Source organism: Streptomyces sp. YIM 121038, from assembly GCF_006088715.1.
In the GTDB taxonomy this organism is placed as follows: Bacteria; Actinomycetota; Actinomycetes; order Streptomycetales; family Streptomycetaceae; genus Streptomyces.
In genome coordinates, this window is the sequence record NZ_CP030771.1 from 6677035 (window position 1) to 6875000 (window position 197966).

Below are 197966 nucleotides of genomic sequence, written 5' to 3' on the forward strand. Positions count from 1 at the left end.
GGTGCCGGGCCACGGCGGCGAGGAGTCCCTCTATCTGCGCCCCTTCATGATCGCGACCGAGGTGGGCCTCGGTGTGAAGCCCGCCAACGAGTACCTCTTCGTGGTCATCGCCTCCCCGGCGGGCGCCTACTTCCCCGGCGGCGTCAAGCCCGTCTCCATCTGGCTCTCCGAGGACCGCGTGCGCGCCGTCCCCGGCGGCATGGGCGACGCCAAGACCGGCGGCAACTACGCCGCGTCGCTGCTCGCGCAGGCCGAGGCCGCCGAGAAGGGCTGCGACCAGGTCGCCTACCTCGACGCCGTCGAGCACAAGTGGGTCGAGGAACTGGGCGGCATGAACCTGTACTTCGTGTACGGCGACAAGATCGTGACCCCGGCGCTCTCCGGCTCCATCCTGGAGGGCATCACCCGCGACTCCCTCCTGAGCGTCGCCCGCGACCTCGGCTACACCTCCGAGGAGGCCCGCGTCTCCATCGACCAGTGGCAGGCCGACACGGAGAACGGCACGCTCACGGAGGTCTTCGCCTGCGGCACGGCCGCCGTGATCACGCCCGTCGGCACCGTCAAGGCGCGGCGCGGCGAGTGGACGCAGAGCGAGGGCCGGCCCGGTGAGGTCACCATGAGGCTCCGCGAGGCGCTGCTCGACATCCAGCGCGGCGTGCGCGAGGACCAGCACGGCTGGATGCACCGCCTGGGCTGAGCCCCTGCCCCACCCGTCCGCCCCGAGGGCCGGACCCGGCACCCCCGCCGGGCCCGGCCCTCGGTGCGTCCGGGCCCGCGCGGCCTAGTCCGGCTTGGGGCCCGCGGTGAGCGTCAGGCTCTCGGGCAGGGCCGCGCAGGCGCGGCGGAAGGCGGCGGCGAGACCCGCGCGACGGGGCGTGCCCGGCTCGGCCGTCCAGGCCTCCAGGCCGCGGTGCCAGGCGGCCACGAGCAGGTCGACGGCCAGGTGCGCGCGCAGCAGGTCCGGGTCGTGCGCGGCGCCGCCGAGGTCGAAGCGGCGGACGACGACCTCCAGGGCGGCCCGCCCCGTGCGGTCGCAGAAGGCGAGGCCGTGCGCGTCCATCGACGGGTTGCGGGCGGCGAGGCGGCGGCTGAGCAGTACCCGGTGCGCCCACTCCTCGCCGGGCATCCGGCCGAGGGCGGCGAGCAGCGCGTCACGCAGGAGTTCGCTCAGGGGACCGCCGTCGGCGTCGGCCCCGTCCAGCTCGTCGAGGAACACCGTCCACAGGTCGTGGAGCGGTGCCGTCGCCACGTCCTCCTTGCTGGTGAAGGTGCGGAAGAAGGTCCGCTTGGACACCTCGACGGCCTCGCACAGCTCGTCGAGCGTGACGTGGTCGAAGCCGCGCGCCGTGAACAGCTCCAGGGCCGTGTCGACGAGCGCCTGCCGGGTGCGGAGCTTCTTGCGCTCGCGCAGGGAGAGGGGGGCGTCGGCCCGGGCGGTGTCCATGACGGGAGTGTAGTCGGGTAGCCAATGCCCCTTGATGGCTTATGCCACTCAGTGGCACTATGGCCGCGTCGCACTCCCGTACTGGAAAGAGGTGCCCTCGTGCGCGCTCTGCTCGTCGACCCTTCCGCCCCCGCCGGTCTGCGCCTGGGCACCGCCCCCGACCCCGAGCCCGCCGCCCACCAGGCCCTGGTCCGGGTGACCGCGACCTCCCTGAACCACGGCGAGGTGTCCGAGGTCGTGCCCGGCGCGGAGCCGGGCGCCGTGCCCGGCTGGGACGCGGCCGGGCATGTGGAGCGGGCGGCCGCCGACGGCTCGGGACCCGCGGCGGGCACCCCGGTGGTGACGGTGGGGGAGGCCGGGGGCTGGGCCGAACTGCGGGCGGTGGACACCGGGTTGCTCGGCGTCGTGCCCGAGGGCGCGGACCTCGGCGCCCTCAGTACGGTGCCCGTCGCCGGGGCCAGCGCGCTGCGGGCCCTGCACCGGATCGGGCCCCTGCTCGGGCGGCGCGTCCTGGTCACCGGGGCGACGGGCGGCGTCGGGCGGTACGCGGTGCAGCTCGCCCGGCAGGGCGGCGCGCACGTCCTGGCCACGACCGGGAACCCGCGGGCGCACGGGGAGCGGCTGCGGGAGCTCGGCGCGCACGAGGTCCTCGCCGACCCCGCCGACGCCGGACCGGACGTGGACGGGGTGGTGGACCTGGTGGGCGGGCGGCAGCTCGTCGCCGCGTACGGCACGCTGGCGGCCGGGGGCACGCTGGTGTCCGTGGGGCACGCGGGCGGCGACGGCGAGCACTTCCCGTACGGGGCGCTGTACGGGAACCTCGGGCGGCACGACCGGGCGGTCGTCAGCTTCTTCCTGCTGGGCGGCGGCGCCCCGCTGGGGCGGGACCTGGCCTGGCTGGCCGGCCGGGTCGCCTCCGGCGCGCTCGACGCCGGGGTGGCGTGGCGGGGCCCCTGGACCGAGGCGGCCCGGGCGGCGGAGGCCCTGCGCGAGCGGCGCCTGCACGGCAAGGCGGTCCTGGACCTGACGTAGGCCCGGGTCTCAGGTCCGTCCGGCGTTCGAGGGCGGGGCCGCGGGCCGCTCCGCGGGGGTGCGAGGGGGCGGCGTCCCCTCGGCCGGGGAAGGGGCGGGCCCGGGGCACAGTGCGTAGGCGGCACCCCCCACCACCCCCGAGAGCAGGAAGCTCACGTCGACGCCGCCCGTCAGGGCCAGCAGCGGCCCCTCGTAGGAGGGCAGGGACACCGAGAGCAGGCCCACCGCCGCGCCGAGCGCCCACGCCGCCGTGGCCCCCGGGTGCCAGCCGCCCCGGAACCAGTAGCTTCCGCCCCGCGCGCGGCGGTTGAAGACCTGGAGGGCCTCCGGGTCGTACACGCCGCGACAGCGCGCGAAGCCGATGAGCGTGATGACGGCCCAGGGCGTCCCGACGGCCGTGAGCAGCAGGACGAACGACGTCATCGCGTCCTGCGCGGCCCAGGCGAAGTGCCCGGCGAACACGCACCCCGTGGCGACGGCCGCCACGGCGCACGTGGCCCGCGCCCGCGACGCCCGCGGCACGATCGCGTCCAGGTCGAGCCCCATCGAGTACAGCATCAGGCCCGCGTTGCCGACGGACCCGGCGGAGGCGGCGAGCGGCAGCGGGACCAGGTACCAGCCGGGCGCCGCCGCGACCAGCGGCCCGGCGTAGTCGAGTGCCGCCCGCGCCGCGTACGCGGTGAAGGTGCCGAAGAGCTGCGGGACCAGGAGCCCCGCGACCAGGCCCAGGCAGGTCGCCCGCAGCACCGCCCCCGAGGAGTGCCGGGCGGGGGACACGTACCGGGTGTAGTCGCCGAGCAGGGTGATGAAGGCGATCGGTCCGGACAGGCCCGCGGCCACCAGGGCGAGGGTCCAGGTCGGCCAGAGGGAGCCGAGCGCGTAGCCGCCCGCTCCGGGCACCGCGGCCGTGGTGAAGTCGGGCGCGTAGGCCGCGACGCCGAGGGCGAGGAGCGCCGTCATGCCGACGGCGAGCACGCGCGACAGGCGCAGCAGCACCTGGTAGCCGTACACGGCCCCGCCCACCGTGGCCGCCGCGAGCAGCGCGTAGACGACGGTGTAGGTGAGCCCGCCGGTGGGCAGCCCGCACAGCCGGTGCAGGGTGCCCACCAGCACGTCGCCGCCGATCCACAGGGTCAGCGCGGTGTAGCCGAGCGAGAGCAGCAGGCCGACCACCGAGCCGACGAGTCGGCCCCGGACGCCGAACTGGGCGCCGGAGGACGTGGACAGGTTGGTGCCGGTGCGCAGCGAGACCAGGGCGAGGGGCGCGGTCAGGGCGGTGCCGACGAGCGTGCCCGCGACCACCGCCGTCACGGACTGCCACCAGGTGAGGCCGAACGACACCGGCAGCCAGCCGAAGACGACCACTCCGAGGCAGAGGTTCGAGCCGAGGAGGATCGTGGCCACGTCCCGGGGGCCGCTGGTGCGCTCCTCCTCGGGGACGGTGTCGACTCCGCGCTGTTCGATCGGCATGAAGGGCCCCTGACGCTGTCGCTCGACGGAAGAAGGGATGGGCGTGCCGTGCTTTTGAGTGGCGTTCAATGTGAGGTATGCCGTAGGGCGAGGTCAATGGGTGGGCCTTCCGCGTTTTCAAAACTTTGCTTAGAGTGGCGTTCAAATGTGCTCGCGCCCCTGGGGCGCGGGTGCCACCCGGAAGTGAGGTGTGCGGCGTGCGACTGACCCCGACCGAACGCGACCGGCTGCTGCTCTTCGGCGCGGCCGAGCTGGCCCGGGCCCGCAGGGCACGCGGGCTGCGGCTCAACGTGCCCGAGGCGACCGCGCTCATCGCCGACACCGTGTGCGAGGCGGCGCGCGACGGCGCCCGGCTCGCCGAGGCCGTCGAGCGGGCCAGGGCCGTGCTCGGCCCGGACGACGTGCTCCCGGGCGTCGCGGACGTGGTGACCGAGGTGCACGTGGAGGCCGTCTTCGACGACGGCTCCCGGCTCGCCGTGGTGTCCCGGCCGATCGGCGGCGACGACGGCGAGGGCGCGGGCGAGGGCGAGGGCGACCGGGCGCCGGGGGCCCTCCTTCCCGGGCCCGCGCACGCCGACCCCGCGCCGGTCGTGGAGCTCCGCGTGCGCAACACCGCCACCGTCCCCGTCTCGGTGACCTCGCACTTCCACTTCTTCGAGGCCAACCCCCGGCTCGACTTCGACCGCGCCGCCGCGTACGGCATGCGGCTCGCCGTGCCCGCCGGGTCCTCCGTGCGCTTCGGTCCCGGCGAGCGCGTCGAGGTCGGTCTCCTGCCGATCGGCGGCGACCGCGTCGCGATCGGCTTCGCCGGCCTGGTCGACGGCGCCCTCGACGCGCCGGGCGCGAAGCGGGAGGCCCTGCGCAGGGCCGCCGCCTGCGGCTACCTGGGGGCGAGGGCATGAGCGTCGACCCGTACGCGTACGCCGCCACGCACGGCCCCCGCGCCGGGGACCGGGTCCGGCTCGGCGACTCCGGCCTGACCGTCCGCGTCGAGTCCGACGCGCAGAAGTACGGCGACGAGTTCCTCGCCGGATTCGGCAAGACGGCCCGCGACGGACTGCACCTCAAGGCCGCCGCCGTCCGCGACACCTGCGACGTCGTGATCAGCAACGTCCTCGTCATCGACGCGGTCCAGGGCATCAGGAAGGTGTCCATCGGCATCCGGGAGGGCCGGATCGCCGCGATCGGCCGGGCCGGGAACCCCGACACCCTCGACGGCGTGGACGTCGTCGTCGGCACCGGTACGTCCATCGTGTCCGGCGAGGGGCTCATCGCCACCGCCGGGGCCGTGGACACCCACGTCCACCTCCTGTCGCCGCGCATCATGGAGGCCTCCCTCGCGTCCGGCGTCACCACGGTCATCGGCCAGGAGTTCGGGCCCGTGTGGGGCGTGGGCGTCAACTCGCCCTGGGCGCTGCGGCACGCCTTCAACGCCTTCGACGCCTGGCCCGTCAACATCGGCTTCCTGGCCCGGGGTTCGTCCTCCGACCCGGCGCCGCTGGTGGAGGCGCTCGCCGAGGGCGGGGCGTCCGGCTTCAAGGTGCACGAGGACATGGGCGCCCACACCCGCGCCCTCGACACCGCGCTGCGCGTCGCCGAGGAGCACGACGTCCAGGTCGCCCTGCACAGCGACGGACTGAACGAGTGCCTGTCGGTCGAGGACACCCTCAAGGTCCTCGAGGGGCGCACCATCCACGCCTTCCACATCGAGGGATGCGGCGGCGGCCACGTACCGAACGTCCTGAAGATGGCGGGCGTGCCGAACGTCATCGGGTCCTCCACCAACCCCACCCTGCCCTTCGGCCGCGACGCCGTGGCCGAGCACTACGGGATGATCGTCTCCGTCCACGACCTGAAGACGGACCTGCCCGGCGACGCCGCCATGGCCCGCGACCGCATCCGCGCCGGGACCATGGGCGCGGAGGACGTGCTGCACGACCTCGGCGCCATCGGCATCACCTCGTCCGACGCCCAGGGCATGGGCCGCGCGGGGGAGACCGTGCGCCGCACCTTCGCCATGGCCGGGAAGATGAAGGCCGAGCTGGGCCCCATGGACGGCGACGGGCCGGGCGACGACAACGCGCGCGTCCTGCGCTACATCGCCAAGCTCACCCTCAACCCCGCCATCGCGCACGGCCTCGCCCACGAGGTCGGCTCGATCGAGACCGGCAAGCTCGCCGACGTCGTGCTGTGGCGGCCCGAGTTCTTCGGCGCCAAACCGCAGCTCGTGCTGAAGGCCGGATTCCCCGCCTACGGCGTCGTCGGCGACCCGAACGCGGCGACCGACACCTGCGAACCCCTCGTCCTCGGGCCGCAGTTCGGGGCGTACGGCGCGACCGCCGCCGACCTCTCCGTCGCCTTCGTCGCGCAGGCCGCCGTGGGCCAGGGCAACGACCTCATGCCCACCCGCCGCCGCCGCGTCGCCGTGCGCGGCACCCGCGGCATCGGCCCCGCCGACCTGCGCCTGAACTCCCGCACGGGCGCCGTCGACGTGGACCAGCGCACCGGTCTCGTCACCCTCGACGGCGACCCGCTGCGCTCCGAGCCCGCCGACTCGGTGTCCCTCAACCGCCTGTACTTCCTCTGAGCCCGAGCCCCACCCACCGCCAAGGACCCCCCCCATGACGCTGTACATGCCCCCGGAGTGGGCCCCGCACGACCGCACCTGGATGGCCTGGCCCGGGCCCAACACCACCTTCCAGGACCCGGCGGACCTGGACGCGGCGCGCCGGGCCTGGGCCGCCGTCGCCCGCGCCGTACGCCGCTTCGAGCCCGTCACCCTGGTGTGCGGCCCCGGCCAGAGCGCGTCCGCCCGTGCGCTCCTCGGCCCGGACGTGGACCTCGTCGAGCGGGAGCTCGACGACGCCTGGATGCGCGACATCGGCCCCACCTTCGTGCGCGACACCGCCACCGGGGGCCTCGCCGCCGTCGACTGGGTGTTCAACGGCTGGGGCGCCCAGGAGTGGGCCTCCTGGGAGCACGACGCGAAGATCGCCCGGCACGTCGCGGACCTCGCGGGCACCCCGGTGCACGCCTCCCCGCTCGTCAACGAGGGCGGCGGCATCCACGTCGACGGCGAGGGCACCGTCCTGCTCACCGAGACCGTGCAGCTGGGCCCCGAGCGCAACCCCGGCTGGACCAGGGAGCGGGTCGAGGCCGAGGTCCACGCCCGCCTCGGCACCACCAAGGCCCTCTGGCTGCCGCGCGGTCTCACCGCCGACTACCCCGGCCACGGCTTCGGCACCCTCGGCCACGTCGACATCGTGGCCGCCTTCGCCGCGCCCGGCGTCGTCCTCGTGCACAGCCAGCGGGACCCGGCCCACCCCGACTTCGAGGTCAGCAAGGAGGTCGCGGGCCTGCTGCGCGGGCGGACCGACGCCCGCGGCCGCGCCCTGGAGGTCGTCGAGGTGCCCGCGCCCACCGTCCTCGCCGACGACGAGGGCTGGGTCGACTACTCGTATATCAACCACTACCTGTGCAACGACGGCGTCGTCCTGTGCGGCTTCGACGATCCGCGCGACGAGCTCGCCGCGGGCATCTTCCGCCGTCTCTTCCCGCGCCGCACGGTCACCCTCGTCGACGCCCGTACGATCTTTGCCGGAGGCGGCGGCATTCACTGCGTCACCCAGCAGCAGCCAAGGATCTAGCGGCAGGAGCACCACGTGGCCGAAGCGAGCCCCTCGCGCAGCGCGCGCAGGAACGCGCCCCCGCGCGAGGACGTCCTCGCCGCGGCCATGGAGATGATCGCCGAGCGCGGCCTGGAGAAGCTCACCATGGCCGCGCTCGGCCGCGAGGTCGGCATGAGCAGCGGCCACCTCCTCTACTACTTCGGCTCCAAGGACGAACTGCTGCTCCGCACCCTGGAGTGGAGCGAGGGACGGCTCGGCGCCCGGCGCCGGCAGCTACTCGCCCAGGACACCCCGGCCCGCGCGCGCCTGGACGCCTACGTCGACCTGTACGTGCCCCAGGGCCACCGCGATCCGCACTGGACGCTCTGGCTGGAGGTGTGGAACCGCTCGCTCAACGCCGACGCGGGCGGCCGCGACCGGCAGGCAGCCATCGAGGGCGCCTGGCACCGCGACCTGGTGGCGCTGCTCGCCGAGGGCGTCTCGCACGGCGAGTTCCGCGCCGTCGACCCCGACCGGGTCGCGACCCGGCTGCGGGCGCTCCTCGACGGTCTGAGCATCCATCTGGCGATCGGCCTGCGCGGCACGGACCGTCCTCAAGTCCTCGACCACGCGCGGGAGTTCACCGACCAGACGCTGGGTACGGGGCCGGTCGCGGACGCTTGACGCCCCGTCCAGGTTGTACGCGTTACGGCTGATTGACCCCCGCGCCCGGCGTGCGCTTGCATCCCCGATGGGCCCTTGGCACCGGGCCGGGGGCCCCTGCCTTCCGGGGGGAACGCATGGCCACAGACCAGCGGAAGAAGAGACGCGGCGCGGCCGGACGCGCGGCGGGCGGGAGCGCCCTCGCCCTGCTGCTCGCGGCCGCGGCCCTGCCCGCGGCCGTCGCCGCACCGGCGCCGCGGGCACCGGCGGGGGCCGCCGGGAGCACGCGGCTGATCAGCGTCGCCGTCGACGGCGGCGCGGCCAACGGCCCCTCCGGCAACCCGGTCGTGAGCGCCGACGGCCGCGTCGTCGCCTTCACCTCGCGGGCGAGCGACCTCGTGCGGGACGACACCAACGACCGGGCCGACCTGTTCGTCCGCGACCTGCGCCGCGGCAGGACCCAGCGCGTCGTGGACCCCCTCGGCGAACCCTCCTCACCCGCCCTCAGCGCGACCGGCCGCTACCTCGCCTACACCGCGCAGGACGGCGACACGACCGCCGTGGTGGTCCGTGACCTGCGTACGGGCGCGACCGAGCGCGCCGACGTCGACCTCCCGATGCCCTTCGAGAGCGGCTACGAGCCCGCGCTCTCCGCCGACGGCCGCACCGTCGCCTTCACCGTCGACGACAGCGACTTCACCACCACCGGGGCCCAGGCCGTCTACGTGCGCGACCTGCGCGCCCGGCGCACCGAGCGGGTCAGCTTCCCCGTCGACGGCGACGAGGACTTCCGCGGCTTCCGCGCCCCGACGATCAGCGCCGACGGCCGGAGGGTGGCCTACCAGGCCGTGCGCGGCACCCCGCCGCGCGGCGACTGGTCCGACGTCTACGTCCACGACCGCGACACCGGCGGCGAGACCCAGGCCGACACCACTCCCGACGGCAGCCCCGCGGACGGCGCCGCCACCGGCCCGCTGCTCAGCGCGGACGGCACCACGCTCGCCTTCACCTCCGGCGCCTCCAACCTCGTCCCGGGCCCGGACCCCAACGACAGCGTCAACCCGTTCGTCCGCGACCTGCGCACCGGCAAGGTCACCCGCGTCGACGCGGTCCTGCCCGGGCCCGAGGGCGTGCTGTCCGTCGACGCGGTCTCCGCCCACGGCTCGAAGCTGCTGCTCGACACCTGGCCGGTCCACACCGTCGACGACGCCGAGTACGTGCGCGACCTGCGCACGGGCGCCAACACCCTGGTGTCGCCCGACAAGGACGGCAGGCCCGCCAACGCCGTGGACGCCCGCATGGACGCCCGCGCGCGGACCGTGGTCTTCACCGGCTTCGACGACGAGGCCTTCGTGCCGGGCGACACCAACGGCGTCCCGGACGTGTTCGTCCGCACCCCGCGCTAAGCGCTTCGCTGGAATTGCCGCGATGGGCCGTCGATCGCCTGCGGACCGTCGTGGCTGGTCGCGCAGTTCCCCGCGCCCCTTCGGGGCGCTGCCACACGACCGCTCAGGAGAACCGGTGAGACACCGCCCCACGACAGCCCTGCTGAGCGCGGCCCTCGTTGCCGTGCTCGGCGCGACCCCCGCTGACGCCGCCCCGCGGGCACCCCGCACCGAACGCGTCAGCACCGCGGGCGACGGCGGCCAGCTCGACGGGCCCTCCGGCGACGCCGCGCTCAGCGGCGACGGCCGCCGCGTCGCGTTCGTGACGCGGGCGCCGGGCCTCGGCTGCGCCCGGTACCTGCCCTGCCTGAAGGTCAAGGACCTGGCCACCGGCGCCCTGACCGGCATCGACCTCGGCGGCGGCCACCTCTACAGCTCGCCCCTGCTCAGCGCCGACGGCACCCGCGTCGCCTTCACGGCGGGCACGCGGTTCACGGCGCCCTACCTCCACGACACCGCCACCGGCACCACGAGGCGCCTGTGGCCCGAGAACCCGCCCGGCTCCAACGAACTGGGCGCCGTGCGGTCGCTGAGCCCCGACGGCACGCACGTCGCGTACACCATCGGCAACCGCCACGGCACCCAGGGCTCCCGGCTCCTGTACGTCCGCTCCACCGCCACCGGCGCCGACGAGCTGATCTCGCCCGCGGAGGAGGGCTGGAAGGGCGCGGCGTCCGTGAACGGCGACGGCACCCGCGTCGCCTACCAGGTCGGCGGCTACAGCGAGGGCCCCGAGGACACGGCGGACGTGTTCCTCAAGACGCGCGGCACGGGCGAGCGCGTCCAGCTCGACACCGGCCTCGGCACGGCCGAACTGGTCCGGATCAGCGCCGACGGCCACCGGGTCCTCTTCAACGCCCGGGGCGGTCTCTACGTCCACGACGCGCGCACCGGCACCACCGCGCGCGTCGCCGAGGGCCGCGCCAGGTCGGCCACCGCGTGCGCCCGGCACGTCGTGCTCTCCCGGGCCGACGGCCTGCACCTGCTCGACCCGCGCACCGGCCGCGACACGGCCGTCGGCCCGCCCGACGCCCAGGCGGGCGGCGGCGCGGTGGCAGCCGGGGGCCGCGCGGTCACGTTCGGTTCGGCCGCGCCCGACCTCGTCCCCGGCGACACCAACGGCGAGGCCGACGTCTTCGTACGCCACACCCGATGACCCGACCGACCCGAGGGGAACGCCCCATGCGCGGACGCACCACACGCGGCCTGGCGGCGGCGGCACTCGCCGCCGCGCTCGGCACGACGACACCGTCGGCAGCGGCGGCCGACGCGCGGCCGGGCGGGCCGCTCACCGAACGCGTGAGCACGGCGAGCGACGGGGCGCAGCTGGAGCGGGCGTCGCAGCACGCGGCCATCAGCGACGACGGACGGTACGTGGCGTTCGCCACGAAGACGTCGGTGCCCGAGGGCTTCCCGGGCTGCGAGCAGCAGACGTACGTGTGCCTCGCCGTGAAGGACCGGGACACCGGCAGGCTCACCCGGATCGTGCACGGCGGCGGATTCGACTGGGGCCCGCCCGTGCTCAGCGGCGACGGCCGCTACGTCGGCTACACCGAGGGCACCAAGGGCCCGTCGGCCCGCGTCGACGACCTGGCGACGGGCCGGAGCACCCCCGTGGCCTCGGCCGCCCGGATCCAGGACATCACGCCCGACGGCCGGTACGTCCTCTACACCTCCGGCGACGACCGCTTCGTCACCGACCGGTACGTCTCCGTTCGGGACATGGCCACCGGCACCGCGGAACGGGTCGAGGGCGACGCGACCACCACCCGCTTCGGCGCCGCCTCGCTCAGCGCGGACGGCAGGTTCGTGGCCTACCAGAAGAAGGGCTCCGGGCCCGAGGGCGACGACGTCCTCGTCGAGGACCGCGCCACCGGCACCACCGTGCGGGCCGACGAGGGACTCGGGGACAGCGACGGGCAGTTCGTCCGGATCAGCGGGGACGGCCGCCGCGTCCTGTTCGCCGCCGCGGGCAGGACGTACGCGTACGACGTGCGCGGGGGCACGGCCCGGCAGGTCGCCGACACGCCCGCGCGGTCCGCCGACCGGGACGCCCGGTTCGCCGTCCTGCCCCAGGAGGGCACCGGCGGCGAGCGGCTCGTCCTGCTGGACGTCCGCACGGGCCGCCGCACGGCGCTCGCTCCCGGCGAGACCCGCGCCGGGGCGGTCACCGTGACCTCCGGCGGCCGCGCGGCCGTCTTCACGTCGACGGCCTCCGACCTGGTGCCGGGCGACACCAACGGCACGTCCGACGTGTTCGTGCGCCGCCTCCGCTGACGTCCGATCCGGTGAGGGGGACGTGAACGGCGTGTCGGACGTGCCCCCGCGCGCCCCCGGGGCGAACAGTCGTGTCGGCAACCATCCGTGCCCGTACGGCAGTCCTTACCGACGCCGGCGCCGCATCCGACTGCACGGTGCGCCGGATCCGCACCACTCACCACACGGGGGAACCGAACCATGCGCCACAGCACCCAGCGCGCCGCCCTGGCCGCCGCGGCCGTCGTCGCGGCGGTCACGGCGACCGCCCTGCCCGCGGCCTCCGCGGCGCCCGCCGCGCCCCGCACGGCCGGCGTGAGCGTCACGCCCGGCGGCACGGCGGGCAACGCGGCCGCCTCGACCGCGGTGATCAGCCGCGACGGCAAGGTCGTCGCCTTCGACTCGGAGGCGAGCGACCTGGTGGCCGGTGACACCAACGGCCGCTCCGACGTGTTCGTCCGCACCCTGGCCACCGGACGCACGGAGCGCGTCGCCCTCCCGGGCCGCCAGCTCCGCAGCCCCTCGCTCAGCGGCGACGGCCGCTACGTCGCCGTCATCACCGCCCCGGCCGACGACTACGGCGCGTCCGACGTCCGCCTGTACGACCGCAGGACGAAGAAGTTCCAGCGCCTCGACGTGGAGCTGCCGGACGGCTTCGACGGCAGGGGCGCGGGCACCGTCGCCCTCACCCCGAACGCCCGCTACGCCGTCTTCGACACCCGCAAGCGCGAGGGCTCCGACGGCCAGGTCGTGTTCCTGCGCGACCGCGAGAAGAAGACCACGGAGCGCATCAGCCACCCCAACCCCGGCTGGGAGCCGCGCTCCGCGCACACCCCGACGGTCAGCGACGACGGCCGCGAGGTCGTCTACGCGCACAACTACACCAACGGCCCGCGGGGCGACGACTGGAGCGACGTCTGGCTGCGCGACCGCACCACCGGGCGCCTGACGCAGATCGACCGCTCCCACGACGGCTCCACGACCGAGAAGGAGTCCCTCGAACCGTCCCTCAGCGGCGACGGCCGCACGGTCGTCTTCGAGTCCCGCGACACCCACCTCGTGCCGCACGACGACGACAAGGCCTGGAACGTCTTCGTCCACGACCTCGCCACCGGCAAGAACCGGCGTGTCCACGGCACCCAGGGCGGCCCCGGCGCGGCCTACACCCGCGCCCCCGCCATCAGCGCCGACGGCCGCCGCCTCACCTATATGACGGAGGTGCGGGAGCCCGGCAGCCAGTACGGCACCGAACAGCCCGTCTACGTACGGGACCTGAAGACCGGCAGGACCGCCCTCGTCACCCCCGACGCCACCGGCGGCACCGCCTCGGCCAAGGCGGTCCCGGGCGCGATCTCGGCGAACGGCAAGCGCGTCGCGTTCCTGTCGGCGGACGCGGGCCTGCTGCCGGGCGACACGAACGACGGCTACGACGCGTTCGTGCGCTACCTCGGCTGACGGCGGCGCCGCGCCTGCACGGTCGCCCGCATGGTGAGACGACCGTTCAGGCGCGGCTCGGGGTGTGGCAGGCTGCCCCCATGCTTACCGCCGTGATTATGGGCAGCAGGCGCGCCGGTCCGCAGTGACCGCGCCCGTACGGACCGTACGGGGCGGCACCGTCCTCGACCCGCGCGCAGACCTCTCGCACCCGCGAGGGGTCTTTTCGTTTTCCGGCCCACCCCAGCCGGAGGAACAGGGCGCGAGGGATCATGAGGGTGGTGGAGCCGGTCATCCGGTAGACCGAGATCCGACACAGGAGCCAGAGAGATGACGACGGAAACCAGCAGCCCCGACGATTCGTTCCACGTGTTCGACACCACGCTGCGCGACGGCGCGCAGCGCGAGGGCATCAATCTGACCGTCGCGGACAAGCTGACCATCGCCCGGCATCTGGACGACTTCGGCGTGGGCTTCATCGAGGGCGGCTGGCCCGGCGCCAACCCGCGCGACACCGAGTTCTTCGCCCGCGCCAAGGAAGAGGTCACCTTCAAGAACGCGCAGCTCGTCGCGTTCGGCGCCACCCGTCGCGCGGGCGGCAGAGCCGCCGAGGACCCCCAGGTCAAGGCGCTCCTCGAGTCCGGCGCCCCGGTGATCACGCTGGTCGCCAAGGCGCACGACCGGCACGTCGAACTCGCCCTGCGCACCACGCTCGACGAGAACGTGGAGATGGTCCGCGACACCGTCTCCCACCTGCGCGGGCAGGGCCGCCGCGTCTTCGTCGACTGCGAGCACTTCTTCGACGGCTACCGTGCCAACCCCGAGTACGCGAAGGCGGTCGTGCGGGCCGCGCACGAGGCGGGCGCGGACGTCGTGGTCCTGTGCGACACCAACGGCGGCATGCTCCCCGCCCAGGTGCAGGCCGTCGTCGCCACCGTCCTCGCCGACACCGGCGCCCGGCTCGGCATCCACGCCCAGGACGACACCGGCTGCGCGGTCGCCAACACCCTCGCCGCCGTCGACGCGGGCGCCACCCACGTCCAGTGCACCGCCAACGGCTACGGCGAGCGCGTCGGCAACGCCAACCTCTTCCCGGTCGTCGCCGCCCTGGAGCTGAAGTACGGCAAACAGGTCCTGCCCGAGGGCGCGCTGCGCGAGATGACCCGCGTCTCGCACGCCATCGCCGAGGTCGTGAACCTCACCCCGGCCACCCACCAGCCCTACGTCGGCGTCTCGGCCTTCGCGCACAAGGCGGGCCTGCACGCCTCCGCGATCAAGGTCGACCCGGACCTCTACCAGCACATCGACCCCGAGCTCGTCGGCAACCGCATCCGCATGCTGGTCTCCGACATGGCGGGCCGCGCCTCCATCGAGCTCAAGGGCAAGGAGCTGGGCGTCGACCTGGGCGGCGACCGCGAACTGGTCGGCCGCGTCGTGGAGCGCGTCAAGGAGCGCGAGCTCAAGGGCTACACGTACGAGGCGGCGGACGCCTCCTTCGAGCTGCTCCTGCGGGCGGAGGCCGAGGGGCGCGCGCGGCGCTACTTCCGCACCGAGTCCTGGCGCGCGATCGTCGAGGACCGGCCCGACGGCTCGCACGCCAACGAGGCCACCGTGAAGGTGTGGGCCAAGGGCGAGCGCATCGTGGCGACGGCGGAGGGCAACGGCCCCGTCAACGCCCTCGACCGGGCCCTGCGCGTCGGCCTGGAGCGGATGTACCCGGAGCTGGCCAAGCTGGAGCTGGTGGACTACAAAGTCCGCATCCTGGAGGGCAAGCACGGCACGTCCTCCACCACCCGCGTACTCATCTCCACCACGGACGGCGACGGCGAGTGGTCGACCGTCGGCGTCGCGGACAACGTGATCGCCGCGTCCTGGCAGGCGCTGGAGGACGCGGTCACCTACGGCCTGCTCAGGGCCGGGGTCGAGCCCGTCGAGTAGCCGCGGGGGCACGTTCGCGCCCGGCCTGGGTTAGCGTGAAGTATGAGGCCGACCAGGCAGGCGGCGTCGCGGCTGACCGTCATCCTGTCCGGACTGCTCCTGGCCCTGGGCGCCACGCTCGCGCCCGCGGCCCGGGCCGCCACGGACGTCACGACGGTGGCCGACGCCTTGCGCGAGAACCCGGTGTACGTCGACGGGGCGGCGGCGTCCCAGCTCTCCCGCACCGACGCCGACGCCCTCGCCGACAAGATCAAGAAGGCCGACAAGCCGGTCTTCGTCGCCGTGCTCCCGGAGTCGTTCCCGAAGCAGGACCTGTTCCGGAACCTGCGGACGGCGACGGGAGTCACGGGCGTGTACGCGATCCGTCTCGGCGACGCCTTCGACGCGAAGGCCGACAGCGCGGCCCTGTCGCGCGACGCCGTGCGGAACCTGACCTCGCTCGTCCGGGGCGAGCCCGCGCCACAGCAGCTCGACGAGTTCGTGGACCGCGCCATCGCCCAGACGTCGGGCAGCGCGCCCGCCTCCTGGGGCGCCACGGGCGGCGGCGACGGCGCGCCCGTCGGGGTGCTGATCGGCGTCGGCGCGGTGGTCGTCGCGGGCGGCGCGGGCGCCTACGCGGTGGCCCGGAGCCGCCGCCGCAAGCGCGCGGAGGAGGAGCGCGCGGCCCTGGAGAAGCTGCGCGTCGTCGTCGACGAGGACATCACCGCCTTCGGCGAGGAGCTGGACCGGCTCGACTTCCACCCCGCGGAGGCCGGTGCCGACGACGCCATGCGCGCCGACTACGAGCGCGCGCTCGACGCGTACGAGAAGGCGAAGTCCTTCATGGCCGCGGCCGAGCGGCCCGAGCAGGTCCGGGCCGTCACCCAGGCCCTGGAGGACGGCCGCTTCTCGCTCGCCCTGCTCGCCGCGCGCCGCGAGGGCCGCACGCTGCCCGAGCGGCGGCCGCCGTGCTTCTTCGACCCCCGGCACGGGCCCTCCGTGAAGGACGCCGAGTGGACCCCCGCGGGCGGTGCGCCCCGCGAGGTGCCGGTGTGCGCGGCCGACGCGGTGCGCCTCGCCGACGGCGAGGCGCCCATGACCCGCACGGTCACCACCGACACCGGCGACCGCCGCCCCTACTGGGAGGCGGGCCCGGCCTACGGCCCCTGGGCGGGCGGCTACTTCGGCGGCGGCCTGCTCCCCGGCCTGCTGGTCGGCACCCTGCTCGGCTCGGCCCTGTCGTCCCCGGCGTACGCCGCGGCGGCGGGCGTCCCGGCGGCCGACGGCGGCGACGTCACGGGCGCGGACTTCGACGCGGGCGACTTCGGCGGCGGTGACTTCGGGGGCGGCGGGGACTTCGGCGGGGGCGGCGACTTCGGCGGCGGCTTCTAGGGCCGCCCGGTCGGACGGACCCCCGGGACCGGCCGGGGCGGCGAAGGCCGCCCACCGGCTCCGGACGGGTCGTTACGAGGCGCTCTTGATCGCCGAGATGTCGAAGGTGAGCTTGATCTTGTCGGAGACCAGCACGCCACCCGTCTCCAGGGCCGCGTTCCACGTCAGGCCCCACTCCGAGCGCAGCAGCTGGGCCTTGCCCTCGAAGCCGACGCGCTGGTTGCCGAACGGGTCCGTGGCCGCCCCGTTGAACTCCAGGTCGATGGTGAGCGGCCGGGTGGTGCCGAGGATGGTCAGGTCGCCGGTGACGCGGTAGTCGTCGCCGCCGAGCGCCTCGGCCCCGGTGGAGCGGAAGGTCATCTTCGGGAACTCCTCGGTCTTGAAGAAGTCCGCGCTCTTGAGGTGGCCGTCACGGTCCGCGTTGCCGGTGTCGATGCTGTCCATCGTCACGTCGATGACGGCCGTCGACTTGGCCGGGTCGGTGCCGTCGAGGTGCAGCGAGCCGGTGAAGTCGAGGAAGGAACCCTTGACGTTCGTGACCATCGCGTGGCGGGCGACGAAGCCGATGCTGCTGTGCGCGGGGTCCAGCTCGTAGTCACCGGTCAGCGCGGCGAGTTCAGGGCTGACGGCGGCGGGGGCGGCGGCGGGGGTGTCGTTGTCGTTCTTGCGGCCGAAGAGTCCCATGACGTGCTCCTTGGGGGGCGGGCTGCGGATCACGGGGAAGACGCAACCATGAGCGGTTTAATGTTCAACAACATTGACTGTAGCGCTGATCGGTTCAATCTTCAACTGTGATCACCGCGTGGTGGCTCGATTACGCCAGGTGTGGGCGCGTGGGGGAGTGGTGCCATGCATGGCGCCACGAGGAGGGGAGGGTGCGCCGCCCTACGGGGCGTGCGGGGCGTTCGCCGTCATGGTGACGGGAGGGGTGGCGAAGGCGAAAGGGGTGGCCCGACCTGCCGAGGGGGCGAGAATCCGAGCGGCGGGGGCGCAGGGGGAACTTGCCATGGCGCCATTGTGGTGCCATAGTGATGCCATGAATCTCACGCCGTATGTCGACCAACTCCGTCAGGAGCTCGCGGTCGCCGCCGAGGCCGGTGGTGAGGAGGCTCGCGCGGTCGCCGAGCGCCTGATCGCCCCGCTCGAGTCGGCCACCCGGCTCACGTTGCTGAACGTGCTGTCCGCGGCCATGGACGAGGTTACCCGAGACCTCGCTCCCGGCTCGGTCGACGTGCGCCTGCGTGGGGGCGACCCGGACTTCGTGGTGACGCCGCCGCCCCTGACCGACGCGTTCGAGGCGCCGGTCATGGAGGCGCCCGTGACGCGCTCCGCGCCCGCCCCCGCGCCCGTGCCCGAGGCCGAGGAGGGCGGCACCGCCCGCATCAACCTCCGACTGCCGATGCACCTCAAGTCCCAGGCCGAGGAGGCCGCCGCCGCCGAGAGCCTGTCGGTCAACGCCTGGCTGGTCCGCACCGTCGCCGAGGCCCTCAGGCCCAGCGAGGGCCCGCAGCCCCTCGCGCGCGGCGAGGGCGTGGGGAACAGCTTCACCGGCTGGGCCCGCTAGGGCCCGCTCCCCGCCCGGCCCGGACCGCCGCGTCCGGGCCGCTCCGCCGCATCCACCAGGACCGGGACCACGACGACGAGGACAGCCATGCCAACCTTCGACACCGCCAAGCCCATCAACGCCTCAGTGACCATCGAGAGCGGGACGGTGCGGATCATCGCGGGCGACCGCGCCGAGACCGTCGTCGACGTGCGTCCGACCAGCGAGACGCGCGCCGCCGACGTCCGCGCCGCCGAGCGGACCCGGGTGGAGTACACCACCGGCAGGCTCCTGGTGAAGGGCCCCAAGGAGCGCTCCCTCTTCGGCAGGGGCTCCTCGGTCGACGTGGAGGTCATGCTGCCCGAGGGCTCGGACGTGCACGTCACCACCTCCATGGCCGACTGCACCGTCGAGGGCCGCCTGGGCGAGTGCGAGGTCAAGACGTCCATGGGCGAGATCCGGGTCGTCCGGGCGGCCTCGGTGCGCCTCGACACCGGCCACGGCCGGGTCTACGTGGATCGGACGGACGGCCAGGCCGACGTCACCACGGCCTCCGGCGAGGTGCGGCTCGGCACGATCGGCGGCGCGGCCGTCGTCAAGAACTCCAACGGGTCGACCGAGATCGGCGAGGTCGTCGGCGAGCTGCGGGTCCGCTCCGCCAACGGGGCCATCGTCGTGACCCGGGCCCGCGCCGACGTCACCGCGAGGACCGCGACCGGCGCCATCGAGATCGGCGAGGTGACGCGCGGCACCGCCGTCCTGGAGACCGGCACCGGCAGGGTCGACATCGGCATCAGCGAGGGCACCGCCGCCTGGCTCGACGTCCAGACCAAGTACGGGTCCGTGCGGCAGTCGCTCGGCTCGTCGGCGGGTCCGGGCGACTCCGGGGAGACCGTGAAGGTGCGCGCGCGCACGGGCCTCGGCGACATCGTGATCCACCGCGCCTGAGACCCGCCGGGAGGCCCGGAGCGGGCCGTCCGGCCCCGCTCCCCGCTGGCTGGAATCGCGGCGGGGCGTTGTCGGCCCCTGCCAATTCCACCCCGCTCCGGGGGCCCGCGCCATCCCGCGCCGGATGTGAGGGCTCCGCCCGGAATCACTCATTCCGGGGCTGGAATGTGATCCGAGTCTCATTGGCCACCTTGTGGAATCCCTACAGCCGGATGGGGCCCTGAGCAGTGGCTTCGCCTGCACCGCACAAAACTTCTGTCCGGGGGTGCCAGGAAAACGGTCCCGAGACTGTTCAGAGTCGACGGTCCGTTTTCGCGCGTGTACTTCGTAAGGTCGAGAGCATGACCGTTTTGGACGAAGCTGGATCTTCAGCGGGTGAGCCCACCGACGCGCGGGGCCGAGTGGCCGAATTGGCCGGGATCCGCGCGCAGGCCCTGGCGGGACCGAGCGAGAAGGCGACCGAGGCCCAGCACGCCAAGGGCAAGCTGACGGCACGCGAGCGGATCGCGCTTCTCCTCGACGAGGGTTCGTTCCAGGAGGTCGAGCAGCTGCGCCGGCACCGGGCGACCGGCTTCGGCCTGGAGGCGAAGAAGCCCTACACCGACGGCGTCATCACCGGCTGGGGCACCGTCGAGGGCCGCACGGTCTTCGTGTACGCCCACGACTTCCGGATCTTCGGAGGCGCCCTCGGCGAGGCGCACGCCACGAAGATCCACAAGATCATGGACATGGCCATCGCGGCGGGCGCGCCCCTGGTCTCCCTCAACGACGGCGCGGGCGCCCGCATCCAGGAGGGCGTCTCCGCCCTCGCGGGCTACGGCGGCATCTTCCAGCGCAACACCAAGGCCTCCGGCGTCATCCCGCAGATCAGCGTGATGCTCGGCCCGTGCGCGGGCGGCGCGGCGTACAGCCCCGCCCTCACCGACTTCGTCTTCATGGTCCGCGACACCTCGCAGATGTTCATCACCGGGCCCGACGTGGTCCGCGCGGTGACCGGCGAGGAGATCTCCCAGAACGGCCTGGGCGGCGCCGACGTGCACGCCGAGACCTCCGGCGTCTGCCACTTCGCGTACGACGACGAGGAGACCTGCCTCGCCGAGGTGCGCTACCTCATCGCGATGCTGCCGCAGAACAACCGCGAGAACCCGCCCGTCGCCGCCTGCGACGACCCGGCCGACCGCCGCTCCGACGTGCTGCTCGACCTGGTCCCCGCCGACGGGAACCGGCCGTACGACATGACGAAGGTCATCGAGGAGCTCGTCGACGACGGCGACTACCTGGAGGTCCACGAGCGCTGGGCGCGCAACATCATCTGCGCCCTGGCCCGCCTCGACGGCCAGGTCGTCGGCATCGTCGCCAACCAGCCGCAGACCCTCGCGGGCGTCCTCGACATCGAGGCCTCCGAAAAGGCCGCGCGCTTCGTCCAGATGTGCGACGCCTTCAACATTCCGATCGTCACCCTGCTCGACGTGCCCGGCTTCCTGCCCGGCGTCGACCAGGAGCACGGCGGCATCATCCGCCACGGCGCGAAGCTCCTGTACGCGTACTGCAACGCGACCGTGCCCCGCATCTCCCTCATCCTGCGCAAGGCGTACGGCGGCGCGTACATCGTGATGGACAGCCAGTCCATCGGCGCCGACCTCACCTACGCCTGGCCGACGAACGAGATCGCGGTCATGGGCGCCGAGGGCGCGGCCAACGTCATCTTCCGCCGCCAGATCGCCGCCGCCGAGGACCCCGAGGCCATGCGCGCCCGCATGGTCAAGGAGTACAAGGCCGAGCTGATGCACCCGTACTACGCCGCCGAGCGCGGGCTCGTCGACGACGTGATCGACCCGGCCGAGACCCGGTCCGTGCTGATCAACTCGCTCGCGATGCTGCGCAACAAGCACGCCGATCTGCCGTCGCGCAAGCACGGCAATCCGCCGCAGTAGCGCCGCGCCGCCCCTTCGCCTTCCCACAAGGAGAACGCCGCACATGACTACTCCCGACATCCGCGTCGAGAAGGGCCACGCCGAGCCCGAAGAGGTCGCCGCCCTCACGGCGATCCTGCTGGCCCGGGCCGCCGCTCAGCCCGCCGCGGTCCCCTCCGTGGGCTTCGGCCGCGACAAGGCCGGGTGGCGCCGCCTGGAGCGCACGCCGGGCTTCCGCGCCCCGCACAGCTGGCAGGGCTGAGCCCCGCCGCTCGCCTTCCGCGGCACGGCCGCACAACGCCCGTGGGCCCCGTACTCGCTCGAGTACGGGGCCCACGGGCGTTGGTGCGGGGGCCTAGCGGAGGCGGGCCATCAGGGCGTGCTCGACCAGGGTGATCAGCGCGGACTTCGCGTCGGCGCGGTGGCGCGCGTCCGTGGTGATGATGGGCGTGTCCGGGCCGATCTGCAGGGCCTCGCGGACCTCGTCCGGGGTGTAGGGCTGGTGCCCGTCGAAGCCGTTGAGGGCGATGACGAAGGGCAGCCCTGAGTTCTCGAAGTAGTCGACGGCGGGGAAGCAGTCGGCGAGCCGCCTCGTGTCGACCAGGACGACCGCTCCGATGGCGCCGCGCACCAGGTCGTCCCACATGAACCAGAAGCGGTCCTGGCCCGGGGTGCCGAAGAGATACAGGATCAGATCCTGGTCGAGCGTGATGCGGCCGAAGTCCATGGCGACCGTCGTGGTCGTCTTGTCGCCGGTGTGCGTCAGGTCGTCGATGCCTGCCGACGCGGACGTCATCACGGCTTCGGTGCGCAGCGGGTTGATCTCCGAGACGGCTCCGACGAATGTGGTCTTGCCCACACCGAAGCCGCCCGCCACCACGATTTTCGCGCTGGTGGTGGAGCGGGCTGTTGCTCCTCCGCTAGAGCTTGCGAAGTCCACTGAGCACCCTTTCGAGCAGTGTCACGTCTGGCTGACCGCCGGCGGACTCGTCCCCGCCGGGCTGATGGATGGCGACGAGACCGGCCTCCGCCAGGTCGGCGACGAGGATCCGGGCTACGCCGAGGGGGATGGAGAGCAGTGCCGAGATCTCGGCGACCGACTTGATCTCGCGGCACAGGTTGCAGATGCGCTGATGCTCGGGCAACTGGCCCTGCAACTGATGCGGTTGTGCGGTGGTGTGCACCAGCGCCTCGATGGCGAGCTGGTACCGCGGCCTGGTGCGGCCGCCGGTCATGGCGTACGGACGCACCAGCGGGTTGGCGGCCGCGGGCGCCGGCTCGGGGGCGCGGCGCTGCGACGGCGCGGGCTGGATGCGCGGCGCGTACGGCCGCTGCTGGTCGTACGCGCCCGGGGCGGGCTGGTGGTACGGACCCGGCTGTTCGTACGCGCCCGGGGCGGGCTGGTCGTACGGGCCGGGCTGCCGGTACTGCGGCTGGCGGCGGTGGCTGGGCGCGGAGGGGAAGTTGTACCGGTTCTGCGAACCGTCACCCTGGCCCTGGCCACGGCCCGAAGGCCAGTTGGCCGAAGACGAACCGTCTGGGGGTGTTGCAGCCACGTACTCCTCCTCCGAAACTGTGCCCGGCGCCATCGCTGTGGAGCCGCGTCCCGAAACCTTACGGCCCCGGGACGCGAATACGCACCGTCTGTCTGTTAGTTGAGCAAGCTCCCCTGAAGCTCCGCGCGCAGGTCCGGAGTGAGGACCGTCCCGGCGCGGTCGACGAGAAGTGCCATCTCGTACCCAATGAGACCGATGTCCGCTTCTGGGTGGGCGAGTACGGCAAGGGAGGACCCGTCGGAGATGGACATGATGAAGAGAAATCCTCGCTCCATCTCCACAACGGTCTGGGTCACCGAGCCGCCCTCGAAGATCCGGGAGGCCCCGGCCGTGAGGGAGGTGAGACCCGACGCGACCGCGGCGAGCTGATCGGCTCGGTCGCGCGGGAAACCTTCGGACATCGCCAGAAGGAGTCCGTCGGCGGAGACCACCACGGTGTGGGACACCCCGGGGGTGTTCTCCACGAAGTTGGTGATCAACCAGTTCAGGTTCTGCGCCGCCTGGCTCATCGGGCTCACACTAACGCTCCTGGTTGTAGGTGCTATCAGGGCTGAAGCCCTGGCCATTCGTGTCACTGCCCGCGCTGCGGCCCCGCTGGACGCCGCGGCGCAGATTGCTCAGCCTGCCGCGTACTTCCTCGGGGTCGCGGGAGACCTGGGGGCCGCCCTGCGGGGTCTGCTCCGCCGTGCCCTCGACCAGGTTGGCCTTGGGCACCCGCCGCGGAAGACCGGACGGGGTGACCCCGCCCGCCTTGGGCTCCCGCAGCTGCTCGGCGCGGTGCCAGCGCTCGTCGTTGGCCGTGCGCCAGCTGTCCGGCTCGCCGTTCGGGCTCTCGCCCTCGCGGCCCTCTTCGCCCGGTGCGGCGGGGGCGCTTCCGTTGCCGTTCGCCGCGGTGCTGCCCCGGCGCGGCAGGCCCGCGTCGGTCAGCTCGTGACTGGTCGAGGGGGCCGTCTGGGCAGGTCCCGGACGGTCGAAGCCTACGTGCTCCCGCTCGGCCGCGGCAGCCGTCGGAGCCGATTCCGCTTCGGGAGCGTACTCGCCCTGGTAGGGCTCCTGGTAGCTGTCACGCAGCGGCCAGTCGTCCTGGTGGGAGCGTTCCGGGTAGGTGGCGAAGGGCTCCTGCTTGCCCCCCGCGGCGGCCTCGTGGCCGCCCTGACCGGGCTCCGCATACGCGCCGTCCGGGTAGCCGTCCTGCGTCGTGTAGTACGCGTCGTCGTACGCGGCCTGTGCGGGCTGCGCGGACTGGCCCTGCTCGTACGTCGGCTGTCCGTCGTAGCCGGTGTCGTAACCGCCCTGGCCCTGGTCGTAGCCGGACGCCTGCGCGCCGTCGTACGCCTGCTGGGGGTCGTACTGCGCCTCGTAACCGGTCCGGGGCGTCTCGTACGCGCCGTGCTCCTGGTACGCCTGGGGCTGCTCGTACGCCTCCTGGCCACCTTGTGTCTCTTCGGGGTACGGCGGGCGGCCGGACTGGGCCTGTGCCTCCAGGGCCGCGCGGCGCTCCTCGCGGATCAGGGAACGGCCCACCGGGTCGAGTTGGCCGCCCTGCCCCTCGGCGCCCTCGCCGTGGTAGGCGGTGTCGTCAAAGCCCAGCTCGGCGGCCGTGCGCAGCGGCTCGGCCGCCTGCGCCTGCTGCTCGGGGATGATCGAGGAGACCGTGAACTCGTTGTCCTGCGGGTGGAGTTCGCCGCCGCCACCGTGCGTGATGATCTCCGGGAGCATGACGAGCGAGGTGGTGCCCGCCTGCTCGCCCGAGGGGCGCAGCTGGACCCGGATGCCGTGCCGGTCCGACAGGCGGCCGACCACGAACAGGCCCATGCGCTGCGAGATCGCGGCGTCCACGGTCGGCGGGTTGGCGAGCCGGTGGTTGATGTCCGCGAAGTCCTCGGCGGTCAGGCCGATGCCCTTGTCGTGGATCTCGACCATCACGCGGCCGTCGGGGAGACGGGTCGCGGTGACCCTGACCTTGGTCTGCGGCGAGGAGAACGTGGTGGCGTTCTCCAGGAGCTCGGCGAGCAGGTGCACGAGGTCGGTCACGGCCAGGCCGTGGATCTCGGCCTCGGGGACGCCCGACAGCTCGATGCGCTCGTACTGCTCCACCTCGGAGGAGGCGGCGCGCAGCACGTCCACGAGCGGCACCGGCTGGTCCCAGCGGCGGCCCGGCTCCTCGCCGGACAGGACGAGGAGGTTCTCGCCGTTGCGCCGCATGCGGGTCGCCAGGTGGTCCAGGCGGAAGAGGCTCTCCAGCTGGTCCGGGTCGGCCTCGTTGTTCTCCAGGTCGGTGATGAGGGTCAGCTGGCCCTCGATCAGCGACTGGTTGCGGCGCGAGAGGTTGGTGAAGATCGCGTTGATGTTGCCGCGCAGCAGGGCCTGCTCGGAGGCGAGCCGGACGGCCTCGCGGTGCACCTGGTCGAAGGCGCGGGCGATCTCGCCGATCTCGTCCGTGGTGGTGATCGGGATCGGCTGGACACGGGTGTCCACGCGGCCCGGGTCGGTGCGCGAGAGCTGGTCGACCAGCATCGGCAGGCGCTGCTCGGCGATGCCGAAGGCGGCCGTGCGCAGGGAGCGCATCGAGCGGCTCATCTGGCGGGCCATGAGCCCGGCGAGGAAGAACGCGGCGAGCAGGGCGACCACGACGGCGGCACCGGTGATGAAGGCGTCGGTCTTGGCGTCGTCGGCGATGCCGGAGGCCTCGTTCACGGCCTTGTCGGTGAGGTCCGCCTCGATGGTGCGGTACGCGCCGAACTTGGCGGTGGTGGCCGCCCACAGCACCTTGCTGTCGACGCCCTTGCCCGCGAGCGCGACCCGGGAGCTCGGCCGGGTGTCCGGCATGCCCAGGATGAGCTCCAGCATCTTCTCGCCCTGCGGCGGCGGAACGAACTTCTTGCCCGCCGCGCGCGCCTCGGCGGCGCTCTGCTCGGCCTGCTTCGCGGCGTCGGCGATCAGCCGCTTCCTGGCCTCCTCCAGCTTCCGCACGTCCGAGGGCGTGCCGCCGCCGGTGTACTCCTCGATGGCGATGCGCTCGAGGTAGGCGTACGAGGAGAAGGAGACCTTCTGCTTGGTGAAGTCGCCCTGGGTCGGGCCCGGCTTCTCCAGGAGGTGGGTGCCGATGGAGCGCTGGAGCGAGAGCGCGGCCTTGGCCAGGGACACCGCGTAGACGGTGCGGCCGTAGGAGGTGATGTTGCCGGTGCCGAGGCCGAGTTCGTTGGCGAACTCCATCAGCGGGTGCTGGATGGCGACGTAGCCCTCTTCGGTGCGCACACCGGGCAGCTTGCTGGTGTACGCGGCCTGGCGCAGGCCCTCCAGCTTGGGCTCCACCTTCTTGAAGGTCGCGAGCCGGCGCTCCAGGCCCTCCTTCTTCGGCATGTCCTCGGCGGCGTCGGCGAAGACGGCGGCGGCCCGGTCGGTGGCCTTGCGGGCCTTGGCCACGTCCGGGTCGTTCTTCTTGCCGTCGAGCAGGGGCGCGGCGGAGACGTCGCGCTCCTCGATGAGGCGGTTGCCGTAGTCCAGCGAAGCGCGCACCAGACGGGCCGTGGCCTCGGCGTCGCGGGCTTCGTCCCAGGTGTCGATGGCGCCCTTGACCTGGAAGCCGCCCATGACGAGACCCACGAGCACGGGTATGAGGAGGATCGCGTTGAGGCGGGTCGGTACGCGCCAGTTACGGGGCGAGAGCCGCCCGCCGGAGGCGGGCTGTGGCTCGCCACCGGGTACGTCCGCGGACGGCGACGGCGTCGCCGCTCGCGGGGGCGGGGTGAAGTTGCCCCGCGTGTCCCGTTCCGGGGGTGCGGGGCTCGTCTTGCTTCGCCTCACTCGACCAACAACCTCTCGGCGGCGGCTCCCGCGCTGGTGCCGCTGTCGTCTCCAAAGGCCCGTGCTACTGGGCAGTTCAGCGCATTCCAGCACGTCAGGTGGTGCTCCTCCAAACAGTAGGAGCGAAGCGATCCGAGTGGTGCAGGCCTCAGATAAATCGGTCATAAAGAGCGAGCCCCGCCAAAAGGCGGGGCTCTTGTGAGCACAGTGATACCGGCCGACCGCGATGTGTGGCCGCGTCGGCGGAATTCTCTGTCGAAACGTTATGAACACGGCGGCCGTCCGTGTCAAAGGACACAGATCGTTCCGTGCTTTATACGGCAACTTCCGTATGATCCCGCCTACTTGAGTCGTGCCATGAGCGCATGCTCGACCAGCGTGATCAGGCCACTCTTTGCTTCCGCACGCTGTCGGGCATCTGTCGTGATGATGGGGGTGTCCGGGCCGAGCTGCAGCGCTTCGCGGACTTCGTCCGGGGTGTAGGGCTGCTGGCCGTCGAAGCCGTTGAGGGCGATGACGAAAGGCAGTCCGGAGTTCTCGAAGTAGTCCACAGCGGGAAAACAGTCGGCCAGACGCCGTGTGTCGACCAGAACGATGGCACCGATCGCGCCGCGCACCAGGTCGTCCCACATGAACCAGAAGCGGTCCTGACCCGGGGTGCCGAACAGATACAGGATCAGATCCTGGTCAAGGGTGATGCGGCCGAAATCCATCGCCACCGTGGTGGTGGTCTTGTCACCGGTATGCGTGAGGTCGTCAATACCCGCTGACGCGGACGTCATCACCGCTTCGGTGCGCAGCGGATTGATCTCCGAGACCGCGCCGACGAACGTGGTCTTGCCCACGCCGAAGCCGCCCGCCACCACGATCTTGGCCGACGTGGTGGACCGGCCTGCGGCGGCGGAGTCCGCGAAGCCGCCCGTGCTAGAGCTTGCGAAGTCCACTGAGCACCCTTTCGAGCAGAGTCACGTCTGGCTGGCCACCGGTGCTCTCGTCACCGCCGGGCTGGTGGATCGCGACGAGCCCGGCCTCGGCCAGGTCTGCCACCAGGATGCGGGCGACGCCGAGCGGCATCGAGAGCAGCGCGGACACCTCGGCCACCGACTTGACCTCGCGGCACAGGTGGCAGATCCGCTGGTGCTCGGGGAGCAGCCCCATCAGCTGGGCCGGGTCCGCCGTGGTGCTGACCAGCGCCTCGATGGCGAGCTGGTAGCGGGGCCTGGTCCGGCCACCGGTCATCGCGTACGGGCGCACCAGCGGCTGGTCACCCTCGTAGCCGTATCCGGCTTGGGCGCCGTACGGGTCATGAGAGGCGGTGGGCGGGTTCATGGATCCTCCGGGCGGGACAGCAGTTCGTCTGCGTTCCGTCTGACGTCAGCCTGGTGGGGGCATGAGTGGCGGCCGGACGGTGGGTGGTTGCGTACGGATCGGACGTCCCCGGCCTGTGGGGTGGCCGGGGGCTGCGGCGGGCCTGGCCCGCGCGCCGGCTAGTGCAGCAGGCTGCCCTGGAGCTCGGCGCGCAGGTCCGGGGTGAGGACGGTGCCCGCACGGTCGACGAGCAGCGCCATCTCGTACCCGACGAGGCCGATGTCGCACTCCGGGTGCGCGAGCACGGCCAGGGACGAGCCGTCGGAGATGGACATGAGGAACAGGAAGCCGCGCTCCATCTCCACGACGGTCTGCGTGACCGCCCCGCCCTCGAAGATCCGGGAGGCCCCGGCGGTGAGGGAGGTCAGGCCGGAGGCGACGGCCGCGAGCTGGTCGGCGCGGTCGCGCGGAAAGCCCTCGGACATCGCGAGAAGCAGGCCGTCGGCGGAGACCACGACCGTGTGGGACACCCCGGGGGTGTTCTCCACGAAGTTGGTGATCAACCAGTTCAGGTTCTGTGCCGCCTGGCTCATCGGACTCAACTAACGCTCCTGCTGGTGAGTGGGGAAACTGCCGGTCTGGCCGGTACCGGCCTGGCGACCCTGCTGGATGCCCCGACGGAGATTGGTCAGCCGGCCGCGCACTTCTTCGGGCGCGCGCGAGACCTGCGGACCCGAGCTGTCCTGCGCCTGCTGTGCGGTGCCCGCCACGAGGTTCGCCCGTGGCACGCGGCGCGGGAGGCCGGAGGTGGTGACGCCGCCCGCGGAGGGCTGCCGGACGCGCTCGGCCTGGCGGCCCAGCTCGTCGTTCGGCGTGGCGCGCCAAGCGGTGTTGCCGGTGGTGCTGTTCGGGTTCTGCTGGTGCTGCGCGTTCTGCTGGTTCTGGGGTGCGCCCGGGCCGCTCTGGCCCGGCTGGGCGTGCTGCTGTCCCTGCGGGCCCGGGGCCTGGAAGCCGCCCGGGCGCTGGGACGGCGGCGGGGTCCCCAGGGACTGCTGCGGCGGACGCGCGCCCTGCGGGCGGGAGCCCTGGGGACGCGTGCCGTCGAGCGGGCGCTGCGGCTCGCGCTGCGGGAGCTGCGGCTCCCGGCGGGGGAGCCGGGCTCCGCGCTGCGGAAGCTGCTGGGCCTGCTGAGGCTGCTGGGCCTGCGGCGCACCGGTGTCCGGGCGGTGGCCGCCCGGCTCCTGGCCGCGCTGCGGCAGCTCGGGGCGGTGGCCCTGCTCGGCCCGGCGGTCGCGCTCGGCCTGCTGGCGCTCCTGCTCGGCCCGGGCCTGGCGCTCCTGCTCGGCACGCTCCTGCTGGGCCCGCTGCTGCTGTTCGGCCTGCGCCTGCGCCTGCTGCGAGAACCAGTTGGTCTCCAGCGTGTCGTAGAGCGGCGTACGGCCGTCCAGCGGACCGGACGCGGGCGGCAGGGCCTCCGGCTCGGTCTGCTGCGGCTCGGGCGCCTGCGGGAGCTGGGCCTGGGGGCGCTGCGCCTGCTGCCCGCCCTGGTCCAGATCGGCGTGCGGGGCCTGCTCGCGGCGGGGCGCGGGCGGACGCGGCACCGCGAACTCGCCGGTGGCGTGCGGCGACTGGCCCGCCTGCGGGGCCTGGGGCGCCTGCGGGGCCGGGCCCGCAGGGCCGCCGAAGACGTCGGAGCGCACGAACTCGCCGGTGGTGCCGCTCTGGGCGTCGCCCTGCGTGCCGGGCGGCGGCCCGTCGAAGTCGGGGCGGTCGAACTGCGCGGTCGAGCCCGGGCCCTGGAGGTCGTCGGCGAGGCCCGCGGGGTGGGCGAACTGGCCGGTGGACTCGGGCTCCTCGTGGCCGCGCGGAGCGTCGAAGGGCTCGCGCGAGACCTGCGGCTGCGCGTTCTCGTCGCTCCAGCTGGGCACGCGGGGCTGCTGCGGGCTGCCACCGGGCAGCTCGGCCCGCGGCCCGCCGCGCGGCGGCAGCTGCGGCCTGCGGTCCTGCTCACCCGGGCCGGAGCCCGCGCCGGACCCGACGGCCTGACCCGCGTCGTTCGTACGCTGCTGGGGCACCGGAGGCTGCGGCATGCTGCCCGCCCCGGAGCGGTTGCCGCCCTGGCCCTGGCCGAAGACGCCGGGACCGCCCGCGAGGCCGCCCGGCGCCACCGGGGAACCGGCCGACGGCGCGCCCTGGCCGTTGCCGCGCGAGGGCAGCGCCGCCCGCGGGCCCGAGCCCGCGACCTGGCCGCGCTGCGCACCGGCGGCGGGGCCGACCTGGTTGTTCTGGCGGGCGCGGGCCGCGCCGCTCAGACCGGCCGCCACACCGCCACCGCGGCGCGCGGCGGCGGCACCCGCGGCGGCCTGGGCCGCGGCGGGACCGCCGGTCGGCGCCGGGGCGCCGGGCTGGCCCGGGCCCTTCTTGCCGCCCTGGGCGACGTCGACGGGCAGCATGACGAGCGCGGTCGTACCGCCGGAGTCCGAGGGCCGCAGCTGGATGCGGATGCCGTGGCGCTGCGAGAGGCGGCCGACCACGAACAGACCCATGCGGCGGGAGACGGAGACGTCCACGGTGGGCGGCGACGCGAGCCGCTCGTTGATCGCGGCGAGGTCCTCGGGGGAGAGGCCGATGCCGGTGTCGTGGATCTCGATGAGCACGCGGCCGTCGGGCAGCGCGTGACCGGTCACCTTGACCTTGGTCTGCGGCGAGGAGAACGAGGTCGCGTTCTCGAGCAGCTCGGCGAGGAGGTGCACGAGGTCGTTGACGACGCGGCCCGCGACGTCGGTGGCGGGCACCGAGGACAGCTCGATGCGCTCGTACTGCTCCACCTCGGAGGCGGCGGCACGCAGGACGTCGACGAGCGGCACGGGCCGCGTCCAGCGGCGGCCGGGCTCCTCACCGGCGAGCACGAGGAGGTTCTCGCCGTTACGGCGCATGCGGGTCGCGAGGTGGTCGAGCTTGAACAGCGACGACAGCTGGTCCGGGTCGGCCTCGCGGGACTCCAGCTCGGAGATGAGCGAGAGCTGGCGCTGGATGAGGCCCTGGGAGCGGCGCGAGAGGTTGGTGAACATCGCGTTGACGTTGCCCCGCAGGAGGGCCTGCTCGGCGGCGAGGCGGACGGCCTCGCGGTGCACGTCGTCGAAGGCCGCGGCCACCTGGCCGATCTCGTCCCGGGAGTGCACACCGACGGACTCCACGGACGTGTCGACGTCCTGCGGGTCGGACTCGGAGAGCTGCTTGACCAGCTCGGGCAGGCGGTCCTGGGCGACCTTGGTGGCGGTGTCCTGGAGCCGGCGCAGCGAGCGGATCATGGACCGGGCCACGACGAAGGCGCCGACGAGCGAGACGCCGAGCACCAGCAGGATGAGCGCACCGTTGAGGATCGCCTGCTGCTCGGACTCGTTCCGCAGCGAGCGGGCCTTCTGCTCCATCTCGTCGAGCAGCGTCAGCTCGATCTTGCCCATTTCCGAGATCTTGGTGGAGTCGGCGTCCACCCAGTCCTTGTACGAGCGCTTGCCGCGGAGCTTGATGCCGCCCGGCTGTTCGAGCACGCGCTGGGCGTAGGCGTCGGCTCCCTGGATCGTCTGGTTGCCGCGGCTGATGGGGGCGAGCAGCTTCGCGCCGTTGCCGACGTAGATCCGGTTGAAGGACTGGAGTTCGTCCGTCTCCTTCTCCAGCGCCGTGAGGGCGTAGCGGCGGTCGAGGTCGGAGAGCTTGCCGAACTCGCGGTTGTTCGCCGGGAGCGCGGCCGCGATGACGGCCCGCTGCACGGACGCGAACTCCTTGGCGGAGGAGAAGGCCGCCAGGGCGCGGGTGCGCTGGATCATGTCCGGGTTGCTGGTCGCCTGCGCCATGTCCTCGGAGAGCGCGAGGAGCTGCTGGATCAGCTGGCTGTAGCCGTCGACCGTCTGCGAGGACGGGGTGTTCTTCTGGTAGGCGTCCCGGCGGACGTCCTTGATCTTCTGCAGCTGCCGGGTGATCTGGACCGTGTTCTGCCGGATGCCGAGGAAGCCCTTGTCGCCGTCGCTGTCGTCGACGTTCTGGGTGCCCGACAGGAAGTTCTTGTAGGCGCGGTCCGTCTTCTCCCGCACGCTCTTGACGGTGAAGTCGGTGTCGCTGGCGCCGTGCGAGAGGGGGCCCGCCGACTGGTCGCGCTCCTCCTGGAGCGCGACGGCGAGGCGGGTGGCGTCCTCCGTCAGGTCGGTCAGCAGCTTCATGTTGTCGAGCTGCTGGATCTCGTCCATCGACGAGTTGATGCGCAGGGCGCCCAGCGAGGTCGCCGTGATGACGGGGAGGGCGAGGAGCGAGACCAGACGGGTCGAGATGCGCCAGTTGCGCAGGGCTATTCGGGGGCCGGGACCGGGGGGTGTCTTGGAGCCCTTCGCCTTTGTCTCGTCCGCAGGCACACTGCCGCCCGGCGCGCCCGTACGCGCGGCTCCGGGGCCGTCGCCGGACTGTACCGATGCGGGGTTCTGGGCGTGCTGGGCCGAGGAGCCGCGGTCACTTCCGCCGCGCTCCGGCTCCGCCGCAGCGCTGCCATCCCTCTTGAAACGTCCCTGCACTAGCGTCGCAACCTCTGGACCAGGCGTCCTGCCGCGTGGACGGCGGGACGGTGTCGGCGTCTCGGGGCGTCAGGCACCCCATGGTGGTCGTGAGACCGGCGCTGCTCCCCCTTCCCGCCGCCCTCGGCGCTGCGTTGCGCCCCTGTGCGCCGGTTCGATCCCGCGGCGGTCCCGGGAATTCCAGCACAGTGCAGGATCTCCAACAAGGCCCGTGGTCCAGGCCGCTCCTCCCGTGACAGCACGTGAGGACCACGTCACGAGACGTAGAAACTCAAGCCGCCCAAATCGGACTTTCCCGTACGAGACGCGAGGCCGGAGTCGGTGTCCCAGTCTTCATGATCAGGAGCGGAATGAGAGCTTCAGGGGGGCAATGTCCGTTTTCAAGGGCCGTACGGGCAGCCGGAATTGACCCATTTATCCATGCCCTCGTGAGCAAACTCACATGAAGATCATGGCCTCTTCTCGACATTGCGCGGGAATTGCATGTTTAGCCTGACGCTTTACAGGGATGGGGAATCCGACAATCGGCGTCCACTCGGCGGCGCCCCGATCGACAGGGCCAGAACAGCAGATGAAGTCCACGATGATGTTCCGCAACATAGCCAACCCGCGCCGCACCACCCTCGCGCACCTCGAGGACGCCGAAGCCCTGCAGACGGCCCCCGCGCAGCCGGAGCACCCCGTGGACCTCCCCACCCAGACGGCCAACCCGAAGCGCACCATCCTCATGGAAGCGCCGTAGGCGTACAGCCCTCCGGAAGGGGCAGCTCGTCCGGCACGAACGCAGCCCGTCCGGCGACTGAGGACGAGCCGCGAAGCGGCGAAAAGGGGAAGCGGGGCGAAGCCCCATAGACTGGGCCCACCCAGATCACCCGCACAAGCAAAGGGCACCGCTCACGTGCGTATCGCCAGGTTCTCCATCGACGGCAACGTCGCCTTCGGCGCGGTCGAGGGCGACAAGCCGGACGAGCTCGTCGTCGACATCATCAAGGGCAGCCCGTACGGCGACTTCGAGCTGAGCGGTGTCAAGGTCCCGCTGAGCAAGGTCCGGCTCCTCGCCCCCGTCATCGGCCACAAGATCGTGGCCTTCGGGCGGAACTACGCGGCGCACGCCAAGGAGCTCGGCCACGAGGTGCCGGAGGCCCCGTTCGCCTTCTTCAAGCCCGCCACCTCGATGATCGGGTCCGGCGACGCCATCCAGTACCCGCCGTTCTCCGAGGAACTGCACCACGAGGCGGAGCTGGCCGTCGTCATCGGCCGCATGTGCCGCGAGGTCCCGCGCGAGCGCGTGAAGGACGTCGTCTTCGGCTACACCTGCGCCAACGACGTCACCGCCCGCGACGTGCAGAAGCGCGAGAAGCAGTGGGCCCGGGCCAAGGGCTTCGACACGTCCTGCCCGCTCGGCCCCTGGGTGGAGACGGAGCTCGACCCGAGCGACCTGACGATCCAGTGCACGGTCAACGGCCAGCAGCGCCAGCTCGGCCGCACCTCCGAGATGGTGCACTCCATCGAGGACCTGGTCGTGAACATCTCCGAGGCCATGACGCTGCTGCCCGGCGACGTCATCCTCACCGGCACCCCCGAGGGGGTTGGCCCCCTCAACGTCGGCGACGAGGTCGCCGTCACCATCGAAGGCATCGGCACTCTCACCAACAAGGTGATCAAGCGTGGCTAACGCGACGAACGTCCGCGTACGTTTCTGTCCCTCCCCGACCGGCAACCCGCACGTGGGCCTGGTCCGCACCGCCCTGTTCAACTGGGCCTACGCCCGGCACAACCAGGGCACCCTGGTCTTCCGCATCGAGGACACGGACGCCGCCCGCGACTCCGAGGAGTCGTACGAGCAGCTCCTGGACTCCATGCGCTGGCTGGGCTTCGACTGGGACGAGGGCCCCGAGGTCGGCGGCCCGCACGCGCCGTACCGCCAGTCGCAGCGCATGGACATCTACCGGGACGTCGCCGAGCAGCTCCTCGCCGCCGGGCACGCCTACCCGTGCTACTGCACCACCGAGGAGCTGGACGCCCGCCGCGAGGCCGCCCGCGCCGTCGGCAAGCCGTCCGGCTACGACGGCCACTGCCGCGACCTCACCGCCGAGCAGAAGCAGGCGTACGAGGCCGAGGGCCGCAGCCACATCGTCCGCTTCCGGATGCCGGACGAGGCCACCACCTTCACCGACCTGGTCCGCGGCGAGATCACCGTCCAGGCCGAGAACGTCACCGACTACGGCATCGTCCGCGCGAACGGCGCCCCGCTGTACACGCTGGTCAACCCGGTCGACGACGCCCTGATGGAGATCACCCACGTCCTGCGCGGCGAGGACCTGCTCTCCTCCACGCCGCGCCAGATCGCGCTCTACAAGGCGCTGATCGAGCTGGGCGTCGCGAAGGAGATCCCGCAGTTCGGCCACCTGCCGTACGTCATGGGCGAGGGCAACAAGAAGCTCTCCAAGCGCGACCCGCAGGCGAGCCTGAACCTCTACCGCGAGCGCGGCTTCCTGCCCGAGGGCCTGCTCAACTACCTCTCCCTGCTCGGCTGGTCCTTCTCCGCCGACCAGGACGTCTTCTCGATCGACGAGATGGTCGCGAAGTTCGACCTCGCCGACGTGAACTCCAACCCGGCCCGCTTCGACCTGAAGAAGGCCGAGGCCATCAACGCCGACCACATCCGCATGCTGGACGTGAAGGCGTTCGCCGCGGCCTGCGAGCCGTGGCTGCGCGCCCCGCACGCCCCGTGGGCGCCCGAGGACTTCGACGCGGCCGTCTGGGAGGCGATCGCCCCGCACGCGCAGACCCGGCTCAAGGTCCTCTCGGAGATCACGGACAACGTCGACTTCCTGTTCCTGCCGGAGCCGGTCTTCGACGAGGCCTCCTGGACCAAGGCCATGAAGGAGGGCTCCGACGCGCTCCTGACCACCGCCCGCGCCAAGCTGGAGGCGGCCGACTGGTCGTCCCCGGAGTCCCTCAAGGAGGCCGTCCTGGCCGCCGGTGAGGAGCACGGCCTCAAGCTCGGCAAGGCCCAGGCGCCCGTCCGCGTCGCCGTCACCGGCCGCACGGTCGGCCTGCCCCTCTTCGAGTCCCTGGAGATCCTCGGCAAGGACCGCGCCCTGGCGCGCATCGACGCGGCGCTGGCGAAGCTCGCCGCGTAGCGCCGTGTGACCCCGCGCACCGGCGCGCGCACGGCGCGTACCGGCCCGCGCGCACGGCCCGTACGGTCCGGACGAAAGGGCCCGGAAGCCATCACGGCTTCCGGGCCCTTTCGCGTACGTTCGGAACATGCCGATCAACGCCGAGGGGCCGCGGCGCGCCGCCGGACCGGTCAAGGCCGTCGTCTGGGACGTCGACGACACCCTCTTCGACTACGCGTCCGCCGATCTGGCGGGCATGCGGGCCCATCTCGCCGCCGAGGACCTCCTCGCCCGCTACGACAGCGCCGATCGCGCCCTGGCCCTGTGGAAGGAGGTCACGGACCGGCACTGGGCCCGCTTCGGCGCCGGCGAGGTGGAGTACTACGCGCAGCGCAGGGACCGCGTCCGCGAGTTCCTCGGCGCCGCCCTCGACGACGCGGAGGCCGACGCCTGGTTCGGCCGCTACCTGGGGCACTACGAGGCCGCCTGGGCCCTCTTCCCGGACACCGTGCCCACCCTGGACGCCCTCGCCGGGGACTACCGCCACGCGGTCCTCTCCAACTCGGCGCTCTCCGTGCAGGAGTACAAGCTCAGCACGCTCGGCGTGCGCGACCGCTTCGAGACCGTCCTGTGCGCCGCCGACCTCGGCGTCGCCAAGCCCGCCCCGGAGGCCTTCCGGGCGGTGTGCGAGGCGCTCGCCCTCGCCCCCGGGGAGATCGCCTACGTCGGCGACGAACCGGACATCGACGCGCGCGGCGCCCGCGACGCGGGCCTGCTCGGCATCTGGCTCGACCGCAACGGCGGCCGGGGGGACGGCCCGTCGGGAGTCCACCGCATCACGAGCCTCACGGAGCTGCCCGCGCTGCTGCGCTCGGATACCCGTTTTGGAGCGCCGTCCACCTTCGGGTAATGTTCTTCCTGCGCCGCCCGAGAGGGCCGAAAGGTCCGGCAGGGAGGCGCAACCGGAACAGAACCCCTCCCGGGGGTTGCGTTCCAGTGGCCTATGGTGTAATTGGCAGCACGACTGATTCTGGTTCAGTTAGTCTTGGTTCGAGTCCAGGTAGGCCAGCTCGCAGAGCTCATCTGCAAAGCCCCCGTTGTGTAGCGGCCTAGCACGCTGCCCTCTCAAGGCAGTAGCGCCGGTTCGAATCCGGTCGGGGGTACAGATCCTTCCCGCGAGGACGGTATGGGTAGCTCCCACCGACCTTGATGCAGGATCGCTAGGGCCCCCGTTGTGTAGCGGCCTAGCACGCCGCCCTCTCAAGGCGGTAGCGCCGGTTCGAATCCGGTCGGGGGTACTGTGGTCTGGTCTAGACCACCCATGGGCTATGGTGTAATTGGCAACACGAAGGTTTCTGGTTCCTTTGTTCTAGGTTCGAGTCCTGGTAGCCCAGCGCAGTACGGCAGTACCAGCTAGCCCCCGTTGTGTAGCGGCCTAGCACGCCGCCCTCTCAAGGCGGTAGCGCCGGTTCGAATCCGGTCGGGGGTACAGAGACCGAAGGGCCTCCACCACGGTGGAGGCCCTTCGGCGTTCCCGGGGCCCGGGCTGGTTCCCGGCTCCCGGGCCGCCGGAGCCCGGCCGTGGGGCCGCGGCACGCCTACTCGATGCCGTACCGCCGCGCCGACTCCTCCTCCTGGGCGAGCCGGTGCAGCGCCCGCAGCACCGGCTCGCACAGCACCGCCGACGCCACCGCCGTCTCGACCCGCTCCGCCTCCGAGCCGTACGTCTCCAGGAAGTCGAGATCCAGCTTCGCCGCCGCGTGCATCAACTCCGCGTACGGCGCCATGCGTTCGGCGTCCCAGCCGTAGCCGAGGCGGTTCAGCGTCGCCACCGCCGCGACCAGGGAGCGGTGCACGGGGGAGAGCTCGGCGAGCTCCCGCGAGGTCTCCCAGCCCAGCCGCCGCAGCAGCAGGTCCACCTCGGCGCGCGCCCCGGCCACGGCGGGGTCGGCCTCGTCCGGCTCCGGGCCCTGCGGCAGCGCCCACAGCGCCGCGCCCATGCGGATCGTGCGCCCCAGGGAGTCGTCGTCGACGTGCGCGAGGACCTCCTTGGCCGTCGCCACCGGCACCCGGCCCACCTGGATGAGCGCCCGCACCAGACGCAGCCTGCGCAGATGCCCGTCGTCGTACGCCGCAGTCGTCGCGTTGACCTGACGGCCGGGCGGCAACAGGCCCTCGCGCAGGTAGTACTTGATCGTCGCGGTGGACACACCGCTGCGCTCGCTCAGCTCGGCCAGCCGCATCTCTTGCGCCTCCCATCGGGTAGTGGCACTATCCAAGCACGAGCCGGTCGGATAGTGCCGCTCACCAACACATCTCAGGGGGAGCCATGCCGGGCAGGTCCGTCACCGCGGGACGCACCACCGCCGACGCCCACGGGGAGGTGGTGGTCCTCCTGATCGGCATGCGCGTCAACCACTTCTGGGCCGTGCACCACTGGGGGCCGGTGTTCCTCGCGATGGTCCGCATGCTGCGCGAGCTGGGCCGGGACAAGAGCCAGGGGCTGCTGCGGCACGTCCTGCTCACCGCGTCGCCCCGGACGTACTACGTCGTCCAGTACTGGGAGTCCAAGGAGCGGCTGTACGCGTACGCGCACTCGCCGCGGATGTTCCACCACAAGGCCTGGGCGATCGCCAACCGCAAGGAGCGGGAGGGGAAGGTGCGGCAGCACGTGGGCCTGTGGCACGAGACATACATCGTGCCGGAGGGCGCGTACGAGGCGATCTACATGGACATGCCCGCCTTCGGCCTCGCGGCGGCGCACGGGCAGGTGCCGGTGGAGCGGCGCGGACGGCAGGCGAAGGACCGGCTCGCGTACCGGTCGGGCTGACGGCGCGCTGAAATGCTGCCGACGTGCGTAAAGGCTGCCGACGTGCGTGAAGGCTGACGGCGCCCGGAAGCGCCGACGGCGTTCCGAAAAGGGGAGAGGGCCCGCCGCGGCGTTGGGGCGGGCCCTCTCCCTGAGGTCGTACGACGGTCTCGCGCGGCTCAGTTGGTGCGGCGCAGGGCCTCGGAGAGGCGGCCGGCCGCGTCGATGACGGCCTGGGCGTGCATGCGGCCCGGGTGCCGGGTCAGGCGCTCGATGGGGCCCGAGACGGAGACCGCGGCCACCACGCGGTTCGACGGCCCCCGCACCGGCGCGGACACCGAGGCGACGCCCGGCTCCCGCTCGCCGATCGACTGGGCCCAGCCCCTGCGGCGCACCCCGGACAGGGCCGTCGCCGTGAAGCGCGCGCCCTGCAGGCCCCGGTGCAGCCGCTCCGGCTCCTCCCAGGCCATCAGGATCTGCGCGGACGAGCCCGCCTTCATGGTGAGCGTCGAGCCGACCGGGACGGTGTCCCTGAGGCCCGAGAGGCGCTCGGCCGCCGCCACACAGATGCGCATGTCGCCCTGGCGGCGATACAGCTGGGCGCTCTCGCCCGTGACGTCGCGCAGATGCGTGAGCACCGGGCCCGCCGTGGCGAGCAGCCGGTCCTCGCCCGCCGCCGCGGCCAGCTCGGCCAGGCGCGGGCCGAGGATGAACCGGCCCTGCATGTCCCGCGCCACCATCCGGTGGTGTTCCAGAGCCACGGCGAGCCGGTGCGCCGTGGGTCGTGCGAGTCCGGTGGCCGCGACCAGTCCCGCGAGGGTGGCCGGACCGGACTCCAGAGCGCCCAGGACAAGGGCTGCCTTGTCCAGGACGCCTACGCCGCTAGAGTTGTCCATGAAACGATACTTGCGTCTCACTCTGTGAAACGCAAGTTCAAAATTCCCAGGAACCCGCCACCCTGGAGGAGCGATCCGCCGACCAACGGATACGCGACCGACGTCCGGCATGCGCGAAGAGGGGGCCGGCGGCGGCGAACTCATTCTCTAGTTGGGCCGGCGCACGACGCCGGTCGGAGGGAAAGCGATGGGTAGGACACTCGCGGAGAAGGTCTGGGACGACCACGTCGTCCGGCGCGCCGAAGGCGAGCCCGACCTCCTCTTCATCGATCTGCACCTGCTGCACGAGGTGACCAGCCCGCAGGCCTTCGACGGCCTCCGGCAGGCGGGTCGCAAGGTGCGGCGGCTCGACCTCACCATCGCGACCGAGGACCACAACACCCCCACCCTCGACATCGACAAGCCCATCGCGGACCCGGTCTCGCGCGCCCAGCTGGAGACCCTGCGCAAGAACTGCGCCGAGTTCGGGGTGCGCCTGCACCCGCTGGGCGACGTCGAGCAGGGCGTCGTCCACGTGGTGGGACCGCAGCTGGGCCTGACCCAGCCCGGCACCACGGTGGTCTGCGGCGACTCCCACACCTCCACCCACGGCGCCTTCGGCGCCCTCGCGTTCGGCATCGGCACCTCCCAGGTCGAGCACGTGCTCGCCACCCAGACCCTGCCGATGGCGCGCCCCAAGACGATGGCCATCACCGTCGACGGCGAACTGCCCGAGGGCGTCACGGCCAAGGACCTCATCCTGGCCATCATCGCGAAGATCGGCACCGGTGGCGGCCAGGGCTACGTCATCGAGTACCGCGGCTCCGCCATCGAGGGGCTGTCGATGGAAGCCCGCATGACCATCTGCAACATGTCCATCGAGGCGGGCGCCCGCGCCGGCATGATCGCCCCGGACGAGACGACCTTCGCCTACATCCAGGGCCGCGCCCACGCCCCGCAGGGCGAGGACTGGGACGCCGCCGTGGCGTACTGGAAGACCCTGCGGAGCGACGACGACGCCGTCTTCGACGCCGAGGTCCGCATCGACGCCGCCTCCCTGGCGCCGTTCGTCACCTGGGGCACCAACCCGGGCCAGGGCCTGCCGCTGTCCGCGAGCGTCCCCGACCCGGCTTCGTACGAGGACGCTTCGGAGCGCCTCGCCGCCGAAAAGGCCCTGGAGTACATGGGGTTGACCGCCGGACAGCGGCTGCGGGACATCGAGGTCGACACCGTCTTCGTAGGCTCCTGCACCAACGGGCGCATCGAGGACCTGCGCTCGGCGGCCGCCGTGATCGAGGGGCGCAAAGTCGCCGCCGGCGTACGGATGCTGGTCGTGCCCGGCTCGGTGCGGGTCGCCCTGCAGGCCGTCGACGAGGGCCTGGACAAGGTCTTCACCGCGGCCGGCGCCGAATGGCGGCACGCGGGCTGCTCGATGTGCCTGGGCATGAACCCCGACCAACTCGCGCCCGGCGAGCGCTCCGCCTCCACCTCCAACCGCAACTTCGAGGGCAGGCAGGGCAAGGGCGGCCGCACCCATCTGGTGTCGCCCCAGGTGGCCGCCGCCACCGCGGTGACCGGCCGTCTGGCCGCGCCCGCCGACCTCACCGACACCCCCGCGACCGCCGGAGTCTGATCAGCCATGGAAGCCTTCACCACCCACACCGGCCGGGCCGTCCCGCTGCGCCGCAGCAATGTGGACACCGACCAGATCATCCCCGCCCACTGGCTGAAGAAGGTCACCCGCGACGGCTTCGAGGACGGGCTCTTCGAGGCCTGGCGCAAGAGCGACGACTTCGTCCTCAACCTGCCGGAGCGCCGGGGAGCCACCGTCCTGGTCGCGGGCCCCGACTTCGGTACCGGATCCTCCCGCGAGCACGCCGTCTGGGCGCTCCAGAACTACGGCTTCAAGACCGTCATCTCCTCCCGCTTCGCCGACATCTTCCGGGGCAACTCGCTCAAGAACGGGCTGCTCACGGTGGTCCTTGAGCAGGAGACCGTGGACGCCCTGTGGGCCCTGACGGAGGCCGATCCCGAGGTCGAGATCACCGTTGACCTGCGGGATCGCCAGGTTCGGGCCCCCGGGGTCACGGCGGACTTCGAGCTCGACGAGAACGCCCGCTGGCGGCTGCTCAACGGCCTGGACGACATCAGCATCACGCTCCAGAACGAGGCGGACATCGCGGCCTACGAAGCCCTCCGCCCCACCCACAAGCCGAGCACCGCGCGGGTCTGACACCCCCTCGCCGGCGGCCGCGCGGGCCGCGACCCACCCGATGTACCCCCAATCGTGGACGGTTGGGGGTACATCCGTGTCCGGCCCCTTTCCGGTCCCCTTTGACCCCTGATGACCTGAACGGGTGGTCTCAACTGCCTTGAAGCGAAGGGAAGAAGAGGCTGGAAATCCCCTTGCACACAGTGGGTGCGGGTATCCTCAGGAAGGCGCCGGGCGGGGGTAGTTACCCCCTGCGGAGGCGACAACTCGCCCCAGATGGCACAATCGGTGCATGGGACGCGACGACCAACTCGAGCTCTACGGACTCGTCGCGGACCGGCTGAAGGAAGCGCACTCCCGAGTGCGCGCACTGCAAGTCCCGGAGGGCGTACGGATGGCGCTGACCCGGAAGCTGCTGGTCATTACGGCCGCGGCCAAACACGATCTCGCCGATGCGGCAAGGCGTCTGGAGCGATTGATGGCGTACCTCGACGAGGGCGACGAGGGCCGAATCCCCGAAGACGACTGATCGTCAAGCCTCAACGGACCTTCGAGGAACTCCTCGAGAGTCCAGAACGTTGCGGCACAAGGGTGATTAGCCCGTTTCGTGTTTGATTTGCGGTATATATCTGCCTAACGTGCGAAAAAGCCTGGCGCATTCGCTTCAGGCAATGTCTCCGAAGGGGAAGACGTGAACAAGGCGCAGCTCGTAGAAGCGATTGCCGACAAGGTCGGTGGCCGGCAGCAGGCCGCCGACGCCGTGGACGCGGTCCTGGACGCCATCGTCCGTGCCGTGGTCGGCGGAGACCGGGTTTCGGTCACCGGCTTCGGCTCGTTCGAGAAGGTCGACCGCCCGGCCCGGTACGCCCGCAACCCGCAGACCGGGGAGCGCGTGCGGGTCAAGAAGACCTCGGTGCCGCGCTTCCGCGCGGGCCAGGGCTTCAAGGACCTGGTGAGCGGCTCGAAGAAGCTCCCGAAGAACGACGTCGCGGTCAAGAAGGCGCCGAAGGGCAGCCTCTCGGGTGGCACTTCCACCCGTACGACGGTCAAGAAGGCCGCCGCGAAGAAGGCCACCACCGCCAAGAAGGCGACGGCGGCGAAGAAGGCCACGACGGCCAAGAAGGCGACGGCCACGAAGAAGGCCACCACGGCCAAGAAGGCCACGACGGCCAAGAAGGCGACGGCCACGAAGAAGGCCGCCACCGCCAAGAAGGCGGCCCCGGCGAAGAAGGCCGCCACGGCCAAGAAGGCGGCCCCGGCGAAGAAGGCCACCACCGCCAAGAAGGCCGCGGCGAAGAAGGCCCCCGCCAAGAAGGCCACGGCCAAGAAGGCGCCCGCCAAGAAGTCCACGGCGCGCAAGACCACCGCCAAGAAGACCACTGCCCGCAAGCGCTAAGGGCACTGGGGTACTCACGCGCCGGGCCGGGCTCCCGCTGGGGAGCCCGGCCCGCGGCGCGTGCGCGGCGGTGAACGTATACGAAGTGCGGCGTCCCGGGCCCCGGCTCAGAACGTCTGGAGCGTGACCAGCGTGATCCGGCGGGCCTCGCCCTCGCCGGTCGTCTCGATCCGCACCCGCTGCCCCGCGCGCAGCAGGCGCAGCCCGCCCGCGTCGAAGGCCGGAGCGTCGAAGGGCACCGGAGTGCCGTCGTCGAGCAGCACGCTGCCGGTGCGGGTGTCGGAGTCGTAGGTGTACGCGGTGGCCTGCATGAGCAGAAGCGTACTCAGTCCGGGATGAGCAGCCCGGCCGCCGCCGCGGCCGTGCGCGGGCCCACGCCGAGCGCGAGCGCGACCCGCAGGTCGCCGCCGGTGTCCACGTCCTGGCGTACGGAATCCACGTCGGCGAGCGACAGTTCCACGGCCCCCGACGCCGTGTGCCGGGCCCGGGAATCCGGGCCGAAAAGGGGCCGCAATTCCGTGCCGGGGGATCCGGACAGGAGCGTGGTGCCGATTCCCGCGGCATCGGGGAGAAACGCGCGGGGAAAAGTGGCGGCGAGGTCGAGGGCGCGGGTCAATTCGGCGGGGCGCAGGGCGGGCAGATCGGCGTTCAGGGCCGCCACGGGTGCCTCGGGCCGGGCCGCGCGGACCACCGCGGTGCCGTGTTCGAGGGCGGCGTTGAGGCCCGTTCCCGGAGTGTCGGGGGCGATGCGGGCGCCGAGTGCGGCCAGTTCACGGCCCGCCCGGACGTCATCAGTGACGACCACCACATCCCTTACCGCGGCGCTGGCGAGCGCGGCCGCCACCGTGTCCTCGGCGAAGGCCAGGGCGAGCGCGGGCCGCAGCCCCTCGCCCGCGGCGGGAGTGAGTCTGCTCTTGGCCCGTGCCAGGGGTTTGAGCGGTATCACCAGGGTCCAGTGCACGGGCGCTCCGTCCTTCCAGTCGCGCCCATTGTGGCCTGCCAGGAGCGCGGCGCCAGGGGCTGGGGTCGACGAAATGGCCGGTCAGCGGGGTGCCGGAGCGGCGTGGAGGCGGTGGCCGCGGACGGGTGGGCGTACGGTGTTCTCGACAGGACGGCAGCCTGGAGCGACACTTGTGCGGCCGACCAGGCTCATGGAGGAAGGTGTCCGAGTGTCCCGCCGCAGAATCGGCTTCTGGTACCGCCTGGCGGCCGTGATCTGTAAACCGCCGCTGCTGGTTCTGTTCAAGCGGGACTGGCGGGGAATGCAGAACATCCCGGCCGACGGCGGTTTTATCACCGCCGTGAACCACAATTCGTATCTGGACCCGTTGGTCTACGCCCACTTTCAGTACAACACCGGGCGGGTCCCGCGTTTCCTCGCCAAGCACGGCCTCTTCAAGAAGGGGTTCGTCGGGGCGGTCATGCGCGGCACGGGGCAGATCCCGGTCTACCGCGAGACCACCAACGCGCTCAGCGCCTTCCGGGCCGCGATCGACGCCGTCGAGCGCGGCGAATGCGTCGCCTTCTACCCCGAGGGCACCCTCACCCGCGACCCCGACCTGTGGCCCATGACGGGCAAGACGGGTGTCGCGCGCGTGGCCCTCCAGACGAGGCGCCCGGTCATCCCCATCGCCCAGTGGGGCGCCAACCACGTCCTGCCGCCGTACGCCAAGAAGCCCCGGCTCCTTCCGCGCAAGACGCACCGGGTCCTCGTCGGCGAGCCGGTGGACCTGGCGCGCTTCTACGACAAGGAGATGACCCCCGACCTCCTGAAGGAGGCCACGGAGGCCATCATGACGGACATCACCGCCCTCCTGGAGGAACTGCGCGGCGAGAAGGCCCCGCACAAGCGCTACGACCCGCGGGAGGCGCGGATCGCGCAGCGGCGCAAGGCCCGGGGCGCCGACGCCGGGCAGAGCCCCAGCGGCCTTACGGAGCAGGGCAGTTCACAGCAGGGCAGTGCGGAGGAGAGCAAGTGACCCGATCCCTGAAGGCCGCCGTCTTCGGCTCCGGCTCGTGGGGGACGGCCTTCGGCATGGTCCTCGCCGACGCGGGCTGCGACGTCACCCTGTGGGGCCGCCGCGCCGCACTCGCCGACGCGGTCAACTCCACCCGCACGAACCCGGACTACCTCCCCGGCGTCGAACTGCCGCGGAACCTGCGCGCCACCACCGACGCCGCCGAGGCCGCCGACGGCGCGGACTTCACCGTGCTCGCCGTGCCCTCGCAGACGCTGCGCGACAACCTCGCCGCCTGGACGCCGCTGCTCGCGCCCGACACCGTCCTCGTCTCCCTGATGAAGGGCGTCGAACTCGGCTCCGCCATGCGGATGAGCGAGGTCATCGAGGACGTCACCAAGGCCGCCGCCGAGCGCGTCGCGGTCGTCACCGGGCCCAACCTCGCCCGTGAGATCGCCGCCCGGCAGCCCGCCGCGTCCGTCGTCGCCTGCCGCGACGAAGCCGTGGCCCAGCGGCTCCAGGCCGCCTGCCACACCCCGTACTTCCGGCCGTACACCAACACCGACGTGGTCGGCTGCGAGCTCGGCGGCGCCGTGAAGAACGTCATCGGCCTCGCCGTGGGCATCGCCGACGGCATGGGCCTCGGTGACAACACCAAGGGCTCCCTCATCACGCGCGGGCTCGCCGAGACCACCCGGCTCGGCCTCGCGATGGGCGCGGACCCGCTGACCTTCGCCGGGCTCGCGGGCCTCGGCGACCTGGTGGCCACCTGCTCCTCGCCGCTGTCGCGCAACCACACCTTCGGCACCAACCTCGGCAGGGGCATGACCCTGGAGGAGACCATCGCGGTCACCAAGCAGACCGCCGAGGGCGTCAAGTCCTGCGAGTCCGTGCTCGACCTGGCCCGCAGGCACGGCGTCGACATGCCCATCACGGAGACCGTCGTGGGCATCGTGCACGAGGGCACCCCGCCGATGGTCGCGCTCAAGGAGCTGATGGCGCGCAGCGCGAAGTCGGAGCGCCGCTGAGGCACCCGGCCCGCCCGGCTGACCCGCAGGTCACCGGTGGCACACTGACTCCGCCGGGGCCAGCGGGTACGCTCAACGCGATATGAGCAGCGAGAACCTCCCCCAGAGCCCCCGCAAGCCGCGCGTCGCCGTCGTGTTCGGCGGCCGCAGCTCGGAGCACGGCATCTCCGTCGTCACCGCCGGTGCCGTCCTGCGTGCCATCGACCGCAGCAAGTACGAGGTGCTGCCGATCGGCATCACGACGGACGGCCGCTGGGCGCTGACCGCCGACGAGCCGGAGCGGATGGCCATCACCGACCGCAAGGTGCCCAACGTCGCCGACCTGGCCGAGTCCGCCGACGGCGGCGTCGTCCTGCCCGTCGACCCGGGCAACCGCGAGGTCGTCTACAGCGAGCCCGGCTCCGTGCCCAAGGCGCTCGGCGAGGTGGACGTCGTCTTCCCGATGCTGCACGGCCCCTACGGAGAGGACGGCACCCTCCAGGGCCTGCTCGAACTGTCCGGCGTGCCCTACGTGGGCGCGGGCGTGCTCGCCTCGGCCGTCGGCCAGGACAAGGAGTACATGAAGCGCGTCTTCACCTCCTTCGGCCTGCCCGTCGGCCCGTACCTGGTGATCCGGCCGCGCGAGTGGGAGAGCGACGAGAAGGCCGCCCGGGCGCGGATCGCGGACTTCGCGGGCGAGCACGGCTGGCCCCTGTTCATCAAGCCCGCACGCGCGGGCTCCTCGATCGGCATCACCAAGGTCGATTCCTTCGAAGGGCTCGACGAGGCGATCGCGGAGGCCCAGCGCCACGACCCGAAGATCATCGTGGAGGCACTGCTCCGCGGCCGCGAGATCGAGTGCGGCGTCCTGGAGTTCGAGGACGGCCCGCGCGCCAGCGTGCCCGCCGAGATCCCGCCGGTGCAGGCGCACGACTACTACGACTTCGAGGCGAAGTACATCGACTCGACGCCCGGCATCGTGCCCGCCCCGCTGACGCCCGAGGAGACCGCCGAGGTCCAGCGGCTCGCGGTCGAGGCCTTCGAGGCGACCTCCTGCGAGGGCTTGGTGCGCGCCGACTTCTTCCTCACCGAGGACGGCCGGTTCGTGATCAACGAGATCAACACGATGCCCGGCTTCACGCCGATCTCCATGTACCCGCAGATGTGGGAGAAGAGCGGGGTCTCCTACGAGGAGCTCGTGGACCGGCTCATCCAGGCGGCGCTGCGGCGCTCCACGGGGCTGCGCTAGCGCGCGGCGTCGGGGGCGGTCTGCCTCTCAGGGCGACTGCGGGCCGGTTGTGGCTGGTCGCGCCCACGCGGCGGAGCCGCACATCGACCCGGCCCCGCGCCCCTTCGGGGCGCTCCTGTACCGGGCGCCTTCCCGTATCGGAGTGCCCTTGCTAAGCGATTCCTTCCGGGATCGACTTCTTGACGGGGACGGCGAAGTCCGTGAGCGGGCTCACGCCGTCCCCCGTCCGCTGCTCGGGGATGGTCACCTCGACGTAGGCCTTGCGCAGCGTCGTGGTGAAGCGGAACGAGCCGTCCGTCCGCTTCTCGAGCAGCCAGCCCACGCCGTTCACGGTCACGCCGTCGGCTTCGGGATCGTTCATCTTCGCCGGTCGCGGCACCCCGCAGCGCAGTATGATCGCCGGGTCCCCCCACCCCGCGGTGAGCGGCGACGCGGGCTTCGGGTCACGCCGGTCGAGCCCGTCCACCTCGCGCGGCAGTCGCTCGTCCAAGTTCCGGCACAGCTCGGTGACGCCGGCGCCCGGCGAGGGAACCGCGGCCGTCCCCCCGTCGTCCGTTGAGGAGCAGCCCGCGCATGCGATCAGCAGTGCGAGGGCGGGCGGCCCGAGCGGGAGGCGGAGCCGGCGGGAAACGTTCACCGGCCAAGGGTAGACGGGGGCTACAAGTGCACGACCGGGCAGGTCAGGGTGCGGGTGATGCCGTCCACTTGCTGGACCTTGGCGACCACCATGCGGCCGAGTTCGTCCACCGTGTCCGCCTGGGCGCGCACGATGACATCGTAGGGACCGGTCACGTCCTCGGCCTGGATCACTCCCGGGATCTTGCCGATCAGCTCGGCGACGGTCGACGCCTTGCCGACCTCGGTCTGGATCAGGATGTACGCCTGTACCACGGAACCTCCAGGGCGGCCACGAGGATCATGTGGGGAGAAGGGACGCCACGGTACCGCGTCGCCGCTCGTCACGGGGAGACCCGGGGGAGCCGCGCCGCGCACATCACGGCGGACGGACAACAGAGGTTGACGGTCACGTCGACCGTACCGACGACAGGGACGGCTCGCGACCGCAAGCGGACCGCGGCAGAAGGAGCAGCACGCGCATGAAGGGCACCGTCGGCGAGTTGGGGGAGTTCGGGCTCATCAAGGAGCTCACCTCGCGGCTCACCTCCACTCCGGCCGTACGCCTCGGCCCCGGTGACGACGCCGCGGTCGTGGCCGCCCCGGACCGCAGGGTCGTGGCGAGCACCGACATCCTCCTGGAGGGCCGGCACTTCCGCCGCGACTGGTCCACGGCGTACGACGTGGGCCGCAAGGCCGCCGCCCAGAACCTCGCGGACATCGCCGCCATGGGCGCCGTGCCGACCGCGATCCTGCTCGGTCTCGTCGTCCCCGCCGAGCTCCCCGCGAGCTGGCCCACCGAGCTCATGGACGGCCTGCGCGACGAGTGCCAGGTGGCGGGCGCAGCCGTCGTCGGCGGCGACGTCGTGCGCGGCGACACCATCACCGTCTCGATCACTGCCCTCGGCGATCTGCGCAACCACGAACCCGTCACGCGCGCGGGCGCGCAGCCCGGCGACACGGTCGCCGTCACGGGCTGGCTCGGCTGGTCCGCCGCGGGCCACGCGGTGCTCTCCCGGGGCTTCCGCTCGCCGCGCGCCTTCGTGGAGGCCCACCGCAGGCCCGAACCGCCGTACCACGCGGGCCCCGCGGCCGCCGGGCTCGGCGCCACCGCCATGACGGACGTCAGCGACGGCCTGATCGCCGACCTCGGCCACATCGCGGAGGCCAGCAAGGTGCGCATCGACGTCCGCTCCGGCGACGTGGACGTGCCCTCGCAGATGAACGACATCGCCCAGGCGGTCGGCATCGACCCGCTCCAGTGGGTGCTCAACGGCGGCGAGGACCACGCGATCGTCGCCACGTTCCCGTCCGACGTGAAGCTGCCCGCCCGCTGGAAGGTCATCGGCGAGGTCCTCAACCCCTCGGCGATGCCGCAGGTGACCGTGGACGGCGCGCCGTGGACCAGCAAGGGCTGGGACCACTTCGGGGACAACGGAGGCCACGACTGATGGCGCCGCCGAGCGAGCCCCAGGGGGAGCCGCCGGGGCAGCCGGGCCTCGCGCCGCCCCGGGTGCTGACCGTCGCGGGCTCCGACTCCGGCGGCGGGGCCGGGATCCAGGCCGACCTGAAGACCATGCTCGCGCTCGGCACCCACGGCATGAGCGTGCTCACCGCCGTGACCGCGCAGAACTCCCTGGGCGTCCAGGGCGCCTGGGAGCTGCCGGTCGAGGCGGTCCGCGCCCAGTACCGCAGCGTCGTCGACGACATCGGCGTCCAGGCCGTGAAGACCGGCATGCTGGCCTCGGCCGAACTGGTCGAGGCGGTCGCCGAGTTGCTCGCGGGCACCGACGCCCCGGCCGTCGTCGACCCCGTCGGCGTGTCCAAGCACGGCGACGCGCTGCTCGCCGCCTCCGCCCTCGACTCCGTGCGCACGAAGCTGCTCCCCGTCGCCACGGTCGCCACACCGAACCTGGACGAAGTGGCGCAACTCACGGGCCTGCGCGTCGAGTCCGAGGAGGACATGCGGCGGGCCGCCGCGGCCCTCCTCGCGTACGGGCCCCGGTGGGTGGTCGTCAAGGGCGGCCATCTGCCCGGCGGCCAGGACGCCGTGGACCTGCTCACCGACGGCTCCGAGGAGCACTGGCTGCGGTCCGCGCGCCATGACAACCGCCACACGCACGGCACCGGCTGCACCCTCGCCAGCGCGATCGCCGCCCACCTCGCCAAGGGCCGCTCCGTGCCCGAGGCCGCGCGGGCCGCCAAGGAGTACGTCACCGGGGCGATCGCCGCCGGGTTCGCGCTCGGCGGCGGCATCGGCCCCGTGGATCACGCCTGGCGGTTCCGGGACGGCCCGGTTGCCGCGGAGGACCGGGGCAGGTCGTAAGCGGGGTCTCCTATGCCGATGGGGTACTCCTTGACCTCGACGGCGTCGGCGGCCTTCTCCGCGAGGCGCTCGAAGACGCCCGCGAGGAGGCGAGAGCCGAGCATCCGGTAGACCAGGTTGCGGGTGCGGATCCTGTTCTCGGTGGGGGGCGCGAGGAACGGCCCCGGGGCGCCCGGAACCATCCGGCGGCCCTTCGCGCGGTCGCGGACCTCCGCCTCGTACGCCGCGAAGGCCCTGGCGTGGTTCCCGCGCGCGGCCGCCAGCTCGCCCGCGAGGACGTACGCGCACACCAGGGCCGTCCCCGCGCCCGTGCCGCCCGTCGTCGCGCCGAACCCGGCGTCTCCCAGGAGCACGACGCGCCCCTGGGACAGCCGGTCGACGTGGACCTGGGCGATCGCCTCGAAGGACAGCTCGTCGGTGTCCTCCAGGGCGTCGAGGGCGTGCCGCGTGTGCTTCCAGGGCAGATCCGCGAACGTCTCGGCGAGGAGCGCCTTCTGCCCCGCGACGTCGTCGCGGTCATAGGCGAGCTGCTGCGAACGGAACACCAGGAACGCGCCGCCCCCCACCGGGCTGCCGTCGTGGTTGCTGATGCCGACCGCGCGTCCTGGCACGCTGCAGATCCGCGACGAGCGGTGCAGGCCCAGCACGTTGGGCATGGCGAACCCCGCCGCGTAGTACCCGAGGTGCCGCAGATGGCGCGACTCGTCGCCGAAGACGAGACGGCGCGTGGGGGAGTGCAGACCGTCCGCGCAGGCCAGGAGGCCGAAGCGGCGCGGCGCGCCCCGGTCGAAGGTCACGTCGATGCCGTCGAAGTCCTCCTGGAGGTGCGCGACGCAGTCCCCGAAGACGTACTCGACACGGTCCTTCGTCCGCTCGTACATGATCTGTGAGAGGGCGCCGCGGCAGATCTCCACGTCGCCGCTCATCAGGAACGCGGGCAGATCCACCCTCTCCTTGTCGTCGACGCCGACGATCGTGCGGCGGCCCATGTGCGTCCCGTGGCGGCGCACGTCGTCCCAGAGGCCCATGCGCTCCAGGGCGGTGCGGTGCGCGCGGCCCCGGAAGCCGACCGCGAAGCCGCCCCCGCGCAGCGCGGCGGCCTCCTCCACGACGGTGACGCGGGCGCCGTAGCGGGCCAGCCGGAGCGCGAGCGCCATGCCCGCGACGCTCGCGCCGGAGACGAGGACGGAGAGGCGGGAGAGAGGCCCGGGGGAGTGTGCTGTGTTCGTCATGGCAGGAGCTTCGAGGGGATGCCTTACCGATGGCTGACCATCGGCCGACAGGGGCTTACCAGGAGCCGGCAGTGACTGACCGCCTGCTCCTCGGCCGGTGGCCGGGCCGCGGGGCGGGCGGCTACCGCGTGAGCGCCGCCGTCGGCTCCCGCCGCCCCTGCTCGAAGGCCTTCTCGTACGTCTCCGGGGACAGTCGTGCCCGCACTGCGCGCTCTACGGGGGCCACGTCGGGGTCGCCCGCGATCAGCGTGCCCCGCAGACCGGCGGCCGCGCCCAGGAGCCGGGCGGCCTCCTCGGGGCCCGCCGCGGTGACCGCCAGCGCCTCGGCGACGTGGGCCCGCTCGTCGAAGCCGGTTCCGGCGCTGTCCAGGACGAGGACGCGGGCCCGCTCGAAACACTCCGCGGCCTCGTCCGCACGGCACTCGGCGAGCGCGGCGCGGCCGAGGCCGAGGAGGATCCGCGCCGTCTCGGCCACGCTGAACCAGTTCGCGGCGCACGCCTCCAGAGCCTCTCCGTAGTGCCCACGCGCGCGGGTGAGCTCACCGCGCAGCCGGGCCACGTCACCGAGGCCCCGCAGCGAGGTCGCCACCTTGTCGCGCACCCCGGCGGTGCGGGCGAGGTCCCCGGAGAGCCGGAAGTGCTCGGCGGCCTCCTCCAGGGCGCCGTCGTGCAGCAGGACCGTGGCGCGCTGGTGCAGCATGTCGGCGGTCTCCTCCGGGGCCGCCAGCTCCCGTACGTGGACGAGCCCCTCGTCGAGCAGGGCGAGGGCGCGCCCCCGCTCGCCGCGCCAGTCGGCGTACATCGCCAGCGGGTCGAGGCAGTTGGCCATGCCCCAGCGGTCACCGGTGTCCCGGAAGGCCGCGAGAGCCCGCGCGAAGGCCGCCTCCGAGGCGTCGACGCGGCCCGCCAGCTGCTGCTGGAAACCGTGCCCGAAGTCCAGCAGGGCCCGCCCCCAGGGATGCGCGCCGAGCTGCGCCCGGACCCGGTCCTCCGCCGCCCGCCGCGGCCCGCCCGCGAGCGACCACAGCACGATCAGGAAGGGCCGCCGCAGCGGCCCCCGCAGCGAGGCCAGGATGTCGTCCGCGCGCGCGAGGCGCTCCCGTTCCACCGGGTCGTCGCCCTCGCCCGTGAGCGCGTTGAGCAGGCACAGGGCGTACTCCTCCGCCAGGCCGTCCGGTACCTCGTCACCCACGGCCGCCAGCAGCCGCGCGGCCAGCGGCGCCCGCTGCCCGTACAGGCCGCGCAGCCGCCAGTACCAGGACAGGGCGGCCGCCAGCCGAAGGCCCGCGCGCGGGTCGGTGCGCACGTGGTGGTGCAGCGCGGCTTCGAGGTTGCCGTGGTCCGCGGCGAGGCGGTCGAGCCACGCCACCTGCTCCCCGCCGTGCAGGCGCGGCGCGCCCTCCTCCGCGCACCGCAGGAAGTACGCGGCGTGCGCGGCCCGCAGCGCGTCCTCCTCGCCCGCTTCGGCGAGCCGCCGGGCGCAGTACGCGCGGATGGTCTCCAGCATCCGGTACCGCCCGCCGGTCGCCTCGATGAACGACTTCTCCGCCAGGGAGGCCAGCGGGTCCTCGGGGTACGGCACCCCGCACACCGCGTCGACCGCGTCGAGTGTCGCCCCGGCCGGGAACACCGTCAGCCGTCGGGCGAGCCGCCGCTCCTGGTCGTCCAGCAGCTCCCAGCTCCACTCGACGACCGCGTGCAGCGTCCGGTGCCGGGGCGCCTTCGTGCGGTCCCCGCGCGACAGGAGCCGGAACCGGTCGTCCAGGCGCGCGGCCAGCTCGTCGAGCGTGAGGGTGCGCAGCCGGGCCGCGGCCAGCTCGATGGCGAGCGGCAGCCCGTCCAGGGCGGCGCAGACGGAGTCGACCAGGGTGGCCCGCGGGTGCCCCCGGCCGGGCGCGGGCGGCGCGAAGTCCGGGCGTACGGCGGCGGCCCGCTCCAGGAACAGCCGGGCCGCGGGTGCGGCGGCCAGCGGCGGCACCGGGCACAGCACCTCGCCGGTGATCCCGAGGGCCTCCCGGCTCGTGGCCAGGACCCGCACGCCCGGGCAGGCGCCGAGCAGCAGCCCGACGGTGCGGGCGGCGTCGTCGACCACGTGCTCGCAGTTGTCCAGGACCAGCAGCAGCTCGCGGCCCTCCAGGGCGGCCAGGAGCCGCTGCCTCGCGTCGCCCCCGCGCGCGTGGAAGCCGTCGCGCACCCCGAGGGCGCCGAGCACGGCGCACGTCACCGGCGACCCGGCGGTGAGCGGGGCCAGCTCCACGAAGCACACCCTGTCGGGCCCGGCGCTCTCCCGCTCCCGGGCGGCCTCCACCGCGAGCCGCGTCTTGCCCGCGCCGCCCGGTCCGGTGAGCGTCACCAGGCGGGACGACCCCGCGAGCAGGCCGCGGACGCGGGCCAGCTCCTCGGCGCGGCCCACGAGCGGCGTCAGCTGTGCCGGGACGCTCGGCCGCCGCGACGGCTCCGCGCCCCGCAGCAGCTCCCGGTGGAGCGCGGCGAGGTCCGGCGACGGGTCGGCGCCCAGCTCCCGCGCGAGGGTGGCGCGTGCCTCCTCGAACACCGCGAGCGCCTCGGCCGCCCTGCCGCCCGCGGACAGGGCCCGCATCAGCTGCCCGTACAGCCGCTCGCTCAGCGGCCGGTCCGCGAGCAGCTCCCGCAGCTCCGGGACGAGGCCGGGGCCGCCGCCGGTCGCCAGGTCGGCGTCGATCCGGTCCTGTACGGCGGCCAGCCGCAGCTCTTCCAGGCGGGTGGCGGGCGCGTGCGCGCCGGGCAGGTCGGCGAGCGCCGCGCCCCGCCACAGACCGAGGGCCTCGCGCAGCAGCGCGGCGGCCCGCGCGGGATCCCCGGCGGCCAGGGCGTCGCGGCCCACGCGCGCGAGGCGCTCGAAACGGTGGGCGTCGACGTCGTCGGGGTCGACCAGGAGCCGGTAGCCACCGGCGCCCGCCCGGATGTCCACGCCCAGCCGCCCGCGGAGCCGTGACACCTGGGACTGGAGGGCGTTCGCGGCACCGGCGGGCGGCCGCTCGCCGTACAGGCCGTCGGTCAGCCGCTCCACGGACACGGTGCGGCCCGCGTCCAGGAGGAGCAGGGTGAGCAGGGCCCTGGGGCGCGGACCGCCGGGGGCGACGGGTCCGCCGTCGGGGGTCCGTACGTCGAGGGGGCCGAGGATGCCGAACCGCATACGCCGGATTTTGGCAGGCGGCGGAGGTCCAGGAGGGCGCGAGGCGCCAGGAAGTGCGCGGAGGGTACGGGCCGTCGTACGCAACGTGGTGGTGCGGGCACGCGAAAAAGCCGGCCCCCGAGGGGACCGGCCTTCCGGTAACCGGCCAGGTGGCCGCGCAGAACTAGCGTCAGCGCGAGACCTTGCCGGCCTTGATGCACGAGGTGCAGGCATTGAGCCGCTTCGGCGTCCCGCCGACCACGGCACGCACGCGCTGGATGTTCGGGTTCCAGCGACGGGGCGTACGGCGGTGCGAGTGCGAGATGTTGTTGCCGAAGCCCGGCCCCTTGCCGCAGACGTCGCAGTTGGCAGCCACGGGTCACTCCAAAGACTTCAGATGCACTTACGGTTAAACCCGGCATGCCGGGATCAGAGCGAATGATCTGGGTGGCGGTGCCAGGGGAATGTCCCGATGTGTATCGGGCAACCGGAGCAGCATACAACGACTGCTTCGGTACAACGAAACTACCATGTCTCGCCCGGGGCCCGCCCCGCGCTCCCCTCCCGCACCGGGTCTACGCTGCGTCTCATCCCGCCGAACCGGCCGTTCCGGACGCTCTCCAGGAGGCGACAGTTGCCGCAGAACCTCGACGCGGTCGCGATCCGCGCCTGGAGCGCACTGGCTCTGGACGCGCTGGGGCAGGCCCGCGAGGAGATCGACGCGATCAACGTCTATCCGGTCGCGGACGCGGACACCGGGACCAACCTCTACTTGACCATGGAGTCGGCGACCCGGGCGGTCGACGCCGTCTTCACGGGCCTGGAGCCCGCCGGGCCCACCCGGGCCGAGGCCGTGCGGGCACTGGCGCACGGGGCCCTGATCGGGGCCCGCGGCAACTCGGGCACGATCCTCGCGCAGCTGCTGCGGGGCATGGCGCAGGTGCTGTCCGACGACGAGAGCGCGCCGGGTCCTGCGGGTGACGCACCTCACGCGGACGGGGAGCGCCTGGCGCTGGCGCTGCGGCGTGCGGCCCAGTCCGCGTACCAGGCCGTCGCCCACCCCGTGGAGGGGACGGTCCTGACGGTCGCCAGGGCGGCGGCGGAGGCCGCCGGGGCCGGGCGGCAGGCGGCCGACTGCGGCGCGGTGGCCCGCGCGGCCTACGACGGCGCCCGCGCGGCCCTGGCCGCGACGCCGGACCAGCTGGCGGTGCTCGGCCGCGCGGGCGTCGTGGACGCCGGGGGCCGGGGGCTCGTGGCGGTGCTCGGGGCGCTCGTCGGAGCCCTGTCGGGGGAGCGCGTGGGCGCCCGGAACCCCGCGGCCGCCTGGAACACCTGGACCTCCGCGAACGGCGGGCCGCGGCCGGACGGCCACGCGCGCGTAGCGGGCGCGGACGGCACGGCTTCCCCGGCCGCCGAGTGCGCCGAAGGCGTCGGCTCCGGCGCCGGACCGGCCTTCGAGGTGATCTACCTCCTGGAGGCGGACGACGACGCCGTCGCCCGGCTCAGGACCCGGCTCGACGCCCTCGGCGACTCCCTCGTCGTCGTCGGCGGCGACGGGCTGTGGAACGTCCACGTGCACGTGGACGACGCGGGCGCGGCCGTCGAGGCGGGGGTCGAGGCGGGCAGGCCGTACCGCATCCGCATCACGCACTTCGGCCTCGGCGACGCCCACGCCGTCCGTGCCGCGCAGCCGCCGCGCGAGCGCGCGCAGCGCGGCATCGTGGCCGTCGTACGCGGCGAGGGCCTGGGAGGCCTGTACGCGGAGGCGGGCGCGACCACCGTGCCCGCGCGCGCGGGGGAGCCGCCCGCGAGCGGCGAGCTGGTCCAGGCGGTGCGGCGCGCCCACGCGCGCGAGGTGGTGCTGCTGCCCAACGACGCCGAGCTGCGGCACACCGCCGCGGCGGCCGCCGAACAGGCCCGCTCAGAAGGCGTGCGCGTCGCCCTGATCCCCACCCGCTCCCCGGTGCAGGGCATCGCGGCGCTCGCCGTGCACGAGCCGGACCGGCGCTTCGACGAGGACGTCGTCGCGATGACGGCGGCGGCCGGCGCCACCCGGTACGCGGAACTGGCCGTCGCGGAGCGCCAGTCGTGGACGAGCGCGGGCATCTGCCAGGCCGGGGACGTCCTCGGCCTCATCGACGGCGACGTGGCGGTCATCGGGACCAAGGTCCCGGCCACGGCCGAGGTCGTCCTGGACCGGATGCTGGCGGCGGGCGGCGAGATGGTCACGCTGGTCCTGGGCGAGGAGGTCTCGGACGACGTGGCCGAGCGCCTCCAGAAGCACGTGCGCGACAGCCACCTGGCCGTGGACACGGTCCTGTACCGGGGCGGCCCGCAGTCGGCCCTCCTCCTCATCGGCGTGGAGTAGCCGCGGGGCCGCCCCACGCCGACGAGGGGTCGGGATTGCGGGCCCGGCCCCGGAATGTCAGTGGCGTGGTGTGCAATGGATCTCGTGCACGCGCTCCAAGAACCGCTGAAGAACGCCCTCGGCCAAGCCACCGCCAAGGTCATGGCCGAGCACCTCGACCTGCACACGGTGGGCGACCTCCTGCACCACTACCCCCGCCGCTACGCCGAGCGGGGCGAGCTCACCCGCCTCTCCGACCTCCCGCTGGACGAGCACGTCACGGTCGTGGCCCAGGTGGCGAGCGCCCGCGTCCTGAAGTTCAACGCGGGGCGCGGCCAGCGCCTGGAGGTGACGATCACGGACGGCAGCGGCCAGCTGCAGCTGGTCTTCTTCGGCCGTGGCATCCACAAGCCGCACAAGGACCTGCTCCCCGGCACGCGCGCGATGTTCGCGGGCAAGGTCTCCGTCTTCAACCACAAGATGCAGCTCGCCCACCCCGCGTACGAGCTGCTGCGGGCCGACAGCGAGTCCGCCGCCGAGGCGGTGGACTCCTGGGCGGGCGCGCTCATCCCGATCTACCCGGCCACCGCGAAGCTGGAGTCGTGGAAGATCGCCAAGTCGATCGACGCGGTGCTGCCCAGCGCCCGTGAGGCCCTGGACCCGCTGCCGCCCGCCCTGCGCGAGGGCCGCGGCCTCATCCCGCTCCCCGAGGCCCTCCTCAAGATCCACCGGCCGCACGCGAAGGCGGACATCGCGACGGCCCGCTCCCGCCTGAAGTGGGACGAGGCCTTCGTGCTCCAGGTCGCCCTGGCCCGCCGCCGCTTCGCGGACTCCCAACTGCCCGCCGTCGCCCGCGAGCCCCGCCCGGACGGCCTCCTGGACGCCTTCGACGCCAAGCTCCCCTTCGAGCTCACGGACGGCCAGCGCCGCGTCACCACCGAGATCTTCACCGACCTCGCCACGGAACACCCGATGCACCGCCTCCTCCAGGGGGAGGTCGGTTCGGGAAAGACGATGGTCGCGCTGCGCGCCATGCTCGCCGTCGTGGACGCCGGGGGGCAGGCCGCGATGCTCGCGCCCACGGAGGTGCTCGCGCAGCAGCACCACCGTTCGGTCACCGAGATGATGGGGGAGCTGGCCGAGGGCGGCATGCTCGGGGGCTGTGAGCACGCCACCAAGGTCACGCTGCTCACCGGGTCCATGGGCGCGGCCGCGCGTCGGCAGGCGCTGCTCGACCTGGTCACCGGCGAGGCCGGGATCGTCATCGGGACGCACGCGCTGATCGAGGACAAGGTGCAGTTCCACGACCTGGGCCTGGTCGTGGTCGACGAGCAGCACCGCTTCGGCGTGGAGCAGCGCGACGCCCTGCGCGGCAAGGGCAAGCAGCCCCCGCACCTGCTGGTGATGACGGCCACGCCCATCCCGCGCACGGTCGCCATGACGGTCTTCGGCGACCTGGAGACCTCCGTGCTCGACCAGCTGCCCGCCGGGCGCTCGCCGATCTCCAGCCATGTCGTCCCGGCGCAGGACAAGCCGCACTTCCTCGCCCGCGCGTGGGAGCGCGTCCGCGAGGAGGTGGAGAACGGCCACCAGGCGTACGTGGTCTGCCCCCGCATCGGCGACGACGAGGACGAGAAGGAGGCGGGCGCGAAGAAGGGCGGCAAGAAGTCCGCCGAGGACGAGGCCGCGGAGGCCACGGAGGCCGAGAAGCGGCCGCCGCTCGCCGTCCTCGACGTGGCCGAGCAGCTCTCCCACGGCCCGCTGCGGGGCCTGCGGGTCGAGGTCCTGCACGGCCGCATGCAGCCCGATGACAAGGACGCGGTGATGCGCCGCTTCGCCGCGGGCGAGACCCACGTCCTGGTCGCCACGACAGTGATCGAGGTGGGGGTGAACGTGCCGAACGCGACGGCGATGGTGATCATGGACGCCGACCGCTTCGGCGTCTCCCAGCTGCACCAGCTCCGCGGCCGCGTCGGCCGCGGCTCCGCCCCCGGCCTGTGCCTGCTCGTCACCGACATGCCGGAGGCCGGCCCGGCCCGCGCCCGGCTGAACGCGGTGGCCGCGACCCTGGACGGCTTCGAGCTCTCCCGCATCGACCTGGAGCAGCGCCGGGAGGGCGACGTGCTCGGCCAGGCGCAGTCCGGCGTCCGGTCCTCGCTGCGGATGCTCGCCGTCATCGACGACGAGGAGATCATCGCGGCGGCCCGCGAGGAGGCGACCGCCGTGGTCTCCCGCGACCCCGACCTGGAGCACCTGCCCGAGCTCCGCATGACCCTGGACGCCCTCCTGGACGAGAAGCGCGAGCAGTACCTCGACAAGGGGTGACGCGCCGATACGACCTATCGTGAAGGCAGGCCCCACCCCGGGGCCCCCGACAGGGCCCGCCCCCGGGCTCCGCCACGGAGCCCGCCCAGTGGCTCCGGGGCCCGCTCCCGGGCCCTGCCCCGGGCCCCCTCGCAGCCGAAGGACGCAGAGACCCAGATGACCCGCGTGATCGCCGGTACGGCCGGCGGGCGCCGCCTTTCCGTTCCGCCGGGCAACGGCACCCGGCCCACGTCGGACCGCGCCCGCGAAGGCCTGTTCTCGACCTGGCAGGCCCTCCTGGGCACGCTCGACGGCACCCGCGTCCTCGACCTCTACGCGGGCTCCGGCGCCGTCGGCCTGGAGGCCCTGTCCCGGGGCTCCGCGCACGCCCTGCTCGTCGAGACCGACGCCCGCGCGGTCCGCACGATCCGGGAGAACGTCCGGGCGATCGGCCTGCCCGGCGCCGACGTCCGAGCAGGAAAAGCCGCTCAAGTCATCCGGGAAAGCACCCCTAGCGCCCCCTATGACCTGGTGTTCCTCGACCCCCCCTATGCGGTGGGAGATGACGATCTCCGGGAGATCCTCCTCACACTCCGCTCGGGAAGCTGGCTCGCGGACGACGCGCTCGTCACCGTTGAACGCAGTACGAGAGGCGGAGTCTTCGACTGGCCGGACGGCTTCGAGGGGCTGAGGTCCCGTCGCTACGGCGAAGGCACGTTTTGGTACGGTCGCGCCGCCTCTACGTGCGACGAACAAGAAATCGCGCCATGACCCGACCGGAGAGCGAGGGACTTCCGTTGCGCCGCGCCGTCTGTCCGGGGTCGTTCGACCCCATCACCAATGGACACCTGGACATCATCGCCCGCGCCTCCAAGCTGTACGACGTCGTGCACGTCGCGGTGATGATCAATATGTCGAAGAAGGGCCTCTTCGAGATCGAGGAGCGCATCGACCTGATCCGTCAGGTCACCCGCGAGTTCGGCAACGTGGAAGTGGAGTCGTTCCACGGCCTGTTGGTGGACTTCTGCAAGGAGCGCGACATCCCGGCCATCGTCAAGGGCCTGCGCGCGGTCAGCGACTTCGACTACGAGCTGCAGATGGCCCAGATGAACAACGGCCTCTCCGGCGTCGAGACGCTGTTCGTGCCCACCAACCCCGCCTACAGCTTCCTGTCCTCCTCGCTCGTCAAGGAGGTCGCGTCCTGGGGCGGCGACATCGCGCACCTCGTTCCCCCGGTCGTGCTCGAAGCCCTCAACAAGCGCCTCGCCAAGGGCTGATCAGGGGCTACAGTCGTCCCGTCCGTCTCCCAACAAGCTGTAGAGAGTGGCGAGCCCGCGGTGGACGTGCAGAAGAAGATCGACGAGATCGCCGAGGCGGTCGGCAGCGCCAAGTCCATGCCCATGTCGGCCTCCTGCGTGGTCAACCGCGCACAGCTCCTGTCGATGCTCGAAGAGGTGCGCCAGGCCCTGCCGGGCTCCCTCGCCCAGGCCCAGGAGCTGATCGGCGGCCGCGAGCAGCTCGTCGAGCGGGCCCGGCAGGAGGCGGACCGGATCATCGAGTCCGCGCACGCGGAGCGCGGCTCGCTGATCTCCGACACGGAGGTCGCGCGCCGCTCCCAGGGAGAGGCCGACCGCATCGTCACCGAGGCCCGCCGGGACGCCGAGGAGATCCGTGCCGAGGCCGACGACTACGTGGACTCCAAGCTCGCCAACTTCGAGGTCGTCCTCACCAAGACCCTCGGCTCCGTCGGCCGCGGCCGCGAGAAGCTGCTCGGCACGGGCCCCGGCCTGGACGAGCACGGCTACGCGGACGAGGACGCCCCCGAGCGCAGCCACGACCCGGAGACGCTGCGCCGCGACGCCGACGCGTACGTGGACGCCAAGCTCGGCGCCTTCGAGGCGGTCCTCGCCAAGACCCTGGAGGCCGTCGGCCGGGGCCGCCAGAAGCTCCAGGGCCGCGCCCCCGCGGACGAGCTGAGCGAGCTCGGCGCGCACGCCGACGCCGAGCGCGCCGGGCGCACGGGCCACACCTCCGACGCCGACTACCTCGCGGACCTCGCCGAGACCCCCGAGCCCCCGCGCGCGGGGAGCGCACCGGCGGCCTCGGGCGCCCCTTCCGCACCCCGCGTCCCCGCCCAGGAGCCGTACGCCCCGCCGCGCCCCGACCACCAGCCCGATCCGTACGCGTACGACCAGCAGGGTCAGTACGGTCACCAGGACCAGTACGGCGGGCAGGACCCGTACGCCTACCAGCAGCCGTACGGCCAGCAGGATCCGTACGGCTATCCCCAGGACCCGTACGCGTACCAGCGGCAGGAGTACGCCCCGCAGCAGGCGCAGGGCTACGGTCAGCAGGGCCAGGCCCCCGCGGTGCTCGACGAGACCAGCCTCTTCGACACCACCATGATCAGCGCGGAGCAACTGCGCCAGTACGAGCAGGGGCGCTAGGGCCGCTCTCGCGCGGGTCCGGCCGGTTCGCCGGGGCCGGATTGGGCCGAGAGCGATTGGTCCAGTATCCTGGCTCTTCGGTCGCGCGTATGTCCGCGATCAGCGCTGCCCGCTCAGGCCTCGGTTCCGAGGCGTCCGCGTGGTGGCCCCCTTGCCCCATCCCAGGATCTCGAAAGCAGGAAAAGCCCTGAGTACGCGCCTCGACCACCGCAACCCCCTCGTGTTCGACACGCACGAGCTGGGCCGGCGTCCCGGTGCCATGCAGCGGCTGACCCGCACCATCGACGCTCCCGGCGCCCCGGCGCCGTTCGGTGTCGAGGGTGTCGTCGGAGTGCCCGAGGGCGCTCCGGTGGAGCTGGAGATCCGCCTGGAGTCGGTCATGGAAGGGGTGCTTGTCACAGGCACCGCCCGTGCATCGGCCAAGGGGGAGTGCGTAAGGTGTCTGGAGCCGCTCGAGCTGGAGCTCGACGCGGACTTCCAGGAGATGTTCTCGTACCCTGACGCCGACGACCGGGGCCGCGCAGCGGAACCGGCCGACGACGCCGAGGAAGACGAGGACAGGCTCTTCATCGAGGACGGCATGTTCGACCTCGAGCCCGTGCTGCGTGATGCGGTGGTGCTCGCACTGCCGATGCAGCCGGTGTGCCAGGAAGACTGTGAGGGTCTGTGCTCCGAATGCGGAGCGCGGCTCACGGGCGACCCGGACCACCACCACGATGCCGTCGACATCCGTTGGGCGGCACTGCAGGGACTCGCCGATTCCATCAAGGGCGGCGAGAAGGACGAGATGAGCGGCGGCGCGCCTCGATCAGCGCACGCCGACGAGAAGCAGGAGAAGTAGCCGTGGCTGTTCCGAAGCGGAAGATGTCGCGCAGCAACACGCGCCACCGCCGGTCGCAGTGGAAGGCTGCGGTCACCCCCCTGGTTTCGTGTGAGCGTTGCCAGGAGCCGAAGCAGCAGCACATCGCGTGCCCGAGCTGCGGCACCTACAACAAGCGCCAGGTCCTCGAGGTCTGAGCGGCTGGTGAGAGGCGCTGTGTCTAGCCCTAAGAAGGCGGAAGACGCCAAGATGGCAGACAGCAACAACGCGGCCTCGTCCCACACGCTTCTGGAAGGGCGGCTCGGGTACCGACTCGAGTCCGCCCTTCTGGTGCGCGCGCTGACCCACCGTTCGTACGCGTACGAGAACGGCGGTCTGCCGACGAACGAGCGTCTGGAGTTCCTCGGGGACTCCGTGCTCGGCCTCGTCGTCACGGACACGCTGTACCGCACCCACCCCGACCTGCCCGAAGGCCAGCTGGCCAAGTTGCGGGCCGCGGTGGTCAACTCGCGTGCGCTTGCGGAGGTGGGCCGCGGGCTCGACCTCGGCTCCTTCATCCGGCTCGGCCGGGGCGAAGAGGGCACGGGCGGCCGGGACAAGGCTTCCATCCTCGCCGACACCCTGGAAGCGGTGATCGGCGCGGTCTATCTGGATCAGGGCCTCGAGGCGGCGAGCGAGCTGGTGCACCGGCTCTTCGACCCGCTGATCGAGAAGTCCTCGAACCTCGGAGCCGGCCTGGACTGGAAGACCAGCCTCCAGGAGCTCACCGCGATGGAGAGCCTCGGCGTGCCCGAGTACCTCGTCTCGGAGAGCGGACCGGATCACGAGAAGACCTTCACTGCTGCCGCCCGCGTCGGAGGCGTCTCGTACGGCACCGGCACCGGCCGCAGCAAGAAGGAAGCGGAGCAGCAGGCCGCGGAATCCGCGTGGCGTGCGATCCGCTCGGCCGCGGACGAGCGTGCCAAGGCCGCCGAGAGCGGCAAGCCGGACGAGGGCGACGGTCCGTCGTCCCCGGGCGCCGCGACCGCCTGACCAAAGGCTCAGCGCACCCCCGCAGGACTCGGTCCCGCGGGGGTGCGCTCTGTCGTCGGATCCCGCGGCGGCGGCCCCGCGCCCGCGCGGTACGCTGCCACGACCATCAGCGCGTCCCACCCGAGGAGAGCCGTGCCCGAGCTGCCCGAGGTAGAGGTCGTGCGGCGGGGCCTCGCGCGCTGGGTGGCGCACCGGACCGTCGCCGACGTAGAGGTGCTGCACCCGCGTGCCGTCCGGCGGCACATCGCGGGCGCGGACGACTTCGCGCACCGCCTGAAGGGGCAGCGCATCGGCGCCCCGAGCCGCCGCGGCAAGTATCTGTGGCTCCCCGTCGAGGACACCGGCAGTGCCGTCCTCGCGCATCTGGGCATGAGCGGGCAGCTCCTGGTGAAGACCCGGGAGGCCCCGGACGAGAAGCACTTGAGGATCCGGGTCCGCTTCGCCGACGACGTGGGCACGGAGCTGCGCTTCGTCGACCAGCGCACCTTCGGCGGCCTCTCGCTGCACGACACCGCCCCGGACGGGCTGCCCGACGTCATCGCGCACATCGCCCGCGACCCGCTGGACGAGCAGTTCGACGCCGAGGTCTTCCACGAGGCACTGCGCCGCAGCCGTACGACCATCAAGCGCGCGCTCCTGAACCAGTCGCTGATCAGCGGCGTCGGCAACATCTACGCGGACGAGGCGCTCTGGCGCGCCCGGCTGCACTACGAGCGCCCCACGGCCACCTTCACCCGCCCGCGCACCTGGGAACTCCTCGGTCACGTACGGGACGTGATGAACGCGGCGCTCGCCGTCGGCGGCACGAGCTTCGACAGCCTCTATGTGAACGTGAACGGGGAGTCGGGTTACTTCGACCGGTCCCTGGACGCGTACGGCCGCGAGGGCGAGCCGTGCCGCCGGTGCGGCACGCTCATGCGCCGGCGGCCCTGGATGAACCGCTCCAGCTACTTCTGCCCGCGCTGTCAGCGTCCGCCCAGGCCGTCGCGGCTGTCATAGGCGCGCTGGGCCTCGCCGACGGCGTCCTGGGAGCCCTCCACGAAGTGGATGAGCGCGAGCAGGTGCTCGGCGATCCGCCGGCCGAGCGGGGTGAGCCGGTAGTCCACGCGCGGCGGGTTGGTGGGCTGGGCCTCGCGGTGCACCAGGCCGTCCCGCTCCAGGGCATGCAGCGTCTGCGACAGCATCTTCTCGCTCACGCCGTCGACGCGGCGGCGCAGTTCGTTGAACCGGAACGTGCTGTCGTGCAGCGCGCCGAGCGTCAGCGCGCCCCAGCGTCCCGTCACGTGTTCGAGCGTGGTCCGCGAGGGACAGTTCCGGGCGAACACGTCGTACGCCAGATCCGGATCGGAGGTCTTCTCGGCGGGTGCGGTGGAGTCCATATCACAAGCGTACTCGGGCGCAGCGCTAGCCGAGAGATTGCGCTAACTAGAAGTTAGTGCTTTCCTTGGTGCAGCGGTGAGCACCTGGGTGCCGCCGTCGTCCCCGAACGCGCCCACCCGAGGAGCACCCCCATGACCAGCCCCGTCGTCGCCATCGCCTACCACTCCGGCTTCGGCCACACCGCTGTCGTCGCCGAGGCCGTGCGCGCCGGTGCCGTCGACGCCGGTGCCACCGTGCACCTGGTCAAGGTCGACGAGATCACCGACGCCCAGTGGGAGCTCCTGGACGCCGCCGACGCGATCGTCTTCGGCTCGCCCACCTACATGGGCACCGCGTCGGGCGCCTTCCACGTCTTCGCGGAGGCCTCCTCCAAGCGCTGGTTCACCCGCGCCTGGCAGGACAAGATCGCCGCGGGCTTCACCAACTCGGCGTCCAAGAGTGGTGACAAGCTGCACACGCTCCAGTACTTCCAGACGCTCGCCGCGCAGCAGGGCATGCACTGGGTGAACCTCGGCCTGTTCCCGGGCTGGAACTCCTCCACGGGCTCCGAGAGCGACCTCAACCGCCTCGGCTTCTTCTCGGGCGCCGCTGCCCAGACCAACTCGGACGAGGGCCCGGAGGCCGTGCACAAGGCGGACATCGCCACGGCCGAGCACCTCGGCCGCCGCGTCACGGAGACCGCGCGCGCCTTCGTCGCGGGCCGCGCGGCCGTCGCGGCCTGAGCCGCCGCCCGCCGGGACCGCTGCCTGCGCGGGGCGCGGCGGTCCGGGCCGCGCGGGGCGGGGGTTCCTCAGAAGCCGAAGTCCTGCGTCCACCACGGGCCGCCCGGCGCGAAGTGCGCGCCGACGCCGAGGGTCTTGTAGTCGCAGTTGAGGATGTTCGCCCGGTGGCCCGGGCTGTTCATCCAGGCGTCCATCACGGCCTGGGCGTCGGCCTGGCCGCGGGCGATGTTCTCCCCGCCGAGGTCCTTGATCCCGGCCTTCTCGGCGCGGTCCCACGGGGTCGCGCCGTCCGGGTCGGTGTGCGAGAAGAAGCCGCGCTCGGCCATGTCCGCGCTGAACCCCTCGGCGAGCGCGGCCAGCCTGCCGTCCGCGCTCACGGGGCGGCAGCCCACCTTGGCGCGCTCCTCGTTGACCAGCGCGAGCACCTGGGCCTCGGCGGAGCTGTCCCCCGTGGACGGCTCGGGCCGGGGCACGGGCGGGGTGGGCTCGGGCTCGTCGGCGCGCGGCGGGGCGGGCTTCTCCGTCTTCTCGTCCGGGGCCTCGTCGCGGTCGGCCCGGTCGGCGTCGTCCCGGTCCTCGCCCCGGGGCGGCTCGGCCGGGGGCTTCTTCGACGGCTTCGCGGACGGCTTGTCACTGGCCGCCGGTGAGGGCGTGGGGGCCGGGGCCTCGGCGCGCCCCGTGCCGGGCGCCCGGGCCGGGCCGCGCTCGGCGGTGCCGGAGTCGCCGCCCTGCGGGTCCAGGTCGGAGGGGGAGGTGGCGGAGCTCATGGCGCCCGCGCCGTCGCTCCCGCCGAAGGTGTAGGTGTCGCCGCCGGGCAGCAGCCCCGAGGCGACCGCGACGGCACCCATGGCGACGGCGGCGGAGACCCCGAGGAGCCCGGTGCGCACCGGCGTGGCCGCACGGGCCTTGCGGCGGTGCGAGCGCGGCCGGGACCCGGTGCCGGAGGTGACGTCGGGGCCAGGGGTGTGGAACGGCCCCACCGGGGTATCGGGGGAGGCAGGGCTTTCGGCGGCGTCGGACGGGTTCGCGTGATCGGCGCGGCCGGTGGCGGCGCGGCCGGCGGCGGAGCGTCGGTGGCGTCCCATGTCTGGCCTTTCGTCGAGACGCCCGGTCATGTGCCCCGGCGTCGTCCTGACGGTCCACGTGACTCGCCCGTACGGGTGAGGCGCGTCGAGTCGCGACTGTACGCGATGGCACAAGGGGGCGAAGTGCTCCCTGTGCGATTGGCCGGTTAGCGTGCACCTTATGAACGAAGAAGTCCGGCTCACCGCCTGGGTGCGCGGCCGTGTGCAAGGCGTGGGATTCCGCTGGTTCACGCGGGCCAGGGCCCTGGAGATCGGCGGCCTGAGTGGTTTTGCTCTCAATCTCGACGACGGCCGTGTGCAAGTCGTCGCCGAGGGCCCCCGGGCCGGGTGCGAGGCGCTCCTCGACTGGCTCGAGACGGGCGACACTCCCGGCCGGGTCGACGGTGTGACTGAGATCTGGGACACGCCGCGGGGCGGTTACGACTCGTTCGCGATTCGCTGACGCCGCGCCTCCGGGGAGCCGGCGCACGCGCGGTCCTCCTGGGGGCGCGACGGCCCTCTGGGGCAAAAAAGGCCTGGTGATTGCCAAGAAGCCCTTGCCGTGGCAGGCTCCGCGGGTAAGGATGATCTCCACACCCCCAGGGCCCCGAAGGAGAGGCGCCGCAGCGGATTCGACCGCCGTGTGCCCCCGGGATGCCCGTCAATACGGGGTGTGATCGTGTTGACCGTCAAACTTTTTGGTGAGACGCTGGAAGCCCCGCGCATCCTCGCTGTTTGGCATGTGAGAACGGCCAAGTAAGACCCAGCAAGAACCGAAGAGTGCCAGGCACCGCGGGTGCGATTCCCTCACGACCCACACCGATTCGGTCGGTCACTCAGTGTGGAGGACCATCCATCATGGCAAAGGCGCTTCTCGGTTACGTCGGCGGCAGCGACCCGCGACTTCTCGCCGAGATGCGACGGCTCCAGCAGCGCGTCCAGGACCTGGAATCCGAGCTGGTCAGGATCCAGGCGGAGAACGACGCGCTGACGGCTGCCGCTTCTCACGAATCGCTCCTGGAGAGCATCGACGTACCCCAGGCGGAGCCTGCGCTCACCTGACCCACGCCACCCCGGGCCCGGCACTTCGCACGTCCCCGTGACGTACTCCCGCGTATCGCCAAGTGCGCGGGAACGCCGGAACGGCCGCGTGGGCGGTGCGACGTGGTCACGATGCCCGTATCAACCGCTTGACCCAAGAGCTCTGCTTCAAGAGATCTGCAAGGGACGCTTCGGCGTCCCTTCTTCTTTTGTCGTCCGCCGTGTCGTGCCGGACGCACGCCGTGCGTGCGCGGGACCGGGAGCCGGACGCCGAACGGTCAAGCCGTGCCCAGAACTTGGCTGTCCATGCCCCGGTGCGAGGTCATTCCTTGACTCTGATGTGCCCTGCACCTTCCTCCGTGAAACGGCCCGTGCGTTCCCTCGGTGAACTCTCGGCGAAAGGTAGAGTCCAGCGGCGTGCACCTCAAGGCCCTGACACTGCGCGGCTTCAAGTCCTTCGCGTCCGCCACGACGCTGAAGTTCGAGCCGGGCATCACCTGCGTCGTCGGACCCAACGGCTCCGGCAAGTCCAACGTCGTGGACGCGCTGAGCTGGGTCATGGGGGAGCAGGGCGCCAAGTCGCTGCGCGGCGGCAAGATGGAGGACGTGATCTTCGCGGGCACCACGGGCCGCCCGCCGCTCGGCCGCGCCGAGGTCTCCCTCACCATCGACAACTCCGACGGCGCGCTGCCCATCGAGTACGCCGAAGTAACGATCACGCGGATCATGTTCCGCAACGGCGGCAGCGAGTACCAGATCAACGGCGACACCTGCCGTCTGCTCGACATCCAGGAGCTGCTCTCCGACTCCGGCATCGGCCGCGAGATGCACGTCATCGTCGGGCAGGGCCAGCTCGACTCCGTCCTGCACGCCGACCCCATGGGCCGCAGGGCCTTCATCGAGGAGGCCGCGGGCGTCCTCAAGCACCGCAAGCGCAAGGAGAAGGCGCTGCGGAAGCTGGACGCGATGCAGGCCAACCTCGCGCGGGTGCAGGACCTCACCGACGAGCTGCGCCGCCAGCTCAAGCCGCTCGGGCGGCAGGCGGCCGTCGCGCGCCGCGCCGCCGTCATCCAGGCCGACCTGCGCGACGCCCGCCTCCGGCTGCTCGCCGACGACCTGGTCGGCCTGCGCGAGGCCCTGAACACGGAGGTCGCCGACGAGGCCGCGCTCAAGGCCCGCAGGGACGCCGCCGAGGCGGAGCTGAAGGCGGCCCTGACGCGCGAGGCCCAGCTGGAGGACGAGGTCCGTCGGCTCACCCCGCGCCTCCAGCGCGCCCAGCAGACCTGGTACGAGCTGTCGCAGCTGGCCGAGCGGGTGCGCGGCACCGTCTCGCTCGCCGACGCCCGGGTCACCAGCGCCACCTCCGCGCCGGCGGAGGAGCGGCGCGGCCGCGACCCGGAGGACATGGAGCGCGAGGCCGCCCGCGTCCGCGAGCAGGAGGCCGAGCTGGAAGCCGCCCTGGAGGCCGCGCAGCACGCCCTCGACGACACCGTCGCGCACCGGGCCGACCTGGAGCGGGACCTCGCCGCCGAGGAGCGGCGCCTGAAGGACGTGGCCCGGGCCATCGCTGACCGGCGCGAAGGCCTCGCACGGCTCGGCGGCCAGGTCAACGCGGCCCGTTCGCGGGCCGCTTCCGCCCAGGCCGAGATCGACCGGCTCGTCCTGGCGCGCGACGAGGCCCAGGAGCGGGCCGCCGCGGCGCAGGAGGAGTACGAGCAGCTCAAGGCCGAGGTCGACGGGCTCGACGCGGGCGACGCGGAGCTCGGTGAGCGGCACGAGGAGGCCCGCCGGGCCCTCGCCGACGCCGAGGCCGCGCTGGCGGCGGCCCGGGAAGCGGCCACCGCCGCCGAGCGGAAGCGGGCCGCCGTCGCCGCCCGGCACGAGGCGCTCGCGCTCGGGCTGCGCCGCAAGGACGGCTCGGGCGCGCTGCTCGCCGCGAAGGAGCAGCTCACAGGCCTGCTCGGGCCCGCGGCCGAACTCCTCTCCGTCGCGCCGGGCTTCGAGGTGCCGGTGGCGGCGGCGTTCGGCGCGGCGGCCGACGCCATCGCCGTCACGACGCCCGCGTCCGCCGCAGAAGCGATCCGCCTGCTGCGCAAGCAGGACGCGGGGCGGGCCGCGCTCCTGCTCGCGGGGGCCGCCGACACCGAGGGGCCCGCCCCTACGGGCGAGGCCGCGGGCGGGGCCGCGGAGGACGGGCCGCCCCGCGCCGCCGACCTCGTGCGCGGCCCCGCCGAACTGCTGCCCTCCGTGCGGCGGCTGCTGCGCGGCATCGTCGTCGTCGGCACCCTCGAGGACGCCGAGGACCTGGTGTACGCGCACCCGGAGCTGACCGCGGTCACCGCCGACGGCGACCTGCTCGGGGCGCACTTCGCACAGGGCGGCTCCGCGGGTGCGCCCAGCCTCCTTGAGGTGCAGGCCGCGGTGGCCGAAGCCGCCGCCGAGCTGGACGAACTCGGCGTGCGCTGCGAGGAGTTGACGCGGGAGCAGCGGGCCGCCGACGAGCGGCGCCGGGAGTGCGCCGCGCTCGTGGAGGAGCTGGGGGAGCGGCGGCGCACCGCCGACCGGGAGAAGTCCGCCGTCGCGCAGCGGCTCGGCGGCCTCGCGGGCCAGGCGCGCGGCGCCGCCGGTGAGGCCGAGCGGTCCGCCGCGGCCGCCGCCAAGGCCCAGCAGGCCCTGGAGAAGGCGCGGTGGGAGGCCGAGGAGCTGGCCGAGCGGCTGGCCGTGGCCGAGGAGATGCCCGCGGACGAGGAGCCGGACACCGGGGTGCGGGACCGGCTCGCGGCCGACGGCGCCAACGCCCGCCAGACCGAGATGGAGGCCCGCCTCCAGGTCCGTACGCACGAGGAGCGGGTGAAGGGGCTCGCCGGGCGGGCCGAATCGCTCGACCGGGCCGCCCGTGCCGAGCGCGAGGCACGCGCGCGTGCGGAGCGGCACCGGGCCAGGCTGCGGCACGAGGCCGCGGTCGCCGCGGCCGTCGCGTCCGGGGCCCGTCAGCTGCTCGCGCACGTCGAGGTCTCCCTGGTCCGGGCCGAGGAGGAGCGGGCGGCGGCCGAGCGGGCCAGGGAGGCGCGCGAGCGGGACCTCGCCGCCGCGCGGAACCAGGGGCGCGACCTCAAGGCGGAGCTCGACAAGCTGACGGATTCGGTTCACCGGGGCGAGGTACTCGGCGCGGAGAAGCGGCTGCGGATCGAGCAGCTGGAGACCAAGGCGCTGGAGGAGCTCGGTGTGGAACCGGCGGGGCTCGTGGCCGACTACGGGCCCGATCAGCTCGTGCCGCCCTCGCCCCCCGCCGAGGGCGAGGAGCTGTCGGAGGACCCCGCGCATCCGCGCAACCAGCCGCGGCCGTACGTCCGTGGAGAGCAGGAGAAGCGGCTGAAGTCAGCCGAACGGGCGTACCAGCAGTTGGGGAAGGTCAATCCGCTCGCCCTTGAGGAGTTCGCGGCCTTGGAGGAGCGTCACAAGTTCCTCTCCGAGCAGCTGGAGGACCTGAAGAAGACCCGCACCGACCTCCTCCAGGTGGTGAAGGAGGTCGACGAGCGCGTCGAGCAGGTCTTCACCGAGGCCTACCGGGACACGGCCCGGGAGTTCGAGGGCGTCTTCAGCCGCCTCTTCCCGGGCGGCGAGGGACGGCTGATCCTGACCGATCCCGACAACATGCTCGCCACGGGTGTCGACGTCGAGGCCCGTCCGCCCGGCAAGAAGGTCAAGCGGCTCTCGCTGCTCTCCGGCGGCGAGCGGTCGCTGACGGCCGTGGCGCTCCTGGTGTCGATCTTCAAGGCGCGGCCCAGCCCGTTCTACGTGATGGACGAGGTGGAGGCGGCGCTCGACGACACCAACCTCCAGCGGCTCATCCGCATCATGCAGGAGCTCCAGGAGGCCTCGCAGCTCATCGTGATCACGCACCAGAAGCGCACGATGGAGGTCGCCGACGCGCTCTACGGCGTTTCGATGCAGGGCGACGGCGTCTCCAAGGTGATCAGCCAGCGGCTGCGCTGAGCCTTTCTTGATCAACTTCATTCCGCTTCAACTCTTGAAGTCAAACCGTGACCGGTGTTGATTCAGCTGGTTCTCCATGAGGTATTGACTTCGAAACTTGAAGGCATAGTCTCTGCAACGTTGCTTTTACCTTCAGGTGGTGGGCGGCGTGAAGTTGTGCGCCACTTGAAGAGCTCGCCCCCACCCCGGCAGCGACGCCGGTGGCCCGAGGAGTACACGTGACCAGCACAGCGCAGCCGCCGACACCACGGGCCCGGGAGGCCCACCCGGACCATCTCGGCCATGTCATCTTCATCACGGCGGCAGCCGCGATGGGCGGATTCCTCTTCGGTTACGACAGTTCCGTGATCAATGGCGCCACGGTGGCCATTCAGCACCGGTTCGACGTGGACGCCAACCTGCTCGGCTGGATCATCGCCACCGCGCTGCTCGGCTGTGCCGTCGGCGCCGCCGTCGCCGGCCGGGTCGCGGACCGCATCGGCCGCATCCGCGTCATGCAGATCGCCGCGGTCCTGTTCGCGGCCAGCGCCATCGGCTCGGCCCTGCCGTTCGCCGCCTGGGACCTGACGGTGTGGCGCCTCATCGGCGGCATCGGCATCGGCATGGCCTCCGTGATCGGCCCGGCCTACATCGCCGAGGTCGCGCCGCCCGCCTACCGGGGCCGCCTCGCCTCCTTCCAGCAGGCCGCCATCGTCATCGGCATCGCCGTGTCGCAGCTGGTCAACTGGGGCATCCTGAACATGGCCGACGGCGATCAGCGCGGCAAGCTCGCGGGCCTCGAAGCCTGGCAGTGGATGCTCGGCGTCATGGTCGTCCCGGCCGTCCTCTACGGCCTGCTGTCCCTCGCGATTCCCGAGTCGCCGCGCTTCTTGATCTCCGTGGGCCGCGACGCCGAGGCCCGCAAGGTGCTCGCCGACGTCGAGGGCAAGGACGTCAACCTGGACCAGCGCATCGCGCAGATCAACATGGGCATGCGCAGCGAGCACAAGTCCACGTTCAAGGACCTGCTCGGCGGCCGGGGCGGCTTCCTGCCGATCATCTGGATCGGCATCGGGCTCTCGGTCTTCCAGCAGCTCGTCGGCATCAACGTGATCTTCTACTACTCGAACCAGCTGTGGCAGTCGATCGGCAAGGACCCGTCCAGCTCGTTCCTGTACTCCTTCGAGACCTCGATCGTGAACATCGTCGGTACGGTGATCGCGATGGTCCTGGTCGACCGCATCGGCCGCAAGCCGCTGGCCCTGATCGGCTCCGCGGGCATGGCGGCGGCCCTGTTCACCATGGCGTGGGCGTTCTCCTACCGCAGCGGCTCCGGTGACGACGTCTCGCTGCCGCACGCGCAGGGCCTGGTCGCGATCATCGCCGCCAACGCCTTCGTGCTCTTCTTCGCCTTCTCCTGGGGCGTGGTGGTCTGGGTGCTCCTCGGCGAGATCTTCCCCAACCGCATCCGCGCCGCCGGTCTCGGCGTGGCCGCCTCCGCCCAGTGGCTGGCCAACTTCGCGATCACCAAGACCTTCCCGAGCATGTCCGAGTGGTCCCTGAGCGGCTCGTACATCATCTACGGCGCCTTCGCGGCCCTCTCGATCCCCTTCGTCCTGAAGTTCGTCAAGGAGACGAAGGGCAAGACCCTGGAGGAGATGGGCTAAGACCCCGCTGCCCCCTCCTCCTGCGGAAAGCTGCCCCGGCTCAAGGACCCGACGTCCCTGAGCCGGGGCAGTACGCGTTCGCCGAACAGGCGCAGGCCCCGCCAGCCCTCGTCCACCGGCATCCCGCCGACCAGCGGATGCAGCACGAGGCTCGGCGCGCCGCCCGCCGCGTGCGCCACGCACTCGTCCGGCGTGAGGACGCGGTACACGCCCTCCGCGCGCAGCTCGTCGACCGTCGTGGCCGTCGACCGCACCGCCGAGCGGACGCCGCCCGACTGCCAGGACGCGTAGGCGCGCGCCTCGTGCAGGAAGTGCTCGCCGTACGTCGCCCAGGCGCGGTCCGGGTCCTCGGCCAGGTGCAGCAGCGGGGTCTGCGCCGCGGGCATCGTGGTCCAGCCCTCGGTGCCGTACTCCGTGAGCTTGCGCCGGTAGTACGCGTCCAGCTCCGGCAGGTGCGCGCTGGGGAAGAAGGGCAGGCCGAGCCGGGCCGCGCGGCGCGCCGCCGCCCGCGAGGAGCCGCCCACCAGGAGCAGCGGATGGGGCCGGGTGCCGGGGCGCGGCGTCACGCGGACCCTGCGCCCGCGGAAGGTGAACTCCTCGCCGGTCCAGGCCCGCAGCAGGGTCTCCAGGAGCTCGTCCTGGAGCGCGCCGCGCCGGGCCCAGTCGACGCCGAGGGCCGCGTACTCCTCGGGCCGGTAGCCGATGCCCGCCACCGTGACCAGGCGGCCGCCGCTGAGCAGGTCGAGCACGGCGACGTCCTCGGCGAGGCGCAGCGGGTCGTACAGGGGGCCGATGGCGGCCGAGACGGTGACGAGGACGCGTCGGGTGGCGCCGAACACCGCGCCCGCGAAGGTCAGCGGCGAGGGGAGCCAGTTGTTGGCCGCGCCGTGGTGCTCCTCGGTCTGGACCGTGCTGACACCGTGGGCGTCGGCGTAGGCGGCCATCTCCACGGCGGCCCGGTAGCGCGCGCCGAGCTCCCGCGACGCCGGGTCGACGAGGTTGAAGCGGACGACTGTGACGGGCATGCGCAACGTCCCCCTTCACCGGGACCCGCATCGGCGGCGGGCCGTGGGCGGCGAAGGGGGACGCTAGCTGACGCAGTGTCAGATGAACAGGGGCGTACGGCAGCCGGGCCGCCGGGGACGGCCCGTCGGGCTCACGCCTTGGCGGAGACCGGCTCGGCCGCGGCGGCCGGGGCCTTCGCGTCGCCCTCGGGGAGCGGCTGGCGCGGCAGGAGCGCGTACAGCGCCCCGGCGACCAGGATCGTCACGAGCCAGCCCAGGCCGTTGCGGCCGACCCAGGACGTGGCGAGCGGGCCGCTGAACCAGTCGACCTTGGTGAAGAGCAGGCCCACGAGGAGCGCGACGGCCCAGGAGGTCATCGCCTGCCAGGCGAAGCCCGCCTTGTACCAGTAGACGCTGGTGCGCGTGGTGTCCATCAGGCCTTCGCCGTCGTACGTCCTGCGGCGCAGCATGTCGATGCCGAAGACGCCGATCCAGGCGGAGAAGGCGACGGCGAGCAGCGTCAGGAAGGAGATGAACGAGCCCATGAAGCTCGTCGCCACGTTCATCAGGAGGTAGCCGAAGATCAGGCTGATGATCGCGTTCACGCTGACCGCCCACGCGCGCGGGACCTTGATGCCGAGGGTCATCGCGGTGAAGCCCGCCGAGTACATCGACATCGAGTTGATCAGGAGCATGCCGATCAGGGCCATGATCAGGTACGGCACGGCGATCCACGTCGGCAGCAGGTCGCCGAGGAAGGCGACCGGGTCCTGTGCGGAGGACAGGCTCGGCGTGGAGACGGCCATGACGGCGCCCATCAGGACCATCGGCACGACGACGATCGCGGCACCGCCGACGGCGTGGCCGACCAGCGGCTTGCTCGGCGCCGTGCGCGGCAGGTAGCGGGTGAAGTCCGGGCCGGTGGGGACCCAGCTGATGCCGCCCGCGGCGATGGTGCCGATGCCCGCGATCATCATCGCGGTGGAGCCCGCGGGCTTGTCGAAGACCTGCGACCAGTCGGTGTTCTTCAGGAGGTAGACGAGCACCAGGACGCTGAACGCGCCGAAGAGGTACGTCGACCACTGGCTGCACACGTGCAGCACCTTGCGGCCGAGGCCCGAGATGAGGAACGTGGCGGCGACGAAGGCGAGCAGGGTGACGACCTTCAGGGCCGTGTTCGCCTTCACGCCGAAGCAGATGTCGAGCACGGTGAGGATCGCGTACGCGCCCGTGACCGCGTTGATCGTCTCCCAGCCCCAGCGGGCGACCCAGATCAGCGCGCCGGGGAAGAGGTTGCCGCGCTGGCCGAAGACCGCGCGCGAGAGCGTCATGCCCGGCGAGCCGCCGCGCTTGCCCGCGATGGAGACCAGGCCCACCAGGCCGTAGCTCAGGACGGGCGAGACGAGGGCGACGACCAGGACCTGCCAGAAGTTCAGCTCGTTCGAGACGATGAGGCCCGCGCCCATGGTGAGCAGCAGCACGCTGATGTTGGCGGCGACCCAGGTGGGGAACAGCTCGCGGGTCCTGCCGTGGCGTTCGGAGTCGGGGACCGGCTCCAGACCCCTGGTCTCCAGGGCGCCTTCGTGTTCGGCGGTTTCGGCGGTGGTGCTCATGAGGGGGAGTTCCGTGCCTCTCGCTCGGTCTGCGTCGACGTTGTCGCAGCCGGTGGGGGTTTTCTTCGGATGGGACTCTACGCGCGTTGACGCAGCCTCTTCCATCGTACTTTAGTCCGAGTAATCCCGGCTAGTGGCCTATGTCTTTTGGAGGAAGCCACAAGGGGGGCCCGTGGGCGAGCCATGACTGATACTGGGTGGGTTATGGAAATCGTCATCCTCGCTGTAGTCATCGCCGTGGTCGTGGTCGGCGCGATCGGCGGGCTCGTCGTCGGCAGCCGCAAGAAGAAGCAGCTGCCGCCGTCCCAGGCCCCGTCGAGCACGCCCACCATCACCGCACCCCCCGCCGAGCCGCACGTCGGCGACGAGGCCGAGACGCCGCGCGACGAGCCGCGCCGCACCATCGAGGAGGTGGACCTGCCGGTCGCCGAGCCGTCGGCGTCCGCCCCCGTCGTGGTCGAGGAGCCCGAGGCTCCCGAGGCCCCCGAAGCCCCGGAGATCGAGACCCCGGAGCCCACCGCGGGCCGCCTGGTGCGGCTGCGCGCCCGCCTGTCCCGCTCGCAGAACGCGCTCGGCAAGGGCCTGCTGACCCTGCTCTCCCGCGAGCACCTCGACGAGGACACCTGGGAGGAGATCGAGGACACGCTCCTCACCGCCGACGTCGGCGTCGCCCCCACCCAGGAGCTCGTCGAGCGGCTGCGCGAGCGCGTGAAGGTGCTCGGCACCCGCACCCCGCAGGAGCTGCGCACCCTGCTGCGCGAGGAGCTCCTCCAGCTCGTCGGCACGGACTTCGACCGCGCCGTCAAGACCGAGTCCGGCCTGGAGACCCCGGGCATCGTGATGGTCGTCGGCGTGAACGGCACCGGCAAGACCACCACCACCGGCAAGCTCGCCCGCGTCCTCGTCGCCGACGGCCGCTCGGTCGTCCTCGGCGCCGCCGACACCTTCCGCGCCGCCGCCGCCGACCAGCTCCAGACCTGGGGCGACCGCGTCGGCGCCCGCACCGTGCGCGGACCCGAGGGCGGCGACCCGGCCTCCATCGCCTTCGACGCCGTCAAGGAAGGCATCACCGAGGGCGCCGACGTCGTGCTCATCGACACCGCGGGCCGGCTGCACACCAAGACCGGCCTGATGGACGAGCTCGGCAAGGTCAAGCGCGTCGTCGAGAAGCACGCCCCGCTCGACGAGGTGCTGCTCGTCCTGGACGCCACCACCGGCCAGAACGGCCTGGTCCAGGCCCGGGTCTTCGCCGAGGTCGTCGACATCACCGGCATCGTCCTCACCAAGCTCGACGGCACCGCCAAGGGCGGCATCGTCGTCGCCGTCCAGCGCGAGCTGGGCGTGCCGGTCAAGCTGGTGGGCCTGGGCGAGGGCGCGGACGACCTCGCGCCCTTCGAGCCCGAGGCCTTCGTCGATGCCCTTATCGGCGACTAGGCGCTTCGCGGGAAGCGCGGTGCCGAACCTGCGGGCCGCCGGTGGCTGGTCGCGCCCGCGTGGCGGAGCCACATATCGGCACAGCCCCGCGCCCCTTCGGGGCGCTGCCGTGCCGCGGCGGCCTACACCGTGGCCGCTCAGCCGCGCGGATCAAGGAGAAGGGCCCCACCCCGGGGTGCAGCCGGGGCGGGGCCCTTCCGTATGGGGCGGCCGACGCGCGGGGAGTGCGCCCCCGCGCGCGTGCGGGGCGTTACGCCGGGGAGCGGTGGGCCACGTACGCCAGCGTGCCGAGCACGAGACGGGCGTGCGGAGGGCTCGTCGCCGAGTCCGGGTCGGGGGCGCGCAGCCAGCGCACCGGGCCGAGCCCGCCGCGGTCGGAGGGCGGCGCGGTGATGTGGCTGCCGGGGCCGATGCCGTGCAGGTCCAGGGCCGCGTCGTCCCAGCCCATGCGGTAGAGCAGCTGGGGGAGTTCGGCGGCGGCGCCGGGCGCGACCAGGAAGTGCGTGCGGCCGTCGGGCGTGGCCGCCACCGGGCCGAGCGGCAGGCCCATCCGCTCCAGGCGCACCAGGGCCCGGCGCCCGGCGGTCTCCGCGACCTCGATGACGTCGAACGCCCGGCCGACCGGCAGCATCACGGCCGCCCCGGGGAACTGCCCCCAGGCGTCGGTCACTTCGTCGAGCGTGGCGCCCGCGGGGACCTCCGGCGCGAAGTCGAGGGGGTGTGCGCCGGGGGCCGGACACCCGGCGGCGCCGCAGGAGCAGCGCCCGTCCTGGGCGCGCGCCCCGGGCACCACGGCCCAGCCCCACAGGCCCGTGTACTCCGCCACCGCCGTGCAGTCGGACGCGGCGCGGCCCCGCCGCCGCGACGTGGCGCGCGGCTCCTTGGGCTCCTTCGCGCGGCCGGGCTCGCGGTCGCCCGTGCCCCGGGCCGTCCCGCCCGTGTCCTTCGCCTCCGGGAGTCCCGAGTCCTTTGTTCCGCGGTCACCGGAACGGGGCTCTTTGGTCCCCCGGATGCCGCCGATCGTGAAGCCCATGCCCCCTCCAACGGGTCGAGTGCGCCGTGGTTACGTGACGGAATCGGATCGTGACTCTCTGTCTTAAGCTGTCTTGAGCCGTCTTGAGTGGTGCCCGGCGTCACTGTTTGGACGTCTCAAGCCGACTTTCGCTGACTTTCGCCGACTTCCGCCGCCAAGTGCTCGCGGCGCTCGGGGGATTCGGGGGTGGTGTGACCCGCGACCCGCGCCCCTGCGTGCTCCGTTCCGCCGACTCTCGGTTGTTCTGTGTCAAGTGAATCGCGTGCGGCGGTCCGGGAGTTCATTCGAAGGGGTGGCGAATGGTGGCGTTTCCGGGATCGCCCTCGCCGGAGAGGTGATCGTAGGATTACTTTCAGTGCATGGAGTCGGGAGCAGTGCGCGCCCGCGGGTATGCCGGAGGCAAGTCGGCTTCCCGTTCGATGGGTGACATTCTCCGGACGGGCGGCCGCGGCACGCGGCATTCTGTTAGGGCTTGACCGAGGACCGCGTACAAGTGTCTTGAGGGATGGGGGCGTTCCAGTGGGCGGCAGTAGCGGTGGCGGTACGAACGCCGAGAAGCGCCCGAACGAGATGCTCACCTCTTGGTTCGTGCGCAGCGGCTGGTCGAAGGGCGAGCTGGCGCGGCAAGTGAACCGCAGAGCCAGGCAGTTGGGCGCTCATCACATCTCCACGGACACCTCCCGCGTCCGGCGCTGGCTGGACGGGGAGAATCCGCGCGAGCCCATTCCGCGCATCCTCTCCGAGCTGTTCTCGGAGCGCTTCGGATGCGTCGTCGCCGTCGAGGACCTCGGCCTGCGCGCCGCCCACCAGTCGCCCTCCGTCTCCGGCGTCGACCTGCCCTGGACCGGGCCGCAGACGGTCGCGCTCATCAGCGAGTTCAGCCGCAGCGACCTGATGCTCGCCCGGCGCGGCTTCCTCGGCACCTCGCTCGCCCTGTCCGCGGGCCCCGCCCTGATCGAGCCCATGCAGCGCTGGCTGGTGCCGGGCCCCTCCACCGCCCAGGTGGTGGCCGAGCCCGAGCCCCAGCAGTACGCCGGCAGGCGGCCCGGCCGCCTCTCCAAACCGGAGATGGACCTCCTGGAGTCCACCACGGTGATGTTCCGCCAGTGGGACGCCCAGTGCGGCGGCGGCCTGCGCCGCAAAGCCGTCGTCGGCCAGCTGCACGAGGTGACCGACCTGCTCCAGGAGCCCCAGCCCGAGTCCACCGCCAAGCGCCTGTTCAAGGTCGCCGGTGAACTGGCCGAGCTCGCGGGCTGGATGAGCTATGACGTGGGGCTCCAGCCGACCGCCCAGAAGTACTTCGTCCTCGCCCTGCACGCCGCCAAGGAAGCGGGCGAGAAGCCCCTCGGCTCGTACATCCTCTCCAGCATGAGCCGCCAGATGATCCACCTCGGCCGCCCCGACGACGCCCTGGAGCTCATCCACCTCGCCCAGTACGGCAGCCGCGACTGCGCGAGCCCGCGCACCCAGGCGATGCTGTATGCGATGGAGGCCCGCGCCTACGCCGGAATGGGCCAACCGGGCCGCTGTAAACGGGCGGTGCGCATGGCCGAGGACACCTTCACCGACGCGGACGACTGGGACGAGCCCGAGCCGGACTGGATCCGCTTCTTCTCCGAAGCCGAGCTCAACGGCGAGAACGCCCACTCCTTCCGCGACCTCGCCTACGTCGCGGGCCGCAGCCCGACCTGCGCCTCCCTCTCCGAGCCCGTCATGGAGCGCGCCGTCGAGCTCTTCGGCAAGGACCCCGAACACCAGCGGTCGTACGCGCTGAACCTGATCGGCATGGCCACCGTCCACCTGCTCCAGAAAGAGCCCGAGCAGAGCATGCTCCTCGCCAGGGACACGCTGGACATCGCCAAGAAGGTGCGCTCCGAGCGGGTCAACACCCGGCTGCGCAAGACCGTCGCCAACGCCGTGCGGGACTTCGGCGACGTCCCGGAGGTCGTCCACTTCACCGACCAGCTCGCCCAGGAGATGCCGGAAACCGCGGAGGCCGTCTGACGGTCCGAGGTCCCGCCGACCCTCCAGGGCCCCGGCCCGACGCCCCAGGACTCCGGTCGCGGCAGCCCATCCCGAACAGCCCGACTCGGCTCCCCCATGCCAGGTCATCCGGATGGCGCCGCGGCCGGGCTGCTTTTGCGCCCGAACCGCCGCCGCTCTCGCGGACCGGGGCGCTCGCCGTGGGGGTCGCCCAATCGATGGCTGGGGTTTTGGGAGGATACGTTCCGCCCTCCGGTTCTGGCGTGCAGTTCATTCACGCGTAACACGCCCGACCTCTTCGTCACTGCCGCGAAACATCGAGCGGCACTGGCCGAAACCGCGCTGCGCCAACCTCGTGCCGCATAACCGGTCCACCGTCCTCGCACCGCAGAGGCCGGACCGCACGGGCCGCATCCGACGACGAGGAGACTGCGATGCCCCCAGGCATCCGGCTTGCCGCAGACGCCCCGGAGCTGTCTGCCGCCAACACCGGGTTCATGCTCATCTGCTCCGCCCTGGTGATGCTCATGACGCCGGGTCTCGCCTTCTTCTACGGGGGCATGGTCCGCGTCAAGAGCACCCTGAACATGCTGATGATGAGCTTCATCAGCCTGGGGATCGTCACCCTCCTGTGGGTGCTCTACGGCTTCTCCCTCGCCTTCGGCACCGACCACGGCAGCCTCATCGCCTGGGACTCCGACTACGTCGGGCTCGGCGGAATCGGCCTCACCGAGCTGTGGGACGGCTACACCGTCCCCGTCTACGTCTTCGCGGTCTTCCAGCTCATGTTCGCGATCATCACGCCCGCCCTGATCAGCGGCGCCCTCGCGGACCGCGTGAAGTTCACCGCCTGGGCCCTGTTCGTCACGCTGTGGGCCACGATCGTGTACTTCCCCGTCGCCCACTGGGTGTGGGGCACCGGCGGCTGGGCCTTCGAACTCGGCGTGATCGACTTCGCGGGCGGCACCGCCGTGCACATCAACGCGGGCGCCGCGGCCCTCGGCGTCATCCTCGTCATCGGCAAGCGCGTCGGCTTCAAGAAGGACCCCATGCGCCCGCACAGCCTGCCGCTCGTGATGCTCGGCGCCGGCCTGCTGTGGTTCGGCTGGTTCGGCTTCAACGCCGGGTCCTGGCTCGGCAACGACGACGGCGTCGGCGCCCTGATGTTCCTCAACACCCAGGTCGCCACCGCCGCCGCCATGCTCGCCTGGCTCGTCTACGAGAAGCTGCGGCACGGCGCGTTCACCACGCTCGGCGCCGCCTCCGGCGCCGTCGCGGGCCTCGTCGCCATCACTCCTTCCGGGGGTTCCTGCTCCCCGCTCGGCGCCATCGCCATCGGTGCCGTCGCCGGACTGCTGTGCGCCATGGCCGTCGGCCTGAAGTTCAGGTTCGGCTTCGACGACTCCCTCGACGTCGTCGGCGTCCACCTCGTCGGCGGCGTCACGGGCTCCCTCCTCGTCGGCCTCTTCGCCACCGGCGGCGGCCAGTCCGACGCCAAGGGCCTCTTCTACGGCGGTAACCTCGACCAGCTCGGCAAGCAGGCCGCGGGGGTCGGTGCCGTCCTCGCGTACTCCTTCCTCGCCTCCGCCGTGCTCGCCCTCCTCATCGACAAGACGATCGGCATGCGCGTCAGCGAGGACGAGGAGGTCGGCGGCATCGACCAGGTCCAGCACGCCGAGACGGCGTACGACTTCAGCGGCGCGGGCGGCGGCACGGCGCCCCGCACCACGGCCGCCGTGCCGGGCCCGGTGGCGCAGACCGCCGCCGCCGCGGAGCCGAAGAACAAGAAGGTGGACGCATGAAGCTCATCACCGCGGTGGTCAAGCCGCACCGGCTCGACGAGATCAAGGAAGCCCTCCAGGCCTTCGGCGTCCAGGGCCTGACCGTCACCGAGGCCAGCGGCTACGGACGCCAGCGCGGGCACACCGAGGTCTACCGCGGCGCGGAGTACACCGTCGACCTCGTCCCCAAGATCCGCATCGAGGTCCTCGTCGAGGACGGCGACGCCGAGCAGCTCGTCGACGTCATCGTGAAGGCCGCCCGCACCGGCAAGATCGGCGACGGCAAGGTGTGGACGCTGCCCGTCGAGACCGCCGTCCGCGTCCGGACCGGCGAACGCGGCCCCGACGCCCTGTAACCCGCCCACGGCGCCGCGTCGGGGGCGCCGTGGACACCGTGCCGTAACCGCCCTGGACACCGTGGAGAACAGGAGCCGCCGGGTGACGAGTGTGGACGTACGAACCGAGACCGAAGATCCCGGACCCAGCGGCTACGCGGCGGCCCGGCTGCGCCTCCTGCACCAGGAGGCGCGGTCCGGGCCGCCGCGCCGTGCGGCCCTCGCCGAGCTGACCGACGGCTGGCTCGGCGGCCTCCTCGCCGCGGGCACCGCCGACCTCGCGGCGCTGCGCGGGGCGGCCCTCGTCGCCGTCGGCGGCTACGGCCGCGGCGAACTGTCCCCGCGCAGCGACCTCGACCTGCTGCTCCTGCACGACGGCAGCGCCGAGCCAGGCGCCCTCGCGGCCCTCGCCGACCGCATCTGGTACCCGGTCTGGGACCTCGGGCTCTCCCTCGACCACTCCGTCCGCACCCCCGCCGAGGCCCGCAGGACGGCCGCCGACGACCTCAAGGTCCAGCTCGGCCTCCTCGACGCCCGGCACGTCGCGGGGGACCTCGGCCTCACCACGGCCCTGCGCACCACGATCCTCGCCGACTGGCGCAACCAGGCGCCCAAGCGGCTCCCCGAGCTGCGCGAGCTGTGCGACGAACGGGCCGAGCGGCAGGGCGAGTTGAGCCACCTCCTCGAACCCGACCTGAAGGAGGCGCGCGGCGGCCTCCGGGACACCACCGCCCTGCGCGCCGTCGCCGCGTCCTGGCTCGCCGACGCGCCCCGCGAAGGCCTCGCCGAGGCGCGCCGCACCCTGCTCGACGTACGCGACGCACTGCATCTGACCACCGGCCGCGCCACCGACCGCCTCGCCCTCCAGGAGCAGGACCAGGTCGCCGCCGAACTGGGCCTCCTGGACGCCGACACGCTGCTGCGCCAGGTCTACGAGGCCGCCCGCACCATCGCCTACGCGGGCGACGTCACCTGGCGCGAGGTCTCCCGCGTCCTGAGGTCGCGCGCCGCCCGGCCACGCCTTCGCGGCCTGCTCGGCGGCGCGCGGACCACCGCGGCCGAGCGCTCGCCGCTCGCCGAGGGCGTCGTGGAGCAGGACGGCGAGGTCGTCCTAGCCCGGGCCGCGCGCCCCGAGCGCGACCCCGTGCTCCCGCTGCGCGCCGCCGCGGCCGCCGCCCAGGCGGGCCTGCCGCTCTCCCTGCACGCCGTGCGCCGCCTCGCCGCCACCGCCCGGCCGCTGCCGACGCCCTGGCCCGCCGAAGCCCGCGAACAGCTCGTCACCCTGCTCGGCGCCGGCCGTCCCACCGTCCAGGTCTGGGAGGCCCTGGAGGCGGAAGGCCTGATCACCCGGCTCCTGCCGGACTGGGAGCGGGTGCGGTGCAGGCCGCAGCGCAACGCCGTGCACACCTGGACCGTGGACCGCCACCTCGTCGAGACCGCCGTACGGGCCTCCGCGCTCACCCGCCGCGTCGGGCGGCCCGACCTGCTGCTCATGGCCGGGCTCCTGCACGACATCGGCAAGGGCTGGCCCGGCGACCACTCCGTCGCCGGGGAGATCATCGCCCGTGACGTGGCGACCCGGATCGGCTTCGAGCAGGGCGACGCCGCCGTGCTCGCCCGCCTCGTCCGCCACCATCTGCTGCTCGTCGAGACCGCGACCCGGCGCGACCTCGACGACCCCGCCACCGTGAAGACGGTGGCCGAGGCCGTCGGCACCCGGGGCACCCTGGAGCTGCTGCACGCGCTCACCGAGGCCGACGCGCTGGCCACCGGCCCCGCCGCCTGGTCCTCCTGGCGCGGCTCCCTGGTCGCGGACCTCGTCCGCCGCGTCGACGCGGTCCTGGCCGGCAACGAGCCGCTCGAAGGCGCCGAGCCGCCCACGTCGGCCGAGCAGGAGCGGCTCGCCCTGGAGGCGTTCCGCACCGGCGGGCCCGTCCTGTCGCTGCGCTCCCGGGCCGAGCCGGACCCGGACGGGCCCGCCGAAGGCCTCGGCGTCGAGCTGCTCATCGCCCTGCCGGAGCGGCCCGGGATCCTCGCGGCCGCCGCCGGGGTGCTCGCCACCCACCGCCTGACCGTCCGCACGGCCGAGCTGCGCGTCCTGGAACTGCCCGCGGAGGTCGGGGGCTCGGTGCTGCTGCTCGACTGGCGGGTGGCCGCCGAGTACGGCTCCCTGCCGCAGGCCGCCCGGCTCCGCGCCGATCTCGTACGGGCCCTGGACGGCTCCCTGGACATCGCGGGGCGCCTCGCCGAACGGGACGCCGCCTACCCCCGGCGGCGCGGGGTGCTCGCCCCTCCGCCGCACGTCACCGTCGCGTCGGCGGGCTCGCGGCGTGCCACCGTCATCGAGGTCCGGGCCCAGGACGCGCCTGGCCTGCTGCACCGGATCGGGCTCGCCCTGGAGGCGGCCGGGGTGCGGGTGCGCAGCGCGCACGTGTCGACGCTCGGGTCGAACGCGGTGGACGCGTTCTACGTGACCGGGGCCGACGGGGGGCCGCTGGCGGAGGAGCGGGCGGTCGAGGTGGCGCGGGGGGTGGAGGGGGCGCTGCGGGCCTGAGAGGGCCCTGCGCCGTGCCGGGTTCCGCCTCCGCCCGTCGCCTGACGGCCCTTCGCCCGTCGGATGACGGCAGGCAGGGACGCTTGGCTTGCCGGGCCCGATACCCTGGGGTGCAACGCTTACCATCGCCGACCCTGAGGACCGACTCCGCCGTGTTCGATACTCTCTCCGATCGCCTCGCAGCCACCTTCAAAACCCTCCGGGGCAAGGGCAGGCTGTCCGAGGCGGACATCGACGTCACGGCGCGCGAGATCCGTATCGCCCTGCTGGAAGCCGACGTGGCGCTGCCCGTCGTCCGTGCCTTCATCAAGCAGGTCAAGGAGCGCGCGGTCGGGGCCGAGGTCTCGCAGGCCCTGAATCCTGCCCAGCAGGTCATCAAGATCGTCAACGAGGAACTGGTCGCGATCCTCGGCGGCGAGACCCGCCGCCTGCGCTTCGCCAAGCAGCCGCCGACGGTCATCATGCTCGCCGGTCTCCAGGGCGCCGGTAAGACCACGCTCGCCGGAAAGCTCGGCCACTGGCTGAAGTCGCAGGGCCACTCGCCGCTGCTCGTGGCCTGTGACCTCCAGCGTCCGAACGCCGTGAACCAGCTGAGCGTCGTCGCCGAGCGCGCGGGCGTCGGCGTGTACGCCCCGCAGCCGGGCAACGGCGTGGGCGACCCGGTGCAGGTCGCCAAGGACTCCATCGAGTACGCGAAGACCAAGGTCCACGACGTCGTCATCGTCGACACCGCCGGCCGCCTCGGCATCGACCAGGAGCTGATGCAGCAGGCCGCGGACATCCGCGACGCGGTCAGCCCGGACGAGGTCCTGTTCGTCGTCGACGCCATGATCGGTCAGGACGCGGTCAACACGGCCGAGGCCTTCCGCGACGGCGTCGGCTTCGACGGCGTGGTGCTCTCCAAGCTCGACGGCGACGCCCGCGGTGGCGCGGCCCTGTCGATCGCGCACGTCACCGGCCGCCAGATCATGTTCGCGTCGAACGGCGAGAAGCTGGACGACTTCGACGCGTTCCACCCGGACCGCATGGCGTCCCGCATCCTCGGCATGGGCGACATGCTCACGCTGATCGAGAAGGCCGAGCAGACCTTCTCGCAGCAAGAGGCCGAGAAGATGGCCTCGAAGCTGGCCTCCAAGAAGGGCCAGGACTTCACGCTCGATGACTTCCTGGCGCAGATGGAGCAGGTCAGGAAGATGGGGTCGATCTCCAAGCTCCTCGGCATGCTGCCCGGCATGGGCCAGATCAAGGACCAGATCAACAACCTGGACGAGCGGGACGTCGACCGCACGGCCGCGATCATCAAGTCGATGACGCCGGGCGAGCGCCAGGACCCCACGATCATCAACGGCTCGCGCCGCGCCCGTATCGCCAAGGGCTCCGGCGTCGAGGTCAGCGCGGTGAAGGGCCTGGTCGAGCGGTTCTTCGAGGCCCGCAAGATGATGTCCCGCATGGCCCAGGGCGGCGGCATGCCGGGGATGCCCGGGATGCCGGGCATGGGCGGCGGCCCCGGTCGGCAGAAGAAGAAGCAGAAGCAGGCCAAGGGCAAGCAGCGCTCGGGCAACCCGATGAAGCGCAAGCAGCAGGAGGACGAGGCCGCCGCGCGGCGTGCCGCGGCCGAGGAAGCCGCCGCGGGCGGCGCGTTCGGCCTGCCGGCCGGGCAGGGCGGCAAGGACTTCGAGCTGCCGGACGAGTTCAAGAAGTTCATGGGCTGAGCCCGGACCGTCGTGTGAGTGCGCTGGGGCGCCCCTTCGTGAGGAGGGGCGCCCCAGGCGCGTTCGGCGGGGGATCGGGGGCCGTCCGCGCGGGTGCCGGGCGGGTTTTTGTGACGTAACGTCCGCTTATGAGCAACCCCGTGCCGCCGCGCCAGAAGCCCGAGCAGCCCTGGCGCTCCGAGGGCGCTCCGGAGCCGCCGCCCGCACCGCCGCCCAAGCGGAAGATGCCGGGCGGCTGGGGCGGGCTCATCCTCACGGCCCTGATCGTGTACCTGATCGCCAACCTCGTCCTCTCCTTCTTCAACGACGGCGACGAGCCGACCATCTCGTACACCGAATTCAGCAAGCAGGTCGACGACGGCAACGTGTCGAAGATCTACTCCAAGGGCGACGCGATCCAGGGGCAGCTCAAGAAGGAGCAGAAGGACCCGGACGGCGACGGGACGTATACGAAGTTCACGACCCAGCGGCCCGCGTTCGCGGACGACAAGCTGTGGCAGGACCTGACCAAGAACAAGGTCACGGTCACGGCCGAGCCGGTGGTGCAGGAGCGCAGCTTCCTGTCGAACCTGCTGATCTCGCTGGCGCCGATGCTGCTCCTGGTGGTGCTGTGGATCTTCATCGCGCGGCGGATGGCGTCCGGCATGGGCGGTGCGGGCGGGATGCTCGGGCGCAAGCAGCCGCCGAAGCCGGTGGAGCTGGAGCCGGGCAAGAAGCGCACCACGTTCGAGGACGTCGCGGGCATCGACGAGGTCGAGGGCGAGCTGAACGACGTCGTCGACTTCCTGCGCAACCCCGACGAGTACCGGAAGATGGGCGCCCGGATGCCCGGCGGCGTGCTGCTCGCCGGGCCGCCGGGCACGGGCAAGACGCTGCTCGCGCGGGCGGTGGCGGGGGAGGCGGGGGTGCCGTTCTTCTCGGCGTCGGCCTCCGAGTTCATCGAGATGATCGTGGGTGTCGGTGCCTCGCGGGTGCGGGAGCTGTTCGCGGAGGCCCGCAAGGTCGCGCCCGCGATCATCTTCATCGACGAGATCGACACCATCGGGCGGGCGCGCGGCGGCGGCAGCGGCATGGGCGGCCACGACGAGCGCGAGCAGACGCTCAACCAGATCCTGACCGAGATGGACGGCTTCTCCGGCTCGGAGGGCGTCATCGTCATCGCGGCCACGAACCGGGCCGACATCCTCGACCCGGCCCTGACCCGCCCCGGCCGCTTCGACCGGATCGTGAACGTCTCGCCGCCCGACCGGGACGGCCGCGAGGCCATCCTCAAGATCCATACGCGGGCGATCCCGATGGCGGACGGTGTCGACCTGGCCCAGGTGGCGCGCACCACGCCGGGGATGACCGGCGCGGACCTGGCGAACCTCGCCAACGAAGCGGCTCTCCTCGCGGTGAAGCGCAAGCAGTCCGCCGTCACCCAGTCCGACCTCTCCGAGGCCCTGGAGAAGGTCCAGCTGGGTGCGGAGCGGCCGTTGGTCATGCCGGAAGAGGAGCGGCGCCGGACGGCGTACCACGAGAGCGGGCACGCCCTGCTCGGCATGTTGCAGCCGGGCGCCGACCCCGTCCGCAAGATCACCATCGTGCCGCGCGGCCGTGCCCTCGGCGTCACGCTCTCCACGCCGGACTCCGACAGATACGCGTACACGGAGGAGTATCTGCGCGGCCGCATCATCGGCGCGCTCGGCGGCATGGCGGCCGAACACGTCGTCTACGGGGTCATCACCACGGGTGCCGAGAACGACCTGGAGCAGGTCACCAACATCGCGCGCGGGATGGTAGCCCGCTGGGGCATGAGCGAGCGCGTCGGCCGGCTCTCGGCCCTGCCGAACGACGCCCAGCAGGCGTACGGCCTCGCCGCCGCTCCGGAGACCCTCGACACCATCGACGGCGAGATGCGCCGCATCGTGGACGAGTGCTATGACAGCGCCTGCCGCCAACTGCGGGATCACCGCGGCCAATTGGATGCCCTGGCCGACGCCTTGCTGGAGAACGAGACCCTGGAGGAGGCGGACGCCTACCGGGTGGCCGGAATCACCCGCCTCACGAAGGACGGCTGAAGCCGAGGGGGGCAGACACGACGGTGTGCGGGCCAGTCGTGATCTATGGGGATGACGGCTATGTCTACGGAGAGGGTGGCTACGGCGTTCGGGCGATGAGGTAGCGGAAGACGTTCGGCATCCATATCGTGCCGTCGCGGCGCCGGTGCGGGTGGAGGGCCTCGGTCAGCTCCTTGTCGACCTGCGCCTGGTCCGTCGCGCCGACCGCCGCGTCGAACAGGCCTGTGGACAGGAGCCCGCGGACGGCGCTGTCCATGTCGGCGTAGCCGAAGGGGCAGGCCACGCGGCCCGAGCCGTCGGGCCTGAGGCCCGCGCGCTGCGCGACGTCCTCCAAGTCGTCCCGGCAGGCGGCACGCCAGCCGACGGCACCGCGCAGAGGGTCGGCGAGTTTCGTCGCCACCCGGAGCACCGACGAGGTCGTGCAGCGCTCCGGCGGGCCCCAGCCCACCAGGACCACCGGCGCGCCGCGCTCGGCGAGCGGCGTCGCGACGTCGAGCAGGGCCGACAGGTCGTCGGCATCGCCCGCCGTGCACCCGATCGGCTGGAACGCGGTCACCAGGGTGTACGCGGGCACGTCCGGCGCGGCGGCGTCCCCGGGGGAGCCCTGGAGGAGGCGCGTGCCGGCGTGCGCGGCGAACGGTCCCTCGGGCGTGAGGCGTTGGCGGGCGAGGGCGAGCCGTTCGGGCGCCGTCGGCTCGACGCCGGTCACCGTCGCGCCGCGCGAGGCCGCCATCAGCAGGGCGAGCCCGGAGCCGCAGCCCAGGTCGAGCAGGCGGGTGCCCGCGCCCACTTCGAGTCGTCGGTACACCGCGTCCACGAGGGGGACCAGCATCCGCTCCTGGATCTCCGCCCAGTCACGCGCGCGTGCGCACCGGTCCACACGTGGGGGTGCACCCGCGCGCGGGAGGTGTGGGTGCACGAGCGTAGGTGTCATCGAAAGCGCCCCAATCCGCTGAGAGTCGTCCAGCTGATTCCTTACGATGCGTCCGCCCCCATGACGTGCGTTCGCTCTCCCCCGTATGCCAGGGAACTCCGCTTCCGCCGTGGCGTCCAGAGGTTGTCAGGCAATGCTTGTGTGCCCCCGTCGTGCGCCCCTGCGGAGCGATAATTCCGGACCCTTCAGACGGCTCGGACGTACCATGCGCGCCATGGCAAAGGCACCCGTACTCACGCCCCGCGGGGACGACTTCCCCCGCTGGTACCAGGACCTGATCAGCAAGGCGGAGCTGGCCGACAACGGCCCGGTGCGCGGCACCATGGTCATCCGCCCGTACGGCTACGGCCTGTGGGAGCGGATGCAGCAGGACCTGGACGCGCGCATCAAGGGCACCGGTGCGCAGAACGCGTACTTCCCGCTGCTCATCCCGCAGTCGTATCTGACGCGGGAGGCCGAGCACGTCGAGGGCTTCGCCCCGGAGCTCGCCGTCGTCACGCACGGCGGCGGCAAGGAGCTGGAGGAGCCGGTCGTGGTCCGGCCCACCTCGGAGACCATCGTCAACGAGTACTTCTCCAAGTGGGTGCAGAGCTACCGCGACCTGCCCCTGCTGATCAACCAGTGGGCCAACGTGGTCCGCTGGGAGCTGCGCCCCCGGCTGTTCCTGCGCACCTCGGAGTTCTTGTGGCAGGAGGGGCACACCGCCCACGCGACGTACGAGGACGCGCGGGACTTCGCCGCCCGGATCCACCGGGACGTCTACGGGGCCTTCATGCGGGACGTCCTCGCGATGGACTTCGTGCTCGGCCGCAAGAGCGCCAAGGAGCGCTTCGCCGGGGCGATCAACACCCTCACGCTCGAAGGGATGATGGGCGACGGCAAGGCCCTCCAGCTCGGCACCAGCCACGAACTCGGCCAGAACTTCGCGCGCGCCTTCCAGACCCAGTACCTGTCCAAGGACGGCACGCAGGAGCTCGTCTGGCAGACCTCCTGGGGCGCCACGACGCGTCTGGTGGGCGCCCTGGTGATGATGCACGGTGACGACGACGGGCTGTGCGTGCCGCCGCGCCTCGCACCCGTGCAGGTCGTCGTGCTCGCCGTGAAGGACGACGAGGCCGTCCTCGCGAAGGTCCGCGAGGTCGGCGAGCGGCTGACGGCGGCGGGCGTGCGCGTCCAGGTCGACGACCGTACGGACGTGCCGTTCGGGCGGCGCGCGGTCGACTGGGAGCTCAAGGGGGTGCCGGTGCGCGTGGAGGTCGGCCCGCGCGATCTGGCGGGCGGCACCGCGATGCTCGTGCGCCGCGTCGCGGGCGGCAAGCGGCCCGTGGCCCTCGACGCCCTCGCCGCGCTGCTGCCCACCGTCCTGGAGGAGGACCAGGAACTGCTCCTGGCCCGGGCCCGGGAGCGCCGTGAGTCCCGTACGAGCGAGGTGACCGGCGTGGAGGAGGCCGTGGAGGTCGCGTCGGCGGGCGGCTGGGCGCGCGTTCCGTGGTCCGCGCTCGGGCCCGACGGCGAGGCCCGGCTCGCCGAGCGCGGCGTGACCGTACGGTGTCTGGTCACGGAGGACGGGGCGGTGCCGGACGCCGATGAGACACCCGGTAACGTCGCCCTCGTAGCGCGCGCTTATTGAGACTTGGGGTTCCGGTCGGGCTGCCTTCGGGGCGCCTTCCGGGGCTTCTCCTGGGCGACGCCTTGCGTCCTGCGCAACAGGCGCCCCGGCGCGCGGAGTTGACCCGAGCGCCGGGGCGTACGCGCCGCTACGTACCGGCTTGATGCGAGCTGCGAGGCTTCTCCGCAGATCAGCGCACCCGCCCTCGTCCGGACGCATCAACGGCAACTGACGGGTAAGTGCAAAATATTTGAGATGCCCCGGAATGGAACCCGGAGGCACCTCGGCTCGTTGTCACGACGTGAGCACGACACCACCTGTTCTCGCCGCAGAGCTGGCACAGGCGTGGGCCGATATTCAGCGGCACCACCCTGAGCTGCCGGACCTAGCCGCGCCCGAATCCCTGATCGGAGAGTCGTCGTCCGCCTGTGGCGCCGAGCTCTCCTTCGAGCGACTGCTGCATGAAGCAGTCCACGGCATCGCCGCAGCCCGCGGTGTGCGCGACACTTCACGCGCGGGCCGCTACCACAACCGCAGATTCCTCGCGATCGCCGAGGAGATGGGCCTCGACCATCCCGAGGAGCCGCATCCGAGCAGCGGCTTCTCCCTGGTCACGCTCAACCCCGAGGCCAAGAAGCGCTACCGCCCGACGATGGACCGGCTCCAGCGCGCCCTCAAGGCGCACACCGCCGCGACCACGGCGGACACCACCCGCACCTTCCGCGGCCCGGCCGCCCGGCACGGCTCCTCCGGCGGCGGAGTGCGCGTGAAGGCCGTCTGCGACTGCGGGCGCAACGTCCGCGTCGTGCCGTCGGTGCTCGCCCAGGCCCCCATCATGTGCGGCGGCTGCGGGAAACCCTTCCGCATCCCGGAAGTGGTGGGCGTGGGCGCGGGGTGACCCCCCGCGCGGGGGTGATCGTTCTCCCCAGGGCGGCGCCGCGCCCTGGGGTGCCCCTCGCCCGCGGCCGGGGGCGCTGTTGCCGGAACGGAGGCACCCCTCCCGGGCCGGTGGGTGGGCGCGTCCCGGGCCGGTGGGAGGCGAGGTCGGCCGAGGGCGCCCGTCTCGGGGTGTGGCACAATGGCTAGCTGTACTCGACAGCCGCACAGGACCCCTCTCTCCTCCGGCTGACGCGTCCATCGGGCCACTCGGGTACCGCAACCCCACGCGGCATCTCGTTGTGCCCACCCACGTCAAACCAGGAGAACCCACTCCCGTGGCAGTCAAGATCAAGCTGAAGCGTCTGGGCAAGATCCGTTCGCCTCACTACCGCATCGTCGTCGCCGACTCCCGTACCCGCCGTGACGGCCGGGCCATCGAGGAGATCGGTCTGTACCACCCGGTGCAGAACCCGTCGCGCATCGAGGTCAACGCCGACCGCGTGGCGTACTGGCTCTCCGTCGGCGCCCAGCCGACCGAGCCCGTTCTCGCCATCCTGAAGAAGACCGGCGACTGGCAGAAGTTCAAGGGCGAGCCCGCCCCGGCGCCGCTGCTGCAGCCCGAGGTCAAGTCCGCGCGCCCGTCCTTCGAGGCCGTCAGCGCCGAGGACGAGCCCAAGGGTGAGGCCATCACCCAGAAGGCCAAGAAGGCCGACAAGAAGGCGGACGAGGCCAAGGCCGAGTCCGCCGAGTCGACCGAGGCCTGAGCATGCTCGAGGAGGCTCTCGAGCACCTCGTGAAGGGCATCGTCGACAACCCCGACGACGTGCGGGTCGCCTCGCGCAACCTGCGCCGCGGGCGCGTCCTCGAAGTCCGGGTCCACCCGGACGACCTGGGCAAGGTGATCGGCCGTAACGGCCGCACCGCACGCGCCCTGCGCACCGTCGTGGGTGCCATCGGCGGCCGTGGTGTCCGCGTCGACCTCGTCGACGTGGATCAGGTTCGCTGATAACCGCACGTAGCACCGGCTCGGGCCGGGGAGGGCTTCTGAGCCGTCCCCGGCCCGAGCTCGTTTTCGGGCCCCGGCCCCAGTCGCAGGTAGGGACAGGAGAGACACCAGTGCAGCTCGTAGTCGCGCGGATCGGCCGCGCCCACGGCATCAAGGGCGAGGTCACCGTCGAGGTGCGCACCGACGAGCCGGAGCTGCGGCTCGGCCCCGGCGCCGTGCTCGCCACCGACCCCGCCGCCCGGGGACCGCTGACCATCGAGACCGGCCGGGTGCACAGCGGCCGGCTGCTGCTGCGCTTCGCGGGCGTCAGCGACCGCACCGGCGCCGAGGCGCTGCGCAACACCCTCCTCATCGCCGAGGTCGACCCGGAAGAGCTGCCCGAGGACGAGGACGAGTTCTACGACCACCAGCTGATGGACCTCGACGTCGTCACCACGGACGGCACCGAGGTCGGCCGGATCACGGAGATCTCCCACCTGCCCTCGCAGGACCTCTTCATCGTCGAGCGGCCCGACGGCAGCGAGGTGATGATCCCGTTCGTCGAGTCCATCGTCACCGAGATCGACCTGGAGGAGCAGCGGGCCGTCATCGACCCGCCGCCCGGCCTCATCGACGACCGCGCCGAGATCGCCTCCAGCAGGGACGCCGAGAGCGCCCCGGAGGGCGACTCCCAGGGCGACGCGCAGAGCGACTCCCAGGGTGACGCGCAGGACGCCTCCGAGGGCGGCTCCACGGCCGTGCGGGACGCCCGGAGCGAGGGCGACGCCTGATGCGGCTCGACGTCGTCACGATCTTCCCCGAGTACCTGGAACCCCTGAACGTCTCGCTCGTCGGCAAGGCACGCGCCCGCGGCAGCCTCGACGTGCACGTGCACGACCTCAGGGAGTGGACGTACGACCGGCACAACACGGTCGACGACACCCCCTACGGCGGCGGCCCCGGCATGGTCATGAAGACCGAGCCCTGGGGCGACGCCCTCGACCAGGCCCTCGCCGACGGCTACGAGGCGGGCCGCTCGCAGCCCGCCCTGGTCGTCCCGACGCCCAGCGGGCGCCCCTTCACCCAGGAACTCGCCGTCGAGCTGTCCGAGCGCCCCTGGCTGGTCTTCACGCCCGCGCGCTACGAAGGCATCGACCGCCGCGTCATCGACGAGTACGCGACCCGGATGCCCGTCTACGAGGTCTCCATCGGCGACTACGTCCTCGCGGGCGGCGAGGCCGCCGTCCTGGTCGTCACCGAGGCCGTGGCCCGGCTCCTGCCGGGCGTGCTCGGCAACGCCGAGTCCCACCGCGACGACTCCTTCGCCCCCGGGGCCATGGCCAACCTCCTGGAGGGCCCCGTCTACACCAAGCCCCCCGAGTGGCGCGGCCGCGGCATCCCGGCCGTCCTGCTCAGCGGCCACCACGGCAAGATCGCGCGCTGGCGCAGGGACGAGGCGCTGCGCCGCACCACCGCCCACCGGCCCGACCTGATCGAGCGCTGCGAGGCCTCCGCCTTCGACAAGAAGGACCGGGAGATGCTCTCCATCCTGGGCTGGGAGCCCGAGCCCGGCGGCCGATTTTGGCGCAAGGCGCAGGACGTGGAAGAATAGGCAGCTGCTGTGCGTCCAGCGTGCGCCCCTGCCACAGGGGGACACGACGCCCGCCCGACGCGTCCAGCGGCCTCCGTGCCGCGAGTTTCCCCGGAAACGCCCGCGCGTACGGAAGCACCCCGAATCTCATCCCGACATTCCGTTGATGACCTGTGGCATCAGCGAGGAAGCAGACGATCATGTCTCACCTGCTCGACTCCGTCGACTCCGCGTCGCTGCGCAGCGACATCCCGGCCTTCCGCCCGGGTGACACCGTCAACGTCCACGTCCGCGTCATCGAGGGCAACCGCTCCCGTGTGCAGCAGTTCAAGGGCGTAGTCATCCGCCGCCAGGGCGCCGGTGTCCGCGAGACCTTCACGGTCCGCAAGGTCTCCTTCTCCGTCGGCGTCGAGCGCACCTTCCCGGTGCACACCCCGATCGTCGAGAAGATCGAGCTCCTCACCCGCGGTGACGTGCGTCGCGCCAAGCTGTACTACCTGCGCGACCTGCGCGGCAAGGCCGCGAAGATCAAGGAGAAGCGCGAGAGCTGAGCTCTGGCGCGGGTCCACAGCGGGGCCGGATAGCATCTGGCCCCGATGGACACCGAAGCACAGGACGCGGAGCGCGACCGCTCCTCCACACCCCCCGAGTCCACCCCCGCGAGCGCGGGCGAACCGGACACGGAGGGCACGGAGGAGCGGTCGCGCTCCGCTTTCGCGTCCTTCGTGGCCTGGCTGCCCGGCGGCCGCCTCACCCTGGGCGCGCTGTTCAGCGTGGCCGTCCTGCTGCTCGTCACCACCTTCGTGGTGCAGCCCTACGAGATCCCGAGCGGCTCCATGGAGCCCACGTTCCGGGTCGGCGACCGGATACTCGTCAACAAGTTGGCGTACCGTTTCGGATCCGGGCCGCAGCGCGGTGACGCGGTCGTCTTCGACGGCAGCGGCTACTTCGGGAACGCCGACTACGTGAAGCGGGTCGCGGGCGTCGGCGGTGACCGGGTGGTCTGCTGCGACAAGCGGGGGAGGATCAAGGTGAACGGCCAGCCGGTCGACGAGCCCTATCTCTTCCCGGGGGACGAGCCCTCCACGGTGGACTTCGACGTCGTCGTGCCCGACGGCAGGATCTTCGTCCTCGGTGACCACCGCAGCGACTCCAGCGACTCCCGCGACCACCTGGGGTCCCCGGGCGGCGGCATGATCCCCGTGGACGACGTCATCGGCAGGGCCGACTGGATCGCCTGGCCGCTCGGCCGGTGGACCTCGCTGAAGCGCCCCGACGTGTACGCGCGCGTGCCGGCACCCGGCGGCGCCCATGGGTAGCCGCGGCCGGGCGAAGTCCCCCCAGCAGGACGACACCGGCCTGCCCACCGGCACCCGCCCGACCAGCGGCCCCGTCCTGCCCGGCCGGGCCGAGCGGCGCAAACTGGCCAAGAAGGTCAAGCGCCGCAGACAGCGCTCCGCGATCAAGGAGATACCTCTCCTCATAGGCGTCGCCCTGCTCATAGCGCTGGTCCTGAAGACCTTCCTGGTGCAGGCCTTCGTGATCCCCTCGGGCTCCATGGAGCAGACGATCCGCATCGGGGACCGCGTCCTGGTGGACAAGCTCACCCCCTGGTTCGGCAACAAGCCCGAGCGCGGTGACGTCGTCGTCTTCAAGGACCCCGGCAACTGGCTGGAGGAGGAGCGGGGCAAGAAGCAGGACGACCCCGTGGTGGTCAAGCAGGTCAAACAGGGCCTGACCTTCATCGGCCTCCTCCCGTCCGACGACGAGCGCGACCTGATCAAGCGCGTCGTGGGCGTCGGCGGAGACACCGTGAAGTGCTGTGACAAGAACGACAAGGTCACCGTCAATGACGTCCCGCTCGACGAGCCGTATGTGCACCCGGGCAACAAGCCGTCCGACTTCGCCTTCGAAGTGAAGGTCCCCAAGGGGCGCCTGTTCGTCCTGGGCGACCACCGCGCGGACTCCGCCGACTCCCGCTTCCACCGCAACGAGAAGTTCAGCGGCACCGTCTCCGAGGACGAGGTCGTCGGCCGCGCACTCGTCATCGCCTGGCCCTTCGGCCACTGGCGCAAACTGGAGGAACCCGATACGTACGCGTCGGTGCCCGACGCGCCCGACGGGTCGGACACGGCCACAGGTGCGTCGCATAGGGTGGCCCCCGGCGATCGCAATGGAATGACCGGGCTCCCGACCCCTGCGGAACTCCCGCTCGTTATGGGAGTGGTGGGCCTGCGTCGCATACGGGGCAGGCAGCGGCACGGACTGAGGAGTGGATGTGGGGGATGTGGCGGTCGGCGCACGATCCGGACACGAGGGGCCCGAGGAGCGGCCGCGGCACTCCGGGGAGCCCGCGCCCGCGTCACCGGCGGGCGGCGTGAACGCCGCTCCTGACACCCCGGCCCCGGGGAACGCCGGAGCGCCGGGCGAGCCCGGTACGCCAGGCCCGCCCCCCGGTGCCGCACCCGGGGCGCCGGAGCAGCAGCCCGGCGCGGGGGGTGCCGAGCCGCCGAAGCCGCCCGAGCCGGCGAAGGGCAAGAAGCACAAGTCCTTCTGGAAGGAGCTGCCGCTCCTCATCGGCATCGCGCTGGTCCTGGCCCTGATCATCAAGACCTTCCTGGTCCAGGCCTTCTCGATCCCCTCGGACTCGATGCAGAACACGCTCCAGCAGGGCGACCGGGTCCTGGTCGACAAGCTGACGCCGTGGTTCGGCTCCGAGCCCGAGCGCGGCGAGGTCGTCGTCTTCAAGGACCCCGGCCACTGGCTGGACGGCGAGCCCACGCCCGACCCGAACGCCGTGCAGCGGGTGCTCGGCTGGATCGGCCTGATGCCGTCCGCCGACGAGAAGGACCTCATCAAGCGCGTCATCGGCGTCGGCGGCGACACCGTGGAGTGCAAGGGCACCGGCCCCCTGAAGGTCAACGGCAAGGCGTTGAACGAGCCGTACGTCTACCCCGGCAACACCCCCTGCACCGACGACGACCAGGGCGGCCAGTTCAAGATCACGGTGCCCAAGGGCAAAATCTGGGTCATGGGTGACCACCGGCAGAATTCGCTGGACTCCCGCTACCACCAGAACCAGCCGGGCGGCGGCTCCGTCCCCGTCGACAACGTCGTCGGCCGCGCCTTCGTCATCGCCTGGCCCCCCACCCGCTGGGGAACGCTGCCGGTCCCGGACACCTTCGACCAGCCCGGCATCAGCCAGGCGATGAGCGCGGCACCCGCCGCCCTCGGCCTCGCGGGCGCCGTGCCGCTCGTGCTGTGGCGCCGCCGCCGCACGGCCCGCGCCGCCTGATCCCCGGCGGCACCAGGGTTTCTGGCGGGGGTACCGCCGGGTAGTCTGCCGTCCCAGATCGCCGATCTTCCGTGGTCCGGTCCCGTCAGCGCCCGTCGGCCCCGTACGCCGGTCCGCCGCCGGAGCGGGGCGGCGGGGTCGTCTCCGAGCCGGGGGAGCACTGGGATGAGCAGCAGGACACGTCGTACGGACGAGGGCCACGGACGGCTCGGCAGCGTGCTGTCGGGGGTCGCCGTGGCCCTCGGCTGTGTCCTCTTCCTCGGCGGCTTCGTCTGGGGCGCCGTCCTCTACCAGCCGTACACCGTGCCCACCGGCTCCATGACGCCGACCATCGGCGCGGGCGACCGGGTGCTCGCCCAGCGGATCGACGGGGACGACGTGCGCCGTGGTGACGTCGTCGTCTTCCGGCAGAAGTCCTGGGGCAACCTGCCCATGGTCAAGCGGGTCGTCGGCATCGGCGGCGACAAGGTCGCCTGCTGCACGGACGGCAAGCTGACCGTCAACGGCAAGCAGATCGCAGAACCGTATCTCTCCCGGGGCATGGACAGCGCCATACCGTCCACCACCGTCCCCAAGGGGCGCCTCTTCCTGCTCGGCGACGAGCGCAACGGCTCCCTGGACTCCACCGCCCACCTGGAGGAGGCGGGCAACGGCTCCGTGCCCCGCAGCGCCGTGAAGGGCCGCGTGGACGCCGTGGCCTGGCCGCTGGACGGCATGCTCGACCGCCCCACCGGCTTCGACGCCCTGCCGGGCGGCACGTCCGAGCCCGGCCCGCTGCGGCTCCTCGTGGCGGCGGTCGTGGCCGGTGCCGCGCTGGTGCTCGGCGGGGCGGCGTACGGGCCCGTCGCCGGTCTGGTGCGCCGGGGCGGGCGGGACCGCAGCGGGGTCACGGAGACCGCCGGTGTCGGCTGAGGGCGCGGTGGCCGGGCGGCCGCTGCGGAAGGTGGCCCGTGTCGTGCTGCTCGACGAGCGGGACCGGATCCTCCTGCTGCACGGCCATGAGCCGGGCGACCGGGCGGACGACTGGTGGTTCACGCCGGGCGGCGGCCTGGAGGGCGACGAGACGCGCGAGCAGGCCGCGCTGCGGGAGCTGGCCGAGGAGACCGGCATCACGGACGTCGAGCTCGGCCCGGTGCTGTGGCGGCGCGTGTGCTCCTTCCCGTTCGCCGGACGGCGCTGGGACCAGGACGAGTGGTACTACCTGGGGCGCACGTCCCAGACGGCGATCCGGGCGACGGGCCTGACCGACCTGGAGCGGCGCAGCGTCGCCGGAGCGCGTTGGTGGACGTGCCCGGAACTGGCCCGGGCGCATGAGACGGTGTATCCGACCAGGCTCGCCGAGCTGCTGCGCAAGCTGCTCGACGAGGGTCCTCCGCAACGGCCCGAGACCCTGGACACGGAAATCGTGTAGAGGCCTCCGGGACTGGCGCACAATAGGGGGACGCACGGCTGAAGGGGAACATGCCATGAGCGCCGAGGACCTCGAGAAGTACGAGACCGAGATGGAGCTGAAGCTCTACCGGGAGTACCGAGATGTCGTCGGTCTGTTCAAATACGTGATCGAGACCGAGCGGCGTTTCTACCTCACGAACGACTACGAGATGCAGGTGCACTCGGTCCAGGGTGAGGTGTTCTTCGAGGTCTCCATGGCGGATGCCTGGGTGTGGGACATGTACAGACCGGCCCGCTTCGTCAAGCAGGTGCGCGTACTCACGTTCAAGGACGTGAATATCGAGGAGCTCAACAAGAGCGACCTGGAGCTGCCGGGCGGCTGATGCCGATCCCCGTGTGGGTGACGGAGTTGTCCACAACCCGTCGGTAGCACACCAAGATCCACAAGGTGCGGCCCGTCTCGCGACCGTTGATGTCGGAGGTGGTGCCGACATGAACGCACGAGGCGCACTCGGCAAGTACGGCGAAGGACTGGCCGCCCGGCGGCTCGCCGAAGCCGGAATGACGGTCCTGGAGCGCAACTGGCGCGGAGGCAGGACCGGAGAGATCGACATCGTCGCCCGCGACGGCGACGTGCTGGTGGTCTGCGAGGTGAAGACCCGCAGGGCGGCGTCCTTCGAGCATCCGATGGCGGCGGTGACACCCGCCAAGGCCGAGCGCCTGCGCGGGCTCGCCGAGCGCTGGGTCCAGGAGCACGGCGGAGCCCCACCGGGCGGTGTGCGGATCGACGTGGTCGGCGTCCTGCTGCCCGAGCGCGGCGCACCCGTGGTGGAGCACGTGCGGGGGGTGTCCTGATGGGATTCGCGCGTACGTGCTCGGTGGCCCTCGTCGGGGTGGAGGGCGTCGTCGTCGAGGTGCAGGCCGATCTGGAGCCGGGCGTCGCGGCGTTCACACTGGTGGGACTCCCCGACAAGAGCCTCACGGAGAGCCGTGACCGGGTCAGGGCGGCCGTCGTCAACTCGGGCGGCGAATGGCCCCAGAAGAAGCTCACGGTGGGCCTGAGCCCCGCGTCCGTGCCCAAGGGCGGCAGCGGCTTCGACCTGGCGGTGGCCTGCGCGGTCCTCGGCGCCGCGGAGCGCATCGACCCACGGGTCCTGGCCGACATCGTGATGATCGGCGAACTGGGCCTCGACGGCCGGGTGCGACCGGTGCGCGGAGTGCTGCCCGCCGTCCTCGCCGCGGCCGACGCGGGGTACGAGCAGGTGGTCGTCCCCGAATGCACGGCGGCGGAGGCCGCGCTCGTGCCCGGTGTCTCCGTCCTCGGCGTCCGCAGCCTGCGCCAGCTGATCGCGGTGCTCACCGACGAACCCGTGCCGGACGAGGAGCCGGACGACTCCGGGCGGCCGGACCGGCTGATGGCCGGTCTCAGCCTGCCGGGCGCCGGACTCGGTGTGGACGTGGGCGGCGCCGGTCCGCAGGGCCACGACCACGCGCACGATCTGGCGGACGTGGTGGGCCAGTTGTCGGCGCGTACGGCGATGGAGGTGGCGGCCGCGGGCGGGCACCACGTCTTCCTCCACGGGTCACCGGGCGCGGGCAAGACGATGCTCGCCGAGCGGCTGCCGACGATCATGCCCAGGCTGACCAGGGCGGAGTCCCTGGAGGTGACGGCGGTCCACTCGGTCGCGGGCATGCTGCCGCCGGGCAAGCCCCTCGTGGACATCCCGCCGTTCTGCGCGCCGCACCACTCCTCGACCATGCAGTCCCTCGTCGGCGGCGGCAGAGGCATCGCCCGCCCCGGAGCGGTCTCCCTGGCACACCGCGGCGTGCTGTTCCTGGACGAGGCGCCGGAGTTCAGCACCCACGCGCTCGACGCCCTGCGGCAGCCGCTGGAGTCCGGGCACGTCGTGATCGCCCGGAGTGCCGGGGTGGTGCGGCTGCCGTCGAGGTTCCTCATGCTCCTCGCGGCGAATCCGTGCCCGTGCGGCCGGTTCAGCCTGACCAGTGACGCCTGCGACTGCTCGCCCAGCAGCGTCCGCCGCTATCAGGCCCGGCTCTCCGGGCCGCTCCTCGACCGGGTCGACCTGCGGGTCGAGGTGGAGCCCGTGACGCGCGCCGAGCTGACGGCGCGGGGAGCACGGGGCGAGACCACGCGCGTGGTGGCCGAGCGCGTGCGGGCGGCCCGGGAGCGGGCGGCCGAGCGGTTCAAGGACACGCCCTGGCACACGAACAGCGACGTGCCCGGCCATGAGCTGCGCACCCGCTGGCACGCGCTGCCCGGTGCGCTGACGGAGGCGGAGCACAGCCTGGAGCGCGGACTGCTGACCGCGCGCGGCCTGGACCGGGTCCTGCGGGTCGCCTGGACCATCGCGGACCTGGCGGGCCACGACCGCCCGGACGAGGGCGACGTGGGCCTGGCGCTGCAACTGCGCACGGGGGTGCCGCGCGGGGTGCCCATGGTGGTCGGGGCCCGCACGTGAGCGCGGAGCGGGGCGGCGGTCGCGAGGGCGTCTCGCCGGGGACGGAGCCCGCACGGCCCCCGGGCCCGGCGGGGCCGGGGGAGCCGGGGGAGCCGCCTGCGGGGCCCGACCCGCACCGGGACGCCCTCCCGGGCACCGGTCCCTCCCCGGACCCCGGCCCCGTGCTGGATGAGGAGCGGCTCGCCCGGGTCGCCCTGACGCGGATCCTCGAGCCGGGGGACCCCGTGGGCGGGTGGTGGCTGCGGGAGTGGGGCGCCGCGGTGGTGCTGAGGCGCCTTGAGGAGGGCGAGGAGCTGCTGCCCGGGGTGAGCGCCCGGCGCTGGGAGGGGCTGCGGGCGCGCGCCGGGCGGACGCGGCCGGAGCGGGACCTGGAGGTCGCGGCCGCGGCAGGGGCGCGGTTCGTGACGCCCGCGGACGCGGAGTGGCCGGCGCAGCTCGACGACCTGGGGGACGCGCGGCCCGTGGGGCTCTGGGTGCGGGGGCGGCCCTCGCTGCGGATCTGGGCGCTGCGTTCGGTGGCCCTCGTGGGGGCGCGGGCCTGTACGGAGTACGGAGCGCACATGGCGGCGAGCCTCGGGGCGGGACTCGCCGAGCGCGGTTGGGTGGTCGTGTCCGGCGGCGCCTACGGCGTGGACGGCGCCGCCCACCGGGGTGCCCTGGGCGCGGGCGGCGCCACCGTGGCGGTGCTCGCGTGCGGGGTCGACCGGCCCTATCCGCGCGGCCACACCCAGTTGATCGGCAGGATCGCGGAACAGGGCCTCGTCGTGGGGGAGTTGCCGCCCGGCGACCACCCGACACCGAGCAGATTCGTCCTGCGGAACCGGGTGATCGCGGCCCTCACCCGCGGCACCGTCGTCGTGGAGGCCGCCTATCGCAGCGGCGCGCTCGTCACGGCGCGGGCCGCGCGCGACCTCGGGCGGTTCACGATGGGCGTGCCGGGGCCCGCCACCAGCGGCTTGTCGGCGGGCGTCCATGAACTCCTGCGCGGGGACGCGGTCCTGGTCACCGACGCCGCCGAAGTCGCCGAGCTGGTGGGGGACATGGGGGAGCTCGCCCCGCGGCGGCGCGGCCCCGTCGTGCCGCGCGACCTGCTCGCCCCCGGCGCGGCCCGGGTCCTCGCGGCACTGCCCGCCCGCGGCACGGCCGCGGTCCCCGACGTGGCGCGGGGTGCGGGCACCAGTGCGGACGACGCGGTCGCCAGGTTGTACGAACTTCGCTCGCTGGGGTTCGTCGAACGGCAGGGCGACGGCTGGCAGTTGACACGCCAGGCGTTTCTGTCGGTCTTTCCCGAGGGGGGTGATACGTGACTGTGCGTATTCCGCCGGATGGATGACGGCGCGGCGTGCATCTGACGGCCTTGGGAAACGGTGCAGTTGGCGCCTTAGATCCATTACGCAGAGCGACGGGGGCAGACCGCTCGGACGTAAAGCGGAACGTATCTGCGTACGCGCGATCCCATACTCTTCGCTCACCGCGACACTTCAGTCACGCTACGCTCACGACGAATCCGGTGCAGACAGGCAATCAGACGGACAACCTCATTCACTTCACGCAAACCCCCACCCGAACCAGTTCCGACAACCTCTCAGGTCCACGGCAGAACGGCTCAAGGCGACGCATGCCCCAGCACACCTCCGGGTCCGACCGGGCGGCCATTCCCCCAGCCGCCCGTAGCGGCGAGCAGGAGCGGCGGCCTCCCGCGCCCTCGTCGCTGGACGAGCTGTGGCGGTCGTACAAGTCGACGGGCGACGGGCGGCTGCGCGAGCAGTTGATCCTGCACTACTCACCCCTGGTGAAATACGTCGCGGGCCGCGTCAGCGTGGGCCTTCCGTCCAACGTCGAGCAGGCCGACTTCGTCTCCTCCGGCGTCTTCGGGCTCATCGACGCGATCGAGAAGTTCGACATCGAGCGGTCGATCAAGTTCGAGACGTACGCGATCACCCGCATCCGCGGGGCCATGATCGACGAGCTGCGGGCGCTCGACTGGATCCCCCGGTCGGTGCGGCAGAAGGCGCGCAATGTGGAGCGGGCCTACGCGACCCTGGAGGCCCGGCTCAGGCGCACGCCCTCGGAGGGCGAGGTGGCCGCCGAGATGGGCATCCAGGTCGAGGAACTGCACGCGGTGTTCAGCCAGTTGTCGCTGGCCAACGTCGTCGCCCTGGAGGAGCTGCTGCACGTCGGCGGCGAGGGCGGCGACCGGCTGAGCCTGATGGACACCCTGGAGGACACCGCCGCCGACAACCCGGTCGAGGTCGCCGAGGACCGCGAGCTGCGGCGGCTGCTCGCCCGCGCCATCAACACGCTGCCGGAGCGCGAGAAGACCGTCGTCACGCTGTACTACTACGAGGGCCTCACGCTGGCCGAGATCGGCAATGTGCTCGGTGTCACCGAGAGCCGGGTCAGTCAGATCCACACCAAGTCGGTGCTCCAGTTGCGGGCGAAGCTGGCCAGTTTCGGTCGCTGAGCGAGCTGAATCGTCCCTTCCTGGGCGGCGCTGTCCACCGCTCCCCCGCTCCGTTCGCGCCGCGGGTGTGCCTCGCCGCGCCCTCGCGGCCAGGAAGAGTGCCTGCCTGGCGGCCTCCCCTGGCGCGGGGCGCGTCCGTAAAGTGGAGGCGTGCCAAGGATTCGAGCGGCCTCTGTGGCCGAGCACCGGTCGATGCAGCGCGGCGCCCTGCTGGACGCCGCGCGCACCCTGCTGTCCGAGGGCGGGACGGATGCGCTGACGTTCCCCGCGCTGGCCGAGCGCACGGGGCTCGCGCGCTCGTCCGTCTACGAGTACTTCCGCTCCCGCGCGGCCGTCGTCGAAGAGCTCTGCGAGGTCGACTTCCCGGTCTGGGCGGCGGAGGTCTCGGCGGCGATGGAGCGGGCCGGGACGCCCGAGGGGCAGATCGAGGCCTATGTGCGCCAGCAGCTCGCGCTGGTCGGGGACCGGCGGCACCGGGCCGTGGTCGCGATCTCCGCGAGCGAGCTGGACGCCGGGGCGCGGGAGAAGATCCGGGCCGCGCACGGGGGCCTGGTGACCATGATCGTGGAGGCGCTCGACGCCCTCGGTCATCAGGAGCCCCGGCTGGCGGCCATGCTGCTCCAGGGCGTCGTGGACGCGGCGGTGCGGCGCATCGAGCTCGGTGTGGCCGAGGAGCCCGAGGCCATCACGGAGGCGGCGGTGGCCATGGCCCTGCGGGGCGTGCGGGGCTGAGCCCCGGGCCCGAGGTGAGGCCGAGGCCCGGCCCGGCCTCAGCGGCACTCGGCGGTGGGCCGTGCCCGCCTCTCCCCGAAGCCCCGGCCTCGCCCGGCCGGGGGAGGATCTCCTCGCCCCGCGGCACGGCCGCCCAGAGCCAGGGCGGCCACACCGACGGCGGCGTCCCGGCGCCCGTCAGCGGCAGCAGCCGTGACGGCCCTCCGCCCAGCAGCCACGGCGGCAGCAGGCCCAAGGGGTTCAGATACGCCGTGGCCCGGCGCAGGCCCCAGTGCAGGCATGCCGTGGGGCAGTGGTAGCGGGCCGAGGCCTCCACCGTGCCCAGGAGGTCGCCGGTGGAGACCTCGGCGCCCTTGCGCACCGACGCCCGTACCGGCTCGTAGGTCGTGCGCAGTGGCGGATCTCCCGTGCCCGCGAGCTCCACGGTGAGCACGCCCCGGCCCGCCACCCGGCCCGCGTAGGAGACCCGCCCCGGCGCCACCGCCCGCACGGGGGAACCCGGGGGCGCGGCCAGGTCCACGCCCCTGTGGCCGGGGCCGTACGCCGTCGCCGGGGGCTCCCAGCCCCGGACGATCCAGGGGTGTGCGCCCACCGGCCAGGCACCGCCCACGGCGGGCACCGGGTCGACGGCCGCCAGGGCGATCGGGGGCGGCAGCGCGGCGAGGAGCGCGAGCACGGCCGAGGTCAGGATGCGTCGCAGACGAGACATGCCAGAACGGTCCCGCGCCGCCGCGATCCGCAGGGATCTTGGCCGGGAACTGTGGACTACCAGCCGGTTGTGGACAGCGGCGTCACCCGGCACCTCGCGGGTCCCGTACACTTCATGTGGCGATCCGGGTCACCGGGTCGACTTCGCACGCCCCGGCACCGGGCTCTCGCAGCCGCCGGTGTCAGCGCCTTTCGGTCCCGCACGCGAGTGCGTGGCACGGCGCGCGGCAGGGCGTCAGGACACAACCGAGAAAACCAAGGAGTACGGCCATGGCCGTCGTCACGATGCGGGAGCTGCTGGAAAGCGGCGTCCACTTCGGTCACCAGACCCGTCGTTGGAACCCGAAGATGAAGCGCTTCATCTTCACGGAGCGCAACGGCATCTACATCATCGACCTGCTCCAGTCGCTGTCGTACATCGACCGCGCCTACGAGTTCGTCAAGGAGACCGTCGCCCACGGCGGCACGGTCATGTTCGTGGGTACGAAGAAGCAGGCGCAGGAGGCCATCGCCGAGCAGGCCACCCGCGTCGGCATGCCCTACGTCAACCAGCGCTGGCTGGGCGGCATGCTCACCAACTTCTCGACCGTCTACAAGCGCCTGCAGCGCCTCAAGGAGCTTGAGGCCATCGACTTCGAGGACGTGGCCGCCTCCGGCCTCACCAAGAAGGAGCTGCTGGTCCTCTCCCGCGAGAAGGCCAAGCTGGAGAAGACCCTCGGCGGTATCCGCGAGATGCAGAAGGTGCCCAGCGCCGTCTGGATCGTGGACACCAAGAAGGAGCACATCGCGGTTGGCGAGGCCCGGAAGCTGAACATCCCGGTCGTCGCGATCCTCGACACCAACTGCGACCCCGACGAGGTCGACTACAAGATCCCGGGCAACGACGACGCGATCCGCTCCGTCACCCTGCTCACCCGCGTGATCGCCGACGCCGTCGCCGAGGGCCTCATCGCCCGCTCCGGCGTGGCCACGGGCGACTCGAAGCCGGGCGAGAAGGCCGCGGGCGAGCCGCTCGCCGAGTGGGAGCGCGACCTGCTCGAGGGCGAGAAGAAGGCCGACGAGAAGGCCGCTGACGCCGAGGCCCCCAAGGCCGAGGCCGAGGCCGAGGAGGCCCCCAAGGCCGAGGAGAAGGCCCCCGAGGCTCCGGCCGCGGACGCCGCCGAGCAGGCCTGACCTCAGCATCGGATGCTGACGGCGGGGGCCCGCGCCACGAGCGCGGCCCCCGCCGTTCACCCGTAGATCTTCGACTTCGAGAAAGACTTCAGAGAATCATGGCGAACTACACCGCCGCTGACGTCAAGAAGCTCCGCGAGCTCACCGGCGCCGGCATGATGGACTGCAAGAAGGCGCTCGACGAGGCCGACGGCAACGTCGACAAGGCCGTCGAGGCGCTGCGCATCAAGGGCCAGAAGGGCGTCGCCAAGCGCGAGGGCCGCTCCGCCGAGAACGGCGCGATCGTCTCCCTGATCGCCGACGACAACTCCACCGGTGTCATCGTCGAGCTGAAGTGCGAGACGGACTTCGTCGCCAAGGGCGAGAAGTTCCAGGCCGTCGCCGCCGCGATCGCCGCGCACGTCGCCAAGACGAACCCGGCCGACCTCGAGGCGCTGCTCGCCTCCGAGATCGAGGCCGGCAAGACCGTCCAGGCGTACGTCGACGAGGCCAACGCCAACCTCGGCGAGAAGATCGTCCTCGACCGCTTCGCGCAGTTCTCGGACGGCTTCGTCTCGGCCTACATGCACCGCACGATGCCCGACCTGCCCCCGCAGATCGGTGTCCTCGTCGAGCTGGACAAGCCGAACGCCGAGGTCGCCCGCGGCGTCGCCCAGCACATCGCCGCCTTCGCGCCGAAGTACCTCACCCGTGAGGACGTTCCGGCCGAGGTCGTCGAGTCCGAGCGCCGCGTCGCCGAGGAGACCACCCGCGCCGAGGGCAAGCCGGAGGGCGCGATCCCGAAGATCGTCGAGGGTCGCGTCAACGGCTTCTTCAAGGACGCCACCCTCCTGGGCCAGCCGTACGCCCTCGACAACAAGAAGTCCGTCGAGAAGGTCCTGCAGGAGGCCGGTGTCACCCTGAAGCGCTTCTCGCGCATCAAGGTCGGCATCTGAGTCCGCACCACGATCGCCGGTAGACCCCGCTAGGGTCTACCGCGGTCGACCGCGTGCGCAGCGGCGCGCGCGACGGCCGTGACGTCGTAACGCGAGGGCCGTGCCGAGAGCGACGGTGCGCCTCGTACGCGACGGACGACCGCAAGATCTGACGAGGAGGCCATTGCCGAGCATGGGATGAACACCACCCCACCGGCAATGGCCTCTTCGTATGTGCACCACAAGGAGAACTCCATGACCAAGGCCGACACCAAGACTGACGACGGCAAAGTGGCCGGGCGCTTCCTGCTGAAGCTCTCCGGTGAGGCGTTCGCCGGGGGCGGCGGCCTCGGCGTCGACCCCGACGTGGTGCACAACATCGCCCGCGAGATCGCGGCCGTCGTGCGGGACGGCGCGCAGATCGCCATCGTCATCGGCGGTGGCAACTTCTTCCGCGGCGCCGAGCTCCAGCAGCGCGGCATGGACCGGGCCCGCTCCGACTACATGGGCATGCTCGGCACGGTCATGAACTGCCTGGCCCTCCAGGACTTCCTGGAGAAGGAGGGCATCGACTGCCGCGTGCAGACCGCCATCACCATGGGCCAGGTCGCGGAGCCGTACATCCCGCTGCGCGCCGTGCGCCACCTGGAGAAGGGCCGCGTCGTGATCTTCGGCGCCGGCATGGGCATGCCGTACTTCTCCACCGACACCACCGCCGCCCAGCGCGCTCTGGAGATCGACGCCGAGGCCCTGCTCATGGGCAAGAACGGCGTCGACGGGGTCTACGACTCCGACCCCAAGAAGAACCCGGACGCGGTGAAGTTCGACTCCCTCGGCTACGGCGAGGTCATCACCCGCGACCTGAAGGTCGCCGATGCCACCGCCATCACGCTGTGCCGGGACAACAAGCTGCCCATCCTGGTCTTCGAGCTGCTCACCGAGGGCAATATCGCGCGAGCGGTCAAGGGTGAGAAGATCGGCACGCTCGTCGGCGACCAGGACTCCCGGGCCTGAGCCGAGGACGTCCGTCCCGCACGAGGCCCCACCGGGCTCCGGGGGCTCCCCGGGATTCCTCGGGGCTCCGAGGCGCCTCGGAGGGATGGACAAAGCCCTGCCGGTCGGACACCGTGCAGGAAAGAGACGCGACGCAGCCGGCCGATCCATGGAAGCCGGGCCCACTCAAGACACGCAGGAGCAAGTGGTGATCGAAGAGACCCTCCTCGAGGCCGAGGAGAAGATGGAGAAGGCCGTCGTGGTCGCCAAGGAGGACTTCGCCGCGATCCGCACGGGCCGTGCGCACCCGGCGATGTTCAACAAGATCGTGGCCGACTACTACGGCGCGCTGACGCCGATCAACCAGCTCGCCTCGTTCTCGGTGCCCGAGCCGCGCATGGCGGTCGTGACGCCGTTCGACAAGACCGCGCTGCGCAACATCGAGCAGGCGATCCGCGACTCCGACCTCGGCGTCAACCCGAGCAACGACGGCAACATCATCCGGGTGACGTTCCCCGAGCTCACCCAGGACCGCCGCAAGGAGTACATCAAGGTCGCCAAGACCAAGGCCGAGGACTCCAAGATCTCGATCCGTTCGATCCGTCGCAAGGCCAAGGAGGCCTTCGACAAGGCGATCAAGGACGGCGACATCGGCGAGGACGAGGGCCGTCGTGCCGAGAAGGAACTCGACGACCTCACCGCCAAGTACGTCGCCCAGGTCGACGAGCTGCTCAAGCACAAGGAATCCGAGCTGCTCGAGGTCTGACCCGTCGGGTCTGCCGAGTCGAGCGACGTCTGATCTAGGTCTGAGGAATCCGATTCCGTGAACGACACTTCCTGGGGGGCGCCGTCCAGAGCCGGGTACTGGGGGGCGCCCGACCAGGGGCCGGTCCAGGGTGCTGCCCCGGTGGGTCCCGCACACGATGCGCACGCGCTGAATCCGTCAGAGACTCAGCCCATGCCCATCGTTCCCGACGTAGCCGCGAGCGGCGGACACCAGGACGACGACCGGGGGGCTGCTCAGTCGAGCGGCCCCCTGTTCCGTGACGAGACCGCGCACGCCGCGCACGCGGCGCACTCTTCGAACCCCGCGCAGAAGCCGCAGGAGCCCATGACCGGCGCACCACAGCCCGCCCCAGCACCGCAGAAGAAGAGCGCGGGGCGCGACCTCGGGGCGGCCATAGGGGTCGGGGTGGGCCTCGGTGCCGTCATCCTCGCGTCGCTGTTCTTCAAGAAGGCCGTCTTCGTCGGCGTCATAGCGGTCGCCGTCGTCGTCGGCCTGTGGGAGCTCACCTCCCGTCTGCAGGAGCGCAAGGCCATCAAGGCGCCGCTGGTGCCGCTCGCGGTGGGCGGCGCGGCGATGGTCGTCGCCGGGTACGTGCGCGGCGCCGAGGGTGCCTGGGTGGCGATGGCACTCACCGCGCTCGCGGTACTCGTCTGGCGTATGACGGAGCCGCCCGAGGGCTATCTCAAGGACGTCACCGCCGGCGTCTTCGCGGCCTTCTACGTGCCGTTCCTCGCCACCTTCGTGGCGCTGATGCTCACCGCGGACGACGGCCCGCAGCGGGTGCTCACCTTCCTGATCCTGACCGTGGTCAGCGACACCGGGGCGTACGCGGTCGGCTGGCGCTTCGGCAAGCACAAGCTGGCGCCGCGCATCAGCCCCGGAAAGACCCGGGAGGGCCTGCTCGGCGCGGTGGCCTTCGCCATGGCGGCGGGCGCGCTGTGCATGCACTTCATGATCGACGACGGCACGTGGTGGCAGGGCCTCCTGATCGGCCTCGCGGTGGCCGCGAGCGCGACGCTCGGCGACCTCGGCGAGTCCATGATCAAGCGGGACCTCGGCATCAAGGACATGGGCACGCTGCTGCCGGGCCACGGCGGCATCATGGACCGGCTCGACTCCCTGCTGCCGACGGCGCCGGTGGTGTGGCTGCTCTTGGTGGTGTTCGTCGGGTCGGGGTGACCCCTCGTCCCCGGGGTGGCGCAACCTCGTTGGTGCAGCTCGGCTGACCTGGTGTTTCTTGCGTGAGGGGCCCGTTGTCCACAGGCGGCGGGCTCCTTGTCGTATCTCTGGGACAATAGAGCCATCATGCCCAAGCCCGGAGAACTCACGTTTGTCGCGCCGCGCGGAGCCAAGAAGCCGCCGCGGCATCTCGCCGACCTCACGCCCGCCGAGCGCAAGGAGGCCGTCGCCGCCATCGGCGAGAAGCCGTTCCGCGCCAAGCAGCTCTCGCAGCACTACTTCGCGCGGTACGCGCACGACCCCGAGCAGTGGACGGACATCCCGGCCGGGGCCCGCGGCAAGCTCCAGGAGGCGCTGCTTCCCGAGCTGATGAGCGTCGTGCGGCACATCAGCTGCGACGACGACACCACGCGCAAGACGCTGTGGCGCCTCTTCGACGGCACGCTCGTCGAGTCCGTCCTCATGCGGTACCCCGACCGGGTGACGATGTGCATCAGCTCCCAGGCGGGCTGCGGCATGAACTGCCCGTTCTGTGCCACGGGCCAGGCCGGCCTCGACCGGAACCTGTCCACGGCCGAGATCGTGCACCAGATCGTGGACGGCATGCGGGCCCTGCGCGACGGCGAGATCCCGGGCGGCCCCGCGCGGCTGAGCAACATCGTCTTCATGGGCATGGGCGAGCCGCTGGCCAACTACAACCGGGTGGTCGGCGCGATCCGCCGCCTCACCGACCCCGAGCCCGACGGCGTGGGCCTGTCCCAGCGCGGCATCACCGTCTCGACGGTCGGCCTGGTGCCGGCCATCCACCGGTTCGCCGACGAGGGCTTCAAGTGCCGCCTGGCGATCTCCCTGCACGCGCCCGACGACGAGCTGCGCGACACCCTCGTCCCGGTGAACACCCGGTGGAAGGTCCGCGAGGTCCTGGACGCCGGCTGGGAGTACGCGGCGAAGTCCGGGCGGCGGCTCTCCATCGAGTACGCACTGATCCGCGACATCAACGACCACGCCTGGCGCGGTGACCGCCTCGGCCGCCTCCTCAAGGGCAAGCCGGTGCACGTCAACCTGATCCCGCTGAACCCCACGCCGGGATCGAAGTGGACGGCCTCGCGCCCCGAGGACGAGAAGGCCTTCGTCGAGGCCATCGCCGCCCACGGCGTGCCGGTGACCGTCCGCGACACCCGAGGTCAGGAGATCGACGGCGCCTGTGGACAGCTCGCGGCAGCCGAACGCTAGCGCGGTACGCTGGCCGGAACATCTGCATATTCCGACAGGGGAGCGCCACAGCGCTGAGAGTGCGGCACCTGACACAGGCCGGCCGCAGACCCTCTGAACCTCGCCCGGGTCATTCCGGGTAGGAAGTTCGGTCACCACTCAAGCTGTTGCGCCCTGCCCGCGAACCGTCCGGTCCGCGGGCAGGGCCGCGTCTTCTCCTGGTCACTCCAGGAGGAATGAACTCACGTGAGCACCACCAAGAAGGCCACGCTCACCGCGGTCGCGGTGGGCCTCGGGCTCGTCGCCGTCTCCGCGTGCGGCTCGGGCGGCGACTCCGGCGGCTCCTCGCAGGGGTCCAAGGACGTCACCCTGGTCAGCCACGGCTCCTTCAACGTCTCCAAGGACGTCCTGAAGGACTTCGAGAAGCGTTCCGGGTACAAGGTCCGCGTCCTCAAGGACGGCGACGCGGGCCAGGCCGTCAACAAGGCGATCCTCACCAAGGGCAACCCCCAGGGTGACGTCTTCTTCGGCGTCGACAACACCCTGCTCTCGCGCGCCCTCGACAACGGTCTCTTCCAGCCGTACGAGGCCAAGGACGCGGGCCTGGTGAAGCCGGAGTACCGGCTCGCGAAGGGCGAGCGCCGCGTGACGCCCGTCGACAGCGGCGACATCTGTGTGAACTACGACAAGAAGTACTTCGCCGACAAGAAGCTCGCGCCGCCGAAGACCTTCGCCGACCTGGTGAAGCCCGCGTACAAGAACCTCCTGGTCACCGAGAACGCCTCCACGTCCTCGCCCGGCCTCGGCTTCCTGCTCGGCACCGCGGCCGCGTACGGCGACGACGGCTGGCAGGGCTACTGGAAGAAGCTCAAGGACAACGGCGTCAAGGTCGTCGACGGCTGGGACCAGGCCTACAACCAGGAGTTCTCCGGCTCGGCGGGCGGCCGCAAGGCCAAGGGCGACCGGCCGCTCGTCGTGTCGTACGCCTCCTCGCCGCCCGTCGAGGTCCTGTACGCCAAGCCGCAGCCGAAGCAGGCCCCGACCGGCGTCGCGACCGGCACCTGCTTCCGGCAGATCGAGTACGCGGGCCTGCTCAGCAACGCCAAGAACGCCAAGGGCGGCAAGGCCCTGCTCGACTTCCTGTCCGGCAAGGAGTTCCAGGACGACATGCCGCTGCAGATGTTCGTGAACCCCGTGCGGGAGGGCGCGCGGGTGCCGAAGCTGTTCCAGGAGTTCGGCGTCGAGGTCGCCGAGCCCGGGACCATGGCCCCCAAGAAGATCGCCGACAACCGTGAGCCGTGGGTCAAGTCGTGGACCTCGCTCGTACTGAAGTAGCGAAGGCCCCGGCCCGCAGGGGTCGGCGGCCGTCGCGGGGAGGCGCGGCGCGGCTCGGGCTCATGGCCCTGCCCGTCGTGTTCTTCGCCGTCTTCTTCGCCTATCCGGTCGCCGCGATCGTCGCGCGCGGCCTGAAGGTGGACGGCGCCTGGCAGTTCGGGCGGATCGCGGACGTGCTCGGGCAGTCCGACATCCAGCACGTGCTGTGGTTCACCACCTGGCAGGCGCTCGCGTCGACGGCGCTCACCCTGCTGGTCGCGCTCCCCGGCGCGTACGTCTTCGCGCGCTTCGACTTCCCCGGCAAGCAGGTGCTGCGGGCGGTCGTCACCGTGCCGTTCGTGCTGCCGACCGTCGTCGTGGGCACCGCTTTCCTCGCGCTGATCGGGCGCGGCGGGCTCTTGGACGAGCTGTGGGGCGTCCGCCTGGACACCACGGTGTGGGCGATCCTGCTCGCCCACGTGTTCTTCAACTACGCCGTGGTCGTGCGCACCGTCGGCGGTCTGTGGGCCCAGCTCGACCCGCGCCAGGAAGAGGCCGCGCGGATGCTCGGGGCCTCGCGCACGCGCGCGTGGCGGACGGTGACGCTGCCCGCGCTCGCGCCCGCCGTGGCGGCCGCCGCGCTGATGGTCTTCCTGTTCACGTTCACGTCCTTCGGCATCGTACAGATCCTCGGCGGACCCACGTACGCGACGCTCGAAGTGGAGATCTACCGGCAGACGGCCAACCTGCTCGACCTGCCGACGGCCGCCGTCCTCACCCTCGTGCAGTTCGCGGCGGTGGGCGGGGTCCTGGCCGTGCACGCCTGGACCGTGCGCCGGCGCGAGAGCACGCTCCGCCTCGTCGACGCCGCGACGACGGCGCGCAGGCCGCGCGGGGCCGGGCAGTGGGGGCTGCTCGGCTCCGTGCTGCTCACCGTGGCCGTGCTCGTCGTGCTGCCGCTCGGCGTCCTGGTGCAGCGGTCCCTCGACGGCCCGGAGGGGTACGGCTTCGCGTACTACCGGCAGCTGACCTCGACGGAGGGCGGGGCCTTCCTGGTGCCGCCCGTCGAGGCGATCGGGAACTCCCTGACGTACGCGGCCGTGGCCACCGTCATCGCCCTGGTCGTCGGCGGGCTCGCGGCCACCGCGCTGACCCGGCGCGCGGGGCGCCTCGTGCGCGGCTTCGACGCGCTCCTGATGCTGCCGCTCGGCGTGTCCGCCGTGACGGTCGGCTTCGGCTTCCTCATCGCCCTGGACGAGCCGCCGCTCGACCTGCGGGCGTCCTGGTTCCTGGTGCCGCTCGCCCAGGCCCTGGTGGGCGTGCCGTTCGTGGTCCGTACGATGCTGCCCGTGCTGCGCGCCGTGGACGAGCGGCTGCGCGAGGCGGCGGCCGTGCTCGGGGCCTCGCCGCTGCGGGCCTGGCGGGAGGTCGACCTGCCGCTGGTGCGCCGGGCGCTGCTCATCGCGGCCGGGTTCGCCTTCGCGGTGTCGCTCGGCGAGTTCGGCGCGACGGTGTTCATCGCGCGGCCGGACAACCCGACCCTGCCGGTCGCGGTGGCCACCCTGTTCGGTCGCCCCGGTGACCTCAACTACGGGCAGGCGATGGCCCTTTCGACGATTCTCATGGTCGTGTGCGCGGTGTCGCTCCTGCTCCTGGAGCGGCTGCGCACGGACCGTACGACGGGAGAGTTCTGATGACCGCCACGGCCTCCGCGGGGAGCGCGCCGGGCGCGCTGCTGCGGCTCGACGAGGCCACCGTGCGCTTCGGCGCGCGGGCCGCGCGCACCCCGCACACCGCGCTCGACGCGGTCGACCTCGACGTCGCCGAGCACGAGATCGTGTGCGTGCTCGGGCCCAGCGGCAGTGGCAAGTCCACCCTGCTGCGGGCGGTCGCCGGGCTCCAGGCGCTCGACTCCGGGCGGGTCGTGCTCGGCGGCCGCGACCAGACCGGGGTGCCCGCGCACAAGCGGGGCGTCGGCCTGATGTTCCAGGACCACCAGCTCTTCCCGCAGCGCGACGTGGCGGGCAACGTGGCCTTCGGCCTGCGCATGCGCGGCGTGCCGCGCGCCGAGCAGGCGCTGCGGGTGGCGGAACTCCTCGATCTGGTGGGTCTGCCGGGGGCGCAGAAGCGGGCGGTCGCCTCGCTGTCGGGTGGTGAACAGCAGCGGGTCGCGCTCGCGCGGGCGCTCGCGCCCCGGCCGCGTCTGCTGATGCTCGACGAGCCGCTCGGCCAGCTCGACCGCTCGCTGCGGGAGCGCCTGGTCGCCGAACTCCGGGAGCTTTTCCAGGAGTTGGGGACGACGGTGCTCGCGGTCACGCACGACCAGGGCGAGGCGTTCGCGCTCGCCGACCGGGTCGTGGTGATGCGGGACGGCCGGATCGCGCAGTCCGGTACGCCTCTTGAGGTGTGGCGCAGGCCCGCCGACGAGTTCGTGGCGCGCTTCCTCGGCTTCGACAACGTGGTCGACGCGGCGGTCACCGGACCGGCCGCCGCGACCGTGTGGGGCAAGGTGCCGGTGCCGGACGGCACGGCGGACGGCCCCTGCCGCCTGCTCGTACGCCCCGCCGGAGTGCGGCTCGTGGGAGCGGACGAGGGGCTCGCGTGCGTGGTGACGGGGCGGACGTTCCGGGGCACGCACGTCGCCGTGCGCCTGGAGCCGGTCGGCGGTGAGGGCGCGCCCCGTCTGGAGGCCGCGTGCGGACTGCGCGACGCGCCGGAGCCGGGCGCGCGCGTGGGCGTGCGCTTCGCGGTGGAGGAAATCGTCGTGCTGCGGCGGGGAGCGACGTCCTAGGCTCGGCCCATGGCCAGCCTTCCGTACGAGCGTTACCGCGACCAGGTCGCCGCCCAGCTGGAGAGTCTGCGGGCGACACTGGACGGCGCCGATCTGTCGGTGACCGTCCCCACCTGCCCCGACTGGACCCTCGACCGGCTCGTACGGCACACGGGCGGTGCCGTGCGCTGGGTCGAGCTGCATGTGCGGACCCGGGCGACGGAGAACATCCCCGACGCGCAGGTGCCCGGTTTCGAAGGGCCCGAGGGCGGGGGCACGGCCGCGCTCGACGCGTGGCTGGCCGAGACGGCGGAGATGTTCGACGCGACGCTGCGGGGCGCCGAGGCCGGTACGCCCGTGTGGTCCTGGGCGGGGGAGGCCACCGCCGGGTTCTGGGCGCGGCGCATGACGCACGAGGTGGCGATCCACCGGGCGGACGCGGCGATCGCCGTGGGCGCCCCGTACGAGCTGGCGCCCGACGTGGCCGCCGACGCCGTCGACGAGTGGCTGGACATCGTGCGGTTCGTGCAGTTGGCGAAGGCGGATCCGCGCGCCGCGGAGCTGGTGGGGGAGGGGCGGACCCTGGGGTTGCGCGCGGTGGACGCCGGGGTGCAGTGGCTCATTACGCTCGGGCCGGACGGGGTCACGTGGGCGCGAGGGGACGCTGAGGCGGATGTCGTGCTGCGGGGGCCGTTGACCGAGGTGCTGCTCGCGTTCTATCGGCGGCGGGGGCTGGACTCCGGGCGGGTCGAGGTGCGGGGGGATCGGGGCTTGCTGGAGTTCTGGCTGGCGAGGGCCTCGTTCGGCTGAGCCTCGTCCGTGCCGGGGCCCTGTTGAACGGCTGGGCCGCACCTAGGCGCTGTGCCCACCCTTCCCCAAGCTCTCGGCTTCGCTCGAGCAGGGGATGCCCCACTCGCCCTGCGGGACGATTGCCCACAGCAGGGACGCAATTGCCTCCTCCATGTCGTCCACCAGCGCGATCCGTCTCGCCATCGGGCGGTCGGCCGCCAAGGCCTGGAGGAGGGGCCAGGCCGGGAGGCGGGTGGTCCAGTGGGTGCGGTCGACCAGGACCATGGGGGTGGGCTCGCCGCGGGACTCGTAGTAGTTGGGGGTCGCGTTGTCGAAGATCTCCTGGACCGTGCCGGCCGCGCCGGGCAGGAAGACGACGCCCGCGTTCGAGCGGGCGAGCAGCCCGTCCTCGCGCGTGGCGTTGGCGAAGTACTTCGCGACGTGCGCGGCGAACGCGTTCGGCGGCTCGTGGCCGTAGAACCAGGTGGGGATGGAGACGGACGCCCCGCCGTCCGGCCACCGCTCCCGCACGGCGAACGCGGCCCTCGCCCACTCGGTCACCGACGGAGTGAACGACGGCGCCTCGGCGAGGACGCCGAGGGCTTCGTCGAGCATGGTGTCGTCGTACGGGGCGGCGTACGCGCCGAGGTTCGCCGCCTCCATCGCGCCGGGCCCGCCGCCCGTCGCCACCGTGAGACCGGCCCGCGCGAGGGAGCGGCCGAGCCGGGCCGCGCCCGCGTACGCGTCCGTGCCGCGGGCCATCGCGTGGCCGCCCATGACGCCCACGACCCGCGCGCCGTGGAGGAGTTCGTCGAGCGCGTCGGAGACGGAGTCGTCGTGGACCGCCCGCAGCATCGAGGCGAAGACGTCCCCGTCGGCCTTGGTCCGCTGGAACCAGGCGTACGCCCGCGCGTCCGGCGTGGCGTCGTACCCGCCGTCGGCGAGGCCCGCGAACAGGTCGTCCGGTGTGTAGAGGCGGGCGAGGTAGGGGTCGAAGGGCAGCCCCGGCACGGGCGGGAAGACCAGGGCGCCCGAGGCGCGGACCCGAGCCGCCGCGTCCTCGTGCATGGGGCAGCCCAGGAAGACGGTGTCCGTGGTGTCCACGGCCAGCAGCGCGTCCGTACGGCCCGTCAGGTCGACCGCCTGGACGCGGTATCCGGCCAGTGAGCCGTGTGCCGCGACGACCTCGTCGAACTCGGCGAGCGTCTCGATCTCGCGGTCGCCGGGGTGCGGGGCGGATGCTGCGGAGGGGCGCATCCGCCCATGCTAGGCACCCGGCGGCGGGGACGGTGGGGTCAGCCCTCGACCTGGGCCGGGTCCATCCACATGATCTCCCAGGTGTGGCCGTCGAGGTCGTCGAAGCTGCGGCCGTACATGGTGCCGTAGTCCTGGGTGCGGCCCGCGGTGCCGCCCGCCGCGACGGCCTTGTCGACCACCTCGTCGACCTCGGCGCGGCTCCCGGCGCTCAGACAGAGCAGGACCTCGCTGGTCTTCGTGGAGTCCGCGATCTCCTTGGTGGTGAAGTCCCGGTAGCGCGCCGTGCCGAGCAGCATCGCGACGATGGTGTCGCTGATCACCACGCAGGCGCAGTCGTCCGACGTGAACTGGGGGTTGATGGTGTAGCCGAGCTCCGTGAAGAACTTCTTGGAGGCGTCGACGTCGGACACGGCCAGGTTCACGAAGATCATCTGCTGGTACATGAGGTGTCTCCCGCTCGGGTGTGGCGTGTGGGTGCGGTGTGCCTTACGGAGGGGTAGAGGGGGGGCCGGGCGAGAACTCATCGGTGGTGCGGAAGTCTTTTCGAGCGGACGGGGGCGGGGCCGCGCGGGAGCGCCCCGGGATCCGCCCCCCTTCCCGGAAGCGGCGGCTTTCCTGAGCCGCGCCTCAAGCCGCCAGCGGCATCGCCGACAGCTGTGCCACCAGCCAGGTCAGCGGGCCGAACGTGGCCGCCAGCACACCCGTGCGCAGGGCCGCGGAGCCCCGGAGCAGCGACGCGGGCGCCCCGAGGCGGACCAGGGCCGCCTGGGTCGAGGCGCGGGCGCGGCGGGCCTCGGTCGCCGCGGTGGCCAGGGTGAGCACCGTGCAGCCCGCGACAAGGAGCGCGCCGAGGGTGGTGAGCGGGCCGATGTCCGCGCGGCCTCCCGCCGCGTGCAGGGTGGTGAGCGCGTACGCGCCCGACGCCACCGCGCACACCACGCCGAGGGGCTGGCCGATCCGCCGCGCCTCCCGCATCAGGACGCGCCCCGCGAGCAGCCGCAGCGCCCCGGGACGCACCGCCTGGAGCACGCGGCCGCACAGATGGGTGAGGCCGGGCCCGGCGAGCGCGAGGCCGAGCGCGGTGAGCGCCCACCCGGTGAGCACCCCGGCCGGGCTGCCGTCGATGCCGCCGGGCATGCGCAGGCCCGGTGCCGCGTCGGCGCCGCTCGCGTACGTCTCGACGGCGAGCCCGGCCGCGAGCAGGGCCACGCCCCACGGCAGGCCGCCCGGCGCCGGGGGCGGTGCGTCGGGGTCGGGCGGCTGCGCGCCGGGCTTCGTGCGCCGTGGCCGCAGCGTGAGCGCGACCGCGCAGGACGCGCCGAGCGGGGCGAGGGCGAGCAGGGTGAGCGCGGCGGCGAGCGGCAACGGCCGGTCGGCGGCGAGGAGTTCGGCGGCGGCCCCGTCGAACGGCAGGCCGGTGAGGTCGCCGCGCAGGTGCAGGAAGAACAGCAGCGCCACCATGGATCCCAGGGCGCAGGCCACCGCCGTGTTCATGGCCGAGACGACCATCAGCCGCCCGGGGCCGAGGCCGACCGAGGACAGCCCGGGGCGCGGCTTGGTGCCGGGGTCGGTACGGGCCACGGCGACGGCGAAGTACCCGGTGGCGGCGAGCGGCAGCGCGCACCAGGCCAGGCGCGCCGCGGCGCCGCCGGAGCCGGGGTGGCCCAGGGCGTAGCCGAGGGCGCACAGGAGCAGGAACCCGGTCCCGGCCGCCGCGGTGGCGACGAGCAGACGGCGCAGCAGGACCAGGGGGTGGGCGCCGCGCGCTAGACGGAGAGCGAGCACGCGGCCCGGCCTTCCGTGTCGGACCCGCCGGGCCGCCCGGAGCCCCCCGGCCCGCCGGCGGCGGCACCGGGCCGGCCGGCGGCTCCGGCCGCGCCCGCGGTGGCCGACCCGCCCGGGGCACCGGCCCCGCCCGGAGCGCTCGGCCCGCCGGATCCGCCCGGCCCGTCCACGGTCCCGCGTGCGGCCCCGGCCCCGTTGGCTGAGGTGGCGGGCGCCTGTTCGTCGCCGGGCAGGTGCAGGGTGTGCACGTGTCTGCCGTCGAGGAGGGCGACCGTGCGGTCGGCGAGGGCGGCGACCTCCGCGTCGTGGGTGGCGAGGACGACGGTGATGCCGTGCGAGCGGGCGGCCGTCGTCAGGGTGCGCAGGACGTGCGCGCGGTCGGTGCTGTGCAGCGGCGCGGTGGGCTCGTCCGCGAAGAGGACGGCGGGGGCCGCGGCGAGGGCGCGGGCGACGGCCACGCGCTGGCACTCGGCGCGGGTGAGGGCGTGCGGCCGCTTGCGGGCGCAGTCGCCCACGTCGAGGCGCTCCAGCCACTCCAGGGCCGCGCGCTTGGCGGTGCGGTGCGGGGCGCCGCGCAGGAGCAGCGCGAGCGCGGCGTTCTCCCAGCCGGTCAGCTCGGGGACGAGCGAGGGCTCGGGGTCGATCCAGCCGAACCGGTCGCGGCGCAGCCGTTCCCGGACCAGCGGGCCCATGGTGTGCACGGGCGTGGAGTTGAACCAGACCTCGCCCCGCTGGGGCGGCAGTTGGCCGGACAGACAGCGCAGGAGCGTCGTCTTGCCGCTGCCGCGCGGGCCGCCGACGGCGAGGATCTCGCCCTCGCGGACACCGAGCGAGACGCCGGTGAGTGCGGGAGTGCCGTTGAGCGTGACGTGCAGGGCACGAGCCCACAGCACGTCGTTGTCCGGCGGGGCCACCATGGGCGTACACCTCGGTTCAGATCAGATTGCCTCCCCCGTACGGGGGAACGAAGGCTGGGCCGATCGGTCACTGGGCACGCTAGGTATTGGTGGCGGGACCCCGGACAAGGACGCGGCCCGGGCGCACCCATCTCACTCGGATGGGTGCGCCCGGGCCGGTGTCGTGCCGGGTCAGATCTTGGTCCAGGCCTCCGTCAGGACCTGCCGGACGATGCCCTCGATCTCGTCGAACGTGGACTGGTCCGAGATCAGCGGCGGCGACAGCTGGATGACGGGGTCACCGCGGTCGTCGGCGCGGCAGTACAGGCCGTACTCGAAGAGCTTCTTGGAGACGAAGCCGTAGAGCACGCGCTCGGACTCCTCGTCCGTGAAGGACTCCTTGGTGGCCTTGTCCTTGACGAGCTCGATGCCGTAGAAGAAGCCGTTGCCGCGGACGTCGCCGACGATCGGCAGGTCGTGCAGCTTCTGGAGGGTGCTCAGGAACGCGCCCTCGTTGTCGAGCACGTGCTGGTTGAGGCCCTCGCGCTCGAAGAGGTCGAGGTTGGCGAGGCCGACGGCCGCGGAGACGGGGTGGCCGCCGAAGGTGTAGCCGTGCAGGAAGGTGTTGTCGCCCTTGTAGAACGGCTCGGCGATGCGGTCGGAGACGATGGCCGCGCCGATCGGGGAGTAGCCCGAGGTCATGCCCTTGGCGCAGGTGATGATGTCCGGCACGTAGCCGAACTTGTCGCAGGCGAACATCGTGCCGAGGCGGCCGAAGGCGCAGATGACCTCGTCGGAGACGAGGAGCACGTCGTACTTGTCGCAGATCTCGCGCACGCGCTGGAAGTAGCCGGGCGGCGGCGGGAAGCAGCCGCCCGCGTTCTGCACCGGCTCCAGGAAGACCGCGGCGACGGTCTCGGGGCCCTCGAAGAGGATCTCCTGCTCGATCTGGTCGGCGGCCCAGCGGCCGAAGGCCTCCGGGTCGTCGCCGTGGATCGGGGCGCGGTAGATGTTGGTGTTCGGCACCTTGTGGGCGCCGGGGACCAGCGGCTCGAAGGGGGCCTTCAGGGCCGGGAGTCCGGTGATGGACAGGGCGCCCTGCGGGGTGCCGTGGTAGGCGACCGCGCGCGAGATGACCTTGTACTTCGTGTGGTTGCCGGTGAGCTTGTGGTACTGCTTCGCCAGCTTCCAGGCGGTCTCGACGGCCTCGCCGCCGCCGGTGGTGAAGAAGACCTTGTTCAGGTCGCCCGGGGCGTAGTGGGCCAGGCGCTCGGCCAGTTCGACGGCGCTCGGGTGGGCGTACGACCAGATGGGGAAGAAGGCGAGGTCGGCCGCCTGCCTGGCGGCGACCTCGGCCAGCTCGCGGCGGCCGTGCCCGGCCTGGACCACGAACAGGCCCGCGAGACCGTCGAGGTACTTCTTGCCCTGGTCGTCGTAGATGTAGGTGCCCTCGCCGCGCACGATGGTGGGCACGGGCGTGTTCTCGTACGACGACATGCGCGTGAAGTGCATCCACAGGTGGTCGTACGCGGTTTTGCTGAGGTCCTTGCTCACGGCTATCGGGTTCCCCACATGTAGGTCTGCTTCTTCAGCTTGAGGTAGACGAAGCTCTCGGTCGAGCGCACGCCGGGGAGCGCGCGGATCCGCTTGTTGATGACCTCAAGCAGGTGGTCGTCGTCCTCGCAGACGATCTCCACGAGCAGGTCGTGCGAGCCCGCGGTCATCACCACGTACTCCGCCTCCGGCATCGCGGCGACGGCGTCGGCGACCGGGTCCACGTCGCCCTCCACGTCGATCCCGACCATCGCCTGGCGGCGGAAGCCCACGGTGAGCGGGTCCGTCACGGCGACGATCTGCATCACGCCCTGGTCCAGGAGCTTCTGGACGCGCTGGCGCACGGCCGCCTCGGACAGGCCGACGGCCTTGCCGATGGCCGCGTACGGCCTGCGGCCGTCCTCCTGGAGCTGTTCGATGATGGCCAGGGAGACGGCGTCGACCGAGGGCGATCCGCTCTGGCCGCGGCCGCCACCGGTGGCGGGGCGGGTGGTCGCCCCCTCGCGGGGGCTGCTGGGGTCTGTGCTTCGACTGGCCACGACTTCACTGTGCACGAGGTCTCGTCAGTTACGCAAGGGCGGATCAATGAAATTCGTTGCTTCAGGACTCTTGGCTTGCGGATTTCGCAGTCCTGGGCTGCTGGGTATGTTGAAAGCGTCGGTGTACGGACTAGGGTGGGTGTCTCATCCACTGGACACTGACTGGAGGGCCGGAAGTGAGCACCGAGCTGCGCCGTCTGCGCAACTACATCAACGGAGAATTCCGGGACGCGGCCGACGGACGGACCACCGAGGTGATCAACCCGGCGACCGGTGAGGCGTACGCCGTGGCGCCGCTGTCCGGCCAGGCCGACGTCGACGCGGCCATGAAGGCCGCCGCCGACGCCTTCCCGGCCTGGCGCGACCTCGTGCCCGCCGAGCGGCAGAAGGCGCTGCTGAAGATCGCGGACGCCTTCGAGGAGCGCGCCGAGGAACTCATCGCCGCCGAGGTCGAGAACACGGGCAAGCCGATCGGCCTCACCCGCTCCGAAGAGATCCCGCCGATGGTCGACCAGATCCGCTTCTTCGCGGGTGCGGCCCGGATGCTGGAGGGCCGCGCCGCCGGTGAGTACATGGAGGGCCTGACCTCCATCGTCCGCCGCGAGCCGGTCGGCGTCTGCGCGCAGGTCGCGCCGTGGAACTACCCGATGATGATGGCCGTGTGGAAGTTCGCCCCGGCGCTCGCCGCGGGCAACACGGTCGTCCTCAAGCCGTCGGACACCACCCCGGCGTCGACCGTCCTGATGGCCGAGATCATCGGCTCCGTCGTGCCGCCCGGCGTCTTCAACGTGGTCACGGGCGACCGTGACACCGGCCGCATGATGGTCGAGCACCCGACCCCGGCGATGGCCTCCATCACCGGCTCGGTGCGCGCGGGCATGCAGGTGGCCGAGTCGGCCGCCAAGGACCTCAAGCGCGTCCACCTGGAGCTCGGCGGCAAGGCGCCCGTCGTGGTCTTCGAGGACACCGACCTGGCCAAGGCCGTCGAGGACATCTCGGTGGCGGGCTTCTTCAACGCGGGCCAGGACTGTACGGCCGCGACCCGGGTGCTCGTCCACGAGTCCATCCACGACGAGTTCGTCACCGCCCTCGCCAAGGCCGCCGCCGACACCAAGACCGGCCTGCCCGACGACGAGGACGTGCTGTACGGCCCGCTGAACAACGCGAACCAGCTGGCGCAGGTCTCCGGCTTCATCGACCGGCTGCCCGCGCACGCCAAGGTCGAGGCGGGCGGCCACCGGGTCGGCGAGAAGGGCTACTTCTACGCGCCGACCGTCGTCTCCGGGCTCAAGCAGGACGACGAGATCATCCAGAAGGAGGTCTTCGGCCCGGTCATCACCGTCCAGTCCTTCACGGACGAGGCCCAGGCCGTCGCCTACGCCAACGGCGTGGAGTACGCCCTGGCCTCCTCGGTGTGGACCAAGGACCACGCCCGTGCGATGCGCATGTCCAAGGTCCTCGACTTCGGCTGCGTCTGGATCAACACGCACATCCCGCTGGTCGCCGAGATGCCGCACGGCGGCTTCAAGAAGTCCGGCTACGGCAAGGACCTCTCCGCCTACGGCTTCGACGACTACACCCGCATCAAGCACGTCATGACGTCGCTCGACTGACGTCGGGGCCCCGCGCGGGGCTGACGTTCTGAGTCGTCTTCGGGGCGGGCGGTGGACACCTTGTCCATTGCCCGCCCCGCGTGCGTGAAGTGAGGGTGGGGGCATGACAGTTGCCGCACGTCGTACGTTCCTCAAGGGCATCGGCGCGGCCGGGGTCCTCGGCGCCCTCGCGGGCTGCGGGGTGCCCGCCGCGTACGTCGACGCCTCGGACCGCGCCGCGAAGGACCTCTCCGGCCGGGAGAAGAAGCTGACGTTCGCCAACTGGCCGCTGTACATCGACACCGACGACGAGGACAAGACCAGGCGTCCCACCCTCGACGCCTTCGAGAAGCGGACCGGCATCGACGTCCGCTACACCGAGGAGATCAACGACAACGACGAGTTCTTCGGCAAGATCAGCCCCTCCCTGATGAACCATCAGGCAACCGGCAGGGACCTCGTCGTCATCAGCGACTGGATGTGCGCGCGCTTCGTGCGCCTGGGCTGGGTGCAGGAGATGGACCGCTCCCGGCAGCCCAACGTGGCCGAGCACCTCGACCCGATCCTGCGCACGCCGCACTTCGACGAGGGGCGCCGGTACTCCGTGCCCTGGCAGTCCGGCATCACCGGCATCGCGTACAACAAGCGGCGGCTCGGCCGCGAGATCCGGCACGTGTCGGACCTGTGGGCCGACGACCTGAAGGGCCGGGTGACGCTCCTGTCCGGGCTCGACGAGGCGTTCGCGCTGCTGATGCAGGGCGACGGCGTCGACGTCGGGAAGTGGACCGGGGACGACTTCCACCGCATGTGCGACCGCCTGGAGAAGCGCGTGCGCGGCCATCACATCCGCCGCTTCACCGGGAACGACTACATCAAGGACCTCGCCTCCGGTGACGTCCTCGCCTGCCAGGCCTACAGCGGCGACGTCATCCAGCTCCAGGCCGACGACCCCGACATCGCGTTCGTCGTCCCCGAGGAGGGCGCCGAGCTGTGGGCCGAGTCCCTGATGATCCCCAACCTCGCCCGCCACAAGGGCAACGCCGAGCGCCTGATCGACCACTACTACGACCCCGAGGTCGCCGCCTCGCTCGCCGCCTGGGTCAACTACGTCTGCCCCGTGCCCGCCGCCCGTGACGTCCTCGCCTCCTCCAAGGACAAGGACCTGGCCGCCCTCGCCGATGACCCCCTGGTCTTCCCCGACGACGCGATGCGCCGACGCCTCGCGATCGCCCGGGACATCACGTCCGCCGAACGCACGGAGTTCGCCCGCCGGTGGAACTCCCTCGTGGGGCTGTAGACCCGCACGGCGCGGTACGCCGGCCCGCCGCGCACGTCTACGCGCCGGGCGCGAGCACCGCGTCCCAGGCGGCCATCGCCCGGTCCACCGTCTTGTCCAGGGTCGCGCGGGACGCGCCGTCGCGGGCCTGGACGGACATGCCCTGGACGACCGTGGTGTAGAAGGCCGCCACGGCCTCCGTGTCGGTCGCGGCGGGGAGTTCGCCCTCCTCGACGCCGCGGCGCAGGCGCTCGGCCATCATCTCGGCGCCCGACCGGCGCCAGCCCGCCAGGTGGTCGCGCACCGGTGCGTTCGCCGGTGAGCAGTTGGTGGCGGCAAGCACGATCATGCAGCCGGTCGGCCGGTCCCGGTCGGTGTACGCGCGCGCGTTCTCGCGCAGGACCGCCTCGACGGCGCCGCGCGCGGTGGGGACCTCGGCGAACGCACGCGTCATGACCGAGCCCTCGGTGACGCTGTACAGCGTCACCGCCTCCTGGAACAGCCGTTCCTTGGAGCCGAACGCGGCGTACAGGCTGGGCGAGGCGATGCCCATGGCCGAGGTGAGGTCGGTCATCGACGTCGCCTCGTACCCGTGCTCCCAGAACACCTCCATGGCCCGGCGAAGGGCCGTCTCCCGGTCGAAGCCCCGGGGCCGTCCGCGTCCCGCCACGCTCCCCACCTCATTTCTGTAGTGACTGACAAATATAGGTCTTGACGTGGTGGAACACGCGTGTGAAAGTTTCTGTGCCGATCGACACAGAAATCGGTGGGCGGTACGCGACCGCGCGGGCCGCCCTCGCGCACGACGGATGTGGGGCAGGGAATGACGGACCTCCAGGGCAAGGCCGCGCTGGTCACGGGCGGCAGCCGGGGCATCGGGGCGGCGATCGTCAAGCGGCTCGCGCACGACGGCGCCGACGTGGCGTTCACCTATGTGAGCCCCGCGGGGAAGGCGAAGGCCGAGGCCGTCGTCGCCGAGGTGGAGGCGCTCGGGCGGCGGGCGGTGGCCGTCCAGGCCGACGCGGCGGACGCGGCGGCGGTCACCGGGGCGGTGGAGCGGGCGGCGCGCGAGCTCGGCCGCCTCGACATCCTCGTGAACAACGCGGGCGTCTTCCCGAGCGGGCCGGTCGAGGAGGTCTCCCTCGACGAGCTGGACCGCACCCTGGCGATCCACGCCCGCGCGGCCTTCCTCGGCGCCCAGGCCGCGCTCGCGCACCTGCCGGAGGGCGGGCGCATCGTGAGCATCGGCAGCAACCTCGTGGGCCGCGCGCCGTTCCCCGGCATCGTCCTCTACTCGATGAGCAAGTCCGCCCTGATCGGCTTCACCAAGGCCCTCGCCCGCGAGCTCGGCCCGCGCGGGATCACCGTCAACCTCGTCAACCCCGGCTCCACGGACACCGACATGAACCCGGCCGACGGCCGGAGCGCCGACTTCCAGCGCGGCCTGTCCGCCCTCGGCCGCTACGCGCAGGCCGACGACATCGCGGCCACGGTGGCGCACCTGGTGGGGCCGGGGGGCCGCTCGATCACGGGCGCGGACTTCACGGTGGACGGCGGCACCAACGCGTAGGCGCTTCGCTGGATTGGGCGTTACTTCGTCTGCTGGCCGTCGGGGGCTGGGCGCGCAGTTCCCCGCGCCCCTTCGGGGCGCTGCCCCCCCCCCGCTAAGAGGCCTCCGCTCGGTCCTGGGCCGCCATGACCTCGTCGCCGTGGGTGAAGGCCCAGGCGCCGAAGGCCTCGATGGGCGGGAGCAGGGTGCGGCCCAGGGCGGTGAGGCCGTACTCCACGTGCGGTGGGGAACCGGGGTACGACCGGCGTGTCACCAGGCCGTTGTACTCCAGGCGCCGCAGCGTCTCGGTCAGCACCTTGGAGCTGATGCCGCCGATCCGCTCGCGGAGTTCCCCGGGGCGGCGCGGGCCGTGCCGCAGGGCCCAGAGAGCCACGGCGTTCCAGGTGTGCGAGAGCAGGTCGAAGGCCAGCCGGGCGCGGCAGTCGGCGAGGAAGTCATGGGGTTCGCTCACGTACCGAATGGTGCCTGAGGTCTTTCCTACGGTCGTGTCGTGCCCCGGTCAGGGGCGTCACAGCGGGAGGAACAGGCATGCGGATCGGCGTACTCGGCACGGGGAACATGGCGGACGCGCTCGGCGGGCAGTGGGCGCGGGCGGGGCACGAGGTGTTCGTGGGCGGGCGGGACGCGGCGCGGGCGGCCGAGCTCGCGGCGCGGATCGGGGCGGCCGGGCACGGATCGCCGCGGGACGCGGCGGAGTTAGGCGACGGCGCCGTGCTGCTCGCGCTGCCGTACGGGGTGGGCGAGGAGGTGGTGACCGGGCTTGCCGACGCCTTGCGCGGGCGGGTGCTCGTGGACTGCTGCAATCCGGTGGGGGAGGGGTTCACCCTGCTCACGGGGCGGGGTCCGGCCGCCGCCGAGCGGCTCGCGGCCGCCGCGCCCGGTGCCCGCGTGGTCAAGGCGTTCAACCTGTGCCACGAGAGCGTCTGGCGGCTGACGCCGCCGGTCTTCGACGGGCAGCGGCTCGCGGTGCCGGTGTGCGCCGACGACGCCCAAGCGCGCGACGCCGTGGGGGAGTTGACGCGCGCCCTCGGCTGTGTGCCGTACGACGCCGGTGGCCTCGGGCGGGCCGGGCTCGTGGAGGCGACGGCGGCGCTGCTCATCGGGCTGTGGGTGGGCGGCGGCGTGGACGCGCGGGCGATCATGCCGCCGTTCGACCGGGCCGGGGGCTGACGCGGCCGGGGCGGGCTACGGTTTGCGGGCCACCGCGCCGTACTGGGGGACGGTGGGGGCCTCGGGGCAGCGCCAGCGGGAACAGGGCTCGATGCCCGGTTCGATGAGGTCGAGGCCCTCGAAGTACGCCTGGAACTCGGTGCGGGTGCGGCCGGTGATCGGCGGTGTGGCGTTCTTGTTCCAGAAGTCCATCGCGGCCTGGTTGTCCGCCCCGCCGACGTCGGCGTCCAGGGTGGGGTGGGTCACCACGAGGTAACTGCCCGACGGCACCGCGTCCATGAGGGTCCGTACGATCCGGAGCGTGTCGCCGGTGTCCGGGATGAAGTTGAGGATGCCGAGCAGCAGCACGGCGACCGGCCGGGTCAGGTCGAGCGTGGCGGCGGCGGCCTCCACGATCTCGCGCGCGTTGCGGGCGTCCTGGTCGACGTACGTGGTCACGCCCTCGGGCGAGCTGGTCAGCAGCGCCTGGGCGTGGGTCAGCACGATCGGGTCGTTGTCGACGTACACGATGCGGGCGTCCGGGGCCAGACGCTGCGCGACCTCGTGGGTGTTCTCGCCGGTGGGCAGGCCGGTGCCGATGTCCAGGAGCTGGCGGATGCCCCGGTCGCCCACGAGGTGGGCGACCGCCCGGCCGAGGAACGCCCGGTCCGCGCGGGCCACTTCACCGATGCCGGGGAACATCTCGGTGACCTGCTCACCGACGGCCCGGTCCACCTGGTAGTTGTCCTTGCCGCCCAGCCAGTAGTTCCACACCCGGGCGTTGTGCGCGATGTCCGTGCGGATCCTGCCGGTGCTGTCTGCCGTCACGCCTGCGGTTCCTTCCCCGTCCCCTGGCTCGGCCGCCCCAGCACGGTGGCGAGCGCGTCCATGCGGTTCGTGGTGATCGAGTCCACTCCGTGGGACACGAGCTTACGCATGGTGCGACGGGTGTCGGCGGTCCAGGCGGAGATCAGGTAGCCCTGCCCGTGGACGTGGTCGACGAGTTCCCGATTCACGAGCCCGAAGCGGTAGTTGAGCCAGCGCGGCGTGACCGCGGCGAGCAGGGCGGGGCGCGGCGGCGCGAGCGACTTCCACGTCAGCGAGGTCTCCGCCGCCGGGTCCGCGGCCCGCACGGCGAGCATGGCGGCGGGTCCCCCGCAGTAGTACACGCGCTCCGCCGCGCCGCACTCGCCGATGACGCCGACGACCGTGCGGACCGTGTCCGGCGCCGGGTCGGGGAGGTCCACGAGGACGCGGTGCCCCGCGGTCTCCTTGAGCGCCTCTTCCAGCGTGGGTACGCCGCCGCCGGTGACGCCCCGGACCTCGGCGGCGGAGAGCACGGCCAGCGGCCGGTCGTGCTCCCACAGCCGGTCGAGGGCGGCGTCGTGCAGCAGCACGGGGACGCCGTCGGCGGTCAGGCGGACGTCGATCTCCACCGCGTCCGCGCCCCGGTCGAGTGCCGACCGCAGGGACGGCAGGGTGTTCTCGCGGACGCGGTAGGGATCGCCTCGGTGGGCCACGGCAGTCAGGGTGCGCATGGGTTCATTGTGGCCCGGGGGGTGGTGCGGGGATCAGCGCGACAGCCACGTCCCGGTGTACGCGTCGATCTCCTCGCTGATGCGGCGCTTGCCCGCCTCGTCGAGGAAGGACGCCTCCACGGCGTTCTTCGCGAGGGCCGCGATGCCGCGCTCGTCGAGGTCGAGGAGGCGGGCGGCGACGCCGTACTCGTTGTTGAGGTCGGTGCCGAACATCGGCGGGTCGTCGGAGTTGATCGTCACGATGACCCCGGCGTCCACGAACTGCTTCAGGGGGTGCTCGTCGAGCGTGGTGACCGCGCGCGTCGCTATGTTCGACGTCGGGCAGACCTCCAGCGGGATGCGGTGCTCCGCGAGGTGCGCGAGGAGCTCGGGGTCCCGGGCGGAGCTGGTGCCGTGGCCGATGCGCTCGGCGCGCAGATGCGTCAGGGCGTCCCAGACCGTCTCGGGGCCCGTGGTCTCGCCCGCGTGCGGCACGGAGCGCAGGCCCGCGGCGATGGCCCGGTCGAAGTACGGCTTGAACTGCGGGCGCGGCACGCCGATCTCCGGGCCGCCGAGCCCGAAGGAGACCAGGCCCTCGGGGCGGATGCCGTCGGTGGTGGCGAGGCGCACGGTCTCCTCGGCCGCGACGAGGCCCGCCTCGCCGGGGATGTCGAAGCACCAGCGCAGGACGACGTTCAGCTCCGCCTCGGCCGTCTTGCGGGCCTCCTCGATGGCGGCCATGAAGGCGCGCTCGTCGATGCCGCGGCGGGTGGAGGAGTACGGGGTGATGGTCAGCTCGGCGTAGCGCACGTTCTGCCGGGCGAGCTCGCGGGCCACCTCGTAGGTGAGGAGGTGGACGTCCTCGGGGGTGCGGATGAGGTCGACGACGGACAGGTACACCTCGACGAAGTGCGCGAAGTCCGTGAACGTGAAGTAGTCCGCGAGGGCCTCGGGGTCCGTCGGCACCTTGGAGTCGGGGTGGCGGGCGGCGAGCGCGGAGACGATCCGGGGGGAGGCCGAGCCGACGTGGTGGACGTGCAGCTCCGCCTTGGGCAGACCTGCGATGAAGCTCTGAGCTCGGGATGCGGTGGTCTCGGTCATGGTTCCTCCCCGGAACAAGGCTGATCGGCTGATCGGGTGACCCGCGTGAGGTCCGGCTCATCGTAAACAGGCCTTCGGCCCTACGGGGCCACGGCCCGGCCCCGGTCTCCCGGCGGGGCGGCACCCGGGGCCCTGCCCACGGCGGGCGGGGCCGGTGGTGTCAGCGCAGGCGCTCTCTCGCTGCCATCAGGGCGAAGCCCAAGAGGTTCAGGCCGCGCCAGGAGGCCGGGTCCTCGGCCCGGGGGTCGTCCGCGGCCAGGCCGATGCCCCAGACGGGGTCGACGGGGCTGGCCTCGACCAGGACGCGGTCGCCGGTGCCGGCCAGGTACGCCCGCAGGGCGGCGTCGGAGGCGAACTTCCGCTCGCTGCCCTCGGCCACGACGGCGAACCGCTCCCGCTCCCACACGGCCCCGTCGAAGCCGCGCACGAGCCGGCCGGCCCGCTTCGCCTCGGCGGGCGTACGGGCGGTGAGCACCGCGCGCTCGGCCTCCGCGTCGCCGAACAGACGGGCCTTGGCGGCCATCATCCAGTGCTCCGCCGTCGCGTACGCGACCCCGTCGGCGGTGAAGGGCGAAGGCCACCACTGGCTGAAACAGCTCGCGCCGAGGGTGCCGTCGCGGCGCGGGGCGTGCCCCCAGAAGTGCACGTACTTCACCCGGCGACCCGCCCGCACCGCGGCGGTCAGATCGGCCACCGAACGGATGTCGTCCGTGCCGGTGCGCGTGGCCGAAGGCCTGCCGGACCGCGTGTCCGCCCCCGTGTTCTCGCTCATGCACGCCACCCTGGCACGCGCCACGGACATTCCGTCCGGCCTTTTCCGGGGTGACTCGACACCTGGTCGACAGATTCCGTCGCTTAACCAAAAGGCAACTACGGAATCACTTGTTGGACTATCGACCCTCTGTCAGGATCGGCACTCAAATCGATCTGGAACTACGCCGCTCCCTCTTCGAGGCCGGGCGGCGGAGGAGAGCGGCATGCACACATTCCAGGCGCGCGATGAGTTCTTTCCGGCACGGGAGCACTTCGCGGACGGCGCGCAGTACATCGCGGGGCGGCTCACCCACGGCACCTCGGGAAGGCACCACGCGGTCGTGGACCCGGCCACGGGCGAGGAGGTGCTCGGCTACGAGCTGGCGGGCGCCGAGGACGTGGACGCGGCCGTGGCCGCCGCGCGCGCCGCGTTCCCCGGCTGGGCGGGCGCGAGCCCCGGCGAGCGCTCCGACGCGCTGCACCGCTTCGCCGCCGAGCTGTCCGCCCGCGCCGAGGACCTCGCCCGCGCGGAGACGGTGCAGTGCGGCAAGCCGATCAAGCTGAGCCGCGAGTTCGACGTCCCGGGCACCATCGACAACACCGCCTTCTTCGCGGGCGCGGCCCGCCACCTCCAGGGCCAGTCCGCGGGGGAGTACGACGGCGGCGACCACACCTCCTACGTGCGCCGCGAGGCCATCGGCGTGGTGGGGTCCATCGCGCCCTGGAACTACCCCCTCCAGATGGCCGCCTGGAAGGTGCTCCCCGCCATCGCCGCCGGGAACACCATCGTCCTCAAGCCCTCCGAGCTGACGCCGCTCACCTCGCTGATGTTCGCGCGGGCCGCGACCGCCGCCGGGATCCCGGACGGGGTCGTCAACGTGGTCGCGGGCGCGGGCCGCGACGCCGGTGAGCAGCTCGTGGGCCACCCGGACGTGGCCATGACCTCCTTCACCGGCTCCACGGGCGTCGGCAAGCGGGTCGCGGAGGTCGCCACCGCCACCGTCAAGCGCCTCCACCTGGAGCTCGGCGGCAAGGCCCCCTTCGTCGTGTTCGACGACGCCGACCTGGAGTCCGCCGTGCACGGCGCCGTCGCGGGCGCCCTGATCAACACCGGCCAGGACTGCACGGCCGCCACCCGCGCCTACGTCCAGCGGCCGCTGTACGACGCCTTCGTCGCCGGGGTCGCCGACCTGATGGCGACCGTGCGGCTCGGCGACCCCTGCGACCCGTCAACCGACCTGGGCCCGCTGATCTCGCACGCCCACCGCGACCGCGTCGCCGGTTTCGTCCAGCGGGCCCGCGGCTACGCGCGCGTGGTCACCGGCGGCGAGGCCCCCGAGGGCCCCGGCGCCTACTACAGGCCCACCCTGATCACCGGGGCCGCGCAGGACAGCGAGGCCGTCCAGGCGGAGATCTTCGGGCCCGTGCTCGTCGTGCTGCCCTTCGACAGCGACGACGAGGGCATCCGGCTCGCCAACGACACGCCGTACGGGCTCGCCGCGTCCGCCTGGACCCACGACGTGTTCCGCGCGGGCCGCGCCACCCGCGAGATCAAGGCCGGGTGCGTCTGGGTGAACGACCACATCCCGATCCTCAGCGAGATGCCGCACGGCGGCTACAAGGCCTCCGGCTACGGCAAGGACATGTCCGCCTACTCCTTCGAGGAGTACACGCAGATCAAGCACGTCATGTTCGACAACACCGCGGTGGCCAGGAAGGACTGGCACCGCACGATCTTCGGGGACCGATAGTCAGCACGGGCCCGGGCGCCGCGAGACCGGGCGGCGCCCGCCCCCTCACCCTCCCGCAAGGGACCCTCCCGAAAGGGCAGACCAGCGCATGGAGCAGTACGAGCCCGACCGCCTCTCCCCGGCCCAGCGGGCCGCCCTGCGGCGCGGCCTGACCAGCGGCCGGGCCGCGCTCACCCGCCGCTCGCTGCTGCGCGCCGGCACCGGCGGCGCGCTCGCCGCGGGCGGGCTCGGCGCCCTGAGCGCCTGCGGCATCCCCGCCGCGGGCAAGGGCACGGGCGGCATCGCCGCCGAGGACCGCTCGGCGAAGGAGAAGCGCGTGTCCTTCTCCAACTGGACCGAGTACATGGACGTGGACGACGACAAGCGGCGGCCCACCCTCGACGCGTTCACCAGGCGCACCGGCATCACGGTCAAGTACACCGAGGACATCAACGACAACAACGAGTTCTTCGGGAAGGTCAAACCGCAGCTCGCCGCGGGCCAGGACACCGGCCGCGACCTGATCTGCGTCACCGACTGGCTGGCGGCCCGGCTGATCCGCTTCGGCTGGGTGCAGAAGCTCGACGCGGCCCAGCTGCCGCACGCCTACACCAATCTGTCCGCCCAGTTCCGCTCGCCGGACTGGGACCCCGGACGCGCGTACTCCTACCCCTGGACCGGGATCTCCGCCGTCATCGCGTACAACAGGAAGGCGACCGGCGGGAAGGAGATCACCTCCGTCTCGCAGCTGCTCGACGAGCCGAAGCTCAAGGGCCGCGTCGGGTTCCTCTCCGAGATGCGCGACACCGTTGGCATGACCCTGCTCGACATGGGCAAGGATCCGGCCGCCTTCAAGGACGACGACTACGACGCGGCGATCGCCCGCCTCCAGAAGGCCGTCGACAGACGCCAGATCCGCCGCTTCACCGGCAACGACTACACCGCCGACCTCGACAAGGGCGACATCGCCGCGTGCGTGGCCTGGGCCGGTGACGTCGTCCAGCTCAAACTGGCCAACCCCGACATCGAGTTCGCCATCCCCGACAGCGGCTACATCGTCTCCACGGACAACCTCCTCATCCCCAACAAGGCGCGCCACAAGCGCAACGCCGAGCGGCTCATCGACTACTACTACGAGCCCGAGCCCGCGGCCCGGCTCGCCGCGTTCATCAACTACGTGTGCCCGGTGGACGGCGTCCGTGACGAGCTCGCCAAGATCGACCCGAAGGCGGCCCGGAACCCGCTGATCCTGCCGGACAAGGAGATGGCGGCGAAGTCCCACGCCTTCCGGTCGCTCACGCCGAAGGAAGAGACGGCGTACGAGGAGAAGTTCGCCCGGCTCACGGGCTCCTGAGCCCGCCCCCACGGGCCGCACCGGACCCGCCCGCGGCTCCCCGGCCCCCCGCACGGCGCCCGCCGTCCCGCCCGCTCACCACTCCTGGGAAGAACTCATGACCGAAACCAGCGGCGACGTCCGCCTGACCGGGATCAGCAAGACCTACGGCTCCTTCACCGCCGTCCACCCGCTCGACCTCACCGTGCCCCAGGGCTCGTTCTACGCCCTCCTCGGCGCGTCCGGCTGCGGCAAGACCACCACCCTGCGCATGATCGCGGGCCTGGAGGAGCCGAGCTCCGGCACGGTGTGCCTGGGCGAGCAGGACGTCACCGCGCTGCCGCCCTACAAGCGGCCCGTGAACACGGTCTTCCAGTCGTACGCGCTCTTCCCGCACCTCGACATCTTCGAGAACGTCGCCTTCGGCCTGCGCCGGCGCGGCATCAAGTCGGTGAAGAAGCAGGTCGGCGAGATGCTCGACCTCGTCCAGCTCGGCGAGCAGGCCCGCAAGAAGCCGCACCAGCTCTCCGGCGGCCAGCAGCAGCGCGTCGCGGTGGCCCGCGCGCTCATCAACCACCCCAAGGTGCTGCTCCTCGACGAGCCGCTCGGCGCCCTCGACCTGAAGCTGCGCCGCCAGATGCAGCTGGAGCTCAAGCGCATCCAGACCGAGGTCGGCATCACCTTCGTCCACGTCACGCACGACCAGGAGGAGGCCATGACGATGGCCGACACGGTCGCGGTGATGAACGGCGGCCGCGTGGAGCAGCAGGGCGCCCCGGCCGAGCTGTACGAGAATCCGCGCACCACCTTCGTCGCCAACTTCCTCGGCACCTCCAACTTCATCACGGCCGAGGTCGACTCGGCCGCCGGTGACGACGTGGTCCTCCGGGCGGGCGACGGCAAGCTGCTGCTGCCCGGGGCGCGATGTAGCGCCGCGACTAGCCCGGGCGGCAAGGTCCTCGTCGGGGTGCGCCCCGAGAAGATCACCCTGACCCACGCCGACGACGCGGGCACCGTCCCCGACGGCCGCAACCGCATCACCGGCCGCGTCGTCACCTCCAGCTTCATCGGCGTCTCCACCCAGTACGTCGTCGACAGCCCCGTCTGCGACGCCTTCGAGGTGTACGCGCAGAACATCGAGCGCGACACCCGGCTGACCCCGGGCGCCGAGGTCGTCCTGCACTGGAACCCCGCCCACACCTTCGGCCTCGACGCCGACCAGGACGTCGACGCGGGCGTCGAGAAGGTCGAGGAGGACGCGTGACGGCCCCCGTCAAGGCGCCCGTCGAGGACGCCCCCGCCGCCGAAGCCCCCGCCCGGCCCCGCAGGCGCGGCCGCCTCGTGCCCTACTGGCTGCTGCTCCCCGGCATCCTGTGGCTGGTCGTCTTCTTCGCCCTGCCGCTGGTCTACCAGGCCTCGACGTCCGTGCAGACCGGCTCCCTCGAAGAGGGCTACAAGGTCACCTGGCACTTCGCCACCTACTGGGACGCGCTCGGCGACTACTGGCCGCAGTTCCTGCGCTCGGTGCTGTACGCGGGCGCCGCCACGGTCCTGTGCCTGCTGCTCGGCTATCCGCTGGCGTACCTCATCGCGTTCCGCGCGGGGCGCTGGCGCAATCTGATCCTGGTGCTCGTCATCGCCCCGTTCTTCACGAGCTTCCTCATCCGCACGCTCGCCTGGAAGACGATCCTCGCCGACGGCGGGCCCGTCGTCGGCGCCCTGAACACGCTGCACGTCCTGGACGTCACCAGCTGGCTCGGCGTCACCGACGGCGACCGCGTCCTCGCCACGCCGCTCGCGGTGGTCTGCGGACTCACGTACAACTTCCTGCCGTTCATGATCCTGCCGCTCTACACGTCCCTGGAGCGCATCGACCCCCGGCTCCACGAGGCCGCGGGCGACCTCTACGCCCGTCCTTCCACGACGTTCCGCAAGGTCACCTTCCCGCTGTCGATGCCGGGTGTCGTCTCCGGGACGCTGCTCACCTTCATTCCGGCCGCCGGTGACTACGTGAACGCCGATCTGCTCGGGTCCACCGACACGCGCATGGTCGGAAACGTCATCCAGACGCAGTTCCTGCGCATTCTGGATTACCCGACGGCGGCGGCCCTTTCGTTCATCCTGATGGCCGCCATTCTGATCATGGTGACGTTCTACATCCGCAAGTCGGGGACGGAGGATCTGGTCTGATGGGCCCGTTCATCGCATTCGGCCGTCTGCTGCGCCGGAACCTCGTCGTCATCTTCGGGCTCCTCACGCTCGGCTATCTCCTGCTGCCCAACGTCGTCGTCACCGTCTTCTCCTTCAACAAGCCGAAAGGCCGTTTCAACTACTCCTGGCAGGAGTTCTCCACCGATGCCTGGCAGGACCCGTGCGGCGTCGCCGACATGTGCGGCTCGCTCTCCCTCAGCCTGCAGATCGCCTTCCTCGCGACGCTCGGCGCCACCGTCCTTGGCACGATGATCGCCTTCGCGCTCGTGCGCTACCGCTTCCGGGCGCGCGGCGCGGTCAGCTCGCTGATCTTCCTGCCCATGGCGATGCCCGAGGTCGTCATGGCGGCCTCGCTGCTCACCCTGTTCCTCAACATGGGCGCGCAGCTCGGCTTCTGGACCGTGCTGATAGCCCACATCATGTTCTGCCTGAGCTTCGTGGTGACCGCGGTGAAGGCGCGCGTGATGTCGATGGACCCGCGTCTGGAACAGGCCGCGCAGGACCTCTACGCCGGGCCCGTGCAGACCTTCCTGCGGGTCACGCTGCCGATCGCGGCGCCGGGCATCGCGGCGGGCGCGCTGCTCGCCTTCGCGCTGTCCTTCGACGACTTCATCATCACGAACTTCAACGCCGGATCGACTGTGACCTTCCCCATGTTCGTCTGGGGATCCGCGCAGCGGGGTACGCCCGTTCAGATCAATGTGATCGGCACGGCGATGTTCCTCATCGCCGTCGTTCTCGTACTGGCAGGAATGCTGATCGGAAAGCGCCGCGCGAAGCGGGCGCGCTGACCTGAGGGAAAGCGGTGCCCGTGCGGTTCCCAGCAGCTCTGTGCAGCTCTACGCATTTCTCAAGGGAGTGGAAATCATGGCCCCTGCAGCCATGAACCGTTGGACGAAGTCCCTCGCCGAGGCCAAGCCGGCCCCGTACTGGCTGGACGGTCCGGACCGACCCGAACCCGAACCCGCGCTCGTCGGTGACGAGCGTGCCGACCTGCTCGTCGTCGGCGGCGGCTACAGCGGCCTGTGGACCGCCCTGATCGCCAAGGAGCGCGACCCCGGCCGTGACGTCGTCCTCGTCGAGGGCCGCGAGATCGGCTGGGCCGCCTCCGGGCGCAACGGCGGCTTCTGCGCCGCGTCCCTCACCCACGGCGTGCCCAACGGCCTGGCCCGCTGGCCGGACGAGATCGCCAGGCTGGAGGAGCTCGGCGCCCGCAACCTCGACGAGATCGAGGCGGCCGTCGAGCGGTACGGCATCGACTGCGACTTCGAGCGCACCGGCGAGATCGACGTCGCGACCCAGCCGCACCAGCTCGCCGAACTCCACGAGATGTACGAGGAGATGGCCGCGCGCGGCCTCACCGGCTCCGCCGAGATGCTGGACGCGGACGAGCTGCGCTCCCAGGTCGACTCGCCGACCTTCCTCGGCGGCTTCTGGGACCGCGACGGCGTCGCCATGCTGCACCCGGCGAAGCTCGCCTGGGGCCTCAAGCGCGTCTGCCGCGAGCTCGGCGTGCGCGTCCACGAGCACACGCCCGCCCTGGAGCTGGCCCCCGCCGGCGCCGGGATGGCGATCCGCACCCCGTACGGCAGGGTCTTCGCCCGCCATGTCGCGCTCGGCACGAACGTCTTCCCGTCCCTGGTCAAGCGGGTGCGCGCGTACACGGTCCCGGTGTACGACTACGCGCTCATGACCGAGCCGCTCACCCCGGACCAGCTGGCCGCCATCGGCTGGAAGAACCGCCAGGGCCTCGGCGACGCGGCCAACCAGTTCCACTACTTCCGGCTGTCCGCCGACAACCGCATCCTGTGGGGCGGGTACGACGCGGTCTACCCCTTCGGCGGCAAGGTGCGCGCCGAGTACGACCACCGCCCCGAGACGTACGCGAAGCTCGCCGGGCACTTCTTCACCTGCTTCCCGCAGCTGGAGGGGGTGCGGTTCACCCACGCGTGGGGCGGCGCGATCGACACGTGCTCGCGCTTCTCGGCGTTCTTCGGCACGGCGCACGGGGGCCGGGTCGCGTACGCCGCCGGATACACGGGCCTCGGCGTCGGTGCCACGCGCTTCGGCGCCGACGTGATGCTGGACCTCCTCGCGGGCGAGCGCACCGAGCGGACCGACCTGGAGATGGTCCGCTCCAAGCCGCTGCCGTTCCCGCCCGAGCCGTTCGCCTGGACGGGGGTGACCCTGACCAAGTGGGCCCTGGCCCGCGCGGACGCCAACGGGGGCAGGCGCAACGCCTGGCTCAGGACGATGGACAGGCTGGGGCTCGGCTTCGACAGCTGACCCCGCGCGGCGCGCGGGTGGACATCCGCCCGCCGTCGTCCACCGGCGTACGCCCTCACCGTGCTGTGACACGCTTCACTACCAGTCAGTAGCTGAATCCGCGTAACGCCCGGCCCCCGAAGCCCTCTCCCTCGTGTCAGGCATTCGTACGGCACACGAAGACAGGGAGGTCCGACCGTGAATGGTTCGGGCGCCAAATCGGCGGTGGAGTGGCTGGTGTCGGTGGCACCGGATCCGGAGGCCTGTCGCTGGGAGTGGGAACGCAACCCCCTCGGGGTCGCGCTGCTCCCGGCCGGCAGGCTCTGGGACGTACTGATCCTGCCGGGTGAGCTCGGCTATCCCACGCTGGACGTGCTGACGCGGGTCGTCGACCGTCCGGGCCCGGTGCTCGCCGACTTCGGCGACGCCCGGATGGGGTTCTTCGTGCCCCCGGGCACGGTGGCCCGCTGGGTGGGCACGGGGGTGCGCGGCGCGGGCCGCGGCACCTGGATCGTCGTGCCCTTCCCGGGGCGCTCCACGGGCGCCGTGCGCTGGCTGATCCCGCCGGACGGCTCGGGCACGCTGGTCGACCCGGCGCTCCTGGAGCTCGCGATGCACGAGGCGGCGGCGCGCATCGCGCGGGACGCGCGGGCAGAGCGGGATGCCTGGGGCGCCGCCCCTCGCGACCCGGATGAGCCGCACCCGGAGTGATCCCCTGCGCTCCGTTCTTAGTGACAGGGACTTGACAAGGGCATTGGTCTGGACCAGCTTGAGTATGTCCTGCTCTCCAACACCCCCACCTCTGGAGGCAGTTGTGGCACTCGTTTCTCGCCCGCGGGTTCGTCGTGGCTGGTCGCGCAGTTCCCCGCGCCCCCGGGGGGCGCTCCCGTGTGCCGCTCTGGTGCTCGCGGTGTGCGGCATGCTCGCGGTGCAGAGCCCGGCGGGCGCGTCGGACGCGCGCGGCCCCCGTAGGGCGGCCGATCCGCTGCCCGCGCACGCCCTCGTCGGCTACCTCCACACCAGCTTCGCCAACGGCTCCGGCTATACGCGCCTGGCCGACACCCCGGCGAGCTGGGACGTCATCGACCTGGCCTTCGGGGAGCCGACCTCCTCGACCTCCGGCGACATCCGCTTCGGCCTCTGCCCCAAGACGGAGTGCCCGAACGTCGAGACGAAGGACGAGTTCAAGGCCGCCGTCAAGGCCAAGCAGGCCCAGGGCAAGAGGGTCCTGATCTCCATCGGCGGCCAGAACGGCCAGGTCCAGCTCACCACCACGCAGGCCCGCGACAAGTTCGTCGCCTCCGTGTCGGCCATCATCGACGAGTACGGACTCGACGGTCTGGACATCGACTTCGAGGGCCACTCCCTCTCCCTCAACGCGGGGGACAGCGACTTCAAGAACCCCAAGACCCCGGTGATCGTCAACCTGATCTCCGCCGTGAAGACCCTGAAGGCCAAGTACGGCCCCGGCTTCACCCTCACCATGGCGCCCGAGACCTTCTTCGTGCAGCTCGGCTACCAGTTCTACGGCCCCGGCCAGTGGGGCGGCGACCCGCGCGCGGGCTCCTATCTGCCGGTCATCCACGCCCTGCGCGACGACCTCACCCTGCTGCACGTCCAGGACTACAACTCCGGCCCGATCATGGGCCTCGACAACCAGTACCACCAGATGGGCGGCGCCGACTTCCACATCGCCATGACCGACATGCTCCTCACCGGCTTCCCGGTCAAGGGCAACGCGGCCAACGTCTTCCCGCCCCTGCCCCCGGAGAAGATCGCCATCGGCATGCCCGCGTCCCCGCAGGCGGGCAACGGCCACGTCGCGCCCGGCGAGGTCAACAAGGCGCTCGACTGCCTCACCAAGAACACCAACTGCGGCTCCTACAAGCCCCACGGCAAGTGGCCCGCCCTGCGCGGCCTGATGACCTGGTCCATCAACTGGGACCGCTTCAACAACGGGGAGTTCTCGAAGAACTTCGACGCGTACTTCGGCTGAGCGACACGGCCCCGAGCAGCCCCCCGCACAGCAGCCAGCTCGCCAGGACGTCCGCGGGCCAGTGGTAGCCGCGGACGACCAGGCCGAGCCCGACGGCGAGGTTCACCAGGACGCAGACCGCGGTCAGGGTGCGGGGGGCACGCAGGAAGGGGAGGAGCAGCAGGGCGGCGGCGCCGTAGGCGACGGTGGCCGTCGCCGTGTGCCCGGAGGGGTAGTAGCCGGTGCCGTCCATGCCCGGCGGGGCCCCGCGGTCGACCGCGGCCTTCAGAGGTACGACCAGAGCGGGCACGGCGGCCATGGCGAGCGCCGCGACCAGGGGCGCGAGCCACCACCGGTCCGCGCCGGCGCGGAAGCCGCGCCACGCCGCGTAGCCGAGGGCGGCGGCGAGCACCGGCAGGGCGACGGCCGTGTTGCCCAGGTCGGCGAAGAGCTCGGCGACGGGGCGGGGGAGCAGGGCGCCGGAGAGGGCGCGGCCGAGGCGTTCGTCGAGCCGGCGCACGGGGCCGTCGACGACGATCTGCCAGGTGAGCAGGGTGAGGAGAAGACCGCTCACCGCGAGCAGGAGCAGGGAAAGGGTCGGCCGCCCCGGAACAGGGGGGGTAGTTCCGGGGCGGCCGAGAGGACCGGGCTGCCGCGCGCCCCGGGGGGTGTGGGACGGGCGGCCATCCGATCGGTGAGGAGTTCCGGAGCGCATGGCTCCAGGTGTGTGCGCGAAGGCACGTCCAGGGCGGGGCTGGGGAGGCTCCGACCTGGTGTCGCCCACGGTCTCCCGTGAACGGGGTGTTTCTCTCATCTGCAGAAACCGTACGTCAGTAGTTCGGGGGCCGACAGCCGGAAGCGGGTCCCGCCATGGGGCTCCCACACCTTCTTCACAGGCCCTGACCGTCACCCCAGGTCACGATCGGTGTACCGGGCGAGATCCGCACATGTCAGGAGGTGCGCCACGGACGGCACCGGGGCCGCCCCCTCGGTGGGACGGCCCCGGTGTCAGAGGTCCAGACAGGTGCGGCGCGCGCGGGTGCGCGCCGGAGCGGTCAGACCGTCGCGAACGCGGCCTCGATGATGTCCAGGCCCTCGTTCAGGAGGTCCTCGCCGATCACCAGCGGCGGCAGGAAGCGCAGGACGTTGCCGTAGGTGCCGCAGGTCAGGACGAGCAGGCCCTCGGCGTGGCAGGCCTTGGCGAGGGCGCCGGTCGCCTCCGGGTTCGGCTCCTTCGTCGCGCGGTCCTTGACCAGCTCGATCGCGATCATCGCGCCCCGGCCGCGGATGTCGCCGATGATGTCGAACTTCTCGGCCATGGCGGAGAGCCGGGCCTTCATGACGGCCTCGATCTCCTTCGCCCGGGCGTTGAGGTCGAGCTCCTTCATCGTCTCGATGGCGCCGAGCGCGCCGGCGCAGGCCACCGGGTTGCCGCCGTAGGTGCCGCCGAGGCCGCCCGCGTGCGCGGCGTCCATGATCTCGGCGCGGCCGGTGACGGCGGCGAGCGGCAGGCCGCCCGCGATGCCCTTGGCCGTCGTGATCAGGTCGGGGACGATGCCCTCGTCCTCGCAGGCGAACCACTGGCCGGTGCGGCAGAAGCCGGACTGGATCTCGTCCGCGACGAAGACGATGCCGTTGTCGCCCGCGAACTTCACGATCTCCGGCAGGAAGCCCTTGGCGGGCTCGATGAAGCCGCCCTCGCCGAGCACCGGCTCGATGATGATCGCGGCGACGTTGTCGGCGCCGACCTGCTTGTTGATCATGTCGATGGCCTGCTTGGCGGCCTCGGGCCCGGCGTTCTCGGCACCGGTCGGCCAGCGGTAGCCGTACGCCACCGGCACGCGGTAGACCTCGGGCGCGAACGGGCCGAAGCCGTGCTTGTACGGCATGTTCTTCGCCGTCAGGGCCATCGTGAGGTTCGTGCGGCCGTGGTAGCCGTGGTCGAAGACGACGACGGCCTGGCGCTTGGTGTACGCACGGGCGATCTTGACGGCGTTCTCGACGGCCTCGGCGCCGGAGTTGAACAGGGCCGACTTCTTGGCGTGGTCACCCGGGGTGAGCTCGGCGAGCGCCTCGGCGACCGCCACGTAGCCCTCGTACGGGGTGACCATGAAACAGGTGTGGGTGAAGTCCGCCAGCTGCGCGGAGGCGCGGCGCACGACGGCTTCGGCGGAGGCGCCGACGCTGGTCACCGCGATGCCGGAGCCGAAGTCGATCAGGCGGTTGCCGTCGACGTCCTCGATGATGCCGCCGCCCGCGCGGGCCGTGAACACGGGCAGCACCGAGCCCACGCCACCGGCGACCACCGCGGTGCGGCGGGCCTGCAGCTCCTGGGACTTCGGCCCGGGAATGGCGGTGACGACGCGGCGCTCCTGGGGAATAGCGGTCATGAGAGCTCCTGGGGGTGGTGGGTCGTGCGGACGTCCTCGGGGCACAGCGGCTTTCCGGGCGCGTTCTCGGTCTTTCTCCGCAGGTTAGGGGCGGGCGGTGGCGGCGGGCATGCTCCATGGGGGAGAGGTTCGGCGTGGCGGTTGTCCGTGGTGGACATAGCCACGCGGCGGGCGTCGCGGCGCCCGGCCCGTGGTGTGATCGGCGTGCGCGCGGCCCAACGGCGGCACCCGGGCACTAGATTGAGCCGCGCACCAGCACACAGGGCCAAGACAGGGCAGGTCAGGGGGCAAGGGCCATGACTTCCGACGGCACGTACGACGCTCGCGGCACGCACGCCACTCCGGTGCCGCGCGTGGCGCCGCCGCGCGGCGGCGCCACGGGGGAGGCGGCTCCCGCCGTGCCGCCCAGGCCCGCACGGGCGCCGGGCGCGCCGCCACAGCCCCAGGGCGAGGAGTTCCTCGCCTGGCTGCGCACGCCCCGGCCGAAGGCGGCCCCCGGCATCTGGCGGTTCGGGCACAAGGAGAGGCCCGATCAGGAGCCCGAGGTCATCCCGACCCGGCAGCTCCTGACGGGCGCGGGGATCGCGTTCCTCGTGGGCTGGCTGATCTGGTCGCTGCTCAACAACAACTACCTGGGCAGCTGGTGGATCGTTCCGCTGGAGCTCTTCACACCGGACTCCTGGCGGTACAGCGACAGCAAGGTCGTCAACCTCCTCGTCTGGGACGGCTACACCCTCCTCATCGTGCTCGCCATCATGATGGGCGCCGGCAAGGTGGGCCGCTGGGACGAGATCTGGCGCCGCTTCGTCGCCCCGCGCCTGCGCACCAAGGCACCGGTGGAGGCCGAGCCCGCGCCCGAGGAGGACCCCGCCCAGTGGCCGAAGCTGCGGGCCGGGGGCGCGGGGGCCGCCGCCGACCGGCTCGCCGCCGACGCCCGCGCGGGGCTGATGCGGGACATCGACGCCGCCCGCATCGCCCGCGCCTGGCGCTCCGTGCGCTCGGGGAACAACTCCCTCGCCGCGTTCACCGACGCCGTCGTGCGCGACGGCGCCGCCGCCTGCCCGCACCCCTCCGGGGACCGGGACCTGCCCGCGCGGGCCGCCCGGCACGACCTCGCCACCGCGCAGGTGCGGCTCGGCACCACCGTGGACGACCCGCGCAACCCCTACGCCTACCGGGGCGCGGGCCTCGCCGTCGGCCCCGGTCTGATCGGCACCTCGCTGCTCGCCGTCGGCCCCGCGGGCTCCGGCAAGACCGGCAGCGTCGTCTGGCCGATCGCCGAAGGCCTGTGTCTCCAGGCGCTCGCCGGGCGCGCCGCCGTCGTGGTGGTCGGCGCGGCGGGCGCGGGGCTCGGCCCCAGTGACGACTACGACGTGGTCGTCCGCATCGGCCAGCCCGAGTCCGAGTACGACCTCGACCTGTACGGCGGCGCCACCGACCCGGACGAGGCCGCCGCCGTGCTCGCCGAGGCCCTCGTCGGCGACCTCGTCGACCCGCACCTGGGCGCCGACACCCGCCGCTCCACGACCGTCCTCGCCCAGCTCCTCGGCCCCTACCGCGCCGTCCACGGCACCTTCCCCTCCGTGCCCGAGCTGCGCGCCCTGCTCGACGGCGTCCCCGAGCCGCTCGACGCCCTCCGCAAGGGGCTCCTGGAGCTCGGGCACGAGGTCATGCTGCGCGACCTCGACGCCCGCGCGCGGCAGTCGGGGCACCCGGGCGACATCGGCGCCACCCTCGCGGACCGGCTCGCCCTGCTCGACCGGCCCGCGTTCGCCGCCTTCTTCGACACCTCGGGCCGGAGCACCCCGTTCTCGCTGCGCGCCCTCGACCACCCCGTACGGGTCCGCGTCGACCTGCCCGAGCGCGGCCACGCCGACGCCTCGCGGATCCTCGCCCGGCTCGTCCTCGCCCAGTTCACGGCCAGCGCCGCCGCCCGCGAGGACCGCTCGCTGTTCGCCTGCCTCGTCCTCGACGACGCCACCGGCACGGTCACCCCCGAGGCGGTCCGCCGGATCCAGCGGCTCAGGTCCGCCAACGCGGGCGTCGTCATGACCCTGCGGACCCTCGACGACGTGCCCCGCCCGCTGCGCACGCCGCTGCTCGGCGCCGTCGGCTGCCGCATGGCCCTGTCCGGGCTCACCCCCTGGGACGGGCAGGACTTCGCGGAGGTCTGGGGCAAGGAGTGGACCGAGGCGCGGGACGTCACCGACCGGCAGATCATCGCCGAGACCCCCGCGGGCAAGGTCCTGCACGTGCTGCGCCGTGTGATCACCGGACGCGCGCCGACCGCCCGCGCGGTCACCGTCCGCCAGGTCGAGCGCGAGCGCTGGTCGGCCTCCGAGCTGGCCCACGCGGTGCCGCCGGGGCACGCGGTCCTCTCGCTGACGGACGTACGGGGGGAGCACGCGCCGCCGCTCCTCGTGGACCTGCGGAGCTGACGGTCCCGAGCCTCGGGTTCCGGCGGGGGACATACCCGGCAGGGCGCCCGTGGCGACCGTACGGTGAGGCAGAATCGACGGTAGCCGTCATACGCGGCGGCCAAGAGATCATGTGCCGCTCGGTGCGCTCGCCGGGCGTCCACGTGACCGCCGTCCGCCGCCGCGGCCCCCGCCCCACCACCCGCACGCGGTCCGCCGCCCCGGCGCCCGCCCCCGCCGTCGTACGACCTGAAGGTCCCATGCCCCCCACGCTCGCCTCGCTCGTCCAGCACTCCGCGCTCAAGCTCACCGTGCGTGCCGGCGAGGACCGCCTGGACACCCCCGTGCGCTGGGCCCACGTCAGCGAGCTCGCCGACCCCGTGCCGTACATGGAGGGCGGCGAACTGCTCCTCGTCACCGCCCTCCAGCTCGACGCGGAGAACCCGGAGGCGATGCGGCGGTACGTGAAGCGGCTCGCGGGCGCGGGCGTCGTCGGCCTCGGCTTCGCCGTCGGCGTGAACTACCCCGACATCCCCGAGGCCCTCGTCGACGCGGCCACCGCGGAGGACCTGCCGCTCATCGAGGTGCCGCGCCGCACCCCCTTCCTGGCCATCAGCAAGGCCGTGTCGGCCGCCATCGCCGCCGACCAGTACCGCGCCGTCACCGCGGGCTTCGCCGCCCAGCGCGAGCTGACCCGGCAGGCCCTCGGGGACGGCCCCGAAGGGCTGCTCGGCGCGCTCGCCGGACAGGTCGACGGCTGGGCCGCGCTGTACGACGCCTCCGGGGCCGTCGTCGCCACCGCGCCCGAGTGGGCCGCCCGCCGCGCCGCCCGCCTCACCCCGGACGTCGAGCGCCTGCGCGAGCGCACCGCCCCCGCGAGCCTCGTCGTCGCCGGGGCCGAGGACCGGGTCGAACTGCACTCCCTCGGCACCGGGCGGCGACCGCGCGCCGCGCTCGCCGTCGGCACGGCCTCGACCCTCGGCACCGCCGAGCGCTACGCCGTGCACTCCGCGATCGCCCTGCTCACCCTCACCACCGAGCGCTCCCGCTCCCTGCACGCCGCCGAGGCCCGCATCGGCTCCGCCGTCCTGCGCATGCTGCTCGCCGGGGAGCCGGACCACGCGCTGGCCGTCGCCGGTGACCTGTACGGCGAGCTGCTCGACGCGCCCTTCCGCCTCCTGGTGGCCGAGTCCGCGACGCCCCCGGCCGCCGAGGACGAGGGCGGCTGGTCCGCGGGGCTCGTCGACGCCGTCGAGTCGGCGGCCGCGCGCTTCGGCGAGGCGCTCCTCGTCGTGCCGGACGGCGAGCGGCTCGTGCTGCTCGTCGCCGACGGCGGGGCCGCACAGCGGGCCGCCGTCGAGCACGTGGCGCGGGTCGAGGTCGGGCGCCCCGAGCCGGCCGACGGGCCCGGGCTCCTGGTGGGGCTCTCCGCGCCCGCGGGGACCGTCGCCGCCGCCCCCGCCTACAAACAGGCCGAGCAGGCCCTGTCCGTGGCGCGGCGGCGCGGCAAGGCCCTCGTCGAGCACGAGGAGCTGGCCGCGGGGTCGGTCCTTCCGCTGCTCGCGGACGAGGCGGTGAGGGCGTTCGCGGACGGGCTCCTGCGGGCGCTGCGCGAGCACGACGCGACGGGGCGCGGGGACCTGGTCGCCTCGCTGCGGGCGTGGCTGTCGCGGCACGGGCAGTGGGACGCGGCGGCCGCGGACCTCGGCGTGCACCGGCACACGCTGCGCTACCGCATGCGGCGGGTCGAGGAGATCCTCGGCCGCTCCCTGGACGACCCGGACGTCCGGATGGAGCTCTGGCTGTCCCTGAAGGCGACGACCCCGGTGGACTAGCCCTGACATTCCGGTGTGCCGGGGGCCGCCACTACGCCGACTCGGACAACCCCGACGCGAAACCTCCACCCCTACGGTGGACCCCGTACTGCTGAAGACGAACCTCCGCGAAGGGCCGGGATTCGTATGACTTCCATTCACGCCTTCTGGGTCGCCGGTCGCCAGGCCACCGGTGAGACCACGCTCGACGTCACCTCGCCGTGGGACGGGCGACTCGTCGGCAAGGCGGCCGTCCCGACCGACGCCCAGGTGGAGGAGGCCGTCGCCGCGGCCTACGCGGTCCGCGACGAGTTCGCCGCCACCCCGGCCCACGTCCGCGCCGCCGCCCTCGCCCACGTCTCGCAGCGCCTCGTCGAGCGCACCGAGGAGATCGCGCAGCTGATCTCCGCCGAGAACGGCAAGCCGGTCAAGTGGGCCCGCGGCGAGGTCGGCCGCGCCATCTCGGTGTTCCGCTTCGCCGCCGAGGAGGCCCGCCGCTTCAACGGCGGCGAGGCCCAGCGCCTGGACACCGACCAGGGCGGCCAGGGCCGTCTCGCGCTCACCCGCCGCTTCCCGAAGGGCGTCGTCCTCGGCATCGCGCCGTTCAACTTCCCGCTGAACCTGTGCGCCCACAAGGTCGCCCCGGCGATCGCGGTCGGCACGCCGATCATCCTCAAGCCCGCCCCGGCGACCCCGCTCAGCGGTCTGATCCTCGGCGAGCTGCTCGCCGAGACGGACCTGCCCGCGGGCTCGTGGTCGGTGCTGCCGGTCGCCAACGACAAGATGCCCGCCCTCGTCCAGGACGAGCGCCTCCCGGTCATCTCCTTCACGGGCTCCGACAAGGTCGGCTACCAGATCATGGACTCGGTGCCGCGCAAGCACTGCACCCTGGAGCTCGGCGGCAACGGCGCGGCGGTCGTGCTCGGCGACTTCTCCGCCGAGGAGGACCTGGACTGGGCCGCGAGCCGCATCGCGACCTTCTCCAACTACCAGGGCGGCCAGTCCTGCATCTCCGTGCAGCGGGTCATCGCCGACGCCGCCGTCCACGACCGGCTCGTGGCCAAGGTCGTCGAGGCCGTCGAGGCCCAGGTGACCGGCGACCCGTCCGACCCGAAGACCGACGTCGGCCCGCTGGTCAGCGAGGACGCGGCCAAGCGGGTGGAGTCCTGGGTCGACGAGGCCGTCCGGGCGGGCGCCACGCTGCTCACCGGCGGCAAGCGCGACGGCGCCACGTACGCGCCGACCGTCCTCGCCGACGTGCCGGGCGACGTCACCCTCGCCCACGAGGAGGTCTTCGGACCGGTGCTCACGATCACCAAGGCGGACGGCGAGCAGGCCGCCTTCGACGCCGTGAACGACTCCAAGTACGGCCTCCAGGCGGGCGTGTTCACGCACGACCTCCAGGCGGCCTTCCGCGCCCACCGCGCCCTCGAGGTCGGCGGCGTCGTCATCGGCGACGCCCCCTCCTACCGCGCCGACCAGATGCCGTACGGCGGCGTGAAGCAGTCCGGCGTCGGCCGCGAGGGCGTCCGCTACGCCATGGACGACTACACGTACGAGCGCGTCCTGGTCCTCACCGGTCTGGCGCTGTAGCGCACCGACCGACACGGATACGGCCGGAGCCCCCCGCGCACAGCGGGGGGCTCCGGCCGTATCCGCGCATTCGCTGCGCGAGGGCTGGTGAGGACGGGCGGAATCGGGTACCAACGATCGAGTAGCACCGGTGAGTAACCAGCAGCCGGTTCTACGCCGATTCATGATCGGTCCACGATCCCGACTCGCGGCGAGGTGAGCCTCATGACCGCACCAACCACCCCCCCGTCCCCCGCGTCGAAGCCCTCGGTCACCGAACGCGAGGCCCGCCAGGTCGCCGAGGCAGCCCGTGAGCAGGACTGGCGCAAACCGAGCTTCGCCAAGGAGCTCTTCCTCGGCCGCTTCCGCCTCGACCTGATCCACCCGCACCCGCTGCCCGCCACCCAGGACGCCCAGCGCGGCGAGGAGTTCCTGGCCAAGCTGCGCGACTTCTGCGAGACGGAGATCGACGGGGAGCGCATCGAGCGGGACGCGCTCATCCCGGACGAGGTGATCAACGGCCTCAAGGAGCTCGGCGCCCTCGGCATGAAGATCGACACGAAGTACGGCGGCCTCGGCCTGACGCAGGTGTACTACAACAAGGCCCTCGCGCTCGTCGGCTCCGCCAGCCCCGCGCTCGGCGCCCTGCTGTCCGCGCACCAGTCGATCGGCGTCCCGCAGCCGCTGAAGATCTTCGGCACCCAGGAGCAGAAGGACGCGTTCCTGCCGCGCTGCGCCCGCACCGACATCTCCGCGTTCCTGCTCACCGAGCCGGACGTCGGCTCCGACCCGGCGCGGCTCGCGACGACCGCCGTGCCCGACGGCGACGACTACGTACTGGACGGCGTGAAGCTGTGGACGACCAACGGCGTCGTCGCGGACCTCCTCGTGGTCATGGCCCGCGTGCCCCGGTCCGAGGGGCACAAGGGCGGCATCACCGCGTTCGTCGTCGAGGCGGCGTCCGAGGGGATCACGGTCGAGCACCGCAACGCCTTCATGGGCCTGCGCGGCCTGGAGAACGGCGTCACCCGCTTCCACCGGGTGCGCGTCCCGGCCGCGCACCGCATCGGCCCGGAGGGCGCGGGCCTCAAGATCGCCCTGACCACCCTCAACACCGGGCGCCTCTCGCTGCCCGCGATGTGCGTGGGCGCGGGCAAGTGGTGCCTGAAGATCGCCCGCGAGTGGTCGGGCGCCCGCGAGCAGTGGGGCAAGCCCGTCGCGCACCACGAGGCCGTCGGCTCGAAGATCTCCTTCATCGCGGCCACCACCTTCGCCCTCGAAGCCGTGCTCGACCTGTCCTCGCAGATGGCCGACGAGGACCGCAACGACATCCGCATCGAGGCCGCCCTCGCCAAGCTGTACGGCTCCGAGATGGCCTGCCTCATGGCCGACGAGCTGGTGCAGATCCGCGGCGGCCGCGGCTTCGAGACCGCCGCGTCCCTCAAGGCCCGCGGCGAGCGGGCCGTACCGGCCGAGCAGATCCTGCGCGACCTGCGCATCAACCGCATCTTCGAGGGCTCCACGGAGATCATGCACCTGCTGATCGCCCGGGAGGCCGTCGACGCCCATCTGAAGGTGGCGGGCGACCTGATCGACCCGGACAAGACCCTGTCCGACAAGGCCAGGGCCACAGCCGCCGCCGGGGCCTTCTACGCCCGCTGGCTGCCCAGGCTCGTCGCCGGCCCCGGCCAGCTGCCGCGCGCGTACGCCGACTTCGCCCCGGCGGGGCACCCCGACCTGTCCGGTCACCTCCGCTACGTCGAGCGCGCGGCCCGGCGCCTGGCCCGCTCCACGTTCTACGGGATGTCGCGCTGGCAGGGCCGCATGGAGACCAAGCAGGGCTTCCTCGGCCGGATCGTCGACATCGGCGCGGAGCTGTTCGCGATGAGCGCGGCGTGCGTGCGCGCCGAGCTCCTGCGCACCACCGAGGCCCACGGCCGTGAGGCGTACCAGCTGGCCGACGCCTTCTGCCGCCAGTCCCGCATCCGCGTCGACGAGCTGTTCGGGCGCCTGTGGACCAACACCGACGACCTGGACCGCAAGGTCGTCAAGGGCGTCCTCGCCGGTACGTACACCTGGCTGGAGCAGGGCGTGACCGACCCCAGCGACGACGGCCCGTGGATCGCCGACGCGACGCCCGGGGCGAGCCGGAGGGAGAACGTCCACCGCCCGATCCGCTGAGGCCCGGAGCAAGGGGCGGGCCTGGGCCGTCCCCGCGAGGGCACACGCCACAATGGTGGGCATGAGCGAAAGCCCCGCACCCCTCGCCGACCCGCACCTCGTCTTCGACCCCGGCACCGCCGACGGGCCGCGGGAGATCGTCGTCCTCGGCTCCACGGGGTCGATCGGCACGCAGGCGATCGACCTCGTGCTGCGCAACCCCGACCGCTTCCGGGTCACGGCCCTGTCCGCCGCGGGCGGCCGGGTCGCGCTGCTCGCCGAGCAGGCCAGGCGCCTGCGGGTGCGGGCCGTCGCGGTCGCCCGCGAGGACGTGGTGCCCGCGCTCCGCGAGGCGCTGCGCGAGGAGTACGGGGCCGGGGAGCCGCTGCCCGAGATCCTCGCGGGCCCGGACGCGGCCACCCAGCTCGCCGCCTCGCCCTGCCACACGGTCCTCAACGGCATCACCGGCTCCATCGGCCTCGCGCCCACGCTCGCCGCCCTGGAGGCGGGCCGCACCCTCGCGCTCGCCAACAAGGAGTCGCTGATCGTCGGCGGCCCGCTGGTCAAGGCGCTCGCCGAGCCCGGCCAGATCATCCCGGTCGACTCCGAGCACGCCGCGCTCTTCCAGGCCCTCGCCGCGGGCACCCGCGACGACGTCCGCAAGCTCGTCGTCACCGCGTCCGGCGGCCCCTTCCGCGGCCGGACGAAGGCCGAGCTCGCCGACGTCACGCCCGAGGCCGCGCTCGCGCACCCGACCTGGGCGATGGGCCCGGTGATCACGGTGAACTCGGCGACCCTGGTGAACAAGGGCCTGGAGGTGATCGAGGCCCACCTCCTCTACGACATTCCCTTCGACCGCATCGAGGTCGTCGTACACCCCCAGTCGTACGTGCACTCCATGGTCGAGTTCACCGACGGCTCGACGCTCGCCCAGGCGACCCCGCCGGACATGCGCGGGCCCATCGCGATCGGGCTCGGCTGGCCCGAGCGGGTGCCGGACGCGGCGCCCGCGTTCGACTGGACGAAGGCCTCCACCTGGGAGTTCTTCCCGCTGGACACCGAGGCGTTCCCGTCGGTGGGGCTCGCCCGGCACGTCGGGGAGCTCGCGGGCACGGCCCCGGCGGTGTTCAATGCCGCCAACGAGGAGTGCGTGGACGCCTTCCTGGCGGGCGCGCTGCCGTTCAACGGCATCATGGAGACCGTCACCCGGGTCGTCGCCGAGCACGGCACACCGCGGACGGGAACCTCGCTGACCGTGGCGGACGTCCTCGAAGCGGAGACCTGGGCCCGGGCCCGGGCCCGGGAACTGACGGCTTCGACCCAGACGACCGCGGAGGCTCGTGCATGACGACCTTGATGATGATCCTCGGCATAGTCGTCTTCGTGATCGGGCTGCTCTTCTCGATCGCCTGGCACGAGCTCGGCCATCTGTCGACCGCGAAGATGTTCGGCATCCGCGTACCGCAGTACATGGTCGGCTTCGGCCCGACGATCTTCTCCCGCAAGAAGGGCGACACCGAGTACGGCATCAAGGCCATCCCGCTCGGTGGCTACATCCGCATGATCGGCATGTTCCCGCCGGGGCCGGACGGGCGTCTTGAGGCGCGGTCCACCTCGCCCTGGCGCGGCATGATCGAGGACGCGCGCTCGGCGGCGTTCGAGGAGCTCAAGCCCGGCGACGAGTCCCGGCTCTTCTACACGCGCAAGCCGTGGAAGCGCGTGATCGTCATGTTCGCCGGGCCGTTCATGAACCTGATCCTGGCCGTCGTGATCTTCCTCGGCGTGATGATGACCTTCGGCATCAGCACCCAGACCACCTCGGTCGGCAAGGTCTCCGACTGCGTCATCGAGGCCGGCCAGAACCGCGCCACGTGCGAGAAGGGCGACAAGCCCGCCCCCGCCAAGGCCGCGGGCCTCAAGGCGGGCGACAAGATCGTCGCCTTCCAGGGCAAGGACGTGGACGACTGGTCCACGCTCCAGTCGCGCATCCGCGAGACCATCGGCCCCGCCACCATCACCGTCGAGCGGGACGGCAAGCGCGTCGACCTGCACGCCAACCTGATCAAGAACCAGGTCAGCAAGACGGACGGCGACGGCGGCTACGTCGAGGGCAAGTACGTGTACGCCGGATTCCTCGGCTTCACCCCCGCCTCCGGCATCGTCCAGCAGTCCTTCGGCGAGTCCGTCGACCGCATGGGCAACATGATGGAGAACGGCGTCGAGTCGATCGTCGCCCTGCCCTCCAAGATCCCCGACCTGTGGAACGCGGCCTTCGGCGACGGGGAGCGCAAGCAGGACTCCCCGATGGGCGTGGTGGGTGCGGCCCGCGTCGGCGGTGAGGTGTTCACCCTGGACATCCCGCCGCAGAACCAGATCGCGCTGATGCTGTTCCTGCTTGCCGGGTTCAACCTCTCGCTGTTCCTGTTCAACATGCTGCCGCTGCTGCCCCTGGACGGCGGTCACATCGCGGGTGCAGTGTGGGAGTCGCTGCGCCGGAACGCGGCGAAGGTCCTGCGGCGACCGGACCCCGGCCCGTTCGACGTGGCGAAGCTGATGCCCGTGGCCTACGTGGTGGCGGGGATCTTCATCTGCTTCACCATTCTGGTCCTGATCGCCGATGTGGTGAACCCGGTCAGAATTTCCTAGCCGTACGAAGTTTGAGGCGGCCGGGCACCGTGTGTGCCCGGCCGCCTTCGTATGTGCGGTACCGCCCGCCAATGGGTGGACATCGGGGCGGGATGTGCCTGGGGCCTGTGGGGTGCCGTAATCTCGAACCCGCGAACAAGCGATGTTGCAGCGCGATGCCGCGAAGCCCGGAGCCCGCCGAACTCGGGACCTTGATCCATACTTGGGGATGCACGCCAGATGACTGCCGTTTCTCTCGGAATCCCGTCCGTTCCGACCAAGCTGGCCGACCGCAGGGTCAGCCGCAAGATCCAGGTCGGGTCGGTGGCCGTGGGCGGGGACGCACCGGTGTCGGTGCAGTCGATGACGACGACGCGTACGTCGGACATCGGGGCGACGTTGCAGCAGATCGCGGAGCTGACGGCGTCGGGTTGTCAGATCGTGCGGGTGGCGTGTCCTACGCAGGACGACGCGGACGCGTTGGCGGTGATCGCGCGCAAGTCGCAGATTCCGGTGATCGCGGACATTCACTTCCAGCCGAAGTACGTGTTCGCGGCGATCGACGCGGGCTGTGCGGCGGTGCGGGTGAACCCGGGGAACATCAAGCAGTTCGACGACAAGGTCAAGGAGATCGCCAAGGCCGCGGGCGAGGCCGGCACGCCGATCCGCATCGGCGTCAACGCGGGCTCCCTGGACCAGCGTCTGCTCGCGAAGTACGGCAAGGCCACGCCGGAGGCGTTGGTGGAGTCGGCGCTGTGGGAGGCGTCGCTGTTCGAGGAGCACGGTTTCCGGGACATCAAGATCTCGGTCAAGCACAACGACCCGGTGGTGATGGTCAATGCCTACCGGCAGCTGGCGGCCGCCTGTGATTACCCGCTGCATCTGGGTGTGACGGAGGCGGGTCCGGCGTTCCAGGGGACGATCAAGTCGGCGGTGGCGTTCGGTGCGCTGCTGGCGGAGGGGATCGGTGACACGATCCGGGTGTCGCTGTCGGCTCCTCCGGCGGAGGAGGTCAAGGTCGGCATTCAGATCCTGGAGTCGTTGAACCTGCGGCAGCGGCGTCTGGAGATCGTGTCGTGTCCGTCGTGCGGGCGGGCGCAGGTGGATGTGTACAAGCTGGCGGACGAGGTGACCGCGGGGCTTGAGGGCATGGAGGTGCCGCTGCGGGTGGCGGTGATGGGCTGTGTCGTCAATGGTCCGGGTGAGGCGCGGGAGGCCGATCTCGGGGTGGCGTCCGGCAACGGCAAGGGGCAGATCTTCGTCAAGGGCGAGGTGATCAAGACGGTGCCCGAGTCGAAGATCGTGGAGACCCTGATCGAAGAGGCGATGAAGATCGCGGAGCAGATGGAGAAGGACGGCATCCCTTCGGGCGAGCCTGAGGTCAGCGTCAGCTGAGGCCCCTGCCCCGGCCGGGGCCAGGCCCTGGCCGGGGGCGCCGCCTCTTCCACCCGCCCGCCCCGTGACACTCGGGCTCCGCCCGCCCCCGACGCTTGGCGCCGTCCGGCGGTGGGCGTGCAGCCGCCGCTACCGCGGCGGCGTCTCTCCCGCCCACCCCTGACACCCCGGCTCCGCCCGCCCGGCCCCGACGCGTGGCGCCGTCCCGCCGTGGTCGCTCCACCGCGCTGCGCGAGCCGGGCTCACCGCACGCCCCCTGCTGCGGGCAATCGTCCCGCAGGGCGGGACGGGTGGGCACAGCCTCAGGTGCCGCCCAGCCCTTGTGCACAGGCCCCGGCCCAAGCTCTTGACAGCTCCGATGTATCGCAGGACCTTGTTCGGACAGCTCGGCCAGGAGCGTGCTCACTCGTACGCGCTCCCGTATCCGTCGATGCCCGGGGGAGCCGCCGTGTTCCGCACGAAGCGCAAGGTCCGTCCAGGTGAAGGGCGTGCCCGCGGGCAAGGCCTCGCGAAGCTGTCGCTCATCCGGAGAGCCCCAGGTGCGGGGCTTTTGGCAGTGATTCATCCGATGAAAACGGCACGCGCCGCAGCGAATCCCCGCCCGAGGCGCCGAGGCGCCCTGCCCCTGTGGGCCGCCGTCCTGTCCCTCGTCGGCGGGCTGCTGTTCGCCGGGAGCGCGAGCTCCACCGCCCGGCCCGGGGACACCCTCGCCGACCCGCCCCGCCAGCAGCCGCTCCGGGACGCCACCGCCGGGCTCTTCCTGCACTGGGGCATGTTCACGAGCCCCCGGCACGACGACTGCGCGGCCTGGGAGAAGGCCGTCACCGACAGCGGCTGGACGCCCCAGTACTGGGTGGACGAGGCCAGGAAGCTGGGGGCGAGCTACATCGTCCTCGCCACCTTCCACTCCCGCCTCGGCTACGCCCGCCCCTGGCCCTCGAAGATCCCCGGCTCCTGCTCCACGCGGCGCGACTTCCTCGGCGAACTGATCGCGGCGGGCGCGGCCAAGGGCGTCCGCACGATCCTCTACATGACCGACGACCCCAAGTGGCACGACGAGCAGGGTGTCGAGACCCTCGACTCGGCCGCGTACTCCGCCCACAAGGGGCGCGACGTCGACCTCACCACGCGCCCCGGCTTCGGCGAGTTCAGCTACGAGAACTTCTTCGAGGTCATGGACGGCTACCCGAAGCTTTCGGGCTTCTGGATCGACAACGACAACGAGTACTGGGAACAGCACGAGCTCTACGAGCAGATCCGCGAGCGGCGCCCGGACCTGACCCTGAGCAACAACAACGAGGACACCCCGATCATGGACATGGTGTCCCACGAGCAGAAGACGGGCATGACCCCGCCCTACGACCAGCCGTCGGCGATCTGGACGCCCATGCCGCGCCTGACCGAGTCCTGCTACAAGGTGCCGAGCACCGGCGCCTGGTGGTACGACGGCCAGGACCGCCCCGTCGACACGGGCCTCAACGTCGGCCGGTACGTCGCCAACGCGGGCACCTCCATCAAGTCCCTCATGGACCTCCAGGCGATGGTCGACGGCCGCTTCCCGCCCCAGCAGCGGAAGTTCACCGACTTCATGAAGGACTACCTGCCGCCGATCCGCGAGTCCCTGCACGGCGTCGACGGCGGCGGTTACGCCCACGGCGGCATGCAGCCCGGCGCCTGGAACGACGGCGCGTACGGCTACGTCACCGTCAGCCGCGCCCGGCCCACCACGCAGTACGTCCACGTCACCACCCGGCCCACCGGCGGCGACCGGATCGAGCTCCGCGACAACGGCTACCGCGTCACCGAGGTCACCGACCTGCGCACCGGCGAGCGCCTGCCGTTCGGCCAGCGGGACGGCCGCCTCACCATCCGCTCGATCGACGACTGGGACGCCTACGACACCGTCTTCAAGGCCGAGACGGCCCCGCAGCGCTACGGCGTGTACCCCACCGGCTCCGTCAAGGCGAGCCAACCGCAGCTCACCGACGGCGACTTCACCACGTACACGGACAACGGCGGCGCCCTGCCCGCCTCCTTCACGCTCGACCTCGGCCGCGTCAAGAAGGCCGCGTACCTCGGCGTCAACCAGCGCGAGTGGTCTCCCACCCACAACCGCTCCACCTTCGGCAGGCCCGAGGACTCCGCCCGCATCAAGGACTACACGGTGTCCGCCAGCGACGACGGCGAGCACTGGCGCCGGGTCGCCGCGGGCGAGCTGGAGAGCGCCCGCGGCATCCGCTTCGTCGACCTCGGCGACGGACTGCGGACCCGCTATCTGAAGCTGGACGTGGCCACCACCTGGAGCGCCCCCGGCGCCCCGAACTTCTACCGCCGACTCAAGATCGACGAGATCCAGGTCGGCCACGACCACGTGCGGCGCCGCTGACCGCGGGGGCCCGGCCGCCCGGCCGCCCCCGGCGACCGGGCGGCACCACGGAACCTCGCCAGGTACAGTGCGGAGATCAGCAGACCGTATGGTGAGGCCCCGCCGTGTTGACCCAGACCACCACCAGGGTCCTCGAACCGAGTGACCTGGACGCCGCACTCGCCGTGCTCGACCGCGAGCCGGTCGCCAATGCCTTCGTCGCGGCCCGGGTGCAGGTCGCGGGCCTCGACCCGTGGCGCCTCGGCGGCGAGATGTGGGGCTGGTACGCCGACGGCATGCTGGAGTCCCTCTGCTACGCGGGCGCCAACCTCGTGCCGATCTGCGCCACCCCGCGCGCCGTGCGCGCCTTCGCCGACCGGGCCCGCAGGACCGGCCGCCGCTGCTCCTCCATCGTCGGCCCCGCCGAGCCCACCGCCCGGCTCTGGCGCCTGCTCGAACCGTCCTGGGGGCCCGCCCGCGAGGTCCGCGCCCAGCAGCCGCTCATGGTCACCGACCGGCTCCCCGACGACGTCACGCCCGACCCGTACGTCCGCCGCGTCCGCAAGGACGAGATGGAGACGATCATGCCGGCGTGCGTCGCGATGTTCACCGAGGAGGTCGGCGTCTCGCCGCTCGCCGGGGACGGCGGCCTGCTCTACCAGGCCCGGGTCGCCGAACTCGTCGGCTCCGGCCGCTCCTTCGCCCGCATCGACCGGGACGGCCGGGTCGTGTTCAAGGCCGAGATCGGCGCCGTGACGCCCCGGGCCTGCCAGGTGCAGGGCGTGTGGGTGGCCCCCGAGTACCGCGGCCGGGGCCTCGCCGCCCCCGCCATGGCCGCCGTCCTGCGCTACGCCCTCGCGGACGTGGCCCCCGTCGTCAGCCTGTACGTCAACGACTACAACACCCCGGCCCGGGCGACGTACCGAAAAGTCGGCTTCGAGGAAGTCGGCGCGTTCATGAGCGTGCTGTTCTGACCGAGCGCGGCCCCCTGCGGCAGCGAAGTAGGGTTCCCGCATGACTGACGACGTCGTGATCGGCCCCCTCGACCTGGCCACGCGGGTGGACGAGGCACTGCGCGTGCAGGCACTCGCCTTCGGGCTCGGCGACGACGAGGTGGCCGTGCGGCGGCAGATCGTGCTCCGGCACCTCACCTACCCGGGCGCGCGGGCCCTCGGCGCCACCACTCGCGACGGGCGGCTCGTCGGCTTCGTCTACGGCATGCCCAACGACCGCGCCCACTGGTGGTCCACCGTCGTCGAGCCCTATCTGCGGGCCCGGCGCACCGACGGCTGGCTCGACCACTCCTTCGTGATCACGGAGCTGCACGTGCGGCCCGGCTACCAGAACCAGGGCATCGGCCGCACCCTGATCACCGGCATCACGGACACCGCCGCCGAGCCCCGCTCGATCCTCTCCGCGATCGACGCCGAGAGCCCGGCCCGGGGCCTGTACCGCTCGCTCGGCTACACGGACCTGGCCCGCCAGGTGCTGTTCCCCAGCGCCCCCAAGCCGTACGCCGTGATGGGCGCCCCGCTGCCGCTCGCGCGCCGAGCGGCCCCATGACCGATTTCCGCCCGCGCCCGTGCCCCGGATAACCTGCGCCCATCATCTTTAGGTAGCAGCCAGGGGGGATTCAGCCCGTCCGGCGCTTGAGGACGAGGCCGAAGGCCGATTCACGGCACCGGACGCCCCCGTCAGAGGAACGCAGGAGTTCATCATGGCCCAGGTCCAGCGCATGTCCCGGTTGATGGTCAAGACACTGCGCGACGACCCGGCGGACGCCGAGACGCTCAACCACAAGCTGCTGGTCCGCGCCGGTTACGTACGCCGCACCGCCGCCGGCATCTGGACCTGGCTGCCGCTCGGCAAGAAGGTCTACGAGAACGTCGCCCGGGTCGTCCGCGAGGAGATGGACGCCATCGGCGGCCAGGAGGTCCTCCTGCCCGCCCTGCTGCCCAAGGAGCCCTACGAGGCGAGCGGCCGCTACGAGGAGTACGGCGACCTGCTGTTCCGCCTCAAGGACCGCAAGGGCTCCGAGTATCTGCTCGGCCCCACCCACGAGGAGATCTTCACCCAGGTCGTCAAGGACCAGTGCGCGTCCTACAAGGACCTGCCGGTGATCCTCTACCAGATCCAGACGAAGTACCGCGACGAGGCCCGCCCGCGCGCGGGCGTCCTGCGCGGCCGCGAGTTCCAGATGAAGGACTCGTACTCCTTCGACACCAGCGACGAGGGCCTCGCCGAGGCCTACGCCCTGCACCGCGCCGCCTACCAGCGCATCTTCGAGCGCCTCGGCCTCGACTACCGCATCGTCTCCGCGGTCTCCGGCGCGATGGGCGGCTCGGCGTCGGAGGAGTTCCTGGCCCCGGCCCCGGCCGGCGAGGACACCTTCGTCGACTGCCCGGCGTGCGACTACGCGGCCAACACCGAGGCCGTGACCTTCGCCCTGACGCCGGTCGAGGGCGCCCAGCACCCCGCCGCCGAGGACCTCGACACCCCCGACACGCCGACGATCGAGACCCTCGCCCAGCACCTGGGCGTCCCGGCCTCCGCGACGCTGAAGAACCTGCTCGTCAAGGTCGACGGCGAGATCGTCGCCGTGGGCGTGCCCGGCGACCGCGAGGTCGACCTCGGCAAGCTCGCCGAGCACCTCGCGCCCGCCGAGGTCGAGCTGGTCACCGCCGAGGACTTCGAGGGCCGCGACGACCTCGTGCGCGGCTACATCGGCCCGCAGGGCCTGGAGAAGGTCCGCTACCTCGCCGACCCGCGCGTCGCGCCCGGCACGGCGTGGATCACCGGCGCCAACAAGCCCGACACGCACGCGAAGAACGTCGTCTGCGGCCGTGACTTCGAGGTCGACCAGTACCTGGACGTCGTCGTGGTCCAGGAGGGCGACCCCTGCCCCGCCTGCGGCGCCGGGCTCAAGCTCGACCGGGCCATCGAGATCGGCCACATCTTCCAGCTCGGCCGCAAGTACGCCGACACCTTCCAGCTCGACGTGCTCGGCCAGAACGGCAAGCCCGTGCGCGTGACCATGGGCTCGTACGGCATCGGCGTCTCGCGCGCCGTCGCCGCCCTGGTCGAGCAGACCGCCGACGAGCAGGGCCTGTGCTGGTCCAAGGAGATCGCGCCCGCCGACGTCCACGTCGTGGCCGCGGGCAAGGCCGTGCAGACCGAGCTCGCGCTCGACGTGGCCGAGCAGCTGAACGCCGCCGGGGTGCGGGTCATCGTGGACGACCGCGCCGGGGTCTCTCCCGGCGTCAAGTTCACCGACGCGGAGCTCATCGGCGTCCCGAAGATCCTCGTCGCGGGCCGCCGCTCCGCCGAGGGCGTCCTGGAGCTCAAGGACCGCCGCACCGGCGAGCGCGAGGAGCTCCCGGTGGCCGACGCGATCGCCCGCCTCACGGCGTAACGGCCCGCGAACGCCGGACGGGCCGGAGGCCGCCGCAAGCGGCACTCTCCGGCCCGTCCGGCGCTGTCGCGCGCCCGCGGTGAGGGGCTACAGCCAGTCCGCGAACTCCAGGAGCAGCTCCGCGTCCTGGGCGCGGCCCACGCGCAGGGCCCGGACGCCCGACTCCACGGCCCGGAACAGCGTCCACCCCCGCAGCCGCTCCTGGTCCACGTCGAGGGACTCGGCGAGCCGCTTGACGCGCCGCCGCGTCACCGCCGCCCCGGACGGCGTCGCGATCAGGTCCTCGACCCGGTCCCGCACGAGCCGCGCCAGGTCGAACGCGCACTCGCCCACCACCGGATCGGGCCCCACCGCCAGCCACGGCACCCGCTCGGCCGCGAGCACCTTGCTCTGCCGGAAGGTGCCGTGCAGCAGCCGCTCCTCCGGCGGGTCCGCGAGCAGCTCCGCGCGCGCCGCGAGGGCCGCGTCCACCAGCGGGGCCAGGTCCGGGTCCGGCTGGGCCCGCATCGCGTCGGCCTGCCGCCCCGTCCGCTCGGCGACCGTCTCGAAGCGGTGCCCGGCGGGCGGCGCCACCCACAGCCGCCGCAGCGTCCCCGCGGCCTCCAGCATGGACTTGGCCTCGGGCAGGGAGCGTACGGAGACGTCCCGCTGGAGCCGTTCGAGCAGCAGGACGCCGTCGCCGGGCCCGGTCTGACCGTCGTCGAGCAGCCGCACCGCCCCGAGCCCGCCCCAGTGGGCGAGCGCGGCCCGCTCACCGGCGGGCCGCGAGCGCGGCGGCACCAGCTTCAGGACGGCGGGGGACCCGTCGGCCCGCCGCACGAGCACGACGAGGCTGCTGCGGCCCCCGGGCACCTGCACCCGCTCGACGGTCAGGCCGAGCCCGGCGACGGCCTCATCGGTGCGCGTAGCAAGGCTCCCCAGCCAGCGGTCGGTGTCCGCGTCGCCCGGCGTCTCGCCGAGCGCGCGGACGAGGCGCGGCGGCGGTTCGAAAGCCATGCGCGAGGTGTTCCTTTCCCAGCCCGGTCCCAGCAGCGCTGGGGTGCGTGTGCGGTGGCGGGATCACGCCCGCGGTGCCGCGGACGGGTCCCCGGACCCGCCGGCCCGCTCGGCGAGCCCAGGGAAGGCTACGCTCCCGCCGCGCCACCGCGCCGCCCGGACCGCCGCCTCCCGCAGCGCCTCGGCCGCGACGGCCCGCGCGTCGCCCTCGGCGGCCCGCACCAGATCGGCGTACACCCCGGCGAGCCGCTCCTCCAGGGCGGCCGCGAGCCGGACGGCGGCCGCCGCGTCCGGCACCGGGAACGGCAGCGCGTACGCGGCCGCCGACGGCTCCGGGTCCCCGTCCAGCCTGCGCACCGCGCGGCGCAGCTCGTCACGGCGCGCCCGGTGCGCGTCGTAGGCGGTGCGGGCCTCGGCCCGGCGGGCGTCGCCGACGCGGCCGCCGACGACCCCGTAGCCGTACACGGCCGCGTGCTCGGCCCGCAGCGCCGCCTGCACCGCCGCCAACTCGTCCTTGCGCGCGCTCACTTGTCGTCCCCCTCGCCGTTGCCTTCGGCGCCCTTCTCCGTCAGCAGGTACGCGTGCGCCGCGCCCGCGGCGGCGACGGACGCGAGCAGCCGGGCCAGCTCGCCCGGCGCGTCCAGGAGCTGCTTGCCGCGCCGCCGGGCCAGCTCGCGCTCGGCCGCCGCGAGCAGGCGCAGGGCGTCCTTGCGGTCGCCGGGCACGGGCGGCTCGGCCGCGCGCTCCGAGGCGGCCGGGGCCGGCTTCGGCCCGCCGTCCGCGAAGGCCTTCGCGTGCCGGGCCACCTCATCCCGCAGCGGCCGCAGCCGGGCGGACAGGGGGGCGTGGGCCGCGATCACGGCGTCGTAGCGGCGGAGCAGCTCGGCGCTGTCGCGGGCCGCCCGGGCGCGCAGCCGCTCGGCGTCGGCGGAGCGCCCGTCGCCGGACCCGGCGTCCGAGCAGCCGGTGAGCAGCACCGCGCCGGCGGTCCCGGCGAGCAGACTTCTGCGGCGCGGCCCGGGTCGGGACCGCGAGAGGGTGGGATACGACGGCACGGCGGGCGTCCTCGGGAGGCGGGCCGGGAGGGCGCGGGGCAGGGCGTCCCTCGGACGGCGAACGGTGGCGGCGGCACAGAACGGGCCGAGGCCCGGTGATCACCGTACCTTCGCGCCCTCCTCGCACGCGTGACCGGCTCGGTCCCGCACGCGCGTACGGAGCCGGGGGACGGGCACCCGGCCCGGTGGACGGCAACACCCTCCCGGACCGGATACCCTTTGACCAGACACGCGACGATCCCACAACAGCACACGCGGCCGAGGAGTCACCCGGATGAGCACCACCCAGAGCGAGAGGCTGCGGGAACTGCTGGAACCGCTCGTCAGCTCCCAGGACCTGGATCTCGAAGAGATCGAAGTGGCCTCGGTCGGACGCAAGCGGGTGCTGCGAGTCGTCGTCGACTCCGAGGACGGCGTGGATCTGGACCGCATCGCGGATGTGAGCCGTGCGCTCTCCGCGAAGCTCGACGAGACCGACGCGATGGGCGAGGGTGAGTACACCCTGGAGGTCGGTTCCCCGGGCGCCGAGCGCCCGCTCAAGGAGCAGCGCCACTACGAGCGCGCCATCGGGCGCCTCGCCCGCATCCAGCCCGCCGACGGCGCCGACGTGGTCGCGCGCATCGTCGGGGTGGACGACGAGGGCGTCGACCTGGAGGTGCCCGGCGTGAAGGGGCGCAAGCCCACCGCCCGCAGGCTGGCCTTCGGCGACATCGTCAAGGCGCGCGTGGAAGTCGAGTTCAGCCGCAAGGACGACAAGAACATGAAGGAAGAGGAGGAGGCGTAGCCGTGGACATCGACATGAGTGCCCTGCGGGGCCTGGTGCGGGAGAAGGAGATCTCCTTCGACCTGCTGGTCGAGGCGATCGAGTCGGCCCTCCTCATCGCCTACCACCGCACCGAGGGAAGCCGCCGCCACGCGCGCGTGAAGCTCGACCGGGAGACCGGGCACGTGACGGTCTGGGCGAAGGAGGACCCGGAGGACATCGAGGAGGGCCAGGAGGCCCGCGAGTTCGACGACACTCCGTCCGACTTCGGCCGGATCGCGGCCACCACCGCCAAGCAGGTCATCCTGCAGCGGCTGCGCGACGCCGAGGACGACGCGACGCTCGGCGAGTACGCCGGGCGCGAGGGCGACATCGTCACCGGTGTGGTGCAGCAGGGGCGCGACCCCAAGAACGTGCTCGTCGACATCGGCAAGCTCGAGGCCATCCTGCCCGCCCAGGAGCAGGTGCCGGGCGAGGAGTACCCGCACGGCATGCGCCTGCGCAGCTACGTGGTCCGGGTGGCCAAGGGCGTGCGCGGCCCGTCCGTGACGCTCTCGCGCACGCACCCGAACCTGGTCAAGAAGCTGTTCGCGCTCGAGGTCCCCGAGATCGCCGACGGCTCCGTGGAGATCGCCGCCATCGCGCGCGAGGCCGGGCACCGCACCAAGATCGCGGTCCGCTCGACCCGCTCCGGGCTGAACGCCAAGGGCGCCTGCATCGGCCCGATGGGCAGCCGCGTGCGCAATGTGATGGGCGAGCTCAACGGCGAGAAGATCGACATCGTCGACTGGTCGGAGGACCCGGGGGAGATGGTCGCCCACGCGCTGTCCCCGGCCCGGGTCAGCAAGGTCGAGATCGTCGACCTGTCCGGCCGCTCCGCCCGGGTGACGGTCCCGGACTACCAGCTGTCCCTGGCCATCGGCAAGGAGGGCCAGAACGCCCGCCTCGCCGCCCGGCTCACCGGCTGGCGGATCGACATCCGTCCGGACACCGAGCAGCCGGGCCAGGACGGCGGGAACTGACCTTCGCGAGGGGGGATCGCGCGGGTCCGGAAATCCGGTTGCGCGAGCCCCCCTCGCCCTGGTCACGTTACTGATCAAGACAACAACCGTTCGATTCTTGCCCCAAAGGGGTGAGGTCGGTACGGGGAGGTAGACTTAAGCGTGTCTGGCCGGACGCAAGCCCGCGCATGCCCTGAGCGCACCTGTGTGGGGTGCCGGGAGCGAGCGGCCAAGGACGAGCTGCTGCGGATCGTGGCGATCGAGGGCACCTGTGTCCCCGATCCACGCGGTACGCTGCCCGGCCGGGGTGCGTATGTACACCCCGCCCTGGTCTGTCTCGACCTGGCGGTCCGCCGCCGGGCGTTCCCGCGGGCCTTCCGGCTCCAGGGACCGCTCGACACGGCGGAGCTGCGCGGGAATCTCGAGGCGGCCGAGACCGTTGCCGAGCAGGCAACACCGTAAGACGTGCCGCACGGAGCCCCTGTGCGGTCCTGGTACCTCGCGAGTTGGAAGTAGGTCGAGATTGCGATGAGCACTCGATGAGTACGCGATGAGTACGCCCATGAAGTAGCGACGGTCCGGCGGTAACCCGGACCTAAAAGGAGCGAAGTGGCTAAGGTCCGGGTATACGAACTCGCCAAGGAGTTCGGAGTTGAGAGCAAGGTCGTCATGGCCAAGCTCCAGGAACTCGGTGAATTCGTACGTTCGGCGTCCTCGACGATCGAGGCGCCCGTAGTACGCAAACTGACTGACGCACTGCAGCAGGGCAACGGCTCCGGCAAGCCCGCCCCGCGCAAGTCCGCCGCGAAGCCCGCGGCACCGTCCCCCGCGCAGGCCGCCCGTCCGGGTCCGGCCGCGCCCAAGCCCGCGCCGCGTCCGGCGGCCGCGGAGAGCCCGGCCAAGCCCGCGGCCGCCCCGGCGACCCCGGGTCCGCGTCCGACGCCGGGCCCGAAGCCGCCCGCGCCGAAGCCGGCTCCGGCCGCGCCCGCGGCTCCGGCTCCGGCCGCTCCGGCCCCGGCCGCGCCCGAGTTCACCGCGCCGCCGTCGCCGGCCCCGGCCGCGGCGTCCTCCGGTGCTCCGGCCGCGCCGCGCCCCGGCGCCCGTCCCGGTGCCCCGAAGCCCGGTGGCGCCCGTCCGGCGCCCGGCCAGGGTCAGCGTGGCGGCGACCGTCAGGGTGCTCCGCGCCCCGGCGGCCAGGGTGGCGCCCCGCGTCCGGGCGGTGCCCGTCCCGCGGGTCCGCGTCCGGGTAACAACCCCTTCACGTCCGGCGGCTCCACCGGCATGGCGCGCCCGCAGGCGCCCCGTCCCGGCGGTGCCCCGCGTCCCGGCGGCGGCCAGGGCGGCCCCGGCGGCGCCCCGCGCCCGCAGGGCCAGGGCGGTCCCGGCGGCGCTCCCCGTCCGCAGGGCCAGGGCGGTCCCCGCCCGACCCCGGGCGGCATGCCCCGTCCGCAGGCCCCGCGTCCCGGCGGCGGCCCCGGCGGCAACCGTCCGAACCCGGGCATGATGCCGCAGCGTCCCGCCGCGGGCCCGCGTCCCGGCGGTGGCCCCGGTGGCGGCCGCGGTCCCGGCGGCGGTGGCCGTCCGGGCGGTGGCGGCGGCGGTCGTCCCGGCTTCGCCGGTCGTCCGGGTGGTCCCGGTGGCGGCGGCGGCTTCGCCGGTCGTCCCGGTGGTCCCGGTGGCGGCGGCGGTCGTCCGGGTGGTCCCGGTGGCGGCGGCGGTGGCTTCGGCGGCCGTCCCGGCTTCGGTGGCCGTCCGGGTGGTCCCGGTGGCCGTGGTGGCACGCAGGGCGCCTTCGGCCGTCCCGGCGGTCCCGCGCGTCGCGGTCGCAAGTCGAAGCGGCAGAGGCGCCAGGAGTACGAGGCCATGCAGGCCCCGTCGGTCGGCGGCGTGATGCTGCCCCGCGGCAACGGCGAGACCGTTCGCCTGTCGCGCGGTGCCTCCCTCACCGACTTCGCCGAGAAGATCAACGCCAACCCGGCGTCGCTCGTCGCGGTGATGATGAACCTCGGCGAGATGGTCACGGCCACGCAGTCCGTCTCCGACGAGACGCTGCAGCTCCTCGGCGACGAGATGAACTACACGGTTCAGATCGTCAGCCCCGAGGAGGAGGACCGCGAGCTGCTCGAGTCGTTCTCCATCGAGTTCGGCGAGGACGAGGGCGGCGAAGACGCGCTCATGTCCCGTCCGCCGGTCGTGACCGTCATGGGTCACGTCGACCACGGTAAGACCCGCCTGCTCGACGCCATCCGCAAGACGAACGTCGTCGCGGGCGAGGCCGGTGGCATCACCCAGCACATCGGTGCCTACCAGGTCGCCACCGAGGTCAACGGCGAAGAGCGCGCGATCACCTTCATCGACACCCCGGGTCACGAGGCGTTCACCGCCATGCGTGCCCGTGGTGCGAAGTCCACCGACATCGCGATCCTCGTGGTCGCGGCCAACGACGGTGTGATGCCCCAGACGATCGAGGCGCTGAACCACGCCAAGGCGGCCGACGTGCCGATCGTGGTCGCGGTCAACAAGATCGACGTCGAGGGCGCCGACCCGACCAAGGTGCGCGGTCAGCTCACCGAGTTCGGTCTGGTGGCCGAGGAGTACGGCGGCGACACGATGTTCGTCGACATCTCCGCCAAGCAGGGTCTGCACATCGACTCCCTGCTTGAGGCCGTGGTCCTGACCGCGGACGCCTCGCTCGACCTGCGGGCCAACCCGGAGCAGGACGCGCAGGGCATCGCGATCGAGGCCCACCTGGACAAGGGCCGCGGCGCCGTCGCGACCGTCCTGGTCCAGCGCGGTACGCTCCGCGTCGGCGACACGATGGTCGCCGGTGACGCGTACGGCCGTGTCCGCGCGATGCTCGACGACAAGGGCGAGAACGTGGAAGAGGCGGGTCCGTCGACCCCGGTCCTCGTCCTCGGTCTCACCAACGTCCCGGGCGCGGGCGACAACTTCCTGGTGGTCGACGAGGACCGTACGGCCCGTCAGATCGCCGAGAAGCGCGCCGCCCGCGAGCGCAACGCCGCGTTCGCCAAGCGCGTCCGCCGCGTCTCGCTCGAGGACCTGGACAAGGTGCTCAAGGCCGGCGAGATCCAGCAGCTCAACCTCATCATCAAGGGTGACGCTTCTGGTTCCGTCGAGGCCCTGGAGTCCTCCCTGCTCCAGCTGGACGTCGGCGAGGAGGTCGACATCCGCGTGCTGCACCGCGGCGTGGGTGCGGTCACCGAGTCGGACATCGACCTGGCCATGGGCTCCGACGCCATCGTCATCGGCTTCAACGTCCGTGCGGCGGGCCGTGCCGCGCAGATGGCGGAGCGCGAGGGCGTCGACGTCCGCTACTACTCGGTGATCTACCAGGCCATCGAGGAGATCGAGGCGGCCCTCAAGGGCATGCTCAAGCCGGAGTACGAAGAGGTCGAGCTCGGCACGGCGGAGATCCGCGAGGTCTTCCGCTCGTCCAAGCTGGGCAACATCGCGGGTGTGCTCATCCGCTCCGGCGAGGTCAAGCGCAACACCAAGGCGCGCCTCATCCGCGACGGCAAGGTCATCGCGGAGGAGCTCAACATCGTCGGTCTGCGTCGCTTCAAGGACGACGTCACCGAGATCCGCGAAGGGTTCGAGGGCGGTATCAACCTCGGCAACTTCAACGACATCAAGGTCGACGACGTCATCGCGACGTACGAGATGCGCGAGAAGCCGCGGGCTTAGCGTTCGCAGGGTCGGGGGTTGCTCCGGGGCTTGGCCCCGGCGCGACCCCCGACCCCTTTTCGGCGCTCCGCGCCTCGTCCTCGAACGCCGGACGGGCTATGAACAGCCCCTCCGGCGTTTGAGGAGCGGGGTCCGGGGCGGAGCCCCAGGAAACGGGACGGGTAGGGGCGGCGGGGGCGAAATCCCGTCGAGCGATCCGCCCGTTCGTTGTACCGTTCTGGGTGACCCCGCCGCGCACTGGCGGGCCACCGATCCCGGACCGGCGGGTTATCCGGGCACACATGTTTGTGGGGACGCTGTCCTTCGACCTGCTCCTCGGCGACGTACATTCGCTGAAGGAGAAACGCTCCCTCGTCCGCCCGATCGTGGCGGAACTCCAGCGGAAGTACGCGGTGAGCGCGGCCGAGGTCGGCCACCAGGAACTGCACCGCAGGAGTGAGATCGGCATCGCGCTGGTCTCCGGGGACGCGGCGCACCTCACCGAGGTACTGGACCGGTGCGAACGGCTCGTCGCCGCCCGGCCCGAAGTGGAGCTGCTGTCGGTACGGCGGCGGTTCCACGGTGACGACGACGAATGACCCCCTGAACGACCAGCGACGAGCACAGCACAGAAGGAGACGGAGCAGTGGCCGACAACGCGCGGGCGAAGAGGCTGGCGGACCTCATCCGAGAGGTGGTGGCCCAGAAGCTGCAGCGCGGGATCAAGGACCCGCGGCTCGGCACGCATGTCACCATCACGGACACCCGGGTCACCGGTGACCTGCGGGAGGCGACCGTCTTCTACACGGTCTACGGCGACGACGAGGAGCGCGCGGCCGCGGCCGCGGGCCTGGAGAGCGCCAAGGGCGTCCTCCGCTCCGAGGTCGGGCGCGCGGCGGGTGTGAAGTTCACGCCGACGCTGACGTTCGTGGCGGACGCGCTGCCCGACAACGCGCGGGCCATCGAGGACCTCCTCGACCGGGCGCGCGCCTCGGACGCGAAGGTCCGCGAGGCCTCCGCGGGCGCCGATTTCGCCGGTGAGGCGGACCCGTACCGCAAGCCCGGTGAGGACGAGGAAACGGACGGCGACGCCGCCTCATGACCAAGCGCACCACCACCACGGACGAGAGGGGCGAGCGCGCAGCGCTCACAGACAAGGGCGGCGGTGGGAGACGGGAGGACGGACTTGTCATCGTCGACAAGCCGTCCGGCTTCACTTCGCACGACGTGGTCGCCAAGATGCGGGGCATCGCCAAGACCCGCCGCGTCGGCCACGCGGGCACCCTCGACCCGATGGCCACGGGCGTCCTCGTGCTCGGCGTCGAGCGCGCCACCAAGCTCCTCGGCCATCTGGCGCTGACGGAGAAGGAGTACCTGGGCACGATCCGGCTCGGCCAGTCCAGCGTCACCGACGACGCCGAGGGCGAGATCACGGCCTCCACCGACGCCTCCGGCATCGGGCGGGACGCCGTCGACGCGGCCGTCGCCAAGCTCACCGGCGACATCATGCAGGTGCCGTCGAAGGTCAGCGCCATCAAGATCGACGGCAAGCGCTCGTACAAGCGGGCGCGCGAGGGCGAGGACTTCGAGATCCCGGCCCGGCCGGTGACGGTGTCGTCCTTCCAGGTGTACGACGTCCGCGCCGCGGTCGCCGAGGACGGCACGCCCGTGCTCGACCTGGTCGTGTCCGTGGTCTGCTCCTCCGGTACGTACATCCGGGCGCTCGCCCGGGACATCGGCGCGGACCTCGGCGTCGGCGGGCACCTCACGGCGCTGCGCCGCACCCGCGTGGGCCCGTACAAGCTGGACTCGGCGCGGACCCTCGACCAGCTCCAGGAGGAGCTGACGGTGATGCCGGTCGCGGACGCGGCCGGCGCGGCCTTCCCGCGCTGGGACGTGGACGCCAAGCGGGCCCGGCTGCTCGTCAACGGCGTGCGGATCGAGATGCCCGAGGAGTACGCGGGTGCGGGGGCCGTGGCCGTCTTCGATCCCGACGGACAGTTCGTGGTCCTGGCCGAGGAGTCGCGCGGCAAGGCCAAGAGCCTCGCCGTGTTCGTCTGACGGCCCTCGCGCGGGCCTGCCGGGGAGCGGCGCTTTGAGCGCCGCTCAAGGCTGCTGGGCCTGACGGCACTTGGCCTTTCGCGCTGTGGAGCGGCGGACGACTGTCCGCCGCTCCACAATCCCCCCCAAGGAAGGTCTATCCACGCCCACCCGGGCTTTCACCCCTATGAGCAGGCGCTCGGAGTGAACCACGGGAGCGGAAGGGGGCGCGTTCGGCTCGCGTTCTGTCCCGCTGATCACCGCCGACCTACGGTCGGAGGAACGGGGGTCGGGAAGCGGTCGGGGAGGTGCGCGCATGGCGGGACGTGGCCCGCGGGCCCGGGGCGGCGGGGACCGGGCCCGGGGCCGGAGCGGGGCGGCCGCGGAGCCGGTCGACGGCGGCGGGCCCCGGTGGTCCCTGGTACGGATCTGCGACCTGGCGGGGCGCCCGCGCGGCGCCGGGTTCGCCGCCGACGACCTCGGCACCGTGATCACCAGCCACGAGGCCGTCGACGGTCTCGCCCGGATCGTGCTGCACGCGGCGGGCGAGCGCACCTGCGTCGTGGCCGCCGACGCCGTGACGGCCCTCCCCGGGGCCGACCTGGCGCTGGTGCGCACCGAGGGCCTCGGCCTCAGGCCGCTGCCCGTCACCGTGCGCGGGACCGTGCCCGTGGGCTCGTACGTACGGATCGCCGCGGGCGGCTGGCGGCAGGCGCGGGTCCTGGACTCCGCCTCGGTGACCTATGCCGCCACCGACCGCTTCCACGTCCTGGACGCCGCCATGGAGCTCGCCATCGGCACGGACGGCGCCGACGCCCTGCGGCTCGGCGGCGGGGCCGCGGGCGGGCCCGTCGTGGACGCCGCGTCCGGCGCGGTGCTCGCCGTCCTCGCCACCGCCGTGCACGCCCCGCACCGCGCCGCCGGTTTCGCGGTGCCGCTGCGGGAGGCGGCCGCCGCCGACCCGGACGGACCCCTCGCCGCGCTCCTCGCCCGCAACGCGGCCACCGTGCCCGCCTACGGGCCCGATCTGAACCTCGCGGGCGCGCTCCAGCTGACCGCCACCTCCGTGGGCTCCGACGGCCCCGCCGCCCCCGGGCCCGAGCTGGTCGAACGGCCCGACACCGCACGGGAGTTCACCGACTTCACCAGCGGCCCCGCGCGCGTCCTCGGGCTCGTCGGCGACCCCGGCACCGGGCGGACCACGGAGCTGGCCGCGCTCGCCGCCCGCCGCGCCCGGGGCGGCGCGCCCGCGCCCACCCTGTGGCTGCGCGGCGCCGATCTGCGCGACGCCGACACCTGCGTGGCCGACGCGGTGGCGCGCGCCCTGGAGCGGGCCGGGCGCATCATCGCCGCCTCGGACGAGAACCACCCGGCGGGCGAAGGCCTCGGCGACATCTCCGCGGGCCGCGTCGCACGGCTCGTCCGGGACGCCGGGCGGCCCCTGCTCCTGCTGCTCGACGGGCCCGAGGAGATGCCGCCCGTCCTCGCCCACCGCCTCGCCGAATGGAGCACGGGCACCGCCGGATGGCTGCGGGACACCGGGGCGCGGCTCGTCGTCGCCTGCCGTGCGGAGTACTGGGAGCGGGCCGGGGAGCACTTCCCCGCAGCCCTGCTGCACACCGGGGCCCAGACCGCCGCCGGCCGCCCGGGGCCGGGCGTTCCCGGCGCCCTCGGGGACGCGCTGCCCGGCTGCGTACGGCTCGGGGACCTGCCGGAGCCGCAGGCGCGCCGGGCCCGCGCGCGCTACGGCATCCCGGACGCGGCCCTCGCCGCCGCCGACGCCCGGCACCCCCTCGCGCTGCGGCTGCTCTCCGAGGTCCGGGCCGCGCTGCCCGGCGAGCCGCCGGGACGGCCCGGACGGGAGGAGATCCTCGCCGCCCATCTGGACCTGATGAGCCTGCGCGTCGCCGTCCGCCTCGCCGCGGCCAACGGACTGCGCGGGACGGCCGTGCGCCGGCTCGCCGCACGGGTGGCGGGCCAGGTCCACGAGGCGGCGCGGCGGTGCCTCGGGCCGGGGCAGGGGGAGCTCGACCGGGCCGCGTTCGAGGAGGTCTTCCCGTGGGGCTCCCTGCCGGGGCCCGACGGCTGCACCGGCTGGGCCTCCGCGGTCCTCGCGGAAGGCCTCATGGTCCCCGCGGGCACCGGGTACCGCTTCGCGCACGAAGAGGTCGCCGACTGGCTCCAGGGCACCCATCTGGACGTGGAGGGCGCCCTGACGTCCCTCGTCTTCCGCCACGCCGAGGGCCCGGCCCCGGCCACCCGCTCCCTGCCGGTGCCCCGGCACCGGATCGGCCCCGTGCTCGAAGCGCTGCTGCTCGTCGAGCGGCAGTGGGGCGCGGGGGAACTCGCCGTGTGCCTGGCCCGGTTGGCGGCCGCCGTCGAGGCGCTCGGCACGACGGCCGTCCGCGGCGCCGCGCCACCGGAGGGCGCCCAGGACGCCGCCTGGTGGGCCAGGCACCTCCTGGGCGAGGTCCTCCTGCGCGTCCCCGACGCCAGCCCGTATCTGGACGTGCTCCGCGAGATCGCCGCGCACCGGCGGTTCCCCCCGGCCTTCTGGATGACCCTGCCCCTGCCCGACGCCACCCGCTACGACCTCCTGCGGGCCGTCGTGCCCCACGACGGCCCGCCCGGCACGCCGGGCCGCGTCCTCGACGCGGTGGCCGAGCACCTCGCCGCCGACCCCGGCGCCGTCCAGCGCCACCTGACGCGCTGGTTCACCGACGAGAGCCCCCTGCGGGCCACCCCCGACGCCACCGTCGCCTCCGCCGCGCAGGCCCTGCTGCACACCCACCGGCACCGCGCCATCGACGACCTCACCGAAGCCCTGGCCGACTGCGCGCACACCCGCGCCGACGAACTCCTCGGCGCGCTCGCCGAGGACGAGCCCTCGGCGGTGTGCCGCGCCGTCGACCGCTGGGCGCGCGACGACCGGGCGGCGCGCCGCGTGGCCGCCGTGGTCTGGGGCCTGCGCACCGCCCGGCACGCCACCGGCGACGCCGACCGCACCCTGCTGCGGTACGCGGCCTACGCGCTGCTCGCCCGCCCGGGGGACGCCTCCCTGCACGGCGCGGCGCTCGCCCTGCTCGTACGGGACCCGCAGACCCGCGCCCGGCATCTGCCCACCGCCCTGAAGGCGTTCGCGGCGGGCGACCCGTGGCTGCCGGGGAGCGCCCTGGCGGCGGCCCTGACCACCGACCCCGATCCGGTGCTCGCGGCCTTCCGCGCCCGCCTCCACGGCCCCGGCACGGCGGCCGGAGACCTGCTGCGGGACCTCGCGGGAGTGACCTCGCCCGCCCTGGCGCGCCGCGTCGCGGCCCTGGTCCGCGACCACGCGGAGCAGTGCCCGGAGTCCGCGGGGGCCGTGGCCACCTACGTCGACCTGCTCCTCGACCGGGGCCCCGGCGTGCGGGCCGTGCTGTTCCCGACGGTCACCGCGCTGCTGCGGAGCGGCGCCACCCAGGTGCGCCGTGCCCTCGCGCCGGTCCTCGCGGCGCCCGGCGGCCAGGCCTCGCGGCCGCTGCGCGCGGAGCTGCTCGACCTGCTGCTCGCCCAGGAGCGGGACCCGGACGTCGTCGAGGCCGTGCTGCGCGCGGTCGGCGAGCGCGGCGGCGACGCCGAGCGGGACCGGCATTTGGTGCAGCGCGCGGGCCTGCTGCTCGGGCGCACGCCGGAGGGCGCGATCCGCTTCGACCGCGTCCTGGTGGACCTGGCGCGGCGCGCGCCGGGGTTCGCCGGGCGCCTCGCCCGCTGGATGGCGGACGCCCCGCAGGACTGGGCGGCCCTCATCGGCCCGAGCGCCCGCCGCACCGTCGAAGGGGTCGCGGACGCCGTCCCCGTGTCGGCGTGAGCTCCCCAAGTCGGCGTGAGCACCACCACCCCGGCCGATGCGAGCGACAACGTGTCGGCATGGCACTCTTAGACCTGCGCAATCGGCAAGGGAACGTACACACGTACGGGACGTACACGGGTTCGGCGAGGAGCGAAGACAGTGCAGCGCTGGCGTGGCTTGGAGGACATTCCCCAGGACTGGGGGCGCAGCGTCGTCACCATTGGTTCCTACGACGGCGTGCACCGCGGTCACCAGCTCATCATCGGCCGCGCGGTGGCCCGCGCGCGCGAGCTCGGCGTGCCCGCCGTGGTCGTCACCTTCGACCCGCACCCCAGCGAGGTCGTGCGCCCCGGCAGCCACCCGCCGCTGCTCGCCCCCCACCACCGGCGCGCCGAGCTGATGGCCGACCTCGGTGTGGACGCCGTGCTCATCCTGCCGTTCACGACCGAGTTCTCGAAGCTGTCGCCCGCCGACTTCGTGGTGAAGGTCCTCGTCGACAAGCTGCACGCCAAGGCCGTCGTCGAAGGCCCCAACTTCCGCTTCGGGCACCGCGCCGCGGGCAACGTGGAGGTCCTCGCCGAGCTCGGCGAGACGTACGACTACGAGGTCGAGGTCGTCGACCTGTACGTGAGCGGCGCGGCGGGCGGCGGCGAGCCGTTCTCGTCGACGCTCACCCGGCGCCTCATCGCCGAGGGCGACCTCGCGGGCGCCCACGAGATCCTCGGCCGCCCGCACCGCGTGGAGGGCGTGGTCGTCCGCGGCGCCCAGCGCGGCCGCGAGCTCGGCTTCCCCACGGCCAACGTGGAGACGCTGCCGCACACCGCGATCCCCGCCGACGGCGTGTACGCGGGCTGGCTGCACGCCCAGGGCGAGGCCATGCCCGCGGCCATCTCCGTCGGCACGAACCCGCAGTTCGACGGCACCGAGCGCACGGTCGAGGCCTACGCCATCGACCGCGTGGGCCTCGACCTGTACGGGCTGCACGTGGCCGTGGACTTCCTGGCCTTCGTGCGGGGGCAGGCGAAGTTCGAGTCCATCGAGGCGCTGCTGGTCGCCATCGGCGACGACGTCAAGCAGGCCCGGGCGCTCGTCGAGGGCTACGAGGCCGACCGGGGCTGAGGTTCATCGCCCTTCGGGCTCGTCCTCAAACGCCGGACGGGCTGTGGGGGTCGCTCGCCGTCGCCCAGTGACAGGCCACTTGGGGGTCGCCCCCGCCCGACAGGACCGGCAGGTCCTTCGTACGGCAGTCCCGGGCCACCCCCGCCCGCTCCGCCTCGCCGCTGGCGAGGACCTGGCAGCGGACGTGGAAGCGGCAGCCCGACGGGACGCGGGACGGGTCCGGGGGCTCGCCGGTGAGCACCACGGGCTCGCCCTCCGCCTCCGGCAGAACCGACAACAGGGCCTTCGTGTACGGGTGCTGAGGGGCCGTCAGGACCTCTTCGACGGCTCCCGTCTCGACGATGCGGCCCAGGTACATCACCGCCACCCGGTCGGCGATGTTCCAGGCCAGGCCCAGGTCGTGGGTCACGACGAGCGCGGAGAGGCCGAGCTCGTCCCGCAGCCGCAGCAGCAGGGCGAGGATCTCGCCGCGCACGGACGCGTCCAGGGAGGCCACCGGCTCGTCCGCGACGATGAGTTCGGGCTCCAGGACCAGCGCGCCCGCGATGACGACGCGCTGGCGCTGGCCGCCGGACAGCTCGTGCGGATAGCGCAGGAAGAACCGCTCCGGCGGGCGCAGCCCCGCCCGTGACAGGGCCTCGGCGACGGCCGCCCGCTCGTCCCCCGCGTACCGGTGGATGCGCAGGCCCTCGGCGACCGCCTCGTACACCGTGTGCCGCGGGTTGAGCGACCCGCTCGGGTCCTGGAGCACCAGCTGGACGCGCTTGCGGTACGCCTTCAGGGCGCGGGAGCGGTGGCCGAGCGGCTTGCCGCCGAACGTGACCCGGCCCGACGTGGGCGGCACCAGGCCGAGCAGCGAGCGCGCGAGGGTCGTCTTGCCGCAGCCGGACTCGCCGACGAGCGCCACGATCTCGCCCGGCCGGATGTGGAGGTCCACGCCGTCCACGGCCCGCGCCGGATCCGCGCCGTGCCGCCCGGGAAACGTGATGTGCAGGTCGTCGGCCGCGAGCAGCGGCGCCGCTGCCGCCGACGGCACGGGCGGCGTGGCGGGGGAGTGGGTGGTCATGCGCGTCTCCTCGCGGCCGGGGGCCAGGGCGGGCGGATCGGGGTGCGCGGCCCGGTCACGGCGCCCCGTCCACGGCCGCCGGGGCCTGCTGGGCGGGGACCTGGGAGCCCACGTGCACACAGGCCGCCCGGTGGGCCGGGCCCGCGGCGCGCAGGGCCTGGTCCTGCTCGGCGCAGGAGTCGAGGGCCACCGGGCAGCGCGGATGGAACGTACAGCCCCGCGGGAGCGCCGAGGGGTCCGGCGGGTCGCCGGGCAGGCCGCGCGGCGCGTACCGCGAGCCGGGGTCCCCGACGCGCGGGAAGGCCGCCGAGAGGGCCTTGCCGTACGGGTGCTGGGCCCGCTCGTACACCTCCCGGGCCGGGCCCTCCTCGACGACGCGGCCCGCGTACATCACCGCGAGCCGGTCGCAGGTGTCGGCGAGCACCGCCAGATCGTGGCTGATCATGATCAGGCCGAGGTCCTGCTCGGCCACGAGCTGTTCGATCAGGCGCAGGATCTGGGCCTGGATCATCACGTCGAGTGCGGTCGTCGGCTCGTCCGCGATGATCAGGCGCGGATCGCAGGCGAGCGCCATGGCGATCATCACGCGCTGGCGCTGGCCGCCGGACAGCTCGTGCGGATAGGCGTCCGCGCGTGCGCCCGGAAGGCCCACGTGTTCCAGCAGCTCACGGGCCTTCTTCTTGGCGCCCGCCGGCGTCGCCTTCTTGTGCAGCAGGATCGGCTCGGCGATCTGGTCGCCGATGCGGTGCACCGCGTTCAGCGAGTGCATGGCGCCCTGGAAGACCACGGAGGCGCCCGCCCAGCGGACCGCGCGCACCCGGCCCCACTTCATGGTGAGCACGTCCTCGCCGTCGAGGAGGACCTCCCCGGTCACCCTCGTCCCGGCGGGCAGCAGCCGCAGCAGGGCCAGGGCGAGCGTGGACTTGCCGCAGCCGGACTCGCCCGCGACGCCCAGCTTCTGCCCGGCGCCCACGGTCAGGTCGACCCCGCGCACGGCGGCGGCCCCGGACGCGTACGTCACTTCGAGGTTCCTGACGTCGAGCAGGGGCTGCCCGGCGTCCTGTCCGGCCGCGGCCGGGGGGTCGGTCGCGGTGTGCGCGGTGGTCACGGATGCCTCTGGTTCGGCGGTCAATGGGACACCCCCAGCCTGGGGTTGAGCACGGACTCCACGGCCCGCCCGCACAGCGTGAACGCGAGCGCGACCACGGCGATGGCGATGCCGGGCGGCGCCAGGTACCACCAGTCGCCCGCACTGACGGCACCCGCCTCGCGGGCGTCCTGGAGCAGCCCGCCCCAGGAGACCGCGGTCGGGTCGCCGAGGCCGAGGAAGGCGAGCGTGGCCTCGGTGAGGATGGCGCCCGAGATGACGAGGGTCGTCTGCGCGAGCACCAGCGGCATGACGTTGGGCAGCACGTGGCGGAGCATGATGTGGGTGTGCCCGCCGCCGAGGGCGCGGGCCCGCTCGATGTAGGGGCGGGACTCGACCGCCAGCGTCTGCGCGCGCACCAGACGGGCCGTCGTGGGCCAGGTCGTGACGCCGATGGCCAGGATGATCGTGCTCAGGGAGCCGGACATCACGACGGCCAGGGCGATCGCGAGCACCAGCGTGGGCATCACGAGGAACCAGTCGGTGACGCGCATCAGGACCGTCCCGTACCAGCCGCGGTAGTGCCCCGCCGTGATGCCCACGACCGTGCCGATGGCCACGGACAGGAACGCGGCGAGCAGCCCGATGGTGAGGGAGATCCGCGCCCCGTACACCAGGAGCGCGAGCAGGTCGCGCCCGAACTGGTCGGTGCCGAGCGGGAACTCGCCGTTGGGGGACTCCATGGCGTCGCCCGGCGCCCGGGTCACGCTGTCCGCGTCCGAGCCGACGAGCAGCGGCGCGAAGACCGCGGCGAGCGAGATCAGGACGAGCACGGCGAGGCCGAAGAGCCCCGCCCGGTGGGTGCGGTACTCGCGCCAGAAGCGGGCCGCGGAGTGCCGTCGGCGCGCCCAGGTGAGGGCGCGGGGGCGGGGCGCCGGGGCCGGTGCGGCGCTCGTCTCGGTCGTCATCGTCCCACCCTCGGGTCGAGCAGCGGATAGATCACGTCGGCGACCGTGTTCATGAGGATCACCGCGGTGGCGAAGACGAAGAACAGGCCCTGCACCAGGGGCAGGTCGGGCACGCTCAGCGCCTGGTAGAACAGGCTGCCGAGGCCCGGCCAGGAGAAGACGGTCTCGACGAGGATCGCGCCCGCCACCACGGTGCCCAGGTTCACGAACATCAGCGTGACCGTCGGCAGGAGCGCGTTCGGCACGGCGTGGCGGCGGCGCACCAGGTCGTCCCTGAGCCCCTTGGCGCGGGCCGTCGTCAGATAGTCGCTGCCCATCTCGTCGAGCAGCGAGGAGCGCATGACGAGCAGCGTCTGCGCGTATCCGACGGCGACGAGCGTGAGCACCGGCAGGATCATGTGGTGCGCCACGTCCACCACGTACGCGACGCCGGTCTCGTCGCCGCTCTCCATGCCGCCGGTCGGGAAGAGGCCGGGCAGCGGCCCCGCGCCCACCGAGAAGGTGATGATGAGCAGCAGACCGAGCCAGAACGACGGCACCGAGTACAGGGTCAGGGCGAGCCCGGTGTGGAACCGGTCCCCGATCCGGCCGTTGCGCCACGCCGCGCGCGTGCCGAGCCAGATGCCGAGGAGCGTGTAGAGGACGTACGCCGTCCCGGTGAGCCACAGCGTCGGCCCGAGCGCCTCGGTGATCTTGTCCATGACCGGGGCGTGGAACTGGTACGACGTGCCGAAGTCCCCGGTGAGGACGTTGCCGCAGTAGTCGGTGAACTGCTTCCACACCGGGTCGTCGAGGCCGAACTCGGCGCGCATCGCCGCCAGTTGCTCGCTCGACACGCGGCGCCCGCCGGTCATCTGCTTCACCGGGTCGCCCGGGATGAGCCGGAAGAGGAAGAAGCTCGTGACGAGCACGGCGAACATCGAGACGAGCGCGCCGCCGAGCTTGCCCGCGACGTACGTCAGATAGGCGGTGGTGTTGCGGGCCCGGGGGCCGCGGCTCCGGCGGCCGGCCGGTGTGGCCGGGCCGGACGCCGCGTCCTCCGCCTCGGCGGCGAGGAGCGCCGCCGCGCTGTTGTCTGCCGCGGTCATGCGCTGCTCGCGGTGTGGGTCGCGGGGTTCTTCGTCATCCGTTACTCGCGGTCCTCTGCGGTCGAGCGGCGGCGCAGGGCGATCAGGGCTCCGCCGCCCACGACCACCGCCGCGGCGACGGCGATACCGATGATGACACCGGTGGAGCCGCCCCCATCGGAATTGCCGTCCCCACTCGCCGGGGTCGCCGACCACCAACTCCAATAGCCGTCCTGGCCGTAAATGTTGCCCGCGGCCTCCGGCATGGTGGTGATGGACTTGATCTGGTCGGTGCGGTAGGCCTCGACGGCGTTCGGGTACGCCATCACGTTCATGTAGCCCGAGTCGTACAGCCAGGACTGCATCTGCCGGACGATCGCCGCGCGCTTGGCCGGGTCGTACTCGGCGAGCTGCTTCTCGTACAGGTCGTCGAACTTCTTGTCGCAGATGAAGTTGTCGGTGGCGGCGCTCTCCTTCGCCTTCTCGGGGAGCGCGGCGCAGGTGTGGATGCCGAGGACGAAGTCCGGGTCCGGATTCACCGACCAGCCGTCGAAGGCGAGGTCGTACTCACCGGCGTACCAGGGAACGGAGACGTCGTCGAGACAGTTCACCTTGAGCCCGATGCCGAGGTCGCCCCACCACTCCTTGAGGTACTTCCCGACGGCCTTGTCGTTGGGGTCGGTGGCGTGGCAGAGGATGCGGAAGTCGAGGGGCTTGCCGTCCTTGCCGACGCGCTTGCCGCCGCTGTTCTTCTTGTACCCGGCCTTGTCCAGGAGGGCCGCGGCCCGCTTCGGGTCGTACGCGAGCCTCTGGTCCGGGGACGGCTGCCAGGCGTACTCGGAGAAGCGCGGCGGAATGTATCCGGCGCCCTCGACGGCGTTGCCCTGGAAGACCTTGTCCACGATCGTCTTGCGGTCGACGGACAGGAAGAGGGCCTGCCGCACCCGCTTGTCGAGCAGCGCCGGATGGCCGTCGCCGAACTTCTTCCCGTCCCGGGTCCGCGCCCCCGGGTTGGTGGCGATGGCGAAGAAGCGCCGCCCGGGGCCGTTGTTCACCTTGATGTCGGACTCGCCCTTGAGGCCGTTCGCCTGCGCGGGCGTGAGTGCGGGCTGCCCGGCGACGAAGGACACCTCGCCCTTCTTGAGCGCGGCGACGGCCGCGTCCTGGTCCTTGTACGTCTTGAAGACCAGCTCGTCGAACTTCGGCGCCCCGCGCCAGAAGTCCTTGTTGGCCTTCAGTCGCACGTACCGGTCGACCTTGAAGTCGGAGAGGACGAAGGGGCCGTTCCCGACGACGGGGAAGTCCTTGTCGTTGTTGAACTTGGAGAGGTCGTCGACCTTCTCCCAGACGTGCTTGGGCACGATGGGGACGTCGAGCGCCGCCATCGTGGACTGCGGCTTCTTCAGCTCGATGACGAGCCGGGTGGGGGAGGGTGCCGTCACCTTCTTGAAGTTGGTGACGAAGTTGGAGTTGGCGGTGGCCGTGCCCTCCTTGGACATGATCTTGTTGAACGTCCAGGCGGCGTCCTCGGCGGTCGCCTTCTTCCCGTCCGACCACGTCGAGTCGGACCGGATGGTGTACGTCCATGTGAGCTTGTCCGCCGACGGCTTCCATTCGGTGGCGAACCCCGGGACGGTGTGGTTGTCCTTCGGGTCGTAGTTCGTGAGGTACTCGTACGTCAGCCGGTGGATGCTGGTGCTGAGCAGCCGCTGGGCCAGGAACGGGCTGAGCGAGTCCACGCTCTGCGCGACCGCGACGGTGAGCGTCTTCTTGCCGTCGCCCTTGGCGTGGGCCTGCTGCGGAGCCGGGTTGAGCGGTGTCGCGAGCCCGGCCGTGAGGCCGAGGGCGGCGAGGGCGCCGCCCGCGACGAGGAGCCGGGAGCGGCTCGTGCTGGTTCTGCCGTGCTGATCTCGTGTGTCCATGGGTCGGTGACCTCGCGTCATCGCTCGCGCAGGGATGGCTGGTTACGACTGAGTACGGCTGGTGTACATGGGGTCGATCAAGGAGGGCCCGTTGGATGCTGTGTGTCTACCAGCGCCAGTCTGCACGCGTCAACGGCCGGTGAACCCCATGTGGCCTGCGGAAATAACGAGTTGACCGGGATTTCATCCGCATTGGTCAAGACCACTGAAGCCTCCCAGGCCAGGGGGTGACGCCCTGGTCAGCCGTTCCTCCCCGTCCCTGCTCGGCTAAGCATGCGCCCAAATGGGGCGGGCCCGCACCGAGTGACGGCACGGGCCCGAAGGGTGGAACGAGAGCTACTGCTGAGGTGGAGCCATCTGCCCAGGCCCCGGCGGGGGCTGCTGGGGGTAGCCCCCGGGGGCACCCCCGTACGGCTGGGCCCCCGGCACGGGATACCCCTGCTGCCCCGACAGCCCCTGCTGCCCCGGCAGCCCCTGCTGCCCCGGCAGCCCCTGCTGCCCCGGCAGCGGCGGAGCCACCCGCGGCGGCGGGTTCCCGTCCGAGGTCCACAGCCCCTGTGCCTGCTGCGCCCGGGTGAAGTCCTCACCCACCATCGCGGCCAGCGTGAAGTACGCCTCCCGCACCTTCGGCCGCATCATGTCGAGGTCGACCTCGGCCCCGGCGGCGAGGTGCTCGTCGAAGGGCACCACGACCACCCCCCGGCAGCGCGTCTCGAAGTGCGACACGATGTCCTCCACCTTGATCATCTTGCCGGTCTCGCGCACCCCGGAGATGACCGTGATGGACCGCTGCACCAGATCCGCGTACCCGTGCGCGGAGAGCCAGTCCAGCGTCGTGGAGGCGCTGGACGCCCCGTCCACGGACGGCGTGGAGATGATGATGAGCTGGTCGGCGAGGTCGAGCACCCCGCGCATCGCGCTGTAGAGGAGCCCCGTGCCCGAGTCCGTCAGGATGATCGGGTACTGCTTGCCGAGGACGTCGATGGCGCGCCGGTAGTCCTCGTCGTTGAAGGTCGTGGACACGGCGGGGTCGACGTCGTTGGCGATGATCTCCAGGCCGGACGACGCCTGCGAGGTGAAGCGCCGGATGTCCATGTACGAGTTGAGGTACGGGATGGCCTGGACGAGGTCGCGGATGGTCGCCCCGGTCTCGCGCCGCACGCGCCGCCCGAGCGTACCGGCGTCCGGGTTGGCGTCGATGGCGAGGATCTTGTCCTGCCGCTCGCTGGCGAGGGTGGAGCCGAGCGCGGTCGTCGTGGTCGTCTTGCCGACGCCGCCCTTGAGGCTGATGACGGCGATGCGGTAGCAGGAGAGCACCGGGGTGCGGATCAGCTCCAGCTTCCGCTGCCGCTCGGCCTCCTCCTTCTTGCCGCCGAGCCGGAACCGGGAGCCGCCTACGGGACGGCTGCTCTTGGTCTTCTGCTTCTTGTTGTTGAGCAGCCGGTCGGAGGACAGCTCCACGGCCGCGGTGTACCCGAGCGGCGCCCCCGGGTTGGTGCGCTCGCGCTGATCGTGCCGCACGGGCTGCGGCCAGGCGGTTCCGGTGCGCGGGTCGACGGGCGCCTGCGGCTGGGGTTGCTGCGCCTGCGCGGCCTGGACGGGAGGCAGGGGCTGCGCGGGCGGGAGCGGCTGCGGGGCGGGCTGCGGCGGCTGGGCCTGCGGGGCCTGCGGGGTCTGCTGGGGCACGGGGGCCGGGGGAGTGGCCTGGGGGAAGCCGTAACTGCCTTGGGGAGCAGGCGGGTTGGCCGGATGGGCGTAGCCCGGCTGCGGCTGCTGCGGCGCGGCGGCGGCCTCGGGCGCGGCTGAGGCGGGGAAGCCGTACCCGCCCTGCGGTGCGGCGGGCGGGACCGGCCCGGTGGGCGCGTTCCAGGCCTGCGGTACCGGCGCGGGGGCCTGGGGCTCGACGGGCGGCTGGGCCTGGGCCTGCGGCGTGGCAGGGGGCGCGACCTGGTTCTGCGCGGGCCACTGCGGCGCGGCCGCCGGTGCGGCGGGCTGGAACGCGGGCGGCAGCGGCGGCAGTCCGCCCTGCGGCGCGGGCGGCGGGCTCCACGCGGGCGGCGCGGCGTCGGGTACGTCGGCGGGCGCGGCCTCCGGTGCCGCCGGGGGAGCGACGGCTTCGGCCGGGGCGACGGGCACCCCCGTGGGAGGCGGAGCGACGATCGGGGCCCCGGTGGGAGGCGGCAGGTTGACGGGCGGACCGGTCGGCGGCACGTCGGCAGGCGGGCCGGTGGGCGCCGGGGTGTCGGCGACCGTGCCGAAGGAGGGCGGGACGTCGACGGGGGCCCCGGTGGGCGGTGGCGCGTCGACCGGCGGGGCGGAGGCGGGCGCGTCCACGGCGGCCGCGGGGGCGGAGCCCTCCCGGCCCTCGCCCTCACCGGCAGCCCCTGCTTGAGCCGCACCGCTCACGGAGCCGTCGAAAGGCGTGCTGCGGGGGGTGGCGGCGTCGGAGGCTGTGCTGGTGGGGGCCGTGCTGTGGGGGGCGGTGGCGTCGGAGGCTGTGCTGGTGGGGGCCATGCCTTGGGGAGCGGTGGCGTCGGGCGCCGCGCCGGTGGCGGCCGAGCCGTGCGGAGCGGCCGCGTCGGACGCCGCGCCAGTGGAAGGCGTGCCCTGCGAGGCCGTGCCTTGCGAAGGTGTGCCCTGCGAAGCCGCGGCATCGGACGCCGCGTCAACGGAAGCCACCTCCCCGGGCGCCGCATCCCCGGGGCCCGGGTAGCCGGAGGCCACCGCATGGGAGGCCACCTCTCCGGAGGCCGCCTCGCTGGAGCCCGCCGCATTGGCAGTCACCTCGCTGGAGCCCGCCTCACGGGAGGCCGCCGCATGGGAGGTCACCTCACGGGAGCCCGCCTCGTCGGAGGCCACCGCACCGGAGCCCGCCTCCCCCGAGGCCACGTCGCCGGACGGCACCGCACCCTCCGCGGCCGCACCCTTTGCGGCCAAGTCCTCCGCGGCCAAGTCCTCCGCAGCCGCAGGCTCCCCGACCGCAGCCGAGCCTTCGGCACCGCCCTCCTCCCGGGCCTCTCCAGCCTCCTCGGCCTCACCGGCGGCCTGGTCCTCGGGCCGGGCGGCGCCCTGCTCTGCCATCTCCCGCTTCAGCGCGGCAGCGGAGAACCGCATGGTCGCCCCGCTCTCCAGGTCGCCGCCCTCGGCCCCGGCACCGGCGACGGCCCCGCTCCAGTCCGAGGCCCCGCCGGAGACGGGCGGAGCCGTGGGGGGCGGTGGCACGGTCCAGTCCCGCTGGAAACCGCTGCCGACGGGAAGCTTGGGCACGGCCGTCACGGGAGCAGGGGCGGGAACACGACCGGAATCACCCGCCCTAGTACCAGTACCGGAACCAGTACCAGGGGCGGAAACGGAACCGGCGCCGGACGCCCCCGCGGCCTCACCCCCAGAGGGCTCGGCGTCGCCCGAGAACGGCGTGGACACGGGCGGAGGAGGCGTGGACACCGGCGGCGCGGCCGACGTGTCCTGACTGCTGCCGGAGGCGTTCTGCGTGTACCAGGCGGGCGGGGCGTAGTCGATGGTGAACTCGCCCGTCGTCTCGGCAGCGGACTCCGCGTCGGACTGATCGTCGACGGGTGTGTCCCAGCCGCCGCGGATCTTGTCCCGATCGCTGTTCACAATGCCTCCTGGTGTGCTCGAGCACGCTCATGCCGTGGTGGGGGGCGACCGTTCCTGTCGTCCGATCCGCCTGGCTCTCCCCGTGGGACGGACGCGTGTGCCCCGCTCGCGGGTTCTGACGTCGTGTCCCGTCCCAGCCTAATCACCAACAGCACGAGCACGGCAGGCCAGTCCGCCCCCGGAACGACGTCCTTCACGCCACGTCTCACTCAAGGACGGTCAACGACTCCCCACCATCACGAGCAAACCGGTCGCACACCGCCAAACGTCATGAAAAGCCCCTGCGGAAAAGGAAAGAGAGGGCGGAAGCGGCACTCACCGCTTCCGCCCTCTCCGGGCTCACCGCGCACCCGGCCGCTCGGCCGGGTGCGTCTCACTCCGACGGCTCGGCCGCGGGCATGCCACCGTTGTGCGGGGCGGGCTCCAGGTCGAACTCCCCGTCCCGCGCGCCCAGTACGAAGGCGTTCCACTCGGCCTTGGTGTACCGCAGCACGGTCTCGGGTGCGAGGGACGACCGCATCGCCACCGCGCCGTCCGGCAGATGGGCGATCTCCACCCGCTCCTCGTGCGCCTCGGTGCCGGGGGCGCTCTGCCATTCCACCCCGGAGATGTCGAGAGCGTAGAGCTCGTTCTTCTCGCGCTCCTTGCGCGCCCTGACTTCCTCGTCCTGTGCTTCGGCCATGGCGGAACGGCCCCTTCCCGACGTACGAACGCGCTGTGCGCACACCCTACTTGGCGGCCGACGCCCGCGGAGCGCATACGACCGGTCACGGCCGCGCGGCCGCCCGCGGGGTCACGACTTCTTGAGCGCGGCCAGGGCGTCCCGGGCGTCGGACTTGATCATCTTCTCGACCTCCTGCTCGGAGGGCGCCTTGGAGCTGCCGCTCGTACTGCTCCCGTACCAACTCCACTGGAGCTCGAAGGTGAACCAGCCGTCCCGCACGCCCAGCGTCATGCCGCCGAACTCCTTGGGCCCCGTCTTGCTGCCCGTCGACGACCGCTTCTCCACGACGAGGAAGGCCTCGTCGCCGAAGCCGTCGACGGGCTTCGTCTCGTACGCGTACGCGCCCTGCGAACGGTCCTCGAACCCCTTGTAGAGGGAGGCGAACTCGCCCTTGGGCTCGCTCTTCTTGTGCCACTGCGCGGTGCTGTTCACGAAGACGCTGCTGTAGTCGCTCGCGCTCGCGTCCTTGTCCTTGAGGCTCCAGTTGCAGTTGTTGACGTCGAGGCCCTGCTGCCGGGACGCGTAGTGGCTGTTCGGATCGCTGCCGAGCCGCGTCTCGTAGCGCTCCTTGAAGGCGTCGATGGTGACGGCGTCGCAGAGGTTCTTCTGGACGCGGTACCCGGCGAGGTCGGCCTCGCCGTCACCGCCCCCGAGCGTGCCGCCCGCGAACAGCACCCCCGCCCAGACCGCCGACGCGACCACCGCGCCGCCGAGGCCCCACACCCAAGGCGGCACGGGTCTCTTCGCCGCGGGCGGCGGCCCCTGGGGCGGGAAGGCGGGCGGCTGCCCGGCCGGGGCCGGGGGCTGCGCGTAGGGGCTCGGGGGCACCGGGCCCGGCGGCTGCTGGAGGTAGGGGTTCTGCTGGTACGGATTCGGCTGCTGCGGGCCGGGCTGCTGCGGCGGTATGGACATGGTGGGCAACGTACCCAACGCCCGTGCTGGAACCCGCCAGTCCGGCGGTATCCGCGGCCGTCGCCCCACGTGCGGGCGGTCGGCAGGAGGACACCGGCGTACGGAGCCGCGCGGCCCTTCCGTACTCTGCCTTCGGCGCTGACCCGTTGACGTGCGGCGCCCCAGTGTCATCCCGCCTCTTGGTCGACCCGGAGAAAGGCGCCCCAGCGTGAGCCAAGGCCCACCCCGTTCCCAGTTCACCCAGTCCGTCCTGGCCGTGGACAACGCGCGCAAACAGCGCCGCACGCGCCTGCTCGCGGGCCTGGCCGGGCTCCTGGCCCTCGTGCTGTGCGCGGGCGGCTGGATGGTCTGGGCCGCGGCCGACGACGGCGAGGCGGGGAACCAGGGCGCGAAGGCCGTCCAGCAGGCGCCGGACGCCATCAGGGACACCGTCGAGACGGCCCCGAGCTCCCCCGTGGGCCACCTGGCCGTCGACTACCGGGAGAAGGGGTTCGCGAAGCGGTTCGGCCGGGACGCCTCCGTGCGCGCCCCCGGCACCTGGGCCACGGACGAGACCCTCGTACGCGGTGTGGGCGGCACCCTCAAGGGCTTCGAGGTCGGGACGTCCAAGGAGGTGTGGTCGACCGACCTGGGCGGACCGGTCTGCGGTACCACCCGGCACGTCACCGCGGACGGCCGCACGGCCGTCCTCTTCCAGGAGCCCACGAAGCCCGCCGAGGACGACGACAAGAAGAGCGACGGCAAGAACAAGAAGAAGGCCGACAAGAAGAGCGACAAGAAGAGCGACAAGAAGGACGACAAGAAGGGGAGCAAGAACAAGAAGAAGGGGAGCAAGAAGGACGACAAGAAGAAGGGCGACGACAAGAAGAAGGGCAAGGGCAAGAAGGGCCGCGCCGACACCCCCGCCCCGGCACCCTGCACCCAGCTCGCCCTCGTCGACCTCGACACCGGCAAGAAGCTCTGGCAGGTCGCGCTCCCCGACGCCGAGGACGCCTCCCCGACGAGCACGAACGTGACCCTGACCCGCGGGACGGTCACCGTCGCCTGGGGCCGGGGCTCCGTCGCGTACGACATGAAGGCCGGGAAGCCGCTCTGGCGGGACACGCGCCCCTCGGCGTGCGAGAACGCGGGCCTGGCCGGCGGGAACGTCCTGCTCGCCCTGCGCCGGTGCGGCGCCGACGCCGACCGTACGTACCGCGTCCAGCGCCTCGACCCGCGGACGGGCAAGCCGCAGTGGACGTACAACGTCGCCAGCGGCGTGCAGCGCGTGCACCTCGTGTCGTCCGAGCCCGCCGTGGTGGCCGTCGCGGTCAGGGGCCCCGGCGTGGACAAGCTGCTCGCCCTCGACGACCTGGGCGCCTACCGGTCCACGGTCGACATGCCGGAGGGCCGCTACATCGACGACTGCTTCACGGCCCGCTTCGGGACCGTGGAGACCTGCGACGCCATCGTGGCGGAGCGCGACCGGCTGTTCCTCGCGACCAAGCCCAAGGACCCCGAGGTGAACCGGATCGTCTCGTTCGACTTGGCGACGGGCAAGGTCGTCCGCAGGTTCGACTCGCGGGGCCGCGGTGCGATGTACCCGCTGGAGCTCAGCGGCGGCAAGCTGCTCGCCTTCCGGGGGAGCGCCGACGGAGTCGCCCCGGACGCCGTCGTGAGCCTGGACCCGGAATCGGGCAGGGAGACCCCGTTCCTGCTGTTCAGCGTCCCGGACGCCGCCGGACCCGTGAAGCCGGGGGAGACCGACGTGCTCGTCGAGGGGGGCCGGGTCTTCATCGCCCCCAAGGAGCTGCGCGCCGAGCGGGGCGAGGACGGGGAGGGCGCGGCCTACGGCGCCCTGGGCGTCGAGGGGGCGTGACCGGCGGACACCCGGCGCGCGACCCCCGGCAACGCGTCATGGGACCCGCCCCGGACCGCCCCCACGGCGGTGACGGAGAGCCGACACGCCCAGGCTGGTACGCTGTGTAACGCTCGCTTGTCTGCGCACATCCCCAGGCCCCCGGCCGGTGGACCGCGCGACGCGGCATCCCGCCGCAAGGCGGACCCCACCTCTCCCGGGTGGACCCCCTGCCTCCCGAGTACCGGAAGCACCCCTGAGAAGAAGACCAGGGGCGCTCGGAGGCGAACAAGGACATCACAAGGAGTTCGCGTGTCGCTCGACGCCGCCACGAAGAAGCAGATCATGACCGAGTTCGGCCAGAAGGAGGGCGACACCGGCTCCCCCGAGGTCCAGGTCGCGCTGCTCTCGCGCCGCATCTCGGACCTGACCGAGCACCTGAAGACGCACAAGCACGACCACCACTCCCGTCGTGGTCTGCTGATCCTGGTCGGCCAGCGTCGCCGCCTGCTTCAGTACCTGGCCAAGAAGGACATCCAGCGCTTCCGTGCCCTGGTTGACCGCCTGGGCATCCGCCGCGGTGCGGCGGGCGCCAAGTAAGACGCCGTGAAGGGAGCGGTTCCCACTCGAAGCACTCGAAGGGGGCCGCTCCCTTTGCTGTACGTGCGCGGTGTCACCGACGCTTTGTAGTCTGGTGACGTCCGACACAGCCCCGGACGTGCAAGCGGGGCCCGGCGCGCCCGCGCGGGCCTCACCGCACGACCACGGGCACAACCACATAAGGAGAGGCGCACCCAGCCGCCGCCGGTCCTCGGTAGTGGTCTCCGGGATACGCGAGTACGAGTCCCCGGGGGCTTCGATCGAAGACCGGCCCGCACCCACGGCGCGCTTCTCCGCACCGCTCCCACGCCACACGGGCAGGGGCGGACCCCGGGCCACACGGGCCCAGGGGTGAAAAGACGATACGTAACGGAGAAACCGCTAGTGGAGAACGAGACCCACTACGCCGAAGCCGTCATCGACAACGGCACCTTCGGCACCCGCACCATCCGCTTCGAGACGGGCCGCCTGGCCCGTCAGGCCGCCGGCTCCGCCGTCGCCTACCTGGACGACGACACGATGGTCCTCTCGGCCACCACCGCGTCCAAGAAGCCCAAGGACCAGCTCGACTTCTTCCCCCTGACGGTGGACGTCGAGGAGCGGATGTACGCGGCCGGGAAGATCCCCGGTTCCTTCTTCCGCCGTGAGGGCCGCCCCTCCGAGGACGCCATCCTCACCTGCCGCCTCATCGACCGCCCGCTGCGCCCGTCCTTCAAGAAGGGCCTGCGCAACGAGATCCAGGTCGTCGAGACGATCATGGCGCTCAACCCCGACCACCTGTACGACGTGGTCGCGATCAACGCCGCCTCCTGCTCCACGCAGCTGGCCGGCCTGCCCTTCTCGGGCCCGATCGGCGGCACGCGCGTGGCGCTCATCAAGGGCCAGTGGGTCGCCTTCCCGACGCACACCGAGCTCGAGGACGCCGTCTTCGACATGGTCGTCGCCGGTCGCGTCCTCGAGGACGGCGACGTCGCGATCATGATGGTCGAGGCCGAGGCCACCGAGAAGACCATCGAGCTCGTCAAGGGCGGCGCCGAGGCGCCGACCGAGGAGATCGTGGCCGCCGGCCTGGAGGCCGCGAAGCCCTTCATCAAGGTCCTGTGCAAGGCCCAGTCGGACCTCGCCGCCAAGGCCGCCAAGCCCACCGGCGAGTTCCCGATCTTCCTCGACTACGAGGACGACGTGTTCGAGGCCCTCACCGCCGCCGTCAAGCCGGAGCTGGCCCAGGCGCTGACCATCGCGGGCAAGCAGGAGCGCGAGACCGAGCTGGACCGCGTCAAGGCGCTGGCCGGCGAGAAGCTGCTCCCGGAGTTCGAGGGCCGCGAGAAGGAGATCTCCGCCGCGTACCGCTCGCTGACCAAGGCCCTGGTCCGTGAGCGCGTCATCAAGGAGAAGAAGCGCATCGACGGCCGCGGTGTCACCGACATCCGCACCCTGGCCGCCGAGGTCGAGGCCATCCCGCGCGTGCACGGCTCCGCCCTGTTCGAGCGCGGCGAGACCCAGATCCTGGGCGTGACGACGCTGAACATGCTCCGGATGGAGCAGCAGCTCGACACCCTTTCCCCGGTGACGCGCAAGCGCTACATGCACAACTACAACTTCCCGCCGTACTCCACCGGCGAGACCGGCCGCGTCGGCTCCCCCAAGCGCCGCGAGATCGGCCACGGCGCCCTCGCCGAGCGCGCCCTCACCCCGGTGCTCCCGACGCGCGAGGAGTTCCCCTACGCGATCCGTCAGGTCTCCGAGGCCCTCGGGTCCAACGGCTCGACGTCCATGGGCTCCGTCTGCGCCTCCACCATGTCGCTGCTGAACGCCGGTGTGCCCCTGAAGGCCCCCGTCGCCGGCATCGCCATGGGTCTGATCTCCCAGGAGATCGACGGCGAGACGCACTACGTCACCCTCACCGACATCCTCGGTGCGGAGGACGCCTTCGGCGACATGGACTTCAAGGTCGCCGGCACCAAGGAGTTCGTGACCGCCCTCCAGCTCGACACCAAGCTGGACGGCATCCCGGCCTCCGTCCTGGCCGCCGCCCTGAAGCAGGCCCGCGACGCCCGCCTGCACATCCTCGACGTGATGATGGAAGCGATCGACGTTCCGGACGAGATGTCCCCGAACGCGCCGCGGATCATCACCGTCAAGATCCCGGTGGACAAGATCGGTGAGGTCATCGGCCCGAAGGGCAAGATGATCAACCAGATCCAGGAGGACACCGGCGCCGACATCACGATCGAGGACGACGGCACCATCTACATCGGTGCCGCCGACGGCCCGGCCGCCGAGGCCGCCCGCGCCACGATCAACGGCATCGCCAACCCGACCATGCCGGAGGTCGGCGAGCGCTACCTGGGCACCGTCGTGAAGACGACGACCTTCGGCGCGTTCGTGTCGCTGCTCCCGGGCAAGGACGGTCTGCTGCACATCTCGCAGATCCGCAAGCTCGCCGGCGGCAAGCGCGTGGAGAACGTCGAGGACGTCCTCGGCGTGGGCCAGAAGGTCCAGGTCGAGATCGCCGAGATCGACTCCCGCGGCAAGCTCTCCCTGATCCCCGTGATCGAGGGCGAGGACGACGCCGACAAGGCCGAGGACGCGAAGGACGACGCCGCCAAGTGACGTCCCGTAGCTCCAAGGCGACGGCCCGCACCTCTTCGGAGGCGCGGGCCGTCGCCCGTACCCAAACCCTGATCAAGGGCAGCAACGGCATCGGCACGGTCCGTAAGACCACCCTCCCCGGTGGGCTGCGCGTCGTCACCGAGACCCTCCCGTCGGTCCGTTCGGCCACCTTCGGCATCTGGGCCCACGTGGGCTCCCGCGACGAGACCCCGTCCCTGAACGGTGCGACGCACTACCTGGAGCACCTCCTCTTCAAGGGCACCAGGAAGCGCAGCGCCCTGGACATCTCCTCCGCGATCGACGCCGTCGGCGGCGAGATGAACGCCTTCACGGCCAAGGAGTACACGTGCTACTACGCGCGCGTGCTCGACACCGACCTGCCGCTGGCCATCGACGTGGTCTGCGACATGCTCACCGGCTCGCAGATCCGCCAGGAGGACGTCGACGCCGAGCGCGGCGTCATCCTCGAAGAGATCGCGATGACGGAGGACGACCCGGGCGACTGCGTGCACGACCTGTTCGCGCACACGATGCTCGGCGACACGCCCCTCGGCCGTCCGGTCCTCGGCACGGTCGACACGATCAACGCCCTCACCGCGGACCGCATCCGCCGCTTCTACAAGCGGCACTACGACCCCACCCACCTGGTCGTCGCCGCCGCGGGCAACGTGGACCACCAGAAGGTCGTCCGCCAGGTCCGCGCCGCGTTCGACAAGGCGGGCGCCCTCACGCGCACCGACGCCACGCCCATCGCCCCGCGCGCGGGCGTGCGCCGCGTCCGCACCTCGGGCCAGGTCGAGGTCGTCGACCGCAAGACCGAGCAGGCCCACGTCATCCTCGGCATGCCGGGCCTGGCCCGCACCGACGAGCGCCGCTGGGCCATGGGCGTGCTGAACACCGCGCTCGGCGGCGGCATGTCCTCGCGCCTGTTCCAGGAGGTCCGCGAGAAGCGGGGCCTGGCCTACAGCGTGTACTCGTACACCTCGGCGTTCGCCGACGCCGGACTGTTCGGCGTGTACGCGGGCTGCCGCCCCAGCCAGGTCCACGACGTCCTCAAGATCTGCCGGGACGAGCTCGACCACGTCGCCGAGCACGGTCTGACGGACGACGAGATCAGGCGCGCGATAGGCCAGCTGGCGGGCTCCACGGTCCTCGGCCTCGAGGACACCGGCGCGATCATGAACCGCATCGGCAAGAGCGAGCTGTGCTGGGGCGAGCAGATGTCGGTCGACGACATGCTGGCCAGGATCGCGGAGGTCACCCCGGACGAGGTGCGCGAAGTGGCCCGGGACATCCTGGGGCAGCGGCCTTCGCTCTCCGCGATAGGCCCGCTGAAGGACAAGCAGGCCGCCCGCCTGCACGAAGCGGTGGCCTAGGCCCGGGACTCCCGGACCCAGGCCCCGTCCGACCCATAACTCGGTTAAGGAAACAGGCAGATGAGCAAGGTGCGCGTGGCGGTCATCGGCGCCAAGGGCCGGATCGGCTCCGAGGCCGTACGAGCCGTCGAGGCGGCCGACGACATGGAACTGGTGGCGGCCCTCGGCCGCGGCGACAAGCTGGAGGCGCTGGTCGAGGCCGGCGCCCAGGTCGCGGTCGAGCTGACCACACCCGGTTCCGTGATGGGCAACCTCGACTTCTGCGTCCGGCACGGCATCCACGCCGTCGTCGGTACGACGGGCTGGACCGACGAGCGCCTCGCGCGGCTGCGCGGCTGGCTGGACGCCGCCCCGGGCACCGGCGTCCTGATCGCGCCGAACTTCTCCATCGGCGCGGTCCTCACCATGAGGTTCGCGCAGCTCGCGGCACCGTACTTCGACTCCGTCGAGGTCGTCGAGCTGCACCACCCGCACAAGGCCGACGCCCCCAGCGGGACCGCCACGCGCACCGCCCAGCTCATCGCCGAGGCCCGCCGGGCGGCGGGCAGCGCCCCGCAGCCGGACGCCACGGAGACCGCCCTCGAGGGCGCCCGCGGCGCGGACGTCGACGGCGTCCGCGTGCACGCGGTGCGGCTGAACGGCCTCCTCGCCCACCAGGAGGTCCTCCTCGGCGGCGAGGGCGAGACCCTCACGATCCGCCACGACTCGCTGCACCACAGCAGCTTCATGCCGGGCATCCTCCTGGGTGCCCGCAGGGTGGTGGAGACCCCGGGCCTCACCTTCGGCCTGGAACACTTCCTGGACCTGGACTGAGCCGAGCCGAAGCCATGCGCGCAAAGATCACCTACGCCGTCACGGCCGCCGTCCTGGTCGTCTACTTCGTCCTGGTCGGCAGCCGTGGCGTGCTGCTCATACAGCACGGCACCGTGCTCACCGTGACCTTCGGGGTCGCGGTGCTCGTCCTGCCGGTCATCGGCGTGTGGTTCCTGTGGCAGAACACGCGCTTCGTCCAGCGTGCCAACCGGCTCGCGGCCGAGCTGGAGGCCGAAGGCGGCCTGCCCGTCGACGAGTTGAGGCGCACGCCCAGCGGGCGCATCGACCGCGACTCGGCCGACGAGGTCTTCGCCCGGCGCAAGGCCGAGACGGAGGACACCCCGGACGACTGGCGCTGCTGGTTCCGCCTCGCCATCGCCTACCACGACGCCCGGGACACCCCCCGCGCGCGCAAGGCCATGCAGCGGGCCATCGCCCTGCACGAGGGCAGGCCGCTGAGCGTCTGAGGGCCCGCGCCCGGTGCCGTACGGACGGACGCCCCGGGTGCCGTACGAGCGGGGGCTAGGCCGTACGGCCGTATTCGTCCGCCCACACCTCGATGGTGTCGGCGGCGCGGTCGAAGGCGGTGCGGCGCGCGAGGAAGTCCGCCCCGCGGTCGGTGAGCAGCGTCGCCCGCTCGCCCGCGGGCCGGTCGAGGCGGACGAGCGTCAGGGCCTGCCCCTGCACCGTGCGGGGCAGCCCGAGCCACCGCACGGGCTGCTGAACGGTGCGCACGGCGGCGATCCGCGCCCACGGCACGGTCCGGGTGCGGAAGAAGGTCACGTGGCGCAGGCCGTGCGCGCTGACCCAGGTGCCCACGCGCAGCAGCCGGACGGCGGCGCAGATGACGAGTGCGGCCACGCCCACGCAGACGCCCGCGCCCGGCAGGGCGCCCGCGAAGGCGATGATCACGGCGGCCACGAGGACGAACGAGGCGAGGAGCAGCAGTACGGCCGCGGCGGCCACGCGCCAGGGACCCGGGCGGTAGGGCCGCCGCCAGTGGTCGCGGTCGTCGAACGGGAGCGCGACGTCCTTGCCCGCGTCGTCGAAAGCGCGGTCCGCGGTCAGGAAAGGCAGGGGCACGGCTGGTCCTCACTCACTCCACGCACGGGTTGTGCCCGGTGAGGCTATCGAGCCGTGTCCCCTGCTACCAGCGTTGGGGGCCCAAGGGGGTACCCGACGGGGCCAAGGGGGTGCCTCGGCGCCCGTCCGTGTCGTACGCGGCCGTCAGCGGCCGTCGGAGGCCTCGGACTGCTGGGTCTTGGCGGGCGACTGGTCGGCGGACATCGCGGGCATGCCGAAGAGCACGGAGCCCACGAGACCGGCGACCACGGTGAGCCCGATGAGCGTACGGCCCACGAGCTGACCGGCCGTGGCGCGCTGACGGGGTGGGGGAGTGACATTGCTGCGGAACTTGTCGGCTTCGGCGATGAAGGCGAACGGGACGGGCTCTCGCCGACGGAACATGGGGCGCGCTTCTCCTCACGAGTCTCGAACGGAACTCTGTCACCTACACAGACGCTCGAATCGACCAAAAGGTGCCCAGTTTCGGCAAATTCGCCGAAGATTGTCATGAGGGGTCACCGCACGGCCGATTGCCCGAACTGCACCCCGGAGGGGTCACCGTCCCGTGACGCACGCCGAGTTCGACGGCCGCGGCCGCGGCCGTCCCGACCGCCGGGCCGGGGCACATCCGGCCCGGCACGGCACAGATGTACGGACGGGCCGATAGAAGTGTCCGTATTGCGGCATTTCTAGAAGTTCATCTAGCCTGATCAAACGGACCCGGCACTGCTTGAACCCCCGAGCAGGCAGTGCCGGGCTCCCTGAGTGTCAGACCCAGCACATCCCCCGAGGGGCGACCCCGCGCTGAGCAGCGAGTAGCGTGTTACCCATGGCTCCGACCTCGACTCCGCAGACCCCCTTCGGGCGGGTCCTCACCGCCATGGTCACGCCCTTCAGGGCGGACGGCGCACTCGACCTCGACGGCGCGCAGCAGCTCGCCGCCCACCTGGTGGACGCAGGCAACGACGGCCTGATCGTCAACGGCACCACCGGCGAGTCCCCGACCACCAGCGACGCGGAGAAAAACGAGCTCGTACGGGCCGTCCTCGAAGCGGTCGGCGACCGCGCCCACGTCGTCGCGGGCGTCGGCACCAACGACACCCGCCACAGCATCGAGCTGGCCCGCGCCGCCCGGGCCGCCGGCGCCCACGGCCTCCTCACGGTCACCCCGTACTACAACAAGCCCCCGCAGGAAGGCCTCTACCGGCACTTCACCGCGATCGCCGACGCCACCGACCTGCCGGTGATGCTGTACGACATCCCGGGACGCAGCGGCGTACCGATCAACACCGAGACGATCGTGCGTCTCGCCGAGCACCCGCGTATCGTCGCCAACAAGGACGCCAAGGGCGACCTCGGCCGAGCCAGCTGGGCGATCGCCCGCTCCGGTCTCGCCTGGTACTCCGGTGACGACATGCTCAACCTGCCGCTCCTCTCGGTCGGCGCGTGCGGCTTCGTCTCCGTGGTCGGTCACGTGGTCACGCCCGAGCTGCGTGCTTTGCTGGAGGCGTACCTCAACGGCGACGTGCAGAAGGCCACGGAGATCCACCAGAAGCTGCTTCCGGTCTTCACGGGCATGTTCCGTACGCAGGGAGTGATCACCAGCAAGGCGGCGCTCGCCCTGCAGGGACGCCCCGCGGGACCGCTGCGGCTGCCGCTCGTGGAGCTCTCGCCGGAGGAGACGGCCCAGCTCAAGATCGATCTTGCGGCCGGCGGGGTACAGCTCTAAACACAGACTTCACAACTCAATACGCAACACATCCGCAGGCCAGGTGCCTGCACCCACAACTGCTACTGCACGAACGTCACGCGCGCCACGTGCCCCGGAGGTACGTGGCGCGCGTGGTGAGGAGAGTCTTTTGAGTCATCCGCATCCTGAACTCGGCGCTCCGCCGAAGCTCCCGAAGGGCGGTCTGCGGGTCACCCCGCTCGGCGGCCTCGGCGAGATCGGCCGGAACATGACGGTCTTCGAGTACGACGGGCGTCTGCTGATCGTCGACTGCGGAGTGCTCTTCCCCGAGGAGGAGCAGCCCGGAATCGACCTGATCCTGCCGGACTTCACGTCCATCCGTGACCGCCTCGACGACATCGAGGGCATCGTCCTCACGCATGGCCACGAGGACCACATCGGCGGTGTCCCCTTCCTCCTGCGCGAGAAGCCGGACATCCCGCTGATCGGCTCCAAGCTGACCCTCGCCCTGATCGAGGCGAAGCTCCAGGAGCACCGCATCCGTCCGTACACGCTCGAGGTCGCCGAGGGCGACCGGGAGCGCCTCGGCCCCTTCGACTGCGAGTTCGTCGCGGTCAACCACTCCATCCCGGACGCCCTCGCGGTCGCGATCCGCACCCCCGCGGGCATGGTCGTGCACACGGGCGACTTCAAGATGGACCAGC

The 197966-nt window shown here is 72.5% G+C and carries 170 protein-coding genes, 5 tRNA genes, 3 pseudogenes and 1 riboswitch (2 of these 179 only partly in view); of the genes and pseudogenes, 124 read left to right on the forward strand and 54 right to left on the reverse strand.

Translation table 11 applies throughout. The features are described from left to right. Positions 1-697 carry the 3' portion of a branched-chain amino acid aminotransferase gene (locus C9F11_RS28825; protein ID WP_138961995.1) on the forward strand. Its footprint begins 392 nt before the window's first position, so only the last 697 of its 1089 coding nucleotides appear in the window; the start codon falls outside the window, past its left edge; it ends in the stop codon at positions 695-697. An 84-nt stretch (positions 698-781) separates the two neighbouring features. Here C9F11_RS28825 and C9F11_RS28830 read toward each other — a convergent pair whose 3' ends face one another. After that, positions 782-1444 carry a TetR family transcriptional regulator gene (locus C9F11_RS28830; RefSeq protein ID WP_138961996.1) on the reverse strand — a complete coding sequence of 221 codons (663 nt, stop codon included), beginning with the start codon at positions 1442-1444 and terminating at the stop codon, positions 782-784. Positions 1445-1543: 99 nt separating this feature from the next. On the opposite strand from C9F11_RS28830, the gene C9F11_RS28835 reads away from it, so the two are divergent. After that, a complete protein-coding gene (locus C9F11_RS28835) occupies positions 1544-2476 on the forward strand; it encodes a zinc-binding dehydrogenase (RefSeq protein ID WP_138961997.1) in 933 nt (310 codons plus the stop codon). Between the two features lie 9 nt (positions 2477-2485). Here C9F11_RS28835 and C9F11_RS28840 read toward each other — a convergent pair whose 3' ends face one another. Beyond that, positions 2486-3946 carry a cytosine permease gene (locus C9F11_RS28840; protein WP_138961998.1) on the reverse strand — a complete coding sequence of 487 codons (1461 nt, stop codon included), beginning with the start codon at positions 3944-3946 and terminating at the stop codon, positions 2486-2488. Positions 3947-4143: 197 nt separating this feature from the next. On the opposite strand from C9F11_RS28840, the gene ureA reads away from it, so the two are divergent. The 10 genes from ureA to C9F11_RS28890 all read left to right on the forward strand — a co-directional run bounded on the left by ureA (position 4144) and on the right by C9F11_RS28890 (position 16661). Continuing rightward, a complete protein-coding gene (ureA, locus tag C9F11_RS28845; RefSeq protein WP_138961999.1) occupies positions 4144-4848 on the forward strand; it encodes an urease subunit gamma in 705 nt (234 codons plus the stop codon). Continuing rightward, entirely contained in the window at positions 4845-6533 is a 1689-nt protein-coding gene (locus tag C9F11_RS28850; RefSeq protein WP_138962000.1) for an urease subunit alpha, read from the forward strand. Before ureA ends, C9F11_RS28850 begins: the two co-directional genes overlap by 4 nt. A gap of 34 nt (positions 6534-6567) precedes the next feature. Further along, complete coding sequence (locus C9F11_RS28855; protein WP_138962001.1) at positions 6568-7593, forward strand: agmatine deiminase family protein; 1026 nt, start codon at positions 6568-6570, stop codon at positions 7591-7593. 87 nt (positions 7594-7680) lie between these two features. Further along, positions 7681-8238: a TetR/AcrR family transcriptional regulator gene (locus tag C9F11_RS28860; RefSeq protein ID WP_138967121.1), complete on the forward strand. Its 558-nt coding sequence runs from the start codon at positions 7681-7683 to the stop codon at positions 8236-8238. A 116-nt stretch (positions 8239-8354) separates the two neighbouring features. Beyond that, positions 8355-9623, forward strand: a complete 1269-nt coding sequence (locus C9F11_RS28865) for a PD40 domain-containing protein (protein ID WP_138962002.1) — start codon at positions 8355-8357, stop codon at positions 9621-9623. A 115-nt stretch (positions 9624-9738) separates the two neighbouring features. Continuing rightward, entirely contained in the window at positions 9739-10818 is a 1080-nt protein-coding gene (locus C9F11_RS28870; protein ID WP_138962003.1) for a hypothetical protein, read from the forward strand. 26 nt (positions 10819-10844) lie between these two features. After that, positions 10845-11939, forward strand: coding sequence for a hypothetical protein (locus C9F11_RS28875; protein ID WP_138962004.1), 1095 nt, complete (start codon positions 10845-10847; stop codon positions 11937-11939). A gap of 180 nt (positions 11940-12119) precedes the next feature. Then, on the forward strand, positions 12120-13373 hold the full coding sequence (locus C9F11_RS28880) for a PD40 domain-containing protein (RefSeq protein WP_138962005.1): 1254 nt from the start codon (positions 12120-12122) through the stop codon (positions 13371-13373). Positions 13374-13682: 309 nt separating this feature from the next. Next, on the forward strand, positions 13683-15290 hold the full coding sequence (cimA, locus tag C9F11_RS28885) for a citramalate synthase (RefSeq protein ID WP_138962006.1): 1608 nt from the start codon (positions 13683-13685) through the stop codon (positions 15288-15290). A gap of 42 nt (positions 15291-15332) precedes the next feature. Next, positions 15333-16661, forward strand: a complete 1329-nt coding sequence (locus C9F11_RS28890; RefSeq protein WP_138962007.1) for a hypothetical protein — start codon at positions 15333-15335, stop codon at positions 16659-16661. A 72-nt stretch (positions 16662-16733) separates the two neighbouring features. Here C9F11_RS28890 and C9F11_RS28895 read toward each other — a convergent pair whose 3' ends face one another. Further along, positions 16734-17345: a YceI family protein gene (locus tag C9F11_RS28895; RefSeq protein ID WP_138962008.1), complete on the reverse strand. Its 612-nt coding sequence runs from the start codon at positions 17343-17345 to the stop codon at positions 16734-16736. Between the two features lie 352 nt (positions 17346-17697). Between C9F11_RS28895 and C9F11_RS28900 the strand changes: the two genes are divergently transcribed. From C9F11_RS28900 to C9F11_RS28915, 4 genes are all read left to right on the forward strand, one after another. After that, a complete protein-coding gene (locus C9F11_RS28900) occupies positions 17698-18225 on the forward strand; it encodes a toxin-antitoxin system HicB family antitoxin (RefSeq protein WP_138962009.1) in 528 nt (175 codons plus the stop codon). 87 nt (positions 18226-18312) lie between these two features. After that, positions 18313-19152 carry a DUF4097 family beta strand repeat-containing protein gene (locus tag C9F11_RS28905; protein ID WP_138962010.1) on the forward strand — a complete coding sequence of 280 codons (840 nt, stop codon included), beginning with the start codon at positions 18313-18315 and terminating at the stop codon, positions 19150-19152. 341 nt (positions 19153-19493) lie between these two features. After that, entirely contained in the window at positions 19494-21086 is a 1593-nt protein-coding gene (locus C9F11_RS28910; protein ID WP_138962011.1) for an acyl-CoA carboxylase subunit beta, read from the forward strand. A 43-nt stretch (positions 21087-21129) separates the two neighbouring features. Beyond that, entirely contained in the window at positions 21130-21327 is a 198-nt protein-coding gene (locus C9F11_RS28915) for an acyl-CoA carboxylase subunit epsilon (RefSeq protein ID WP_138962012.1), read from the forward strand. Positions 21328-21420: 93 nt separating this feature from the next. On the opposite strand, the gene C9F11_RS28920 is transcribed toward C9F11_RS28915, so the two are convergent. From C9F11_RS28920 to C9F11_RS28955, 8 genes are all read right to left on the reverse strand, one after another. After that, positions 21421-22005: an ATP/GTP-binding protein gene (locus tag C9F11_RS28920; RefSeq protein WP_030361923.1), complete on the reverse strand. Its 585-nt coding sequence runs from the start codon at positions 22003-22005 to the stop codon at positions 21421-21423. After that, the gene (locus tag C9F11_RS28925; RefSeq protein ID WP_138962013.1) at positions 21986-22654 is read right to left on the reverse strand and encodes a DUF742 domain-containing protein; all 669 of its coding nucleotides are present in this window, start codon (positions 22652-22654) and stop codon (positions 21986-21988) included. The genes C9F11_RS28920 and C9F11_RS28925 overlap by 20 nt, the downstream gene beginning before the upstream one ends. A 62-nt stretch (positions 22655-22716) precedes the next feature. Continuing rightward, entirely contained in the window at positions 22717-23130 is a 414-nt protein-coding gene (locus tag C9F11_RS28930) for a roadblock/LC7 domain-containing protein (protein ID WP_030676106.1), read from the reverse strand. A gap of 10 nt (positions 23131-23140) precedes the next feature. Then, positions 23141-26428, reverse strand: coding sequence for a nitrate- and nitrite sensing domain-containing protein (locus C9F11_RS28935; protein WP_138962014.1), 3288 nt, complete (start codon positions 26426-26428; stop codon positions 23141-23143). 341 nt (positions 26429-26769) lie between these two features. Continuing rightward, positions 26770-27372: an ATP/GTP-binding protein gene (locus C9F11_RS28940; RefSeq protein WP_138962015.1), complete on the reverse strand. Its 603-nt coding sequence runs from the start codon at positions 27370-27372 to the stop codon at positions 26770-26772. Then, positions 27353-27757, reverse strand: coding sequence for a DUF742 domain-containing protein (locus tag C9F11_RS28945; RefSeq protein ID WP_138962016.1), 405 nt, complete (start codon positions 27755-27757; stop codon positions 27353-27355). Before C9F11_RS28945 ends, C9F11_RS28940 begins: the two co-directional genes overlap by 20 nt. 158 nt (positions 27758-27915) lie before the next feature. Then, on the reverse strand, positions 27916-28329 hold the full coding sequence (locus tag C9F11_RS28950) for a roadblock/LC7 domain-containing protein (RefSeq protein WP_030676095.1): 414 nt from the start codon (positions 28327-28329) through the stop codon (positions 27916-27918). Between the two features lie 9 nt (positions 28330-28338). Next, positions 28339-32298: a nitrate- and nitrite sensing domain-containing protein gene (locus tag C9F11_RS28955; RefSeq protein WP_138962017.1), complete on the reverse strand. Its 3960-nt coding sequence runs from the start codon at positions 32296-32298 to the stop codon at positions 28339-28341. A 571-nt stretch (positions 32299-32869) separates the two neighbouring features. Between C9F11_RS28955 and C9F11_RS47555 the strand changes: the two genes are divergently transcribed. From C9F11_RS47555 to C9F11_RS28995, 9 genes are all read left to right on the forward strand, one after another. After that, complete coding sequence (locus C9F11_RS47555; RefSeq protein ID WP_171075868.1) at positions 32870-33040, forward strand: hypothetical protein; 171 nt, start codon at positions 32870-32872, stop codon at positions 33038-33040. A 156-nt stretch (positions 33041-33196) separates the two neighbouring features. Further along, on the forward strand, positions 33197-33973 hold the full coding sequence (locus C9F11_RS28960) for a fumarylacetoacetate hydrolase family protein (RefSeq protein WP_138962018.1): 777 nt from the start codon (positions 33197-33199) through the stop codon (positions 33971-33973). Continuing rightward, positions 33966-35444, forward strand: coding sequence for a glutamate--tRNA ligase (gene gltX / locus C9F11_RS28965; RefSeq protein ID WP_138962019.1), 1479 nt, complete (start codon positions 33966-33968; stop codon positions 35442-35444). Before C9F11_RS28960 ends, gltX begins: the two co-directional genes overlap by 8 nt. Before the next feature lie 127 nt (positions 35445-35571). Continuing rightward, positions 35572-36333 (forward strand): HAD family hydrolase, encoded by a 762-nt coding sequence (locus C9F11_RS28970; RefSeq protein ID WP_138962020.1) that lies wholly within the window; start codon positions 35572-35574, stop codon positions 36331-36333. A gap of 87 nt (positions 36334-36420) precedes the next feature. Further along, positions 36421-36492 (forward strand) — tRNA-Gln (locus C9F11_RS28975). Between the two features lie 21 nt (positions 36493-36513). Then, positions 36514-36586 (forward strand) — tRNA-Glu (locus C9F11_RS28980). Positions 36587-36648: 62 nt separating this feature from the next. Then, positions 36649-36721, forward strand: a tRNA-Glu gene (locus tag C9F11_RS28985). 24 nt (positions 36722-36745) lie between these two features. Further along, positions 36746-36817 (forward strand) — tRNA-Gln (locus C9F11_RS28990). A gap of 22 nt (positions 36818-36839) precedes the next feature. Next, a tRNA-Glu gene (locus C9F11_RS28995) sits at positions 36840-36912 on the forward strand. A 109-nt stretch (positions 36913-37021) separates the two neighbouring features. Here the strand turns inward: C9F11_RS28995 and C9F11_RS29000 are convergent. Next, complete coding sequence (locus C9F11_RS29000) at positions 37022-37666, reverse strand: MerR family transcriptional regulator (protein ID WP_138962021.1); 645 nt, start codon at positions 37664-37666, stop codon at positions 37022-37024. An 86-nt stretch (positions 37667-37752) separates the two neighbouring features. Here C9F11_RS29000 and C9F11_RS29005 point away from each other — a divergent pair, with 86 nt between their 5' ends. Then, positions 37753-38253: a DUF4188 domain-containing protein gene (locus C9F11_RS29005; protein WP_138962022.1), complete on the forward strand. Its 501-nt coding sequence runs from the start codon at positions 37753-37755 to the stop codon at positions 38251-38253. Positions 38254-38411: 158 nt separating this feature from the next. On the opposite strand, the gene ndgR is transcribed toward C9F11_RS29005, so the two are convergent. Continuing rightward, complete coding sequence (ndgR, locus tag C9F11_RS29010) at positions 38412-39128, reverse strand: IclR family transcriptional regulator NdgR (protein ID WP_138962023.1); 717 nt, start codon at positions 39126-39128, stop codon at positions 38412-38414. A gap of 187 nt (positions 39129-39315) precedes the next feature. Here ndgR and leuC point away from each other — a divergent pair, with 187 nt between their 5' ends. The 4 genes from leuC (at position 39316) to C9F11_RS29030 (ending at position 42715) form a co-directional block, all read left to right on the forward strand. After that, the gene (leuC, locus tag C9F11_RS29015; protein ID WP_138962024.1) at positions 39316-40740 is read left to right on the forward strand and encodes a 3-isopropylmalate dehydratase large subunit; all 1425 of its coding nucleotides are present in this window, start codon (positions 39316-39318) and stop codon (positions 40738-40740) included. 6 nt (positions 40741-40746) lie between these two features. Then, positions 40747-41340: a 3-isopropylmalate dehydratase small subunit gene (leuD, locus tag C9F11_RS29020; protein WP_138962025.1), complete on the forward strand. Its 594-nt coding sequence runs from the start codon at positions 40747-40749 to the stop codon at positions 41338-41340. Positions 41341-41611: 271 nt separating this feature from the next. Then, complete coding sequence (locus tag C9F11_RS29025; RefSeq protein WP_138962026.1) at positions 41612-41848, forward strand: hypothetical protein; 237 nt, start codon at positions 41612-41614, stop codon at positions 41846-41848. A gap of 162 nt (positions 41849-42010) precedes the next feature. Next, on the forward strand, positions 42011-42715 hold the full coding sequence (locus C9F11_RS29030) for an HU family DNA-binding protein (RefSeq protein ID WP_138962027.1): 705 nt from the start codon (positions 42011-42013) through the stop codon (positions 42713-42715). Positions 42716-42822: 107 nt separating this feature from the next. On the opposite strand, the gene C9F11_RS29035 is transcribed toward C9F11_RS29030, so the two are convergent. Then, positions 42823-43026 (reverse strand): hypothetical protein, encoded by a 204-nt coding sequence (locus C9F11_RS29035; RefSeq protein WP_138962028.1) that lies wholly within the window; start codon positions 43024-43026, stop codon positions 42823-42825. Positions 43027-43040: 14 nt separating this feature from the next. Next, on the reverse strand, positions 43041-43676 hold the full coding sequence (gene cofC, locus C9F11_RS29040; RefSeq protein ID WP_138962029.1) for a 2-phospho-L-lactate guanylyltransferase: 636 nt from the start codon (positions 43674-43676) through the stop codon (positions 43041-43043). Between the two features lie 208 nt (positions 43677-43884). Between cofC and C9F11_RS29045 the strand changes: the two genes are divergently transcribed. The 3 genes from C9F11_RS29045 to C9F11_RS29055 all read left to right on the forward strand — a co-directional run bounded on the left by C9F11_RS29045 (position 43885) and on the right by C9F11_RS29055 (position 46929). Then, positions 43885-44694 carry a lysophospholipid acyltransferase family protein gene (locus C9F11_RS29045; protein ID WP_138962030.1) on the forward strand — a complete coding sequence of 270 codons (810 nt, stop codon included), beginning with the start codon at positions 43885-43887 and terminating at the stop codon, positions 44692-44694. Next, positions 44691-45701, forward strand: coding sequence for an NAD(P)H-dependent glycerol-3-phosphate dehydrogenase (locus C9F11_RS29050; RefSeq protein ID WP_138962031.1), 1011 nt, complete (start codon positions 44691-44693; stop codon positions 45699-45701). The genes C9F11_RS29045 and C9F11_RS29050 overlap by 4 nt, the downstream gene beginning before the upstream one ends. A gap of 82 nt (positions 45702-45783) precedes the next feature. Then, entirely contained in the window at positions 45784-46929 is a 1146-nt protein-coding gene (locus C9F11_RS29055) for a D-alanine--D-alanine ligase family protein (RefSeq protein WP_138962032.1), read from the forward strand. A gap of 151 nt (positions 46930-47080) precedes the next feature. Here the strand turns inward: C9F11_RS29055 and C9F11_RS29060 are convergent, their stop codons facing one another. After that, on the reverse strand, positions 47081-47566 hold the full coding sequence (locus C9F11_RS29060) for a DUF3515 domain-containing protein (protein WP_138962033.1): 486 nt from the start codon (positions 47564-47566) through the stop codon (positions 47081-47083). A gap of 20 nt (positions 47567-47586) precedes the next feature. Then, a complete protein-coding gene (locus C9F11_RS29065) occupies positions 47587-47820 on the reverse strand; it encodes an Lrp/AsnC ligand binding domain-containing protein (protein WP_016642988.1) in 234 nt (77 codons plus the stop codon). 206 nt (positions 47821-48026) lie between these two features. Here C9F11_RS29065 and C9F11_RS29070 point away from each other — a divergent pair, with 206 nt between their 5' ends. Continuing rightward, on the forward strand, positions 48027-48995 hold the full coding sequence (locus tag C9F11_RS29070) for a thiamine-phosphate kinase (protein WP_138962034.1): 969 nt from the start codon (positions 48027-48029) through the stop codon (positions 48993-48995). Next, entirely contained in the window at positions 48995-49870 is an 876-nt protein-coding gene (gene thiD, locus C9F11_RS29075) for a bifunctional hydroxymethylpyrimidine kinase/phosphomethylpyrimidine kinase (protein WP_138962035.1), read from the forward strand. The genes C9F11_RS29070 and thiD overlap by 1 nt, the downstream gene beginning before the upstream one ends. On the opposite strand, the gene C9F11_RS29080 is transcribed toward thiD, so the two are convergent. The 3 genes from C9F11_RS29080 to rpmB all read right to left on the reverse strand — a co-directional run bounded on the left by C9F11_RS29080 (position 49813) and on the right by rpmB (position 54632). Beyond that, positions 49813-51102, reverse strand: a complete 1290-nt coding sequence (locus tag C9F11_RS29080) for an FAD-dependent monooxygenase (protein WP_138962036.1) — start codon at positions 51100-51102, stop codon at positions 49813-49815. The two genes, thiD and C9F11_RS29080, sit on opposite strands and share 58 nt — an antisense overlap. Before the next feature lie 121 nt (positions 51103-51223). Continuing rightward, a complete protein-coding gene (locus C9F11_RS29085; protein WP_138962037.1) occupies positions 51224-54277 on the reverse strand; it encodes a BTAD domain-containing putative transcriptional regulator in 3054 nt (1017 codons plus the stop codon). A 169-nt stretch (positions 54278-54446) separates the two neighbouring features. Beyond that, on the reverse strand, positions 54447-54632 hold the full coding sequence (gene rpmB / locus C9F11_RS29090) for a 50S ribosomal protein L28 (RefSeq protein ID WP_030195073.1): 186 nt from the start codon (positions 54630-54632) through the stop codon (positions 54447-54449). A 258-nt stretch (positions 54633-54890) separates the two neighbouring features. Between rpmB and C9F11_RS29095 the strand changes: the two genes are divergently transcribed. From C9F11_RS29095 to mutM, 9 genes are all read left to right on the forward strand, one after another. Continuing rightward, positions 54891-56624 carry a DAK2 domain-containing protein gene (locus tag C9F11_RS29095; protein ID WP_249401922.1) on the forward strand — a complete coding sequence of 578 codons (1734 nt, stop codon included), beginning with the start codon at positions 54891-54893 and terminating at the stop codon, positions 56622-56624. 75 nt (positions 56625-56699) lie between these two features. Beyond that, positions 56700-58928 carry an ATP-dependent DNA helicase RecG gene (gene recG / locus C9F11_RS29100; RefSeq protein WP_138962039.1) on the forward strand — a complete coding sequence of 743 codons (2229 nt, stop codon included), beginning with the start codon at positions 56700-56702 and terminating at the stop codon, positions 58926-58928. 156 nt (positions 58929-59084) lie between these two features. Further along, on the forward strand, positions 59085-59678 hold the full coding sequence (rsmD, locus tag C9F11_RS29105; protein WP_138962040.1) for a 16S rRNA (guanine(966)-N(2))-methyltransferase RsmD: 594 nt from the start codon (positions 59085-59087) through the stop codon (positions 59676-59678). Positions 59679-59704: 26 nt separating this feature from the next. Further along, on the forward strand, positions 59705-60184 hold the full coding sequence (gene coaD / locus C9F11_RS29110) for a pantetheine-phosphate adenylyltransferase (RefSeq protein ID WP_212767913.1): 480 nt from the start codon (positions 59705-59707) through the stop codon (positions 60182-60184). A 60-nt stretch (positions 60185-60244) separates the two neighbouring features. After that, on the forward strand, positions 60245-61354 hold the full coding sequence (locus C9F11_RS29115; protein ID WP_138962042.1) for a cell division initiation protein: 1110 nt from the start codon (positions 60245-60247) through the stop codon (positions 61352-61354). A gap of 166 nt (positions 61355-61520) precedes the next feature. Then, a complete protein-coding gene (locus C9F11_RS29120; protein ID WP_138967123.1) occupies positions 61521-62195 on the forward strand; it encodes a YceD family protein in 675 nt (224 codons plus the stop codon). Between the two features lie 2 nt (positions 62196-62197). Then, positions 62198-62371: a 50S ribosomal protein L32 gene (gene rpmF, locus C9F11_RS29125; protein WP_030676011.1), complete on the forward strand. Its 174-nt coding sequence runs from the start codon at positions 62198-62200 to the stop codon at positions 62369-62371. A 7-nt stretch (positions 62372-62378) separates the two neighbouring features. Continuing rightward, on the forward strand, positions 62379-63206 hold the full coding sequence (gene rnc, locus C9F11_RS29130) for a ribonuclease III (protein WP_171075869.1): 828 nt from the start codon (positions 62379-62381) through the stop codon (positions 63204-63206). A 132-nt stretch (positions 63207-63338) separates the two neighbouring features. Beyond that, positions 63339-64205, forward strand: a complete 867-nt coding sequence (gene mutM, locus C9F11_RS29135) for a bifunctional DNA-formamidopyrimidine glycosylase/DNA-(apurinic or apyrimidinic site) lyase (RefSeq protein WP_138962044.1) — start codon at positions 63339-63341, stop codon at positions 64203-64205. Here the strand turns inward: mutM and C9F11_RS29140 are convergent. Continuing rightward, the gene (locus tag C9F11_RS29140; protein WP_138962045.1) at positions 64172-64585 is read right to left on the reverse strand and encodes a helix-turn-helix domain-containing protein; all 414 of its coding nucleotides are present in this window, start codon (positions 64583-64585) and stop codon (positions 64172-64174) included. The two genes, mutM and C9F11_RS29140, sit on opposite strands and share 34 nt — an antisense overlap. Positions 64586-64717: 132 nt before the next feature. On the opposite strand from C9F11_RS29140, the gene C9F11_RS29145 reads away from it, so the two are divergent. After that, the gene (locus C9F11_RS29145) at positions 64718-65308 is read left to right on the forward strand and encodes a flavodoxin family protein (RefSeq protein WP_138962046.1); all 591 of its coding nucleotides are present in this window, start codon (positions 64718-64720) and stop codon (positions 65306-65308) included. 68 nt (positions 65309-65376) lie between these two features. On the opposite strand, the gene C9F11_RS29150 is transcribed toward C9F11_RS29145, so the two are convergent. After that, positions 65377-66393 (reverse strand): CAP domain-containing protein, encoded by a 1017-nt coding sequence (locus C9F11_RS29150; protein WP_138962047.1) that lies wholly within the window; start codon positions 66391-66393, stop codon positions 65377-65379. 160 nt (positions 66394-66553) lie between these two features. On the opposite strand from C9F11_RS29150, the gene C9F11_RS29155 reads away from it, so the two are divergent. The 4 genes from C9F11_RS29155 to C9F11_RS29175 all read left to right on the forward strand — a co-directional run bounded on the left by C9F11_RS29155 (position 66554) and on the right by C9F11_RS29175 (position 73055). Further along, a complete protein-coding gene (locus C9F11_RS29155) occupies positions 66554-66835 on the forward strand; it encodes an acylphosphatase (RefSeq protein WP_138962048.1) in 282 nt (93 codons plus the stop codon). A 395-nt stretch (positions 66836-67230) separates the two neighbouring features. After that, complete coding sequence (locus tag C9F11_RS29165; RefSeq protein ID WP_030675993.1) at positions 67231-67434, forward strand: hypothetical protein; 204 nt, start codon at positions 67231-67233, stop codon at positions 67432-67434. A 396-nt stretch (positions 67435-67830) separates the two neighbouring features. Next, positions 67831-71409, forward strand: a complete 3579-nt coding sequence (smc, locus tag C9F11_RS29170) for a chromosome segregation protein SMC (RefSeq protein ID WP_138962050.1) — start codon at positions 67831-67833, stop codon at positions 71407-71409. A 218-nt stretch (positions 71410-71627) separates the two neighbouring features. Then, on the forward strand, positions 71628-73055 hold the full coding sequence (locus tag C9F11_RS29175) for a sugar porter family MFS transporter (RefSeq protein WP_138962051.1): 1428 nt from the start codon (positions 71628-71630) through the stop codon (positions 73053-73055). Here C9F11_RS29175 and C9F11_RS29180 read toward each other — a convergent pair. After that, on the reverse strand, positions 73052-74080 hold the full coding sequence (locus C9F11_RS29180; RefSeq protein ID WP_138962052.1) for an LLM class flavin-dependent oxidoreductase: 1029 nt from the start codon (positions 74078-74080) through the stop codon (positions 73052-73054). The genes C9F11_RS29175 and C9F11_RS29180 overlap by 4 nt on opposite strands. A 131-nt stretch (positions 74081-74211) precedes the next feature. After that, positions 74212-75672 (reverse strand): cytosine permease, encoded by a 1461-nt coding sequence (locus tag C9F11_RS29185; RefSeq protein ID WP_138962053.1) that lies wholly within the window; start codon positions 75670-75672, stop codon positions 74212-74214. A 204-nt stretch (positions 75673-75876) separates the two neighbouring features. Between C9F11_RS29185 and ftsY the strand changes: the two genes are divergently transcribed. Further along, positions 75877-77106, forward strand: a complete 1230-nt coding sequence (gene ftsY / locus C9F11_RS29190; RefSeq protein ID WP_138962054.1) for a signal recognition particle-docking protein FtsY — start codon at positions 75877-75879, stop codon at positions 77104-77106. A gap of 250 nt (positions 77107-77356) precedes the next feature. On the opposite strand, the gene C9F11_RS29195 is transcribed toward ftsY, so the two are convergent. Further along, positions 77357-78139: a bifunctional DNA primase/polymerase gene (locus C9F11_RS29195; protein WP_249401923.1), complete on the reverse strand. Its 783-nt coding sequence runs from the start codon at positions 78137-78139 to the stop codon at positions 77357-77359. A gap of 519 nt (positions 78140-78658) precedes the next feature. On the opposite strand from C9F11_RS29195, the gene C9F11_RS29200 reads away from it, so the two are divergent. The 6 genes from C9F11_RS29200 to ftsH all read left to right on the forward strand — a co-directional run bounded on the left by C9F11_RS29200 (position 78659) and on the right by ftsH (position 88564). Then, positions 78659-80143 carry a hypothetical protein gene (locus C9F11_RS29200; RefSeq protein WP_138962055.1) on the forward strand — a complete coding sequence of 495 codons (1485 nt, stop codon included), beginning with the start codon at positions 78659-78661 and terminating at the stop codon, positions 80141-80143. A 413-nt stretch (positions 80144-80556) separates the two neighbouring features. Beyond that, on the forward strand, positions 80557-81924 hold the full coding sequence (locus C9F11_RS29205) for an ammonium transporter (protein WP_138962056.1): 1368 nt from the start codon (positions 80557-80559) through the stop codon (positions 81922-81924). Next, complete coding sequence (locus tag C9F11_RS29210) at positions 81921-82259, forward strand: P-II family nitrogen regulator (protein ID WP_138962057.1); 339 nt, start codon at positions 81921-81923, stop codon at positions 82257-82259. Before C9F11_RS29205 ends, C9F11_RS29210 begins: the two co-directional genes overlap by 4 nt. A gap of 82 nt (positions 82260-82341) precedes the next feature. Continuing rightward, entirely contained in the window at positions 82342-84792 is a 2451-nt protein-coding gene (locus C9F11_RS29215; RefSeq protein ID WP_138962058.1) for a [protein-PII] uridylyltransferase, read from the forward strand. Between the two features lie 152 nt (positions 84793-84944). Continuing rightward, positions 84945-86504, forward strand: coding sequence for a signal recognition particle protein (gene ffh, locus C9F11_RS29220; protein ID WP_138962059.1), 1560 nt, complete (start codon positions 84945-84947; stop codon positions 86502-86504). Positions 86505-86632: 128 nt separating this feature from the next. Continuing rightward, complete coding sequence (gene ftsH, locus C9F11_RS29225) at positions 86633-88564, forward strand: ATP-dependent zinc metalloprotease FtsH (RefSeq protein ID WP_138962060.1); 1932 nt, start codon at positions 86633-86635, stop codon at positions 88562-88564. Positions 88565-88643: 79 nt separating this feature from the next. On the opposite strand, the gene C9F11_RS29230 is transcribed toward ftsH, so the two are convergent. Further along, on the reverse strand, positions 88644-89498 hold the full coding sequence (locus C9F11_RS29230; protein ID WP_138962061.1) for a class I SAM-dependent methyltransferase: 855 nt from the start codon (positions 89496-89498) through the stop codon (positions 88644-88646). 214 nt (positions 89499-89712) lie between these two features. On the opposite strand from C9F11_RS29230, the gene proS reads away from it, so the two are divergent. From proS to C9F11_RS29320, 18 genes are all read left to right on the forward strand, one after another. Then, positions 89713-91128: a proline--tRNA ligase gene (gene proS, locus C9F11_RS29235; RefSeq protein ID WP_138962062.1), complete on the forward strand. Its 1416-nt coding sequence runs from the start codon at positions 89713-89715 to the stop codon at positions 91126-91128. A 244-nt stretch (positions 91129-91372) separates the two neighbouring features. Then, positions 91373-92005 carry a hypothetical protein gene (locus C9F11_RS29240; RefSeq protein ID WP_138962063.1) on the forward strand — a complete coding sequence of 211 codons (633 nt, stop codon included), beginning with the start codon at positions 91373-91375 and terminating at the stop codon, positions 92003-92005. Positions 92006-92321: 316 nt separating this feature from the next. Continuing rightward, positions 92322-92750 (forward strand): 30S ribosomal protein S16, encoded by a 429-nt coding sequence (gene rpsP / locus C9F11_RS29245; protein ID WP_138962064.1) that lies wholly within the window; start codon positions 92322-92324, stop codon positions 92748-92750. Positions 92751-92752: 2 nt separating this feature from the next. After that, a complete protein-coding gene (locus C9F11_RS29250) occupies positions 92753-92992 on the forward strand; it encodes an RNA-binding protein (RefSeq protein ID WP_138962065.1) in 240 nt (79 codons plus the stop codon). A gap of 110 nt (positions 92993-93102) precedes the next feature. Next, entirely contained in the window at positions 93103-93762 is a 660-nt protein-coding gene (rimM, locus tag C9F11_RS29255) for a ribosome maturation factor RimM (protein WP_249401925.1), read from the forward strand. Then, on the forward strand, positions 93762-94583 hold the full coding sequence (gene trmD, locus C9F11_RS29260; protein WP_138962066.1) for a tRNA (guanosine(37)-N1)-methyltransferase TrmD: 822 nt from the start codon (positions 93762-93764) through the stop codon (positions 94581-94583). Before rimM ends, trmD begins: the two co-directional genes overlap by 1 nt. A 179-nt stretch (positions 94584-94762) precedes the next feature. Beyond that, positions 94763-95113 (forward strand): 50S ribosomal protein L19, encoded by a 351-nt coding sequence (gene rplS / locus C9F11_RS29265; protein ID WP_138962067.1) that lies wholly within the window; start codon positions 94763-94765, stop codon positions 95111-95113. Positions 95114-95158: 45 nt separating this feature from the next. Beyond that, the gene (lepB, locus tag C9F11_RS29270; RefSeq protein WP_138962068.1) at positions 95159-95881 is read left to right on the forward strand and encodes a signal peptidase I; all 723 of its coding nucleotides are present in this window, start codon (positions 95159-95161) and stop codon (positions 95879-95881) included. Then, positions 95874-96956, forward strand: a complete 1083-nt coding sequence (gene lepB, locus C9F11_RS29275) for a signal peptidase I (protein WP_138962069.1) — start codon at positions 95874-95876, stop codon at positions 96954-96956. The genes lepB (C9F11_RS29270) and lepB (C9F11_RS29275) overlap by 8 nt, the downstream gene beginning before the upstream one ends. Continuing rightward, positions 96841-97857, forward strand: coding sequence for a signal peptidase I (lepB, locus tag C9F11_RS29280; protein ID WP_138962070.1), 1017 nt, complete (start codon positions 96841-96843; stop codon positions 97855-97857). Before lepB (C9F11_RS29275) ends, lepB (C9F11_RS29280) begins: the two co-directional genes overlap by 116 nt. Positions 97858-98022: 165 nt before the next feature. Then, positions 98023-98769, forward strand: coding sequence for a signal peptidase I (gene lepB / locus C9F11_RS29285; RefSeq protein ID WP_138962071.1), 747 nt, complete (start codon positions 98023-98025; stop codon positions 98767-98769). Beyond that, positions 98759-99268, forward strand: coding sequence for an NUDIX hydrolase (locus C9F11_RS29290; RefSeq protein ID WP_138962072.1), 510 nt, complete (start codon positions 98759-98761; stop codon positions 99266-99268). Before lepB (C9F11_RS29285) ends, C9F11_RS29290 begins: the two co-directional genes overlap by 11 nt. Positions 99269-99323: 55 nt before the next feature. Next, positions 99324-99632 (forward strand): DUF2469 domain-containing protein, encoded by a 309-nt coding sequence (locus C9F11_RS29295; protein ID WP_003965949.1) that lies wholly within the window; start codon positions 99324-99326, stop codon positions 99630-99632. A 109-nt stretch (positions 99633-99741) separates the two neighbouring features. Beyond that, a complete protein-coding gene (locus C9F11_RS29300) occupies positions 99742-100104 on the forward strand; it encodes a YraN family protein (protein WP_138962073.1) in 363 nt (120 codons plus the stop codon). Next, entirely contained in the window at positions 100104-101729 is a 1626-nt protein-coding gene (locus C9F11_RS29305) for a YifB family Mg chelatase-like AAA ATPase (protein WP_138962074.1), read from the forward strand. The genes C9F11_RS29300 and C9F11_RS29305 overlap by 1 nt, the downstream gene beginning before the upstream one ends. 161 nt (positions 101730-101890) lie before the next feature. Beyond that, the gene (gene dprA, locus C9F11_RS29310) at positions 101891-103036 is read left to right on the forward strand and encodes a DNA-processing protein DprA (protein ID WP_138962075.1); all 1146 of its coding nucleotides are present in this window, start codon (positions 101891-101893) and stop codon (positions 103034-103036) included. Positions 103037-103347: 311 nt separating this feature from the next. Further along, entirely contained in the window at positions 103348-104193 is an 846-nt protein-coding gene (gene whiG / locus C9F11_RS29315) for an RNA polymerase sigma factor WhiG (protein ID WP_138962076.1), read from the forward strand. Positions 104194-104367: 174 nt separating this feature from the next. After that, positions 104368-104925, forward strand: a complete 558-nt coding sequence (locus C9F11_RS29320) for a TetR/AcrR family transcriptional regulator (protein WP_138967125.1) — start codon at positions 104368-104370, stop codon at positions 104923-104925. A 172-nt stretch (positions 104926-105097) separates the two neighbouring features. On the opposite strand, the pseudogene C9F11_RS29325 reads toward C9F11_RS29320, so the two are convergent. Next, positions 105098-105634 (reverse strand): annotated as a pseudogene (locus C9F11_RS29325) (M23 family metallopeptidase); the annotation flags it as partial. A 269-nt stretch (positions 105635-105903) separates the two neighbouring features. On the opposite strand from C9F11_RS29325, the gene rpsB reads away from it, so the two are divergent. The 10 genes from rpsB (at position 105904) to C9F11_RS29375 (ending at position 116785) form a co-directional block, all read left to right on the forward strand. Continuing rightward, entirely contained in the window at positions 105904-106806 is a 903-nt protein-coding gene (gene rpsB, locus C9F11_RS29330) for a 30S ribosomal protein S2 (RefSeq protein ID WP_138962077.1), read from the forward strand. Between the two features lie 98 nt (positions 106807-106904). Beyond that, entirely contained in the window at positions 106905-107741 is an 837-nt protein-coding gene (tsf, locus tag C9F11_RS29335) for a translation elongation factor Ts (RefSeq protein WP_030675886.1), read from the forward strand. Positions 107742-107975: 234 nt separating this feature from the next. Then, entirely contained in the window at positions 107976-108734 is a 759-nt protein-coding gene (pyrH, locus tag C9F11_RS29340) for a UMP kinase (protein ID WP_138962078.1), read from the forward strand. A gap of 187 nt (positions 108735-108921) precedes the next feature. Beyond that, positions 108922-109479, forward strand: a complete 558-nt coding sequence (gene frr, locus C9F11_RS29345; RefSeq protein WP_138962079.1) for a ribosome recycling factor — start codon at positions 108922-108924, stop codon at positions 109477-109479. Between the two features lie 57 nt (positions 109480-109536). Then, on the forward strand, positions 109537-110679 hold the full coding sequence (locus tag C9F11_RS29350; RefSeq protein WP_138962080.1) for a phosphatidate cytidylyltransferase: 1143 nt from the start codon (positions 109537-109539) through the stop codon (positions 110677-110679). A 126-nt stretch (positions 110680-110805) separates the two neighbouring features. Next, positions 110806-111912 (forward strand): 23S rRNA (adenine(2503)-C(2))-methyltransferase RlmN, encoded by a 1107-nt coding sequence (rlmN, locus tag C9F11_RS29355; RefSeq protein WP_138962081.1) that lies wholly within the window; start codon positions 110806-110808, stop codon positions 111910-111912. Between the two features lie 26 nt (positions 111913-111938). Further along, a riboswitch (TPP riboswitch) is annotated at positions 111939-112055 on the forward strand. 82 nt (positions 112056-112137) lie between these two features. Beyond that, on the forward strand, positions 112138-113226 hold the full coding sequence (locus C9F11_RS29360) for a thiamine ABC transporter substrate-binding protein (protein WP_138962082.1): 1089 nt from the start codon (positions 112138-112140) through the stop codon (positions 113224-113226). After that, complete coding sequence (locus tag C9F11_RS29365; RefSeq protein ID WP_171076134.1) at positions 113202-114899, forward strand: iron ABC transporter permease; 1698 nt, start codon at positions 113202-113204, stop codon at positions 114897-114899. The genes C9F11_RS29360 and C9F11_RS29365 overlap by 25 nt, the downstream gene beginning before the upstream one ends. Then, positions 114899-115996: an ABC transporter ATP-binding protein gene (locus C9F11_RS29370; RefSeq protein ID WP_138962084.1), complete on the forward strand. Its 1098-nt coding sequence runs from the start codon at positions 114899-114901 to the stop codon at positions 115994-115996. The genes C9F11_RS29365 and C9F11_RS29370 overlap by 1 nt, the downstream gene beginning before the upstream one ends. 9 nt (positions 115997-116005) lie before the next feature. Next, on the forward strand, positions 116006-116785 hold the full coding sequence (locus C9F11_RS29375; protein ID WP_138962085.1) for a maleylpyruvate isomerase family mycothiol-dependent enzyme: 780 nt from the start codon (positions 116006-116008) through the stop codon (positions 116783-116785). Between the two features lie 42 nt (positions 116786-116827). Here the strand turns inward: C9F11_RS29375 and C9F11_RS29380 are convergent, their stop codons facing one another. The 6 genes and pseudogenes from C9F11_RS29380 to C9F11_RS29405 form a co-directional block, all read right to left on the reverse strand. Then, positions 116828-118021 (reverse strand): LOG family protein, encoded by a 1194-nt coding sequence (locus C9F11_RS29380; RefSeq protein ID WP_138962086.1) that lies wholly within the window; start codon positions 118019-118021, stop codon positions 116828-116830. Between the two features lie 38 nt (positions 118022-118059). After that, positions 118060-118464, reverse strand: a complete 405-nt coding sequence (locus C9F11_RS29385; protein WP_138962087.1) for a VOC family protein — start codon at positions 118462-118464, stop codon at positions 118060-118062. A gap of 184 nt (positions 118465-118648) precedes the next feature. After that, positions 118649-119806, reverse strand: coding sequence for a hypothetical protein (locus C9F11_RS29390; protein WP_138962088.1), 1158 nt, complete (start codon positions 119804-119806; stop codon positions 118649-118651). 227 nt (positions 119807-120033) lie between these two features. Then, a pseudogene (locus tag C9F11_RS29395) lies at positions 120034-120723 on the reverse strand (ATP-binding cassette domain-containing protein); the annotation flags it as partial. A 171-nt stretch (positions 120724-120894) separates the two neighbouring features. Next, a complete protein-coding gene (locus C9F11_RS29400) occupies positions 120895-122274 on the reverse strand; it encodes an aspartate aminotransferase family protein (RefSeq protein WP_138962090.1) in 1380 nt (459 codons plus the stop codon). Then, the gene (locus C9F11_RS29405) at positions 122259-122810 is read right to left on the reverse strand and encodes an Lrp/AsnC family transcriptional regulator (protein WP_030675849.1); all 552 of its coding nucleotides are present in this window, start codon (positions 122808-122810) and stop codon (positions 122259-122261) included. Before C9F11_RS29405 ends, C9F11_RS29400 begins: the two co-directional genes overlap by 16 nt. A 161-nt stretch (positions 122811-122971) precedes the next feature. Here C9F11_RS29405 and C9F11_RS29410 point away from each other — a divergent pair, with 161 nt between their 5' ends. Together C9F11_RS29410 and C9F11_RS29415 are read left to right on the forward strand one after the other, a co-directional pair. Then, positions 122972-124408: a gamma-aminobutyraldehyde dehydrogenase gene (locus C9F11_RS29410; protein WP_138962091.1), complete on the forward strand. Its 1437-nt coding sequence runs from the start codon at positions 122972-122974 to the stop codon at positions 124406-124408. A 103-nt stretch (positions 124409-124511) separates the two neighbouring features. Beyond that, positions 124512-125684: an extracellular solute-binding protein gene (locus C9F11_RS29415; RefSeq protein WP_138962092.1), complete on the forward strand. Its 1173-nt coding sequence runs from the start codon at positions 124512-124514 to the stop codon at positions 125682-125684. 37 nt (positions 125685-125721) lie between these two features. Here the strand turns inward: C9F11_RS29415 and C9F11_RS29420 are convergent, their stop codons facing one another. Then, complete coding sequence (locus C9F11_RS29420; protein ID WP_138962093.1) at positions 125722-126333, reverse strand: TetR/AcrR family transcriptional regulator; 612 nt, start codon at positions 126331-126333, stop codon at positions 125722-125724. A 153-nt stretch (positions 126334-126486) separates the two neighbouring features. Between C9F11_RS29420 and C9F11_RS29425 the strand changes: the two genes are divergently transcribed. Beyond that, the gene (locus C9F11_RS29425; protein WP_138962094.1) at positions 126487-127233 is read left to right on the forward strand and encodes an SDR family oxidoreductase; all 747 of its coding nucleotides are present in this window, start codon (positions 126487-126489) and stop codon (positions 127231-127233) included. A 94-nt stretch (positions 127234-127327) separates the two neighbouring features. Here the strand turns inward: C9F11_RS29425 and C9F11_RS29430 are convergent, their stop codons facing one another. Beyond that, positions 127328-127693, reverse strand: coding sequence for a helix-turn-helix domain-containing protein (locus C9F11_RS29430; RefSeq protein ID WP_138962095.1), 366 nt, complete (start codon positions 127691-127693; stop codon positions 127328-127330). Between the two features lie 68 nt (positions 127694-127761). Between C9F11_RS29430 and C9F11_RS29435 the strand changes: the two genes are divergently transcribed. Then, on the forward strand, positions 127762-128403 hold the full coding sequence (locus C9F11_RS29435) for an NAD(P)-binding domain-containing protein (RefSeq protein ID WP_138962096.1): 642 nt from the start codon (positions 127762-127764) through the stop codon (positions 128401-128403). A gap of 15 nt (positions 128404-128418) precedes the next feature. Here the strand turns inward: C9F11_RS29435 and C9F11_RS29440 are convergent, their stop codons facing one another. The 4 genes from C9F11_RS29440 to C9F11_RS29455 form a co-directional block, all read right to left on the reverse strand. After that, positions 128419-129210 carry an SAM-dependent methyltransferase gene (locus C9F11_RS29440; protein ID WP_138962097.1) on the reverse strand — a complete coding sequence of 264 codons (792 nt, stop codon included), beginning with the start codon at positions 129208-129210 and terminating at the stop codon, positions 128419-128421. Then, positions 129207-129920, reverse strand: a complete 714-nt coding sequence (locus C9F11_RS29445; RefSeq protein ID WP_138962098.1) for a glycerophosphodiester phosphodiesterase — start codon at positions 129918-129920, stop codon at positions 129207-129209. Before C9F11_RS29445 ends, C9F11_RS29440 begins: the two co-directional genes overlap by 4 nt. Before the next feature lie 33 nt (positions 129921-129953). Then, positions 129954-131000, reverse strand: coding sequence for an adenosine deaminase (locus tag C9F11_RS29450; RefSeq protein WP_138962099.1), 1047 nt, complete (start codon positions 130998-131000; stop codon positions 129954-129956). 160 nt (positions 131001-131160) lie between these two features. Continuing rightward, the gene (locus C9F11_RS29455) at positions 131161-131772 is read right to left on the reverse strand and encodes an NADAR family protein (protein WP_249401926.1); all 612 of its coding nucleotides are present in this window, start codon (positions 131770-131772) and stop codon (positions 131161-131163) included. Positions 131773-131977: 205 nt separating this feature from the next. Between C9F11_RS29455 and C9F11_RS29460 the strand changes: the two genes are divergently transcribed. The 8 genes and pseudogenes from C9F11_RS29460 to C9F11_RS29500 all read left to right on the forward strand — a co-directional run. Further along, complete coding sequence (locus C9F11_RS29460; RefSeq protein WP_138962101.1) at positions 131978-133504, forward strand: gamma-aminobutyraldehyde dehydrogenase; 1527 nt, start codon at positions 131978-131980, stop codon at positions 133502-133504. A gap of 88 nt (positions 133505-133592) precedes the next feature. Next, on the forward strand, positions 133593-134837 hold the full coding sequence (locus tag C9F11_RS29465) for a spermidine/putrescine ABC transporter substrate-binding protein (protein WP_138962102.1): 1245 nt from the start codon (positions 133593-133595) through the stop codon (positions 134835-134837). Positions 134838-134934: 97 nt separating this feature from the next. Continuing rightward, positions 134935-136080, forward strand: a complete 1146-nt coding sequence (locus C9F11_RS29470; RefSeq protein ID WP_138962103.1) for an ABC transporter ATP-binding protein — start codon at positions 134935-134937, stop codon at positions 136078-136080. Further along, a complete protein-coding gene (locus C9F11_RS29475) occupies positions 136077-137006 on the forward strand; it encodes an ABC transporter permease (RefSeq protein ID WP_138962104.1) in 930 nt (309 codons plus the stop codon). Before C9F11_RS29470 ends, C9F11_RS29475 begins: the two co-directional genes overlap by 4 nt. Continuing rightward, positions 137006-137818 carry an ABC transporter permease gene (locus C9F11_RS29480; RefSeq protein WP_138962105.1) on the forward strand — a complete coding sequence of 271 codons (813 nt, stop codon included), beginning with the start codon at positions 137006-137008 and terminating at the stop codon, positions 137816-137818. The genes C9F11_RS29475 and C9F11_RS29480 overlap by 1 nt, the downstream gene beginning before the upstream one ends. A gap of 76 nt (positions 137819-137894) precedes the next feature. Continuing rightward, positions 137895-139313, forward strand: a complete 1419-nt coding sequence (locus tag C9F11_RS29485) for an FAD-dependent oxidoreductase (protein ID WP_138962106.1) — start codon at positions 137895-137897, stop codon at positions 139311-139313. Between the two features lie 177 nt (positions 139314-139490). Next, positions 139491-140003, forward strand: coding sequence for a hypothetical protein (locus C9F11_RS29490; protein WP_138962107.1), 513 nt, complete (start codon positions 139491-139493; stop codon positions 140001-140003). Between the two features lie 274 nt (positions 140004-140277). Further along, positions 140278-141288: pseudogene (locus tag C9F11_RS29500) on the forward strand (chitinase); the annotation flags it as partial. Here the strand turns inward: C9F11_RS29500 and C9F11_RS29505 are convergent. Continuing rightward, entirely contained in the window at positions 141242-141841 is a 600-nt protein-coding gene (locus C9F11_RS29505; protein WP_346347373.1) for a phosphatase PAP2 family protein, read from the reverse strand. The pseudogene C9F11_RS29500 and the gene C9F11_RS29505 sit on opposite strands and share 47 nt — an antisense overlap. A gap of 481 nt (positions 141842-142322) precedes the next feature. Continuing rightward, positions 142323-143657 carry a 4-aminobutyrate--2-oxoglutarate transaminase gene (gabT, locus tag C9F11_RS29510; RefSeq protein ID WP_138962109.1) on the reverse strand — a complete coding sequence of 445 codons (1335 nt, stop codon included), beginning with the start codon at positions 143655-143657 and terminating at the stop codon, positions 142323-142325. A 296-nt stretch (positions 143658-143953) separates the two neighbouring features. On the opposite strand from gabT, the gene C9F11_RS29515 reads away from it, so the two are divergent. The 11 genes from C9F11_RS29515 (at position 143954) to C9F11_RS29565 (ending at position 161417) form a co-directional block, all read left to right on the forward strand. Then, the gene (locus C9F11_RS29515) at positions 143954-146095 is read left to right on the forward strand and encodes an ATP-binding protein (RefSeq protein ID WP_138962110.1); all 2142 of its coding nucleotides are present in this window, start codon (positions 143954-143956) and stop codon (positions 146093-146095) included. Positions 146096-146334: 239 nt separating this feature from the next. Then, positions 146335-147909, forward strand: coding sequence for a PucR family transcriptional regulator (locus C9F11_RS29520; RefSeq protein ID WP_138962111.1), 1575 nt, complete (start codon positions 146335-146337; stop codon positions 147907-147909). A 126-nt stretch (positions 147910-148035) separates the two neighbouring features. Beyond that, positions 148036-149481 carry an aldehyde dehydrogenase family protein gene (locus tag C9F11_RS29525; RefSeq protein WP_138962112.1) on the forward strand — a complete coding sequence of 482 codons (1446 nt, stop codon included), beginning with the start codon at positions 148036-148038 and terminating at the stop codon, positions 149479-149481. A gap of 204 nt (positions 149482-149685) precedes the next feature. Then, entirely contained in the window at positions 149686-151641 is a 1956-nt protein-coding gene (locus tag C9F11_RS29530; RefSeq protein ID WP_138962113.1) for an acyl-CoA dehydrogenase family protein, read from the forward strand. A gap of 61 nt (positions 151642-151702) precedes the next feature. Beyond that, positions 151703-152968, forward strand: a complete 1266-nt coding sequence (gene dxr / locus C9F11_RS29535) for a 1-deoxy-D-xylulose-5-phosphate reductoisomerase (protein ID WP_138962114.1) — start codon at positions 151703-151705, stop codon at positions 152966-152968. Continuing rightward, positions 152965-154266, forward strand: a complete 1302-nt coding sequence (locus C9F11_RS29540) for a site-2 protease family protein (RefSeq protein ID WP_138962115.1) — start codon at positions 152965-152967, stop codon at positions 154264-154266. The genes dxr and C9F11_RS29540 overlap by 4 nt, the downstream gene beginning before the upstream one ends. A gap of 219 nt (positions 154267-154485) precedes the next feature. Next, the gene (ispG, locus tag C9F11_RS29545; protein ID WP_138962116.1) at positions 154486-155640 is read left to right on the forward strand and encodes a flavodoxin-dependent (E)-4-hydroxy-3-methylbut-2-enyl-diphosphate synthase; all 1155 of its coding nucleotides are present in this window, start codon (positions 154486-154488) and stop codon (positions 155638-155640) included. Between the two features lie 568 nt (positions 155641-156208). Then, on the forward strand, positions 156209-158026 hold the full coding sequence (locus C9F11_RS29550; protein WP_138962117.1) for an alpha-L-fucosidase: 1818 nt from the start codon (positions 156209-156211) through the stop codon (positions 158024-158026). A 104-nt stretch (positions 158027-158130) separates the two neighbouring features. Next, positions 158131-158979, forward strand: a complete 849-nt coding sequence (locus C9F11_RS29555; RefSeq protein ID WP_138962118.1) for a GNAT family N-acetyltransferase — start codon at positions 158131-158133, stop codon at positions 158977-158979. A 40-nt stretch (positions 158980-159019) separates the two neighbouring features. Beyond that, complete coding sequence (locus tag C9F11_RS29560; protein WP_138962119.1) at positions 159020-159568, forward strand: GNAT family N-acetyltransferase; 549 nt, start codon at positions 159020-159022, stop codon at positions 159566-159568. Positions 159569-159722: 154 nt separating this feature from the next. Further along, the gene (locus tag C9F11_RS29565; RefSeq protein WP_138962120.1) at positions 159723-161417 is read left to right on the forward strand and encodes a proline--tRNA ligase; all 1695 of its coding nucleotides are present in this window, start codon (positions 159723-159725) and stop codon (positions 161415-161417) included. An 87-nt stretch (positions 161418-161504) separates the two neighbouring features. Here the strand turns inward: C9F11_RS29565 and C9F11_RS29570 are convergent, their stop codons facing one another. From C9F11_RS29570 to C9F11_RS29580, 3 genes are all read right to left on the reverse strand, one after another. Continuing rightward, a complete protein-coding gene (locus C9F11_RS29570) occupies positions 161505-162413 on the reverse strand; it encodes an aminoglycoside phosphotransferase family protein (protein WP_138962121.1) in 909 nt (302 codons plus the stop codon). Positions 162414-162476: 63 nt separating this feature from the next. Then, a complete protein-coding gene (locus tag C9F11_RS29575) occupies positions 162477-162941 on the reverse strand; it encodes a ferritin-like domain-containing protein (protein WP_138962122.1) in 465 nt (154 codons plus the stop codon). Beyond that, positions 162938-163468 (reverse strand): hypothetical protein, encoded by a 531-nt coding sequence (locus C9F11_RS29580; protein WP_138962123.1) that lies wholly within the window; start codon positions 163466-163468, stop codon positions 162938-162940. Before C9F11_RS29580 ends, C9F11_RS29575 begins: the two co-directional genes overlap by 4 nt. A 274-nt stretch (positions 163469-163742) precedes the next feature. On the opposite strand from C9F11_RS29580, the gene rimP reads away from it, so the two are divergent. The 9 genes from rimP (at position 163743) to C9F11_RS29625 (ending at position 175904) form a co-directional block, all read left to right on the forward strand. Next, positions 163743-164252 carry a ribosome maturation factor RimP gene (gene rimP / locus C9F11_RS29585; protein WP_138962124.1) on the forward strand — a complete coding sequence of 170 codons (510 nt, stop codon included), beginning with the start codon at positions 163743-163745 and terminating at the stop codon, positions 164250-164252. A 2-nt stretch (positions 164253-164254) separates the two neighbouring features. Continuing rightward, complete coding sequence (nusA, locus tag C9F11_RS29590; RefSeq protein WP_138962125.1) at positions 164255-165253, forward strand: transcription termination factor NusA; 999 nt, start codon at positions 164255-164257, stop codon at positions 165251-165253. Between the two features lie 141 nt (positions 165254-165394). Then, positions 165395-165694, forward strand: coding sequence for a YlxR family protein (locus tag C9F11_RS29595; RefSeq protein ID WP_138962126.1), 300 nt, complete (start codon positions 165395-165397; stop codon positions 165692-165694). Positions 165695-165841: 147 nt separating this feature from the next. Then, positions 165842-168937 carry a translation initiation factor IF-2 gene (gene infB, locus C9F11_RS29600; RefSeq protein WP_138962127.1) on the forward strand — a complete coding sequence of 1032 codons (3096 nt, stop codon included), beginning with the start codon at positions 165842-165844 and terminating at the stop codon, positions 168935-168937. A 281-nt stretch (positions 168938-169218) separates the two neighbouring features. Next, on the forward strand, positions 169219-169515 hold the full coding sequence (locus C9F11_RS29605) for a DUF503 domain-containing protein (protein ID WP_138962128.1): 297 nt from the start codon (positions 169219-169221) through the stop codon (positions 169513-169515). A 47-nt stretch (positions 169516-169562) separates the two neighbouring features. Next, entirely contained in the window at positions 169563-170018 is a 456-nt protein-coding gene (rbfA, locus tag C9F11_RS29610) for a 30S ribosome-binding factor RbfA (RefSeq protein WP_138962129.1), read from the forward strand. Further along, positions 170015-170977 (forward strand): tRNA pseudouridine(55) synthase TruB, encoded by a 963-nt coding sequence (gene truB / locus C9F11_RS29615; RefSeq protein ID WP_138962130.1) that lies wholly within the window; start codon positions 170015-170017, stop codon positions 170975-170977. Before rbfA ends, truB begins: the two co-directional genes overlap by 4 nt. Positions 170978-171272: 295 nt before the next feature. Further along, positions 171273-174803 (forward strand): serine protease, encoded by a 3531-nt coding sequence (locus C9F11_RS29620; RefSeq protein WP_249401927.1) that lies wholly within the window; start codon positions 171273-171275, stop codon positions 174801-174803. 141 nt (positions 174804-174944) lie between these two features. After that, positions 174945-175904 carry a bifunctional riboflavin kinase/FAD synthetase gene (locus tag C9F11_RS29625; RefSeq protein ID WP_138962131.1) on the forward strand — a complete coding sequence of 320 codons (960 nt, stop codon included), beginning with the start codon at positions 174945-174947 and terminating at the stop codon, positions 175902-175904. Positions 175905-175929: 25 nt separating this feature from the next. Here the strand turns inward: C9F11_RS29625 and C9F11_RS29630 are convergent, their stop codons facing one another. From C9F11_RS29630 to C9F11_RS29665, 8 genes are all read right to left on the reverse strand, one after another. Then, positions 175930-176970: an ABC transporter ATP-binding protein gene (locus C9F11_RS29630; RefSeq protein WP_138962132.1), complete on the reverse strand. Its 1041-nt coding sequence runs from the start codon at positions 176968-176970 to the stop codon at positions 175930-175932. A gap of 55 nt (positions 176971-177025) precedes the next feature. Further along, positions 177026-178015: an ABC transporter ATP-binding protein gene (locus C9F11_RS29635; RefSeq protein ID WP_138967130.1), complete on the reverse strand. Its 990-nt coding sequence runs from the start codon at positions 178013-178015 to the stop codon at positions 177026-177028. An 83-nt stretch (positions 178016-178098) separates the two neighbouring features. Next, positions 178099-179025, reverse strand: a complete 927-nt coding sequence (locus C9F11_RS29640; RefSeq protein WP_138962133.1) for an ABC transporter permease — start codon at positions 179023-179025, stop codon at positions 178099-178101. Then, positions 179022-180113 (reverse strand): ABC transporter permease, encoded by a 1092-nt coding sequence (locus C9F11_RS29645; RefSeq protein ID WP_138962134.1) that lies wholly within the window; start codon positions 180111-180113, stop codon positions 179022-179024. Before C9F11_RS29645 ends, C9F11_RS29640 begins: the two co-directional genes overlap by 4 nt. A 41-nt stretch (positions 180114-180154) precedes the next feature. Beyond that, positions 180155-182014, reverse strand: coding sequence for an ABC transporter substrate-binding protein (locus C9F11_RS29650; protein WP_138962135.1), 1860 nt, complete (start codon positions 182012-182014; stop codon positions 180155-180157). Between the two features lie 336 nt (positions 182015-182350). Continuing rightward, positions 182351-185632 carry an SCO5717 family growth-regulating ATPase gene (locus C9F11_RS29655; RefSeq protein ID WP_138962136.1) on the reverse strand — a complete coding sequence of 1094 codons (3282 nt, stop codon included), beginning with the start codon at positions 185630-185632 and terminating at the stop codon, positions 182351-182353. A gap of 373 nt (positions 185633-186005) precedes the next feature. After that, positions 186006-186314 carry a DUF397 domain-containing protein gene (locus tag C9F11_RS29660; protein ID WP_138962137.1) on the reverse strand — a complete coding sequence of 103 codons (309 nt, stop codon included), beginning with the start codon at positions 186312-186314 and terminating at the stop codon, positions 186006-186008. Positions 186315-186425: 111 nt separating this feature from the next. Then, complete coding sequence (locus C9F11_RS29665) at positions 186426-187268, reverse strand: hypothetical protein (protein ID WP_138962138.1); 843 nt, start codon at positions 187266-187268, stop codon at positions 186426-186428. Between the two features lie 208 nt (positions 187269-187476). On the opposite strand from C9F11_RS29665, the gene C9F11_RS29670 reads away from it, so the two are divergent. From C9F11_RS29670 to C9F11_RS29695, 6 genes are all read left to right on the forward strand, one after another. Next, on the forward strand, positions 187477-189126 hold the full coding sequence (locus C9F11_RS29670) for a PQQ-binding-like beta-propeller repeat protein (RefSeq protein ID WP_138962139.1): 1650 nt from the start codon (positions 187477-187479) through the stop codon (positions 189124-189126). 291 nt (positions 189127-189417) lie between these two features. Next, entirely contained in the window at positions 189418-189705 is a 288-nt protein-coding gene (gene rpsO / locus C9F11_RS29675) for a 30S ribosomal protein S15 (RefSeq protein WP_030363216.1), read from the forward strand. 384 nt (positions 189706-190089) lie between these two features. After that, entirely contained in the window at positions 190090-192318 is a 2229-nt protein-coding gene (locus tag C9F11_RS29680) for a polyribonucleotide nucleotidyltransferase (RefSeq protein WP_138962140.1), read from the forward strand. Further along, positions 192315-193694 carry a pitrilysin family protein gene (locus C9F11_RS29685; protein WP_138962141.1) on the forward strand — a complete coding sequence of 460 codons (1380 nt, stop codon included), beginning with the start codon at positions 192315-192317 and terminating at the stop codon, positions 193692-193694. Before C9F11_RS29680 ends, C9F11_RS29685 begins: the two co-directional genes overlap by 4 nt. Positions 193695-193754: 60 nt before the next feature. Then, entirely contained in the window at positions 193755-194507 is a 753-nt protein-coding gene (gene dapB / locus C9F11_RS29690) for a 4-hydroxy-tetrahydrodipicolinate reductase (protein ID WP_138962142.1), read from the forward strand. Between the two features lie 14 nt (positions 194508-194521). Continuing rightward, the gene (locus tag C9F11_RS29695; RefSeq protein ID WP_138962143.1) at positions 194522-194974 is read left to right on the forward strand and encodes a tetratricopeptide repeat protein; all 453 of its coding nucleotides are present in this window, start codon (positions 194522-194524) and stop codon (positions 194972-194974) included. A gap of 55 nt (positions 194975-195029) precedes the next feature. Here C9F11_RS29695 and C9F11_RS29700 read toward each other — a convergent pair whose 3' ends face one another. Together C9F11_RS29700 and C9F11_RS29705 are read right to left on the reverse strand one after the other, a co-directional pair. Then, the gene (locus C9F11_RS29700; RefSeq protein WP_138962144.1) at positions 195030-195590 is read right to left on the reverse strand and encodes a PH domain-containing protein; all 561 of its coding nucleotides are present in this window, start codon (positions 195588-195590) and stop codon (positions 195030-195032) included. Between the two features lie 144 nt (positions 195591-195734). Then, complete coding sequence (locus C9F11_RS29705; RefSeq protein WP_138962145.1) at positions 195735-195974, reverse strand: hypothetical protein; 240 nt, start codon at positions 195972-195974, stop codon at positions 195735-195737. 427 nt (positions 195975-196401) lie between these two features. On the opposite strand from C9F11_RS29705, the gene dapA reads away from it, so the two are divergent. Next, complete coding sequence (dapA, locus tag C9F11_RS29710; protein ID WP_138962146.1) at positions 196402-197301, forward strand: 4-hydroxy-tetrahydrodipicolinate synthase; 900 nt, start codon at positions 196402-196404, stop codon at positions 197299-197301. Positions 197302-197431: 130 nt separating this feature from the next. Further along, positions 197432-197966, forward strand: the 5' portion of a protein-coding gene (locus C9F11_RS29715) for a ribonuclease J (protein WP_138962147.1). Its footprint extends 1151 nt past the window's final position; 535 of the gene's 1686 nt are visible here — the first part of the coding sequence; it begins with the start codon at positions 197432-197434; its stop codon lies beyond the right edge, outside the window.

Excerpts from the sequence above, each read along its gene's own strand:
- C9F11_RS28830 (WP_138961996.1), bottom strand. The coding sequence starts at position 1,444 with ATGGACACCGCCCGGGCCGACGCCCCCCTCTCCCTGCGCGAGCGCAAG.
- C9F11_RS28840 (WP_138961998.1), bottom strand. The coding sequence starts at position 3,946 with ATGCCGATCGAACAGCGCGGAGTCGACACCGTCCCCGAGGAGGAGCGC.
- C9F11_RS28850 (WP_138962000.1), top strand. The coding sequence starts at position 4,845 with ATGAGCGTCGACCCGTACGCGTACGCCGCCACGCACGGCCCCCGCGCC.
- C9F11_RS28855 (WP_138962001.1), top strand. The coding sequence starts at position 6,568 with ATGACGCTGTACATGCCCCCGGAGTGGGCCCCGCACGACCGCACCTGG.
- C9F11_RS28860 (WP_138967121.1), top strand. The coding sequence starts at position 7,681 with ATGGAGATGATCGCCGAGCGCGGCCTGGAGAAGCTCACCATGGCCGCG.
- C9F11_RS28865 (WP_138962002.1), top strand. The coding sequence starts at position 8,355 with ATGGCCACAGACCAGCGGAAGAAGAGACGCGGCGCGGCCGGACGCGCG.
- C9F11_RS28875 (WP_138962004.1), top strand. The coding sequence starts at position 10,845 with ATGCGCGGACGCACCACACGCGGCCTGGCGGCGGCGGCACTCGCCGCC.
- C9F11_RS28880 (WP_138962005.1), top strand. The coding sequence starts at position 12,120 with ATGCGCCACAGCACCCAGCGCGCCGCCCTGGCCGCCGCGGCCGTCGTC.
- cimA (WP_138962006.1), top strand. The coding sequence starts at position 13,683 with ATGACGACGGAAACCAGCAGCCCCGACGATTCGTTCCACGTGTTCGAC.
- C9F11_RS28890 (WP_138962007.1), top strand. The coding sequence starts at position 15,333 with ATGAGGCCGACCAGGCAGGCGGCGTCGCGGCTGACCGTCATCCTGTCC.
- C9F11_RS28895 (WP_138962008.1), bottom strand. The coding sequence starts at position 17,345 with ATGGGACTCTTCGGCCGCAAGAACGACAACGACACCCCCGCCGCCGCC.
- C9F11_RS28900 (WP_138962009.1), top strand. The coding sequence starts at position 17,698 with ATGAATCTCACGCCGTATGTCGACCAACTCCGTCAGGAGCTCGCGGTC.
- C9F11_RS28905 (WP_138962010.1), top strand. The coding sequence starts at position 18,313 with ATGCCAACCTTCGACACCGCCAAGCCCATCAACGCCTCAGTGACCATC.
- C9F11_RS28910 (WP_138962011.1), top strand. The coding sequence starts at position 19,494 with ATGACCGTTTTGGACGAAGCTGGATCTTCAGCGGGTGAGCCCACCGAC.
- C9F11_RS28915 (WP_138962012.1), top strand. The coding sequence starts at position 21,130 with ATGACTACTCCCGACATCCGCGTCGAGAAGGGCCACGCCGAGCCCGAA.
- C9F11_RS28925 (WP_138962013.1), bottom strand. The coding sequence starts at position 22,654 with ATGGCGCCGGGCACAGTTTCGGAGGAGGAGTACGTGGCTGCAACACCC.
- C9F11_RS28930 (WP_030676106.1), bottom strand. The coding sequence starts at position 23,130 with ATGAGCCAGGCGGCGCAGAACCTGAACTGGTTGATCACCAACTTCGTG.
- C9F11_RS28945 (WP_138962016.1), bottom strand. The coding sequence starts at position 27,757 with ATGAACCCGCCCACCGCCTCTCATGACCCGTACGGCGCCCAAGCCGGA.
- C9F11_RS28950 (WP_030676095.1), bottom strand. The coding sequence starts at position 28,329 with ATGAGCCAGGCGGCACAGAACCTGAACTGGTTGATCACCAACTTCGTG.
- C9F11_RS47555 (WP_171075868.1), top strand. The coding sequence starts at position 32,870 with ATGAAGTCCACGATGATGTTCCGCAACATAGCCAACCCGCGCCGCACC.
- C9F11_RS28970 (WP_138962020.1), top strand. The coding sequence starts at position 35,572 with ATGCCGATCAACGCCGAGGGGCCGCGGCGCGCCGCCGGACCGGTCAAG.
- C9F11_RS29000 (WP_138962021.1), bottom strand. The coding sequence starts at position 37,666 with ATGCGGCTGGCCGAGCTGAGCGAGCGCAGCGGTGTGTCCACCGCGACG.
- C9F11_RS29005 (WP_138962022.1), top strand. The coding sequence starts at position 37,753 with ATGCCGGGCAGGTCCGTCACCGCGGGACGCACCACCGCCGACGCCCAC.
- ndgR (WP_138962023.1), bottom strand. The coding sequence starts at position 39,128 with ATGGACAACTCTAGCGGCGTAGGCGTCCTGGACAAGGCAGCCCTTGTC.
- leuC (WP_138962024.1), top strand. The coding sequence starts at position 39,316 with ATGGGTAGGACACTCGCGGAGAAGGTCTGGGACGACCACGTCGTCCGG.
- leuD (WP_138962025.1), top strand. The coding sequence starts at position 40,747 with ATGGAAGCCTTCACCACCCACACCGGCCGGGCCGTCCCGCTGCGCCGC.
- C9F11_RS29025 (WP_138962026.1), top strand. The coding sequence starts at position 41,612 with ATGGGACGCGACGACCAACTCGAGCTCTACGGACTCGTCGCGGACCGG.
- C9F11_RS29035 (WP_138962028.1), bottom strand. The coding sequence starts at position 43,026 with ATGCAGGCCACCGCGTACACCTACGACTCCGACACCCGCACCGGCAGC.
- C9F11_RS29055 (WP_138962032.1), top strand. The coding sequence starts at position 45,784 with ATGAGCAGCGAGAACCTCCCCCAGAGCCCCCGCAAGCCGCGCGTCGCC.
- C9F11_RS29070 (WP_138962034.1), top strand. The coding sequence starts at position 48,027 with ATGAAGGGCACCGTCGGCGAGTTGGGGGAGTTCGGGCTCATCAAGGAG.
- thiD (WP_138962035.1), top strand. The coding sequence starts at position 48,995 with ATGGCGCCGCCGAGCGAGCCCCAGGGGGAGCCGCCGGGGCAGCCGGGC.
- C9F11_RS29080 (WP_138962036.1), bottom strand. The coding sequence starts at position 51,102 with ATGACGAACACAGCACACTCCCCCGGGCCTCTCTCCCGCCTCTCCGTC.
- C9F11_RS29085 (WP_138962037.1), bottom strand. The coding sequence starts at position 54,277 with ATGCGGTTCGGCATCCTCGGCCCCCTCGACGTACGGACCCCCGACGGC.
- recG (WP_138962039.1), top strand. The coding sequence starts at position 56,700 with ATGGATCTCGTGCACGCGCTCCAAGAACCGCTGAAGAACGCCCTCGGC.
- rsmD (WP_138962040.1), top strand. The coding sequence starts at position 59,085 with ATGACCCGCGTGATCGCCGGTACGGCCGGCGGGCGCCGCCTTTCCGTT.
- C9F11_RS29140 (WP_138962045.1), bottom strand. The coding sequence starts at position 64,585 with ATGGACTCCACCGCACCCGCCGAGAAGACCTCCGATCCGGATCTGGCG.
- C9F11_RS29145 (WP_138962046.1), top strand. The coding sequence starts at position 64,718 with ATGACCAGCCCCGTCGTCGCCATCGCCTACCACTCCGGCTTCGGCCAC.
- C9F11_RS29150 (WP_138962047.1), bottom strand. The coding sequence starts at position 66,393 with ATGGGACGCCACCGACGCTCCGCCGCCGGCCGCGCCGCCACCGGCCGC.
- C9F11_RS29155 (WP_138962048.1), top strand. The coding sequence starts at position 66,554 with ATGAACGAAGAAGTCCGGCTCACCGCCTGGGTGCGCGGCCGTGTGCAA.
- C9F11_RS29165 (WP_030675993.1), top strand. The coding sequence starts at position 67,231 with ATGGCAAAGGCGCTTCTCGGTTACGTCGGCGGCAGCGACCCGCGACTT.
- C9F11_RS29180 (WP_138962052.1), bottom strand. The coding sequence starts at position 74,080 with ATGCCCGTCACAGTCGTCCGCTTCAACCTCGTCGACCCGGCGTCGCGG.
- C9F11_RS29185 (WP_138962053.1), bottom strand. The coding sequence starts at position 75,672 with ATGAGCACCACCGCCGAAACCGCCGAACACGAAGGCGCCCTGGAGACC.
- ftsY (WP_138962054.1), top strand. The coding sequence starts at position 75,877 with ATGGAAATCGTCATCCTCGCTGTAGTCATCGCCGTGGTCGTGGTCGGC.
- C9F11_RS29195 (WP_249401923.1), bottom strand. The coding sequence starts at position 78,139 with ATGGGCTTCACGATCGGCGGCATCCGGGGGACCAAAGAGCCCCGTTCC.
- C9F11_RS29205 (WP_138962056.1), top strand. The coding sequence starts at position 80,557 with ATGCCCCCAGGCATCCGGCTTGCCGCAGACGCCCCGGAGCTGTCTGCC.
- C9F11_RS29210 (WP_138962057.1), top strand. The coding sequence starts at position 81,921 with ATGAAGCTCATCACCGCGGTGGTCAAGCCGCACCGGCTCGACGAGATC.
- ftsH (WP_138962060.1), top strand. The coding sequence starts at position 86,633 with ATGAGCAACCCCGTGCCGCCGCGCCAGAAGCCCGAGCAGCCCTGGCGC.
- C9F11_RS29230 (WP_138962061.1), bottom strand. The coding sequence starts at position 89,498 with ATGACACCTACGCTCGTGCACCCACACCTCCCGCGCGCGGGTGCACCC.
- proS (WP_138962062.1), top strand. The coding sequence starts at position 89,713 with ATGGCAAAGGCACCCGTACTCACGCCCCGCGGGGACGACTTCCCCCGC.
- C9F11_RS29240 (WP_138962063.1), top strand. The coding sequence starts at position 91,373 with ATGGAACCCGGAGGCACCTCGGCTCGTTGTCACGACGTGAGCACGACA.
- C9F11_RS29250 (WP_138962065.1), top strand. The coding sequence starts at position 92,753 with ATGCTCGAGGAGGCTCTCGAGCACCTCGTGAAGGGCATCGTCGACAAC.
- trmD (WP_138962066.1), top strand. The coding sequence starts at position 93,762 with ATGCGGCTCGACGTCGTCACGATCTTCCCCGAGTACCTGGAACCCCTG.
- rplS (WP_138962067.1), top strand. The coding sequence starts at position 94,763 with ATGTCTCACCTGCTCGACTCCGTCGACTCCGCGTCGCTGCGCAGCGAC.
- lepB (WP_138962068.1), top strand. The coding sequence starts at position 95,159 with ATGGACACCGAAGCACAGGACGCGGAGCGCGACCGCTCCTCCACACCC.
- lepB (WP_138962069.1), top strand. The coding sequence starts at position 95,874 with ATGGGTAGCCGCGGCCGGGCGAAGTCCCCCCAGCAGGACGACACCGGC.
- lepB (WP_138962071.1), top strand. The coding sequence starts at position 98,023 with ATGAGCAGCAGGACACGTCGTACGGACGAGGGCCACGGACGGCTCGGC.
- C9F11_RS29295 (WP_003965949.1), top strand. The coding sequence starts at position 99,324 with ATGAGCGCCGAGGACCTCGAGAAGTACGAGACCGAGATGGAGCTGAAG.
- C9F11_RS29300 (WP_138962073.1), top strand. The coding sequence starts at position 99,742 with ATGAACGCACGAGGCGCACTCGGCAAGTACGGCGAAGGACTGGCCGCC.
- C9F11_RS29305 (WP_138962074.1), top strand. The coding sequence starts at position 100,104 with ATGGGATTCGCGCGTACGTGCTCGGTGGCCCTCGTCGGGGTGGAGGGC.
- whiG (WP_138962076.1), top strand. The coding sequence starts at position 103,348 with ATGCCCCAGCACACCTCCGGGTCCGACCGGGCGGCCATTCCCCCAGCC.
- rpsB (WP_138962077.1), top strand. The coding sequence starts at position 105,904 with ATGGCCGTCGTCACGATGCGGGAGCTGCTGGAAAGCGGCGTCCACTTC.
- tsf (WP_030675886.1), top strand. The coding sequence starts at position 106,905 with ATGGCGAACTACACCGCCGCTGACGTCAAGAAGCTCCGCGAGCTCACC.
- pyrH (WP_138962078.1), top strand. The coding sequence starts at position 107,976 with ATGACCAAGGCCGACACCAAGACTGACGACGGCAAAGTGGCCGGGCGC.
- rlmN (WP_138962081.1), top strand. The coding sequence starts at position 110,806 with ATGCCCAAGCCCGGAGAACTCACGTTTGTCGCGCCGCGCGGAGCCAAG.
- C9F11_RS29370 (WP_138962084.1), top strand. The coding sequence starts at position 114,899 with ATGACCGCCACGGCCTCCGCGGGGAGCGCGCCGGGCGCGCTGCTGCGG.
- C9F11_RS29375 (WP_138962085.1), top strand. The coding sequence starts at position 116,006 with ATGGCCAGCCTTCCGTACGAGCGTTACCGCGACCAGGTCGCCGCCCAG.
- C9F11_RS29380 (WP_138962086.1), bottom strand. The coding sequence starts at position 118,021 with ATGCGCCCCTCCGCAGCATCCGCCCCGCACCCCGGCGACCGCGAGATC.
- C9F11_RS29385 (WP_138962087.1), bottom strand. The coding sequence starts at position 118,464 with ATGTACCAGCAGATGATCTTCGTGAACCTGGCCGTGTCCGACGTCGAC.
- C9F11_RS29415 (WP_138962092.1), top strand. The coding sequence starts at position 124,512 with ATGACAGTTGCCGCACGTCGTACGTTCCTCAAGGGCATCGGCGCGGCC.
- C9F11_RS29425 (WP_138962094.1), top strand. The coding sequence starts at position 126,487 with ATGACGGACCTCCAGGGCAAGGCCGCGCTGGTCACGGGCGGCAGCCGG.
- C9F11_RS29435 (WP_138962096.1), top strand. The coding sequence starts at position 127,762 with ATGCGGATCGGCGTACTCGGCACGGGGAACATGGCGGACGCGCTCGGC.
- C9F11_RS29445 (WP_138962098.1), bottom strand. The coding sequence starts at position 129,920 with ATGCGCACCCTGACTGCCGTGGCCCACCGAGGCGATCCCTACCGCGTC.
- C9F11_RS29450 (WP_138962099.1), bottom strand. The coding sequence starts at position 131,000 with ATGACCGAGACCACCGCATCCCGAGCTCAGAGCTTCATCGCAGGTCTG.
- C9F11_RS29455 (WP_249401926.1), bottom strand. The coding sequence starts at position 131,772 with ATGAGCGAGAACACGGGGGCGGACACGCGGTCCGGCAGGCCTTCGGCC.
- C9F11_RS29460 (WP_138962101.1), top strand. The coding sequence starts at position 131,978 with ATGCACACATTCCAGGCGCGCGATGAGTTCTTTCCGGCACGGGAGCAC.
- C9F11_RS29465 (WP_138962102.1), top strand. The coding sequence starts at position 133,593 with ATGGAGCAGTACGAGCCCGACCGCCTCTCCCCGGCCCAGCGGGCCGCC.
- C9F11_RS29470 (WP_138962103.1), top strand. The coding sequence starts at position 134,935 with ATGACCGAAACCAGCGGCGACGTCCGCCTGACCGGGATCAGCAAGACC.
- C9F11_RS29480 (WP_138962105.1), top strand. The coding sequence starts at position 137,006 with ATGGGCCCGTTCATCGCATTCGGCCGTCTGCTGCGCCGGAACCTCGTC.
- C9F11_RS29485 (WP_138962106.1), top strand. The coding sequence starts at position 137,895 with ATGGCCCCTGCAGCCATGAACCGTTGGACGAAGTCCCTCGCCGAGGCC.
- gabT (WP_138962109.1), bottom strand. The coding sequence starts at position 143,657 with ATGACCGCTATTCCCCAGGAGCGCCGCGTCGTCACCGCCATTCCCGGG.
- C9F11_RS29515 (WP_138962110.1), top strand. The coding sequence starts at position 143,954 with ATGACTTCCGACGGCACGTACGACGCTCGCGGCACGCACGCCACTCCG.
- C9F11_RS29520 (WP_138962111.1), top strand. The coding sequence starts at position 146,335 with ATGCCCCCCACGCTCGCCTCGCTCGTCCAGCACTCCGCGCTCAAGCTC.
- C9F11_RS29525 (WP_138962112.1), top strand. The coding sequence starts at position 148,036 with ATGACTTCCATTCACGCCTTCTGGGTCGCCGGTCGCCAGGCCACCGGT.
- C9F11_RS29530 (WP_138962113.1), top strand. The coding sequence starts at position 149,686 with ATGACCGCACCAACCACCCCCCCGTCCCCCGCGTCGAAGCCCTCGGTC.
- dxr (WP_138962114.1), top strand. The coding sequence starts at position 151,703 with ATGAGCGAAAGCCCCGCACCCCTCGCCGACCCGCACCTCGTCTTCGAC.
- C9F11_RS29540 (WP_138962115.1), top strand. The coding sequence starts at position 152,965 with ATGACGACCTTGATGATGATCCTCGGCATAGTCGTCTTCGTGATCGGG.
- ispG (WP_138962116.1), top strand. The coding sequence starts at position 154,486 with ATGACTGCCGTTTCTCTCGGAATCCCGTCCGTTCCGACCAAGCTGGCC.
- C9F11_RS29550 (WP_138962117.1), top strand. The coding sequence starts at position 156,209 with ATGAAAACGGCACGCGCCGCAGCGAATCCCCGCCCGAGGCGCCGAGGC.
- C9F11_RS29560 (WP_138962119.1), top strand. The coding sequence starts at position 159,020 with ATGACTGACGACGTCGTGATCGGCCCCCTCGACCTGGCCACGCGGGTG.
- C9F11_RS29565 (WP_138962120.1), top strand. The coding sequence starts at position 159,723 with ATGGCCCAGGTCCAGCGCATGTCCCGGTTGATGGTCAAGACACTGCGC.
- C9F11_RS29570 (WP_138962121.1), bottom strand. The coding sequence starts at position 162,413 with ATGGCTTTCGAACCGCCGCCGCGCCTCGTCCGCGCGCTCGGCGAGACG.
- rimP (WP_138962124.1), top strand. The coding sequence starts at position 163,743 with ATGAGCACCACCCAGAGCGAGAGGCTGCGGGAACTGCTGGAACCGCTC.
- C9F11_RS29605 (WP_138962128.1), top strand. The coding sequence starts at position 169,219 with ATGTTTGTGGGGACGCTGTCCTTCGACCTGCTCCTCGGCGACGTACAT.
- truB (WP_138962130.1), top strand. The coding sequence starts at position 170,015 with ATGACCAAGCGCACCACCACCACGGACGAGAGGGGCGAGCGCGCAGCG.
- C9F11_RS29620 (WP_249401927.1), top strand. The coding sequence starts at position 171,273 with ATGGCGGGACGTGGCCCGCGGGCCCGGGGCGGCGGGGACCGGGCCCGG.
- C9F11_RS29630 (WP_138962132.1), bottom strand. The coding sequence starts at position 176,970 with ATGACCACCCACTCCCCCGCCACGCCGCCCGTGCCGTCGGCGGCAGCG.
- C9F11_RS29640 (WP_138962133.1), bottom strand. The coding sequence starts at position 179,025 with ATGACGACCGAGACGAGCGCCGCACCGGCCCCGGCGCCCCGCCCCCGC.
- C9F11_RS29645 (WP_138962134.1), bottom strand. The coding sequence starts at position 180,113 with ATGACCGCGGCAGACAACAGCGCGGCGGCGCTCCTCGCCGCCGAGGCG.
- C9F11_RS29650 (WP_138962135.1), bottom strand. The coding sequence starts at position 182,014 with ATGGACACACGAGATCAGCACGGCAGAACCAGCACGAGCCGCTCCCGG.
- C9F11_RS29660 (WP_138962137.1), bottom strand. The coding sequence starts at position 186,314 with ATGGCCGAAGCACAGGACGAGGAAGTCAGGGCGCGCAAGGAGCGCGAG.
- C9F11_RS29665 (WP_138962138.1), bottom strand. The coding sequence starts at position 187,268 with ATGTCCATACCGCCGCAGCAGCCCGGCCCGCAGCAGCCGAATCCGTAC.
- dapB (WP_138962142.1), top strand. The coding sequence starts at position 193,755 with ATGAGCAAGGTGCGCGTGGCGGTCATCGGCGCCAAGGGCCGGATCGGC.
- C9F11_RS29695 (WP_138962143.1), top strand. The coding sequence starts at position 194,522 with ATGCGCGCAAAGATCACCTACGCCGTCACGGCCGCCGTCCTGGTCGTC.
- C9F11_RS29705 (WP_138962145.1), bottom strand. The coding sequence starts at position 195,974 with ATGTTCCGTCGGCGAGAGCCCGTCCCGTTCGCCTTCATCGCCGAAGCC.
- dapA (WP_138962146.1), top strand. The coding sequence starts at position 196,402 with ATGGCTCCGACCTCGACTCCGCAGACCCCCTTCGGGCGGGTCCTCACC.